A 224,032-nucleotide genomic window follows, 5' to 3' on the forward strand; every position below is an offset into this window, starting at 1 on the left:
CGTGGCGGCCACGAGGGCCGCCACGACCAACATCCGCAGGGGATGCATCACGCGCATGGATCAGCGCGCGCTGTACACGATCTCGACGCGACGGTTCTGCGCCCAGCAGGCCTCGGTCGACTCGGTGCACACCGGACGCTCTTCGCCGTAGCTGACAACGGTCAGCTGGCTGGCCGAACCGCCGGCCGCCTGCAGCGCGGAGGACACGGCGTTGCCGCGGCGCTCGCCCAGGCCCATGTTGTACTCGCGGCTGCCGCGCTCGTCGGTGTGGCCTTCCAGGTTCTGGCGGGCCGACGGACGGTCGCGCAGGTACTTGGCGTGGCAGGCGATCACGGCCTGGTACTCCGGCTTGACGGTGTACTGGTCGAAGTCGAAGTGGATGACGCGCTGGCGCAGGCAGGCGTCGGTATCCAGGTCTTCCGGACCGTAGGCGCCGTTGTCGGCGACCGGGGCGGTCGGGGTGGTCGGGGTGGTTTCGGCGGCCGGGGCTTCCTTGACCTTCTTGGTGCAGCCGGCCAGGGCGGCCACGGAAAGCAGCGAAACCAGCAGGACGCGGGTGGAGGTGTTCATGATCATTCCTTGTGATGCACGGGGTGGTGGTGGTGAAACGAAGACAAACAGCGGCAATCTTACAACCGAATCTTAACGGGCGCTGCGGTAGGGCGACCATGCCGGCTCGCGCACATCGCCGTCGGCCAGGACCAGGCGCTGGCGCACCCGGCCGTCGGCCGAGACCGCGAACAGGACCCCGCGGCCGCCTTCGCGGGCCGCGTACAGCAGCATGCTGGCGTTCGGGGCGAAGCTCGGGGATTCGTCGAGCGAGCCGGTCGAGACCGTGCTCCAGCGCGGCGAACCGAGGCTGGAATCCATGATCGCGATGCGGTAGGTGTTGCCGGCGCCCTGGGCGACCGCGATCTTCTTGCCGTCGTACGAGACGCTGGCCGTGGCGTTGTAGTTGCCCTGGAAAGTGACCCGGCCGGCGCTGCCGCCGCTCGAGGCGACCTGGTAGATCTGCGGGCGGCCACCGCGGTCGGAGGTGAAGTAGATCGTGCCGCCGTCCGCGCTCCAGGTCGGCTCGGTATCGATGCCGAAGTGGTTGGTGAGCTGGGTCAGCTGCTTGCTGCCCAGGTCCATGACGTAGATCTCGGGGTTGCCGCTGCGCGAGAGCGACATGGCCAGGCGGCGGCCGTCCGGCGAGAACGAGGGCGCGCCATTGATGCCGCGGAAGCTGGAGACCAGCTCGCGCGCGCCCGAGGCGATGTCCTGTACGTAGATGGAGGAGTTGCCGCGCTCGAAGCTGACGTAGGCCAGCTTGCGGCCGTCCGGGCTCCAGGCCGGCGAGAGCAGCGGCTCGGCCGAGCGGACCACCGTCTGCGGGTTCCAGCCGTCGGCGTCGGCGACATTGAGCGCGTAGCGCATGTCCCGGCCCTTGCCGCTGGCGGTGACGTAGGCGATCCGGGTCCAGAACGCGCCGCGCACGCCCAGGATCTTCTCGTAGATGGCGTCGGCGATCTGGTGGGCGGCGTCGCGGGTGGCGTTGGCGCGGGCGGTGATCGCCAGGCCGAGCAGGCGCTCGCCCTTGGCCACGTCGAACAGTTCGTATTCGATCCGGTAGCCGCCGTCGCCGGCATCCAGCACCCGCCCGACCACGATGTAGTCCTGGCGCAGCTGTTTCCAGGTCGGGTAATTGACCTCCCCGCCGCGGGTCGGGCGCTCGACGATCTGCGCCTCGGGCAGGGGCCGGAACTGCCCGGACCGGGCCAGGTCATCCCTCACCACCTTGGCGATGTCGGTCTGCGGGGGTGCGCCGCTGCCCTGGTAGGGCATGGGCACCACGGTGATCGGCAGGGCCGAGGCGTTGCCGCCGATGATGTCGATTTCCAGTCCCTGCTGCTGGGCGGAGGCCATGAACGGCAGCAGGAGGAAGGCGACCAGGGCGAACCAGCGCAGGGGAGTCTTCATGGGCAAGCGTCGTTGATCCGGGAACCGGGGGCGAAGGAATACCAGCGTCGGCGTGAACATTTTCGCAATCATGAACGAAAAAGACGTGAACGCCCGTTCAAGTTCCGGCAGCGGCCGGCGGATGGGCACACCCCCGCGGCCCCCTGGCGCGCGGGGCCCGGTGGCCTCCCGGCGGGCTCAGCGGTCCTGGGCCTCGAAGTTGAGCGTGAGGTTGCGCTGGAACGCGGATTCGAAGCCGCGGTAGGGCAACGGCTGCGCGCGCAGGACGGCCGCTTCCAGCGAACGGCGGCCGGCATCGTCGAACGGACAGCCCGCGTCGACCCGGACGTCGATCACCTCGCCGCCCGGCAGCTGCCGGATCTGCACCCGGCAGCGCTGGCCCAGCGGCACGGTGTCGGGGCGGATCCACTGGTTGAGCACCGCCTGCTGGATCGCCGCCGCGTACTTGGCGGTCAGGTCCTCGCTGGTACCCCCCTGCCCCGGCGTGCCCTGGCTGGGGGTCGCCTGCGCCGTCTGCCGCTGTTGCGCCTGCTGCAGCTGGCGCAGCTTCTGCTCGGCCAGCTCGGCCTGGCGCGCGGCCTGCTCGCGCTGGCGGCGGATCTCGGCCAGCTTCTTCTGGCGCTCGGCCTCCTCGGCCTGGGCGGCCAGCCGGCGCTGGTTCTCGGCGGCCTTCTGCTTCTCGCGCTCCTCGGTGAGGTCGACCTGCTCCTGGCGGCGGCGCTCTTCCTGTTCCTTCTCCGCCTTCTCCTGGGCGATCGCGTCGCGGCGGGCGGCGTCCTGGTCGACCGTGTCCGGTTCCGGGATGAACTCCTGCGCCTTCTGCTGCGGCGCCACCGCCGCGTCCTGGGGCCGCGGCTCGGGGAGCGGCTGCGGCGGCGGCACGGTGTCCTCCGGCGCCAGCTCGGTCTCCGGCTGGGGCAGCGGTTCGGGCAGCGGCTTGGGCGCGTCCTCGGCCCGCGCCTGGGCGGCGGCGACGTCGGCCTGGGACATCACCAGGGAGGCCTCGATCACCGGCGAACCCGCCGCCGGCTCCACCTGGCGCTGCGGCGACCACCACCAGGCGACCCAGAACAGCAGGGCGACCAGCACGTGCAGGCCCAGGGCAAGCGCGAACGGCCCGGCCAGACCACCCTCGCGGTCGTCCGGGTTGCGGTAGAAGGCGTCAGCGTGCATCAGCGGCCCGGGTCACTTGGCATTGCCGCCCGGCTGGCTCATCAGGCTGACCCGCGGCACGCCCGCCGCCTGGACCAGGACCATGGTGTCCATGACCTTCTGGTACTCGGTCACGCCCGGCGCGGCGACGAACACCGGCACGTCCTTGTTCTGGGCGACGAAGGCGCCCAGCCGCGCAGTCAGCGTGGTGGCGTCGATCGGCTCGGCCTTGGCCCCCTGCAGGGTCAGGAAATAGCGTCCTTCGGCGTCGACGGTGACGATCACCGGGTCCTTCTTGCTGTCCACGGCGCGGGCGTTGGACTGCGGCAGGTCCACGTCCACGCTCAGGCTCAGCAGGGGCGCGGTGACCATGAAGATGATCAGCAGCACCAGCATCACGTCGATGTAGGGAACGACGTTGATCTCGGACTTGAGCTTGCGGCGCTTGTGGCGGGTCATCATGCTCATGGCGTGCTCCTGCGGGGATGGCCCCGCATCACTCGTCGGCCGCCGTCTGGCGCTGCAGGATCGAGCTGAACTCGTCGGAGAAGCTCTCGTAGCGCTGCGACAGCCGGTCCACGCGGCTGGTGTAGCGGTTGTAGGCCCAGACCGCCGGGATCGCCACGAACAGGCCGATGGCGGTGGCGAACAGCGCCTCGGAAATGCCCGGCGCGACCGACGCGATGCCCACCTGCGCGCCCTGGCTGACCATGTCGTGCATGGTCACCATGATCCCGAACACGGTGCCGACCAGGCCCACGTACGGCGCGGTCGATCCGATGTTGGCCAGCAGCTCGAGGTTGCGCTCCAGCGCGCCGACCTCGCGGGTGTAGGCCACGCGCATCGCGCGCTGCGCGCCCTCGAGCTGCGCCCGCGGATCGTGCCGGCGCTTGTCGCGCAGGCGGGTGAACTCGCGGAAGCCGGCCTCGAAGATCGCCTCCAGGCCGCCGACCACGCGGTTGCGGTCGGTCGCCGAAGCGTAGAGCTTGCCCAGCTCGGCGCCGGACCAGAACCGGTTCTCGAACTCGTCGGCCTCCTGGTCGGCGGCCTTGAAGCTGCGCAGCTTGCGGAAAATGATCACCCAGCTGATCAGCGAGCCGGCCAGCAGCAGCAGCACGATCAGCTTGACCGGCAGGCTGGCCCGCAGCATCAGGTCCAGGTAGTTGATGCCGCCGTGCGCCGCGGTGGCGGCGGCGCCGGCCGCGGCCGCCGCTGCCTCTTCCGGCAGGGCTTCCACCGCGGTGGCCACCAGGGCCAGGATCGATCCGGTCATCCTTCCGTTTCCTCTTCTATCTGGTGCGTGATACGTCTGTGGGGGTGCAACGGGGTTGGCGGCGGGCGCTGCCAACGGTGGATCAGGCGTTGGGACCGCCCTGCATCGATTTCAGTTCCTCGTACAGCGATTCCTCGACCGCGCAGGGCCGGAAGTCGGCCGCCCGCAGCGCCGCGACCTTGACCTCGGCGGCCAGCAACAGCTCTTCGCCGCGCAGGATGCGCTGGGAGAAGACCACGCTGGCGCGGCCGACGCGGGCCACTTCGGCAGTGACCTCGAGCAGGTCGTCCAGCCGCGCCGGGCGCAGGAAGTCCACCCGCATCGAATGCACGGCGAACACCAGCCCGGCCTGCTGCAGCGCCTGCTGGCCGCGGCCCATCGCCCGCAGCGCATCGCTGCGCGCGCGCTCGAGGAAGGCCACGTACCGGGCGTGGTAGACCACGCCACCGGCATCGGTATCTTCCCAGTAGACGCGTATCGGAATGCTGAACATCGGCTGGCTGCGGCGGTGCGAACCCGCGAAGCATGACCGCTGGCCGCGTTCGCCACCAGCCCTGCGGCGCCGTCACGCGACCGCGACGTGCCCCGCATCACGCGTCCCCACGCGGCAGCGCGCGCGGCATCGGCCGATCATCGGCCGTGACGCGCTAGAGCCAGGCCAGGTCCCAGAACGGATGGTCGCCCAGCCCCGCCACCAGTCCGGCCCGCACCGGGTGGGCCACGACGGCCCGCGCCACCGCGCGCACGTCGACCAGCGGATCCACGAGCCGCTGCTGGTAGCCGGGCTCCCACAGCGGGCCGGCGCGCGCCAGCATGCGGTTGGCGAGCACGGCGCTGGCCGACTTCATCCGCGCGACCGTCTTCTCCAGCGGCGCGCTGTCGCCCACCTCGATCAGCCACTGGACGTGGTCGGGCATCAGCACCCAGGCCAGCAGGCAGGCATCGCCCAGCACCTGGGGCTGGCGGAAACCGCGCACCACCTCGCAGGCCACGTGGAAATCGGCCAGCCACGGCTGGCGTCCACGCAGGAACACGCTGACATGGCAGGCGCGCCCCGCTTCGAGGGCGAGGGGCTTCGTAGCCGGGCGCCAGGGCCCGAAGCGATCGCCGACGTGCATGTCCATGCCTGCAGGCTGCCCGAGGACCACCCCCGGCGCAGCCGCCGGCGCCGCACGCGGCTGTAGGATTTCGGCGCGTCCGTCCCGCGGGCCCAGGCACGGCGCGAGCGGGTCGCGGCTAGGAGGGGGGTCGCGCGGGGCCGGTACGCGGGATGCGCACGGTGAACACCGTCCCGGTCGGCCCGTCCACGCCGGCGTCAGCCGCCGTGCGGCTGCGGACCCGCACGTCGCCTCCCAGCACTTCGGTGACCACCTGGTGGACGATGTGCAGGCCCAGCCCGGTCCCGCCACGGTGCCGTGCGGTGGTGAAGAAAGGCTCGAATACGTGGGCGAGGTCGCCCGGCGCGATCCCGGCGCCATCGTCGGCCACTTCGACCACCGCATGTGCCGGGCCATCCGCGCGCGCCGCCAGCCGGATCCGCCCGCGGCCGCCGTCGACGAAGCCGTGCGCCAGCGCATTGCCGAGCAGGTTGCCGACCACCTGCTCGAGCGGGCCGGGGTAGCTGTCCATCACCACGTCCGGCTCGAGGTCGAGCTCGACCGCCACGCCGTCGATCGACTCGCTGCGCCGCAGCCGCGGGTCCGAATCCAGGATCGCGTCGGCCAGGTCGAAGCGGCGGCGCTCCAGCGTGGCGCGGTCCACCGCCACCTGCTTGAAGCGCTGGATCAGCGCGGTCACCCGGCGGAGTTCGCCTTCGGCCAGCTCGCCGGCCTGCGCCGCGCTGGCCAGGAATCCCTCGAGGTCCGAGCGCTTCAGTCCCTCTTCGACCTGCCGGGACAGGCGCGCCACGCCCGCACGCAGCGTGCTGAGCGACAGGCGGATGCTGCCCAGCGGGGTGTTCATCTCGTGGGCCACGCCGGCGACCATCAGGCCCAGCGACGACAATCGTTCGGCCCGCGCAAGTCCTTCCTGCACGGTCCGCAAGCGCTCGTTGGCCTCGGCCAGGGCGGCGTTGGCGTCGCTCAGGCGCGCCACGTACGCCGCTTCGCGCGCCAGCCCCCTGGCGAGGAGGAAGACCACCGCCAGCCCCACCGCGATGCCCAGCACGATCAGGCCGGCCAGCATCGCCTTCCAGCGGCTGGCCGCCGGCGCCTCCGGACGCACCAGCACGCGCAGCTGGCCCAGCATCGGGTCGGCATGCGCCAGCATGTCGCCCTCGGCCCCGCCCCATGCCGCCTGCAGGGTCGAGAACGTCCATTCGTCCCATTGGCCCTGCGCGGTGGAGCGCATCGCCCGCCACAGCGCCGGATCGAACCGCTCCACCGTGCGGCCGGACGCGCCGACCTGCCACGCCCAGGCATCGCCGGGTCGCGGACCGAGCAGCCAGTGCCCCTGCGGGTGGACCAGGTACAGCACGAATCCCGATTGCCTGGCCTGCCCGGCGAGCCGGTCCAGCAGCTGCTGGCCGTGCACGTTCACCACCAGCACGCCGCGCGAACCGTCGGCCCGGCGGAACGGCGAGGAGGCCCGGAGGGTCGGTCGCAGCGGCTGCTCGATGCGGCCGTTCTCGACGTTGAGGTCCAGCGGCGAGAGGTGCACCTGGCCCGGCGCCAGCGCCAGCGCCTCGCGGAAGAAGGGACGGTCGGCCTTCAGCTGCAGCGCTTCGGCGGCGACCTGCCGCGTCACCCGGCCATCGGAGTCCAGCCGCAGGCGCTCGCGGCCGGCCTCATCGATCCATCGCACCTTGTGGTAGCGCACGCCCGACTGCAGGAAGGCCGCATAGGTCTGCACCAGGGGCGAACCCGTGGCGTCGCCCGATTCCAGCAGACGCGGGGTCAGCCTCGCCAGGAAGCCGGTGTCCTCGCGCAGCCGCTCCATCCAGCGCAGGACCGTCTGCGACGCGTAGTGGGTGGCATCGCGGCCGGCCTGCTCGGCGGGGGCCCGCACCGCCTGCTCGACCTCCATCCACAGCAGCGGGAAGCCCACCAGCAGGATCAGCAGCCACGGCGCGGCGATCAGGGCCATGCGGCGCGGCTGGCGGCGGACGACGCGCCACGCGTCCCGCCACTCGCGCCGCGCGATCCGCAGGCGGGCGCGCAGGCTCACCCCCTCGCCGCCCGCGCCCGCAGCCGCTGCAGGAAGGCCTCCAGCGGTTCGGGCCGCGCGAACAGCCAGCCCTGCGCGCAATGGCAGCCATGCGCGCGCAGCCATTCGGCCTGCATCGGCGTTTCCACGCCCTCGGCCAGCACGTCCACGCCGAGCCGGCGGCCCAGCGCGATGATCATGTCCGCCACGCTCCGCTCGCTTCCGCCGCCGCCGATCTCGGCGGTGAAGCACCGGTCCAGCTTGAGCCGGCTTACCGGCAGCGAATGCACGTAGCGCAGCGAGGAATAGCCGGTGCCGAAGTCGTCGACCGCCACCGGGAAGCCGATCCGGCGCAGCCGCGCCAGCACTTCGCGCCCGGCCTGGTAGTCGGTCATCACCGCACCCTCGGTGATCTCCACCTCCAGCCGCCGCGGCGACAGGCCATGGCGCTCGACGATCGCCACCAGCTCCTCGACGAACTCGCCACGCCGCAGCTGCAGCGGCGAGACGTTGACCGCGATCGGCAGGTCGCCGAAGCCGGCCGCGCTTGCGGCCCGCAGCGCCTGGCATGCCTGTTCGATCACCTGGGTGCCGAGCGGCACGATCAGGCCGGTCGCTTCTGCGATCGGGATGAACCGGCCCGGCGGCACTTCGGTGCCGTCCTCGCCGGTCCATCGCGCGAGCGCTTCGGCGCCCACCACGTGGCCGTCCTCGAGCGAGACCTGCGCCTGCAGCTCGATCCGGATAGCGCCCTCGGCCACGGCACGGTGCAGCGCCCGGGATTCGAGGAAGCGCCGGCGGTTGTCGCGTTCGCCCTCGGGGCTGTAGTCGACGACGCCGTGGCCGCCGCCGGCGCGCAGGCCGCGCAGCATCAGCAGGCCGGCGGCCGTCGCCTCGCGCGCCGAGCCGTGGTACCCGTCCAGCCCGATCCGCGCCGCGTCCACGCCGAGGAACGGCAGCGCGTGGTCGTGGTCGACGCTTTCCAGTGCCACCACCGGGTCGGTCGCCAGCAGCGGCGCCGGGCCGAGCACCGCGAACGTGCCCTCGTGCAGGCGCGCGACCATGCATGGCGACGGATACAGCTGCCGCAGCCGCTGGGCCATGCGCCGGAGCAGCAGGTCGCCCTGCTCGGGGCCGAGGGCCAGGCTGCCATGCGCGTACTGGCCCAGGTCGACCACCAGCATCGCCTGGCCGCTGGGCCCGGGTCCGTCCAGGTGGCGCTGCAGCTCGCGCTGCAGGGCATTGCCGTTGGGAATGCCGAGCAGGCTGTCGTGGTAGGCCACCTCGTCCAGCCGCGCGGCGAGGTCGACATTGACCATCCCCGCATTGGCATGGGTGGCGAACACGCGCAGCAGCTCGCGTTCCTCCGCGTCCACCTGGCGTCCCGTGGCCAGGTAGACCGCCGCCGCCGGCGAAGTCGCGTCGCCCTCGAAGAACAGGACCTGGCTGGCGGGGGTCTCCACCGGCGTGCCCGAGCCGAGCGCGCGCAGCAGCAGGTCGCGCACGCCGGGTTCGTCCACTTCGTCCAGGCGGCGCATGACCAGGCCCGCGAAGCGCCCGGCCGCGCCGACCACGCGCGCTTCGGTCGCCGGCGCGTCGCGACGCTCGGCGCGCACGCAGACCAGGCCCTCTGGCGGCACCTGCAGCAGTTCGGCCAGTTCGAGCAGCATCCGCCGCGAGAAGTCGCCCAGGTCGCGCAGCCCGGCCAGCTGGCGGCCGGCATGCACGATCTGCTGCAGTCCGCGCTTGGCCCTGCCCAGCGCGTTGATCTCGCGCCAGGTGCGCAGGTTGCCGGTCAGCACGCCCTGCAGCCGTTCGCGGTGGAGGTCGGTCTTGAGCCAGTACTCGCTGATGTCGAGGCGGTCCAGCGCCTGCGGCATCGGCGCCACGCCGGGCTGGCCGGTCACCAGGATGATGCGGACCTCGTGGTCGCCGAGCTCCTCGCGGACCGCGCGCACCAGGCGCAGGCCCGCGTCGTCGGTTTCCATGACGACGTCGAGCAGGATCGCGGAGATGCCCGGCGTGGTCGCCAGCAGCTGCTCGGCCTCGGCCGCGCTGGTGGCGGTGAGCAGGCGCAGGGGCGCGCCCTGGAAGCGGAAGTCGTGCAGTGCCAGTCGCAACGATTGCTGGAACGCGGCGTCGTCGTCGACGCTGAGTACGGTGAACGGCACGACCGACGGCGGGTCATGGTCGCCACTGCGCTCGGGTTCGAACGCCCACATTGCATCGCCGCCCTGCCGGGCGTTACCACTCATGCCTTCCCCCCTCTCGGCGCATTCCTTCGCCAGGTCGACACTTCATCTTGTCCTGCTCGATCTTGTCCTGCCCGCCGGTGGGCGTCCCGCCTGCCGGGCCCGCCTCGAGGGATGCCGATCTGCGCATGCATGCCGACGATATCGGCCGAGGCCCCACCGGGTGAATCCGGGCGCCTCCGCGCGCCCTGAACCGCTCATCTGTCCGCTCCCAGTCTAAGCCTAGCGCGGAAAGGTCGTCACGGCGTGAACCGTGCGTCTACGTACCACGCCGCTCCATCGGATTGACGCCATTAAGGCATCTGCCTGACTTTCACTTTGCTAGCTTCTCGCGCGCCACCGCCCCAGGAACCGGACACGACGCCCTGCCTTCGCTGGGTAGCGCGGGACAACAAGTCCGGAATAAGTTTCTGCAATGGCGCGCCAGTCGACCTGACACTAGCGGGGCCACCACCAGCTAATCGCGCAGCAACGAATGGGGACAGCAGGTTCTTCCGAGTCTGCTCGTCCAGAGAATCCACACCCTTGTTAGGGATTGTCCGCCGCAAAATGCGTGGCCCATGGTCGCCGTGAATGACGAACTGAACCTGCCCTGGATGTGCAGAGTCCACAGCGTCTATCAGAGCCAATACCTTGCGATGCATGCACAAAGATTGATCCTGGTATGCAGCGTAGGCCTCGGCCTTGGCTTCTGATGACCCCGTGCGTGCTGCATAGGGCAATCGCCAGCCTGAAGACTCCTTTATCTGGCAGTTTCCGTCCAACACCCACGGGAAATGCGGCAGCAACACATGGGCGAACACGTAGTGCCGGCCGCTTCCGCTGACAAGTCCTTCCTGGAGTTGGTCCAGTTGCTGCATGGCAACCAACGGCAACGCCGGGTTGCGCCAGCTACTACGCACCGTTAGACGCTCGTGTATCGCAAATCTCGCCAGATCCACAAGCACTAGGCCGCGATCATTGGAGACCAGGGCCGCAATCAGTTCTCGACGAAAAATCTGCAATCGGCGCTTTCGGTCTGGCAATCGTTCAAAAACGCTCGCGCTGCCAGCGAGAGAATACGTGATGCACGAGAACTCGGGGCGGCAGTAATCTAAGTACCAAGACTGGATGATCGTCACAGGCCAATTCTCGTCCTCCATGCGCCGGTGAACTTCGTTATTCACGACGCGGTAGCGATCCTCGCCTTGAAACCTCTTAACGTTCCCATCAGGGCTGTTGATATATGTGCTGTCCAACAGCGCCGACATGGCCCTGTGCGTGTCCGGCGAGACGCTCAGAACGTCTTCGTATACTGTGAATCCGCGCGACGCATAGCCCCCCGCAATCTCTGCGACATCCTGGTGGCGCCGATATTCCGCAGGAATGACATCCAAAGCGCCTAGCTCATCGAACAACAGGTGCACAACCATCGAGGTCTCACCCGCGCCTGTTAAATCGGCCAGCGCAACTTCTCTTGCTGGCGCTTGCGGCGCCTGCAAAAGTAAAATCAGAGAAAATGCCACGCCGGAAGCAACCAGCGCGGTAGCGGGAACTCGTTCGTGGAAGCGCGCAGCAATCGACAGACCAGCGGCCAGCACCAACCAGGCCATCCACGCCGCGCGCAGAAAGAATACATCGAGCAACGAGAGAAATAGGAACACTAAAAGCACAGCGCGCAGCCGTGGCCTATTTACCGACAACAGCCCGAGCAAGAAGCCAGCCATAAGCGCAGCAACCAGGCCTACCACACTTTCCAGTGAAAGCAGGCTGTAGCCTATGTCCCAAACTAGCGAGAGCACCAACGCTGGAGCCAACAGCAGGAGGTGTGGAGAAAAGGATTTCATCGTGGACGGCAGGCAAACAAGACGCGACCATCATCGCGTATGGAGCATATTTCTTCGATGTTCGCGTAGCGTTGCAAGATGCACTCAAATCCCTCCCTCGTGTAGTCCGGGAAGATGTCCTCGCGGCTGCGCAGCAAACCTTGCACCATTCGATCTTGCTTAGGAACGTATTCGACCACGACGCTCTTACCATGTGCGAACAGCTGCTCGACAAACGCCTCGAGCGGCACGTTGCCACCAATCGTGATGTGATGCATAACGGCCAGCGCCAGCAGCATATCGGCTTCGATACGTCGCCGGAGGGGCGCACGCTCCACCAAACCCCAGCCTTGCCCTGGCGAAGGGTCCGACCAGTCCATCACTAACGGAAGCAGTCCGAGGGTGCCCGCGCTCCGCCTGCAATAGGCACCCTCCAGCGCGTCCAGGTCGGCATCGAGACATACCGCCTGAACGGCCCCACCAGCAAGAACTGCCGTGGAGTAGTCGCCTGAGTTTCCCCCAACGTCTAGAACCAAGCGCGCCTGCCACCGTCTCGACATCTTCTCGACGAAAGCGAGCTTCTCGCGCTTCTCGGTCTCCTCGTAGCTGTTGAGCCCTGCGTAGTCAGCCCAATAAGTTTTGCGCGGTCGACCTGACGTCAATGTTCCGACCCAGTCGCGCAGGCCCTCGAGCATCGCGCGATAGCGGACTTTGGAGATCCTAGGCAACCGGATGGCCTCACCAGCAAGGTCGCTGCTCGTTGCCCGACCGACCGCACTGGCCTGCGCCTGAACATGCAGTAGGAGGTTGAGGCTGGTGTAACGACGCCAAGCTGGTATCAGACGCCTGATGTCTTCCAGCTCGAGGCCGTTGAGGCTGCCGCGATACCAGCGCTGGAAAGCAACGCCGCCAACCCCTTCGAGTAGCAGAGGAAAGAGGAACTGTCGGCAGAACTGGTTGTACCCCTCCCAAGGCGCGCCCGGACGATAAGGGCGGATAGAGAGCACGTCAATGTGCAGCGGGAGCGCCTGTCCGGTGCCAAATTGCATGTTGTAAGCCGTGGCATCGGACAGTTCGAAGTCATACTCTAGCGCCAGCAACTGCAATCTCAGGTGTTGCAGAGCCGCATCACGTAGTTGCGTGAAAGTCCATTCGTATGGATATGTAATTACTGGAATGCGGGGATGCTCGATCACCTGCAACGGCTTCTCGCCGCGCGCACCCCTTAGCGCATCTTCAAATCCGCCAGGCGCAACCTGACTGGCGATGATCAGGCCGCGCGCGCAGGCCTCTTCGAGCAGGCCGCTGGCGCGCGCGGCCTCATACCGCTCCCGCCCCCGCTCACCGAGTGTACGCAGCACGCGCTCGCCGTCGCTGAAGACATAGCCGGACGGGTCACGGAAGGAACCCGGGTCCCTAGTGAAGTCGCTCACCCTTCACTCTTGCGCTTGAAAATTGAGGAGAAGAAGACCCCAATCCTTCGCCGCACCGATTTCACCCCTGCGACGATACCCGCGACCAGCGCGATCAGACCCTGGATCACAAGGCTGCCGCTGACTGGATCCAGATAGGCCAAGGCAACGTCACTTGTCGCCGCAAATAGAAAGATCACAGCAACCAATCGCATAATTGCGTCCATAGTTTCCTTCTCGGGCAGATGACAACGCACCGTTGCCGATGCGCTTGTCTACGATTCGGTTCTGAAAATCCCCGGCGCCTCCCCGGCCCGGGTGAATGCTTGTCCCTTAGTCGGACTTACCACTCAGAGCGGCCAAGCTTCCCATTTCTTCAACGGCTACGGAAGATGAGCGAGTGCCCGCCATCAGTCCTTGGTGACGCGATTGATCTCCGCCAGGCTGGTGATGCCGGCGTGGACCTTCTTCAGCGCCGAGCGGCGCAGGTCGTTGATGCCCGCCTTCAGCGCCACGTCCGCGATCTGCATCGCGTTGCCGCCCGCCAGCACGATGCTCTGGATGTCGTCGCTCATCGGCATCACCTGGTAGATGCCGGTGCGCCCCTTGTAGCCCTCGGTGCACTCCTCGCAGCCGACCGCCTCGTACAGGGTGAAGCCGGTGCTGACCTCGGCCGCGCTGAAGCCCTCGGCCAGCAGCGCGTTCTCGGGCAGGACCTGCGGCCGCTTGCAGCGGCTGCACAGCCGCCGCGCCAGGCGCTGGGCGATCACCAGGGTGACCGACGAGGTGATGTTGTACGGGGCGATGCCCATGTTCATCAGGCGCGCGATGGTCTGCGGCGCATCGTTGGTGTGCAGCGTGGACAGCACCATGTGGCCGGTCTGCGCGGCCTTGATCGCGATCTCGGCCGTTTCCAGGTCGCGGATTTCGCCGACCATGATGATGTCCGGGTCCTGGCGCAGGAAGCTGCGAAGGGCCGCGGCGAAGGTCATGCCGCGCTTGGTGTTCTGCTGGACCTGGTTGACGCCCGGCAGGCGGATTTCGACCGGGTCCTCGACCGTGGAGATGTTGCGCAGGTCGTCATTGAGGATGCCCAGCGCGGTGTACAGCGACACCGTCTTGCCCGAGCCGGTGGGGCCGGTGACCAGCACCATGCCATAGGGCTTCTGGATCGCGTCCAGGAACAGCTGCTGCTGGTCGGGCTCGTAGCCCAGCTTGTCGATGCCCAGCTTGGCCGCGCTGCCGTCCAGGATGCGCAGCACCACCTTCTCGCCAAACAGGGTCGGCAGGGTGCTGACGCGGAAGTCGATCTGCTTGGTCTTGGACAGGTTGAGCTTGATGCGGCCGTCCTGCGGCACCCGCTTCTCGGCGATGTCCAGCTGCGCCATCACCTTCAGGCGCGCGGCGATCCGCGGGCTCAGCTTGACCGGGGCCTTGGCCACGGTCTTGAGCAGGCCGTCGATGCGCAGGCGGACCCGGTAGTCGGTCTCGTACGGCTCGAAGTGGATGTCCGAGGCACCGCGCCGGATCGCATCGACCAGCACCTTGTTGACGAACTTGACCACCGGGGTGTCGTCGCCCTTGGCGTCCACGCCGGAATCGCCGCCGGCGTCGTCGTCGCCTGCGCCCACGTCCAGGTTCTCGAGCCCGTCGTCGTCGTCGCCGCCGAGGCCGGCCCCGAGCTGGCTGTTGGCGTTCTGCCACTGCTCCAGGGCACGCCGGATCTGCTCCTCGTCGACCAGGATCGGCTCGACGACCAGGTTGGTGTTGAACTGGATCTCGGCCAGGGCCGAGGTCTGGGTCGGGTTGCTGGTGCCGACGAACAGCTTGTTGCCGCGCTTGAACAGGGGCAGGACGTGGTGCTTCTGCAGCAGTTCCTCGCTGACCAGCTTCAGCGCGTTCTGCGCCGGGTCGAACGCGGTGACGTCGAGCAGCGGCATGCCGAACTCGACCGCGTTCGCGGCGGCCATGTTCGCCGGCGCGACCAGCTTCTTGTCGGCGATCCATTGCGCCAGCGGCACCTTCGCCTCGGCGGCCTGGGCCATCGCCGCGCGGGCGGCCGCCTCGTCCATGGCGCCATCCATGACCAGCCGGCGGGCGATGCCCGTGATGCCGACAAGGTTGGCGTTCGCAACAGCGTTCATGTCCGGATCCCCCAGGGGTACGGCGTAGAAGATAACGCAAAGCACCCTGGAACAGGCGCGGGGCGTCCCGGAGAAGGCACGGGGCGGGCGCATCCGGCCTTGGCCCGCCGGGCAGGCCGCGATGCCACCTGCGCCGCGGCGGGCGCTCCCTCCCTTGTCTCGTCCCACGCACATTGGGAACATCTGCCGACCCCGGCCCCGCGCGCACGGCGCATCACGCACTCCCGATGACTCCGCGTCCCATGACCCGCTGGAAGGCCTTCGGCCTCCACCTCGCCCTGAGCCTCACGATCATTTCCGGCATCGCCCTGGCGGCGCTCGCCACCTGGTACCCGCACGGCCTCTGGCGGATCTCGGGACTGGATCGCCTGCTGCTGATCATGCTGGTGATCGACGTCACCGCCGGGCCGCTGCTGACGCTGGTCATCTACCGGCCCGGGAAGCGGGGCCTGGCCTTCGACCTCAAGGTCATCGCCCTGGTCCAGGCGGCCTTCCTCGGCTACGGCCTGCACACCCTCTGGCAGGCCCGCCCGGTGTTCCTGGTGGGCACCGACGTGAGGTTCACCCTGATCTCGGCCAGCGACATCGATCCGGCCGACCTGGCCAAGGCGTCGCGGCCCGAATGGCGCCGCCTGCCGTGGACGGGCCCCTACCTGGTCGGCGTGCTGCCGCCGGCCGACCGCGCCGCGCGCAGCGCGCTGCTGGATACCTTCATCCGGACCGGGCGGGACCAGGAGCAGCTGCCGGCCCAGTACCTGCCCTACGAGGACGTCGCCGCCACCGTGCTGGCGAAGGCCCGCGCGAACGCGGCGCAGGAAGGCCGCGGGCAACCCGCGCTGCCGATCTATTCGCGCGACGATGAAGGCTGGATGCTGGTCGACCCGCAGACCGGCTGGCCGGACCGGGTGCGCCCCCGCTGACGACGCGGATGCGGGCGCCACGCCGCCACGTCATGCCCCGCCGGTGAATACCCAGCGCCGGTCCAGCCGGTACTTGAGCGCGTAGCCGACCACCAGTCCGGCCACCCCGCCCAGGTAGCGCATCGCGTCGCTGGCGAACAGCAGGTGGAAGGCGAGTTCGGTGCCCCAGAACACCAGGGTGGTGACCACGCCCATGCCCGTGTAGAGCGCGAACGTGCGCGCCTCGTGCAGTCGGTCGCGCGACACGTGGGCGAATATCCAGCGCTTGTCCAGCACGTACTTGGCGACCAGCCCGGTCGCGGTGCCGGCGAGGATGGACAGCGGCACCGCGCCGGGGCCGGCGTAGAGCGCCATGGCCGCGACCTGGGTGCCGATGTTCACCGCGATCGACAACGCGGCGAACAGCGCGTACAGCGAGGCGATCCTCAGCATCGGCTCACAGCCTGAGCCGCCGGAACACGGGCTCGGGGATATGCGTGATCACCCGCATGATCGCCCACCAGAAACCGGGCAGGTAGGCCACCGCGCGCCGGCGGTCGATCGCGCGCGCGATCCCCCGGGCCACCGCGCCGGGCGACGCCCACAACGCGCCCTTGTCGAACGCGGCGGTCATCGGCGTGTCGACGAAGCCGGGCTTGATGGTCAGCACGTTCACCCCGCTGCCGCCCAGGCTCTGCCTCAGCCCGCTCGCGTATGCGCTCACCGCGGCCTTGGCGCTGCCGTACAGGTAGTTGCTCGCGCGCCCGCGGTCGCCGGCCACCGAGGAGACCACCGCCAGGGTCCCGTGCCCCTGCGCCGCGAGACGTCGTGCCGCGGCCGCCATCAGGGCGATGGTCGAGCCGCCATTGGTGGCGAACTCGCGCATCGCCAGCGCCGGGTCGGCCGCGCATGCGGCGTTGTCGGGCAGCGTGCCGTGCGCCAGCAGGACCACGTCCACGCCGCCGAGCCCGGCCCATGCGGCTTCGAGCAGCGATTCGTGACGGTCGAGCTCGTTCACGTCGAGGACGAACGCGCCCGCCTGCGCGGCCCCGCGCACCTGCAGGTCCGCGCCGATGGCGTCCAGTCGCGCACGCGAGCGCCCGGCGAGGAGGAAGCTGGAGCCGGCCGAGGCTTCCAGCCGCGCGTAATGCTCGGCGATGGCCGAGGCCGCGCCGACGATGAGGATCTTCTTCATGCCTGTCCCGTGACCCGGCGCCAGAAGCCGGAGGAGAATGCCGGGTCCCGGTGCCCGTGGAAGCGCGCCAGGCCCGGGAACGATGCCGCGAAGGTGGCCGGCGACATCCGCGCGTCCTTGGCCGGATAGACCGCGCCGCCGGCCGCGACGACGACCCGGTCGAGCGCCTCGAGCAGGTCCAGCGTCGGCTTGCCGCGGAAGGGAAAGTCGAGCGCCAGGGTGGTGCCCGGCCGGGCGAAGGAGAGCAGCCCGGGCGCCTGGCGGTCGCCGAACGCCTTGAGCACCCCCAGGAACGAGCCCTGGCCGCTGGCCGCGATCCGGTCGAGGATTTCGGCGACCGCCGCCTCGCCCGTCGCCGGCGGCACCACGCACTGGTACTGCAGGAAGCCGCGCGGGCCGTACATGCGGTTCCAGTGCGCGATCCCGTCGAGCGGATAGAAGAACGGCGCGTAGTGCTGCACGTACCGCGCCGGCGCGGCGGGCGCGCGCCGGTAGTACAGCTGGTTGAAGGCGCGGAGGCTGGCGCCGTTGACCAGCGAGAACGGCGGCACGAACGGCATCGACAACCGGCCCGTGCGCGGCGGCGCGACCTCCGCGGCGACGTGCGCGCCGTGCGAGTACACGCCGCGCCCCAGCGCGGCGCCGCGCGCCAGGCAGTCGACCCACGCGACCCGGTACTCGCTCGATGCGGTATCGGCGCTGAGTGCGAAGAAGTCCGCAAGCCGGCCGAACCTGCGCGTCTCCACCTCCACGGCCGGGCCCTGGACCGGCCGCAGCTGCAGCCGCGCGCGGACCACCACGCCGGTCAGGCCCAGGCCACCGACCGTGGCGCGGAACAGGGCCGCGTCCGAGGCCGGACTGCAGGTGCGCCGGGTGCCGTCGCTGCGCAGGAGTTCGAAGTCCAGCACGTGGTCGCCGAAGCTGCCGAAGGCGGCGTGGTTCTTGCCGTGGACGTCGTTGGCGATCGCGCCGCCCACGGTGACGAAACGCGTGCCCGGCGTCACCGGCAGGAACCAGCCCCTCGGCAGCACCAGGTCGATGACGTCGGCGAGCAGCACGCCCGCTTCGCAGTCGAGCACGCCGGTGGCCGGATCGAAGGCGGCGAAGCGGTCCAGCCCGGCCGTATGCAGCAGGACGCCGCCGGGATTGAGGCAGCTGTCGCCGTAGCTGCGGCCGTTGCCGTAGGGCAATGCCTTGGCAGCCAGCGGCGGCAGCGCGGCGGTGCGGTCGCCCAGCCGCACGCGGGTGCCGGCGTCAACGCGCGGGTAGCGACCCCACGACCCAATTGCCGAACGCTTCGTCATTGACGCGTACATTGCTCGAAGGTCTAGCGAGAGGACGCAGCGAGAACTGCCGCGAGCTTGAAGGAACCCATCAACTACAGTGCCACGAGCAGCACCACCCCGCACAGCGCCGCCACCAGCAGGCTCACCCGGTCGGTGGCGGCGAACACCACCGGGTCGTCGTGCATGCGTCCCCGGTGCGCCAGCGCCCACGCCCGGCTCACCCAGTAGAGCAGCAGCGGGCACAGCAGCCACAGCGCCTGCGGGCGCGAATAGAGCGCCACGCTGTCGCTGCTGTTGATGTAGAGCGCCAGCACCAGCACGGCGATGTAGCCCGCGGCCCCGCCCAGCGACTGCAGCAGCGGCAGGTCCTCGATCGCGTAGCCGCGACCGCTGGCCCGCGCGCGCCCCTCGCCCACCAGCGCAGCCAGCTCGGTGTAGCGCTTGAGGATGGCCAGGCTGAGGAAGATGAACATCGAAAACGCCAGCAGCCAGAACGACAGCGGCACGCCGACCGCCACCGCGCCACCGATGATCCGCAGCGTGTACAGCCCCGCCAGGACGGTGACGTCCAGCATCTCGATGCGCTTGAACCACAGCGAATAACCCAGCGTCGTCAGCCAGTAGAGCAACAGCACCGGGACGAACGCCGGTGCCGCCAGCCATGCCAGCAGGCCACCGCCGAGGGTCAGCAGCGGTGCCGCCAGCAGCCCGTGCAGGATCGGCAACCGGCCGGAAGCGAACGGGCGGCGCTGCTTGCGCGGATGCTGGCGGTCGCTGTGCAGGTCGAGCAGGTCGTTGACCAGGTAGGCGCCCGACGCGCACAGGCCGAAGGCCAGGAACGCCAGCACGGCCTGGCTGGCGGCGACCGGATCGAGCACGCGGTGGGCGGCGAGCAGCGGAACGAAGACCAGCAGGTTCTTCAGCCACTGGTGCAGGCGGATCGCCTTGATCCAGGGCAGCAGCGAGCGTCGCTCCCCGGGCCAGTGGGCGCCCACGCGCGAGACGGCGGCCGCACGCCGGGCCAGCGAATCGGGCGCGTTGGCGATCCACGCCTCGTTGGCGTGGCGCCACACGTGCAGGTCGACATGGTGGTTGCCGATGTAGTCGAAGCCGCCGACGCCGTAGCGCTCGACCAGCACCCGCGCCTTCTCGCGGCCGCCGAGGTTGGTGGTGCCATCGCTGGCGACGACCTCGTCGAACAGCCCGAGGTGGGCGGCGACCTGCCCGGCCAGCCGCGCATCGGCCGCGGTGCACAGCACGCGGGTCCGGCGGCTGGCCCGCACCGCTTCCAGCACGCGCGGGTCGTACGGCAGCGTGGCCGGGTCGAGTTCGATGCGGCGGGCGATCTGCGCCTTCAGGTGCGCCTTGCCCCCGAGCAGCCAGAACGGCAGCAGCAGCAGGTACGCCGGGTTGCGCCTGAGCAGCAGCAGCAGCGACTCGTACAGCAGGTCGGTCCGCACCAGGCACCCGTCCAGGTCGACGCAGAGGACCTTGTCCATCGGACTCACCGGGTCGCCTGCGCGGCGCCGCTGGCGGCGCGCCCGTCGAAGAAGCGGCGGATGGACTCCTGGTGCCGCAGCATCGCCATTGCCACCTCCTGCCGTTCCGCGGGCGAATAGCGGCCGGACACGTCGCTCGCCTCGTCCGGGTCCGCGGCCAGGTCGAACGCCAGGAGCTTACGCTGCGATGGCGCGTACACCCACTTGAGCGTCGGCGTCAGGGTCGCCATGCAGGCGCCCGCGTACCAGCAGCTGGTCACCACCTGCGCGTGGCCCGCCGCGTCGAACAGGTCGCGCCCGGGCCCGCCTTCGACGCGGCCGCCGGCGATGCCGACCAGGGTGGGCAGCAGGTCCAGGTGCTGGCGCAGCGCGTCATCGGTGCCGGTCGGCAGCCGGTCGCGGCCGTCCCGGACCAGCAGCGGCACGCGGGTGACCTCCTCGAACGGAACCGAGTCGTGCTGGCGCGGGCCATGCTCGCCGAAGCTCTCGCCGTGGTCGCCGGTCACCACCAGCACCGTGTTGCCCGCCTCGCCCGACGCCTCGATCGCGTCGATGATCCGCTGCAGCACCTGGTCGGTGTACTCGAGCACGTTGAGGTAGGCCTGGCGCTGGCCGGCATCGTCGGCCGCGGCCGCCTTGCCCAGCTCCTGGTACGGATGGTGGGTCATCGAGGTCAGGATGGTCGCGAACTTCGGCGTGCGCGGGTGCGCGCTCCACCAGCGCGTGAACTGCGGCGGGATCGCGCCCTCGTCGAGGCCGAAGTAACCCGAGCCGGCGTAGCCCTCGGCGATCTGTTCCTTGTACAGGCCCGCCTCGAAGCCGGCGTTGGCGACCAGCCCGGGCCGGTTCTCGAACTTCCCGGTGGCCGACTGGATGAACAGCGTCCGGTACCCCGCCTGTCCCAGCAGGCCGGGCAGGCACGGCGCCGGGATGCCGCCCTCGCGGCTCTCGACGATCCGCATCTCCGGGTAGGGATGGATGCCGCAGAGGATGCCGGTCAGCGCCTTGGAGGTGTGCGAGGTCGTGGTGTAGGCGCGGGTGAACACGCGGCTGCGCGCCGCCAGCGCCTGCAGGTGCGGCATGTTCGCCCGCGGTCCGCTGCCCGAGTCGAACGGCGGCACCGAGATCGCGCGGGTCGACTCGAGCACGACCAGCACGATGTTCGGCGCATCGCTTCCGGCCGCCGGAAGCGGCGGCACCTCCGGCGCGGCATAGGCGGGGATTTCGCCGCCGGCCGCCTCCGGGTACGGCGGACGCAGCAGCGCGACGAAGGCCGAATGGCCGGCCAGCACGCGTCCCTCGCCTTCGCGGTTGAGCGCCCCGGCCTGGGCCACCACGACCAGCAGCGGCACCATCAGCAGCGGCAGCATCGCCCCGGCCCACGCCGCCCGGTCGCGCAGCAGCAGCGGCAGCGCGAAGGCCGCGGCGAACAGCGCGACGATCAGCAGGCTGGCCAGGTTCGAGGCCGAGCCCGACAGGACCTTCGACAGCTCGCCGATGTTCGACAGCGCGTACGCCGCCACGTCCCCCGAGAAAAACATGCCGGTCTCGCGGTGGAACAGCAGCTGCGCCGCCAGCAGCAGCGCGCCCGCCCCGGCCACGGCGCGGAACGCCCACAGGCGCGCACGCGACGGCACGGGGAGGACGGCGAGCACGCCGTAGGACACGCCGGCGCCGAGCAGGAACAGGACCACGTCCACCAGGCTGCGCGCGGACGCCTGTGCGATCCGCTCCGGCAGTGAGCCATCGCCGCCGCGGACCCAGGTGGCGACGAGGAGGTAGGCGGTCAGCACGCTGCCGGCCAGGCCCAGCGCCTCGCGCAGCGCCGGGCCGGGCAGCCACGAGGCACCCTGCGCCTGCGCGGCGGGCTTGGCCTGTGCCTCCATCATGGCTGGAACGGCACCAGCGGCTCGGACGCCAGCGCGGCCGGGTCCGGGCACAGTTGCGGCCAGCGGCCCGACGGGCGCCGGTCGCGGAGCAGGCCGACCATGGTGGCGCGGGTCGATTCGGCGCGTTCGAGCTCGATCGCGCCGACGCGGCGCGCGCGATGATCGCCCCGGCGATCCGCGCCAACGCCCGCAGCCACGTGGCGATCGGCGCCCTGCTGGCGTTCTGCGCCGGCCAGTTGGTCGACCCCCGCCGCTTCGGCGCGGTCGAGCTCGATCGCGCCGAAGCGGCGGGTGTCGACCTCCTGGCCGTCGCAGAACGCCAGCAGGTCGCCGATCGCCACGTGGCTGCGGTCGTTGGCGCGGATCGCGGTGGCGATCATCGCGCGCGCCTCGTCGTCGCGTCCGACCATGGCGTAGGACACCGCAAGGTTTATGTATAGGGAGCCGCTCCGGTCCTCAGGCGTAGTGTTATGCAAGGCCTGCTCGTAATAGCCGATCGCCTTCTCGAAGTCTCCGCGCATGTAGTGGCTCACGCCGACGTTCACCAGCGCGTTGACCGAGGTGAGGATGCCGTCCTCGCGCAGGCGCAGAACCTCCTCGTCGACCTTGTCGAAGCGGCGCAGGTCCAGGTACGCCCAGATCAGGTTCTCGCGGACCATGAACGAGCGCGGCGCCATCTGGTCGGCCCACAGCCACAGCGTCAGGTCGGTGCGCCAGGCCGGCACGATGGAGCGGACCACGAGCACGCAGGCCAGCAGCAGGCCCACGACCAGCAGCGGCAGCACCCGGCGCGCCGCGGCCGACAGCCGCAGGGGCGGAACCACATACGGCAGCAGCGCGAGCACCACCGCCGTGGGCAGGTACATGAAGCGCTGCTGGATCGAGTTGTTGCCGATGTTGAGCGGCACCAGGTGCATCACCGGCAGGTAGCAGATGATCCAGGCCAGCAGCAGCCAGCCGGCCGGCTTGCCGCGGATCGACAGCAGTACCGCCGTGACCAGCAGCGCCACGGTCAGCGCCATCGGCAGGATGAAGTCGAACAGGCTGGATTCGGCGGTCCAGCTGAAGATGTGCTGGGGCGAGTTGCCGACCAGCGGCAGCAGGGTGAACTGGAGATACTTGGGCAGCACCACCATGACCCGGGCCAGGTTCTCGTCGACGCCCAGGTCCACGCTGCCGTGGGTGCCGAATCCGCCTAGGATCGCATGGCGGATGACAAGGTAGACGACGCCGACTGCCGCACCGGCAGCCATGACCCCGAGCCACCGCGGCGACAGCAGCACGTCGAACAGGCGGCGGCCGTCGGCGGCAGCGCTGTTGCGCAGCGCCAGCAGCGCCAGCAGCAGGAACGGGAACACCACGGCGCTCTCCTTGGACAGCGCCGCCAGCAGGAAGCAGCCCGCCACCCCGCCCGCCACCGCCCAGGCCGGCCAGCGCTCGCGCGTGGCGACCCAAAGGCCCAGCAGCATGAACAGGGTGGCGACCAGGTCGAAGCGCGAGGACACCCAGATCACCGCCTCGGACAGGGCCGGGTGCACCGCGAAGAACGCGGCCAGCGCCAGCGCGGACCAGCGCGCCGTCGCCTCGGCCCGGCCGGTACGCCGCAGCGCGTCGCGCGCCAGCAGGAACACCAGGAACGCGCAGGCCAGGTGGATCAGCACGTTGACCGCATGCGAGACCGCCGGGTTGCGCCCGGCCAGCATGCCCTCGGCGAACAGGGTCAGCAGCGGGATCGGGCGGACATAGCTCTGGTTCTGGAACAGCGGCGAGAACGCCGTGCGGACCGCCGAGCCGGCGGAATCGAACCAGGCGAAGTCGAGCAGGAAGTAGCGGTCATCCCAGACGTAGCCGTTGTGGATCACGCCGCCGTAGGCAAGCACGACCAGTGCCGCCAGGACGAGCAGAGGCAGGCTGCGCTGCAGCCAGGGAGCCATTTTCACCCGCATTCCCCAGAAAACCGACGATCCGCCGGGATGGTATCCAAAAAGAAAGGCCCCGGAGAACCGGGGCCTTTCGATGTTGCGGCAAGACCCGCGATTACTCAGGGCGGCAGCTGGCCGGCAGCTGCGAGGTCTTCGGAGCATCACCCACGCAGCGCCAGTCGATACGGCCATTGTCCGCCGACGGGGTGATGGTGAAGGTGATGTCCGACGAAGCACCGGTCGACTGGGTGGTGACGTTGATCACGCCAGTGCCTTCTTCCACGGAGACCTCGGAGACATACTTCGACGGGCTGAAGCTGTAGCCCGAGTTCGAAGCGGTGATTTCCGACAGGCCGCCCAGCGACTGCGCGGTCTCGGCCACCGCCAGCTTGGCGCCGGCAGCGACGCTCAGGCCTTCACCGGCCTTGGTACGGATGGTGTAGTCCTGGTAGGCCGGCAGCGCGATGGCGACCAGGATGGCGATGATCGCGATCACGATCATCAGTTCGATCAGGGTGAAGCCCTGCATGTTCTTCTTCATACATTTCCCCTAGAGCGGTGATGGGTAGGACACTTGACCTTCGGACCCGTGTCCTTACCGGAGCGCGGGTGGTGCGCGGCGTATGCCACGTGCCGGGAGGCACGCAGGTTTGGTGCCAACTTTCCGGCACCTGACCGCCTGTTCATCCTACCAGTCATTGCCGGGACGGGAGATGTCCGCGGACACGTTCGAACTGTGATCCGGGCCGCAGAGGCGGATTCGACCCTTCGCGTCACATTGTGACAATTATGGTCACTACCGGGACCATGCCCTTCTGTATGTCCCTGTTCGGGCCGCTCCCCTCGACTAGGCCGCGGCCGTCCGCGTGGGGCTCCCGAGCGCCCCGGCGCATCCGGCTGGCGGCCGCCGCACGACCCGCGCACCCGCGCGAGCCCGCGGATCGCCCGGCGCTGCGCCGGCCCCGGTCGCACCGATGCCGCGCAATCGCCCCCGTCCCGGTCCGGCGCCGCGCGCCCCGCGCAGGTGCAAAGCGTGATCGGGGTGGCGTGCCACCCGCCACATTAGCGGCTACCATGCGACGGAAAGCCGGCGCGGGGAATGCCGGCGGGGAGACCTGAGCATGTCCGCGAGCCGAAGCGCCGTTAGGAATTCAGTGCCTGTAGACCGGGGGACCAGCCAGCTGGTGCCTTTCGTCTGGGAAGGCACCGACAAGCGCGGCGTAAAGATGAAGGGCGAGCAGCCGGCGAAGAACGCCAACATGCTCAAGGCCGAACTGCGCCGCCAGGGCATCACCCCGACCGTGGTCAAGCAGAAGCCCAAGCCGCTGTTCGGCCAGGCCGGCGCGACCATCACCCCCAAGGACATCGCCTTCTTCAGCCGCCAGATGGCGACCATGATGAAGTCGGGCGTGCCGATCGTGTCCTCGCTCGAGATCATCGGCGGCGGCCACAAGAACCCGCGCATGAAGGGGATGATCGACGGGATCCGCACCGACATCGAGGGCGGCTCCTCGCTGTACGAGGCCATCTCCAAGCACCCGGTCCAGTTCGACGAGCTGTACCGCAACCTGGTCCGGGCCGGCGAAAGCGCCGGCGTGCTCGAGACCGTGCTGGAGACCATCGCCAGCTACAAGGAAAACATCGAGTCGCTGAAGGGCAAGATCAAGAAGGCGCTGTTCTACCCGGCGGTGGTCATCGCGGTGGCGATCATCGTCAGCGCGATCCTGCTGATCTTCGTGGTGCCGCAGTTCGAGTCGACCTTCGCCAGCTTCGGCGCGGACCTTCCGGCGTTCACCCAGCTGATCGTGGGCGCATCGCGCTTCATGGTGAAGTGGTGGTGGGCGTTCCTGATCGGCATCGTCGGCGGCATCTTCGCCCTGCTGTTCCTCTACCGCCGCTCGCCGGCGATGCAGCACGGCCTGGACCGGCTGATCCTGAAGGTCCCGGTGGTCGGCCAGATCATGCACAACAGCGCGGTGGCGCGTTTCGCGCGGACCACGGCGGTGACGTTCAAGGCCGGCGTGCCGCTGGTGGAGGCGCTGGAATCGGTCGCCGGCGCGACCGGCAACAGCGTGTACGAGAAGGCGGTCTACCGCATCCGCGACGACGTGGCGGTGGGCTACCCGGTCAACCTCGCGATGAAGCAGACCGGGCTGTTCCCGCACATGGTCATCCAGATGGCGGCGATCGGCGAAGAGGCCGGCGCGCTCGACACCATGCTGTTCAAGGTGGCCGAGTACTACGAGCAGGAAGTGAACAACGCGGTCGACGCGCTGAGCAGCCTGCTGGAGCCGATGATCATGATCTTCATCGGCGGCGTGGTCGGCTCGATGGTGATCGGCATGTACCTGCCCATCTTCAAGCTGGCCGCAACGATCTAGGCACTTCCCCCGCGCATGGCATTCCTCGACCAGCAGCCCCTGCTGGGCTATCCCCTCGCCGCCGCCGTCGGCCTGGCCGTCGGCAGCTTCCTCAACGTGGTCATCCTGAGGTTGCCGCGGCGGCTGGAATGGGAATGGAAGCGCGATGCGCGCGACATCCTCGAGCTGCCCGAGCTGTACGACCCGCCCCCGCCCGGGGTGGTGGTCGAACCCTCGCACGACCCGGCCACCGGTGACCGGCTCAAGTGGTGGGAGAACATCCCTGTACTGAGCTGGGTGCTGCTGCGCGGCCGCTCGCGCTACAGCGGCCAGCCCATCTCGATCCAGTACCCGCTCGTCGAGCTGCTGACCGGCCTGCTCACCCTGGCCTGCGCCTGGCGTTTCGGTTTCGGCTGGCAGGGCTTCGGCGCGATGGTGCTGACGTGGTTCCTGGTGGCCGCCTCGGGCATCGACCTGCGCACCCGCCTGCTGCCGGACAGCCTGACCCTGCCGCTGATGTGGCTGGGCCTGGTCGCCAGCCTGGACAACCTGTTCATTCCCGCCAAGCCGGCCCTGCTCGGGGCGATCGTCGGCTACGTCTCGCTCTGGAGCGTGTGGTGGCTGTTCAAGCAGGTCACCGGCAAGGAAGGCATGGGCCACGGCGATTTCAAGCTGCTGGCCGCGCTCGGCGCATGGGTGGGACTGAAAGGCGTGCTCCCGGTCATCCTGCTGTCCTCGCTGCTGGGCGCGGTGATCGGAGCGGCATGGCTGGCCTATCGCGGGCGGAACCGCGCGACCCACATCCCGTTCGGACCGTACCTGGCCATCGCCGGCTGGCTCGTGTTCTTCTGGGGCGGCGAGATCGACGCGGCCTACCGGCAGCTCACCGGCCTGTACTGAGCGCCGCCGCCACGCGCACCCGCGCCACGGCCGCCCGCCGGCCGCGAGGGGCTCCTACAATCACGGCATGAGCGATTTCATCATCGGCCTGACCGGAGGCGTGGCTTCCGGCAAGAGCGAAGTGACGCGGCGCTTCCAGGCGCTGGGCGTGCACGTGGCCGACGCCGACCTCGTCGCGCGCGCCGTGGTCGAACCCGGCCAGCCCGCGCTGGCGCGCATCGCGGAGCGCTTCGGCGCGGACATGCTGCTCGCCGACGGCCGCCTGGACCGTCGCCGCCTGCGCGAGCGCGTGTTCGAGGACCCGCAGGCGCGCGCGGACCTGGAGGCCATCACCCATCCCGAGATCCGGCTCGCGCTGGCGCGCGAATGCCGCGCCGCCGCCGGGCCGTACGCGATCGCCGCGATCCCGTTGCTGGCCGAGGCGGGCGGTCGCGCGGCCTACCCGTGGCTGTCGCGCACCCTCGTGGTGGACGCGCCGGTGGAACTGCAGCACGCGCGACTGATGCTCCGCGACGGCATCGACGAAGCGCTGGCCACGCGCATGATCGCGGCCCAGGCGTCACGCGAAGCCAGGCTGGCGATCGCCGACGACGTCCTGGTCAATGACGGGCATCCCTCCCACCTCGATGCGCCGGTGGCCGCGCTCGACGCACGCTACCGCGCGCTGGCAGGCGCCCCCCGCGCGCCGGACGCGGCTTCCTAGGCGTCGAACGGCGGGTCCGCACGCAGCGGACCTCGCCCGCTACGGCCAGAAGCCGCGGATGGCGGCGATGCCCTGCGCCCCGTGGCCGCGGGCGACCGCCAGGTCGTCCGGGCCGAGGCCCCCGATCGCGTAGATCGGCAGCGCGACCTGCTCGCGCAGGGCGACGAAGCCGTCCCAGCCCAGCGGCGTCGCACCCGGATGGGTCGCGGTCGCCGCGACCGGCCCGAGCACGGCGAAATCGCACCCGAGCGCCTGGGCCTGGCGCAGGTCCTCGAGGTCGTGGCAGGACGCGCCCACGGCCTGCCCCTCGGGCAGCGGCCGCGCGGAGACGCCGGCGAGCTGCTCGCTGCCCAGCTGCACCCCCGCTCCCAGTTCGGCCGCCAGCGCGACGTCGCGGTTGAGCAGCAGGTCGACGCCGGCGCGACGGCATGCGTCGGCGACCTCGCGCGCCAGCGCGGCGTAGGCCTCCGCCGGGAGGCTGCGGGCGCGCAGCTGGATGCGCTCGATGCCCGACTCCAGCGCGCGCTGCAGCGAATGGCGCCAGGAGGCCATGTCCGTGCCGGGTTCGGGCGTGACCAGGTAGCGGTCGGGCTGGCGCAGCGCACCGACCACCGGCACGTCGGCCGACGGCATCGAATAGCGCGCCAGCCGATCCGGTGCGACCCAGGTCAGGGCCTGGCCCTCGCGTCCCCGGGGCGTGCCCTTCCAGCGGCGCACCGCCCGCACTTCGAGGCGCAACCGCTTGCCGGGGTACTCCTGCGGCACTTCGATGAGCGCCTCGCCGACTTCGGCCTCGATCCCCAGCTCCTCGTGCAACTCGCGGACGAGTGCCTGTTCGGAGGTTTCGCCGGGCTCGCGCTTGCCGCCGGGAAACTCCCACAGCCCCGACAGGTCGCTGTCCTCGCCGCGGCGGGCGAGCAGCACCCGGCCGCGCACGTCGGTGAGGACGCCGGCCACCACATGGATCGAGCGCAAAGGTGCTTCCATGGACCCAGCTTACCGGCGCATCCGAACCCCGTGAACCTGCTGGACGTCATCGGACGCCCGCGGAGGCAGGCGGCATGTCCGCGGGCGAGGCCGCGGATGCGGGCGGGATCGAGGCAGGGGCCGGGCCCTGCGGCCTTCCCGCCGCGGGGCAGGCGGGCGCCGTGAGCGGCGCCCGCGGCCGGATCAGGCCAGCTGGCCGTGGCAGTGCTTGTACTTCTTGCCGCTGCCGCAGGGACACGGGTCGTTGCGGCCCACCTTCGGCGCCTCGCGCACCACGGTACCGGCGGCGGCGGTGCCCATCACGGAGGCGTGGCGCTCGCGTTCGATCGCGGCGACCTCGTCCTCGGTGTCGTAGCCGGCGGCGGCCGCGTGCTGGAACTGGGCCTGGCGCAGCTGCGCCTCGGCCTGGGCGCGCTCCTGCGCCTCCAGTTCGGCCACTTCCTCCTCGCTGCGGATGCGCACGCGCGCCAGCAGGGTCACCACCTGGCGCTTGACGTTGTCCAGCATCTCCGAGAACAGCTCGAAGGCTTCCTTCTTGTATTCCTGCTTGGGCTGCTTCTGCGCGTAACCGCGCAGGTGGATGCCCTGGCGCAGGTAGTCCATGCGCGCGAGGTGCTCCTTCCAGCCCTGGTCGAGCACGTTGAGCATGATGTGCTTTTCCAGCGCGCGCGCGGTCTCGGTGCCCAGCTGGGCCTCCTTCTGCGCGAACAGCGCCTCGACCGATTCCTGCACGTGGCGCTCGATCGCCTCGGCGTCGAGTTCCTCGCGGGTCTTCGCCAGGCCCTGCAGGTCCAGGTCCAGGCCCAGTTCGCCGGCCAGCGCCGCTTCCAGGCCGGGCAGGTCCCACTGCTCGTCGACCGACTCGGCCGGCACGTAGCGGGCGACCATCTCGGCCACCACGTCGCCGCGGATGCCGTCGACGTTGTCCTTGACCGAATCGGCGTCCAGCAGCTCGTCGCGCTGGGCGTAGATCACCTTGCGCTGGTCGTTGTTGACGTCGTCGAAATCGAGCAGGTTCTTGCGGATGTCGAAGTTGTGCGCCTCGACCTTGCGCTGCGCCTTCTCGATCTGCCGGCTGACCAGCTTGTCCTCGATGACGTCGTCTTCCTTCATGCCCATCATGCGCATCGCCTTCTGCACCCAGTCGGAGGCGAAGATGCGCATCAGGTTGTCTTCCAGCGACAGGTAGAAGCGGGACGAGCCCGGGTCGCCCTGGCGGCCGGAACGGCCGCGCAGCTGGTTGTCGATGCGGCGCGACTCGTGGCGCTCGGTGCCGACGATGTGCAGGCCGCCGGCGGCCTTCACCTGGTCGTGGCGCTGCTGCCAGGCGGTCTTGGCCTTGGCCTTGTCCAGCGCGGTGGCTTCCTCGCCGAGCTCGTGCAGCTCGGCCTCGAGCGAACCGCCCAGCACGATGTCGGTGCCGCGGCCGGCCATGTTGGTGGCGATGGTCACCGCGCCGGGGCGGCCGGCGTTGGCGACGATCTGCGCCTCGCGCTCGTGCTGCTTGGCGTTGAGCACCTCGTGCACGACGCCCGCCTTGCGCAGGTACTCGGAGAGCATCTCCGAGGTCTCGATCGAGGTGGTGCCGACCAGCACCGGCTGGCCGCGCTTGAAGCAGTCCTCGATGTCGGCCAGCACCGCGCGGAACTTGCCCTCGCGGTTGAGGAACACCTGGTCCGGGTAGTCCTTGCGCTGCACCGGCTTGTGGGTCGGGATCACGATCACTTCCAGGCCGTAGATGCTCTGGAACTCGTAGGCCTCGGTGTCCGCCGTGCCGGTCATGCCGGACAGCTTCTTGTACATGCGGAACAGGTTCTGGAAGGTGATGCTGGCCAGCGTCTGGTTCTCGCGCTGGACCGGCACGCCCTCCTTCGCCTCCACCGCCTGGTGCAGCCCGTCGGACCAGCGGCGACCGGCGAGGGTGCGGCCGGTGAACTCGTCGACGATCACTACCTCGCCGTCGCGGACGATGTAGTCCACGTCGCGCTGGAACAGCGCGTGCGCGCGCATCGCGGCGTTGAGGTGGTGCACGACCGACAGGTTGTTGGCGCCGTACAGGCTGTCGTCCTCGCCCAGGATCCCGGCGCGGCGCAGCAGCGACTCGGCATGCTCCATGCCCGCCTCGGACAGGTGCACCTGCTTGCCCTTCTCGTCGACCCAGAAGTCGCCCTCGCCATCCTCGGCGTCCTGGCGCTTGAGCTGGGGGACGATGCGGTTGACCCGGATGTACAGCTCCGGCGACTCGTCGGCCGGGCCGGAAATGATCAGCGGCGTGCGCGCCTCGTCGATCAGGATCGAGTCGACCTCGTCGACGATGGCGTAGTGCAGCCCGCGCTGGAAGCGGTCGGCCTTGGACAGCGCCATGTTGTCGCGCAGGTAGTCGAAGCCGAATTCGTTGTTGGTGCCGTAGGTGATGTCGGAGGCGTAGGCCGCCTTCTTGTCCGAGTGCGGCATGCCCGGGTAGACCACGCCCACGCTCAGGCCCAGCCAGTTGTAGAGCTTGCCCATCCACGCCGCGTCGCGGCGGGCCAGGTAGTCGTTCACCGTGACCACGTGCACGCCCTTGCCCTCGAGCGCGTTGAGGTACACCGGCAGCGTGCCGACCAGGGTCTTGCCTTCGCCGGTGCGCATCTCGGCGATCTTGCCCAGGTGCAGGACCATGCCGCCGATCAGCTGGACGTCGTAGTGGCGCATGCCGAGCACGCGGCGGCTGGCCTCGCGGCACACCGCGAACGCCTCGGGCAGGACCTTGTCGAGCGGCTCGCCGCCGGCGATGCGCTGCTGGAAGTGCGGGGTCTTGGCCTTGAGCTCGTCGTCCGAGAGCTGCTTCATCTCCGGTTCGAGGGCGTTGATCCTGGCGACGATGCGGTCCAGCTGGCGCAGGAGCCGTTCGTTGCGGCTGCCGAAGACACGGGTAAGCAGTTTGTTGATCATCGATGGGGCCGGTTGGGAATGAACGCCTGGGACCGCCGCCAGCGGGCGGTCCATGCGGACAGGGCGAACAGGCCCGTCCGAGGCAACATGACATTGTAGCTTGGGACGCCGGCCACCGATCTCAAGGCACGCGGAACCGTCGTCGGCCGCCCGTGCGCGGCCGCAGCCCGCGCCGAAACGAAAAGGCCCGCCCCTGCGCGGGACGGGCCTCGGGGCCGGCCGGTGGTGGAAGGCTCAGCCGCGGGTGCGCTTGGCCACCGGCGCGCGTCCGTCGGTCAGGAACTTGCGCGGGTTGACCACGCTGCCGTTCTCCCAGACCTCAAAATGCACGTGGGCGCCGGTGGAGCGGCCGCTCGAACCGGCCTTGGCCACCTGCTCGCCAGCGCGGACCAGGTCGCCGGCCTTCACCGTCAGGCGCGAGTTGTGCGCGTAGCGGGTGACATACCCGTTGCCATGGTCGACTTCGATCGTGTGGCCGTAGCCGCTGCGGGAACCCGCGAAGCTGACCACGCCATCGGCCACCGACATCACCGGGTCGCCGACATTGGCGTCGAAGTCGATGCCCTTGTGGAACTGCCGGCCGCGGCCGAACGGATCGGCGCGGTTGCCGAAGCTGGAGGTGATGTAGCTGCGGCGGACCGGCGAGCGCACCGGCAGCGCATTGTTCTCGAGCTGGCGATCGAACAGCAGCGACTCCATCACGCCCAGCTGGCGCCCGGAAACCTCGAACTGCTGCTGGACCTCGTCCAGGCCTGCCACGAGCTCGTCGCGGGGCATGTCGCGGGCGACGCCGGCGCCACCCTGGCCGGGCGTGCCGTGGAAGTCGAACTCGCCGTCTTCGAGCTGGCCGGCTTCGGTCAGCCGTTCGCCCAGCGCGTTGAGGCGGTTGGCCTGGGCCTGCAGCTCGCCCAGGCGGGCGGCGAGCGCGTTGATTTCCTGCTGGGACTGGCGCCGGACCTGCTCCAGCTCCTGCTGCTGCGCGGCCAGGCGCGCGGAGGAGTGCTGCGCATTGGCGAATCCGATCGCGACGCCGGCCCCGGTCCCGAACAGGACACCGGTGGCCAGTACGGCGGCGACGGCGAGACCCGGGCGCTGCGAGGCCAGTTGCTGGACCCGGCCGGAGAGGCCGTCGGCATGGCGCGCACGCGGGTTTCTTACGAAGAATTTATAGCTCATGCTTTGGGTATGCCTGATGTAAAGCCCAACACGCGCCGGGCGGCGGTCCCGCTTCCCGCGGCAGAAGCCGCGCTGGCGGATGAGACTGGCGCCCCCTTGCGAAGAGCCCTTTGGCTCGACGCGTTGGACCAGCAATTGCGTCCCCTGCTGCCGCCGGGGCTGGCGCCCCATTGCCGGTTGGCCAACGTATCCGGCGGTCAGCTCGTTTTTGTCACCGATTCCCCGGTCTGGCGGGCGCGGGTGCGCCTGGCAGAAGCCGAACTCCTCGATGCGGCCCGCTCCGTCGGGCTGAACCCCACTGCAGTCATCGTCAAAACGACTACCGTCCCGTGGCAGCCACCCGTACCGGCAGGCCCCGCGGTCCCCCTGGTTTCAGCGACCGCCCGGCAAGCCGTGAGCGACGCATTGGCATCCCTGCGGGAATCCGATCCTTCCGATTCCCCGGATTCCGGAGCTCCTGCCCCGGGGTCTTCGACCGGCCCCGCAACGTAGTGTCCCGTCGCTGGAGGCCAACCCGCGGGGCATCCTATCGTCACATCCCCCTCACGTCGTTAGCGAATCATTAAAAACTCGTTACGCGGGATACGAACGGCGGATCGGGTTCACGCTTCATGAAAGTCCATGAAGACATGAAAACGTTCTCCGAACTGAATAGACGGTTCAGGTCTGGAGCACGACTGGCCCCGCCCGGTAGCTATCGGCCGGCGGTGGTCGTGATGAAGCAGGCCGCGCTCGTTGCGGCCATGGGCCACCCTGAAGTGGACGGGGCAAAGCCGCGCGCGCAGGGACTCCCCGGGGGCGGGCTGGACGACCAGGGCGATGGCGGACGCCGCGGGGCGTCGGCGCCGGGGATCAGGCCAGCGCGGGGGTCCCGTAGGCCAGCGGGGCCGGCGCGGCATGGTCCTCGAAGCTCACCCGCTCCCAGGCGCTGGCGTCGGCCAGCAACGCGCGGGCGAGCTTGTTGTTGAGGGCGTGGCCGGACTTGTAGCCCTCGTACGCCCCCAGGATCGGGGCGCCGACCAGGTAGAGGTCACCGATCGCGTCGAGGATCTTGTGGCGGACGAACTCGTCGGCGTAGCGCAGGCCGTCCTCGTTGAGGACGCGGAACTCGTCGAGCACGATCGCGTTGTCCATCGAGCCGCCCAGGCCGAGGTTGAGCTCGCGCATGTACTCCAGGTCGCGCATGAAGCCGAAGGTCCGGGCGCGGGAGATTTCCTGGATGTAGGCGGCGGTCGAGAACTCGAGCGTGTGGCGCGACTGCCTGGCCGGGATCATCGGATGGTCGAACTGGATGGTGAAGTCCAGCCGGTAGCCGTCGTACGGCGTGAAGCGCGCGACCTTGTCGCCGTCGCGCACCTCCACGTCCTTGAGGATGCGGATGAAGCGCTTCGGCGCGTCCTGCTCGGCGACGCCGGCGGACTGCAGCAGGAACACGAACGGGCCCGACGAGCCGTCCATGATCGGCAGCTCGGCCGACGACAGCTCGACGATCAGGTTGTCGATGCCGAGGCCGGCCGCGGCCGACATCAGGTGCTCGACGGTCTGGATCTTGGCTTCGCCGCAGGTCAGGCCGGTGCACAGCGTGGTCTCGGTGACCAGGCCCGCGGAGGCCGGCACTTCCACCGCCGGATCCAGGTCGGTGCGCCGGAACACGATGCCGTGGTCGGCCGGTGCGGGGCGCAGGGTCATGTAGACCTTGTTGCCGCTGTGCAGGCCAACGCCGGTGGCGCGGATCGTGTTCTTGAGGGTGCGCTGCCGGGTCATGGGTCCACCGTGCGACGGGATATCCGTATGGAGTGCCGCGTGAAGAGGCCGAGAATATCACGCGTTTAGCTGAATCTTAACGGACTGCGGCGTGCCTCCCGTGGTGTCCGGCGCCACGCCGGCGCAGGCGATGGGAGGTCGTCTGGCGACGAAAACCTGCCGGGCCTGGAAGGCCCGGCAGCAAGGACAACGGACGCCGGCCGCGCGCGACCGGATGCCACAGGCGGGACGTTACCGCGGCGGATGCCTTCGACCGGCGTCGCAGGACGCCGGCCGGGAGCTCAGTCCGCCTGGCGACGCAGGAACGCCGGGATGTCCAGGTAGTCGCTCGGCAGGTCGGCCGCGGCCGGGGCCGGCGCGGAACTCGCCGCGGCACCCGAAGCTCCCCCGCGGCGCAGGCCCAGACCACCCACCGCGCTGGCGACCGGGTCGACGCCGAAGGCGTCGTCGATCGGCAGGCCGGTGGTGGCGTCGCGGACCAGCCGGACCGGCGCGCGCATCGGCTCGCGTGCCGAGAAGTCGGCACGGCCGCCGGCGAACTCGCGCTCGCGCACCGGCTGGCGGGCCACGGCACGGTTCAGGCCGGTGGCGACCACGGTCACGCGCACTTCGTCCTGCATTTCCGGATCGAGCACGGTGCCCACCACCACGGTCGCGTCCTCGGAGGCGAAGCCCTCGACGGTGCGGCCGATCTCGTCGAACTCGGCCATGGTGAAGTCCGGGCCGGCGGTGATGTTGACCAGGATGCCGTTGGCGCCGGCCAGGTTGACGTCGTCCAGCAGCGGGTTCTGGATCGCGGACTCGGCCGCCGCCTGGGCGCGGTCGTCGCCGCGGGCGGTGCCGGTGCCCATCATCGCCAGGCCCATCTCCGACATCACGGTGCGCACGTCGGCGAAGTCGACGTTGATCAGGCCCGGGCGCACGATCAGGTCGGCGATGCCCTGCACCGCGCCCTGCAGCACGTCGTTGGCGGCGCGGAACGCCTGCACCATCGTCGCGTTCCTTCCCAGGACCGTAATCAGCTTCTCGTTCGGGATGGTGATCAGCGAGTCGCAGTGGGCCGACAGCTCCTCGATGCCCTTGAGCGCCACCTGCATGCGGCGGCGGCCCTCGAACGGGAACGGCTTGGTGACCACGGCCACGGTCAGGATGCCCATCTCCTTGGCCAGCTGCGCCACCACCGGCGCGGCGCCGGTGCCGGTGCCGCCACCCATGCCGGCAGTGATGAACACCATGTCGGCGCCGTCGAGCGCGGCGATGATCTGCTCGCGGTCTTCCAGCGCGGCCTGGCGGCCCACCTCGGGATTCGCGCCCGCGCCCAGGCCCTTGGTGACGTTGCCGCCGAGCTGGAGCTGCATCCGGGCGCCGCAGTTCTTGATCGCCTGGGAGTCGGTGTTGGCGGTGATGAACTCAACGCCGTCCACGCTGCTGTTGACCATGTGCGCGACGGCATTGCCGCCGCCGCCGCCGACGCCGATGACCTTGATCACCGCGTTCGGAGCCATCTTCTCGATCAGTTCGAAATGTGCCATGTCCGTTGTCCTCTTTATATAAGTGCCGGCTTTCTGTGCTCCGGCGTCAGTTGTCGTTCGCCTGTTCCACAGCAGGCGGGGCCTGCCCGCTGTTCCTGCCGCTGCCACCCTGTCCCCGGCGATGCCGGCTTCCTGCAACAACCACCTCCAACCACCTCACCCGCACCAACACGCGGCCTAGAACTCGCCGCCGTACCACTTGAAGATCTTCTTGAAGAAGCTGCCGGCGCGGCCGCTGGGGAGCGACGGCCGGCGCGGATGCTCGATCTGGCTGCCCATCAGCAGCAGGCCTACGCCGGACGCATGGACCGGGTTGCCCACCACCTCGCCCAGCCCGGTCACGTGCTGCGGGATGCCGATGCGCACGGGCATCTGCAGCATCTCCTCCGCCAGCTCGACCACGCCTTCCATCTTCGAGGCGCCGCCGGTCAGGACCATGCCGGCGCGGACCAGTTCCTCGAAGCCGGACCGGCGCAGCTCGGCCTGGACCATCTCGAAGATCTCCTCGTACCGGCCCTGCACCGCCTGCGCCAGCGAGGCGCGCGGCATCCGCCGCGGCGGCCGGTCGCCGACGCTGGGCACCTGGATGCTCTCTTCCGCGGTGGCCAGCTGTGCCAGCGCGCAGGCGTAGCGCACCTTGATCTGCTCGGCTTCCGGGGTGGGCGTGCGCAGCATGTGCGCGATGTCGTTGGTGACGTGGTCGCCGGCGATCGGCAGCGAGGCGGTGTGGCAGATCGCGCCCTGGATGAACACCGCGATGTCGGTGGTGCCGGCGCCCATGTCGACCAGGACCACGCCGAGCTCGCGCTCGTCGGCGGTCAGCACCGCCACCGAGGACGCCAGCGAGGACAGGATCAGGTCGTCGACCTGCAGGCCGCAGCGCTGCACGCACTTGGTGATGTTCTGCGCGGCCGACTGCGCGCAGGTGACCAGGTGCGCATGCACCTCCAGGCGCACGCCGGTCATGCCGACCGGGTTGCGGATGCCTTCCTGCGAATCGTCGAGCACGTATTCGCGCGGGATCGCGTGCAGGATGCGCTGGTCGGCCGGGATCGCGACCGCCTTGGCCGCGTCGAGCACGCGGTCCAGGTCGGCCCAGGTCACCTCGCCGTCGCGGATCGGGACGATGCCCGGCGAGTTCTTGCACTGCACGTGGTTGCCCGAGATCGAGGCGTAGACCGAACGGATCTCGCAGCCGGCCATCAGCTCGGCCTCCTCGACCGCGCGCTGGATCGACTGCACGGTCGACTCGATGTCCACCACCACCCCGCGCTTGAGGCCGCGCGACTCGTGGGAGCCGATACCGATCACCTCGATCGGGTTGCCCGGCGAATACTCGCCCACCAGCGCCACCACCTTGGAGGTGCCGATGTCGAGGCCGACGATGAGGGACTTGTCGCCTTTGCGGTTCATGTACTGCTCGCTTGCCGTGGTTGCGTCCGCGCCGCGCCGGCCGGCGCCTGCGGATGGGGGGAAGAAGATGTGGAAGCCGCGGGCGTGCCCCAGGCAAGGGTGAAGCCGTTGGTGTAGCGCAGGTCCGCCCGCGCGATCGGCCGCGCCTGCTGGACCAGCAGCTGCGGCAGGACGCGCGCGAAGCGCTGCAGCCGGGCGCGCGCATCGTCGCGGCCGACGACCACCTCCATGCCATTGTCGAGCGTCATCGACCAGCTGCCGCGCGCGTCCATCGCCAGGCGAGCCACGTCGTAACCCAATGGCGCGAACTGACCGCGCGCTTCGTTGTAGAGCGCCACCACTTCCGCGGTTCGCCCGTCGGGGCCGCCCAGGCGCGGCAGGCGGCCGGCGGCCAGGTCGCGCGGCAGCGGGAACAGCCGGCCGCGCTCGGACAACAGGCGGTCTTCGCCCCAGAACGCGAACGGCTTGTGCTCCTGGACATGGATCTCCAGCACGTCCGGCCATTGCTTGCGCACCTGCGCGTGCTCCACCCAGGGCAGCTTCTCCACCGCATGCTGGGCGGCATCGAGGTCGGCGGCGAAGAAGCCGCGGGCGGCGTACGGCGCCACCGCCGCGCGCAGCTGCTCGGCCTGGACCCGCTCGAACTGGCCGGTCACGCGCAGGCGCGACAGGGGCCAGCGCTCGGCGCCGACCCAGCCGTTGAGCACGGCCACCACCGGCAGCGCGACCAGCGCCACCGCGAGCAGCCAGGCCAGGATGCGCAGCAGCGCGTTCACGCAGCGGCACCTCCGGCGGCGCCGGCATCCGCGGCCGGCACGGGGATCGTGTCCTCCAGGATCCGCCAGCACAGGTCCTCGAAGCCGACGCCGACCTGGCGCGCGGCCTTGGGCACCAGCGAGTGGCTGGTCATGCCGGGCGCGGTGTTGACCTCGAGCAGGTACAGCGCGCCGCTCCCGCGGTCGCGCATCACGTCCACCCGGCCCCAGCCGCCGCAGCCGGCGGCGCGGAACGCGGCCAGCGCCAGCGCGCCGATCTGCGCCTCGTCGGCCTCGCCCAGGCCCGGGCACAGGTACTGGGTATCCTCGGCCACGTACTTGGCGTGGTAGTCGTACCACTGGCCCTTGGGCACGATCCGGATCGACGGCAGCGCCAGGTCGCCGAGGATGCCCACGGTCAGCTCGTCGCCGATCACCATCTGCTCCATCAGCAGCTCGCCCGGGTAGCGCGCGGCCAGTTCCACCGCCGCATCCAGGTCGTCGTCGGCCAGCACCCGCGAGACCCCCACGCTCGATCCCTCGCAGGACGGCTTGACGATCACCGGCAGGCCCAGGCTGCGCGCGGCCTCGTGCACCGACGCGGCGTCCACGCCATTGGCCAGGCGCACGTAGCGCGGCGTCGGCAGGCCCAGCGACAGCCACACCTGCTTGGTCCGCACCTTGTCCATCGCCAGTGCCGAGCCGAGCACGCCCGACCCGGTGTACGGCACGCCCAGCGCGTCCATCAGGCCCTGGACCACCCCGTCCTCGCCGCCGCCACGCTGGCCGTGCAGGACGTTGAACACGCGGTCGAACTTCTTCGCCAGCAGCGCCTCGGCCAGCGCGGGGATGCCGTCGACCGGGTGCGCATCCACGCCGTGCGCGCGCAGCGCCTCGAGCACGTTGCGCCCGGAGTCCAGCGACACCTCGCGTTCCGAACTGGTACCGCCCATCAGCACGGCCACGCGGCCGAACACCGAAGGATCGGTGAAGCGCGGCGCCGGCAGCATGAAGGCGCTCACGGGCGGCTCCCCGGCGCGAAGCCGTCGGAGGCGATCTGGTGGGCCACGTAGCCGATGTCGCCCGCCCCCATCATCAGCAGCAGGTCGCCGTCCTGCAGCACGTCCGGCAGCACGTGGGCGAGATCGGCCACCTGCCCCACCACCACCGGCTCGCTGCGGCCGCGCGCGCGGATGGCGCGGGCCAGCGCACGCGCGTCCGCGCCGGGGATCGGGGCCTCGCCGGCCGGATACACCTCGCTGAGCACCAGCGCATCGGCCTCGGAAAGCACCGCGGCGAAGGCGTCGAACTGGTCGCGCGTGCGCGAATAGCGGTGCGGCTGGAAGGCCACGACCAGGCGCTTGTCGGGCCAGCCGCCACGCGCGGCCGCGAACACCGCCGCCAGCTCCTTCGGATGGTGGCCGTAGTCATCGACCACGCGCACCTTCGCGCCGGCGGCCGTCGCCACTTCGCCCAGGTCGTTGAAACGGCGGCCGATGCCGGCGAACTTCTCCAGGGCCGCGGCGATGTGCTCCGGCGATACGCCCAGCTGCCAGGCCACCGCCGCGGCGGCCAGCGCGTTGAGCACGTTGTGGCGGCCCGGCAGGGCCAGGGTCACCGGCACCGTCGCGCCCTCGGGCAGGCGCAGGGTGAAGCGCATGCGCCCGCCGTCCTGGACGATGTCGTCGGCGCGCACGTCGGCGTTCTCGGCGGTGCCGTAGGTCATCACGTGGCGCGGCGTGTGCGCGGCCAGCGCGGCGACTTCCGGGTCGTCGATGCACAGCACGGCCAGGCCGTAGAACGGCAGCCGCTGCAGGAACTCGGCGAACGCCGACTGCAGCCGGGCGAAATCGCCGCCGTAGTTCTCCAGGTGGTCGGCATCGATGTTCGTGATGATCGCCACCAGCGGGTTCAGGCGCAGGAAGCTGCCGTCGCTTTCGTCGGCCTCGGCGACCAGCCACTGGCCACCGCCGAGCTTGGCGTTGGCGCCGGCCGCCAGCAGCTGCCCGCCGATCACGAAGGTCGGATCGAGCCCGCCCTCGCTGAGCACCGCCGCGGTCAGGCTGGTGGTGGTGGTCTTGCCATGCGTGCCGGCAACCGCGATCCCGCGGCGGAAGCGCATCAGCTCGGCCAGCATCGCTGCGCGCGGCACGATCGGGATGCGCTGGCTGCGCGCTTCCATCAGCTCGGGGTTGTCCTCGCGGATCGCGCTGGAGACGACCACGCAATCGGTGCCGAGTACGTTGGCCGCCGAATGGCCGCGGACGATGCGCGCGCCGAGCCGGGCCAGGCGGCGGGTCGCGGCGTTGTCGGCGGTGTCCGAGCCGGACACCTCGTAGCCGAGGGTCAGCATCACCTCGGCGATGCCACTCATGCCGGTGCCGCCAATGCCGACGAAGTGCACGCGGGGAAAGGCGCGCACCAGGTCGTCGGTGTCGTGCAGGCGGCGGATCATGCGGGTACTCCGGGGGACGTGTCGGACGGACGGGATTCTTCGAGGACGATGTCGGCGATGCGCTCGGCCGCGTCCGGCCGCGCCAGCCCGCGCGCGGCGCCGGCCATGGCCAGGCGCCGCGCCGGGTCGGCCGCCAGGGCGCGCAGCAGCGGCTGGAGGTTCGCGGCCAGCTGCGCGTCCTGCTTCAGCAGCACGGCCGCGCCGGCATCGACGAGGTATTCGGCGTTGCGGGTCTGGTGGTCGTCGACCGCGGCGGCGAACGGCACCAGCACGCTGCCGACTCCCGCGGCGCACAGCTCGGCCAGGGTCGAGGCGCCGGAGCGGCATACCACCAGGTCGGCCCACGCGTAGGCGGCCGCCATGTCCTCGATGAAGGCCTCGACGCTGGCGGTCACGCCGGCGGCGGCGTAGGCGCGCCCGGCTTCGGCGCGCAGCTTCTCACCGCACTGGTGGCGCACCTCGACGGCGACATCGGCGAGCGCGGCGAGCGCCAGCGGCACGGCGTCGTTGAGCGCACGCGCGCCCTGGCTGCCGCCGAGCACCAGCAGCCGCAGGGGACCCTGCCGCCCGGCGAGCCGCTGTTGCGGTGGCGGCAGCGACGCGATCGCGGCGCGGACCGGATTGCCCGCCACTTCCTCGAGCGCGAAGCTGCCCGGGAAGCCGCTGAGCGTGCGGCGCGCCAGCCGCGACAGCACGCGGTTGGTCATGCCGGGCGCGCGGTTCTGTTCGTGCACCAGCAAGGGCAGGCCCGACAGCCAGGCCGCCAGGCCGCCGGGACCGGAGGCGAAGCCGCCGAAGCCGATGACCGCGCGCGGACGACGACGGCGCAGCACTCCGCGCGCGGCCTGGACCGCGCGCGCCAGCCGGAACGGTGCGGCGAGCAATGCCAGCTTGCCCTTGCCGCGCACCCCGGCCACCGGCAGCGTGTCGATCTCGATCCCGTGCTGGGGCACCAGCCGCGTTTCCATCGCGCCCGCCGCGCCCAGCCACACCACCGGCACGCCGCGCGCGCGCAGCACGTGGGCCACGGCCAGCGCCGGGAAGATGTGGCCGCCGGTGCCGCCGGCCATGACCATGACCGGGCGGGTGCTGGCGGCGGGCGCGGCGGCGCTCACGAGAAGCTCCCGAAGGTCGGCTCGACGCGCGAGGTGCCGCGCCCGCGCAGGCCCATCGCCGCCGCGTGGGCGACCGGATGCGCATCGACCGGCGTGGTGGCTTGCCGGGACGCGGCGGAGCGGGCGGCGACCGGCACTTCGCGCGGTGCCTCCGGCACGGCGTCCGCGCCCGCACCGGCCGGCATGGCCTCGTGCCGCACGGCACGCTGGCGCTCGGCGCGGTCGAGTTCGTAGGAGACGCGCAGCAGCAGGCCGATCGCCACGCAGGTCATCATCACGCTGGAGCCGCCCGACGAGACCAGCGGCAGGGTCAGGCCCTTGGTCGGCAGCATGCCCAGGTTCACCCCGATCGAGACGAAGCTCTGCATGCCGATCCACAGCGCCACGCCGAAGGCGATGTAGCCGGGGAAGTGGCGCCGCATCTCCACGCACTTCATGCCGAGGTACAGCGCGCGCCCGACCAGCAGGCCGTACAGCGCGACCACCATGCACACGCCGGCGAAGCCGAGCTCCTCGGCGATCACCGAGAAGATGAAGTCGGTGTGCGCCTCGGGCAGGTAGTTGAGCTTCTGCACCGATGCGCCCAGCCCGACGCCGAGCCATTCGCCGCGGCCGACCGCCATCAGCGCGTTGGTCAGCTGGTAGCCGGAGCCGAGCTGGTCGGCCCACGGGTCCAGGAACGAGGTGATGCGGCGCATGCGGTACGGCTCGAAGATGGCCAGCGCGGCCAGTGCCGGCAGGCCGATCACGATCGGCAGCGACATCCGCGGCAGGTTCACGCCACCGAGCACCAGCATGCCGGCGGTGATCGCCAGCAGCAGCGTGGCCGAGCCGAAGTCCGGCTGGGCCAGCAGCATGCCGACCAGCAGCACCGCCACGCCCAGCGGCTTGAGCATCGCCTGCCAGGTCGCGTTGACCTCGTCGCGGAACCGGACCAGGTAGCTGGCCAGCCACACGATGTAGATCACCTTCACCGCCTCGACCACCTGGAAGCGCGACACGCCCAGGTTGATCCAGCGCCGGGCGCCGTTGACGCTCACGCCCAGGCCCGGCAGCCACGGCAGCAGCAGCAGCACGAAGCAGCCCAGCAGCAGCAGCTGGTTGTACCGCTCCACCGTCTTCAGCTCGGTGCGCATCACCACGGCGGCCAGGGCGATGCCCACGCCGAGGAACAGCACGTGCCGGACCAGGTAGTGGAACGGGCCCACGCCGAGGTTCTCGCCGATCGCCACGGAGGCCGAGCCGACCATGACCACGCCCAGGCAGGCCAGCGCCAGCGCCGCGCCGGTCAGCCACGGGTCGAACTGGCCGCCGATGGCTTCCAGCCGGGTCGCCTGGCGCGAGAGGTCGTTCATCAGCGGACCTTCAACGTGGCCAGGCCGACGAGGACCAGGATCACCGAGATGATCCAGAAGCGGACGATCACGCGCGGCTCCGGCCAGCCCTTCAGCTCGAAGTGGTGGTGGATCGGCGCCATCCGGAACACGCGCTTGCCGGTCAGCTTGAACGAGGCCACCTGGATCATCACCGAGAGGGTCTCGATGACGAAGATGCCGCCCATGATCACCAGCACCAGTTCCTGGCGCACGATCACCGCCACGGTACCGAGCACCGCGCCCAGCGCCAGCGCGCCGATGTCGCCCATGAACACCATCGCCGGATAGGTGTTGAACCACAGGAAGCCCAGGCCCGCGCCGGCGATGGCCGCGCAGATGATGGTCAGCTCGCCCGCGCCCGGCACCTGCGGGATCTGCAGGTAGTTGGAGAACACCGCATTGCCCGAGGCGTACGCGAACACGCCCAGCGCGCAGGCCACCAGCACGGTGGGCATGATCGCCAGGCCGTCCAGGCCGTCGGTCAGGTTCACCGCGTTGGAGAATCCGACGATCCAGAAGTAGGCGATCGCCACGAAACCGATACCGGCCAGCGGCAGCGCGATCGACTTGAAGAACGGCACGTAGAAGGTCGTGGCCGCGGGCACGTCGGCGTAGAGCCACAGGTACAGGCCGGCGGCCAGGCCGAAGATCGACTGCAGCAGGTACTTCCAGCGCGACTTCAGCCCGTTCGGATCGCGGCGGACGATCTTGATCCAGTCGTCGTACCAGCCGATGGCGCCGAAGGCCAGCATCACCAGCAGCACGACCCACACGTACTTGTTGCGCAGGTCGCCCCACAGCAGGACCGAGGCCAGCACGGTGAACAGGATCAGCGCGCCGCCCATGGTCGGGGTGCCGGCCTTGGAGAAATGCGATTGCGGGCCGTCCTTGCGGATCGGCTGGCCGCCCTTGAGCTGGCCGAGGCGGCGGATCACCGCCGGCCCCCACCACAGCGACAGGAACAGTGCGGTCAGCGCCGCGAGGATGCCGCGGAACGTCAGGTAGCCGAACAGGCCGAAGAAGTTCTCCAGCCCCTGCAGCCAGCGCGCCAGCTCAAGCAACATTCGTAGCGTCCCCTTGCGCGAGCAGCGCGGTCACGATCCTGTCCATCGCGCTTCCGCGCGAACCTTTCACCAGCACGCGCAAGCCCCGCCCCCCGCCATCGGACGGCGCCGCCTGCGCGCGCGCGCGCAGGTCCGCGTGCAGCGCCGCGGCGAGCGCCTCGTGCGTATCGAAATGCCGGCCCTGGTCGCCAAAGGCCCGCGTCGCGGCGGCGCTCAGCGGACCCAGGGCGTACAGGCGCTCAAGCCGCGCCTCGCGCGCCCGGGTGCCGGCGTCGGCGTGCAGCGCCTCGGCCCCGGCGCCCAGCTCGCGCATGTCACCCAGCACCAGCCAGGCCTCGTCGCCCGAACCGGCCAGCGCGTCGATCGCCGCGGCGAGCGAGCCGGGGTTGGCGTTGTAGCTGTCGTCGATCAGCAGGGCGCCGCCGGGCAGCGCATGGGCGACCTGCCGCCCCGGCACCGGCCGGGCCTCGGCCAGGCCGGCGGCGATCGAGGCCAGCGGCACGTCGCAGGCCAGCGCGACCGCGGCGGCGGCGAGCGCGTTGAGCACGTTGTGGCGACCGGGCAGCGCCAGTTCGACCTCGACCTCGCCCTGCGGCGACACCAGCACGAAGCCGCTGCCGCCGCCGGTTGCCTGCACTTCGCGCGCGGTGACCTCGGCCCCGGTTTCCAGGCCGAAGCGCAGCACGCGGCGGCCGCTGTCGGCGGCGCGGATGACCTGCTGCTCGAACCAGCTGCCGAACGCGTCGTCGGCGTTGACCACGGCCACGCCGCCGTCGCCCAGCGCGGCATAGATCGCGCCCTTGGTCTCGGCCACCCCGAGCAGGCTGCCCATCCGCTCCAGGTGGGCGGCGGCGATGTTGTTGACCAGCGCGACGTCGGGACGGGCGATCGCGGTCAGGTAGGCGATGTCCCCCGGCTTGCCGGCGCCCATCTCGTAGATGGCGAAGTCGGCGTCCTCGGGGGCGTCGATCACCGCCAGCGGCAGGCCGATCTCGTTGTTGCGGTTGCCCGGGTTGGCATAGGCCTCGCCGGCCTGCCGCAGGATCGAGAGCACCAGCGTCTTCACGCTGGTCTTGCCGTTGCTGCCGGTGATCGCCACCACCCGCGCCCGCCGGTCGCGCTGGATGCCCGCGGCGATCCGGGCCAGCGCCCGCTCGCTGTCGTCGACCAACACCTGCGGCAGTGGCGGATCCAGTTCGACCAGGCGCTCCACCAGCAGCGCCGAAGCCCCGCGCATGGCCGCGTCCGCGGCGAAATCGTGGCCGTCGAAGCGCTCGCCGCGCAGCGCCACGTACAGGCTGCCGGGTCCGAGCTGGCGGGTGTCGTGGCTGACGGCCTCGATCACGGTGTCGTCGCCGTGCAGCTCGCCACCGGCCCAATGGGCGACCAGCGAAAGCGGGAGCCGGTTCATGCCCGTCCCTCCAGCGCATGCCGCGCCACGTCGGTGTCGTCGAACGGGTGGCGCACGCCGGCCACGTCCTGGTAGGGCTCGTGGCCCTTGCCGGCGACCAGCACGATGTCGTCGGGACCGGCCTGGCCGATCGCACGCGCGATCGCGCGGCCGCGGTCGCGCTCGATCGTGACCGCCTGCGGCGCGTCGAAGCCGGCCAGGATGTCGGCGACGATCGCGTCGCCGTCCTCGGCCCGCGGGTTGTCGTCGGTCACGATGACCACGTCGGCCTCGGCCTCGGCGATCTGCGCCATCTGCGGGCGCTTGCCGCGGTCGCGCTCGCCGCCGCAGCCGAACACGCAGATGAGCCTGGCCGCCGCATGCGCGCGCAGGCTGGTCAGGGCCTGCGCCAGCGCGTCAGGCGTGTGCGCGTAATCGACGACCACGAGCGGCCGCACGCCGTCGCCACCGAGGCGGTTCATCCGGCCGACGACGGGCTGCAGCCGGCTGAGGGTCGCCGCGATCGTGGCCGCGCTGTCGCCGAGCGCGTGCAGCACGCCGGCCACCGCCATCAGGTTGTCGACGTTGAACCTGCCCAGCAGGGGGGAGCGCACCGGGTGCGATTCCTCGCCCACGACCAGGTCGAAGGCGACGCCGCGGCTGTCGAAATGCAGCTCCCGGGCCTGCAGCGTCGCCTCCGCCTGCCCGCGCGAGCTGACGCCGACGCCATGCAGGCCGTCCGCCAGGCTGCCGTGCAGGGTGCGCCCGAACGCATCGTCCAGGTTGAGCACCGCCGCCTTCAGGCCCGGGCGGCCGAACAGCCGGGCCTTGGCCGCGCCGTAACTGGCCATGTCGCCGTGGTAGTCGAGGTGGTCGCGGGTGAGGTTGGTGAACACCGCGACGTCGTAGTGGACGCCGTCCACGCGACCCTGGTCGAGTGCGTGCGAACTGACCTCCATCGCCACGGCCTGCACGCCCGAGTCGCGCAGCTCGCCCAGCAACGCATGCATCCGCAGCACCAGCGGGGTGGTGAAGCCGGTGGGCTGCACCTGGCCGTGGCGGCCGGCACCGAGCGTGCCGACGCTGCCGCTGGCCACGCCGCGCAGGTGCCAGGCCTGGGCCAGCAGCTGCACGGTCGACGTCTTGCCGTTGGTGCCCGTGACCCCGACCATCGTCATCGCATGCGACGGATGGCCGTGGAACAGGTCGCCCATCGCCCCCAGCCGGCCACGCAGGCCGGGAACGGCGATGGCGTCCGCGGGCGCGGGGTATTCGTCCGGCGCGGGCGGCTCGAACAGGATCGCGGCCGCGCCGGCCGCGCTGGCCTGCGCGGCGAATGCCAGGCCATGGGTACCGAACCCGGCGATGGCGACGAAGGCGTCGCCCGGCTTCAGCTCGCGGCTGTCCATCACCAGGCCGGAAACGTCGATGTCGCGCGGGAGCGCGACGTCGGGCAGCAGGCGCGAGAGCGGCATCGTGCGGTTCATCGGCGTGCGCCGCCCGTGCCCGCGCCACCGGTGGCGATTTCCGCCATCGCAGGCGGGATGGTCGGGTCGTCCCCGTAGGCCTCGTCGATCGCCGTCGGCAGCTGCGGCAGCGACGCCTGGCGCTTGGCCTCGCCCTTGGCCTGCGCGGCCAGCCAGGTCTCGATGTCGTCGGGCGGCACGTCCATCAGCCGCAGCGAATCCTCCATCACGCTGCGGAACACCGGCGCCGACACCAGGCCGGCGAAGTACGAGCCGGCCTGCGGGTCGTTGATCACCACGACCGTGGCGAAGCGCGGGTTGGACGCGGGGACCAGGCCGGCGAACGTGGTGGTGTAGCGGCGGGCGTAGCCGCCGGCCGACGCCTGGCGCGCGGTGCCGGTCTTGCCGGCGACGTGGTAGCCCAGGATCGCGGCCTGGGTGGCGGTGCCGCCGGGCTCGGTGACGGTCTGCATCATGCGCAGCACCTGGTCGGCGATCTCCGGCCTGACCGCTTCGCGCGATTCGTTGATCTGGCCCTTGACGAAGGTCGGCGGGGTCAGCCGGCCGTGGTTGCCCAGCGCGGCGTAGGCCTGCGCGATCTGCAGCGGGGTCACCGACAGGCCGTAGCCGTAGGACATCGTCGCCTTGGTCAACCCGTCCCAGCGCGCGGGCTCGCGCAGCGAGCCGATCGCTTCGCCGGGAAAGCCGCTGTTGGGGGCGCTGCCGTAGCCGAAGCCGCGCACGAACTCGTAGAAGTACTGGTTCGGCAGCGGCTCGGCCAGCTTCACCGCGCCCAGGTTCGAGCTCTTGGTGATGATGCCGGTGACGTCGAGCACGCCGTAGTTGTGGTGGTCGCGGATCGTGTACTTGCCCAGCGCCATGTAGCCGGGGTTGGTGTCGTAGCGGTTGGCCGCGGTGATCCTGCCGGCGTTGAGCGCGGCCGCGGCGGTGATCGGCTTCATGGTCGAGCCGGGTTCGACCAGGTCGGTGACCGCGCGGTTGCGGTGGGTGTCCTGGCCGCCGCCGGTGACCGCATTGGGGTTGTAGCTGGGCAGGTTGACCATGGCCAGCACCTCGCCGGTGGCCACGTCCATCACCACCACCGATCCGCTGCTGGCCTTGTGCGCGGTCAGCGCGTTGCGCAGTTCGCGGTAGGCCAGGAACTGGATCCGGCGGTCGATGCTGAGGGTGAGGTCCTTGCCCGGCTCGGCGGCACGCACCAGGTCGATGTTCTCGACGATGCGGCCATGGCGGTCGCGGATCACCCGCTTGCTGCCAGGCTTGCCGCGCAGCCATTCGTCGAACGCCAGCTCCAGGCCTTCCTGGCCGCGGTCGTCGATGTTGGTGAAGCCCAGCACGTGGGCCATCGCTTCGCCCTGCGGGTAGAAGCGGCGGAACTCGCGCTGCGAGGACACGCCCGGCACGTTGAGGGCGAGGATCGCCTTGGCCTGGTCGGGATTGATCCGGCGCTTGAGGTAGACGAACTCCTTGTCGGCGCGCTGCGACAGGCGGCGCACCAGCTCGTCGTGCGGCACGCCCAGGGCGCGCGCCAGCTCCGGCAGGCGCTCCTCGTGGCGCATCAGCTCCTGCGGGTTGCCCCACACCGATTCCACCGGGGTGGAGACGGCCAGGGGCTCGCCGTTGCGGTCGGTGATCATGCCGCGCGAGGTCGGGATCGGGATCTCGCGGACGAAGCGGGCCTCGCCCTGGCGCTGGTAGAAGTCGGCATTGACCAGCTGCACGTACGCCGCGCGCCCGACCAGGGCGAACGAACACAGGCCCAGGGTCGCGCCGACCAGCAGCATGCGCCCGCGCAGGTTGAAGGTGCTGCGGTTGCGGCCCGGGCGGTTCATGGCCGCACCACCACGATGTCCTCGGCCTCCGGGAACTTCATCCCGAGCCGCTCGCGCGCCACCTGGTCGATGCGGTTGGCCTGCGCCCAGGTCGCCTGCTCCAGCTGCAGGCGGCCGAACTCGATGTTGAGCTCGTCGCGCTCGCGCTCGAGGCGGCTGAGCTCGACGAACAGCTGGCGATGGCGGTAACGCTCGTAGACCACCGCGATGCCGGAACCGACCACGGCCAGCAGCAGCACGGCGAGCAGGAACCGGCTCATGCGGCCATCCTCCCGTCCGCGCCGAGCTTCTCGGCCACCCGCAGCACCGCGCTGCGCGCGCGCGGGTTCGCCGCCAGCTCGGCCTCTTCGGCGCGGATCGCGCCACCGCCGACGTCGGCCAGCACCGGCACGAACGCCTGGACCAGCGGCATGCGCCGGTTCGCCGGCGGCGCCTTGGCATGGCGGGCGATGAACTGCTTGACGATGCGGTCTTCCAGCGAATGGAACGAGATCACCGCCAGCCGCCCGCCCGGCCGCAGCGCGGCCAGCGCCGCGTCCAGGCCGGCTTCCAGATCGGCCAGTTCGCGGTTGATGTGGATGCGGATGGCCTGGAAGGTGCGCGTGGCGGGGTTGCTCTTGTCCTTGCCGCGCGGGACCACGGCGTTGATCAGCCCGGCCAGCTGGGCGGTGCGGAGCAACGGCTCCTGCGCGCGCCGCGCGACGATCGCACGGGCGATGCGACGGCTCTGCTTCTCCTCGCCGTAGGTCCACAGCACGTCGGCGATCTCGCGCTCCTCGGCCCGCGCCAGCCACTGCGCCGCGCTCTCGCCCGATTCCGGGTCCATGCGCATGTCGAGCGGGCCGTCCTTGCCGAACGAAAAGCCGCGTTCGGCCACGTCCAGCTGCGGCGAGGACACGCCCAGGTCGAACAGGATCCCGTCGAGCCCGCATGCCGCGTCCCAGCCGCCGAGCGAGGCGAAGCTGCCGCGGCGGATCGACACGCGCGCGTCGCCGCCGAAACTCCGTTCGGCCTCCGCGATCGCTTCCGGGTCCTTGTCCATCAGCAGCAGCCGGCCTCCCGGGCCGAGTTGTTCCAGCACTCCACGTGCATGCCCGCCGCGCCCGAAGGTGCCGTCCAGGTAGCGTCCGTCCTCGACCACACGCAAACCGTCCATGACCTGCGCGTACAGCACCGGCAGGTGCGCCGCCGGCGCCGACGGGTCCGCGGGGTGGCCGGGCTGCGCCTCGGTGCGCATCCGGTCCCCCGCCATCACAACTTCAGGTCGAGCATGTGCTCGCTCAGATCCTCGTCGGACAGCGTCCGCCGGATCTGCGCGTGATGCGCCTGCTCGCTCCACAGTTCGAACTTGTCGCCCATGCCCAGCAGCACGGCCTTCTTCTCGATGCCCACCGCGCTGCGGTGGCTGGCCGGCACGCTGATGCGGCCATTGCCGTCCAGCTCCACCGGCGTGGCCGCACCGACCAGCTTCAGCTGCAGGCTGCGGTGGGCGGCGCGGGTGCTGGGCAACGCGTTGACCGCGTCACGCACCCGCTCCCATTCCTTGACCGGATACAGGTAGAGCGAACCGGCCTCGAACGGGTTGTAGGCGATCACCAGGCGGTTGCCGCACTCGCGCGCGACCAGGTCGCGGTAGGCCGTCGGAATGGCCACGCGCCCCTTGTCGTCCACTGTGATGGCGGTCTCGCCCTGGAACACGTTCGCCGCTGCCCGACCCGTCTTGGAGTGTCATTCAATCACGGAAAACCACAGAAATCCCGGTTTCCCCACGAATGTCCACCTTAGGAGTCACCAACAGGGTTGTCAACAGGATTTGAAGGAAAAAATCACCTGTCTGGTCAATGAGTTGCAGCGATGTTCACAGACAAGTTCAAGGGTTTTCCACAAGTCGCTGTTTCGTCTCAAATTTTGAGATTCGTCACGTGTGAAGGCCATGTGAGACGCATGCAGGTGCGCGGATGCATCGATGACGCAATGCACCAGCCGGGGCGCTTCCACGCCACGGGCGCGCGCGCCCGCCCGCGGCCGGAGCGCCGCGGGGTCGCAGTGAGAGGGGGCGGAGCCGGCCGGTAAGCCGGGTTCTGTCGTGGACAGTCATTCCTCTAGGCGCAACGTCACCGTTACGCTCGAGCAGCCTACCCGGACCCGACGCGGGCGACGTCATGGGGTCCCTATTTGGCCTTGCTCCCGGTGGGGTTTGCCGTGCCGGCCTGTTGCCAGGCTCGCGGTGCGCTCTTACCGCACCATTTCACCCTTGCCTGATCCGTGCCCCCGAAGGGACGCCGGCCATCGGCGGTATCTTTCTGTTGCACTTTCCGTCGGCTCGCGCCGCCCAGGCGTTACCTGGCACCGTGCCCTGTGGAGCCCGGACTTTCCTCGGCATGCTTGCGCATGACGCGACTGTCTGGCCGGCTCCGCCGGGGCGCATTGTCGCACGGCCGCTCAGGAACCGATGAACCCCATCCCGCGCAGGAACTCCAGCGCCTCCGCGTCGGCCCGGGCACCGACCGCGCGGTCGATCGCCGCATGGTCGGGATCCTCCTGCCGAGTGAGGTTGCGGGTGAACAGGTGGCCCACGCCCGGATATACGTGCAGTTCGCAGGTCACGTGCGACTGGCGCATGCGCGCGCAGAAGCGCTCGGCGCCGGCGGCGCGGGTGACGGTGTCCTCGGCGCCCTGCAGCAGGATCGCCGGGGGCATGTCGCGGTGGACGTGCAGGTCCGGGGACAGCGACGCCGCCTGGGCGACGCCACCCGCGAGCCGACGGAACCAGCCGCTGCCGGCCACCGACACCGCCGGCGACCACAGCACCAGCAGGTCCGGACGCGCGGACACTTCCCCGCCGAACGGTTCGTCGAAGGCGGCCGTCGCCGCGGCCAGGTGGGCGCCGGCGGAAACGCCGCCGGCCGCGATCCGCCCGGGATCCACCCCGAGCCGGGCCGCTTCCTGCCGCACCCAGCGGATGGCCGCCCGCGCATCGGCCACCGCATCGAACGGCGTCGACCCGCCGCCGCCAGGATCGGACAGCCGGTATTCGACCGAGACCGCGACCATGCCGGCCTCGGCCAGCCACCGTGCGGTGCCGTGGATCCAGCTGGCGTCGCCGAAGGCCCAGCCGCCACCGTGGAACAGGACGATCGCCGCGCGCGGCGCGGACGCCCGAGGTGCGAACACGTGCACCTGCATGGGCTGCCCGGCGCCCCCGGGGATCGATTCGATGCGGGGTCCGGGTGCGGCCATCGCGCGTGCGGGCACGCAGGCGACGAACAGGACGAACACCAGGAGGATCCGCGCGTGCGCTGCCCGCATCGATGTTCGCTCCCTGCTCCTGGCGATCAGCGGACGATAGTGCAGGCGCCGGCATCCAGGCGAGTCAGTCCTCGCCGGCCCCGTACAGCGCCTTGCGCGGCGCGCCGGTGATCTCGGCCGCGAGCCGGGCCGCGGCCGACGGCGGCAACTGCCGGGCCAGGATCGCGTGCACCCGGCGGCCTTCGGCCAGCGTCGCATCGGCGTCCTCGCCCACCCCCTGCACGACCAGCACGAACTCGCCCTTGCGCTGGTCCGGGTCGGCCAGCACCCGCGCATGCAGGGCGGCCAGGTCGCCGTCCAGCACGGTCTCGAACAGCTTGGTCAGCTCGCGCGCCAGCACCGCCGGCCGGGCGTCGCCGAAGGCCGCGCGCAGGTCGGCCAGCGACTCGTCGATCCGGTGCGCCGATTCGTAGAACACCAGCGTGCGCGGTTCGCCGGCCAGCGCGGACAGCCGCTCGCGGCGGGCCGAGGCCTTCGCCGGCAGGAAGCCCTCGAAGGCGAAACGGTCGCTCGGCAGGCCGGCCACGCTCAGCGCGGCCACCAGCGCCGACGGCCCGGGCACCGGGCTCACCCTGACCCCTGCCGCGCGTGCCGCGTGGACCAGGCGGTAGCCGGGGTCGCTGACCAGCGGCGTGCCCGCGTCGCTGACCAGGGCCAGCGATTCGCCGGCCAGCAGGCGCGCGACCAGGCGCTCGGCCAGCTGCTGCTCGTTGTGCTCGTGCAGCGCCAGCAGCGGCGTCCCGATCCCGAAGTGCGCCAGCAGCTGCCCGCTGCGCCGGGTGTCCTCGGCGCAGACCGCGGCGACTCCCCGCAGCACCTGCTGGGCGCGCGGCGACAGGTCGCCGAGGTTGCCGATGGGCGTGGCGACGACGTGCAGGGTGGCGGCGGGCATCACGGGTCCGGGCGGCGGGTGGAAGGTAGAATCCTAAGCCCTTTCCCCGATAGGCCCGGCCCGACGGATGGACATGCCGAACCACGCATCGCCCGCCACGCCCACCTACCGCCTGCGCTGGCTGGCGCCGGCACTGGCCGCCCTGCTGGCCGCCGGCTGCGCCAGCGTGGCCACCACGCCCAGCGCCGCGCCCGAGCACACCGCCGCCCTGGCCCAGCTGGAACAAGGCCAGGCCCGCGAAGCGGCGCAGCGCCTGGAAGCGCTGGCGGCGGCCGCCAAGGGCAGCGCGCGCAACGCGCTGCTGGCCGACGCGGCCTTCGCCTGGCACGAGGCGGGCGACGACGCCAGGGCGCGCGCCCTGGCCGCGCAGGTCGACGTGCGCCGCACCGGGGGCGCGGGCCGCGCGCGGTTCGCGCTGCTGCAGGCCGAGCTGGCGATTGCCGCGAAGCAGCCCGGCGGGGTGTCCGCCGCGCTCGCCGGCAGCGACCCGGCCACCCTGCCCGCCCCGCTGCAGGCCCGCTGGCACCTGGCGCAGGCCCAGGGCCTGGAAACCGGGGGCGACGTGGTCGGCGCCGCCGCCGCCCGGGCCCGCGCCGACGGCGCGTTGCAGGGCGCGGCCCGCGACGGCAACCGGCGCGAGATCGAACGCCTGCTGTCCACGCTGGACGATGCGACCCTGTCCGCGCGCGCCGCCGCGCTCCCGGCGGGCGATCCGCTCTACAACTTCGCCGGCCGCGCCCTGGTGCGCCGCGGCCTGCCGCTGCCGCGCCCGTTCGACACCGGCGAAGGCTGGGATTTCTCGCAGCGCGCGCCGGCGGCCGCGGATGGCTACCGTCCGCCGCGCAAGCTGGCGGTGCTGCTGCCGCTGTCCGGCCCGCTGGCCACCGCCTCGGGCCCGGTCCGCGACGGCCTGCTCGCCGGCTACCACGCCGAGGGGCGCGCACGCCCGCCGGTCACCTTCTACGACACCACCGGCACGCCGGCCGGCGCGGTGGCCGCCTACGAGAGGGCGGTCGCCGACGGCAACGATTTCGTGGTCGGCCCGCTCGGCCGCGACGAGGTCGGCGCCGTGTTCGCCCGGCCCGATGCGCGCGTCTCCAGCCTGGCGCTCAACCGCGGCAACGTGGCCCCGCCGCCGGGACACCTGTCCTTCTCGCTGGCACCGGAGGACGACGGCATCGCCGCGGCCGACTACCTGCTGGCGCGCGAGCATCGCAAGGTGCTGGTGGTGGGCAGCAACGACGACAACGGCCGCCGCGCGGTGGACGCCTTCCGCGCGCGCCTGGGCGAACGCGGCGGCAGCGTGGCCGGCGTGGTGAGCGTCGGCGAGGTCGATGCCGGCGGGCTCGGCGACGTGTCGGCGCAGCTGGCGCAGGCCGCCGCGGCCGGTGCCGATTCGGTGTTCCTGGCGGTGCGCGGCCCGCAGGCGCGCGCGCTGGTGCCGCAGCTGGCGATGGCCGGCTTCGCCTCGCGCACCCGCGTCGCCGCCTCGCAGCTGGTGTCGGGCACCGGCAAGGCGAGCGAGGACGTGGTCCTGGACGGCATCGTGTTTCCGGGCGAGGCCTGGCCGGCCCGGGGCGTGGCCGGGCTGCCGCCCTACAGCCAGGTGTCGGAAATGCTCCCGACCGCACGCGGCGGCGCGGCGCGCCTGTTCGCCTTCGGCCACGACGCGTGGCTGGTGAGCGCCTTCCTCGAGCGCCTGGTCACGCGCAGCGACGGCGAACTGGCGGGTGCCACCGGCACCCTGCGCCTGGACGGCTTCGGCAACGTGGTGCGCCAGCCGCAGTGGTCGATCTTCAGCGGCGGCGTGGCCGTGCCGCTGGCCAATACCGGCCGCTGAGCGCGCGTGGACCGGCGTGCCCGCGGCGCGCAGGTCGAAGCGGCCGCGCGCGCTGAACTCGAACGTGCCGGCCTGCGCCTGCAGGCCGCCAATGTCGGCTACCGCGGCGGCGAGCTGGACCTGGTGATGCTCGAACCCGGCCGCGATGGCGGCACGCTGGTGTTCGTGGAAGTGCGCTACCGGGCCGGCGCCGCCTTCGGCGGCGGCTTCGCCTCGGTCGATGCCGGCAAGCGCCGGCGCCTGGTGCGCGCGGCGCAGCTGTACCTGGCCGCCCATCCGCAGCTGGCCCAGCTGCCATGCCGCTTCGACGTGGTCCAGGCCGAGGGCGACCCGCAGGCGCCGCGCTTCTGCTGGCTGCGTGACGCGTTCCGGCTCGACGACGCCTGACCCGCCGCGGATGCGCGCCTACAATCGCGCCATGACGCCGACCCTGCCCCCCGCCCTCGATGCCGAACTGGGCGCCCTGCTCGGCGACGGCGGCTGGTTCACCGGCGAGCAGATGCGACGCGCGCACGGCGAGGACGACTCCCGGCTGTCCGCCCTTCCCGATGCGGTCGCGGTGCCGCGCGACCGCGCGCAGGTCGCGGCGATCGTGCGCGCCTGCCGTGCCCACCGCGTGCCGGTAGTGGCCCGCGGCGCCGGCACCGCGACGACCGGCGCGGCGGTGCCCTTCGCCGGCGGCGTGGTCGTGTCGTTCGCGCGGATGGACCGGATCCTCGAGGTGCGCCCGGGCGACCGCTGCGCGGTGGTCGAACCGGGCGTGCTCAACGGCGACCTGCAGCAGGCGCTGCAGCCGCACGGCCTGTTCTGGGCACCGGACCCGTCCAGCTACGAACGCTGCACCATCGGCGGCAACCTGGCCTGCAACGCCGGCGGTCCGCGCGCGGTGAAGTACGGCGCCACCCGCGACAACGTGCTCGGCCTGGTCGCGGTGACCGGCAGCGGCGAGATCATCCGCTGCGGCGGCCCGTGGACGAAGGACGCCACCGGCTACGACCTCACCCACCTGCTGGTCGGCAGCGAGGGCACGCTGGCGCTGATCGTGGAAGCCACGCTGCGGCTGTCGCCGCGACCGCAGGCCCAGGCCGGGCTGCGCGCCTTCTACCGGGACGCGGCGGCGGCGGCGGCGGCGGTCGCGCGGCTGATGGCACAACCGCAGGTGCCGGCCATGCTCGAGTTCATGGACGCCCGCGCGATCGCGCTGCTCCGGCGCAACGGCAGCGACGTGCCCGAGGCCGGGGCGATGCTGCTGGTCGAGGCCGACGGCAACGACGACACGCTGCTGCCGGCGCTGCAGGCCCTGGCGGGGGCCGCCGAGGGCGAAGGACTGCTGTCGCTGGATGTGGCCACCGACGGCAGCGCGCGCGACCGCCTGTGGGCGGCGCGGCGCGCGCTTTCGCCCGCGCTGCGCAGCATCGCGCCCGGCAAGATCAACGAGGACGTGGTGGTGCCGGTGTCGCGCATTCCCGACCTGGTCGCCGGCGTCGAGGCGCTCTCGGCCGCAGCGGCGCTGCCGATCGTCGTGTTCGGCCACGCCGGCAACGGCAACCTGCACGTCAACATCATGTACCGCCCGGACGATGCGGACGAATCCGCGCGCGCGCAGGCCACGCTGCCGCAGGTGTTCGGGCTGGTGCTGTCGCTGGGCGGCACGCTGTCGGGCGAGCATGGCATCGGCGTGGCCAAGCGCGACTGGATGGCGCGCGCGTTCGACCCGCCGACCCTGGCGGCGATGCGTGCGATCAAGGCCGCGCTGGACCCGGACGGCATCCTCAACCCCGGCAAGGTGCTGCCGCCCTGACGCGCCGCCGGCGTCGTGCGGGGTCGGTGCGATGACGCGCGCGCGCAGACGGGCCCTACGCCTCGCCGCGACCGGCCAGATGGCTGCCGATCCCCCCGGACTGCCCCGCGTGGACCACGCGGGGCCGGATGCGACAATGCCGGACGACGACAGGAGCGCCGGCTTGGACACCTCCGCCTTCGACGCGATCACCCTCGAGCAGCTGCGCGCTGCCGGCGGCCTGAAATGGCGCGCGTTCCCCGACTGCATCGGCGCGTTCGTCGCCGAAATGGACTTCGGCATCGCCCCCCCGATCCGCGAGGCGCTGCACCAGGCGATCGAGCGTGGCCAGGTCGGCTACCTGTCCGCCGGCCCGCTGCGGGCGCTGGCCGAGGCCTGCGCCGGCTGGCAGCACCGCCACCACGGCTGGGAAGTGTCCGCCGACGCGATCCGCGCGGTGCCGGACGTCCTCGGCGCGCTGGAAGTCGCCTGCCGGCACTTCCTGCCGGCCGGCAGCCCCGTCGCGGTGCCGGTGCCGTGCTACATGCCGTTCCTGCCGCTGCTCGCGCTGCTCGGCCATCCGGTGGTGCAGGTGCCGATGCGCAACGACGGCGACGCGTGGACCCTCGACGAAGCCGCGCTGGACGCCGCGTTCGCGGCCGGCGCGCGGATGCTGCTGCTGTGCAACCCGCACAACCCGATCGGAAAGGTGTACCCGCGCGAAGAACTCGAGCGCATCGCGGCGGTCGCCGCGCGGCACGACGCGCGGGTGTTCGCCGACGAGATCCACGCGCCGCTGGTGTACGCCCCCCATGCGCACGTGCCCTACGCCACCGTGTCCGCCGAGGCGGCCCACCAGGCGATCACCGCGGTCTCCGCCTCCAAGGCCTGGAACCTCGCCGGCCTGAAATGCGCGCAGCTGGTCTTCACCCGGCCGTCCGACCTGCAGCGCTGGCGCGAGATCGGCCACTTCGCCGGCAACAGCACGTCCACGCCGGGCGTGGTCGCCCATACCGCCGCGTGGCGCGAGGGCGATGCGTGGCTGCGGCCGGTGCTGGACTACCTGCGCGGCAACCGCGAGGTACTGGGCCGCCTGTTGCGGCAACGCCTGCCGCAGATCGGCTGGATCGAACCGCAGGGCACGTACCTGGCCTGGCTCGACTGCCGCGCGCTCGGCCTGGACGGCGCCCCGCACCTGTTCTTCCGCCGCCACGCCCATGTCGCGCTGACCGACGGCGCCGAATGCGGGCAAGGCGGCGAAGGCCACGTGCGCCTGAACTTCGCGATGCCGCGCCCGTTGCTGGTGGAGGCGGTCGAGCGCATGGCGGCCGCGCTGGACGCACGCCCGGAGGCGACGCGTCAGCCGAAATGCACGTAGCCGCCGCGGGCCGGCTGCCACGGGAGGCCGTCCGCGCCCAGCGCGTGGACCCCGTTGCCCGCGACGATGCGTCCGATCCGCGTGGCGTCGACGCCGGCCTGCTCCAGCGCCAATGCGACGGCCTCGCGCAGGCCCGGCGGCGCGGTGAAGCACAGTTCGTAGTCGTCGCCGCCCGAGGCCTGCAACGCGACGCGGCCGTCGCCGAAGGCGCGCCGCAGCGCGTCCGAGGCCGGCAGGCCGCCGACCGAGATTTCCGCACCGACGCGGCTGCGTGCGCAGACATGGCGCAGGTCGGCCAGCAGGCCGTCGGACACGTCGACGCAGGCATGGGCCAGGCCCAGCAGCGCACGACCGGCGGCCACGCGTGGCGTGGGCCGCTGCAGGCGTTGCGCCAGGGCCGCGACCGTGGCCGGGTCGGGCGACGGAACGGCGCCCTCCGTCGGCGGCGGGACGTGGCCGACCAGCACCAGTGAGGCCGCCGCGTCGCCCAGCGTCCCGGTGACCCACACGTCGTCGCCGGCGCGCGCACGGTCGCGCCGCAGCGCCGCGCCCGCCTCGACCCAGCCCATCGCGGTCACCGCGATCGACAGCGGCCCGCGCGTGGTGTCGCCGCCGACCAGGGTGGTGCCATGCAGCCGCGCCAGTTCCAGGAAACCGTCGAGGAACCCTTCGAGCCACGCCGCGTCCGCCTGCGGCAGCGACAGCGACAATGTGCACCACGCCGGCCGCGCGCCCATCGACGCCAGGTCCGACAGGTTCACCGCCAGCGCCTTCCAGCCCACGTCGGCCGCCGCGGTGCCGGCGGGGAAATGCACGCCGTCATTGAGCGTGTCGGCGGTGACCACCAGTTCCTGCCCGGCCGGCACCCGCAGCAGGGCGGCATCGTCGCCGATTCCCAGGGCCACGCCGTCGCCGGGCGCGACCCGCGCGCGGATCAGTTCGATGAGGTCGAATTCGGCCATGGCGCCATCCTGCCGGATTCGCCGGCAGGCAGCCACGCGGACCGCCGCACCGGTCGCCGCGGACGACGCCTTGCCGTCATGCGCGCGCCCCGCGCCGTAAACGGCGCGCGGTAGGGAAGGTCTTGCGGTCAGCCGCGCCCGGGGCGCCCGGCCTGGACCTCGACCGCGCGCCATTCGGCGCTGGCGCGGTCGAGCACGCCGTTGACGTAGGTGTGGCCGTGCTCGGAGCCGAAGCGCTTGGCGATCTCGATCGCCTCGTTCAGCACCACCCGGTAGGGCACGTCCTGGCGGTGCAGCAGCTCGTAGGCGGCCAGCCGCAGCACTGCGCGCTCGATCGCATCGACTTCTTCCACGCCGCGGTCCAGGTGCGGCGCCAGCGCCGCGTCCAGGCCGGCGCGCTCGGCCAGCACGCCGCGGACCAGGTCCTCGAAGTACTCGAGGTCGGCCACTTCATGGGCCTGCTCGTGCGCGAACTGGGCGATCACCGCCTGGGTGGTGCCGCCGGAAATCTGCCAGGCGTAGATGGCCTGCAGCGCGCGGCGGCGCGCACGGGCGCGCAACACCGGGTCGACACCGGTGCGGGGACGGTGGGGACGGTTCATCGCAGGCGCTCCAGCAGGTTGACCATTTCCAGCGCGGCCAGCGCCGCCTCCTCGCCCTTGTTGCCGTGGCTGCCGCCGGCGCGGGCCTCGGCATCCTCGAATTTCTCCACCGCCAGCACCCCGTTGAGCACCGGCACGCCGGTGTCCAGCGCGACGCGCATCAGGCCCTGCGCGCACAGGTCGGCGACGTGCTCGTAGTGGCGGGTGTCGCCGCGGACCACGCAGCCCAGCACGACCAGCGCCTGGTGGGCGCCGGCGGTGGCCAGGCGCTGCGCGGCCAGGGGCAGTTCCCAGGCGCCCGGCAGGCGGACCACGTCGACCGCGTCGTCGGGCACGCCGTTGTCGGCCAGGCAGCGGCGTGCGCCGGCCACCAGGGCGTCGGTGATGCGCGCGTTCCAGCGGCTGGCCAGGATCGCGAAGCGGGCGTCGGCCGGCAGGCGCAGGTCGCCTTCGTACAGGGTCATGGGATCGGGTCCTCGGGGGTCGGTCAGTTTACCGGACGCGGGGCAGCGGGGGCCGGTGGGCCTGGAAAGCGCGGCGGCGAGGTCCCGGGGAGGTCGATCGCGGGCCCCTGCCGCTCGTGCCCCGGTGGCGGCCATGCCGCGACCTCCTCCGTGACCTTCCGCCAGGTCCCGCGACGGAGCACGCGAGGATCAGCCGGCTGTCCGGATGCGAGCGGCCGCCCCTCTACGGCGACACGTATTCGACGACCTCCAGCCCGTAGCCGGCCAGCCCGACCTGCCGCCGCGGCGTGCCCAGCACGCGCAGCCGGCCCAGCCCCAGGTCGGCCAGGATCTGCGCGCCGGCGCCATTGCGCCGCCACTGGCCGACGTCCTTGGCGTTGGGCCGCACCTCGGGCTGCTTGCGCAGCCGCGCCAGCAGCGCCTCGGCGTTGCGCGGCTCGGACAGCACGACCATCACGCCCTGCCCTTCGGCCGCGATCGCGCGCAGCGCGTCGGTGGCCGCCACGCCGAAGTCGTCGCGCCGCCAGTGCAGCAGGTCGCTGAGCGGGTTTTCGACCTGCACGCGGACCAGCGTCGGCACGTCCCGTTCCGGCGTGCCGCGGACCAGCGCGAAGTGCAGCTCGTGGGCGATGCGGTCGCGGTAGGTGAGCAGCCGGAACGGGCCGAACTCGGTGTCGACCTCGCGCTCGTCGATGCGCTCGACGGTGTGCTCGGTCGCCAGCCGCCAGGCGATGAGGTCGGCGATCGAACCCATCTTCAACCCGTGCTCGCGCGCGAACACCTCCAGCTCGGGCCGCCGGGCCATGCTGCCGTCGGCGTTCATCACCTCGACCAGCACCCCGGCCGGCTCCAGCCCCGCCAGCATCGGCAGGTCGCTGGCCGCCTCGGTGTGGCCGGCGCGGGTCAGCACGCCGCCGGGCTGGGCGGTCAGCGGGAAGATGTGGCCGGGCTGGCTCAGGTCCGACGGCCTGGCATCCGGCCGCACCGCGGTGCGGATGGTGTGCGCGCGGTCGTAGGCGGAGATGCCGGTGGTCACGCCCTCGGCCGCCTCGATGCTGACGGTGAAGTTGGTCTGGAACTGCGCGGTGTTGGTCTGGACCATCGGCGCCAGGCCGAGCTGGGCGCAGCGCTCGCGGGTCAGCGACAGGCAGACCAGGCCGCGGGCGTGGGTGACCATGAAGTTGATGTCGGCCGGGCGGACCAGCTCGGCGGCCATGATCAGGTCGCCCTCGTTCTCGCGGTCCTCGTCGTCGACGATCACCACCATGCGGCCGGCGCGGATCTCTTCCAGCAGTTCGGGGACGGGGGCGAAGTTCATGCGTGTGCTCCTTCGCCGCCGGCGGCCTCGACCGCCGCGCGCGCGCCGAGCAGGCGCTCGACGTAGCGCGCGACCAGGTCGATCTCCAGGTTCACCGCATCGCCGGCCGCCGTCTCGGCGAAGCGGGTATGCGCGACGGTGTGCGGGATCAGCGCGACCTCGAAGCCTTCGCCATCGACCTCATTGACGGTCAGGCTGACGCCGTCCACGCAGATCGAACCCTTCTTCGCGACGTACTTCAGCAGCGGCGCCGGCGCGGCGAAGCGCCAGCGCTGCGCGCGCGCGTCGTCGTGCACCGAAAGCACCCGGCCGATGCCGTCGACGTGGCCGCTGACCAGGTGCCCGCCGAGCCGGTCGGAGGGACGCATCGCGCGCTCCAGGTTCAGCGCGACGCCTTCGACCAGCGTGCCGAGCGTGGTCAGCGAAAGGGTCTCGGTGGACGCGTCGGCCTGGAAGCTGGCCGCGTCGAACGCGACCACGGTCAGGCAGACCCCGTTCACCGCGATGCTCTCGCCCAGCCGCACGTCGGCGAAGGGCAGCGTGCCGGTGGCGAAGGTGAAACGGATGTCGCCGCCGCGCGGCTCGCGCGCGGCCAGGCGGCCGACGCCCTCGATGATCCCGGTGAACATCAGCGCACCTCCGCGCGACGGGCGCGACGGCGGCGGGCCGGGTGGGGCTGGAGTGCGCCGCTGGCGGCGCGGGGTACGACTGGCTGCATGTCCGTTTTCCGCATGAGGGCGAAAAACGTCCCGGGGCACGGCGGCCACCCGGCACGGGGCCGGGCGGCTGCGTCTTCTTTCATCCGGACTCTAGGGACGTGGCCGGGCCACGCCTCAACCGTCGGCTCCGGCATCGGACCGGATCTGCTGACCTCCCGGGTCCGGCGGCCATGGGGCCGGGCGTTGCCGGGAGCGCTCGCGGGCTCGCGCAGGATCCCGAAGGACGCCGCGCCTACCGCCGGTGGGGAATTCCACCCCGCCCTGAAGACGTTCGATCTTGGTGGGTGCCGGCGAACCGGCCCGCGCATTCTAGCGCAGGGCGGTGGAAGGACTGGCGGGTGGGCCTGCAACGGTGTGTCCGCCGGCCCGGTCCGCCTCGGCGCCTGCCGGGCCCTGCTCCCTATACCGTTCGCAGCAGCAGGCGCCGGTCGTCGCCGAAGCGGGCTTCATCGACCAGGACGAACGGCCGGCGCTCGGCCATGGCCTCGATGCCCAGCCCGGCGAACAGCGGCCGGGCGCCGTCGCCAAGCAGCAGCGGCGCCTGGTAGAGCAGCAGTTCGTCGACCAGGCCGGCGCGCAGCAGCGCGCCGCACAGCACCGGGCCAGCCTCGACCTGGACCTCGTTGAGGCCGCGCTCGCCGAGCAGGCGCAAAGCCGCGGCCAGGTCGGGACGGCCATCCTGCAGCGGCACCGCGGCGAATTCGGCTTCGACCCCGGCCGGCGGAACCGCGTCGGGGCCGTGCAGGTAGAGCGTCGGCGCGCTGCCGTCGCGCACCCGGCCGCGCGCCAGGCTGCGCAGGCGGGTGTCGAGCACGACCCGCAGCGGCGGCACGAATTCGGCCGACTCTTCCAGGCGCACGGTCAGCGCCGGGTCGTCGGCCAGCACGGTGTCGGCACCGGTGAGGATCGCGCTGCTGCGCGCACGCCAGCGCTGCACGTCGGCACGCGCGGCCTCGCCGGTGATCCATTTCGATTCGCCGCTGGCCATCGCGGTGCGCCCGTCCAGGCTCGTCGCCAGCTTGACCCGCAGCCACGGCCGTCCACGCTCCATCCGCGACAGGAAGCCACGATTGAGCTCCCGCGCCTGCGCCTCCATCAGGCCCGATGCGACCGCGACACCGGCCGCCTGCAACCGGGCGAAGCCGGCGCCGTCCACGCGCGGGAACGGATCGCGCATCGCCGCCACCACGCGCGCCACGCCGGCGGCGACCAGCGCGTCCGCGCAAGGGGGCGTGCGCCCGACATGCGCGCACGGCTCCAGGGTCACGTAGGCGGTGGCGCCGCGGGCGCGCTCGCCGGCCTGGCGCAGCGCGAACACCTCCGCGTGCGGCTCGCCGGTGCGCGGGTGCCAGCCCTCGCCGACCACCTCGCCGTCGCGGGCGATGACGCAGCCGACCATCGGATTGGGCCGCGCGGTATACAGGCCCCGCGCGGCCAGGGCCAGCGCCTGCGCCATCAGCGCGTGGTCGCGCGGATCGAAGCCGCTCACCGCGCCGCGCCCGCGCAGTCCACCGCCATCACCTGCACCTGCAGCGGGCCCAGCACCACGGTGGCATGGTCGCGCCAGCCCAGCCTGCGGTACCAGTCCGCCACGGTCCCGGTGCAATACAGGTACAGCCGGGCCACGCCGAGCGCGGCGGCTTCGGCCACGCAGCGGGCGACCAGCGCCGCGCCGACGCCATGGCCGCGCGCGGCGGGGCGCACGTACAGGCTGGCCAGCCAGGGCGAGTACTGGCGGATGTGTTCGTGGTCTTCCTGCAGCAGGCTGACCGAGCCGAGCCAGTCTCCCTGCTCGTCCAGCGCCAGCAGGGTGGAAGGGATCGCGCAGGCGCGGGTGTGGCTGCGCAGCTCGTCCGCGGCCTGGACCAGGGTCCAGTCCGGCAGCAGCGCGCCGAACGCCTCCACGTGCGCGGCGGCCAGCGTGTCCACGTGCCAGGGATGGTCGCGCAGCCAGGCGATGCGCATGGCCGCGCTCAGCGCTTCTTCTGCCGGTCGGCGTGCTTGTCGGCGTGCCTGTCAATCGGGACCACCTCGCCGCCCTGCAGCAGCGGCAGCTGGCCGCTGCCCGGCGGCAGGTCGCGCTCGAGCTTCTCGATCTCCTCGCGGAAATCGGCCACGTCCTCGAAACTGCGGTAGACCGAGGCGAAGCGCACGTAGCCGACATGGTCGAGCTTGCGCAGCTCGTCCATGACGAACTCGCCGATCCGGCGCGACGCCAGCTCGCGCTCGCCGCTCATGCGCACGCCGTGCACGACCGCGCGCACCGCCGCCTCGATCTGCTCTTCCGACACCGGCCGCTTCTGCAGCGCGCGGTCGAAGCCCACGCGCAGCTTGCGCGCATCGAAGGCCTCGCGGCGGCCGTCGCTCTTGATGATCGCCGGCAGCTTCAGCTCGACCGTTTCCAGCGTGCTGAAGCGCTCGCCGCAGGCCTCACACTCGCGGCGCCGGCGGATGGTGGCGCCGTCCTCGGACACGCGCGAGTCGATCACGCGGGTGTCGCTGTGCTGGCAGTACGGGCAGTGCATGGGTCGCCCTCGGCTCGGCTCGGGTCAGGCCGCGCCGGTCAGCCGTAGACCGGGTACTTCGCGCACTGCGCGGTGACCTTGGCGCGGACCGCGGCGATCACGGCCCCGTCGGCCGGCGCGTCGAGCACGTCGGCGATCCAGTTGGCCAGGTCCACGCAGTCCTGCTCGGTGTAGCCGCGGGTGGTCACCGCCGGCGTGCCCAGGCGCAGGCCCGAGGTCACGAACGGCGAGCGCGGGTCGTTGGGCACCGAGTTCTTGTTGACGGTGATGTGGGCCTTGCCCAGCGCGGCTTCCGCGTCCTTGCCGGACACGTCCTTGCCGATCATGTCGACCAGCATCAGGTGGTTCTGGGTGCCGCCGGAGACGATCTTGTAGCCGCGCGCGATCAGGGTGTCGGCCATCGCCTGCGCGTTCTTCACCACCTGCTGCTGGTAGGCGGTGAACTCCGGCTCCAGCGCTTCCTTGAAGGCCACCGCCTTGGCCGCGATGACGTGCATCAGCGGGCCGCCCTGGATCCCGGGGAAGACGATGGACTGCAGCTTCTTCTCGATCTCCTCGCCCGCATTCAGGGCCAGGATGATGCCGCCGCGCGGGCCGCGCAGGGTCTTGTGGGTGGTCGAGGTGACCACGTGCGCATGCGGCAGCGGGTTCGGGTAGACGCCGGCGGCGACCAGGCCGGCGACGTGGGCCATGTCCACGAACAGGTAGGCGCCGACCTTGTCGGCGATGGCGCGGAAGCGCGCCCAGTCGATCTGCTGCGAATAGGCCGAGAAGCCGGCCACGACCATCTTCGGCTTGTGCTCGACGGCCAGGCGCTCGACCTCGTCGTAGTCGATCAGGCCCTGGTCGTTGACCCCGTACTGGACGGCGTTGAATATCTTGCCCGAGGCGTTGACCTTGGCGCCGTGGGTCAGGTGGCCGCCATGGGCCAGCGACATGCCCAGGATGGTGTCGCCCGGCTGCAGCAGCGCGAAGTACACGGCCTGGTTGGCCTGCGAGCCGGAATGCGGCTGCACGTTGGCGTAGCTGGCGCCGAACAGCTGCTTGACCCGGTCGATCGCCAGCTGTTCGGCGATGTCGACGTACTCGCAGCCGCCGTAGTAGCGCTTGTGCGGGTAGCCCTCGGCGTACTTGTTGGTCAGCACGCTGCCCTGGGCTTCCAGGACGCGCGGGCTGGCGTAGTTCTCGCTGGCGATCAGCTCGACGTGGTCTTCCTGGCGGCGCGCCTCGCTGGCGATGGCCGCGGCCAGTTCAGGATCGTAACCTTCGATACGGGCGTCGCGCGGGAACATCGGGGCTCCGGAGGGGTGTGCGAGGGGGACGGGGCCGTCGATTGTAGCGTTTCGGACGCGCCCCGGCCGGGCCCGCAGGGCCGGCGGGCGCTCGCTTCTTCACGGCAGCGGCGGCCCCGCAGCCCCTTGGCCCGGGCCGCCGCGGGCGGCGATCGGGGCGACCGCAGCGACGACCTGCCCCGGCATCAGGGCACGGAGCTCACCGCACGGGCGCAGATGCCCTGCCGATTTGTCCGGCCGCCCCCATATCCGGGATAATCCCCCGATCCCGTCCTGCCCCATGCGCGGCCCGCCCCCGGCAGGCCGCCCTCGCCCGTCCGCGGAGTCCCGAGCCCCATGTCGCAATACATCTACACCATGAACCGCGTGTCCAAGGTGGTCCCGCCCAAGCGGCAGATCATCAAGGACATCTCGCTGAGCTTCTTCCCGGGCGCCAAGATCGGCCTGCTCGGCCTGAACGGCGCGGGCAAGTCGACGGTGCTGAAGATCATGGCCGGCGTGGACACCGACTTCGAGGGCGAGGCCCGCCCGCAGCCGGGCATCAAGGTCGGCTACCTGCCGCAGGAACCGCAGCTGGACCCGAACCAGACCGTGCGCGAAGCGGTCGAGGAAGGCGTCGGCGAGGTCCTGCAGGCGCAGGCCGCGCTGGAGAAGGTCTACGCCGCCTATGCCGAGGACGGCGCCGACTTCGACGCGCTGGCCAAGGAACAGGAGCGCCTGGAGGCGATCCTCGCCAGCGGCGACGCCAGCACCCTGGAGCAGCAGCTGGAGATCGCGGCCGACGCGCTGCGCCTGCCGCCGTGGGACGCGGTGGTCGGCAAGCTGTCCGGCGGCGAGAAGCGCCGCGTCGCGCTGTGCCGCCTGCTGCTGCAGAAGCCGGACATGCTGCTGCTCGACGAACCGACCAACCACCTCGATGCCGAGTCGGTGGAGTGGCTGGAGCAGTTCCTGGCCCGCTACACCGGCACCGTGGTCGCCGTCACCCACGATCGCTACTTCCTCGACAACGCCGCCGAGTGGATCCTCGAGCTCGACCGCGGCCGCGGCATCCCGTGGAAGGGCAACTACACCGACTGGCTGGTGCAGAAGGACGAGCGCCTGAAGCAGGAAGAGAACCAGGAGAAGGCGCGGCAGAAGGCCATCCAGAAGGAACTGGAATGGTCGCGCCAGAACGCCAAGGGCGGCCGCTCCAAGGGCAAGGCCCGCCTGGCGCGCATGGAAGAGCTGCAGTCGGTCGACTACCAGAAGCGCAACGAGACCAACGAGATCTTCATCCCGCCGGGCGAGCGCCTGGGCAACAAGGTCATCGAGTTCAAGAACGTCTCCAAGAAGTTCGGCGACCGCCTGCTGATCGACGACCTGAGCTTCTCGGTGCCGCCGGGCGCGATCGTCGGCATCATCGGCCCCAACGGGGCCGGCAAGTCGACCCTGTTCCGGATGATCACCGGCCAGGAAAAGCCCGATTCCGGCACGATCGACATCGGCTCGACCGTCAACCTGGCCTACGTCGACCAGAGCCGCGACAAGCTGGAAGGCAACCACAACGTGTTCCAGGAAGTGTCCGGCGGCCTGGACATCCTCAACATCAACGGCATCGAGATCCAGTCGCGCGCCTACATCGGCCGCTTCAACTTCAAGGGCCAGGACCAGCAGAAGCTGGTCGGCTCGCTGTCCGGCGGCGAGCGCGGCCGCCTGCACATGGCCAAGACCCTGCTGCAGGGCGGCAACGTGCTGCTGCTGGACGAACCGTCCAACGACCTGGACATCGAGACCCTGCGCGCGCTCGAGGACGCCCTGCTCGAGTTCCCGGGCAACACCTTCGTGATCTCGCACGACCGCTGGTTCCTGGACCGCATCGCCACCCACATCCTCGCCTTCGAGGGCGACTCGCACGTGGAGTTCTTCCAGGGCAACTACCGCGAGTACGAGGAAGACAAGAAGCGCCGCCTTGGCGACGACGCCGGCCCGCACCGGCTGCGGTTCAAGGCGCTGAAGTAAGCCTCGCGCCGGGCTCGATGCAGAACGCCCGCCGATTGGCGGGCGTTTTGTTTGCGGCCATCGCAGCGCGGAGCACCTGTCCGGCATGCCGAGCGAGGCGGCGACAGGCCGGCTTAGCGGAGTTGACCAATCACCAGGGCCACCACCACCGCCAGGGTCGCCAAGCCGCTCACCACGCCGAACGCTCCCAGTCCGACCAGCGCGCGCAGCGCCGACTTCCAGCGCGGGTAACCGGAAAAGAGCTGGACCAGCGAATACAGCCCGTAGCAGAACGCAAGGCCGATGGCGATCGAGGTCGCCTGCGGAAACCACCGCTGCAGCGGCATCGCCAGGCCCCAGAAGACGAAGGCCTGCACCGTCAGGAAGGCGGTGACCACCAGCCACTCCGGGTAGTTGAGCCGCCCCGTACCCAGAAAGGCCACCCGTAGTGCCAGCGCCTCCAGCGGTATCAGCAAGAGGGTCCACACGGCGAAGTTGCGGTTCATCCAGCTGCTCACCGTCGCCAACCCATCGGCGAACGCCATCTCAACGGCCTTGGTACCGGCGTCCGATGCCATCACCCCGGCGTAGCCCACCGGCATGCTCGACTCCATGAGGCGGCCGTCGAATGCCAGCTTGCCCAGAAACACGACCGCCGCCGCCGTCACCATCAGCAGGAGGAAAGGCTTGGCCTGCCTTGCGCGGCGTCCTTCGAGGTAGTCGCGCATCAGATGCCCGGGCCGGAGCATCAGCTCCTTGAGCGAGTACAGGATGCCCCGGTCCATGTGCAGCACGCTGTGCTCCAGCTCGTGCAGCATGAAGTGCCAGTCGATGCGGTGCACCGGCGTGGCCTGCCCGCAGGCGGGACAGAACTTCTGTTCGGGACCATCGACGGCCCGACCGCAATTCGCACACCCCGGTGCATCCGACATCGCCGCTCCCTGGCCACAGCGCCGTCCATCTTAGTGCGGCACGCGAAGCCGGCTCAATACGCCGGACCGCCGGGACCGCCCGCACGTGGTCGACGCGGTGGTTCCGACGCTCCACCGGGGACGACCATGGGGACCCGGGAAGGCTCCCGTGGCGCTCAAGGCGCCGCGGACACGCCCGCGTCCACCCCGGCACCCGCGGGGCGCCGGTAGAACAGGCCCAGCAGCGGCGAGGCCATCACGGTGGTCACCAGGGTCATCGCGAACAGCAGGGTGAAGAGCTCCGGGCCGATCAGGCCGGCGTCGAAGCCGATCTTGATCACCACCAGCTCCATCAGGCCGCGCGCGTTCATCAGCGACCCCACCGCCAGGCTGTCGCGCCAGCCGTAGCCGGCCAGCCGCGCGCCGGCGGCGCAGCCGATCACCTTGCCGGCGACGGCCGCCAGCAGGATCAAGCCCAAGGCCCCGAACCCCGCGCCGGCGAACGCCGCGGCGGTGGTGTTCTGCCCGGCCAGGGCGAATACCACCGGCATCAGCAGCACGATCGCCACCGGCTCGATGCGCGCGGCGAGGAAGCGCAGCAGCCGGTCGTCGCGCGGCAGGCCGACGCCGAACAGGAACGCGCCGAACACCGCGTGCAGGCCGATCCATTCGGCGAACGCGGCACACGCCAGCACGCCGACCAGCACCCAGACCAGGGCCGTGGCGGCAGGCTCGCCCGCCGGCGTGGCCGGACGCAGCAGCCGGGCGTAGAGCGGCCTCAGCGCGAGGAAGACCGTGGCGACCAGGACCAGGCCGCCGCCGATGGCGATGGCGACCCCGGCCGGCGAGCCGTCCCCGGCCAGCGCCAGCACCACGGCGAGGAATATCCAGACGCAGGCGTCGTCGATCACCGCCGACCCCAGCGCCAGCCGGCCGGGCGTGCTGTGGACCAGGTCGCGGTCCTTGAGGATCCGCGCCAGCACCGGGAACGCGGTGACGGACATCGCGGCGGCGATGAACAGCGCGAATGGCCAGTAGCCCACGCCGGCGGGCGCGAAGGCGCGGTACAGCAGCGGCGCGATCGCCAGTCCGCACAGCAGGGGCAGCAGCACGCCCAGCCCGCCGATCGAGGCGGCCGCGCGCAGCTGCGCGCGGTTGCCCTCCGGGGCGCGCAATTCCGCACCGACGATGAACATGAACAACGCCACGCCGATCGTCGAAAGACCGGAAAGCGCCGGCAGCGCAGGCTTGGCGAACAACGCCGCGTGCAGGTCCGGCAGCCAGGCGCCGAATACGACCGGCCCGAGCATCAGGCCGGCCGCCATCTCCCCGATCACCGCCGGCTGGCCGAAATGGCGCAGCACCAGGCCGCACAGGCGCGCGGCGGCCAGGATCACGACGAGTTGCACGAGCAGCAGCAGCGTGGCGTTCACGGGAAGGTTCCTCGGGTGGCCCGGCACCGTGCCCGGGCCGGCGCCTGCCGGACGTGCCTGCCCGCGGTGATGGCCGCGGCGATCACAGGAACACGTCGATGAAGCTGTTGATCGACAGGCGACCGGTCTCCGGGTCGGGCGGAGGCACGTTGGCGTTGTCGATGGTGGCCGAATGCAGGGAGTTGCGCCGGTACATCACCAGCCGGTTGTACACGCCGTCGATCTTGTCGATCCGCTCGAACAGCGGCGTGTCCTCGCCGATGTACCCGGGCGGCGGTGCATCGGGACCGCGCGCCTCCAGCTCCAGCTGCGTGAAATAGGCGCGCTCGCGCGCCTCGTCCACGTACTCGAAACCGGTGTTGCGGTGCCGGTAGAACGCGGTGCCGCCCCAGCCGCCGTGGAACAGGTAGTGCACCGAGGCCAGGCCGCGGCCCGTGGACGAATCGATGTGCGGGATCCGCTGCAGGAAACCCAGCTTCTCCGGCGGCTGGGTCACCAGCGAGTAGTGGCACATCGGGAACGCCAGCCGCGCCTGTGGCGGCAGGTCGAAGACCTCGGCGAGCAGCGGCCGCACGAGCCGCTCCAGGAACGCCTCGTACGACAGCGGTGCGCGTACGCGGACGCCCGGGAACATGGCCCCCTGGGGCGTGAACTGCGCGCGGGCCGCCTTCCGCACGAGCCTGTCCGGATCGGCCACGAGCTGGTCGACCACCAGCAGCGGCGACCCTTCCGCACCGATCCGCCGTACCTCGATGCGCAGTCCGGGGTGCGCCTGGATCAGCATCCGCGCCTCACTGGGCCAGGCCTCCGCCGACGCCCGCGACCTTGCCGGTCACCCGCTCATGCTGCCGCGCGCGCGCATACATCTGCTCCCAGGCCGAGGGCGGCGCCTTGCAGTAGCTGTCGATGAACTGCTCCTGGCTGGGCATGGCCGCCACGGCGGCATCGATCGGCTTGCGCACGCTCTCGAGCAGGCGCTTGAGATCGGCATCCGACAGCGCGCGGGTCAACGGATGGTGGCTGCGGGGCATCACGCCCTGGCCGAGCATGCAGTGGGTCCACGAGTCGAGGCGGAACAGTTCGTCCTCCCCCTGCCACGCGTATCCGGTCTCGCGGAACACCTGGATGCGCTCGGCCAGGCCCGGTGGCAGTTCCATCTCGCGGCACTGCTTCCACAAGGGCTCGTCGCGCTCGTTGAGGTGGTAATGCATCACGACGAAGTCGCGGACGTGCTCCAGCTCCTCGCGGCTGACCTGGTTGTAGCGGTCCACCGCCGCCTGGCTGATGCCCTCGAAGGGGAAGAACTGCACCAGGCGGGTGACCGCGCTCAGGGTCAGGTGGATGCTGGTCGACTCGAGCGGCTCGATGAAGCTGCTCGCCAGTCCGAGCGCGACCACGTTCTTGTTCCAGGCCTTGCGCCGGCGTCCCGTGCGGAACGGGATGATCCACGGGTCGCGCAGCGGCTTGGACGGGTTCTCGGCGAGCAGTTTGGCGGCCGCCTCGTCGTCGGACATGTGCGCATCGGAAAACACGATGCCGCATCCGATCCGGTGCTGGAGCGAGATCTTCCAGTGCCAGCCCGCCTCGTGCGCGATCGCGCGGGTGTACGGCACCGCCGGTCCATCGGCTTCGGTCTGCAGCGCCACCGCGCGGTTGCTTGGCAGCCAGTGGTTCCAGTCCTCGTAGCCGGTGTGCAGCGCCTGCTCGCTCAGCAACGCGCGCGCGCCGGTGCAGTCGATGAACAGGTCGCCCTCGATGACCTGCCCATCCTCCAGCACCAGCGCCTGCACGTAGCCGCTGTCCGGGTCCAGGCGTACCTGGGCGATCTTGCCCTCGATGCGCTTGAGCCCGCGGCCCTCGCACTTGACGCGCATGAACGCGGCATACAGCCCGGCGTCGAAGTGGTAGGCATAGCTCACATCGCTGCGCTCCATCGCCGTGGCCGCCTTGGTCCAGCGCATCGACCACTGCTGGGCGTTCTGGCCGGCATTGAACAGGGCGAAGCGGTCCTGGCGGGCGGCGACGGTTTCCAGGCAGTAGTCGCCCAGTTCGCTCTGCATGCCGCGGCGGCGGCTTTCCAGCCAGAACTGGTGGAAATCGCACGACCAGGTGTTCACCCCGGTGGTGCCGAACGGATGGATGTAGCGCGAACCCGGTCGGGTCCAGTTCTCGAACGAGATCGCCAGCTTGAAGCTGCCGGCGACCGAACTGAGGAACTCGCGCTCGTCGATCTGCAGCAGCCTGTGGAAGGTGCGGATGGTCGGGATGGTCGACTCGCCCACGCCGACGGTGCCGACCTGCTCGGACTCCACCAGGGTGATGTCGAGCAGGTCGCGGAACTGGTGGGTCAGTGCGCAGGCCGTCACCCAGCCGGCGGTGCCGCCGCCTGCGATCACGACCCTGCGAATGCGGTTGCTTTCCAAGACGCTCCCCTCTCGGTACTTGCCATTGCCGCGCATCCGCGGCGGATCTCCAGGGCCCGGTCGCCCGTCCCGGGCGCCTGCCGCATGTCGTTACCTCGCCGGCACTGCCCGCCCCCTCAGCGGTTGAGCTTGCCGATCAGCATCGCGCGCATCCTGCGCGCGGCCACCTCGTCGAACGGACCGAGGATGTTGCGTGCCGCCTCCGGCAGGTGCGCGCCTGCCTGCTCCGCCGGCCCGAACACGTAATACTCGAACACGTCGCGCCAGGCCCGTTTCTCGCGTTCCGGGCGGTCGCGGATGGCCCACATGGCGTGGTAGAGCGCGTGCATCGGCGTCGGGACCCACTCGGGCATGCTGCCCCACCAGTAGTTGACCAGCACGGTGAACGGATCGAGGCCCTGCACGTGGTGCCACCACATGCTCGGGATGAAGATCGCATCCCCCGGCTCCAGCACCACGGTCTGCGCCGCCGCCATGGCGTCGCGGAAGCGCGGGTAGCGCTCGAGGTCGGGCGCGCCGAAGTCGACCATCGTCACCGCCTGCCCGCCCGGGGTGGGCTCCAGCGGCCCGGGATAGAGGTTGGCGATCTGCTCCGGCGGGAACAGGGTGAAGCGGCGGCGTCCCACCGCGCAGCAGGCGATGTTGTTCGGGGCGTCGTAGTGGCAGGACGCGGTGACGCGGTTGCCGATCCAGATCGCCGGAGGCGCGTGCACCCCCTGCGAGGCGAAATCCAGGTCATTGCCGGCGCGCAAGCCGGGCAGGCAGTAGTCGACCGGCAGCGATGCGACGTAGTACGTCGGCGGACGCGGCTCGTCGAGGCAGCCGGCCAGTTCGTCGAGCACCTGGTCCAGCCCGCCGCGCCGGACTTCGCAGTTGAGCGCGGTGGCGTCGTCGTTGTAGAACGGCCGTCCCGCGGTGGCGGGATCGCCCCAGTTGTACTGCAGCGGACGGCCGTTGTAGTGCGTCCGCAACAGGTCCATGGCGGCCTGCGGCGACCGCAGGCCCGCATCCACCAGCGTCCAGTGCCGGGCCAGCCCGCGCATCACCGTCGGCACGCCGCCGGCCAGCAGCGCCTCCAGCGGCAGCGCACCCGCGCTGCAGCCTGGCATCTCGCGGACTCGGGCGGCCCCCTCGAACACCGTCAGGCCACCTGTTCCCGGGCGCCCTCCTGCTCCCGCAGGCGGCGCTGCTTCTCGGCGATCAGCCGGCGCATGTTGTGCAGCGAGGCGAGCACGAGGTACGCGCCCTCGAGCCAGCCCGCCGAATGCAGGCCATGCAGCGCCTCCGCGTCCAGGGCGGCCAGGCGGTCACGGTCGATGCCATGCAGCCCCCCCAGGTTGACCGCGTGGTTCTCGTCGAAGCGCACGTCCAGGGTCAGCGGCTGGATCAGCTCCAGCGCCTGGAAGGCGGCGAACATCGCCTTGCCCGCCTGCACGCCGTCGTTGATCCCGCGCAGGACGTTGATGATGTGCTCCAGGTAGGGGCTGTTGCCGCCCTGGGCCAGGAATATGGGCTCGCCCATCCCGCCGATGACGCGCGGGTGGTCCAGGTCCACGTGGATGACCGGCTCGGTCCGCAGCCGCCCTTCCACGTTCTGCTCCTGGAAGCCGATCAGGAACGGGCCGCGGGCGACCGTGCCCGGCAGGTAGTGCGCGTTCCAGCCACCCTGGTGCAGGAACAGGTTCTCGTGCTTGTCGAAGCCGAGCAGGGCCACCGCCTGGAACTCCCCGGCGGCGTCCTTGCGGAAGAAGATCGGGTACTCGCGCTGGAGTTCGGCGAACTCGGTGGGGAACGCCTGGACCATGCCCACGTTGTCGCCGAATTCGGCGCCGAAGCGCGTGGACACGCGCAGGTCCTGGTGCGCGATGTTGTTGAGGAGCTCGTATCGGGCCATTTCAGATCCAGTGGTTCCAGCGGCCCCGGCAGCGCCCGGCGGTCGCGGCGGGCGGGACGCCGGCCGTGGCGAGGACCATATCGGCAATGCCGCACCACCGGCAAGCGGGCCGGGCGCGGGCGAGGCCCGCAAAAAAGGGACCGTTGCCGAGGCAACGGTCCCTGTCCTTCATTGCATCAACTGCCTGCATCCGACATCAGAACGTGTAGCGGACGCCCACCATGTAGCGCGGCGACTGGTCCACCAGGCGGACCATCTGGTTCGACGAACGGGCGTGCCAGCGCACGTCCTCGCCGGTCAGGTTGATCGCTTCCAGCGACACGGTGAAGTTGTCGTTGAACTGGTAGGCGACGCTGGCGTCGAACTGCTTGTACTCCTCGACGAAGTACGGGTTGCGGTTGTTGCCGTTCTGGTTGGCCGCCAGCAGGTACTCGTCGCGCCAGTTCCACGCCAGGCGGGCCGACCAGCCGAACTTCTCGTACATCAGCACGGCGTTGGCGGTGTCGCTCAGGCCGGTGAGCGCGAACACGTTGGCGCCCGGATCGGCGGCGCGGTCGATGCCCACGTCACCCTCGACGATGGTGTAGTTCGCCAGGATGCCGAACCCGCTCTCGCCGAAGAAGTACTGGCCGCCGATTTCCCAGCCGTGCAGCTTGGCCGAGCGCTGGTTGATCGGGCGGTTGACGTCGAACTGGTAGAGCGGATCGTCGGACTCGCCGATGATGTCGAACCGGGTCTCCATGTCGATCTGCTGCGCGTTGCTGCCGTTGTAGGCGGCCAGGCCGCCCGTGGCCGCGGCGTTGCGCAGCATCGCCAGCGCCGTGAACAGCGTGGTGTAGTTGCCCACGCAGCCCTCGGTCGGGTCGTTGCCCGCCGCCGTCACCTGGGTCGAGCACGCGCCGCTGTTGAGGAACGCCAGCGCCGCCTGCGCGTCCGGCCCGGAGGTCGGGTCGGTGATGCCGTACAGGTTCTCGCGGACCACCGTGTTGCCGATGAAGTTCTTGACCCGCTTGTTCCAGTACGTGACGCCCACGAAGCTGGACGGGGCGAAGTACCACTCGGCGCCGAGATCGAGGTTGTCGGACTCGAGCGGCAGGAGCGACGGGTTCTCGGCGGTGCCGGTGGCGCGGTACTGCTCGCCGAACAGGACCGAGCCGCTGGGGCCGCCCGGGTTCGGACCGGCGTACAGGTTGCCGTACGGCGCGCGCGCGATGGTCTTGCTGAACGAGGCGCGGCCCTTGACGTCGGCCGTCAGGTCGATGCTGAAGTCCAGGTTCGGCAGGATGTAGCTGTAGGTGTTGCTTTCGCTGAACGGCATGACTTCGTCGGAACGGATGATGCCGAAGTCGTTGTTGGACATCCAGCGGATGCCGCTCGGGACCTGGATGGACGAGGTCGACTGCAGCTCCGTCCGCTCGTAGCGCAGGCCCACGACCGTGTAGGTCGGGAAGTTGCCGAGCATGCCGTCCTGCTCCCACTGCACGTACACCGACCGGGTCTCTTCCTCGACCAGGTTGTCGTTGTCGTACACGGTGCGCACCCTGGAGCTGATCGAATCGCAGTCAGGCCACGCCGCCGGGGCGGTGCCCGCCGCGCACTGCTCCTCGGCCCACTTCGCCAGCGCGCTGGCGTCGCCGCGCCACGCGCTGGTCGGCGCGCCGCGGGTGTTGAAGTCGTTGAACAGGCCGCTGATGTTGATCTGGCGCAGCAGGTCGGCCATGCCGGGCGCCTGGCCGACGTCGCTCACGCCCCAGTTGCCGAGCGTCATCAGGTGGGCGTGGCCGTCGACGTTCAGGCGGCGCATCGAGACGTCCGACGAATCCACGCCGAAGGTGAAGCGGCCGTTGTCGAAGGCCAGTTCGCCGTCGATGCGACCCTGCTTGACCTCGCTTTCCTGGCGCGTGGACCAGATGCGCAGGATCTGCGAACCCAGCTGCGAGGGCGCGAACGTCGGGTTGACCTGGCCGTTGGTGTTGGCGACGGCGTCGGCGGTGGTCGGGAACAGGGTGTTGGCGAAGATCGGCAGGCCGCTGTTGAACCAGTATTCCTGCGACCAGTTGTTGACGGCGGTGTTCGGGGCGAGGCCGGCCAGGCTGAACGCAGTGGAGCTGCCGCCGGTCACCGGGTCGTTCGGGAGGCTCTCGACCTTGGTGTTGTGCGCGTCGAAGGTCAGCGAGAAGCGGTCGTTGACGTCCCAGCGCGCGTTCAGGCCGAGCGAACCCAGCTTGTACTTCTGCTCGTCGCGCTGCTGCTCGAAGCCGAAGTCCTTCGAGCCGCCGGCGATGTCGCGGATGTAGACCGGCGTGGCGACCTGGTCGTCGTCGTCGAAGATCACGTGGGCCAGGCTGTTCTGCAGCCACATGGTCTGCTCGCCGCGGACCTGCGAGATCTCGTTGGTCGAGTAGGTGTAGTCGAGGGTGAAGGTGAACGCATCGCTCGGCGCGAACTGCAGCACCGCCTGGCCGTTGACGCGCTCGCGCTCGAAGTCCTGGAACGCGTAGCGCAGGTCGTTGGGCATGGAGTAGAGCTGGCCGATCTCCGGCGCGTTCTCGACCACGCCGCCCGGGCGCAGGTTCGGCAGGGTGCCGTTCCAGCGGGAGACGTTCCAGCCGTTCTCGGTCGCCTGGACCGAACCGCCGTGGCGCTTCTGGTAGCTGGCGTTGACGCCGATGCCCCAGACCTTGTCCGGGCTGGCGTAGCTGAAGATGCCGGAGACCTCGGGGGTGACGTTGCTGCCGTCCACCTGCGAGCGGTCGCTCACCGCCTTCAGCCCGGCGCTGGCGACGATCTCGCCGCCGGCGTGGTTGAACGGCCGGTCGGTCAGGATGTCGATGGTGGCGCCGATGCCGCCGCTCGGGACGTGGGCGCGGCCGGTCTTGTACACGGTGACGCCGCTGATGCCGTCGGACGACAGCTGGGCGAAGTTGAAGGCGCGGGTACCGGAGCCGATGCCGCCGATCTCGAGCCCGCCGCTGCCGAAGCCGTCGGCACCCGGCACCTGGCGGCCGTTGAGCGTGACCATGTTGTAGCCCGGGCCGAAGCCGCGCGCGGTGACCTGCGCGCCCTCGCCGTCGCGGCGCTCGATCGAGATGCCGGTGATGCGCTGCAGCGACTCGGCCAGGTTGGTGTCCGGGAACTTGCCGATGTCCTCGGCGCTGATCGCATCGACGATGCCGTTCGAATCGCGCTTGATGTTCATCGCCTGGTCAAGGCTGCTGCGCATGCCGGTGACGGTGACGGTATCGAGCGTGGTGGCGTCCGTCTGCGCGGCCGGCGCGGCGGCCTGCTGCGGATCCTGGGCGAACGCCGGATTGATGATGATGACGCCGCCGACGATGGTGAACATCGCCTTCGACTTGAAGCGCTTCAACTTGGAATTCATGTGTGTGTCCTCAGCTGCGCGGGTTCTGGACGGCCTGGCGCACGTCGCCTTCGTTCCACATCGCGGCGCGTGCCGGCGTGGTCCCTGACAGCGCAAGACATCGCAACTTGCAACTACGCATATTCCTACCCTCCCCTCTTGCTTCGATTTTTGTGGATGTATGCCCCTGGCGGGGCTTGTGGGGCCGCGGTCGACGACCCCCTACAACCGGACTGAAAGACGTCCGTTCCTTCCTCGCCACCGGCCAGGACGCGCCGGTGGTATCGAATCAAAAACCCCCCTGTTTCACGACAGCGCCGTCCTTGCGGACCTGCGGTGCCGCCGTGGAGGCCATCCGGGCCTGCCACCCAACCTGATAGCGCTAACATTTGTGAGTGCGGCCACAGATATCACGCGTCGATCGAGGCTGTCACAGTGCAGCGCAACAGAAATCCCGTTGCCCCGGAAACGGTCATCCGCCCGCGGAATCTGTCTCCGCCGACCCATATTGGATTGGAATGCCCCCGCGGCGTTTTGAGCGTATGGGTGCATCTAATGGCGCCAAGAGGCGCGGATTGCGCATGCGCCTGGTGCGATCCGCCTCGAATGTCAGCGCTGTCGCATAACCGCACGAAAATTTAATGACCACCGGTTACCTTTCAATCGCATCCCGGTACCCGGCAAGGAAATGCGCCAACTGCTGCCGGGCGCGGTCGTCGACCAGGCGTCCATCGGCGTCGAATGCCTGCCCCGCCTTGGACACCATCAGCCGGCCGCCCGCCCAGAACCGTGCCCCGAGGGTCCGCAGGACCGGCAGCCATGCGTCCTGCGCGAGGATCGTGCCGAACCCGCCGGGAGAGGCGCCCATGACCGCCACCGGCCGGTCGCCGAACACCTCGGCGATCCCCGACGCCGGCCGCGACAGCCAGTCGACCGCGTTCTTGAACACCCCGGGGATGCCGTTGTTGTACTCGGGCGTAACCAGCAGCAGCCCGTCGCTGGCCATGATCCGCGCCTTCAGCGCGGCCACCGCCGCAGGAATGCCTTCGCGCTGCTCCAGGTCGCCGTCGTACAGCGGGATGCCGTGCAAGGTGGCCGCTTCCAGTTCCAGGCCAGGCACCGCCGCCTCGCGCGCGGCATGCAGCAGCGCCGTGTTCAACGAGCCCGCGCGCAGGCTTCCGGAGATGCCGAGTATCCGAACCATGATCCGTTCCTCCATCACAGGGGCGCTGCCGCCGGCAGCGCGGCTCCACTACGCCGCCGGCGACCCGAACACCTGGCGCAGGTAGGCCAGGTAGCCCTCGTCGTCGACCATCGTCTTGCCCGGCGTGTCGCTCAGCTTCGCCACCGGCTGGCCGTTGCAGCGGACCATCTTCAGCACGATCTGCAGGGGCGCGGGTCCGAGGTCGTTGGTGAGGTTGGTGCCGATCCCGAACGACATCCGGCAGCGGCCGCGGAAGCGCTGGTACAGCGCCATGACCCGCTCCATGTCCAGGCCGTCGCTGAAGACCAGGGTCTTGGTGCGCGGGTCGATCCGCTGCGCCGCCAGGTGCCCGATGATCCGCTCGCCCCATTCGAACGGATCGCCGGAGTCGTGGCGCATCCCGTCGAACAGCTTGCAGAAGTACAGGTCGAAGTCGCGCAGGAAGGCGTCCAGGCCGATGACGTCGGTCAGCGCGACGCCCAGGTCGCCACGGTACTCGCGCGCCCAGGTCTCGAAGGCGGCGACCTGCGAGTCGCGCAGGCGCGGCCCCAGGGCCTGGAACGCCTGCAGCCATTCGTGGGCCATCGTGCCCTGCGGCACGAGGCCCAGCTGCCGCGCGAAATGCACGTTGGACGTCCCCACGAAGTGCTCGCCCAGTTCGGCCCGCAGGTGGGGCAGCACCTCGCCGTGCCATGCGTGCGAATAGCGGCGGCGGGTGCCGAAGTCGGTGATCACGCACCCGTCGAAACCGACCGCATCGCGCAGGCGCGCGGTCTTGGCCCGCAGCCGGCGCAGGCCCTCGCTCCGGTCGGGCGGGCCATGCACGCCCTGCATCCAGGTCTCGCTGATGATCGCCAGCAGCGGGACCTCGAACAGGATCGTGTGCAGCCACGGCCCGCGCAGGCGCAGTTCGATGCCACCGTTCTCGGCCGGGTTGGCGCGCAGCTGCACGTACTTGCGGTCGAAATGGAACAGGCCGAGGAAATCGACGAAGTCCGGCTTGATGAAGCGAAGGCCGCGCAGGTAGTCGAGCTCCTCCGGCTGCATGCGCAGGGCGCAGAGCGCGTCGACCTGCGCCGAGATGCGGTCCATGAAGGGCAGCAGGTCGACCCCGGGCGTGCGGCAGCGGAACAGGTATTCGACCTGCGCGCCGGGGTGCTGGTGCAGCACCGCCTGCATCATCGTGAGCTTGTACAGGTCGGTGTCGAGCAGCGAGGGCACGATCGCCACGTCCGCCTCCTTGGGCGCCGGTCAGCGTCGAAGCAGCATAGCCGGCAGCTTGGCCAGGAAGTGGGCCCAGATCGCCGCGAATACCGCCACGCGCGTCACCGGCCCGCGGCGGGCGGCCTCGAACTTGCGGAAGTAGCGCCACAGCCCCCGGTGCTTGTGCCATTCCACGAACAGCGGCCGCGAGCGGCTCGACACGCCGCGCAGGTGCAGCACCGGCACGTCGTTGGCCACCGCGATGCAGGCCCCCGCGGCGCGGGCGCGCCGGCACAGGTCCAGGTCCTCGGCATGCAGGCGGTAGCCCTCGTCGAACCCGCCGATGCGGCCGAAGAGCGTGCGCGGCATGAGCATCAGCGCCCCCGATACCGCATCGACCGGCTGCAGCGCGCGCGAGGCATCCATGGGCAGGTCCAGGCGGGCCGCCGCGCCGGGGGCGCGGAGCATGGCGCCGAAATCCGGATCGCGCCGCCGCGCCGCGCCGTCGCGCATGCCGTCCTCGCCATGCAGGTCCGCCCCGACCAGCGCGTCGCCGCCGGCGGCCAGCACGTGCGCGCGCAACCGTTCGAGCGAATCGGGCCGTACTTCCAGGTCCGGGTTCACGAATGCGAGCCAGGGCGAGTCGCTGTCGGCCGCGCCCTGGTTGCAGGCGACCGCGAACCCGGGGTTGTCGGGATTGGCGATGAAGCGCAGCCGTGGATCGGCCAGCGCGTGCCGCTGCAGGATCTCCAGGGTGCCGTCGTCCGAACCGTTGTCCACCACCCGGATCTGCGCCACGCGGCGCGCCGAACGCAGCCGCAGCAGGCAGGCGTCGAGGGTGGACGCGCTGCGGTAGCTCACCACGACCGCGGCGATGTCGGCCGCGCCCGCTGCGTCTCCGGTCACGGGGTCGCGTCCTGCGGGGCGAACAGGTCGTGCTGCGGGTGTTCCCGCATCTGCCGGTGCAGCGCCTGCAGGTGCTCGCGCGGCTCGCGCAGGGGATCGGACATCAGGAACGCGGCCAGCCGCGAGTGCCACGCCGGCCAGCGCGCGGCGAGCACGTCCAGGTCGCCGTCGGCGGGGCCACCCTCGCCGCCCCGCGCGACGAACGCGGTCTCGCACAGCACGTTGCGCCAGCCCAGCCCGGACAGGCGCAGCGACAGGTCGGTCAGGGCCGCGTACCAGGAGCCGAAGCTTTCGGTGTCCAGCCCGCCGGCGCGACGGCGCGCAGAGCCGCGCAAGGCGACGGCATGGCCGACCGCCGCAGGCAGTTCGGGGTGCCGCGGCGCCATCGCCGCGCACGCCTGCACGGTCAGCGCCGGGTCGGCCGGCGCGGGCGATATCTCGCCGAGCCGCGGCCAGCCCGCGGTCTCGCCGGCGTTGCACCACGGGGTGGCCGTGGCGATCGCCGCGTCGCGCGCCAGGCAGGCGGCCAGCTGCGGAAGCCACCCGGGCAGCGGCTGCGCATCCGCCGCCAGCACCACGACGTCGGCGTCGCCGCAGGCGTCCAGCATTTCCTGCAGGTGCGCGGATTCGCCGATCGGGTGCGCGCGCCGGGTGTACTCCGCACGCAACCGGGTGCGCTGCAGCCAACGCTCGACGATCGCCACGCCGCGCGGGCCGGCCTGCGCGTCGTCGGCCAGCCAGACCGGCGTGCCGGCGGGCGTGGCCGCCTCCAGCGCGGCCAGGCAGGCATCGAGTGCGTCCTCGTCGGAGGCGAGCGGCAGCAGCACGATGGGCAGGTCGCTCACGTCGGGGCGCGGATCGGTCGGAAAACTGCGCAGACTTTAGCAGGGCCCCCGCCGGTAGCGGCCATCGACGGGCGCGGCGGGCGCCACGATGGAGCACGCCCCGGCGGGCGCCACAGACGACGACGGCGCCCGCAGGCGCCGTCGCTGCGGTCGGGTCGGCCGCTCAGCCGACCCAGGCCCGCGCATTGCGGAACATCCGCATCCACGGCGAGTCCCCGTCCCACTCCGCCGGATGCCAGCTGAGGTTGACGCTGCGCGCCACCCGCTCCGGGTGCGGCATCAGGATGGTCGCGCGGCCGTCATCGCTGGACAGGCCGGTGATGCCCTCGGGCGAGCCGTTGGGGTTGAGCGGATAGGCGCTGGCCACCGCGCCGTTGCCGTCCACGTAGCGCAGGGCCACGCGCGCGGCGGCCTGGTCGGCGGCGCTGTCGAACTCCGCGCGGCCTTCGCCATGGGCGACGGCGACCGGGATCCGCGAGCCGGCCATGCCACGCAGCAGGACCGAAGGCGACTCGACCACCTCGAGCAGGCTGGTGCGCGCCTCGAACTGCTCGCTGCGGTTGCGCAGGAACTTCGGCCAGTGCCGCGCGCCGGGAATGATGTCCTTGAGCTGGCTCATCATCTGGCAGCCGTTGCACACGCCCAGCGAGAAGGTGTCGGAACGGGCGAAGAACGCCGCGAACGCGTCGCGCAGCGCCGGGCGCTCGAGGATCGAGGTCGCCCAGCCACGGCCCGCGCCCAGCACGTCGCCATAGCTGAAGCCGCCGCATGCGGCCAGGCCGGCGAAGCCGTCCAGCGCAAGACGCCCGGCGACCAGGTCGCTCATGTGCACGTCGACCGGAACGAAGCCGGCGCGGTCGAACGCGCGGGCCATCTCGATGTGGCTGTTGACGCCCTGCTCGCGCAGGATCGCCACCCGCGGGCGGGCGCCTTTCGCGACGAACGGCGCGGCCACGTCCTCGGCCGGGTCGAACCCCAGCTTCGGCTTCAGCCCGGGCGCGGCGAAGTCGCGGGCGATGGCCCGCTCCTCGTCGGCGCTGTCGGGGTTGTCGCGCAGCCTCTGCATGGCGTGGGTCACCGACCACCAGGCATCGAACAGTTCTTCCCAGCGCCACTCGGCGAGCACGCTGCCTTCCGCGCGCACCCGGACCTTCGGCGCGGCGGTCGGGCGTGCGATGCGCTGCGCGCACTCGGTCAGCGCATGGCGCTCGACCAGGTCGGCGAACGCGGCGCGGTCCTCGTCGGCGACCTGCACCACCGCGCCCAGTTCCTCGTTGAACAGGGTCCGGAACGGGTCGTCGCCCCAGGCATCCAGGGTGATGTCCAGGCCGCGGCGCGAGGCGAAGGCCATCTCGCACAGCACGGCGAAGGCGCCGCCGTCGCTGCGGTCGTGGTAGGCCAGCAGCAGGCCGGCGTCCCGTGCATCGCGGACCAGCGCGAAGAAGCTGCGCAGCCGCTCGGGATCGTCCAGGTCGGGGACCTCGCCGCCGAAGGCCGGCAGCGGCGCGTCGTCGGCGTGGACCTGGGCCAGCACCGAACCGCCCAGGCGCTGCTTGCCGCCGCCCAGGCCGATCAGCCACAGTTCGCTGTCCTCGCCCCCGGCCAGCAGCGGGGTCAGCTGGCCGCGCACGTCGGCCACCGGCGCGAACGCCGAAATGACCAGCGATACCGGCGAGACCGACTTGTGCGCCTGGCCGCCGTCCTGCCACTGCGCCTGCATCGACAGCGAGTCCTTGCCGACCGGGATGCTGATCTCCAGCTCCGGGCACAGCTCCATGCCCACGGCGTGCACGGCCTCGTACAGCAGCGCGTCCTCGCCCGGATGTCCGGCCGCGGCCATCCAGTTCGCCGACAGTTTGACCTGCTCCAGTGCGTCGACCGGCGCGGCGCACAGGTTGGTGATCGCCTCGCCCACCGCCATCCGCGCGGCGGCCGCCGAATCGAGCAGCGCCAGCGGGGTGCGCTCGCCAATGCTCATGGCCTCGCCGGCAAAGCCGTCATAGTCGGCCAGGGTGATCGCGCAGTCGGCCAGCGGCAGCTGCCAGGGGCCGATCATCTGCTCGCGCGCGGTCAGGCCGCCGACGCTGCGGTCGCCGATCGTGACCAGGAAATTCTTGGAGGCCACGGTCGGATGGCCCAGCACGCGCAGGCCGGCCTGGTGCAGGTCGAGGCCCGCGGTGGCCAGCGCCGGCCAGCGCGGCGCGGCGGGGCGCGCGGTGTCGCGGTGCATCTTCGGCGGCTTGCCGAACAGCACGTCCATCGGCAGGTCGATCGGCGCGTCGGCCGGGATGCTGCCCGGGGCCGCGCCGTAGGCGACCACCAGCCGCTCCTCGGCCGTCGCCACGCCGACGGCGGCGAACGGGCAGCGCTCGCGCGCGCAGATCGCGGCGAACTCTTCCAGCCGGTCGGCCGGCACGCCGAGCACGTAGCGCTCCTGCGATTCGTTGCACCACAGCTCCAGCGGCGACAGCGACGGGTCGTCGGTCGGCACCTTGCCCAGGTCGATCACCCCGCCCACGCCCGAATCGTGCAGCAGCTCGGGGATCGCGTTGGACAGGCCGCCGGCGCCGACGTCGTGGAAGAAGTGGATCGGGTTGCGCTCGCCCAGCGCCACGCAGCGGTCGATGACCTCCTGCACGCGGCGCTCCATCTCCGGGTTGTCGCGCTGCACGCTGGCGAAGTCCAGGTCCTCGGCGCTCTCGCCGGAGGCCACCGAACTGGCCGCGCCGCCGCCCAGGCCGATCAGCATCGCCGGCCCGCCGAGCACGACCACCGCGTCGCCCGGCTGCATCCGGATCTTGTCGACCTGCACGCGGTCGATCGCGCCGAGGCCGCCGGCCAGCATGATCGGCTTGTCGTAGGCGCGGGCGAGCGTCCCTTCGGACGACGCACCCTCCGCCAGCTCGAAGCTGCGGAAGTAGCCGAGCAGGTTCGGGCGGCCGAACTCGTTGTTGAACGCGGCGCCGCCGAGCGGGCCGTCGAGCATGATCTCCAGCGCCGGCGCCATGCGCGGGTTCAGCGCGCGCGGCGCCTCCCACGGCTGCGGCAGCGTCGGGATGCGCAGGTGCGAGACCGAAAAACCGGTCAGGCCGGCCTTGGGCTTGCCGCCGCGGCCGGTCGCGCCCTCGTCGCGGATCTCGCCGCCGGCGCCGGTGGAGGCGCCCGGGAACGGCGAGATCGCGGTCGGGTGGTTGTGGGTCTCGACCTTGATCTGGAACGCCGACGGCACCGCAGCCTCGGTGCGGTATTCGCCGGTGGCCGGGTCCGGGCGGTAGCGCGCGGCGACGTGCCCGGCGATCACCGCGGCATTGTCGCTGTACGCGCTGAGGGTGTGCTGCGGGGTCTTCTGGTGCGTGTTCTTGATCATCCGGAACAGCGAGCGTTCCTGCTCCTGCCCGTCGATGGTCCAGCTGGCGTTGAAGATCTTGTGCCGGCAGTGCTCGGAGTTCGCCTGGGCGAACATCATCAGTTCCACGTCCGACGGATCGCGGCCCAGCTGCGAATAGCGCGTGCGCAGGTATTCGATCTCGTCGTCCGCCAGGGCCAGGCCCAGGCGGCGGTTGGCGCCTTCCAGGTCGGCCAGGGCGATCCGCTCCAGCGGCTTGCGCGGCGGCGAGGCGAACAGCGCCTGCGCGTCCTCGCGCGAAGCCAGCAGCGACTGGGTCATCGGATCGTGCAGCAGCTTCGCCACCGCCGACTGCGTCGCGGCGTCCCCGGGCCATCCGGCCAGGTCCAGCCGCAGGCCGCGCTCGACCCGCGCGACCGGCAGGCCGGCACCCTGCAGCAGCTCGGTGGCCTTGCTCGACCAGGGCGAGCGCGTGCCCAGGCGCGGCACCACGTAGCGCGACTGCGCGCCCTCGGCGCGCGGCGCCTGGCCGTCGCCGGCCTGGAGGATGCGGTGGAGGACGGCGGGATCCGGGCTGGTCCCGCCCGGCTGGACGAAGTAGACGTGCCAGGCGCCTTCGATGCGCAGGCCGGGGACCAGGGACTGCAGGCGGGTTTCGAGCCGCTGCCGGCGGAACGGCGAAAGGGCGGATGCGCCCTCGAGGACGATCATGTCCGGGGGAATCGCAGGGGAAAGGCCGGCCATTGTACCGGAGCCGGCCAGGCGGGGCCGGCGACCCGGATGCCGCGGCGCGTCCGCGCAGGGCGGACGGCGCCGGGTGGCCGCCTCAGGGCGCTCCTGCCGCGTCGCCGCCGCGTCCTTCCAGCGCGTCCAGCAGCTGCTGCGGCGGCACGTACCCGCCGAGCTGGGTGCCGTCGGCCGAGAACACCGCCGGCGTGCCGTTCACGCCCACCCGCTGGCCGACGTCGTACTGCATGGCCACCGGGCTGGTGCACTGCTTCTTCGGCACCGGCTGGCCGGCCTTGGCCTCGGACAGCGCGCGCTTGCGGTCGGTCGCGCACCAGACCGATTCCATGTCGCGGAAGTCCTTGCTGGCGGGGCCCATCCGCGGGAACGCGACGTACTCGACCGCGATCCCCAGCCGGTTGTAGTCGGCGATCTGCTGGTGCATGCGCCGGCAATACCCGCATTCGATGTCGGTGAACACGGTGATGGTGTGCCTGGTGTTCGGCGGCGCGAAGATGATGCGGTCCTGCTCGGGGATGCTGGCGAGCAGGTCGCGGCGGTGCGCCATCAGGCCCGCGCTGGATGCCGGCTTGCGCGCCTGAAGGTCGAACGGCTGCGACTGCATCAGGTAGCGGCCGTCGTCGGAGACGTAGAGCACCTGCCCGCCCAGCAGTACCTCGCGGAACCCCGGGAACGGCGCGGCGCCGATGTATTCCGGGGCCAGGTCGGGGGCGATGCCGCGCAGGGCCTGGCGCACGTTCGCGTCCGCGTTGCCGGCGGTCGCGGCGGCCGGCCTGGCAGGCGCGGGCGTGCCGGCCGGGGCCTTGCCCGGGGCGGGAGCGGTCGACTGGGCGCAGGCACTGAGGCTGATCGCACCGAGCAGGGCGGCGGCGAGGATTCGGGACATGGGCACGGGAAGATCCGGGGGAATGTCGCCGGATTCTGGCACAGAGCCACGTCGCCTCCCCGTGCCGCACGCCACGCCGGGCTGCGCGCGTTCACGTGGACCGGCCTCGCGGGTGCGCGCCCGCGGCCTGCGCGGGAAGAGCGCCGCCGCCGATCCGCGCCGTGGCGCGGCATGGCGCCTGGCCTCGCGCGACGAGCCCGGCGGCGGCGAAGCCTCACCCGCGGGGATGGTGGCGCGCGTGCAGCCGCTGCAGGTGTTCGCGCGCGACCAGGGTGTAGATCTGCGTGGTCGAAAGGCTGGCATGGCCGAGCAGCAGCTGCAGCGCCCGCAGGTCGGCGCCGCGGTTGAGCAGGTGGGTGGCGAAGCTGTGGCGCACGCCATGCGGGGTCACCACGCGCGGATCGACCCCGGCCGCCGCCGCGTAGCGCTTGAGCGACTGCCAGTAGGCCTGGCGGGTTGGCGCATGCCGCTGCGGGGTCAGGAACAGCGGCACCCCGCCGTGCGCATCGGCCGGCACCGGCTTGCCCCCGGCCAGCCGCGGGCGGGCCTCGCCGAGGTACCGCTCGAGCCAGTGCTGCGACTCCTCGCCCAACGGCACCAGCCGCTCCTTGCCACCCTTGCCCAGCACCCGGACCACGCCCTGGCGGAGGTTGACCGCGTTGGCCGGCAGGTTGACCAGCTCGCTCACGCGCAGGCCGGCGGCGTACATCAGTTCCAGCATCGCGCGGTCGCGCAGGCCCTCGGGCGAATCCACGTCCGGCGCGGCGAGCAGCGCGTCCACCTGCGACTCGGTCAGCGCCTTGGGCAGCGGCCGTGGCAGCCGCGGGGGGTCGATCAGCGCGGCCGGATCGTCCGCGCGGACGCCGGCGCGGACCAGGTAGGCGTAGAACGCCCTCAGGCTGGCGCGCAGCCGGGCATTGCTGCGTGGCTGGTAGCCGTGGCCGGCCCGCCAGCCCAGGTAAGCGAACAGGCCGGCGCGGTCGATCCGCAGCAGTCCCCCGCCCGCTCCGTCCCGCCACCGGGCCAGTTGCTCGAGGTCGCGCCGGTAGGCGGCCTGGGTCTGCCGGGCCAGGCCATGTTCGGCCCAGGCAGCCTCGATGAAGCGCGCGATCGCGCGGGCGTCGTCGTCCCGCAGCGGCGGCAGTGCGCGCGCGAGGCGGCGGCGATCGGCGATGCTGCGGGTCGTCTCGGGCATGGCGACAGGATAGCGGCGGCGGACCCGGGACCGGTCGCGCCGCTATGCTGTGCGCCGATGGAAGCCACCTCCCCCGACCCGCATCCCGCGCCGGCGACGCCGCGGCCCCTCGTCGGCTGGCGCCTGCTGGCGCTGTTCTACGATTTCTGGCCCGTGGCGGCGCTGTGGATGCTGACCTCGCTGCTGTTCAACATCGGCTACACGACCGTCGGCCACCACGCCGCGCGCGACAGCATCCCGCCGGGCGGGGTGCTCAGCAGCCTGCTGTTCGTCGCCTGCGTGCTGCTGACCGGGCTCTACGCCACCCTGAGCTGGCGGCGCGGCGGGCAAACCCTGGGCATGCGGCCCTGGCGGCTGCGGCTGGTCGCGGCCGGCGGCGGCGTACCCGGCTGGCGGGCGCTGTGGCTGCGCTACGCGGTGGGACTGCTGTCGCTGCTGCCCGCGGGGCTCGGGTTCTGGTGGGCTTGGTTCGACCGCGACCGCCTGGCCTGGCACGACCGTGCCAGCGGCACCCGCCTGCTGCGGGTGCCGAAGCGCGACTGAGCACGCTCAGCCGGACTTGCGCCGGAACAGCCACCAGGAGGTCGCCAGCATCACCACCGGCGGCAGCGCGTAGGCGATGCGGTAGTCGAAGCGGAATGCGCCGGCCAGGCGGCCGAACTGCATCTGCAGCAGCATGAAGCCCAGTGCGAACACGATGCCCAGGAACAGGCGCTTGCCCATGCCGCCGCTACGCAGGCTGCCGAACGCGAACGGCACCGCCGCCAGGCACAGCGCCAGCACGTTGAGCGGGTAGAACCAGCGGCTCCAGTAGATGTCCTCGAATTCGCGCGCGTCGAGGTTGTTGCGCGTGCGGTAGTCGATGCCGGCCCGGAGCTCCGAGGCCGACAGGTTGCGCGCGCGGGTCACCCCGGCGGCCAGCGCGTTCGGGTCCAGCTGCGAATCCCAGCGCTCCTCCGCCACCGCCTGCTCGGTGGCCGAGCCGGGGTTGAAGCCGAAGGTGATCCGGCGCACGTCGCGCAGGCTCCAGCCGCCGGCGTCGTGCCGGGCCACCGCCGCGCGCGTGAGCGAGTGCAGCCCGCCCTCCGCGTCGAGCCGGTACAGGCGCACGTCGCGCAGTTCGAGGGTGCGTTGCCCGTCGACGATCCGTTCCTCGCCATCGACCGCGTTGAGGAACGTGTCGCCTTCCCGCGCCCAGAGGCCCTGGTAGCGCGCCATCGCCACGTTGTTGGTCTTGGCGGCGAGCTTGAGCTGGTCGGCCTGCCGCTGGCCCCACGGCGCCAGGGTCTCGCCGTTGACCACCATCAGCGCGGTGAGCAGCGCCAGGGCGGTCGCGGCCGAGGCGCTGAGCCGCCGCCGCGACAGGCCCAGCGCGCGCAGCGCGGTCAGCTCGGAGGTCGCCGCGAGCTGGCCCAGGCCCATCAGCGAGCCGATGACCGCCGCGTACGGGAAGATGGTGTAGGCGCGGCGCGGCACCGTGTAGGCGACGAAGGCCAGCGCGGTGGGGAAGTCGTAGCTGCCCTTGCCGAGGTCGCCGACCTGGCCGGACAGCGCCATCACCACGTCGAAGCCCAGCAGCACCGTCCAGGTCAGCAGCACGGTGGCCAGCACCACCCGGCCGATGTAGATGTCGTGCAGGCGGGGGCGGAGGGTCACGTGGCCGCCCTCGCCGGACGGGCCAGCCGGCCATCGCGCAGGTACAGCCAGCTCGCCAGCGCCAGCAGCGGCAAGGTCAGCCACCACAGGCCGAGCAGGCCCGGCAGTTTGGCTTCGGCGAGCATCCGGGTGCCGATGAACATCAGGTTCACGCTGACCAGGTAGGCAAGGAAGCCCAGCATCAGCCGGCCGTAGCGCTGCTGGCGCGGCGAACTGCGGCCCAGCGGCACCGTCAGCAGGGCGAAGCCCAAGGCCAGCAGCGGCGGCGCCACGCGCCGGTGCAGCTCGGCGGTCGCCTCGGTCCGGGGGTCGCCCAGCAGGGCGGCGGTGGTGGCGAGCTCCGGCGCATCGCTGGCCTGGGTCTCGGTGCGGTCCGGCAGGGCCACGTCGTTGCTCGCGTAGCGCATCAGGCGGAAATCCAGGCCCGCGGCGGCCGGCCCCTCGACCCGGTGGCCCTCGCGCAGCTGCAGGTAGCGCTCACGCTCGCCTTCGAACTGGAGGGCGCCGTCGCGCGCGGTCATCACGTCCATGCGGCCGTCGCGGTCGCGGTACAGGAAGACGCCCTTCAGGCCGGCCCCGTCCTCGCTCATGCCGTCGATGTAGACGATGCCACCGTCGTTGGGCAGCGACGTGAAGCGGCCCGGCTCAAGACCGGCGACGATCAGGCTGCGGTTGGCCTGCTCGATCAGGCGCACGCCGGTGCGCTGCGCCCACGGGCCCAGCCACAGCGAGCACAGGCCCACGGCGGCCACGACCGGCACGGTCACCGCCAGCAGCGGCCGCAGCAGGCGCCGCGGCCCGACGCCGACCGCGTGGATGACCGCCATCTCCGAGTCCCGGTACAGCCGCACCACCGACAGCATCAGCCCGAGCATCAGCGCCAGCGGCAGGACCAGCGGCAGGTAGACCAGCAGCTGCAGGCCCAGCTGGGACAGCAGCAGCCGGGCCGGCAGCCCGCCGTCGGCGATCTCGCCGAGCACGTCCACCAGCACGCCCCCCAGGCTCACCGCCAGCAGGACGATCAGCGTCGCCAGGAAGCTCTGGACGAAATCGCCCATCAGGTATCGGTCGAGCTTCGGCATCAGGCGGGGCAGTCCTATAAAATCCCGGGTCGCTTGCGGAAACGCCGGGCGGGGCCGAAGCCCGCCGCCGGACGATCCGCGAATTCGCTCGATTGTAATTGACCTGCCCCGGGAATCTGATCAATGGCCCTGCAATTCACCCTGAACCGCGAGTCCGCCGCCGCGGCCGCCTTCGATTGCGTCGTGGTGGGCGCGTTCGCCGACAAGACGCTGACCCGCGCGGGCCAGGCCATCGACGAGGCCAGCGGCGGCCGCCTGCGCGCCCTGCTCGAGCGCGGCGACCTCAGCGGCCGCACCGGGCGCAGCCTGGTCCTGCACGACCTGCCCGGCGTGGCGGCACCGCGGGTGCTGGTGGTGGGCCTGGGCGAGGCGGCCAAGTTCGGCGTGCCGCAGTACCTCAAGGCGGTCGCCGACGCGGTCCGCGCGCTGAAGACCGGCCCGGTGGGCAAGGCGCTGTTCACCCTGGGCGAGGTGGCCGTGAGCGGCCGCGACACCGCCTGGGCGATCCGCCAGGCCGTGATCGCCGCCGACCACGCGGCCTACCGCTACACCGCCACCCTCGGCAAGAAGAAGGACGAGCCGGGCCTGCGCGAACTGGCGATCAGCGGCGAGGATGCCACCGCCCTGGCCCAGGGCGAGGCGATCGCCGCCGGCGTGGCCTTCACCCGCGAACTGGGGAACCTGCCGCCGAACATCTGTACCCCGGCCTATCTCGCCGAGCAGGCGCAGGCCTTCGCCTCCGCGCATGCCGGCGCGCAGGCCGAGATCCTCGACGAGCAGCAGATGGAAGCCCTGGGCATGGGCTCGCTGCTGGCCGTGGCCCGCGGCTCGGTCAACCGCCCGCGGCTGGTCGTGCTCAAGTGGTCCGGCGGCGGCGACGCCAGGCCCTACGTGCTGGTCGGCAAGGGCATCACCTTCGACACCGGTGGCGTCAACCTCAAGACCCAGGGCGGCATCGAGGAGATGAAGTACGACATGCTCGGCGCCGGCAGCGTGCTGGGTACGTTCGTGGCGGCGGTGAAGATGAAGCTGCCGCTGAACCTGGTGGTCATCGCCCCGGCGGTGGAGAACGCGATCGACGGCAACAGCTACCGGCCGTCCGACGTGCTCACCTCCATGTCCGGCAAGACCATCGAGGTCGGCAACACCGACGCCGAGGGCCGCCTGATCCTGTGCGACGCACTGACCTACGCGCAGCGCTTCGAGCCGCAGGCGCTGGTCGACGTGGCCACCCTGACCGGCGCCTGCATGGTCGCGCTGGGCAAGTTCGCCTCCGGCCTGATGAGCAAGCACGACGACCTGGCCAACGAGCTGCTGGCCGCCGGCGAGCACGTGTTCGACCGCGCCTGGCGCCTGCCGCTGTGGGACGAGTACCAGACCCTGCTGGAATCGACCTTCGCCGACGTCTACAACATCGGCGGCCGCTGGGGCGGCGCGATCACCGCCGGCTGCTTCCTGGCGCGCTTCGCCGAAGGCCAGCGCTGGGCGCACCTGGACATCGCCGGCTCGGCCAGCGACGAGGGCAAGCGCGGCATGGCCACCGGCCGCCCGGTCGGCCTGCTGAGCCAGTGGCTGCTCGACCGCGTCGCCGAAGGACGCGCCGCGTAAGCGGCACGCCATGCCCCGCGCCGACTTCTACCTGATCGCCAAGCCGCGCTTCGCCGAACAGCCGCTGCTGCTGGTCTGCGAGCTGGCGCGGCGCGCCTGCGACGCCAACCAGTTCACCCTGGTGCTGGCCCGCGACGCGGCCCAGGCCGAGGAGCTGGACGACCTGCTCTGGTCGTTCGACCCCGACGCCTACATCCCGCACCAGATCGCCGGCGACGAGGAGGACGAACTGACCCCCGTGCTGATCGTTCCGCCGGGGACCGACGCGCCGCCGCGGCCGCTGGTGATCAACCTGCGCGACGACGCCTGGAGCGCCGCCTGCGAGCGCGTGCTCGAGGTGGTACCGGCCGACCCGGCCGCGCGCGGCCCGCTGCGCGAGCGCTGGAAGCAGTACCAGGCGCTGGGCTACGACCTCAACAAGCACGACATGTGACCGCCGTCCGCGCCTGCGCGGACCCATGGAAAGACCCGATGACCACCCTGCCCCCCGGCTACGAACCCAAGTCCTTCGAATCGCGCCTGTACGCCGAATGGGAGGCCAGCGGCTGCTTCACTCCCAGCGGCCAGGGCGAGCCGTACTCGATCCTGCTGCCGCCGCCCAACGTCACCGGCACCCTGCACATGGGCCACGCCTTCCAGCACACGCTGATGGACGCGCTGGTCCGCTACCACCGCATGCGCGGCTTCGATGTCCTCTGGCAGATGGGCACCGACCACGCCGGCATCGCCACCGAGATGGTGGTCAGCCGCAACCTGGCGCTGGAAGGCAAGGGCGAGAGCCGCGATTCGCTGGGCCGCGAGGGCTTCATCTCCAAGGTCTGGGACTGGAAGGCGCAGTCCGGCGACATCATCGAGCGGCAGATGCGCCGGCTGGGCGCTTCGGGCGACTGGTCGCGCAGCACCTTCACCATGGACCCGCAGCCGTCGGCGGCGGTGGTCGAGGCGTTCGTGCGCTGGCACGAGCAGGGCCTGATCTACCGCGGCCAGAGGCTGGTCAACTGGGACCCGGTGCTGAAGACCGCGATCTCCGACCTGGAGGTGGAGAACGTGGAGGAAGACGGCTTCCTCTGGTCGATCCGCTATCCGCTGGCCGATGGCGCGTCCTACGAGCATGTCGAGCTGGACGCCGACGGCAACGAGCGGCTGCGCGAGATCCGCGACTACCTGGTCGTGGCGACCACCCGCCCGGAGACCATGCTCGGCGACACCGCCGCGATGGTCCATCCGGAAGATCCGCGCTATGCGTCGCTGGTCGGCAAGGACGTCGAGCTGCCGCTGGCCGGCCGCCGCATCCCGGTGATCGCCGACGACTACGTCGACCGCGCCTTCGGCACCGGCGTGGTCAAGGTAACCCCGGCGCACGACTTCAACGACTACCAGGTCGGCGTGCGGCATTCGCTGCCGATGATCAACCTGTTCACCCCGGTGGCCGCGCTCAACGACAACGCGCCGGAGAAATACAGGGGCCTGGACCGCTACGACGCGCGCAAGGCGGTGCTCGCCGACCTCGAGGAGCTGGGCCTGCTGGTCGAGACCAGGCCACACAAGCTGCAGGTGCCGCGCGGCGACCGTACCGGCCAGGTGATCGAGCCGTACCTGACCGACCAGTGGTTCGTGAAGATGGACCTGCTGGCGAAGCGCGGGCTGGAACTCGTGGAATCGGGCGACGTGAAGTTCGTCCCGCCGAACTGGATCAACACCTACCGCCACTGGATGGAGAACATCCAGGACTGGTGCATCTCGCGCCAGCTGTGGTGGGGCCATCGCATCCCCGCCTGGTTCGACGCCAGCGGCACCTGCTACGTCGGCCGCGACGAGGCCGAAGTGCGCGCCAAGCACGGCCTGGGCGCCGACGTGGCCCTCACCCAGGACAGCGACGTGCTGGAGACCTGGTTCTCCTCGCAGCTGTGGCCGTTCTCGACCCTGGGCTGGCCGGATGCGCAGGCAATGGCCGAGCGCGGCTTCGACCGCTACCTGCCCTCGTCGGTGCTGGTCACCGGCTTCGACATCATCTTCTTCTGGGTGGCGCGCATGATCATGGCTACCGACAGCTTCACCGGGAAGGTGCCGTTCCGCGACGTCTACATCACCGGTCTGATCCGCGACGCGCAGGGCCAGAAGATGTCGAAATCCAAGGGCAACGTCCTAGACCCGCTGGACATCATCGACGGCATCGCGCTGGAGGACCTGGTCGCCAAGCGCACCAGCGGGCTGATGCAGCCCAAGCTGGCCGAGAAGATCGAGAAGGCCACGCGCAAGGAATTCCCCGACGGCATCATCGCCCACGGCGCCGATGCGCTGCGCTTCACGATCGCCGCGCTGGCCGGCCACGGCCGCGACATCAAGTTCGACCTCGGCCGCGCCGAGGGCTACAAGAACTTCTGCAACAAGCTGTGGAACGCCAGCCGCTTCGTGCTGATGAACACCGAGGGCGCGCAGTTCTCGGGCGTGCCGCAGCCGAAGACCGACGCGGAGAAGTGGATCCTCGCCCGCCTGGCCGCGGTCGCCGCGCAGGCGCAGGAGCAGTTCGCCGCCTACCGCTTCGACCTGCTGGCGCAGGCGCTGTACGAGTTCGCCTGGAACGAGTTCTGCGACTGGTTCGTCGAACTGGCCAAGCCGGCCCTCAACGGCGACGACCGCGAGGCGGCGGCCAGCACCCGGCACACCCTGCTGTACGTGCTCGAAGCGCTGCTGCGCCTGCTGCACCCGCTGGTGCCGTTCGTCACCGAGGAACTGTGGCGGCAGGTCGCGCCGCGCGTGGGCATCGCCGGCGACTCGATCTCGCTGCAGCCGTATCCGTTGCCGGCCGACTTCGCCGGCCAGGACTACGCCCCCGCCGAAGCCGACATCGAGTGGCTCAAGGCGATGGTCTCGGCCCTGCGCCGCGTGCGCAGCGAGCTGGGCGTATCGCCCGGCAAGCAGGTGCGCCTGCTGCTGCAGGCCGGCGGCGGCAACGACCGCGCACGCATCGGCCGGTTCGATTCGCAGCTGCGCTTCCTGCTCCGGCTCGATGCGGTGGAATGGCTGGCCGCCGATGCCGACGCGCCGGCCGCCGCCGCCGCGATCGTGGGCGAACTGAAGCTGCTGGTGCCGCTCGAGGGCCTGGTCGACCTCGACGCCGAACGCGCACGCCTGGACAAGGAGATCGCGCGCGTGTCGGCCGAGAAGGACAAGAGCGAAGCCAAGCTGGCGAAGTTCACCGACAAGGTGCCCGCCGCGGTGGTCGAACAGGAGCGGCAGCGCCTGCTCGACTGGGGGGTGCAGCTCGAAGGCCTGCGCGGGCAGCGCGGGAAGCTCTAGCCCCGGTCAGAGCGGCGGCATGGTCTCGATGTCGCCGTCGACCAGCTCCAGCGCCATCACCAGTGCGTCCTCGCGGCCCTGCGCCGCGGGGTAGTAGCGCGGGCGCCGGCCGATCTCGTTGAAGCCCTCGCTGTGGTAGAGGGCGATGGCGGCGGGATTCGACGGCCGCACCTCGAGGAAGATCCGGTGCGCGCCGCGGTCGCGGGCCATCCGCATCAGCGCGCGCAGCAGGTGCCGGCCGAGCCCGCGCGACTGCCTTTCCGGCGAGGTGCACAGGTTGAGCAGGTGCGCCTCGTCGGCGGCGATGCTCATGACCCCGTAGCCCGCGGGGCGGTCCTCCTCCAGGGCGAGCAGGGCCGGGTAACCCGCCGCCAGGCAGTCGCGGAAGATGCCCCGCGTCCACGGGAACGGGTAGGCACGCTTCTCGATCGCCATGACCGCGTCCAGGTCGCCGTCGCGCATCGCGCGCAGGCGCCAGGACGGCACCAGGTCACGGTACGCGGCCACGCTCACGGCCGCCGCCTCATCGCGCGCAACTGCGGCCAGAAGGCGCGCTTGGCCGCGCCATCGCCGCGCAGGCGGTCCACCGGCCATTGCGCCATCGCCTCGCGCGCGGCGGGATCGGCGGGATCGAGGCCCGACGCCCGCAGCATCGCCAGCTGCAGGCGATCCGGCAGCCCGGCCGGCCGCCGCATGCCCGGCCGGGTCGCCGGTGGGGCATCGGATGACGGCCGCTCGGCCACGGAGGGCGCCACGGGCGCACGGCGCGGCCCCTCGTCGCGGGGAGGCACGGCCCGCGGCGGCGGCATGGGATCTTCCGCCGTTTCGACCGGCTCGCCGCCGCCCGGCCGCCACACCACGTGGCCCAGCGCCTGCAGCCAGCGCCGCTGCTGCGGACTCCAGGGCGAAAGCGCGCTCACGCCGGTTCCGAGGGCCGCCGACCGCGCTGCCACAGGACCAGCGCCGGTCCGGACAGCGCATAGAGGATGCCGACCGCGAGCAGCACGCGCGGCGGGTCGACCACGACCATCGCGATGACCACGGGGACCACCAGCAGCGCCGCGAACGGCACCCGGTCGGCGCGCGCCCCGCCCTCGCCGGTGCCCTTGAAGCTCCAGTAGCGGATCCGGCTGACCATCAGCAGGCCGGCGCAGAGGGTGACCGCCAGGGCGGCGTAGCGCAGTTCCTCGCCGCTCCAGCCCAGTTCCCCGTCGGCGAAGGCCCAGACGAAGGACATCATCAGCCCCGCCGCGGCCGGACTGGCCAGGCCCACGAACCAGCGCTTGTCGACCACCCCGACCTGGGTGTTGAACCGGGCCAGGCGCAGCGCCGCGCAGGCCGCGTAAAGGAAAGCCACCGCCCAGCCGACTCGGCCCAGGGTGCCGCCGTCGAACTTCAACGCCGACAGCGACCAGTGGTACATCACCAGCGCCGGGGCCAGGCCGAAGCTGACCAGGTCGGCCAGGGAGTCGTACTGGACCCCGAAGGCGCTGCTGGTGCCGGTCAGGCGGGCCACCCGCCCGTCGATGCCGTCCATGACCCCGGCCACGAACACGGCGATGGCCGCGGCGGTGAACTGGCTGTTGGCCGCGGCGATGATCGCGTAGAAGCCGGCGAACAGGCCGCAGGTCGTGAACAGGTTGGGCAGCAGGTAGATGCCGCGGGAGCGCGGCGGCGGGCGTTCGAGGTCCATGCCGCCAGTGTACGGGCCCGCCGGGCGGCTGCGAACCGTGACGGCGCGACTTGCCAGCACCGCGGCCGGGTGCTGGAATCGGCGCACGCCCCATCCCGACCCGCTGGAGACCCGCCGATGCGCACCCGTTCCCGGTCCTGCCTGCTGCTCCTGGCCGCCACCCTGTGCGCCAGCGCGTCGGCGACCAACGTCTACCAGTGGAAGGACGCCAAGGGCGTCACCCATTCCTCGGACAAGCCCCCGGCCGGCCAGCGCTACGACACCCGCCGCGTGGACAACCGCGGCCAGACCGTGGAGACCGCCGAACCGGAGGCCGCCGCGGCCGAGACCCCGCAGTGCGCGACCGCGCGCGGCAACCTGCAGCTGCTCGGCAGCGGCAGCGCCCTGCAGCAGGACACCGATGGCGACGGCAAGGCGGACAAGACCATGAGCGATGCCGAGCGCGCCCAGCACCGTGAGCTGGCCGAAGCCGCGGTCAAGGCCTACTGCCCGCCCGCCGGCTGACCGGCAAGCCAGATCCGGCACGGGTCGACCGGACCCGTCGCCACCCGCCCGGCCACCGTGGCCGGGCCCTCGGCACCGCCCCGGCTGCGCGCACGCTGTCGCGTGCAGGCCGCCGGCCGCCGCCGGCGGTTCGCACGCCTTGTCCTGGGCCGCGGGGGCCCCGCCCGAGGCAGGGCCGGCCCCGTACTGGCAGAATGTCGCGCTCCCCCGCCACGACCTGCCCGCGATGCGCCTGTCCCGCTTCCACCTGCACACCACCAAGGAAACCCCGGCCGACGCGGAACTGGTCAGCCACAAGCTGATGCTGCGCGCCGGCATGATCCGCAAGCTCGCCGCCGGCCTGTACACCTGGTCGCCGCTGGGACTGCGCGTGCTGCGCAAGGTCGAGGCCGTGGTCCGCCAGGAGATGGACCGCGCCGGCGCGATCGAGCTGCAGCTGCCGACGATCCAGCCGCGCGAGCTGTGGGAGGAGACCGGGCGCTGGGAGAAGTTCGGCGGCCAGCTGCTGAAGATCAGGGACCGCAAGGAAGCCGAATACTGCTTCAGCCCGACCGCGGAAGAGGCGATCACCGACTTCGCCCGCCAGGAGCTGGGCAGCTACAAGCAGCTGCCGGTCAACTTCTACCAGGTCCACACCAAGTTCCGGGACGAGATCCGCCCGCGCTTCGGGGTGATGCGCGCGCGCGAATTCCTGATGAAGGACGCCTACTCGTTCCACGTCACCGACGCCGACCTGGCGCGCGAATACGAGAACATGAAGGCCGCCTACACCCGGATCTTCACCCGGCTGGGCCTGCAGTTCCGCGCGGTCCAGGCCGATTCGGGCGCGATCGGCGGCGATGCCTCGCAGGAATTCCACGTGCTCGCCGAGTCCGGCGAGGACGCGCTGGCCTTCTCCACCGGCTCGGAGTACGCGGCCAATGTGGAGGCGGCCCAGGCCGCCGCGCCGGCACCGCGACCGGCGGCCGGCGAGGCCCTGCGCAAGGTCGACACCCCGTCCCAGAAGACCTGCGAGGACGTGGCCGCGCTGATGGGCATTCCCCTGCAGCGCACCGTGAAGTCGGTCGCCGTCGTGGGCGAGGACGGCTTCGTGCTGGCGCTGGTGCGCGGCGACCACATGGTCAACGAGATCAAGCTGGCCAAGGTCGCCGGCCTGGGCGACTACCGCGCCGCCACCGAAGCCGAGATCGCCGAACACCTGGGCAGCGAACCGGGCTTCCTGGGGCCGGTGGTGGCCGCCGGCCGGAAGATCCGCGTCGTCGCCGACCGCGAGGTCGCGGCGATGGCCGACTTCGTCGTCGGCGCCAACGAAGCCGGCTTCCACCTCGCCGGGGTGAACTGGGGCCGCGACCTGCCCGAGGCGGACGTGGTCGCCGACATCCGCAATGTCGTCGCCGGCGAGAAGGCGGCCGACGGCGGCGAAATCCGCCTGGCCCGCGGCATCGAGGTCGGCCACGTGTTCCAGCTCGGCCGCAAGTATTCCGAGGCGATGGGCTTCACCGTGCTCGACGACACCGGCAAGGCCACCGTGCCGGCGATGGGCTGCTACGGCATCGGCGTGTCGCGCATCGTCGCCGCCGCCATCGAGCAGAACCACGACGACGCCGGCATCGCCTGGCCGGCGCCGATGGCGCCGTGGACCGTGGCGGTGTGCGTGATCAATCCGAAGAAGGACGCGGCGGTCGACGCCGCCGCCGAATCCCTGCTGGCCGAACTGCAGGCCGCCGGACTGGACGCGGTGCTCGACGACCGCGGCCTGCGCCCCGGCGCGATGTTCGCCGACATCGAGCTGATCGGCATTCCGCACCGGGTGGTCGTGTCCGAGCGCGGCCTGGCCGCAGGCACCTTCGAATACCGCGCGCGCACCGCGGGCGAGGCCGAATCGTTCGATCGCGCGCAGCTGCTGGAGAAACTGCGCGGCTGAGCGCGCGCGCGTGGCGTTCCGCCGCATGGCCCGGTTATCGGAAGATAATCGGGCCATTGTTTTTCACGCGGCTTTCATTGCTGCGGGTCGGACGGCTCGATTATCCTGCTGGATAACTGTGTCCATGGACGGACATATTCCCCCGCTATGGAACCGGAGAATTCGATGTCGATCGACCTCAGCACGCTCTCGCCGCGCGAACTCGGCAACCTGATCACCACCGCGAAGAAGCGCCAGGCCGCGCTGGCCAAGCGCACGCCGGTCGCGCAGGTCCGCACCAAGCTCACCCGCCTGGCCAGGGCCGAGGGCTATACCATCGAGGAACTGTTCGGCGGCGGACCGGCCGCGACGCGCAAGCCAGCGGCGCCTGCCCGCCAGGGACGGAAGCTCGGCAAGGTCGCGCCGAAGTACCGCAATCCGGAGAATCCGAAGGAAACCTGGACCGGACGCGGCAAGCAGCCACGCTGGCTGGCCGCGTACACCGCCAAGGGACGCGATCTCGGCGAATTCGTGATTCCCGGCGCGGGCCGCCCGACCCCGACCAGGCCCAAGCCGGGCGCGAAGAAGCGCGTGGTCAAGAAGGCCGCGAAGAAGTGAACCAGGGACGCCGGCTTTCGCCGGCGTCTGCATATGGCGACCCCCGTGTCCGGGCCCGCGAGTGTGGGATTGGGGAGACCGGGCGGCGCTACAGGTTCTTGCGCGCCGGCATCAGCAGGTTGCCGAACAGCAGCCCGGCCACCAGCGCCATCACGATGTTGGTGACGCCCAGCAGGGCGCTCTGGCCCGCGTCCACGTCCTGCTGCTGGACCAGGGTCAACAGCCCGCGCAGGCTGGCGCTGCCGGGCACCAGCATGATGATGCCAGGCAGGCGGATCAGCGCACCGGGCCGCTGCGCCCAGCGGCCGAACGCGTTGCCCGCCGCGGTCAGGGTCAGCGCCGAGAGGAAGATGCCGGCCGGCCCGCCCCAGGCATGCCCGGCATTGATCGCGATCAGGTAGCCGGCGATCGCCGCCCCCATCACCCAGGGATAGTCGCGCTTGCGGGCCTTGAACAGGACGGCGAAGGCGAAGGCCGCCAGCACCATCGCCAGCCACTGCACCCAGTCCGGCTGCGGCCGCAGCGCACGCACCTGCGGCTGTACGCCGAGCACGTCCAGCAGCTCCACCGCGATGATCGCGCCGACCGTCAGCTTCATCACCGTGGTCAACGCGCCGGCGAAGCGCACCGTGCCAGAGACCCAGTGCTGGCTGGTCAGCTCGTTCATGGCATTGGTGATCGCCATACCCGGCAGCAGCACCACCAGCGAGGCGATCACCACCGAATTGAGGTTGAGCGGGCCGGCCAGGGCCGCCACCAGGGTGATGACGGTGCCGGCGATCAGCGCGGCCAGCGCATCGGACGCCTCCTTCAGCGCCGGGCGCGGGCTGGTGAACTGGTCCAGCAGGCCGATGAGCAGGCCGGTCACCGCCGCCGTGGCGATGTCCAGCCACGGCAGGCGCCACAGTCCCGCGACCGAAGCGGCGGCCAGCCCGAACGCCAGCACCTGCATGACCCGTGCGCGCCGCGTCGGCGCCCGGTCGAGCGTGCGCAGGGCGGTGTGGCCCTGGGCGATGCTCATCTGGCCCGAGGCCACGGCCTCGGCGATGCGGTCGGCTTCGCTGAGCTTGTGCAGGTCGTTCTCGCCCGGGGCCAGCCGGATCACGCGGGTGGCGTCGCTGCTGCCCAGCGGCTTGCCCGGGTCGTTGAAACTCAGGATCAGGCCGGTCGGGTTGGACCAGGCCTCGCATTCCAGGTCCAGCCGTTGCGAGAGGGCCGTGATGGTCGCCTCCAGCCGCTGCGCGGTGGTGCCATAGCGATGCAGCCGCGCCGCCATCTCGCAGACGAAGGCGATGCGTTGCGCATAGCTGGCGGTCGGGCGGGCGGTGGCATCCATCGGCCTAGTATCGCCGGTAAGCCGGCGCGCAGGTTCCGCGGCGGGCGGGCCGCACCGGGCCGGGCCGCGGCGGCGGGCAGCGACGGCACCTGCACGGCCCTTCCGGGTATGCTCGCCGCTCGGAACCGCCCATGATCGACGAGACCGTCTCTCCCCCCCGCTGGCAACAGGCACAGGACGGACCCGGCAGGATTTCCCTGTCCGGGCGCTGGACGCTTGCGCATGCGGTGGACATCTCCGAGCAGCTGCGCGCCATCCCCGAAGACGCCACCGTCGTGGACGCCTCGGGCATCGCCCGGCTGGACTCGGCCGGGGTGATGCAGCTGATGCGCTTCGCGCACCGCCGCGGGCTGGACAGCGAGCACCTGGTCTTCAGCGACCAGCACGCGGCCCTGGTGCAGGTGATCGAGGATGTGGCCGACGACCGCCCGCGGCGGCGGCGCGACTACGGCTTCGCCGCCGCGCTGGAGCGCCTGGGCCGCGCCACCCATATGGTGGTGCGCAACATCGTCGAGCTGGTCGGCTTCACCGGCGAAAACCTGGTCAAGCTGGTGCGCACCGCGCGCCAGCCGCGCCGCTTCCGCCTCACCGCCACGGTTTCGCACATGGAACAGGTCGGCCTGGACGCGGTGCCGCTGGTGGCGCTGCTGTCCTACCTGGTCGGCGCGGTGATCGCGTTCCTGGGCTCGACGATCCTGCGCGACTTCGGCGCCGAGATCTTCGTGGTCGAACTGGTCAGCATCGCCACCTTGCGCGAACTGGCCGTGCTCATGACCGCGATCGTGGTCGCCGGCCGCACCGCCAGCTCGTTCACCGCGCAGATCGGCGCGATGAAGGCGCGCGAGGAGATCGACGCGATCCGCACCCTGGGCCTGGACCCGGTCGACCTGCTGGTGATCCCGCGCCTGCTGGCGCTGCTGGTGACCCTGCCGCTGCTGACCTTCGTGGCGATGATGGCCGGCCTGGCCGGGGGCATCACCGTGGGCGCGTTCGACCTGGACATCCCCCCGCAGATGTACCTGGGGCGGATGCAGGAAACGATGGAGGTGCGGCACTTCCTGGTCGGCATGTCCAAGGCGCCGGTGTTCGCGATGATCATCGGCCTGATCGGCTGCCTGGAAGGCCTGCGCGTGGAAGGCACGGCGCAGTCGGTCGGCGAGCGCACGACGTCCAGCGTCGTGCAGACCATCTCGCTGGTGATCATCATCGACGCGCTGGCCGCGTTGTGGTTCATGCACATGGACTGGTGAGATGGCGCAGGCGGAAGCGGACAACGCGATCACGGTGCGCGGGCTGGCCAACCGCTTCGGCAGCCAGAACGTGCACGAGGGCCTGGACCTGGACGTCCGGCGCGGCGAGATCCTCGGCGTGGTCGGGGGCTCGGGCACCGGCAAGTCGGTGCTGATGCGCAGCATCCTCGGACTGCAGAAGCCCGCGGAGGGCAGCATCGAGGTGCTCGGCGCCGATGCGCTGTCGGGCGGGAGCGCCGACCGCCTGCACATCGAGCGCAACACCGGCGTGCTGTTCCAGGACGGCGCGCTGTTCTCCTCGCTGAGCGTGGGCGAGAACGTGCAGGTGCCGCTCAAGGAGCACCATCCGGACCTGCCCGAGAGCTGGCGCTACGAGCTGGCGCTGCTCAAGGTCAAGCTCGCCGGCCTGCCGGCCGACGCGATCGACAAGCTGCCCTCGCAGCTGTCCGGCGGCATGCGCAAGCGCGCCGGCCTGGCGCGCGCGCTGGCGCTGGACCCGCCCCTGCTGTTCCTGGACGAGCCGACCGCCGGCCTGGACCCGATCGGCGCGGCCGCGTTCGACCACCTGCTGCTGACCCTGCAGCGCGCGCTCGGCCTGACCGTGTTCCTGATCACACACGATCTCGACACCCTGTACGCTATCTGCGACCGCGTGGCCGTGCTCGCCGACCGCAAGGTGGTGGTCAACGCCCCCCTGGCGGAGGTCGAGCGCTTCGACCATCCGTGGGTGCAGGAATACTTCCACGGCCCGCGCGCCCGCGCCGCCCGCAATGCCAGTGCCACCGCGACGGAGGCGGACTGAACCATGGAAACCCGCGCCAACTACGTGCTGATCGGCGCCTTCACCCTGGTGGTGTCGATCGCGCTGCTGCTGTTCGGCCTGTGGGCCGCCAAGTACTCGTCCGAGCGCAGCTGGCAGCGCTACATGATCGTGTTCGACGAGGCGGTGACCGGCCTGTCGGTCGGCAGCCCGGTCCAGTACAACGGCATATCGGTCGGCTCGATCGAGAAGCTGTCGCTGGACCCGCAGGACCCGCGGCGGGTGGTGGCCATCATCCGCGCCGACGCGACCACGCCGGTGAAGTCCGACACGCGCGCCAAGATGGCGATCACCAGCCTGACCGGCCCGTCGATCATCCAGCTCTCCGGCGGCACGCCCGGCGCGCCGCTGCTGACCGCGGTCGACCAGCGCGAGACGCCGGTGATCCAGACCAGCCCCTCGGCGCTGCAGAACATCACCGACACCGCCAGCCGGATCGTCGAGCGCCTGGACCAGGTGCTCAGCGACGACAACGTGGCGCACGTGGCCCGCACGCTCGAGAACATCGAGCGGATCAGCGGCAGCATGGCCAGCCAGGACCAGGGCATGGAGGCGCTGCTGGTCAGCGCGCGCGACGCGGCGCGCAGCCTGGACGTAACCCTCCAGAACACCAACGCCACGGTCCAGCGCGTGGACCAGAACCTGGTGCGCGAGCTGCCGGGCCTGATCGAGAAGCTCGACTCGACCCTGGCGCGGCTGGACTCGGCCGCCGGGAATGCCGATGGCATCCTCAGCGAGAACCGCGCGGCCATCAACAGCTTCGCCAACGAGGGCCTGGCCCAGCTGGGCCCCACCCTGACCGAACTGCGCGGGCTGATCCGCGACCTGCGCCAGATCAGCGACCGGCTCGAGAACAATCCCTCGCGCTACCTGCTCGGGCGCGACGCACCGAAGGAGTACGACCCGCAATGAAGCACCGTGCGCCCTCCCGTCCGCTGCGCGCGTTCGCGTCGCTGGCCCTGCTGTTCGCGCTCGGCGGATGCTCGCTGCTCGGCGGCGGCAAGCGCGAGCCGGTCACGATCTACTCGCCGCAGGTGGCGGTCCAGCCCGATCCGTCGTGGCCACGGGCCGACTGGCAGCTGTCCATCGCCAAGCCCACCGCCGCGCGCCTCGTCGACAGCCCGCGCATCGCGGTCCGCCCGGCGCCGGGCGAACTGCAGGTGTACCGCGGCTCGTCCTGGGCGCAGCCGCCGACCGACATGATCGAGGCCAGCGTCCTGCGGGTGCTCGAGGACTCCGGGAAGATCGCCGGGGTGGGCCGCCTGGCGACCGGCATGCGCTCGGACTACCGCCTCGCGCTGGACGTGCGCCGCTTCGAGTCCGACTACCGCGGCGGCGCGCTGCCGCTGGCGACGATCGAGATCAGCGCGACCCTGCTCAACAACCGCGACCAGCGCATCGTCGCCCGGCAGACCTTCCTGCGCGAGGAGCCGTCGCCCTCCACCGACGTGGGCACGGTCACCGAGGCGTTCGGTCGCGCGCTGGGCTCCATCTCGGTCGAGATCGCCGGCTGGGCGCTGGTCAACGGCCAGGGCGACGTGCAGGCGCATCCGGCCCGCTGACGGCAGGGACCAGCCACCCGCCCCGGCGCGTCGCCGCCGTGGCGGAACGCCTCGGCGGTCGCCACCCGCGCATGCGGTCAGCGCGGCCGGATCCGGCGGTAGGTCAGGTTGATCCGTTCGTCCACGGGACGCGAGGTGCGCGGCAGCGCGTGCTTCCAGTGGGCCTGGGTCGGGCCCGACATCAGCAGCAGGCTGCCGGGCTCCAGGTCCAGCGCCAGCCGCCGTGCCGGATCGCGGCGATGGCGCAGCAGGAAGCGGCGGGTCGCGCCGAGGCTGACCGAGGCGATCACCGGCGCCGGCCCCAGCTCGGGTTCGTCGTCGCTGTGCCAGCCCATCGCGTCGCTGCCGCCCCGGTAGCGGTTGGCCAGCACGCTGTTGGACTCCAGCTCCAGCTCGTCCCGCAGCCGGTCGCGCAGCGCGGCCAGGGCCGGAGGCCAGGGCCGCGGCTGGAACACGCTGCCCGAGTAGCGATAGCTCGCGTCCGGATCGCCGATCCAGCAGCTCAGGCGCGGCGACGCCAGCTCGCGCCCGAACATGCGGATCCGGTGCACTTCCCATGGGACCTCGCGCAGCAGCGCCTGCATCAGCGCGGCGGCCGCAGCGGGCGCGAGCCAGCCCCTTGCCAGGCGTACCTGCGCGTCCGGCAGGTCGAAATCGGTCCATTCCATGCCCCCCACGCTAGCAGCGGCCTGACCGGGCCGCATTTGCCCCGCCCGCGCCGAACCCCGAAAATGTCCGCCAGCCATCGCAAGCCAGCCGGAGCCGGGGAATGACGCAGCACGAAGCCAGCACGATTGCCGCCGATGTCGAGCGCGACGTGATGGAGTACGACGTCGTCACCGTCGGCGCCGGGCCGGCGGGCCTGGCCTTCGCGATCCGCCTCAAGCAGCTGGACCCGGCGATCTCGGTCTGCGTGATCGAGAAGGCCAGCACGGTCGGCGCGCACATCCTGTCCGGCGCGGTGATCGAGCCCGGGCCGCTGGACGCGCTGCTGCCGGGCTGGCGCGACAACCCGCCGCCGGTGTGCGTGCCGGCCGGCGAGGACGAGTTCTGGTTCCTGACGCAGGACGGCGGGCGCAGGTCGCCGATCGTGCCGCCGGGCATGCGCAACCACGGCAACTTCATCGTCAGCCTCGGCGCGATGTGCGCGTGGCTGGCGCCGCAGGCCGAGGCGCTGGGCGTGGAGATCTACGCCGGCTTCGCCGCCGCCGAGACCCTGCACGCCGACGACGGCACCGTGCTGGGCGTGCGCATCGGCGACATGGGCGTGGCCCGCGACGGTTCGCACAAGCCCGGCTACACCGCCGGCATCGACATCCGGGCCAAGGTCACCGTGCTGGCCGAAGGCGCGCGCGGCCACCTCACCAAGCGCCTGGTCAAGCGCTTCGGGCTGGATGCCGACAGCGATCCGCAGAGCTATTCGATCGGGATCAAGGAACTGTGGCAGGTGCCGGAAGGCCGGGTCGTACCCGGACGGATCGTGCATACGCTGGGCTGGCCGGCCGACAACGCCACCTACGGTGGCAGCTTCCTGTACCACCTGGAGAACAACCAGGTCGCGCTGGGCTATGTCAGCGGGCTGGACTATGCCGACCCGCAGTACAGGCCGTGGGAAGCCTTCCAGCAATGGAAGAACCACCCGCTGATCAAGCCGCTGCTGGAGGGTGGCAGCATCCTCTCCGCCGGCGCGCGCGCGATCGTCACCGGGGGGTACCAGGCGCTGCCCAGGGTCGAGATGCCCGGCGCCCTGCTGGTCGGCGACACCGCCGGCCTGCTCAACGTGCCCAAGATCAAGGGCACCCACCAGGCGATCCGCAGCGGCATGCTCGCCGCCGAGCACCTGGCCGGGAACGGCCTGCAGCCCGCGGGCTTCGACGCGAAGCTGCGCGATTCCGAGGCGATGGCCGAGCTGAAGCGGGTGCGCAACATCAAGCCCGGTTTCAAGCGGGGCCTGTGGTTCGGCCTGGCCAACGCCGCGTGGGAAACCGCGGTCGGTGGCGCTTCGCCATGGACGCTGGGGGGCAAGGCCGACTGGTGCTCGCTGGACAGGGTGGCCGAGCACGAGTCGCCCAGGCGCGACTACGTCGACCGCACCCTGGCCCCGCGCGACCGCCTGCAGGGCGTGTACTACGCCGCCACCGAACACGACGAAGACCAGCCGGTGCACCTGAAGGTCGCCGACACCTCGATCTGCGTGGAGCGCTGCACGGTCGAGTACGCGAATCCGTGCACCCGCTTCTGCCCGGCCGGCGTCTACGAGATGGTCGAGGACGACGCTGGCCGACGCCTGCAGATCAACGCGGCCAACTGCGTGCACTGCAAGACCTGCGACATCAAGGACCCGTACGAGATCATCACCTGGGTGACGCCGGAGGGTGGTTCGGGGCCGAACTACCAGAACCTGTAGCGCCGCACCCGGCGGCAAGGAGCTGACACGTCATGCGCATCCAGGACATCAGTTCCAACCTGCAGCCGGATGCGGACGGCATCTACGTAACGCCTGGATCCACGGCGAAGGTCTCCTACGCCAGCCACGGACACGCCGAGTGCTTCGGGGTCGAAGATGCTTCGTTCTGGTTTCGGCATCGCAGCGAATGCATCTCCGCGATGGTGAAGTGCCATCCGCATCCGGGCGGAACCTTCCTGGACCTCGGGGGTGGGAATGGCTATGTCGCGCAGCGCCTCGAGGCGGACGGGCACGACGTGCTCCTGGTGGAGCCGGGCCCCGAAGGCGCGAGGAACGCCCGCATGCGCCGCCACCTGCCGCACGTCGCGTGCGCCCGCATGGAGGATTGCCAGTTCAAGGATGGCAGCTTCGGTGCCATCGGCATGTTCGATGTGATCGAACACATCCAGGACGATCGCGGGTTCCTCGTGGGGATCGCACCACTGCTTGCGCACGGAGGCAAGCTCTATCTCTCCGTGCCGTGCCACGACTGGCTGTGGTCGCAGGCAGACGTCACCGCCGGCCATTTCCGGCGCCACACCACCGCGAGCATGGTCTCGCTGCTGGACGGCCTGTTCCGGATCGACTACCTCAGCTTCATCTTCTTGCCGCTGGTCCTGCCGCAACTGTTGCTGCGGGCCCTGCCGTACAGGCTGGGCCTGGGGCGCGACGGCCTGCTCCCGCCGGAGGTGGAGCATGGCAAGCGAGGCAACGGGATGGCCATCGACCTCCTGGACAGGATCCTCGCGATCGAAACACGACGGATCCGCCGGGGCGGTCGGATTCCCTTCGGCGCCAGTTGCCTGGTGAGCGCCTCGGCTGCCTGACCGCCACCCGCCACCTGGTCAGGCGACGAATACCACCCCGGTTTTTTCCGCCAGCTCCGCAGCGTCAACGCCGGGCGCGGATTCGACCAGCCTGAGCCCGGCATCGGTCACGTCGAACACCGCCAGCTCGGTGATGATCCGGTCGACCACACCCACGCCGGTCAGCGGCAGCGTGCACTCGGGCCGGATCTTGTGCTCGCCGTTCTTGGCGGTGTGCTCCATCAGCACCACCACGCGCTTGACCCCGGCCACCAGGTCCATTGCCCCGCCCATGCCCTTCACCATCTTGCCGGGCACCATCCAGTTGGCCAGGTCGCCCCGGTCGGTCACCTGCATCGCGCCGAGGATCGCCAGGTCGATGTGGCCGCCGCGGATCATCGCGAACGAATCGTGGCTGCCGAAGTAGCTGGCGCCCGCACGCGCGGTGACGGTCTGCTTGCCGGCGTTGATCAGGTCGGCGTCGACCTCGTCCTCGGTCGGGAACGGGCCGATGCCGAGCAGGCCGTTCTCCGACTGCAGCCACACGTCCACGCCCTCGGGGATGTGGTTGGCGACCAGGGTCGGCAGGCCGATGCCCAGGTTGACGTAGGCGCCGTCGGTCAGCTCGCGGGCGGCGCGCTGCGCCATCTCGTCGCGGGTCCAGGCCATCACTTGTTCTCCTGCTGGCGGATGGTGCGCTGCTCGATGCGCTTCTCGGGCGTCGGGTTGTGCACGATGCGGTCGACGTAGATGCCGGGCAGGTGGACCTGGTCCGGGTCGATCGCGCCGACCTCCACCACCTCCTCCACCTCGGCCACGCAGACCTTGCCGGCCATGGCACAGGCCGGGTTGAAGTTGCGCGCGGTCTTGCGGAACACCAGGTTGCCGGCCGTGTCCGCCTTCCATGCCTTGACCAGCGACACGTCGGCGACCAGCGCGGTCTCCATCACGTACTGCTTGCCGTCGAACTCGCGGGTTTCCTTGCCCTCGGCCACGACCGTGCCGTAACCGGTGGCGGTGAAGAACGCCGGGATGCCCGCGCCGCCGGCGCGCAGGCGTTCGGCCAGGGTGCCCTGCGGGTTGAACTCCAGTTCCAGTTCGCCGGCCAGGTACTGGCGCTCGAATTCCTTGTTCTCGCCCACGTAGGACGAAATCATCTTGCGGATCTGCCGGGTGGCCAGCAGCTGGCCCAGGCCGAAGCCGTCCACGCCCGCGTTGTTGGAGATGGCGGTGAGGCCCTTCACGCCCGAATCGCGCAGGGCCGCGATCAGCGCCTCGGGGATGCCGCACAGGCCGAAACCGCCGACCGCCAGCGTCTGGTCGTCGGCGACCAGGTCGGCGAGCGCGGATTTCGCGTCGGGATAGAGTTTGGAAGCGGCCATGCCTGCCCTCGTCTGGAGTTCCAAGACCCGGATTCTAGCGGCGCGTGCTGCGGCGCGACACGTACCTTCGGGCAATGGAGGGCGAGGCCGGCGTGCCGCCCCCGTGGGGCTGGGAACAGCACCGGAACGGCTAGAATCGTCGATCCGACCGCCCAGGTACCCCGATGCCACTGCCCGCCTTCAAAGCCTATGACATCCGCGGCCGCGTGCCGGACGAACTGGACGCCGAACTCGCGCGCCGGATCGGCGTGGCCCTCGCGGCCCGGCTCGGTGATGGCCCGGTTGTCCTGGGCCACGACGTGCGGCTGAGCAGCCCGGGGCTTCAGGCGGCACTGTCGGCCGGTCTGCGCAGCCAGGGCCGCGACGTGCTGGACATCGGCCTGTGCGGGACCGAGGAGGTCTATTTCCAGGTCGACCACCTGGGTGCCGCCGGCGGCGTGATGGTGACCGCCAGCCACAACCCGATGGACTACAACGGGATGAAGCTGGTGAAGGAGCACGCCCGCCCCATCTCCTCCGACACGGGACTGTTCGCGATTTCCGACGCGGTCCAGGCGGACGACGCGCCCGCGGCCCCACCCGTCGCCGGCGAACAGGTGCATGCGGACAAGTCCGCGTACATCGCCCACCTGCTCGGCTACGTCGACGTGCCCGCGCTCAAGCCGCTGAAGCTGGTGGTCAACGCGGGCAACGGCGGCGCCGGCCCGATCGTGGACCTGCTCGCGCCGCACCTGCCGTTCGAGTTCGTGCGAGTGTTCCATGAGCCGGACGGCAGCTTTCCCAACGGCATCCCCAATCCTCTGCTGCCTGGCAACCGCCAGGCCACCGCGGACGCGGTGCGTCAGCACGGCGCCGATTTCGGCATCGCATGGGATGGTGACTTCGACCGTTGCTTCTTCTTCGACGAGGCCGGCCGCTTCATCGAGGGCTATTACCTGGTCGGCCTGCTCGCCCAGGCGATCCTGGCGAAGAATCCGGGGGGCAAGGTCGTCCACGACCCGCGGCTGGTCTGGAACACCATCGAACAGGTCGAGGAAGCCGGCGGCGTCCCGGTGCTGTGCAAGAGCGGGCACGCCTTCATCAAGGAGAAGATGCGCGCGGAGGACGCGGTGTACGGCGGCGAGATGAGCGCGCACCACTATTTCCGCGAATTCGCCTACGCCGACTCGGGGATGATCCCCTGGCTGCTCATCGCCGGCCTGGTCTCCGGCACCGGCCGCAGCCTTGGCGAACTGGTCGGCTCGCGGATGGACAAGTTCCCCTGCAGCGGCGAGATCAACTTCAGGGTGGCGGACGCCCAGGCGACCGTGGCCCGGGTGCTCGCCCACTACGCGCCGCAGTCGCCGGTGCTCGACCATACTGACGGCGTCAGCGCCGACTTCGGCCAATGGCGCTTCAACCTGCGCAGCTCCAACACCGAGCCGTTGTTGCGCCTGAACGTCGAGGCGCGTGGCGACGCCGGCCTGTTGCAGGCCCGCACGGACGATCTTTCCCAGCTGATCGCGAACTGACTCCAGAAACGGCGGTGTCGACATGAACGAACTCCTTCCCGTGATCCTGTCCGGTGGCTCCGGCACCCGGCTGTGGCCTCTTTCGCGCGAGGCCTATCCCAAGCAGTTCCTGCCACTGGCCGGCGAACTGACCATGCTGCAGGCCACCTGGCATCGGGTCGCGCCGCTGGCCGGGCGTGCGCCCCTGGTGGTGGCCAACGAGGAACATCGCTTCGTCGCCGCCGAACAGTTGCAGCAGGTCGGCGCGACGCCGCAGGCGATCCTGCTGGAGCCCGTCGGCCGCAATACCGCGCCCGCCATCGCCGTCGCCGCGCTCGAGGCCACCCGCGATGGCGACGATGCGGTCCTGCTGGTGCTGCCCTCGGACCACGTGATCAATGATGAAACGGCGTTCCAGCACGCGGTGAAGCAGGCTCTTCCGGCCGCGGTGGCCGGGAAGCTGGTCACGTTCGGAATCGTGCCGGCGGGTCCCGAAACCGGGTACGGCTACATCAAGGCCATGTCAGGCGCCGGCGTCCGCGCCGTGGAACGCTTCGTCGAGAAGCCCGATCTCGCCACCGCGCAGGCCTACGTCGCCTCGGGCGAGTACTTCTGGAACAGCGGCATGTTCCTGTTCAAGGCCTCGCGCTACCTGGCCGAGCTGCAGACGTTCAATCCCCGGATCCTGGACGCATCCCGGCGCGCCTGGGAGCAGGCCCGCCGCGACCTGGATTTCGTCCGCCTGGACAGGGACGCGTTCGCCGCGGTCCCATCCGATTCGATCGACTACGCGGTGATGGAAAAGACCGCCGACGCGGCCCTGGTTCCGCTGGATGCGGGCTGGAGCGACGTCGGTTCCTGGACCGCGCTGCGCGAGGTCTCCCGGCAGGACGCCGACGGCAACGCCCATCATGGCGACGTCATCGCCATCGATTGCCGCAATACCTATGCCTACGGCGAGCGCCTGGTCGCACTGGTCGGCCTGGACGACGTCATCGTCGTCGAAACGCCGGACGCGGTGCTGGTCGGCAACGGCCAGCGCATGCAGGAGGTCAAGGAAGTCGTCGCCCGCATCAAGCGCGAAGGGCGGGCGGAGGCCACCTGGCACCGCAAGGTCTACCGCCCGTGGGGCGCGTACGATTCCATCGACAACGGCGATCGCTTCCAGGTCAAGCGCATCACGGTCAAGCCCGGCGCCACCCTGAGCCTGCAGATGCACCATCACCGCGCCGAGCACTGGATCGTGGTGTCCGGCACCGCCGAAGTCACCCGCGGCGACGAGGTCATCCTGTTGACCGAGAACCAGAGCACCTACATCCCGCTGGGCGTGACCCACCGCCTGAAGAACCCCGGCAAGCTGCCGCTGGAGCTGATCGAGGTGCAGTCCGGCAGCTACCTGGGCGAGGACGACATCGTCCGGTTCGAGGACACCTACGGCCGGACCTGAGCGGAGCGGCGATCGAAGCCTGCCGCGCAGGCAGGCATGGGTCAGGGCCAGGCAGCTGGACCGGCCAGCACAGGTTCGACCCTGCGGTCGCTGGCCTCAGCGCGCCTGGACGAGCTCGTCGATCACCCGCGCGAGGGCCTGCCGCCAATCGGGCAACTCGACGCCGAAATCGCGCTCGAGGCCGGACGTATCCAGACGCGAATAAGCGGGTCGCTTGGCCGGAGTGGGATAGTCGGCCGTGGTGATCGGCACCACGCGCGGCGCGCGCGGCAACAGGCCGGCGGCGATGGCGTCCTCGAAGATCGCCTCGGCAAACCCGTGCCAGCTGGTTTCTCCTGCCGCCACCAGGTGCCAGGTACCGCTGGTCCGTGCGGAAGCCAATGCCTGCGAGAGCGCCATGGCGGTGACATCGGCGATAAGCGCCGCCGGTGTCGGCGAACCGACCTGGTCGGCGACCACGCGCAGTTCGTCGCGCTCGGAGCCCAGGCGCAGCATGGTCCGCAGGAAATTGTGGCCGTGCGCGGCGTACACCCAGGCCGTGCGCAGGATCAGGTGCTGGCCACCAGCGGCGCGCACCGCCTCCTCGCCCGCCAGCTTGCTGGCGCCGTACACGCCCAGCGGCGCTGTCGGCGCGTCCTCGCGGTAGGGCACGGCGCCCTGCCCGTCGAAGACGTAGTCGGTGGAGTAGTGGACGAACGGAACCGCGGCCCGCGCGCAGGCACGTGCCAGTGCGCCCGGTGCCTGCCCGTTGACCGCGAAGGCCGCCTCCTGATCGCTTTCGGCCTTGTCCACCGCGGTATAGGCGGCGGCATTGATCACCGCCGACGGCTTGATCCGGTCGACCAGTCGTTCCAGGCCGGCAAGATCGGCCAGGTCGACGGCCTGACAGGCGCTGCCGTCCTCCAGGCGCCCGTCCCGACTGGTTGCGACCACCTCGCCAAGCGGTTTCAGGCTGCGCAGCAACTCGCGGCCGACCTGGCCGGTGGCGCCGACCACCAGCAGCCGTGTCATGCGGCGTAGACCGGCAGGCGATCCGCGGGGACGTCGGCCAACAGCGGGGCATTGGCGTCCTTGGGCGACAGCAACGGAGCGGACAAGGGCCAGTCCACGCCGATGTCGCCGTCGTTCCAGCGCAAACCCGCATCGGCGTCCTTCACGTAGACGTCCGTGCACAGGTAGCTGAAGACCGCGCGCTCGGAGAGCACGGCGAAGCCATGCGCGAAGCCTTCCGGTATCCAGAACTGGCGACGGTTCTGCGCGCTCAGGACCACCGCTTCCCACCGGCCGAAGGTGGGCGAGCCGCGGCGTATGTCGACCGCCACGTCGTAGACTTCGCCTTCCAGGACGCCGACCAGCTTGCCCTGCGGGCGAGGCCACTGGTAATGCAGTCCGCGCAACACGCCCTTGACCGACGTGGACACGTTGCTCTGCACGAACTTCGCCGGCAAGCCGTGCTGTGCGAAACGCTCCGCGTTCCAGGTCTCGAAGAAGTCACCCCGTTCGTCGCCGAATACCGCCGGTTCGATTACCAGGCAGCCCGGCAGGCCGGTCTCGACCAGCTTCACCGGACCACCGTGCCACGCCGGGCCAGTTCGAGCAGGTACTGTCCGTAGCCGTTCTTGGCCAGCGGCGCGGCGAGCTTCTCCAGCGCAGCCACGTCGATCCAGCCATTGCCGAACGCGATTTCCTCGGGGCAGCACACGCGCAGGCCCTGTCGTGCCTCGATCGTCTCGATGAACGTCGAAGCCTCCAGCAACGACTGGTGCGTGCCGGTATCGAGCCAGGCATAGCCCCGGCCCAACTGCTCAAGGTAGAGCTGGCCGTCCTCGAGGTAGCGCTTGTTGAGGTCGGTGATCTCCAGCTCCCCGCGCGGCGACGGCTTCAGTTCGGCGGCATAGTCGCTGGCCTTGCCGTCGTAGAAATACAGGCCGGTCACCGCATAGTTGGAACGCGGCTGGGCCGGCTTCTCCTCGATGCCGACCACCCGGCCCTGCGCATCGAAATCCGCCACCCCGTAACGCTCCGGGTCGCGCACCCAGTAGCCGAACACGGTCGCGCCGTCCTTCCGCGCATCGGCGCGCTTGAGCAGGGCGGTCAGGCCATGGCCATGGAAGATGTTGTCGCCGAGCACCAGGCAGCTGGGCTGGCCGGCGACGAACTCGCGCCCGATCAGGTACGCCTGCGCCAGCCCGTCCGGGCTGGGCTGCACCGCGTACTCGATGCGCATGCCCCATTGCGAGCCGTCGCCCAGCAGCGCCTGGAACAGCGCCTGCTCGTGCGGGGTGTTGATGATCAGCACTTCGCGGATGCCCGCCAGCATCAGCACGCTGAGCGGGTAGTAGATCATCGGCTTGTCGTAGACCGGCAGCAGCTGCTTGCTGATCGCGCGGGTGATCGGGTACAGGCGGGTGCCGGAACCGCCGGCCAGGATGATGCCCTTGCGCGCGCTCACGCGGCCACCCCGATGCGCTCCAGGCGGTAGCTGCCGTCCAGCACGCGCTGCACCCAGTCCTGGTGTTCGAGGTACCAGTCCACGGTGGTCGCGATGCCCTGTTCGAACGTATACCGCGGCTCCCAGCCAAGCTCGTCCTTCAGCTTGGAAGCGTCGATCGCGTAACGGCGGTCATGCCCCGGGCGATCGGCCACGTAGGTGATCTGGCTGCTGCGCGGCTGGCCGTCCTCGCGCGGTCGGCGCTGGTCCAGCAGGGCGCAGATCGCCTGCACCACCTCGATGTTCTGCTTCTCGGAGTTGCCGCCGACGTTGTAGGTCTCGCCCACCCGTCCCTTGGCCAGCACGGTGCGGATGGCCTCGCAGTGGTCGGCCACGAACAGCCAGTCGCGCACCTGCTTGCCGTCGCCGTAGACCGGCAGCGGCTCGCCGGCCAGCGCCTTGGCGATCACCAGCGGGATCAGCTTCTCGGGGAAGTGGTACGGACCGTAGTTGTTGGAGCAGTTGGTGGTCAGTACCGGCAATCCGTAGGTGTGGTGGAAGGCGCGGACCAGGTGGTCGGACGCGGCCTTGGAGGCGGAGTACGGGGAGTTGGGCGCATACGGGGTCGTCTCCGAGAACTTGCCGGTCTCGCCCAAGGTGCCGTAGACCTCATCGGTGGACACGTGCAGGAAGCGGAATGCGTCCCTGGCGGCACCCTCCAGGCCCTTCCAGTGGTCGCGCACGGCCTCCAGCAGGCCCAGGGTGCCGACCACGTTGGTCTGGACGAACGCGGCCGGCCCGTCGATCGAGCGGTCCACGTGGCTCTCGGCGGCGAAGTTCACCACCGCATCGGGGCGGTGCTCGGCCAGCAGCCGGGCCACCAGCTCCCGGTCGCCGATGTCGCCGTGGACAAATACGTGGCCAGGATGGCCTTCGAGCGAGGACAGCGTGTCCAGGTTGCCCGCATAGGTCAGTGCGTCGAGATTGACGACCCGCACCCCCCTGGCGACCGCCTCGAGTACGAAATTGCCGCCGATGAAGCCGGCTCCGCCGGTGACCAACCAAGTTGCCAAGCAAGACTCCTAATCCGCGGGCGGAGCTGAAAATCCAGGGGCCGTTAGCATAGCGTCTCCGGGTTGAACCGATCGGGTCGGAGGGCGCGGAAACCTTGAGCCCGGTCCCGGAAGACGGAGACCATACCCGATCGCATGGACCCCCTCCACCCGGTAGAATCGGCGGTCCGCCCCGGGCCTGCCGCCGCGGCCGGGCCGTCCCAAGCCATCCGGAAGGAATCCCCGCACGATGAAGATCCTGGTCGCCTACAAGCGCGTGGTGGACTACAACGTCCGCATCCAGGTCAAGCCGGACGGCTCCGGCGTGGTCACCGAGGGCGTCAAGCTCTCGCCCAACCCGTTCGACGAGATCGCCCTGGAAGAAGCCCTGCGCCTGCGCGACAAGGGCATCGCCACCGAGGTCGTGGTCGCCACGATCGCCCCGGCCGACGCCCAGGCCCACCTGCGCAACGGCCTGGCGATGGGCGCGAACCGGGCCATCCACGTGGTCGCCGACCAGCCGGTCCAGCCGCTGGCCGCCGCCCGCACCCTGCTCCGGCTGGTCGAGAAGGAGCAGCCTGACCTGGTGATCCTGGGCAAGCAGGCCATCGACGACGACGCCAACCAGACGGGCCAGATGCTGGCCACGCTGTGGGGCCGCCCGCAGGCCACGTTCGCCTCGAAGGTCGAGGTGGCGGAGGGCAAGGCCACGGTCACCCGCGAAGTGGACGCCGGGCTGGAAACCCTCGAGGTCGACCTGCCCGCCGTCGTCACCACCGACCTGCGCCTGAACGAGCCGCGCTTCATCAAGCTGCCGGACATCATGAAGGCCAAGGGCAAGCCGCTGGAGACGCTCCCGTTCGCCGATCTCGGCGTGGACGCCGGTGCCGAACTGAAGACCACGACCTACGCCCCGCCCGCGAAGCGCAGCAAGGGCGTCATGGTGAAGGACGCGGCCGAACTGGTCGCCGCACTGAAGCAGAAGGGGTTGCTGTGATGGCCAAGGTCCTGATCGTCGCCGAACACCTGGACGGCAAGCTCAACGCGTCCACCGCGCGCACCGTCAGCGCCGCCCAGGCGCTGTCGCCCGAGGCCATCGACGTGGTCGTGCTGGCCGCCGATCCGGCCCCGGTGGCCGCCGAAGCGGCGCAGATTGCCGGTGTCGCGCGCGTCCTGGCCGTGGCCAACCCGGCCAATGCCCATGCCCTGGCCCAGGTGCTCGGCCCGCAGGTCGCGCAGCTGGCCGCCGGCTACAGCCACGTCTTCGGTCCATCCACCACCTTCGGCAAGGACCTGATGCCGGTGGTCGCCGCGCTGCTCGGCGTCAACCAGGTGTCCGACCTGATGGCGGTCGAGGGCAGCCACACCTTCAAGCGGCCGATCTACGCCGGCAACGCGGTCATCACGGTGCAGGCACCCGCCGACCAGCCGGTCGTCGCCACCGTGCGCACCGCCTCCTGGCCGGAAGCAGGCAAGGGCGGCAGCGCTCCGGTCGAGCCGGCCAGCGCCGACGCCACCCTGCCCTCGCACACCCGCTGGGTCGGCCTGGCCGCCGGCAGCTCCGACCGCCCCGACCTGCAGAGCGCGCGCCGCGTCGTCTCCGGCGGCCGCGGCGTCGGCTCGGAAGAGAACTTCCGCATCGTCTACAGCCTGGCCGACAGGCTGGGCGCGGCGGTGGGCGCTTCGCGCGCCGCGGTCGACGCCGGTTATTGCCCCAACGAGATGCAGGTCGGCCAGACCGGCAAGATCATCGCCCCGGAGCTGTACGTGGCGATCGGCATTTCCGGCGCGATCCAGCACCTGACCGGCATCAAGGACGCCGGCACGATCGTGGCGATCAACAAGGACCCGGAAGCGGCGATCTTCGAAGTGGCCGACATCGGGCTGGTGGGCGACCTGTTCCAGCTGCTGCCGGAACTGGAAGAACGGCTAGGGTGATGCGGACTCGGGCCCGGGAGCAGGTTCCCGGCAACCAGGCAACATCGGACTCGCCCGCCGTTCCGATCGCCGCTCAGTAGGACACATTAATGCGGAAGCCGCATATCTCTGTTGTAGTCCCCGTCTATGGCTGTGTCGGCTGCCTCGAGGAGCTCGCCCAGCAAATCGCGGTTGCAATGCGCAGCGTTGACCAGGATCACGAACTGATCTTCGTGGACGACGCCAGCCCTGATGGCGCATGGTCGCGCATCCATGAGCTGGCCAGCCTGCACCCCGAGATCCGCGGAGTACGCCTCTCGCGCAATTTCGGGCAACACCCGGCGATCACCGCGGGACTCTCCGCCAGCCGTGGCGAATGGGTGGTCGTGATGGATTGCGACCTGCAGGATCCCCCGGCCGCAATCCCCGATCTGTATCGGCGCGCGCGCCATGACGGACTCGATGTGGTCTTCGCGCAACGCCAGAACCGCAAGGATTCGATCCCCAAGCGCCTGTCGTCCTGGGGCTTCTTCAAGATCCTGAGCTGGTTGACGGGCATCCCGCAGGACAGCAGCACCGCGAACTTCGGCATTTTCCAGCGCAAGGTCATCGATGCCGTCCTTCAGATGCCGGAGCGCGACAAGTGCTTCCCCCTGATGGTCAAGTGGGTCGGCTTCAAGACAGCCACCATGCCGGTCGAACACGCAAGGCGGCAGGAGGGAAAGAGCAGCTATAGCCTGCGGCGCCTGCTCCGCCTGGCACTCGAGATTTCGCTCAGCTATTCCGAGAAGCCGCTGAGGGTGGTGGCCGTTTCAGGGATGATCGCGGCGCTGCTGTCATTCTTCCTCACGGGTTTTGCGGTTACGCAATGGCTTGCCGGCGATGTGGCAGTAGCCGGCTTCACCAGCATCATCGCCTCGCTCTGGCTGGTGGCCGGCCTGATCCTCTTCAGCCTCGGCATCGTCGGCCTGTACGTGGGACAGGTTTTCCGTAATGCCCAGCGGCGCCCGAGCTTTATCATCAGCGAGTTCGCTGAACGATGAGCGAACGCATCCTGCATAGCGGTTCGAACCAAGCCCGGGTCCGCCTGACACCCTGGGACGAACGCGCATTCGGCTTCAGGACCGCCGAAATACTGAAGATCGAAGGCACCGACCATCTCGACCCACTGATAGCCATGGTGGACGAATGGATGACCGGCGAGGGCGTTCGCTACTCTTTCGGACGCATCGGCGCCGACGCCGCGACCCAGCGACAGTCCCTCCAGGAAGCCGGTTACCAATTCATCGAGACGTCGCTGATGGTCGGCAGGCCCCGCACAGAACAATGGCCTCGCGTGCCGGGGTCCCTGCAACTGCACAGCAGCCTGGCGCAGTCCTCGCACCTGGACGACCTGGCAAGAATCGGCGTAGAGGATTTTGCGCACGGCCGCTTTCTCGAGGATCCGACGCTGGACAGTGACCTCGCCCACCTACGCACGGCTAACTGGATTTCGGACCTGGCCCGCAACCGCCAACTGCATGGTATATCCCTGAACGACACTCTGGTGGGTTTCTGCGCGGATAGTATCGACGCGGAGACCCACACGGCGAACCTCATCCTCTATGGTGTGTCTTCACGCTATCCGATGCTGGCCCTCCCGCTATGGATCAATGCGCTGCAGCGGCTCAACCAGCAGGGGGCGAAGCGCTACCAGGCCATGCTGTCGGCCGCCAACGTGCCTGTCATCAACCTTTACCTCAAGCTTGGGTTTCAGGTCGTGTCAACACATTTCGGCTTCAGGAAATGGCATCCAAATCCACATGAATGACGGAGCATCAATGAACGATCTCACCCCGCGCATCTTCGCCCTCATCGGGTCGCTTTCCGAGTTCGAAGCCGAGGTAACCGCCGACACCGCCCTGATCGGCGACGGGCGGATCCTGGACTCGATCAAGCTCGTTGAGCTTTGTGTCGAGCTGGAGGACCTGGCCGGAGAGAACGGCTTCGTGTTCGACTGGACGTCGGAAACTGCCATGTCCCGCTCCCGCAGCATGTTCCGGAGCGCCGGAGCGCTTGCGGCGGAGTTTTCCAGCCAGCAGGCGGCGGCCCGCGCATGATACTGGTCACCGGCGCGAGCCGCGGCCTTGGCGCTGCAGTCTGCGACCACCTCCGGGCTCGGGGAAAGGACGTCCTTGGCATCGCACGAGGTCATTCCGACGCCATGTATCCACGGCACGAGATGGATGTGACCTCCTATGAGGGTTGGCGTGACCTGGCCAGTCGCCTGCGCAAGGATAAGGTCGAGGTCGAGGCTCTGCTCAATGTCGCCGGCGTCGCATCGATGAACCTGGCAGTGACCACCCCGGAAGCCGTGACCCGCCGGGTCATCGAAACCAACCTGATGGGCTCGATCTTCGCTTGCCAGACGATCGCCCCCCTGATGCTCCGCAACAAGAAGGGGGTGATCATCAACTTCAGCACGATTGCTGTCCATCTCGGGCTGAAGGGCGAGTCCATCTACGTGGCGTCAAAGGCCGGCGTGGAGGGATTCTCGCGCGCTTTCGCGCGGGAAATGGCCGACTTCGGGATCACGGTCAACTGCATCGCGCCCGGCCCCATCCGCACGGGATTGCTCAAGGGAATCAGCGACGCGCAGATCGATGCCATCGTCCAGCAACAGATCTTCCGCAGAGTTTTCGATTCCGACGCCGTATGCGATACGGTCGACATGTTGTTGTCCGGTTCCGCACGCGCGGTAACCGGCCAGGTGATTCACATCGGAGGAGCCTGATGACGCTCGTTTCACGACTTTCTGAACGCTGGAAAGGCATCAGCACGCCGTTCCTTGTCTACGGCGATCGCGAACTGCACTTCTCGGACATCGAGCAGGACCAGAGCATCGACTTAAGCCAGGTCAGGCCCGGCGATGTGGTCGCGCTCATTGGCGACTTCGAACCTGCATCGATTTCCGCGCTGCTGCGCCTTATCGACCTCAACGCGATCCTCGTGCCGCTCACCCGCGAAACGGCACACGATCACGAGTATTTCTTCGACACGGCGGGCGTTGACGTTGTCGTTGACGGGACTCGCACTCACCGCCGGACGAATGCCGGCGCCAATCCGCTGGTCGAGCAGTTGCGTGAGCAGCGCCACGCGGGCCTGGTCCTATTCTCCACCGGGACCACCGGGCGCCCGAAGGCAATCCTGCATGACATGACGCTGTTCCTGCGCCGATTCGAAACACCGCGCCCAACCTTTCGCACACTCAACTTCCTCCTGTTTGACCATATTGGTGGGATCAACACACTGCTGCACACGATCTTCAATCGCGGCGTGGTGATATCCCCCACGGACCGCACCGTTTCTGGCGTGCTGGAAACCTGCCGTCGCTACGAGGTGGAGGTCTTGCCGACCACTCCGACGTTCCTGCGCATGATCCTCATGAGTGGTCTCACGCGGACGTTTCCGCCTTCGGTGAGGGTGATCACGTACGGCACCGAGCGCATGGACCAACCGACGTTGCAAGAACTCTGCGACCTGCTTCCGGACGTGGATTTCCGGCAGACGTTTGGAATGTCGGAGCTCGGCATCCTGCGGGTCAAATCGGAGGCTCGCGACAGCCTGTTCATGAAGATCGGCGGTGAAGGCGTCGAGACCCGGATCGACGACGGCGTATTGAAGATCAAGTCATCCACGCGCATGCTTGGATACTTGAACGCACCCAGTCCTTTTGACGCGGACGGCTGGTACGACACCAAGGACATCGTCGAGTCACGCGATGGCATGATCAAGGTGACCGGGCGAGTAAGCGACGTGATCAATGTGGGCGGACTGAAGTTCATGCCGTCCGAGATCGAGCGCCACGCGCTCGAGTTTCCTGGTGTCTCACAAGCAAAGGCCGTGGCCAGGAACAATCCCATCACCGGCCAGCACGTCGAGCTCCTCGTCGAGGAGAACCAGGGGGCCGAGGTGGACCTCGCTGGGCTACGGCAGTTCCTCGCCGAACGGCTCCAGCCGCACATGCGGCCGCACCGGGTGAAACTTGGCACGGTCCAAGTCGGGCATCGATTCAAGAAATCCTGAGATGCCGCGCAAGTGGGCATGATCAGGCTTTCTCCCCGGCTCGCCAGGCTTCGTGCCTTGGGAACTCTTAAACAATCAGCTTGTGGGCAATGCCAGACGGCTACGCGCAGGAAACACGTCAATGAGTTATGTCTTCATCGCATTAACCGTGCTGCTGACTGTCTATGGGCAGGTCGTGCTCAAATGGCAGGTGGGGCTGAACCCTGGGGCGACCATCGAGAACCTCAACCTCCGCGCCCTGGTCACCCTCCTGCTCAACCCCTGGGTGATCAGCGCGTTCGCCGCGGCATTCGGCGCCTCGCTGTTCTGGATGGCCGCCATCGGCAGGATGCCGCTGAGCAAGGCGTATCCCTTCACCGCGCTGAGTTTCCCCCTGGTGGCGGTGATCTCGATGTGGGCCTTCCGGGAGGGAATGGACTGGCATAAGATCGCCGGCACGTCGCTGATCATCGCCGGCGTCATCGTACTTTCCCGCTCGGGCGCCCCTTGAAATGGCACAACAGACCGACGGCCTCCATGCGGTCCTCTCGAATCCGGCCGTGTACGACTTCGTACAGGCGGTCTTCGGCGCGGGGAGATCCAGGCGGCTGCTGGTACTGGACCATATCCGGGCCGAACCGACGTGATACTCGACATCGGCTGCGGCACCGGGGAGCTGCTGGAGGTCCTCCCGCGGGGGATCGACTACCACGGCTTCGATCCCTCCCCACGCTACATCGATGCCGCGCGCGCTCGCCACCCTGGCCATGGCACGTTCGAATGCATGGATATCGCCGACTACCACCCGACCGATGGCGCGCCCGCCGCGGACATCGTGCTGGCGATCGGCGTCCTGCACCACCTGGACGACGACCTCGCGGCAAAGCTTCTCCGCACGGCGCGCGACCAGCAGAGGCCGGGAGCACGCTCCGTGTCCCTCGACGGCACCCTGGTGGACGACCAATCGGCCATCGGTCGGGCGCTGGTGCTGCGCGACCGCGGCCAGAACATCCGCGCCCCCGGGGCCTACACCAGCCTGGCGCACGAGGCATTCGAGCGGGTCGATACGCACATACGTAGCGACCTGCTGCGCATCCCATACACGCACTGCATCCTCGAATGCACGCGCCTGTAACTTCCCAGGAGAAATCCGCTTGATCCCTTTCAACAAGCCGTTCATGGCGGGCGGCGAGCTGGCCAACATCACGGAAGCCCATCGCGTCGGCCACCTTTCCGGCGACGGCCCGTTCACCCGTCGCTGCCACCAGGAGCTCCAGCGGATCTGCGAGGTCCCCAAGGCCCTGCTGACGCACTCGTGCACGGCGGCGCTGGAGATGGCGGCCATCCTGCTCGACCTCCAGCCCGGCGACGAAGTGATCATGCCTTCGTTCACCTTCGTTTCCACCGCCAACGCGTTCGTGCTCCGGGGTGCGGTGCCGGTGTTCGTCGATATCCGTGCCGACACCCTCAACCTGGACGAAACCAGGATCGAGGCAGCGATCACCCCCCGGACCCGCGCCATCTGCGTCGTGCATTACGCCGGCGTGTCCTGCGAGATGGATGCGATCCTGGCGATCGCGGCGCGGCATGGCCTGAAAGTCGTCGAGGACGCCGCGCAGGGGATCTACTCCAGCTACCGCGGCAAGCCCCTCGGCGGGCTCGGAGACTACGGCGCGCTGAGCTTCCACGAGACCAAGAACGTGATCTCCGGCGAAGGCGGTGCGCTGCTGGTGCGTGACGCCGGCAATGCCGAGCGCGCGGAGATCATCCGCGAGAAGGGCACCAACCGCAGCCGATTCCTGCGCGGGCAGGTGGACAAGTACACCTGGGTCGACGTCGGCTCCTCCTATCTGCCCAGCGAACTGCTGGCGGCCTTCCTCCAGGCCCAGCTCGAGCATGGCGAGGAGATCACCCGGCGCAGGCTGGCCATCTGGGACCGCTACCACGCCTGGGCCGAGCCGTACGAATGCAAGGGAGTGCTCCGGAGGCCCGTCGTTCCCTCGCACTGCGAGCACAACGCGCACATGTACTACCTGCTGTTGCCCGACCTCGAGGCACGCACGGAGTTCATCGCCAGGATGAAGGCCGATGGCGTGGGGACCGTCTTCCACTACGTGCCGCTGCATGCGTCGCCCGCCGGGCAGCGCCTTGCGCGCGCGCACGGTGACATGGCCAATACCGACGGATTGAGCGAGCGGCTGGTCCGCCTGCCCCTGTGGGTCGGCGTGGACGAGCACTTCGAGACGATCTTCGATTCGGCCGACCGCGCACTGGCATCACTTTGAAGGCGGCGATGGACAGCGTCCAGGTGGTGGGCCCGGCTCCGGCCGCGGGCGCCGGATGGCGTGGGAGGGGCGCGCATCTGCTCGTGCTCGCCGCCGTGCTGCTCAGCTTCGGCAACGCGGCCGCCTACATCGCCTATGCGTCCAATCCCCTGGCCGTGGCCGACGCCTGGTACTTCATCAATGCGTTTCTCGCCAAGGCTTACGACGGCGGGTTCGACCTCGTCGACCTCTACGTCAAGCGCCCCGGCGCCGACCATGCGCAACCCCTGCAGAAGCTGCTCCTGCTTGCCAATGCCCGGTGGTTCGGCCTCGATTTCGTGGTCGAGTCGTACATGGGCTTGGCGATGGCCCTGGCGACATTCCTCGCGCTGTGGCGGATCACGTCCGTCGATGCGCGCGCGAGGGGCCTCGACCCGTGGCTGCACGCAGCCCTGTGCGGGGCGATGGCCGGCTTCTTCGTTTCGCTCAACGCGGGCTCGGTCTTCAACTGGTCGCTGGTGACCCTCGGGTACCTGCCGCACCTGTTCCTGGTCCTGGCGGCCGCGGCATGCTGGCGCAGCCTGCATGGCCGGGGCGGCGGCATGTTCGCCCTGGCATTCGGGCTCATGGCGTTCACGCTGGACAACATGGCGATGATCACCGGCGCCGCGCTGCTGGCCAGCGCCGCCCTGGCCTGCGCCAGGGAGAAACTGCCGCCGCGCAGGCTGGCACTGGTCGCCGCGCTGGTGGCAGCGCCGCTTGTGGCCTATGCGATGGCGAGCCGGTTCTACCTGCACGCCGGCCTGGCGGTCGATCCTGGCGGCGCCCCGGTCTCGCTGGCACTGCTGCTGTCCCATGCACCGAAGATGCTGACGGGCGTGCTGGCCTCATCGGTGGCCTACCCGCTTCCGTTGCAGTTCTATCTGGATGCGACCGGCGCGTCCAAGGTGGAGGGAGTACTCGGCGTCGCCTTGGCCCTGGCCCACCTGTGGTTCTGGTGGGCGGCGTTGCGGAAACCCTGGAACCGGACCATGTTCGTCGCGGTGTCCATGATGCTTACCCTGTATGCATCGGTCGCCGGCATCCTTTACGGGCGAGTCCCCACTTTCGGTCCCGAGTACATCTACCAGCCGCGCTACGTCCTCACGTACCAGATGGGACCGGTAGCCCTGATCCTGATGCTGCTGGGAACGCTCCGTCCGCCCGGCTCTGCAGGTACCCGTGCGCTGGCGGCGGCCTTGCTGTGCGCCACGCTGGCGCTGCAGGTGATGCTCTCCCGCTACAGCTGGGACGAGGCCCGCTACATCCAGGGCTACATCCACACGATGGCGCGCCAGATGTACCTGATGGGACTGGATCCCGAAGCGCCGCTGGCCTCATGCGTGCCGAACCTGAGCGTATGCGAGTACCCGGTCGCGGAACGCGTCCAGGCGATCGAGTTCCTGCGCGACCACCATCTCAATGCCTACTCGCCATCGATCCTGCGCCGCTATCGACTCGAGGCCGTCGCCAGCGCCCCGCACGGATATCGCGTCGTCGAGCGCCCGGAAAGCCAGTGAGCGCGGATGGGCTGCGCAGCCCTGCTCAGCATCCGACCCCGGCAACGGCAAGCTCGGCCAACAGGCGGCCATCGGCGTCGTCCCGCAGGTGGAAACTCTGGCCCGGGCGTATCCACGGCCCGACCTCGACCGTACCTTCGGGTCCGTACTGCGCGAAGGGTTTTTCGCCGCCCCCGGGATCCGAAACGAAGATGTTGACCACGCGCGCGCCGCTTTCCTGCAGATGCCAGTGCAGGCGGATGGTGGCATTGCCGGCGTCGCATTCGCGGACCGCATCGGGCACCGCGCAGAACCGGCACGAGTCGCTGTAGGCGGAAGGGGTCAGGACCTGGTAGTCGCCCGGGGCAGGAGGCGGCGCCGGCGCCCGGCTGCAGCCGCTGGCGCCGGCCAGCAACAGCAACCAGGCCGCAGCGCCGGGCTTCATCCATGACCGGCCGCGAGCGGCCATCGACTTTCCACTGTTCATGGGCACTCCTGGCCTGCAATGGCAGCCGTGTACGACCGTCCGCCCGGCGCCGCCGGCCCGGTGCGACCGCATGCCGCGGGGCGATCGGCGGCGCAGCCCGTCAAGCGATGCCTCCGCTCCGGCCGCCACCCAGCGCGTCCCCCGGGGCCTTGCGCTTGAGGCGGGACAGGGGCCGATCGATGAGGATGACGATCAGCCACGACAGCAGCAGGGTCACCGCAAAGGCCTGGAAGAAGAACTGGAGCGAACGCGAGGTGCCGCATGGGCACAGGAACCATGCCGCCACCGTGGTGTGTATGAGGTACACCGGATAGCTCATGTCCCCCAGCATCCTGTCCACCTGCCCGGATCGCTGCCGGTGCAGCGACACCACCATCCAGACGGACAGCGGCACCGAGACGTACAGTCCCCACACCCACGGCCATTCCGGCACGATCCACCAACCGAGCCCGTGCAGCAACCAGACGGCGGTGCTGATCCAGGGCGCGCTGAAGCGGTGCAGGGCATCGCGATAGTGGCAGGCGAGCGACCCGGCGGCGAACGGCAGCATGCATGGGAGGAACGTTGCGTAGCGCTCCCCGAAGGTCTCCACCACCACGCCGATCTGGAGGTTCAGCACGACGCCGATCACCAGCGCGAACCATGCCGTGCTGCGCGACCGCGCGAGGAGCGGCATCAGCAGGTAGAACCCGACCTCGATCGCCAGGGCGTTGGATACCGGGACTGGCAAGCCCCCGCGCTGGAAACCGGGGAACAGCGTCACCACATGCAGCCACTGCACCGTCCCTTCGGGCGTATAGAACTCGCCATTGATCACGCGCAGGTCTATCCCGTGCCGCCCGGCGTAGGCCAGCGTCGCCAGGCCTGCAATGACCGCCAGCCAGTACAGCGGGAATATCCGCATGAAGCGGTTGAAACCGTAGGAACGCAATCCCGCCGCGCTGAAACCGTAGCGCGTGCTCAGCACCAGCGTCATCAGGAACCCGCTGAGCACGAAGAACGCCCAGACGGCGTAGGCCGCATAGCCTTGGGTCATGTCGGCCCACAGGTGCGAGGCAGCCACGAGCGAAGCCAGCAACAGGCGGCAGGTACCGAATCCGAAGGATGGCAGCCTCATTCCACCGCCTCCCCGCCGCAAGGGCCCGCCTCGGCGCGCAACTCCACCAGGGATGCGCCGCTGGCCAGGTCCTCGATCGTCAGGACCGTGCCGTCCTTGACCCAGGGCCCGGTCACGCCTTGCCCGACCGCTCCGGCGTCCATCCACACCTTGCGTTCGCCACCATCCGGCCCGACGCGGATGCGCACGGCCACGACGCCGGGGCTGGAGATGTTCCAGTCGAGCGCGACGACGGCCGAACCGCCGCGACCGTCGACGCATGACACGCTTTCGACGCGGGCCTGCACCTTCGCGTCCGCCCCTGCCCTGATCACAAGCCGCATGGGTTCGGGCGTGCCTGCCGCCGGCGCCGGAGCGACCGCCGCCAGCTCCCTGCGTGCCGCCTCATCGGCCTTGCACTGGGCGATCTTCGCCTTGTCGCAGCAGCCCGAAAGCAGGAGCGCCATCGCCGCCGAAGCCACCCAGTAACGACCTCGTCCACCCGCTCTCAACAACATCGATCCATCCTCAGTGATTTCCGTCCAATGCGGCCCTGCGCGTCCCCACGCACGCGCAGGCGGCCGTGCGTTCGATCCGTGCGGGACCGGCGCGCGCCCCGTCCCCGACGATCCCGCCGGGGCCCCTACTCCGGCACCCGTTCCAGATCCGCCTGTGCCTGTAGCGGCGGCGAGACCGAAGCGAGGACCCCCGCTGCAACCGCTCCAAGACCACCGCCGCGCACCATCATTGCCAGGCCGATGCCCGCGCTGGCGGCGGCCGCCATGTCCGAAACCTGGTCCCCGACCAGGATCGAACCGGCAGGATCCAGGTTCCAGTCGCTGATCGCCGCCAGAAGCATGCCCGGACGCGGCTTGCGGCAATCGCACTGGACCCGCAGCTCCCCCTGGCCCGCATCAGGGTGGTGCGGGCAGTAATAGGTGGCGAGCAACGGCGCACCCTCTTCCGCGAAACGCCCGTGCAGCCAGCGTGTGTATGCCTCGAACTGCGCCTGCGTGTAATAGCCCCTGGCGATCCCGGCCTGGTTCGTGACCACCACCAGGACGAACCCTGCGCTCGTCGCGGCACGGGCGAGGTCGAAGATCCCCGGCACCCAGTCGGTACGGTCCGGTGTATGGACGTAGCCGTGGTTGACGTTGATCACCCCATCCCGGTCGAGGAACAGCGCTCGCCGTGCCTGCGGAACCCCGGACGCATCCGTGGCGCCCGTGATGATGGGCCGCGGTATCGGCGTCATGCCACGCCTTGCGCGAACTGGGACTGCGCGCGCGCGAAATCCTCAGGGACGCCGATATCGATGAAGTCGCGGGTGGCATCGAATGCAGCGACCCTGCCTTCGCGGCACCAGGGGAGCAGCACCCGTTCCTCGAACGACCACGCCGCCTCGCGCGGAAGCATGTCGAGGGCCTCGGCGGAGAGGAAGTAGCTCCCGGCATTGATCAGGCCGGGCCCGCTCCCGCCTTTTTCGCGAAAGCCGGCCAGCTTTCCGTCCTGCACCTCGACCGCCCCGTACCGCCCGACGTCCGACACCCCCGCCAGACCCACGCCGAGCACGCACCCGTTCTCGTGGGTGACGCGCTCCAGCGCCTGGGGGCTGTACGAAAGATACGTATCGCCGTTGGCGACGTGCACGCCCTGGCCGGCAACAAGGGTCGCGGCCTTCAGGATGGCGCCGCCTGTTCCAAGCGGTGCCTCCTCACGCGAATAATCCACCGCCATGTCTTGCCAGCGGGTGCCTATCGCGGCCTGCACCGCTTCAGCACGATAGCCCGTCGCAAGGATCACGCGCCGCATCCCGTTGGCTGCAAGCGCATCCAGCAACCAGGCAAGGAAGGGTCGTCCGGCGACGGGCGCAAGCGGCTTGGGCAGGTCGGGCACGACCTGCCTCAGGCGGGTGCCCAGCCCGCCGACCAGGACAATGGCTTCGCTGGCGGCCATCAGCGCGGGAAAATTTCGCTCTCGATCAGCGCGCACAGCAGGTGGCCGATGAACTCATGGCCTTCCTGGATGCGCGGCGTCTCGCTGGACGGCACCTGGAAGCAGATCTCGCAGCGCCCGGCCATGTGGCCGCCGCCCGCGCCGGTGAAGCCGATCACCTTGACCTTCTTCTCGTCCGCCGCGTCGAGCGCGCGCATGATGTTCTTGGACTTGCCGGAAGTGGAAATGGCGATGAACACGTCGCCTTCCTGCCCCAGCGCCTCGATCTGTCGGGCGAAGGTGTAATCGTAGCCGTAGTCGTTGCCGATGGCGGTCAGGATGGAGGTATCGGTGGTCAACGCGATGGCCGGCAGGCCCGGCCGGTCGTAGTAGAAGCGGCTGACCAGCTCTCCCGCCCAGTGCTGCGCGTCCGCCGCGCTGCCACCGTTGCCGGCGAACAGCAGCTTGCGCCCCGACTTGAGCGCCCCGACGCAAAGAGCGACGGCGTCCGCGATCTGCTCGCGCAGCGCCGCGTCGGCTGCCATCGCCTGGAAGTTGGCGAGGGTCTTGTCGAATTCCGACTGTATGAACTGGTTCATCCGAGTTTCCACGATGAAGCTCCGTGCTGCGTGAAATGCGTATCGTAAACCGTGCCTCCTGCGCCAGACAGGGCACGGACCAGGCGGACCCGTTCGCCGGGGTCGCACATGAACATCATGAAGCCACCGCCTCCCGCCCCGGAGACCTTGGTCGCGTGGGCGCCGTTGGCGAAGGCCAGCTTCTCCAGCTCGTCTATCATCGGGTTGGTGATGCTCGAGGCGCTCTGCTTCTTGGCCTGCCATCCCGACTGCATGACCTGGGCGAACCGGTCAAGGTTGCCGCGCAGCAGCGCTTCCTTCATCTGCACCGCTTCCTGCTTGAGGCGCTGCATCGCGTCGAGCGACTCGGTCCGCCCTTCGCGGATGTTGCGCGACTGCTCGTCGATGATCTTGGCGGAAGAGCGCGACACCCCGGTGAAGTAAAGGACAAGGCTGGCTTCCAGCTCGCTCCATATCCAGTCCTTGATCCGCAGGGGATTCACGATGACCCGGTCGGCATCGTAGAACTCCATGAAATTGAAGCCGCCGAATGCCGCCGCGTACTGGTCCTGCTTCCCGCCTGCCAGGGCCAGGTCCTCCCGCTCGATCGAGTACGCCAGATGGGCGATCTCGTACTCGCCCAAGGGGAGCCGGAAGTACTCGGCGAACGCCGTGACCAGCGCCACCACCATGGTCGACGAGGAACCGAGCCCGGAACCGGGCGGCGCGTCCGAATGCGTACGGATGCGGATGACCGGCGCCCTGCCCCCGAGGTAGTCGCGGACCACGCGCGCGTAGACGCCCTTCATCAACTGCAGCGGCCCCGGCGCCAGGTCGACCAGTTCAGGGCGCAGCTGCTCGGCGGCCCCCGCGTCCTGGGCGGCGAACTCCACCATGCCGGCCGACGTGGCTGGCGCATCGATGGTCGCGTAGGCGTACTTGTCGATGGTCACGTTCATCACGAAACCACCATGCTGGTCGCAGAACGGGGACACATCGGTCCCACCGCCGGCCAGGCCCAGGCGCAACGGGGCGCGGCTTCGAACGATCATGCCTGCCCTCCGCCGGCTACGCCGAGGCTACCGCGCCAGTAGTCCAGCATGTCCTGCAACGTGTCCTCGATCGCCACTTCCTGGCGCCATCCGGTACGCGCGATCAGGCGGGCGGAGTCGCCGAAGATGACCTTCTCGTCGCTGGGGCGCAGCAACGCCGGATCGGTTTCGACCGTGATCGGAACGCGTGCGCGGGCCAGGACCTTCTGGACCAGCTCGCGGATCTGGTACGTGCGGGCGCCACTGATGTTGTAGACCTCGCCTGCTTCCCCCTTCTCGGCGAGGAGCTCCAGCGCGCTGGCGAGGTCACGCACGTCCGTGATCGCACGCCAGGTCTCCTGGTTGCCGATCTTGAGCACCGGGGCAGACTGGCCCGCCTCGATGCGCACAACGCGCTGGGTCATGTCCGCGCACACGTCCCCGCTCTTGCGCGCGCCGGTGGTGTTGAAGATCCGGGCGCATACGCTCCTGACGCCCCAGTTCGACCAGTACTGCAGGGCGAGCATCTCGGTGGCGACCTTGCTGATCCCATACGGATGCAGCGGCCGCAACGGATGGGATTCCTTGACCGGAATGTCCTCGGCCGCCACCTCACCGTACTGGGCGCTCGAGCAGGCGACCACCACCACGGGATCGATGCCGCACACGCGGATCGATTCGTAGACGTTCGCCGTTCCCAGCACGTTCGTGTCGAGCGTCTCGATCGGCGCCTTCCACGAAAGCGCCGGATAGCTCTGCGCCGAAAGGAGGTAGACCACGTCGGGCCGGAACCCCGCGATCACCTGGTCGGTCTGCTCCCGGTAGCGGATGTCGCACCGGACAACCCTGTCCTGGAAGGAAGACCAGTCCCGGGGTTCGATCGTGGGGTTGTAGCTGGTACCAAGCACCTCGTGCCCGGCGGCGATGGCGCGTTCCATCAAATAGCTCCCGACGAATCCGGTCGCTCCCAAGACAAGTACCTTCACTGTCAGCTCCTGTTTCTCATTACGCTGGCCACGCGCGCCCGGCGCGCCTCGACATCCGGGTAAGGACTCGCATCGACGTCCTCGGCGACGATCTTCCAGAGGGCGTCCTCGGAGAATCGGGCCTTGGCGAACGCCTGTGCCTCGGCGGACACGCCCAGCCAGCGGGCATCGTCCTCCAGCAGCCCGAGCACCGCGTCCGCAAACTCCCCGGCGGAATCCGCGACAGCGAGGAAACCCGCGGCGCTGGCCAGGCCCTGCGCGCCCGCAGGCGACGTCACCGTCGGCACGCCGAACCGCATCGCCTCCACCACCTTGCCCTTCATGCCACCGCCATAACGCAGCGGGGCCACCACGACGCGACAGCGCTCGTAGTAGCCGACGAGTTCCTCGTCGCTGACGAAGCCGGTCACGTTGACCGTCTCGCTGGCGAGGCTCCGCACCGCCGGGGTCGGGTTCGAGCCCACGAGGTGGACGCGCAGCCCGGGCTTCCTGCTGGACAGCAGGGGCATGACCTCGTTGACGAACCAGACGGCGGCGTCGCCATTTGGACTGTGGCCGAAACCGGCGACGAACAACAGGTCGCGCCGATCCTCCAGGCCTGCACCCGGGTCCTCCGGGAAGGTTTCGAATGCGTAGACCGGGATGGTGAATGCCTTCCCGTCAGCCCTGCTGCGCGCCTGCATCCACGATTCCACGTACGTGGTCTCGGTCACCGAGGGATAGTAGACGGTGTCGACGCTCTCCCATACGCGCTCCTCGAGCGCCTGCATCGAGCGCATCTCCTCGGCGATCGCTTCTCCGTCCTCGGCACCGAGCGCCAACTGGGCCGCAAGCCGGTGATGGTGGATGTCGTGTCCGTAGTAGATGAGGGTCGCATCGGTGTGACGACGAAGCGCTTCCACGAAGTGCACCGAAATATGGGGCCGGCTGAGAAGCACGTAGTCGATGCACGCGCCATTCTCGCGGATCCATTCCTCGAACCGGCCGCCGTACTCATGCCCGTAGAACACCTCCACTCCGGCCTGCTGCAGGCGGGGCGTGTACACCGGGTCGTACCAGAGGTTCTCCGGCCAGAACTTGACCGACAGCCCCTTCTTGCGGAACAGCGACATGAACTGCCACATGGTGCGCGAACCGGCATCGCGATCAGGCTGCGGAACGTAGTGGTCGATCACCAGCACCGTCTTGCGCAACTGCGACCGATCGCGCGCCAGGAAGGGCAATTCGCCGTTGGCGAAATGCTCGCGCTCTAGCGTGGCCCGCCAGCGCTCGCGGAACTTGCCCTGGTTGGCGACCTGGTACGCCTTGATGCCCGAGCCGGTGTCGGTCCCGTGCGAGATCCCCTCGTGGTGGACCACCACCGCCGCGGGCTGGTAGTAGACCTTCAGCCCGCGCTCGCGGATCCGGAAGGCCAGGTCCGTGTCCTCGCAGTACGCGGGGAGGTACAACGGGTCGAACCCTTCCAGCTCGTCCAACAGCGCCCGCGGCGACATGATCGCCGCGCCTGAAATGTAATCGGACTCGTGCAGGTAATTGAACGGCGCCGCCTGGGGATCCTGCAGCCGCCCGAAATTCCAGGCACTGGCATCGGCCCAGACGATCCCGCCTGCCTCCTGCTGCCTGCCGTCGGGATAGACCAGTTTTGCCCCCACGAGGCCCGCATCTGCGTGGCCGCGGAACACGTCGACCAGCGCATCAAGCCAGCCATCGCGGACTTCGGTGTCGTTGTTCAGGTAGCAGACGAACTCGCCGCGCGCCATTCCCAGGGCGCCATTGCAGGACATGAGGAAGCCGAGGTTCTGCGGATTCTCGTGGTACCGGAGCCCATCGATCATGGCGAGCTTGCCGATGTCCGGATCGCCCGATGCGTCCTCGACCAACAGAACCTCGAACGAAACCAGGGTCCGGGCCTTGGCGATGGAACGGATGCAGGCGAGGCTGTACGGAAAGTTGCCGTAGGTGGGCACGATGATCGTGACCACGGGCGAGTCCACGTGCGGGAAGGACAGGTTCTCGATCACCGCGTGCTGGTCGGCTTCGACCTCCGCCAGCGCCAGCCCTTCCACCGCCTGCACCGAGCCGCGAGCGCGACGCATCAGCCAGTTCTTCACCGGCACGCGCAGCGGCGAGAGAACGGCGCTGCGCGCAAGCGGGGAACCCCGCAGCGAATCGATCACGGCGGGCCAGTCCCCGCGCACGAGCTTGCCGGCGAACCGGAGCGGCTTGGTCAGCTTCCAGGAGCGCGACCCGAGGACCGCGGCGAGTTCTCGGCGAACCTCGCCCACTTCGCGCCGACGGGCCTCGTCCGCCGCCGCCGCGTCCGCACGCGCCAGCTCGAGCCGCGCGGCTGCATCTGACGCCTGCACCTGGAGCACCTGCAGCAAGCCGGAAATCGACTTCACCTCGTCCTTCGCGCCTGCGAGCTCTCCTTCCAGCAGCCGCAACGACGCGGCCTGCTCCAGCATGGTGTCGCGCGTGCCCTCGAGTTCCAGCTGCAGTTCGACCGCGCGGGACCGGGCCTCGTCCGCCTGCGCCTGCAATTCTGTCGAACGGGAGCGGACCTCGTCCCCTTCCATCCTGAGACGGTCATGCGCCACGCGCAGGGAAGCGAGTTCGGAATCCAGGCGCATGGCCCACTCGGCGCGACCGTCCAGTTCGGCCTGCAGGGCGGCATTGGCGTCGCGCAGTTCCTGCACGTCGCGATCGAGGCCCTGCGCCCACGCGGTGCGCTCGTCGCTGAGCGCACGCAACGACCGCACCTCCGCGTCCTGGGATTGCGCCCACTTCGCCACCTCGCGGTGGTGCTCGTACAGGTCCTCGCTCTCGGACATCATGATCGACGGGGCGAGCGGCGGCAGGAAACTCTCGGACGCGGCGGCCAGGGCGATGAAATAGACCGGCTCGGCGATGGACGCCACGCGCGCCTCCACCTCCCCGCCCACGTCGGTCAGCGCCCGCCATTCCTGCGTACCGGCCTCCGGGGCCAGGGGAGCGATCGCCGAGCACACCGACAACCGGTGACCCACGAAACGTACCGCCGGGAACCGGGACGCCAGCAGCACCGAAAGCTCCTCGAAGTCGAGCTCCCGGACATGGAACTCGTTGTGGTGCCCGGCCTTCTCCGAGTAAACCAGGCGATTGGGCGAGGACATGACGAGGAAGCCATCCGGACGCAGGACGCGCCGGATCTCGGCGAGCATCTGCTCCTGCTCCCTCAGGTGCTCGACGGTCTCGAAAGAGACGACGACGTCCACGCACGAATCCGGCAGCGGTATCGACGCAGCCGAGCCCTGCCGGAAATCGAGATTCCCGAGGCCCGCATACTGCACGCGGGCATGCGCGATCGCTTCAGGCGAGATGTCCACTCCGACCACGGACCGCGCAACCGCAGCCATGGCGGCGCTGCCGTAGCCCTCGCCGGACGCGATGTCGAGGACGTCCTTGCCCGCCAGAGCCGCCAGGCACCAGGAGTACCGGTGCAGATGCTCCTGGCGAATCTCGCCGGCCTCGGTGGGCACGAAACGTTCGCCGGTGAACTCCATGGTCATGGACTGCTCTGCCTTTTCACATCGATCGCGGCCATCGGAATGCCCACCAGGCCATGACGCATGGTTTCGTCTATGGCCCTGAATTCCAGCGCGTCATGCACCCAGTGTTGCTGCGTATGATCGTCCTGGTCGCCCGAAGCAACCGCCGCGTCGACCATGTAGCTGCCTGAGGGCAACACGGGCATGCGGAAGGAGAACGTCGCACTTATCGTGTCGCCCTCGGCGACCGCCGCGGTTACGTCCCGGTGGACGAGATGGGTGTTGTCTCCGAACAGGCGCTGCCCCAGCCGGTCCTTGACATAGAAGCCGAGAATGACCGACTCGAGCGCCTGGTTGGCGCGCGCAACCAGTGTAAGTTGCACCAGTTCGCCGCCCGCCAGCAGGCTCGCGCTCCTGCCGTCCGCGGAGCGGAGCGAGACTTCCACGATCGTCGCGCCACCCGTGCCGAACTGGGCCCCCGTTGCTTCCGGGTCGAACTCGAACACCGCGATGCGGTTCGATACCCCAAGCGACTCCAGGAGTTCCTGGCGGAAGTCGGGGGACGATGCGGCTGCCGCCTGCGCCGCGGCGGCGCTGCGTACGCCCACCTGCACGATGTCGCCCGCGCTTTCGGCGCGATCCTTGGCGTGCTGCTGGGCCATGTAGGACTCGACGACCGACGCTGCGGCCCCTTCCATGCGGACATGCCCGCCTTCCAGCCACAGCGCCCTGGCGCAGAGGTTGGTCACAGCGGCCGCGTCATGGCTCACGAACAGCAGCGTTCCGTTCTTCTGGAACGCCCGCAGGAAGCGCATGCACTTCTGGGAGAAGAACGCGTCGCCCACCGACAGGGCCTCGTCCACGATCAGGATGTCCGCGTCGACGTGCGCGATGACTGCGAACGCGAGACGAACCGCCATGCCGCTCGAGTAGCTCCGGACCGGCTGGTCGATGAACTCGCCGATGTCGGCGAAGTCCAGGATCTGCGACATGCGCTGGTCGATCTGGGCCCGGCTGAGGCCGAGAATGGTGCCGTTGAGGTAGACGTTCTCGCGTCCGGTGAACTCGGGATTGAAACCGCTTCCGAGCTCCAGGAGCGCGGCGACCCTGCCCCGGACCACGCAGGTCCCGCTCGTCGGCGTGAGGGTGCCCGCGATGATCTGCAGCAGCGTGGACTTGCCCGAGCCGTTGCGGCCGATGATGCCGACGGTTTCGCCACGCGCGATCTCGAAGGACACGTCCTGGAGCGCGCGGAACTCCTTGTGGCTGCCGTTCCGGCCCAGCAGTCCCTGCCACAGCCTGTGCACGGGCTTCTCGTACATGCGGAAGCTCTTGCACACGGCTTCGACCCGGATCACCGGTTCGCCGCCGGCGCCCGCGGCGAGCTGGTCAGAGGACATCAGCGAACCCCCCGCGCATCTTCCTGAAGAATGCCAGCGCGAGCCCGGCCAGCACGGTGACGCAGGCGGCATAGAGGCCCAGCGCGGCCCAGTCAGGCGACCGGCCCCAGATCACCACTTCGCGGGCCTGGTCGATGATCAACGTCAGGGGGTTCGCATAGAACACCCATCGATAGCTTTCGGGAAGGGTCTCCACCGGCACGATCGCCGAGGACAGGAACAGCATGGCGGCCGCGAGCACGCCCACGATCTGGCTGATGTCGCGGACGAACACCCCCAGAGCGGACAGGAACCAGCCGACCGCCACCGAAAGAATCACCAGGGGGGCGATCACCAGGGGCAGCAGAAGCATCTGCCAGTAAAGCTCGCCATGCCAGAACCACTTCAGCGCGACGAGCACGACCACGTTCATCGCCAGGTGGAACAGGGCCGTGAGCGTCATGCTGCAGGCCAGCAGCTCCAGCGGAAACACGACGCGCTTGACGTACGAGGGATTGGACAGCACCGCCAGCGGCGCGCGCGTCAGGCATTCGGCGAAGAATCCGTGGACGATGAGGCCCACGAACAGGATCAGCGCGAAATCGGTGGTTGCGCCCGACGTGCCCGGCCACTTGCTGCGGAGGATGTAGCCGAACGCCAGCGTGTAGACCATCAGCATCAGGAACGGACTGATCAGGGACCACAGGAGGCCGATGGCGGCGCCCCGGTAGCGGCCCAGGATCTCCCGCTTGGTCAACTCCACCAGCAGCGAGCGGTAACGGGCACCGATCGACGGATTCAAGGCGACTCTCCGTTCATGCAGACAGCGCCAAATCCAGATCCCGCTGGAGATCCACCAGCGCCTCCACCCCCACGCTCAACCGCACCAGCGCATCGGAGATCCCCAGTCGCGCGCGGCGCTCCACAGGCACCGACGCATGGGTCATCACCGCCGGGTGGTTGACGAGGCTCTCCACGCCGCCGAGCGATTCGGCCAGGGTGAACAGCTCGGTGCGCTCGCAGAAGCGCCTGGCCGCCTCGAAGCCGCCCTTGAGCACCACCGAGACGATGCCACCGAAGCCGTGCATCTGGCGCGACGCCAGCGCGTGCTGCGGATGCGAGGCCAGGCCCGGGTAGATCACCTTCTCGACCGCGGGGTGGGTTTCGAGCCACTGCGCCAGGGCCAGTGCGTTCTCGTTGTGCGCGCGCATGCGCAGCGGCAGGGTCTTCAGCCCGCGCAGCGCCAGGAAGCTGTCGAACGGCCCCTGCACCGCGCCGATCGAGTTCTGCAGGAAGGCCATCTTCTCGGCCAGCTCCGCATCGCCACCCGCCACGACCATGCCACCGACCATGTCGGAATGCCCGTTGAGGTACTTGGTCGCCGAATGCATCACCAGGTGCGCGCCGAGTTCCAGCGGGCGCTGCACGATCGGCGAGGCGAAGGTGTTGTCGACGACGACAAGCAGGCCGCGCCGGCGCGCGATCTCCGCCACCGCGGCGACGTCGACGATCTTCAGCATCGGGTTGGTCGGGGTTTCGATCCAGACCATCCGCGTCTTCGGGGTGATCGCCGCTTCGAAGGCCGCCAGGTCGCACAGGTCGACGAAGCTGAAGTCCAGCCCCGCGCTGCGCCTGCGCACCCGCTCGAAGAGGCGGTAGCTGCCCCCGTAGAGGTCGTCCATCGCCACCACGTGGTCGCCGCTGTCCAGCAGCTCCAGCACGGTGGAGGCCGCCGCCATGCCGGAGGCGAAGGCGAAGCCGCGGCTGCCGCCCTCCAGCGCCGCCACGCACCGCTCGTAGGCGAAGCGGGTGGGGTTGTGGGTGCGGGAGTACTCGAAGCCCTGGTGTTCGCCCGGGCTGCTCTGGGCGTAGGTCGAGGTCGCGTAGATCGGCGGCATCACCGCGCCCGTGCTGGGATCCGGCGCCTGACCGCCATGGATGGCCAGCGTGGCGAGCGCCAGGCCACGTCCATCCGCTGCGGTATGGGGGTGCTGTTCGGACATCGACCCGTCTCGTGAAAGGACCGCGGATTCTAGCAGCGAAGCCTTAACGCTTCGGCCATTTTGCCCGGCGCCCGCATGCGCCCCGCCCGATTCCGGGCACGGCCCGGCGGCGGCCCCGGCCACGGGACCAGCCAGAAACGGTGACCGGCGTCACGGGAGCGGGTCGCAGGGGCCCCGCGGTCCGGCTGGCTGGGGCCTACTGCACCCGCCGCCGCAGGTAGTTCAGCAGGTCGATCCGGGTGATCAGGCCCAGGAAGCGCTCGCCGTCCATCACGATCGCCACCTGGCCCCGGTCGAACACCGGCAGCAGCGCCTCGATCGGCGACTTCACGTCCAGCTTCTCCAGCTTGCTGACCATGGCCACCGACACGGGGTCGCGGAAGCGCGCCTCGTCGCCGTAGACGTGCAGCAGCACGTCGCTCTCGTCGATGATCCCGGCCAGCTGGTCGCCGTCCATCACCGGCAGCTGCGAGACGTCGTACAGCTTCATCCGCTGGTAGGCGGTGGTGAGCAGGTCCCTGGGGCCCACCACGACGGTGTCGCGCTGGCTGTAGGGGCGCAGAATCAGGTCGCGCAGGTCGCCGTGCTGGGGTCGCTCGAGGAAGCCGTTGTCCAGCATCCAGTAGTCGTTGTACATCTTGGACAGGTACTTGTTGCCCGTATCGGGCACCAGCACCACGACCTTCTTCGGCTCGGTCTGCTCGCGGCAGTATTTCAGCGCCGCCGCCAGCAGCGTGCCGGTGGACGAGCCGCCGAGGATGCCCTCCCTGGCCAGCAGTTCGCGCGCGGTATGGAAGCTCTCGGCGTCGCTGACCGCATAGGCCTTCTTCACCCGGCTGAAGTCCGAGATCGACGGCAGGAAATCCTCGCCGATGCCCTCCACCAGCCAGCTGCCGGACTTGTCGTCGAGTACGCCTTCGTTGATGTAGCGCGCCAGGATCGAGCCCACCGGATCGGCGAGGACCAGTTCGACCTGCGGCGCCTGTTCGGCGAAGCAGCGCGACAGGCCGGTCATGGTGCCGGAGCTGCCGCAGCCGAAGACGATGGCATCGAAGCCGCCGACCTCGGCCATCTGCGCGATGATCTCCGGGCCGGTGCCGGCGACGTGCGCGGCCGGGTTGTCGGGATTGCCGAACTGGTTGATGAAGTACGCGCCGGGGGTTTCGGCGGCGATGCGCGCGGCCAGGTCCTGGTAGTACTCCGGATGGCCCTTGGCCACGTCCGACCGCGTCAGCACGACCTCGGCGCCCATCGCCTTGAGGTTGAATATCTTCTCCCGGCTCATCTTGTCCGGGACCACCAGGATGAGCTTGTAGCCCTTCTGCTGGGCGACCAGGGCCAGGCCGATGCCGGTGTTGCCGGCGGTCCCCTCGACCAGCGTGGCGCCCGCCTTCAGGTCGCCACGGCGTTCGGCCGCCTCGATCATCGACAGGCCGATGCGGTCCTTGATCGAGCCGCCGGGATTGGCATTCTCCAGCTTCAGGTACAGCTCGCAGACGCCGGTGTCCAGGCGGCGGGCCTTGACCATGGGCGTGCGCCCGATCAGTTCGAGCACGGAGGCATGCGGGGCCATCATCGATCCGGTTGCGTGGCCGCTGGCGCGGCGGAACCCGGATTATCGGCCGGATCGGTCACGGCCGGAACCGCTCGCTGGCGGCATGCAACGTCCTTCGGGGCGGATTGCGTGGGCGGTGGCGGCCGACGAGGATGGCCACCACCGCCCACGACATGAAGCGTGCCCGACGCGCCGGGTCAGTGGGCCCGGTCGTAGATGCGCAGCAGTTTTTCCTTGGCGTGCAGTTTCTCGCGCTTCATCTGCCCGAGCGTCATGTCGTCGATCGGGAGGACCCCGAGTTCGGCATCCATCACCTTCTTGTCCAGCGTGCGGTGTCGCTGGTAGAGCTGCCTGAACTCCGGGTCGCGCTTCATCAGCGCTTCGATTTCGGCCTGCGGTTGCCCTTCGAACATGTCTGCACCTCCTGGGGGTCAGCGTGCGTCCCTGCCGAGGATGCCGGCCCGCCTGGCCGGCCTGGAAAAGCAAACGCCCCGGGCCTTGGAGGTCCGGGGCGTCGCGTCGTCGGAGCGGTCGTGCATGGCGCCCTGCCCGGCGCCGGACACCTCCGTCCGGGCCGGCTGCGGCCCGACGGCGATCTCCAGTGAAGCGGACAGCAGCTGCATCGGCGGAGTGCTCCGGTCAGCCAGGCGGCATCAGCACCACCCGGGTATCCGACCCTACTCCTCGCCTCCGGGCCCGGCAACCCGCAGCGCAAGTGACTGATTCGAAAGACAAAGCCTCGCAGCCGCACATCGGCCACCGGCGTCCCGGGAAGCCCCGGCGCGTCGTGTAACCACCTGATGTAACTGTCTTTCAGACTGCGCTAGGGGGCCACGATCACTTCGGCGGCCTTCTTCGCGCTGGCGCCCGCCTTCTTCCCGCTGGCCTGCACCTGCGCGGCAGGCACCCCGCCGGCGACCAGCGCCGCCTTGACCGCATCGGCGCGGGCCTGGGCGACCTTGGCGTCCTTGTCGAAGGCATCCACCCGCACCCGGCCGCGCTTGCCGATCTGCAGGTAGGCCGACAGCGCGCCGGCGGCGGCCTTGCCGTCCGCGGTCAGCGCGCCCTTCCCTTGGGCGAAGGCGCCGCCGGGCAGGGTGAACACTTCGCCGCGCGACTCGAAGCTGCCCGGCGGAAGCCTGGCGCCGCTGACCAGTTCGGCCTCCTGGCGGGCCAGTTCGGCCTCCTTGCGCCGCGCCGCGCTCAGCTGCGCGGTCTGCTTGCCGGTGACCGTGCTCAGGGTCTGCTCGACATCGGTCCGGGCGGCCGCCTCGGCCTCGGCGGCCAGCCGCAGGCGCTCGGCTTCCTCGGCCTGGATCTGCGACTGGATCCGCAACCGTTCGGCCTCCTGCCGCGCCCGTTCGGCATCGCGACGGCTGGCCTGGAGCAGCAGTTCGCTGCGCTGCAGGTCCAGCGAGGCCAGTTCGCGCCGGGCGGCTTCGGCCGCCGCCGCGGTCTCGGCGATCTCCACACGGCGTTCGGCCACGTACAGGGCCCCGGGCTTCTCGCTGCGCCGCGCGTCGCCCAGTACCGCGATGGCCTGCCGCGCTTCCATCTGCTCGAACGCGGCCATCCGGCCCAGCGCCGGATCCGCCTGCAACGCGTCCATGCGCGTGCCGAGCCGGACCGCATCCGGATCGTCGGCCGCCAGGACCGGCTGGAAGACACCCGCGACCACCAGGCTCGAGGCCAGTACTGCCGTGCGCAGCTTCATGGCGTGACCTCCGCCGGCAGGCCCAGCGTCTGCCGCAATCCGGCGATCTCGTCCCGCCGTTGCGCCAGCGCGGCCTCGGCCTGGGCCCGCTCGCTGCGCACCCGGGCCAGGTCGGCATCGGCCGCCACGCGCCGGGCCAGTTCGTCGGCCTCGCGACGCTCGCCGCGGCTGCGCGAAAGCGCGCCCGCCTGGGCCTGGACCAGCCCCTGCCGGGCCGTGTCCAGCAGGTCCGGCGCGTACTGGTCGGCATCGGCCGCCTGGGCGTTCTGGACCGCCTGCTGGGCCCGCTGCAGGTCCGGCGAAGCCACCTGGGCGTGGGCTGTGACCGCCAGCCCGGATGCGGCGAGCAGCGCGTACAGGCGCCGGCGGAAGTGTGCGAAGCTAGGCTCGATCATCAGGGGAAGGTCGTGTCGTGTCGGCACGGCCATTGTCTGTAGCCTGCGGCGCGCTTGCAACGGCGCGGCCTGGCGCGGACCGGACCAGACAGAAAACGAGCATTGGGGATCCTCGCGCAATGGATATCGGCTACTTCCTGAAGCTGATGACCGAGAAGAACGCCTCGGACATGTTCCTGACCACCGGGGCGCCGGTGTACATCAAGATCGAGGGCAAGCTCTACCCGCTGGGCAACACCGGCCTGCCGCCGGGCATGGTCAAGAAGATCGCCTACTCGCTGATGGACGAAGGCCAGGTCCCGCAGTTCGAGCGCGACCTGGAGCTCAACATGGCCATCGCCCTGGCCGACGCCGGGCGCTTCCGCGTCAACGTGTTCAAGCAGCGCGGCGAGGTCGGCATGGTGATCCGCGCGATCCGCAGCGTGATCCCGAGCATCGAGGACCTCAACCTGCCCGACGTGCTGAAGGACATCATCATGACCCCGCGCGGGCTGGTGCTGATCGTCGGCTCCACCGGCTCGGGCAAGTCGACCTCGCTGGCGTCGATGATCGACTACCGCAACAGCAACACGACCGGGCACATTCTCACCATCGAGGACCCGATCGAATACCTGCACAAGCACAAGAAGTCGATCGTCAACCAGCGCGAAGTGGGCCTGGACACCCACGCCTTCCACAACGCGCTGAAGAACGCGATGCGCGAGGCGCCGGACGTGATCCTGATCGGCGAGATCCTGGACGCGACCACGATGGAGGCGGCCATTGCGTTCGCCGAAACCGGCCACCTGTGCCTGGCGACGCTGCACTCCAACAACGCCGACCAGACCATCGAGCGCATCCTCAACTTCTTCCCCGAGAGCGCGCACAAGAACGTGCTGATGAACCTGGCGCTGAACCTGCGCGCGGTGGTCTCGCTGCGCCTGGTCAAGGGCGTCGACGACCGCCGCCTGCCGGCGACCGAGGTGCTGATCAACACGCCGATGATCCGCGACCTGCTGCGGCGCGGCCAGGTCCACGAGATCAAGGCGGCGATGGAAGGTTCGCTCGAGGAAGGCATGCAGAGCTTCGACCAGTGCCTGTTCCGCATGGTCAAGCAGGGCCGGGTCGAGCAGGAGGAGGCGCTGCGCGCGGCCGATTCCCGCGACGGCCTGGCGCTGAAGTTCCGCCTGTCCGAGGGGGCCGGCGAAGAACACGACCCCTACGCCGACGTCAACAACGTGCCGGCCACGCCGACGATCACCCACGGCTTCGTCTGACGCGGCGCCGCCTGACGGCGGCCACGCGTGCTCAGCCGCTGGATGGCGCGTCGGCCTGCGCTTCGGGCGCCGCCGCGCGGAAGGCCGGCAAGGCAAGGCAGCCCTGTTCGATCCGGGCGAGCGTGGGCCACCTTTCGAGGGCGATCGCGAACCGGCGCGCGTTGTACAGCTGGGGCACCAGGCAGCAGTCGGCCAGCCCGGGAACATCCCCGTGGCAGTAGGCGCCGGTGGCCGGATCCTCGGCGACCAGCGCCTCGAAGGCATCGAGCCCTTCGACGATCCAGTGCCGGACCCATTCGTCCCGCTCCGGCTGCGGGACGTTCCACTGCTGCTCGAAGAACTGCAGCACGCGCAGGTTGTTGAGCGGATGGATGTCGCAGGCCACCAGCTGCGCGAGCCCCCGCACCCGGCCGCGTTCGCGCGCCGTGCCCGGCAGCAGCGGGGCCGCGTCCGGCCACGCCTCCTCGAGGTACTCGATGATCGCCAGCGACTGGCGCACGACGCGCCGCCCGTGCATCAGGACCGGCACGAGCTGCTGGGGATTCAACGCGGCATAGGCGGCGCCATGCTGCTGCCCGCCGTCCTTGAGCAGGTGCACCGGGTGGGCGTCGTACGGCAACGCCTTCAGGGCCAGGGCGATGCGCACGCGGTAGGCTGCGCTGGATCGCCAGTAGGTGTAGAGGCCGAGGCTCTCGTCGTTCGTCGGAAGTTCCACCACGCCCCTCCCCAGCGACCGGGCCGACGCACCTTACCGCGATGCGCACGTGGTGCCGCGCCGCCGGTCGCGGCCGCGGCACCGTCCGCCGGTTCAGTCGCGACCGGACGGCACCTGCTGTTCGATCCGCTGCTCGATCGCGCCGAACAGGCTGCGGCCGTCGCGGTCGAGCATCTCGATCCGCACGGTATCGCCGAACTTCATGAACGGCGTGCTCGGCTTGCCGTCGCGCAGCGCCTCGACGGTACGCTGCTCGGCGAAGCAGGAAGCGCCACGCGACACGTCCTGGTTGGCGATCGTGCCCGAGCCGACGATCGTGCCCGCAGCGAGCGGCCGGGTCTTCGCCGCATGGGCGACCAGCTGGGCGAAATCGAACTGCATGTCCTCGCCGGCTTCGGGCGCACCGAACCAGGCGCCGTTGATGTGCGTCAGCAGCGGCAGGTGCAGCTTGTTGCCCTGCCAGGCCCCGCCCAGCTCGTCGGGGGTGACGAACACCGGCGACAGCGCCGAGCGCGGCTTGGACTGCAGGAAGCCGAAACCCTTGTTGAGCTCGGCCGGGATCAGGTTGCGCAGCGAGACGTCGTTGACCAGGCCGACCAGCTGGATGTGCCCGGCGGCCTGCTCCGGCGTCACCGCCATCGGCACATCGTCGGTGACCACCACGATCTCGGCCTCCAGGTCGATGCCGTAGTCCTCGCTGACCACGCGCACCGGGTCGCGCGGCCCGTAGAAGCCGGCGCTGGTGGCCTGGTACATCAGCGGATCGGTGTAGAAGCTCTCGGGCACCTCGGCTCCGCGCGCGCGGCGCACGCGCTCGACATGCGGCAGGTACGCGCTGCCGTCGACGAATTCATAGGCGCGCGGCAGGGGGGCGGCCATGTCCCGGGGGTCCAGCTCGAAGGCCCCGGGGGCCTGGCCGGCCTCGAGCGCGGCCGCCAGCGCATTGAGCCGCGGCGCGGCACGGTGCCAGTCGTCGAGCGCCTGCTGGAGGGTCGAGGCGATGCCGGTGGCGCGCACGGCCCGCGCCAGGTCGCGCGACACCACCACCAGGGTGCCGTCGCGGCCGCCTTCCTTCAGGGATCCGACCTTCATCGCGCGCCTTCCGTCCAGGTGAGACCGGCGATTGTACGGATCGGCCGCCATGGTTTCATCAGAAACGGTGGTTGTGACGGCGAACCTGAATGCGGGCAGCGGCGGGCGGCGGCGACATCGCGTAGAATCCGCGCCCTGATCGCCTGCGGCCGTCCGTTTCCCTTCGGGACCGGCAGCGCCGGGTCCGCCCGACGCCCGCCCCACTCCGACGCCATCCGCCAGGCCATCGGGCCGGTCCATCCGGCCGCCATCCCTCTCGCAGCGCGGTTCACGGGAACGCTCCGAGCCACCGATCGAAAACCGATCAGTCCGCGCGCCATGGGCCCGCGGATCGTTGCCATGGAGCTGTCCAATGTCGTTCGAATCCCTGGGCCTTGCGCCCTTCCTGCTGCGCGCGCTGTCCGAGCAGGGCTATGAAACCCCCACCCCGATCCAGCAGCAGGCGATCCCGCTGGCGCTGGACGGCCACGACCTGCTGGCCGGCGCCCAGACCGGCACCGGCAAGACCGCCGCTTTCGGCCTGCCGCTGCTGCAGCACCTGGGCACCTCGCCGCAGGCGGTCAACGGCCCGCGCAAGCCGCGCGCGCTGGTGCTGGCCCCGACCCGCGAGCTGGCCACCCAGGTCCACGACAGCCTGCGCGACTACAGCAAGTACCTGCGCATCCCCAGCGCGGTGATCTACGGCGGCGTCGGCATGGGCAACCAGCTCGACGCGCTGCGCCGCGGCGTGGACCTGGTGATCGCCTGCCCGGGCCGGCTGATCGACCACATCGAGCGCCGCAGCGTGGACCTGTCCGGGATCGAGATCCTGGTCCTGGACGAGGCCGACCGCATGCTCGACATGGGCTTCCTGCCGTCGATCAAGCGCATCCTCGCCAAGCTGCCGAAGCAGAACCGGCAGACCCTGCTGTTCTCGGCGACCTTCCCGGAAACCATCAAGCAGCTGGCCATGGAATTCATGCGCCACCCGCGCGAGGTGCAGGTGACCCCGCAGAACACCGTGGCCGAGACCATCGCCCACCGCGTTCACCCGGTCGACACCGCGCGCAAGCGCGAACTGCTGCTGCACCTGCTCGGCCAGGACGTGCGCGTGCAGACCCTGGTGTTCGCCAAGACCAAGCACGGCAGCGACAAGCTGGCCACTTTCCTGGAGAAGTCCGGGATCCAGGCCGCGGCGATCCACGGCAACAAGAGCCAGGGCCAGCGCCTGCGCGCGCTGGGCGACTTCAAGGCCGGCAAGGTCAAGGTGCTGGTGGCGACCGACATCGCCGCGCGCGGCATCGACATCGACCAGCTGCCGCGGGTGATCAATTTCGACCTGCCGATGGTGGCCGAGGACTACGTGCACCGGATCGGCCGCACCGGCCGCAACGGCGCGACCGGCGAGGCGGTCTCGCTGGTGTCGCAGGAGGATGCGAAGTACCTGCGCCAGATCGTGCGCCTGCTGGACCGCGACATGGAGATCCGCGACCTGCCCGGTTTCGAGCCGCAGGTGCCGATCCGCTGGGGCAACAGCGCACCGGGCAAGGCCGAGGTGCCGGGCGGGCAGCGTCCGCCGCGCCGCCACGCGCGTCGTCCCCACGGCGACGCGCCGCGCCACGCCCATGCCGGTCCGAAGAAGCACGCCGGCGGTCCGCGCGAAGGCGGCAACAACGCCAATGCCAACGCCGGCCGCCGCCAGCGCGGTCCGCGTCGCGGCGGCCACGCCCCGGCGTGACGGCCGCGCCGCACCACGTACGACGCCCCTGACCCTCAGCGGATCGCCATGGACATCTTCAAGGTCTTCACCCTCGAGGCCGCGCACCGGCTCCCGAACGTGCCCGATGGCCACAAGTGCTCGCGGCTGCACGGGCATTCGTTCCGGGTGGAGATCCATGTCTCCGGCGAGGTCGACCCCGGCACCGGGTGGGTGATGGATTTCGCCGAGATCAAGGCGGCGTTCAAGCCGCTGTACGAGCAGCTCGACCACCACTACCTCAACGAGATCGAGGGGCTGGAAAACCCGACCAGCGAGCGCCTGGCCGGCTGGATCTGGGACCGGCTCAAGCCGGCCCTGCCGCTCCTCAGCGAAGTGGTGGTGCACGAGACCTGCACCTCGGGCTGCCGCTACCGGGGCTGAGCCGGCGCATTCGGCCCTCCGACACGGGCTCCGAAGCCTTGCCCCCGGGATCCACGGGGCGGTTATCTATCTGATTTATCGATCTTTCCTCACGGATCGAAAAAATCTTCCCGAAAGTTGTTGCATTGCAGCAAACGCGGGTCTATGCTGCGTCGCACCATAGAGGCAAATCCGACAACGGAGTCCGCCATGTCCTACCAGTTCAACGACCAGTTCGCCGCCTACACCCACCAGTTCGCCGCTGTCGCCGCGCGCGTGAACCGCCTGGCGCTGGAGAACGCCGAGACTGTGTTCGGCGTGCAGCTGCGCACGTTCGAGAAGAACATCGACGCCACCACCAGCTACCTCGGCGAGCTCGCCGATGCCCGCGACCTGGAGGCCTACAAGACCCTGCTGCCGAAGGGCCTGCAGATCGCCCGCGACAACGCCGAGCGCGTCGCCGCCGCCGGCCAGGAAGTGTTCGGCCTGACCCTGAAGACCTCCGAGGTCCTCGGCCAGCTGGCGAAGAGCCAGTTCGAGGCGGCCACCGACCAGGCCCAGGCCACCGTGGCCAAGGTCGCCAAGGCTGCCAAGCGCTGATCGCCTGACAAAAAAGCTTCAAAGAATTTGCGCGGCTCCCCTCCCTCCGCGCAAACCCAGACCCGGCAGCTCCCTCCCGCTGCCGGGTCTTTTTTTTCCGCCGGCCTTAGCCTCTAGGGCAGCGTGATGCGGCCGGCCAGCGCGTCCGGTCGGGGATCGGCCAGGTGCGGCAGGTAGCCCAGCCGCGGGGCCTTCAGCCGCATGTCGAGCAGGGCCAGGTTCTCGTCGCGACACGCCATGCCGGGATCGACGGCACTGGCGATCCAGCCGGCGAGTTCGAACCCGTCCGCGGCGATCGCATCGGCGGTCAGCCGTGCGTGGTTGAGGCAGCCCAGGCGCAGGCCCACCACCAACACCACCGGCAGTCGCAGCGCGCGGACCAGGTCACGCTGGTCCAGGGTCGCCGACAGCGGCGCGGCCCAGCCGCCGACCCCTTCGACCACGACCACGTCGGCCAGGGCCTGCAGCCGCGCATGCGCGGCCAGCATCGGCTCCAGGGTCACGCTGACGCCCGCCAGGCGCGCGGCCAGTTCGGGCGCCAGCGGCTCCGGCAAGGCGAAGGGGTTCAGGGTTTCGTATGGCGGTTGCGGCCCGCTGGCATCGCGCAGCGCCAGCGCATCCGCGTTGCGCCAGCCATCGGCCGTTCCTTCGCAGCCGCTGGCGACCGGCTTCATGCCGACCGCCGTCCTGCCCTGCGCGCGGAAGGCGTGCAGCAGCGCGCAGCTGGCCAGCGTCTTGCCGGCTCCGGTATCGGTGCCGGTGACGAACAGGCTACGCATTCGGCGCCTCCGTCTCGTCGGAACGCTCGAGACGACGCAGCGCGCGGCGCCGCCCGAGCACGTGGAGCAGGCCGGTCAGCGACAGCAGGAAGTACAGCAGGCCGGGGATCGCGACCTGCCATGGCGCGGCCCGCGTCGGCAGCGACAGCGCCACGCCCGCCGACAGCATGCCGATCACGCAGAAGTAGCCGTACGCGGCGACTTCGCCCATCGCATCGGCGGCCGCCTCGGTGTCCAGCCCGAGCAGGCCGCGACGCCGCCACGCGAGCAGGTACAGCCCGCCCATGCACGCCGACATCGACGCGAACGCCAGCCCGTAGAACACGAACACGAACGCGATCTGGGTGGCGCCGGAGATGTCCGACAGGGGCATCGGCAACCAGCCACCGCTGATCCAGGCGAAGAACGTCCCCAGCAGCAGGCGCAGCGGGTACACGTAGACCAGCACCAGGAACACCAGCAGCAGGCTCAGCAACGTGGCCAGCATGCCGTCGAGCCGGTAGCGCCGGCTCCAGCGGACGTGCGCGTACCAGAACAGCGCCAGCAGGGCGAAACCCGCGGCGAAGGCGGGAATCTGCTTGAGCGCGAGCACCAGCGCCTGCACGCTTCCCGGGATGCGCTCGGCCGAGATCACCAGGATCGTCACGGCGAAGGCGAAGGCCGCATCGACGAACGCTTCCAGGCGCGTGGTACCGCCGCCGCGCCAGCCCGACGGGTGCTGGTCCATGTTCTCGCCTCCTGTGGCCCCGCCGGGATGATAAGTCCACCCGCGCGGCGCGGCGATGGCCGATCCCGATGGGGTTAGAATCGCCCCATGTCCTTCTCCGCCATCCCCCTGACCGGCAGCAAGCCGGACCAGTACGCGCAGCTGCTGGCCCAGGCGCGCGGCCTGCTGCATGGCGAGCGCGACCGCATCGCCAACGCCGCCAACCTGTCCGCGCTGGTCTACCACGCGCTGCCGCAGCTGAACTGGGTGGGCTTCTACTTCTACGACGGCAACGAGCTGGTGGTGGGTCCGTTCCAGGGGCTGCCGGCGTGCGTGCGCATACCGCTCGACAAGGGCGTGTGCGGCGCCGCCGCGCGCAGCGGCCAGACCCAGCGCGTGGCCGACGTGCACGACTTCCCCGGCCACATCGCCTGCGATGCCGCCTCGCGCTCCGAGCTGGTGGTGCCGCTGTTCGACGGCGGGCGCCTGGTCGGCGTGTTCGACCTCGACAGCCCCGAACCGGGGCGCTTCGACGCGGACGACCAGCAAGGCCTGGAAGCGCTCGCCGCCGCCTTCGTCGAGTCGCTGCGTTGAGTACCGCGCAGCTGCGCAACATCGGGCCCAAGAGTGCCGCCTGGCTGCGCCAGGTCGGACTGCGCAGTGCCGAGGACCTGGCCACCGCGGGCGCGGTGCAGGCCTTCCTCAAGGTCAGGCGCGCCGGCTTCAAGCCAAGCCTCAACCTGCTCTATGCGCTGGAAGGCGCGCTGCTGGACTGCCACTGGCACGATGTTCCCGAGGCGCGCCGCGCGCAGCTGCTGGCCGAGCTGGAAGCCGCCAGCGCGGCCCTGCCGCCGGCGCGTGGCCGGCCCGTCGGCGGACCGGTCACCACCGCGTTCTATGGCGAGGGCGGCGGGAACACCGAGGGTCCGTCCGCGCAGGATGCACCGGCGGCGGAAGAAGACGACGGCGGCAACCGCTTCACCTGAGCCGCTGCTCCCTGCCGGACCCCACGCTGGCCGGCAACGACGCCTTCCATGACCTGGGTCAACCTGGCGACGGACGCGTGCCGCTGCCGATCGCATACAATCCCCACCCTGCAAGGTGACCCGGTCGGCGCATACCGCCCGGGTTGAAACGGGAAGCCGGTGCGTCCGGGGTGCGAACCCCCGACAAGGCCGGCGCTGCCCCCGCAACGGTAAGCGACCGCAACGCGCGACATCCGCCACTGTGCCCCGCACGGGAAGGCGTCGCCGCTGGAGTCCGGCACTCGCCGGAATCCCGATCGTGAGCCCGGAGACCGGCCTTGCGGAACCCAGGTTGCGATGCGGAGGGCATTGCGGCGTGCCGATGCCGCATGGCGTCTGTCCGCTCCGTGCATCCTCCTCTCGCGACTCCCCACACTGGCGCCGGGTGCGGCGCCACGCATGCATGGAGTTGCCCGATGACGTTCCGCCCGCTGTCCACCGCCGTCGCCCTGGCGCTGGCCCTGCCCCTTTCCGCCGGCACGGCCCTCGCTGCCGACCAGGCCACCGACCTCGACGAGGTCCTGGTCACCGCGACCCGCACGCCGGTCGCGCTCGGCGACAGCCTTTCGCCCGCGCAGGTGATCGGCCGAGCCGAGATCGAGCGCAGCCAGGCCACCTCGCTGCAGCAGCTGCTGTCCGGTCGTGCCGGCATCAACCTGACCAACACCGGCGGCCTGGGCAAGCAGACCTCGCTGTTCCTGCGCGGCGCCGGTTCCAACCAGCTGCTGGTGCTGGTGGATGGCGTGCGTATTGGTTCTGCCACCGCCGGCCTGCCGGCGCTGCAGGACCTGCCGGTCGAGCAGATCGAGCGGATCGAGATCGTGCGCGGCCCGCATTCGAGCCTGTATGGCGCCGACGCCATCGGCGGCGTGATCCAGATCTTCACCCGCCGCGACCGCGGCGGCCTGCAGCCCCGCGCGATGGCCGGCATCGGCAGCAACAACCTGCGCGAAGCCAGCGCCGGGCTGGGCATGGGCGGCGAGCGCGGCTGGTTCGGCGCCGACTTCGCCTTCGTGCGTACCGACGGCATCAACGCCTGCGATGGCACGGCCGCCGGCTGGGGCGCGGGCTGCTTCGCCGACGAACCGGACCGCGACGGCTACCGCAACCGTTCGGCCACCCTGCGCGGCGGCAGCAAGCTTGGCGACGCGTGGACGCTCGAGGGCAGCGCGCTGCGCGCCGAGGGCTACAACCACTACGACGGCAGCTGGGCCAACTATTCCGAGACCGTGCAGCAGGTGTACTCGGGCAAGCTGCGCTTCGCGCCGACCGCCTCGACCACGCTGCAGGCCACGGTCGGCCGCAGCTACGACGACTCCGACGACTACGGCGCCACCGGCCTGGTCGGCGGCCTGGAAACCCGCCGCGACCAGGCCGCGCTGCAGGGCGACTTCGTCCTGCGCGAGGGCCACACCGTGACCGCCGGCCTGGACTGGCTGGACGACCACATCACCGGCACCACCGCCTACGACGTGGACAGCCGCGACAACACCGGCGTGTTCGCCGAGTACCAGGGCCGCTTCGGCGCGCAGCAGCTGCAGGCCGGCCTGCGTGGCGACGACAACGAGCAGTTCGGCAGCCACACCACCGGCAACCTCGGCTGGGGCTGGCACTTCGACGGCGGGATCCTGCTGTCCGCGCGCTATTCGACCGGCTTCCGCGCGCCGAGCTTCAACGACCTCTACTACCCCTACTACGGCAATCCGGACCTGCAGCCGGAGGAATCGAAGAACCTCAACATCGGCCTCTCCGGCCAGGCGGACGCCTGGCGCTGGACCGTCGACGTGTTCGAGAACCGCGTCGACGACCTGATCAGCTTCGATTCGGCCACGTTCCTGCCCGGCAACGTCGACACCGCGCGCCTGCGCGGCGGCGAGATCACCGTGGCCACCGCGTTCGCCGGCTGGGACCTGGCCGCGCAGTACAGCCATGTCGACCCCCGCAACCGCTCCGAAGGCGCCAACCGCGGCAACCTGCTGCCGCGCCGCGCGCGCGACACCGGTCGCATCGACCTGGACCGCGATTTCGGCGCGTTCGCGTTCGGCACCACGGTCAATGCCGCCGGCAGCCGCTATGACGACGCCGCCAACCTGGTCCGCGTGGGCGGTTACGCCACGCTCGACCTGCGCTTCGAGTACGCGCTCGGCCGCGACTGGACCGTGCTCGCACGGGTGACCAACCTGTTCGACCGCGACTACCAGCTGGTCGACTGGTACAACCAGCCGGGCCGCGAGTACGGGCTGAGCGTGCGCTGGCAGCCGAAGGGCTGATCGCTCCACGGACCCCGGCATCACGATGCCGGGGTCCGGACGCCGGCGCAGCGGTGGGGAACGCATCATCCCGCCGGTGGCCACGGCCGCGCGCCGCAGGTTGCCTAGACTTGGCCGGGCCGTCCCCCATGGATATCCGACCCATGCCGACCAGCCGCGCCCTCGTGGCCTCCAGCGATGCGCCGCGCCTGCTGCGCACCCTCAGCAACCACTGGCGCCACAGGTTCGACGTGCGCCGCGACAGCGACACGCACGCCCACATCCCCTTCGCCGAAGCCGCCGGCGCGGACTTCGAGGTCGCCGGCGACGCCCTGCTGATCCGGGTCGTCCACGACGATGGCGCCGGCATGGCGCGCCTGCGCGAGGTGATCGAATCGCACCTGCAGCGCTTCGCCCGCGACGAGACCCTGGATTTCCACTGGCAGGCCTGAGCCTGCCCCAGCCAGCCGGCTCACTCGCCGCTGACCCCGCTCCCGGTGAACAGGTCCGCCTGCACGGCGAGTTCATCGGGCTCGCTGAAGCCGGCCAGGCCAACGCCCACCAGCCGGTAACGCGTCGAATCGGGCAGCTGCACCCGCGTCCGCAATCCCAGCGCGATCTCGGCCAGGGCCTGCGCACTGGCGGGTGGCGCATCCGGCGTCAGGCTGCGGGTCAGGATGCGGAACTGCGCGGTCTTGAGCTTGAGCACCACGGTGCGGGCCACGCGCCCGGTCTTGCGCGCGGCCTGCCAGGTCTTGTCGGCCAGCGCTCGGATCTGCGCGTCGAGCGCGTCCAGCGGCAGGTCCTCGGCGAAGGTGTCCTCGGACGACACCGACTGCACCGGCTGGTCGGGCTCGACCGGCCGCTCGTCGATCCCGCGCGCGCGCCGGTACAGCGCCGCGCCGAAGCTGCCGAAGCGCTGCTGCAGCTCCTCGAGCGGCCGCCCGCGCAGGTCGCCGACCGTGGCGATCCCCAGCGCCTCCAGCTTGCCCTGCATGACCTTGCCGACACCCGGGATCCGCCCGACCGGGAGCGGCGTCAGGAACGCCTCGACCTGGCGGGGGCGGATCACGAACAGGCCATCGGGCTTGCGCCAGTCCGAGGCGATCTTGGCCAGGAACTTGTTCGGCGCCACGCCCGCCGAGGCGGTCAGGGCGGTTTCCTCGCGGATCCGCGCGCGGATCGCCTCGGCCACCGCGGTGGCACTGGGCAGGCCGGACCGGGCCGCGGTGACGTCCAGGTAGGCCTCGTCCAGTGACAGCGGCTCGACCCGCTCGGTGTGCGCGAGCATGATCGCGCGCACCTGCCGCGACACGGCCTTGTAGCGCGTGAAATCCGGCGGGACGAACACCGCGTCCGGGCACAGCCGCTCGGCGCGCAAGGCCGGCATCGCCGAGCGCACGCCGAACTTCCGGGCTTCATAGGAGGCCGCGCACACCACCGAGCGCGCGCCGCGCCAGGCGACCACCACCGGGCGGCCGCGCAGCGACGGGTCGTCGCGCTGCTCCACCGACGCGTAGAACGCGTCCATGTCGACATGGATGATCTTGCGTTGCGGCGGCGCCGCGTCCTCGGCCATGGCCCCATTGTGACGCCGGCGGGGGGCGAACACACGCCTGCGTATGTCCAAGCATTTGATTGAAACGGGGTTTCTCGGGCACGATTTGATGCTTTTCCGCTCCGGACCCCCCATGACTCGCGCTTCCTCGTTCACCCGCGAACAGCTGGTCGCCAGCGGTCGCGGTGAACTGTTCGCCTCAGGCGACGCCCGCCTGCCCGCCGACCCGATGCTGATGTTCGACCGCATCGTCGAGATCAACGACGACGGCGGCAAGTACGGCAAGGGCTTCATCCGCGCCGAACTCGACATCCGCCCGGACCTGTGGTTCTTCCAGTGCCACTTCATCGGCGACCCGGTGATGCCCGGCTGCCTGGGGCTGGACGCGATGTGGCAGCTGGTCGGCTTCTACCTGACCTGGCTCGGCGCGCCGGGCCGCGGCCGCGCACTGGGGTGCGGCGAAGTGAAGTTCACCGGCCAGGTGCTGCCGAAGGCCACGCTGGTCACCTACGAGGTCGACATCAGCCGGGTGATCAACCGCAAGCTGGTGATGGCCCAGGGCGACGCGCGCATGCTGGTCGACGGCCGCGAGATCTACACCGCGAAGGACCTGCGCGTGGGCCTGTTCACCTCGACCGAGGACTTCTGAGCATGAGCCGCCGCATCGCCATCACCGGCATGGGCATCGCGTCCTGCCTGGGCAACGACCTCGATACCGTCTCGGCCTCGCTGCGCGAAGGCCGTTCCGGCATCCGCTTCCTGCCCGACCATGCCGAACGCGGCCTGCGCAGCCAGGTCGGCGGCGCGGTCGAACTGGACCTGGACGCGGTGATCGACCGCAAGCTCAAGCGCTTCATGAGCGACGCGGCCGCCTACAGCTACGTGTCCATGCGCGACGCGATCGCCGACGCCGGCCTCGACGAGGCCAGGGTCAGCGACCCGCGCACCGGCCTGATCGCCGGGTCCGGCGGCGGCTCCAGCCGCTGGCAGGTGGAGACCGCCGACCTGCTGCGCGAGCGCGGCGTGCGCAAGGTCGGCCCGTACATGGTCCCGCGCACGATGTGCTCGACCGTGTCGGCCAACCTGGCCACCGCCTTCAAGATCAAGGGCCTGAGCTATTCGATCAGCGCGGCCTGCGCGACCTCGGCGCACTGCATCGGGGCGGCCGCCGACCTGATCCGCCACGGCGCGCAGGACATCGTCTTCGCCGGCGGCGGCGAGGACCTGGACTGGACCATGAGCGTGATGTTCGACGCGATGGGCGCGCTGTCGTCGGGCTTCAACGACCGCCCGCAGCAGGCCTCGCGCCCGTACGATGCCGACCGCGACGGGTTCGTCATCGCCGGCGGCGGCGGCATGCTGGTGCTGGAGGACTGGGACCACGCGGTGGCGCGCGGCGCGCGCATCCACGCCGAACTGGTGGGCTACGGCGTCACCTCGGATGGCGCCGACATGGTCGCCCCGTCCGGCGAGGGCGCGGTGCGCTGCATGCGCATGGCGCTGCAGGGCCTGGAGCACCGCCGGATCGACTACCTCAACACCCACGGCACCTCCACCCCGCTGGGCGACGTGACCGAGCTGCAGGCGGTGCGCGAGGTGTTCGGCACCGAAGTCCCGCCGCTGTCCTCGACCAAGGCGCTGTCCGGCCACTCGCTCGGCGCGGCCAGCGTGCACGAGGCGATCTACTGCCTGCTGATGATGCGCGACGGCTTCATCGCCGGCTCGGCCAACATCGGGACGCTGGACGAGCGCGCCGAAGGCTTCCCGATCGTGCGCGAGAGCCGCGAGGCGCGGCTGGACCTGGTGGCTTCCAACAGCTTCGGCTTCGGCGGCACCAACAGCACGCTGGTGTTCGCACGCCCCTGAATGCCGGCACCACCGTCAGCATGAAGAAGCCCGGCGCGAGCCGGGCTTCTTCGTTTCAGGCCTGCGCGGCGGCGCCGGCGTCGCCCGACATCCCGGAATGGCGCAGCAACGCGTCGATGCTCGGCGCCCGCCCCCGGAACGCGGTGAAATTCTCCAGCGCACTGCGGCTGCCGCCGCGCGACAGCACCTCGGCCAGGAAACGCGCTCCGGTCGCGGCGATGGCGTCGGGCGCTTCCTCGAACGCCGCGTAGGCGTCCGCGCTCAGCACCTCGGCCCACTTGTAGCTGTAGTAGCCGGCCGCGTAGCCGCCGGCGAAGACGTGGCTGAACTGGTGCGGGAAGCGATGCCAGGCCGGCGCCCGGTTCACCGCCACCTCGTCGCGCACGCGCTCCAGCAGCTGCAGCACGCTGTCCTGCGCCGGGTCGAAGCGGCTGTGCAGCTCCATGTCGAACAGGGCGAACTCGAGCTGGCGCACGGTGAGCATGCCGCTCTGGAAGTTCCGCGCCGCCAGCATCTTCTCGAACAGCGCGCGCGGCAGCGGTTCACCGCTGTCCACGTGCGCGGTCATCGCCTGCACCCGCTCCCACTCCCAGCAGAAGTTCTCCATGAACTGGCTGGGCAGTTCGACCGCGTCCCACTCCACGCCGTTGATGCCGGCCACCGGCAGCTCGCCGATGGCGGTCAGCAGCTGGTGCAGGCCATGGCCCATCTCGTGGAACAGGGTCGTGACCTCGTTGTGGGTGAAGGTCGCCGGCTTGCCGTCCACGCCCTTGCCGAAATTGCAGACCAGGTATACGAGTGGCGTCTGCATCGACTGCGAACCGACGCGGCGGTTGCGGCCATCGTCCATCCAGGCGCCGCCACGCTTCCCCTCGCGGGCGTACAGGTCCAGGTAGAACTGGCCCAGCAGCTGCCCGGACGCGTCCTCGACCCGGTAGAAGCGCACGTCGGGATGCCAGGTCGGCGCCGAATCCTCCCGCACGTGCACGCCGTACAGCGATTCGATCACCGCGAACAGGCCGGCGAGCACGCCGCGCTCGGTGAAGTAGCGCTTCACCTCCTGCTCCGAATAGCTGTAGCGCGCCTGCCTGAGCTTCTCGCCGGCATACCCCAGGTCCCAGGGCTGCAGCGTGTCGAGGCCCAGCTGGTCGCGGGCGAAGGCCTCGAGCTCGGCGCGGTCGCGGCGCGCGAACGGCAGCGCGCGGCCAGCCAGGTCGCGCAGGAAGGCGAGCACCTCGTCGGGCGACTGCGCCATCTTGGTCGCCAGCGAGTACTCCGCGTAGCTGGCGAAGCCCAGCAGCGCGGCCAGTTCGGCGCGCAGTTCGAGGACCCGGTCGATCAGGCCGCTGTTGTCCAGCTCGGCCGGACCTGCATCGGACGCGCGCACGCCGCTGGCGCGGTACAGCGCCTCGCGCAGGCCGCGGTCGTCGGCATAGGCCTGGACCGGCAGGTAGCACGGCATCTGCAGGGTCAGTTTCCAACCGGGCTTTCCTTCCTTCTGCGCCGCCGCGCGGGCGGTGGCGACGACCTCCGGCGGCAGCCCGGCCAGGCGCGCCTCGTCCTCCACGTACAGCGCGAACGCATCGGTGGCATCGAGTACGTTCTGCGAGAACTTCGCCGACAGTGCCGCCAGTTCCTCCTGCACGGCCGAGAACCGGGCCTTGGCGGTGTCCTCGAGTTCGGCACCGCCGAGGCAGAAGTCGCGCAGCGCGTTCTCCACCACCTTGCGGCGGACGGCATCGTCGCCGGCGAATCCGGCCGAGGCGGCCAGCGCCTTGTACTGCGCGAACAGCGCCAGGTTCTGGCCGAGCGCGCTGCCGAAGCGGGTGACCCTGGGCAGGTTGGCGTTGTAGGCCTCGCGCAGCTCCGGGGTGTTCACCACCGCCTGCAGGTGGCCGACCTGGCCCCAGGCGCGCCACAGGCGCTCGGTGGCGTCTTCCAGCGGCGTGACGAAGGTCGGCCAGGACACCGGCGCCACCGTCTCCGCCGAGGCGACCGCCGCTTCCGCCTCGGCCAGCAACGCATCGATCGCCGGTCCGACGTGTTCGGGGCGGATCGCGTCGAAGCGCGGCAGGCCGGAAAAATCGAGCAGCGGATTGTCCATGGGTCTCGGGGGCGTTGGGGACTATGCGATACAGATGCGCGCCGCGGCGCGGGAAATCAACCCGACGCCGGGCAATTCACCACGTTCGACGGGAGCCGGGGAAGGAAGCCCGTTCCGGCCCTGGATCAGAGCTCGCCGCAGGCCGGCAGGTCCGCCAGTGCCGCTCCGGCGACCGCCGCCGCGATGGACCGGTCGGCGCCCTCGACGTCGATGCCGTGGCGCGCATACCACGCCGGGTCGTAGTAGCTGTGCGCATAGCGCGCGCCGCTGTCGCAGAGGATGCTGACGATCGAGCCGCCCTGCCCGGCCTCGCGCATCGCCTGCGCCGCGCGCAGCACGCCGACGAAATTGGTCCCGGTGGAGCCGCCCACGCGCCGGCCCAGCACCGCGCTGACGTGGCGCATCGCCGCCAGGCTCAGCGCGTCGGGCACCTTGACCATCGCATCGACGCACCCGGCGATGAAGCTGCGCTCCACCCGCGGCCGGCCGATGCCTTCGATCCCCGAGCCGCCCGGGATGGCCAGCGCCGGGTCGGCACGGCCTTCGCGGCAGGTCACGTAGTAGTCGTAGAACACCGAAGTCTGGGGATCGGCGCACAGCACGCGCGTGTCGTGGCGGCGGTAGCGCACGTAGCGGCCCAGCGTCGCACTGGTGCCGCCGGTGCCCGGCCCGCACACGATCCACGCCGGCACCGGGTGCGGCTCCTCGGCCATCTGCTTGAAGATCGACTCGGCGATGTTGTTGTTGGCCCGCCAGTCGGTGGCCCGTTCGGCGTAGGTGAACTGGTCCATGAAGTGGCCGCCGGTCTGGCGCGCCAGGGCTTCGGATTCGCCGTTGAGCGAGCAGGCGCTTTCGACCAGGTGGCAGCGGCCGCCCTGGAACTCGATCGCGGCGATCTTCTCCGGCGAGGTCGACGCCGGCATCACCGCGATGAAGGGCAGGCCCAGCAGCCGCGCGAAGTAGGCTTCCGAGACCGCGGTCGATCCGCTGGACGCCTCGATCACCGTGCTGCCCTCGCGCAGCCAGCCGTTGGCCAGCGCATAGAGGAACAGCGAGCGCGCCAGGCGGTGCTTGAGGCTGCCGGTGGGATGGCTGGACTCGTCCTTCAGGTAGACGGCGATGCCCGGATAACCCGGCAGCGGCAACGGGATCAGGTGGGTGTCGGCCGAGCGGTTGAAGTCGGCTTCGATCTTGTGGATGGCGGCGGCCACCCAGGCGCGCTGGGACATGGACGTGTGCGGCGGAGTCGGTGCGGCGATTCTACCGGCCCCGCGGCACCCGGCCCGGGCCCGGACCGCGGCCCGGGTCACGCTTGCGGCACCGCGGCTATAGTGGGTTCAGTGGCGGCCACGCGCGCCAGCCGAGGGGGACAGGGAGCATGGGCAACTCCGCATCCGCAGGCACCACGCTCGGGAGGCACGGCCGCATGGTGGCCGGCCATGTCCGCCGGCGCCTGTTCGCCCGGCTGGGCAGCACCGGCCTGGTATTCGCCGCCCTGTTCTTCCTGGCCTCGCTGACGCCCAGCCTCACCCCGCGGGTCACCGCGGCGCAGGCGGTCCTGTCCGGCCTGTGCCTGGCCGCCGGCTACGGCGTGGGCGTGCTGTTGCGCTGGCTGTGGGCCTATCTCGAGCTGCCGCTGCCCGGCGCGGCAGGCGAAGGCCGCAGGCGGCGGGCGGTGTTCGCCGCCTGCGCGGCGGTGGCCGCGATCGCCCTGTGGCGCAGCCAGCACTGGGAGAACGTGGTCCGCGCGCTGATGCACCTTGAGCCCGCGGGCCTGCTTCGCGTCCCGCTGGTCCTCGCCGGGGCGATCGTGGTGGCGCTGGTGGCCATCGTGCTCGGGCGTGCGGCGTTGATGCTCGTGCACGCGGTGATGGCGCTGGTGGCGCGGCGGGTGCCGCGCCGCATCGCGCGCGTGGCCGGCGCGGTGGCCGGCGTGCTGCTGCTGGTGAACCTGGTCAACGGCGTGGTCTTCAGCGCCGTGCTCGACATGCTCGACGCCTCGTATCGCCAGGCCGACGCACTGATCCCGCCGGACATGCAACCGCCGACGGTGGCCGACAGCCCCGGCAGCGCGCAGTCGCTGGTGGCCTGGCACGAACTGGGCCGGATGGGCCGGCGCTACGTCGCCGCGCGGCCCACCGCCGGGGACATCGCCCGCTTCGCCGGCCCCGCGGCCAAGGCGCCCCTGCGCGTCTACGCGGGCCTGCCGGCCGGAGACACGCCCGAGGCGCGGGCGAAGCTCGCGCTGGAAGAGCTCAAGCGGGTCGGGGGCTTCTCGCGCAAGGCGCTGGTGGTCATCACCCCGACCGGCACCGGCTGGGTTGACCCGTCCGGCATCGACGGGCTCGAATACCTCTATCGCGGCGACGTGGCCAGCGTGGCGGTGCAGTATTCCTACCTGTCCAGCCCGCTGACCCTGCTGGTCGACCCGGACACCGGTGGCGCCACCGCCCGCGCCCTGTTCCGCGAGGTCTACGGCTACTGGCGCACCTTGCCGCCGGAGCGGCGGCCCAAGCTGTTCCTGCACGGCCTCAGCCTGGGCGCGCTCAACTCGGAGCGCTCCTTCCAGCTGTTCGAGCTGCTGGAGGATCCGTTCGACGGCGCGCTGTGGAGCGGCCCGCCGTTCGCGGCCAGCCAGTGGGCCGCGCTGACCCGCGCCCGCCAGCCGGGCACGCCGCTGTGGCGACCGCAGTTCGGGGATGGTTCGTTCGTCCGCTTCATGAACCAGGACGGCGATGCCATGCCCGCCGGCACGCCCTGGGGACCGATGCGGCTGGTCTACCTGCAATACGGGAGCGATGCGGTCACCTTCTTCGACCGGCACGGCTTCTTCCGCCGACCCGAACTGCTCCACGCACCCCGGCCACCGGACGTATCCCCCTCGATGCGCTGGTACCCGGTGGTCACCATGATGCAGATGGCGATGGATACCTCGCTGTCGATGAGCGCGCCGATGGGCTTCGGCCACGTCTACGCGCCGTCGCACTACATCGCCGCCTGGCTCGAGGTCACCGGCATCGACGACTGGACGCCGGCGGAGATCGATCGACTCAAGCGTTATCTGGACGGGCGCCGCGCGGAGGAGCTGTCCAAGTCGGGCGAGGAGACCGTCGACGGCTGATGCGGGTCAACTCCGCGTCGACGCGCTTCCAACCGGCCGCCTCAGAGCCAGCCCCACCGGACCGCGAACCCTGCAACCAGCAGCGCAAAGCCCGCGAAGGCCATGCCATTGAGCCAGACCAGTCTGCCCCGCCGTTCCGACCGTGAAGCGAACGTGTGGACACCCGGAGCGAAATAGGCCACCGGGACGTTCAGCAGGAAGCCGATCCCGTGCAAGAGGTCTTCCGCCTGGTAAGCGGACCCGTGGAAGAAATCGACGACGTTCATGACGCCCAGCGCGAGGAACAGCAGAGGCCAGAACCTGCCGCGACCGTTCGATCCCCTCAGCTCCATCGTCCCGCCCGCAAGAGTGCCAACCTGGGCCGATGATAGGACCTCGCCCCCGGGACAGGTCCACTTCCCCGGGGTCCTGGCCCAGTGCCGACGACCACGCCGCTACTCCACCGTCACCGACTTGGCCAGGTTGCGCGGCTTGTCCACGTCGGTGCCGCGCGCCAGGGCGGTGTGGTAGGCCAGCAGCTGCACCGGGATGGTGTGGATCACCGGGCTGAGCACGCCCGCGTGGCGCGGGGTGCGGATCACGTGCACGCCCTCCGATTCGCTGAAGTGGCTGTCCTGGTCGGCGAACACGAACAGCTCGCCGCCGCGCGCACGCACCTCCTGCATGTTCGACTTCACCTTTTCCAGCAGGCGGTCGTTGGGCGCGATGACCACTACCGGCATCGCCGCGTCGACCAGCGCCAGCGGGCCGTGCTTGAGCTCGCCGGCCGGATAGGCTTCGGCGTGGATGTAGGAGATTTCCTTGAGCTTGAGCGCGCCTTCCAGCGCGATCGGATAGTGCAGGCCGCGGCCCAGGAACAGCGCGTTCTGCTTGCCGGCGAAGCGCTCGGCCCAGGCCTGGATCTGCGGCTCCAGGTTCAGCGCGTGCTGCACGCTGCCGGGCAGGTGGCGCAGCTGCTCCAGGTAGTCGGCCTCCTGTTCCGGCGCCACCTTGCCATGCAGCTTGCCCAGCACCACGGTCAGCTGGAACAGCGCGGCCAGCTGGGTGGTGAAGGCCTTGGTCGAAGCCACGCCGATCTCGGCGCCGGCGCGGGTGTAGCAGACCAGCCCGCTGGCGCGCGGGATCGCGCTCTCGGGCACGTTGCAGATCGACAGCGTGTGGCGATGGCCCAGCGATCTGGCGTACTTGAGCGCCTCCATCGTGTCCAGGGTTTCGCCGGACTGCGAGATGGTGACGATCAGATGGCGCGGATCGGCGAAGGCATCGCGGTAGCGGTACTCGCTGGCGATCTCCACCGAGCACGGCAGGCCGGCGATGGCTTCGATCCAGTAGCGCGCGGTCAGGCCGGCGTAGTAGCTGGTGCCGCAGGCGAGGATCTGTACGCCGGTAACCTCGCGCAGCACGGCCTCGGCGCCGGCGCCGAACAGGCCGGGCTCGAGGCCGCCCGCGTCGATCGCCGCCTCGATGGTGTCGGCGAGCGCCCGTGGCTGCTCGTGGATTTCCTTCTGCATGAAGTGCCGGTAGGGACCCAGCTCGAGCGAGGCCAGCGAGACGTCGGACACATGGATTTCGCGCTGTACCGGCCGGTCATCGCCGTCGAAGACCTGCACCGCGCCGCGGGTGAGCGCGGCGGTATCGCCCTCTTCCAGGAAGATCACCCGCCGGGTGGCGGAGACAATCGCCGACACGTCGGAGGCGACGAAGTTCTCGCCCTCGCCCAGGCCGACCAGCAGCGGGCAGCCCATGCGTGCGCACACCAGCCGGTCCGGCTCGCTGCGGCTTAGCACCGCCAGCGCGTAGGCGCCCGTCAGTTCCTTCACCGCGGCCTGCAACGCGGCGAGCAGGTCGTGGCCGCCCTGCATGTGGTGGTGGATCAGGTGGGCGATCACCTCGGTGTCGGTCTGCGACTCGAACACGTATCCCAGCGAGGCCAGCCGTTCGCGCTGGGCCTCGTGGTTCTCGATGATGCCGTTGTGGACCAGGGCCAGGTCGCCATGGCTGATGTGCGGGTGGGCGTTGGCCTCGGTCACCCCGCCGTGGGTCGCCCAGCGGGTGTGGCCGATGCCGAGCACGCCGCGGAAGCCTTCCGCCACCGCCGCCTGCTCCATCTCGGCCACCCGGCCGGTGCGCCGCACCCGGCGCACGCTGGCCGCGTCGGCCACGGCGATTCCGGAAGAGTCATAGCCGCGGTATTCCAGGCGCTTGAGGCCTTCGACCAGGACCGGAACCACATCGCGATCCGCGATCGCACCGACAATGCCGCACATGCCGTCTTCCAGAAGCGGATAAGGGCCCGATTCTAGCGGAGCCGGTCCGCCCGCTGGCCTGCCGATGTCCCGGCCCCGCCGATGCAGGTCCCGGCGCTGTCCGCTGGCCGGAAAAGTGTCCGGCAGTGTCCGCTGCCGGTCGCGGACACCGGATCCGCGACAGATCCTCCAATCAAATCAGTCGCTTGAGGTTGGCACGCTGCCTGCGTTACCGGTTACGACTTCCCAGAGCCGTGGCCCCGATGATCCCCGACACCTCCGCGCAGGACCGCCCGCTTTCCGCCGCCACCCGGGCCCGCCCCACCTGGCGCCGCTGGCTGTGGCCGGCCGTGGCGGCGGTCCCGGCGCTGGCGCTGCTGGCCTGGGTGGTCGCCGGCTGGGGCGCGGGCTCGCGCTCCTACGATGCCTCGCGGGTCCGCATCGCCGAGGTCAAGCGCGGCGACCTGGTCCGCGACATCTCCGCCGACGGCCGGGTGATCACCGCCAACAGCCCGACCCTGTACGCCATCGCCGGCGGCACGGTCGCCCTGCAGGTCGTGGCCGGCGACGCGGTGAAGAAGGGCCAGGCGCTCGCGGTGATCGACAGCCCCGAACTGCGCAGCAAGCTGGTCCAAGAAGAGTCCACCCTGGCCAGCATGGAGGCCGAGGCCAGCCGCGCGCAGCTGGACGCGCGCATCGCCGCGCTCACCGCGCGCAAGGCACTGGACCAGGCCGAGATCGACCACGTCGCCGCGCAGCGCGACCTGGAACGCTACGAGCGCGGCCATGCCGGCGGCGCCGTGTCCAACATCGAGCTGGCCAGCGCCCGCGACGAACTGAAAAAGGCCCAGATCGGCCTGAAGACCGCGCAGAGCGACGCCGGCCTGCAGGGCCAGGGCGCGGCGCTGGACGCGCGCAACAAGCGCCTGCTCGCCGATCGCCAGCAGGCGGTGGTGGCCGAGCTGCAGCGCCAGGTCGCCGCGCTGACCCTGCGCGCGCCGTTCGACGGCCAGGTCGGCCAGGTGCAGATCGCGCAGGGCACGAACGTGGCGATCAACGCGCCGATCCTGAGCGTGGTCGACCTGAGCGAGTTCGAGGTCGAGATCCGCGTGCCGGAGAGCTTCGCCCGCGACCTGTCCATCGGCGTGCCGGCCCAGGTCACGAGCCAGGGCACGCAGTTCCCGGCCAAGGTCTCGGCGGTCTCGCCGGAAGTGGTCAACGGCGAGGTCACCGCGCGGCTGCGCTTCGACGACGGCAGGCAGCCGCCGGGCCTGCGCCAGAACCAGCGCCTGTCCTCGCGGATCGTGCTGGACACCCGCAAGAACGTGCTGATGGTCGAGCGCGGCCCGTTCGTCGAGCAGGACGGCGGCCGCTGGGCCTGGGTGGTGGACGGCCGCAGCGCCAGCCGCCAGCCGATCCAGGCCGGCGCCAGCAGCCTGGGCTACGTCGAGATCGTGTCCGGGCTGAAGGAAGGCGACCGCATCGTCGTCTCCGGCAGCGACCAGTTCGGCGACGCCGAGCGCGTGGCGATCAACTGACCCCTCCGTTCCCTTCCCTTCCACCGTTCCACCCGAATCCACAAGCAGAAGGAATCCCGCCATGCTGGAAATGCGCCAGGTCTCCAAGATCTACCGGACCGCGATGGTCGAAACCCATGCCCTGCGGTCGCTCGACCTGCACGTGCGCGAAGGCGAGTTCGTGGCGGTGACCGGCCCCTCGGGTTCGGGCAAGACCACTTTCCTCAACATCGCCGGGCTGCTGGAAACCTTCACCGAGGGCGATTACTTCCTCGACGGCGAGAACGTGCGCGGCATGTCCGACGACGCGCGCAGCCGCCTGCGCAACCACAAGATCGGCTTCATCTTCCAGGGCTTCAACCTGATCCCGGACCTGAACCTGTTCGACAACGTCGACGTACCGCTGCGCTACCGCGGCCTGCCGGCCGCCGACCGCAGGGCGCGGATCGAGAAGGCGCTGGCCCAGGTCGGCCTGGCCTCGCGCATGAAGCACTACCCGGCCGAGCTGTCGGGCGGCCAGCAGCAGCGCGTGGCGATCGCCCGCGCACTCGCCGGCGAGCCCAAGCTGCTGCTCGCCGACGAACCGACCGGCAACCTGGACTCGCAGATGGCGCGCGGAGTGATGGAGCTGCTGGAGCAGATCAACGCCGCCGGCACCACCATCGTCATGGTCACCCACGACCCCGAGCTGGCCGCCCGCGCGCAGCGCAACGTTCACATCGTCGACGGCGTGGCCACCGACCTGTCGGTCGAGCCGAGCCTCGTGCGCCTGGCCCGCACCGGCGCCAGCGCGTCCGACGCCACCGTCTGAGGAGGGCGCCCATGTTCGCCTACTACTGCAACCTGGCCCTGCGCAGCTTCCGCCGCGACAAGGCCCTGACCGCGCTGATGGTGTTCGCCATCGCGCTGGGCATCGGCGCGTGCATGACCACGCTGACCGTGTTCCACGTGCTCTCCGGCGACCCGATGCCGGGCAAGAGCGACCGGCTGTTCTACGTGCAGCTGGACCCGGCGGAGATGAACGACTACACGCCGGGCGAGGAGCCCTCCCAGCAGGTCACCCGCTACGATGCCGAGACCCTGCTGCGAGAGAAGCGAGGCGCGCGCCAGGCGATGATGACCGGCGGCGGCCTGTCGATCACCCCGGACCGCGAGGGCCTGGTGCCGTTCGTCGTCGACGCGCGCTACACCAGCGCCGACTTCTTCCCGATGTTCGACGTGCCGATGCTGTACGGCAACGGCTGGGGCGCGAAGGAGGACGAGGCCCATGCGCGCGTGGCGGTGATCTCCAGGAGCCTCAACGATCGCGTGTTCGGCGGCGGCGACAGCGTCGGCAAGCAGCTGCGCATCGACCAGTCCGACTTCACCGTGGTCGGCGTGGTCGACGAATGGCGGCCCACGCCGCGCTTCTACGACATGAACAGCGACCGCTACGGCTCGCTCGAGGACGTGTTCCTGCCCTTCACCACCTCGCGCGACCTGGACATGGGCCGCAACGGCAGCATGGATTGCTGGGGCGACAGCGGCGGCGACTCCACCGGCCCGAACGCACCCTGCGTGTGGATCCAGTACTGGGTCGAGCTCGATTCGGCCGACAAGGCCGGCGCCTACCGCGACTACCTGGTCAACTATTCGGACCAGCAGCGCACGGCCGGCCGCTACAAGCGCCCGACCAACGTGCGCCTGCGCAACGTGATGGAGTGGCTGGAGTTCAACCGGGTGGTGCCGAACGACGTGGTCATGCAGCTGTGGCTGGGCTTCGGCTTCCTGCTGGTGTGCCTGGTGAACACGGTCGGCCTGCTGCTGGCCAAGTTCCTCCGGCGCGGCAGCGAGATCGGCGTGCGCCGCGCGCTCGGCGCCTCGCGCGGGGCGATCTTCACCCAGTGCCTGGTCGAGGCCGGTGCGATCGGCCTGGCCGGCGGCATCCTCGGCCTGGGGCTGTCGCTGCTCGGCCTGTGGGCCGTGCGCCAGCAGCCGGCCAGCTACGCCGAACTCGCGCACCTGGACGTGGGGATGCTCGCGCTGACCTTCGTCATGGCCATCGTCGCCAGCGTCCTGGCCGGCCTGCTGCCGGCGTGGCGGGCGATGCAGGTGACCCCGGCGATCCAGCTCAAGAGCCAGTGACGGCGCAGGGCGGAGGGATCCTCCGCCCACCGAACCGAAGCCGCGGGTCCGCCCGCCCGACAGACACGGAGAGACTCCATGGACATCCGACCGATCCTCTCGACCCTGATGCGGCACAAGACCGCCGCGTCGCTGATCGTCATCGAGATCGCGCTGACCTGCGCGATCATCTGCAACGCGCTGTTCATGATCAGCGACCGCATCCGCGAGGTCCGCGAGGTCAGCGGCCTGGTGGAGGACGAACTGGTCCGCGTGCAGATCCTCAGCATCGGCAACGACGCCGACCAGGCCGCGCGCACCCGTACCGACCTGGTGAACCTGCGCGGCATCCCCGGGGTGAAGGACGCCACGGTGATCAACCAGGTGCCGTTCGTGAACTCGTCCTGGAACAGCGGCGTGAGGCTGCAGCAGGAACAGCAGCAGTCCACGCTGAGCGCCACGACCTACATGGCCGAGGAGCAGTTCGTCGAGACGCTGGGGCTGAAGCTGGTCGCCGGCCGCGACTTCAACGCCGACGAGTACCGCGATGCCGCCGACCTGCTGGACGGGACCGCCACCGACGACAGCATCCCGGCGACGATCATCACCCGCAGCATGGCCGACAAGCTGTTCCCGGGCGAGGACGCGGTGGGCAAGAGCTTCTACAGCTGGGGCGACAAGCCGATCCGCGTGATCGGCGTGGTCGAGCACCTCGTGCGCCCGAGCCAGATGGGCGGCCCGTCGGCGCGCGAGTACTCGATGATCTTCCCGCTGCGGCCGCACTACAACCTCGGCGGCAACTACGTGGTCCGCACCTCGCCGGAGCGCCGCGCCGAGGTGCTCGAAGCGGCCAGGAAGGTGCTCCAGGCCAATGGCGCCGACCGCATCATCCTCGAGGACAACAGCAAGACCATCGAGGAACTGCGCCACGAGTTCTTCCAGGCGCCGCGCGCGATGGCCTGGCTGCTGGGCATCGTCTGCGTGGTGCTGCTGCTGGTGACCGCGCTGGGCATCATCGGCTTGGCCAGCTTCTGGGTGCAGCAGCGGACCAAGCAGATCGGCGTGCGCCGCGCCCTCGGCGCGACCCGCGGCCAGATCCTGCGCTACTTCCAGACCGAGAACTTCCTGCTGGCCAGCATCGGCATCGCCATCGGCATGCTGCTCGCGTTCGCGATCAACCAGCTGCTGATGGGCAAGTACGAGATGGCGCGCCTGCCGCTGTTCTACCTGCCCGCCGGCGCGGTGCTGCTGTGGCTGCTGGGACAGCTGGCGGTGTACGCCCCGGCGCGGCGCGCGGCCTCGATCCCGCCGGCCGTGGCCACCCGCAGCGTATGAAGCGGCGCTACCAGCAGCGTGCCGGCGGCCGGGTGCCGGGCGGGATCGGCGCGGCGGCCGGCGCGCTGCTGGCGGCCCTGTGCTCGCTGGCCGGCGCGCTCCCCGCCTCCGCCCGCGATGCAGGGCCGCCGCCGGGCGCCGCGGACCTGGCCGCGACCATCGCCGCCCTCGACGCGGCCGTGTTCGACGCGTTCAACCGCTGCGCCGAACCCGGCCAGCTGGAGGCGCATGCCGCCTACTTCGACCCGGCCGTGGAGTTCTACCACGACACCGGCGGGGTGACCTGGACCCGCGAGGCGATGCTGGAGAACACCCGTCGCCATGCCTGCGGGCGCTTCACCCGCGCACTCGTGCCGGGGAGCCTGGCGGTCCACCCGGTGCCCGGCTTCGGCGCGATCGCCCGCGGCGGGCACCGCTTCTGCCAGGCCGATACCGGCCGCTGCGACGGCGAAGCCGACTTCGTCATGCTCTGGCGGCACCGGGACGGGGCATGGCAGGTCACCCGCGTGCTCAGCTACGGCCACCGGCCGGCCGCGAACAGGTAGCCTTTACCCCCCGCCAAGGAAAAACCGGCCCGCCTCCCGATGTCCACGATCCTCGTCATCGACGACAACCCCGCCGTCGCCACCGCGCTGGAAGTGCTGTTCTCGCTGCACGACCTGCCCGCCATGCATGCGGCCTCGCCCGCCGAGGGCCTGGCGATGCTGGACGCCGAAGACGTGGACCTGGTGATCCAGGACATGAACTTCACCGCCGACACCACCTCCGGCGACGAGGGCCGGGCGCTGTTCGCGGCGATCCGCGAGCGGCATCCCGACCTGCCGGTGGTGCTGCTGACCGCGTGGACCCACCTGGAGAGCGCGGTCGAGCTGATCAAGGCCGGCGCCGCCGACTACGTGGCCAAGCCCTGGCAGGACGCCAAGCTGCTGGCCACCGTCAACAACCTGCTGGAACTGGCCGAGGCGCGCCGCGAACTGGACCTGCGCCGCGACGGCGAACGCCGCCGCCGCGACGACCTGGCCCGCCGCTACGACCTGCGCGGCGCGGTGTTCGCCGACCCGGCCAGCGAGCGCGTGGTCGCCCTCGCCTGCCAGGTCGCCCGTTCCGACCTGCCGGTGCTGATCACCGGGCCCAACGGCAGCGGCAAGGAGAAGATCGCCGAGATCATCCAGGCCAATTCGGCCAACCGCGAGGGTCCGTTCGTCACCGTGAACTGCGGCGCGCTGCCGTCGGAGCTGATCGAGGCCGAGCTGTTCGGCGCCGAGGCCGGCGCCTACACCGGCGCCAACAAGGCCCGCGAGGGCAAGTTCGAGGCGGCCGACGGCGGCACGCTGTTCCTGGACGAGATCGGCAACCTGCCGCCGGCCGGGCAGATGAAGCTGCTGCGCGTGCTGGAGACCGGCCGCTTCGCGCGCCTGGGCTCCAACCGCGAGCGCCAGGTCAAGGTGCGCGTGGTCAGCGCGACCAACGCCGACCTGCCGGCGATGATCCGCGACGGCGCGTTCCGCGAGGACCTCTACTACCGGCTCAACACCATCGAGCTGGCGATGCCGCCGCTGGGCGAGCGCCCCGGCGACATCCTGCCGCTGGCCGAACGCTTCGGCGACGGCGGCAAGCCGCTGTCCAACGCCGCCGCCGCCGCGCTGCAACGGCATCCGTGGCCCGGCAACGTGCGTGAGCTGCGCAACGTGATCCAGCGCGCGCAGCTGCTGGCGACCGGTGCGCGGATCGAGGTCGCCGACCTCGCCCTGCCGCGCACGGCCGGCGGGCGTGGGCCGGCCCGCGAGCCGGAACGCGAGCAGATCGAGGCCGCGCTGCATCGCGCCGGCGGGGTGATCGCCCAGGCCGCCGCCGACCTCGGCATGAGCCGGCAGGCGCTGTACCGGCGCATGGAACGCCACGGGCTCAAGCCTGCATGAGCCGACCGGCCGGGCCCGCGCGATGATCCGCCGCACGCTCACGCTGCGCCTGTTCCTGCGCCTGCTCCCGGTGCTGGCGCTCGCCGCCGCGCTGCCCTGGGCGTTCGCCTACTGGATCGATCGCGGCTGGGTGCTGGCCGTGCTCTCGGTGCTGGTGCTGCTCGGGCTGATGTGGTGGAGCCTGCACCGGGCGATGGCGCCGCTGCGCGCGCTGTTCCGTGCCCTGGCCGGCAGCGTCAACACCTACCGCGACGGCGAGTTCAACTTCGGCGTGCACTGGAGCAGCACCGACGAACTGGGCGAACTGGTGCGCGCCCATGGCCAGCTGGGCGAGGTGCTGCGCGAGCAGCGCCAGGAGCTGGTCCAGCGCGAACTGCTGCTGGACACGATGGTGCAGAACACCCCCGTGGCGATGCTGCTGTCGGCCGAGGGCGGCGATGGCGCGCGCCGGGTGGTGTACGCCAACCTGGCCTCGCGCAAGCTGCTCAACGACGGCCGCAAGCTCGAGGGGCTGCGCATGGACGATCTGGTCGACGCACTGCCGGTCGAGCTGCGCGAGGCGCTCGGCCGCGGCGCCGACAGCCTGTTCGCGGTGCCGGCCGAGGGCGACGAGGAAGAGGTCTACCACCTGTCGCGGCGCAACTTCACCCTCAACGGCCGCCGCCACGAGCTGCTGCTGATCCGGCTGCTTACCCCCGAGCTGCGCCGCCAGGAGGTGCAGACCTGGAAGAAGGTCATCCGCGTGATCAGCCACGAACTGAACAACTCGCTGGCGCCGATCGCATCGCTCGCCCACTCCGGCGCCGAGCTGGTCCGCCGCGGCCGGCACGATCGGCTGGGCGAGGTGTTCTCGACCATCGAGGACCGCGCGCGCCACCTGGAAGGCTTCATCCGCGGCTACGCGCGCTTCGCCAAGCTGCCGCAGCCACAGCTGCAGGCGGTGGTCTGGCGCGATTTCCTCGGCCGCCTGCAGCGCCAGATCGGGTTCGACCTGGAAGGCGCCAGCGCCGAGCCGCAGGCCCGGGTGGACCCGGCGCAGATGGAACAGGCGCTGCTGAACCTGCTCAAGAACGCGCACGAGGCCGGCAACGACGCGTCCCCGCCCAGCGACGAGGTCCGCGTGCGCCTGCTGCGGCTGCCGGGCTGGACCCGGATCGAGGTGCTCGACCGCGGGCCCGGGATGAACGACGCCGTGCTGCAGAACGCGCTGCTGCCGTTCTACTCGACCAAGCGCAACGGCACCGGCCTGGGCCTGGCCCTTACCCGGGAGATCATCGAGGCCCACGGCGGCCGCCTGTCGCTGCAGAACCGCGCCGACGGCGGCCTGTGCGTGGCGGTGATGCTGCCCGAAGCGGCGGCCTGAGCCCGCCGCTGGCGCCTCAGCGGTAGAACGCGAGCGGGGGCGTGCGGGTGACCCGTGGCGGGGCGCCCGGCCGCAACTCGATGGCGGTGACGAGCGGTTCGCCGCCGTGGCAGTCCTTTTCCAGCGCCTCGTCGAACACGAGCTCTGTGCCGCGCCAGACACGGACCTGCGCCGACGCCGTCGCGCCGCAGCGGCCGAGGATATTCCCGTTGCCCGGCGCGCCGCGCACCACCACGCGGTAGCGCGCGTCCGACAGCGGGCAGGTGCGTTCGACCTCGCGGATCTCCGTTACCCGGGTGCCCTGCTCGTCGTCGACGATCTCCAGCAGGTCCCACGGATCCCAGGCATCTTCGCCCCTGGCCGCCTTCCGCGCTTCGCCCGCCTCGTCGTAGGCGCCGGAATAGGTGATCGCCAGGGTGTCGCCGGCACGGTCGCAGGCGTACTCCACCAGCGCATGGAACCGGTCGGCGTGCGCCGGCGCGGCGGCGGCCAGCAGCACCGGTGCGGTCACCAGCCACGTTGCCGTCCGTGCCATCGCCCTACTTCTTCTGCGGGCGCTTCCAGCCTTCGAGCGTGCCCTGGCGCGCGCGCGCGACGGTCAGCTCGCCGGCCGGCGCATTGCGGGTGATCACCGAGCCGGCGCCGATCGTGGCCTGCGCGCCGATCTCCACCGGCGCCACCAGCGAGGAGTTGGAGCCGATGAAGGCGCCATCACCGATCGTGGTGGTCGACTTGTTGACCCCGTCGTAGTTGCAGGTGATGGTGCCGGCGCCGATGTTGACCCCCGCGCCGATCTGCGCGTCGCCGAGGTAGGTCAGGTGGTTGGCCTTGCTGCCCACGCCCAGCACCGCCTTCTTGGTCTCGACGAAGTTGCCCACGTGCACGCCATCGGCCAGCACCGTGCCCGGGCGCAGGCGCGCGTACGGGCCGATGTGCGCCGCGCCCTCGCTGACCACGCCATCGAGGTCGCAGTGCGCGCGCACCTCGGTGCCGGGGCCCAGGCGCACGTCCTTCAACCGGGTGAACGGGCCGATGCGCACGCCGTCGCCGAGCTCCACCTCGCCTTCGAGCACGACATCGGCGTCGATCTCCACGTCGCGGCCCACCCGCACGCGGCCGCGCTGGTCGAACCGCGACGGATCGAGCAGGCGCACCCCCTGCATGCACAGCGCCTTCGCGCAGCGCCGCTGGAAGGCGCGCTCGAGCTGGGCCAGCTGCCAGGGATCGTTCGCGCCCTCGGCTTCCAGCGGGTCGGCCACCGGCACGAGCTCGGCCGGGTTGTACTCCTCGGCGGCCATGGCGAACACGTCGGTGAGGTAGTACTCGCCCTGGCTGTTGTCGCTGGACAGGCGCGAGAGCCAGCGCTTGAGCGCGTCGGATTCGGCGGCGACGATGCCGGTGTTGACCGTGCGGATCCGGCGCTGCTCCTCGTCGGCGTCCCGATGCTCCACGATCGCGGCCACGCGTCCCTGCGGATCGCGCACGATGCGGCCGTAGCCGGTCGGGTCCTGCGGTTCGGCCACCAGCACCCGCAGCAGGCCCGGCGCGTCGAGCAGGCGGCGCAGGGTCTCCGGCGCGGTCAGCGGGACGTCGCCGTAGAGCACCAGCACGTCGACCGCTTCCGGGATGGCCGGCATCGCCTGCTGCACCGCGTGGCCGGTGCCGAGCTGGCGGGCCTGCTCGGCCCAGTGCAGGTCATCCTGGCCGGCGAACGCGGCGCGCACCGCCTCGCCGCCATGGCCGTAGACCACGTGGATGCCGGCCGGATCGAGCGCGCGCGCGGTCTCGACCACGTGCGCCAGCATCGGCCGCCCTCCCACGGGCTGCAGCACCTTCGGCAGCGCCGACTTCATCCGCTTGCCCTCGCCGGCGGCGAGGATGACCACGTGCAATGGCTGGCTCATCTGGAATCCGGTGCCTGGAATGGGCCGATTCTACGCCGGGCCCGCTCCGTCCCCGAAGGCGCGGCCTACAATGGCCGGCCGCGATGCCTCGCATCGCCGACGGAACACGCGATGCCCCTCCTGCGCCAGGGCGGCCACTACCTCGCATTCGGCATCCTGCAGCTGGTGCTGGACTGGTCGCTGTTCGTGGCCCTCACCGCCATGGGCCTGCCCTCCGCGCCAGCCAACCTGGCCGGCCGCACCTGCGCGGCGGTGCTGGGTTTCTGGCTCAACGGCCGCTACACCTTCGCCGATGCCGGGGGCAGCCGGCTGGGCTGGCACCGCTTCATGCGGTTCTGGGCATTGTGGATCGTCATGACGCTCGTGAGCACCGTGCTGGTCGCCGGCATCGAGGTCCATCTCGGGCTGCGCTGGGCGTGGCTGGGCAAGCCGGTGGTCGAGGTCGGGCTGGCGGCGGCGAACTTCTTCCTGTTGCGGCGGCTGGTCTATCGCTGACGCCATGCCGGCCCGATGGCCCCGGATTGACCTGGATCAGGGCAGGCGCATGGCCGGGTGCCGCAGTCTGGGGCTCCTTCGCCGGAGAACGCCATGACCGCCAGCGCCACCACGCCCGACTACACCGCCCATCCGTTCGACGCCCGCGGCATCGCCCGGCGCTTCCGCCACTCGGCCATCTTCGGCGCACTGGGCGCGCTGGAGCCGGGCGAGGCAATGCGCTTCGTCAACGACCACGACCCGCTGCCGCTGCTCGACCAGATCGCGACCCGCTTCGGCGACCGGATCGAGATCGCCTACCGCCAGCAGCAGCCGGGCGCGGTGGTGATCGACTTCATCGTCCACGCCTGAGCTGCGCGGCGCCCGCCGCCGCGACGCGGGTCAGCGCTCGAGGAAGTTCTTCAGCAGCGCGTGGCCGTGCTCGGTGAGGATCGACTCGGGGTGGAACTGCACGCCCTCCACCGGGTGCTCGCGGTGGCGCAGGCCCATGATCTCCTCGAACGAGCCGTCCTCGTTCTCGGTCCAGGCGGTGACCTCGAGCGCGGGCGGCAGCGAGCCGCGCTCGACCACCAGCGAGTGGTAGCGGGTCGCCTCGTACGCGTCAGGGAGCCCGGCGAACACGCCGCGGCCCTCGTGGCGGATCCGCGAGGTCTTGCCGTGCATGATGTTGCCGGCGCGCACGACGTTGCCGCCGTAGGCCTGGCCGATGCTCTGGTGGCCCAGGCAGACCCCGAGGATCGGCGTGGTCGCGCCGAGCCGGGCGATCAGCTCCAGCGAGACGCCGGCGTCGTGCGGGGTGCCGGGGCCGGGCGAGATCACGATGCGCTCCGGCGCCAGCCGGCCGATCTCGTCCACCGTCATCGCGTCGTTGCGCACCACCTTCACTTCGGCCCCCAGCGACTGCAGGTACTGCACGAGGTTGAAGGTGAAGCTGTCGTAGTTGTCGATCATCAACAGCATGCGGGGATCACTCGATCAGGAAGATGGCGTACACGTTCTCGGTGAACGTCAGGGTGCCGCTTTCGAGCACTTCGGGGTCGATGCGGCTGCCGCTGACCACCACCGCGCCGATGTCCGCCACCGGCGCGGGCGCGGGCGGCGACGCGGGCGCGTCGTCGTGACGATCGTTCGACGGCCAGGTGCCGGCCTGCACCCCGTAGGCGAAGCCCGGGGCGACATCCGAGATCGTGTACAGGCCGGAGACGCGGGTCCCGTACGCGCTGGCCAGGCCTTCGGCGCTGCGCCGCGCCTGCGTGGCCGCGTCGGCCTTCAGCCGCGCGCGCAACGGACCGGCGCCCGAGTAGCCGGTTCGCATGCCGCTGACCTGCAGCGCGTCGCTGGTCTGCAGCTGGCCCAGGAACCCGCGCAGGCCCGCGGTGGAGCCGAAGCTGCCACGGATCGTGCGGCTGACCCGCGTGCCGCGGAACACCTGCCTGTTCTCGACATACTCGTGGTGCGGCGCGATCGACAGGGTCGAGGCGTCGATGGTCTCGGCCAGCGCGCCGCTGGCCTTCATCGCCTCGACCACCTGGCGGGCGTGGGCCTGCACCCGCGCACGCGCCGCGGCGGCGTCCATGTCCGTTTCCTGCAGCAGCAGGTCGATGCTGAAGCGGTCCGGCTTCACCTTCCGCTCGGCCTGGCCCTTCACCAGCAGGTGCGGCTGCGAAGGCAGCGAACCGGGCTGCTGCGCCGCCGCCGTCCATGGCACGGCGAACAGCACGGCCAGCAGCAGGCGGCGCAGCGCCGCCCTCGGATGGATAGCCATCGGACCTCCCCGGGTCACAGTCCCTTCGCCGCCTGCGCCACCGCGCGGAACAGCGCGCGGCCCTTGTTCATGGTCTCGTCCCATTCCTTCTCCGGGTCCGAGTCGTAGACGATGCCGGCGCCGGCCTGCACGTGCAGGCGGCCGTCCTTGATCACCGCGGTGCGGATCGCGATCGCGGTGTCGGCGTCGCCGTGCCAGCCGATGTAGCCGATGCTGCCGGCATAGACATTGCGCTTGATCGGCTCGAGCTCGCGGATCACTTCCAGCGCGCGGATCTTCGGCGCGCCGCTGACCGTGCCGGCCGGGAAGGTCGCGCGCAGCACGTCGGCATAGCTCAGCCCCGGCAGCAGCTTGCCGGTGACCTCGCTGACGATGTGCATGACGTGGCTGTAGCGCTCGATCACGAAGCGCTCGCCGACCTCGACGCTGCCGGCCTCCGAGACCCGGCCGACGTCGTTGCGGCCGAGGTCGATCAGCATCAGGTGCTCGGCCCGCTCCTTGGGGTCGGCCAGCAGGTCCTGCTCCAGTGCCTGGTCCTCGGCCGGCGTGGCCCCGCGCGGGCGGGTCCCGGCGATCGGGCGCACGGTGACCTCGTCGCCCTGCTGACGCACCAGGATCTCGGGCGAGGAGCCGACCACCTGGACCTCGCCGGTGTCGAGGAAATACATGTACGGCGACGGGTTGAGCGCGCGCAGCGCGCGGTACACGTCGACCGGGCGCGCGCTGAAGGGCACGCTCAGGCGCTGGCTCAGCACCACCTGGAACACGTCGCCGGCGCGGATGTATTCCTTGGACTTCTCCACCGCCTCGATGAAGCCCTCGCGGGTGAAGCCGGACACGAAGTGGCTTTCGTCCAGCACGTCGCGGCGCAGCGGCGCCGGATAGCTGCCGGGCTGGCGCAGCTTGTCCACCAGCACGTCCAGCCGGGCCTGGGCCGCGTCCCAGGAACCCGGCTCGCGCGGATCGGCGTGCACCACCAGGTACAGCCGGCCCTTGAGGTTGTCGAACACGGCCAGCTCTTCGGACAGCATCAGGTGGATGTCCGGGGTGCCGAGTTCGTCGCGCTTGTCGCCGCCGGCCAGGCGCGGCTCGATGTAGCCGATGCACTCGAAGCCGAACCAGCCCACCAGGCCGCCGGTGAACCCCGGCAGACCCTCGAGCCTGGGCACCGAGTACGAGGTGCGCAGGGCCTCGACCTCGGCGAACGGGTCGGCGACCTCGCGCCGCTCGACCACGGCGCCGGCTTCGCGCACCTCCATCTCGTGGCCACGGAAGGCGACGGTGCGCCGGGCCGGCAGGCCGATGATCGAGTAGCGGCCGAAACGCTCGCCGCCCTCGACCGATTCGAGCAGGTAGGTGTGCGGGGCGTCGGCCAGCTTCAGGTAGACCGACAGCGGCGTGTCCAGGTCGGACAGCACCTCGCGGACGACGGGGACGAGATTGTGCGAACCGGGGGCGGCGCGGTCTTCAGCGGCGTAATGCTGGAACTGTTCGGGCGTGACCAAGGCGGGATTCCTTGCGGCGGAGCGGGGCATGGCAGGGGACGACGGCATGGGGCCGCCATCGCCAGCACCGGCGCGCGGAAGCAAGGGAGAGCCTGGTCGTCTGGCCGAACATGGCCGCAACTTTAACCGGATCGGGGCCCGCCGCGCAGCGGGTCAGGACGGTTGCCCGAGCAACGGACAGTCGTCCGGCAGGTGCATGCGCAGCCGGCCCGGCACGCATTCGACGCGGAAGCGCCGGGCCTGCACCGGCTCGCCGTCCAGGTTGAGGGTGATCGCGCCGTCCATCGACTCCAGCTCCACCCACGGCAACCGCGCCCGCATGGCGCTGCGCTCGAGCGCGGCGTGCTGGCCGTCCTTGACCAGGGTGCCGATGGTGGCCAGCAGTTCGCCGGACAACTCGGGGATCACGGTGACGTCGAGCAGCCCGTCGTCGACCAGCGCGTCCGGGCACAGCGCCTGGCCGCCGCCGGCCTGGCGGCCGTTGCCCAGGCCCAGCGCGATCAGGCCGCCCTCCCACGCGAAATCCGGGCCGCGCAGCCGCACCGGCAGCGGCTCGATCCGGCCCAGCCGGGCGATGCCAGTCACCAGGTAGGCCAGGCCCCCGAGCAGCTTCTTCAGGCCCTCGTCGGTCTCCACCGTCACCTCGGTGCCGAAGCCGCCGCTGGCGAGGTTGGCGCACCAGTGCTCGCGTCCGTCGGCATCGATGCGCAGCAGGTCGATCGCCCGCGCCTGGCCGGCGGCGACGGCGGCCAGCGCCGGCAGCGGCTCGACCGGCAGCCCGGCCGCGGCGGCGAAATCGTTGGCCGTGCCCAACGGCACCAGGCCCAGGGCGGGCAGCGCGGCGGCCGGCACGCCGCGCGCCGCGAGCGCCGCGGCCACCTCGCTGAGCGTGCCATCGCCCCCGGCGGCGACGATGCTGCCGGCCCCGGCGGCGATCGCGTCATCCACCCAGCGCGCGGCATCGCCGGCTTCCCAGGTCACCCGCACCGCCACCTCCAGCCCGCGCCCGCGCATGGCGTCCACCGCCTCGCGCACGGCGTCGTCGCCGGCGGACTTGCCATTGAGGACCAGCCAGCAGGCGGCGGGGGCTATGGCGGCGGGCATCGGCGGTTCCGTCCTGGAAGGGCCGGCGCAGGCTAGCAGCGCCCGGCGCGGCAGCGCGTGAACCGGCGCGCCCACGGCCGTCATCGTGCTGTCACCGCGCGGGCCCAGGATCGAAGGCCATCGCAGGGACGACGGGCGGAGGCGGGATTGCCTCCATGAGGAGCCAGGGCCGGCGGCGCGTGGAGGCGCCGCCGGCCGACGGGGCGCCAGGCCCCGGTGCGGCTCAGCCGCGGACCGCGTCCACCGCCGCCTTCATCCTGTCGATCACCCCGGCGTAGTGCTCGCGGGTGCGCGGCGCGGCGAAGATCGCCGAACCGGCGACGAAGGTGTCCGCGCCGGCGGCGGCGATCTCGCCGATGTTGTCGGCCTTGACCCCGCCGTCGATCTCCAGCCGGACCGGCTTGCCGGTCTTGTCGATCATCGCCCGCACCGCGCGCAGCTTGTCCAGGGTGGAGGGGATGAAGGCCTGGCCGCCGAAGCCGGGGTTGACCGACATCAGCATCACCAGGTCGAGGTCCTCCAGCACCCAGTCCAGCGCTTCCACCGGGGTGGCCGGGTTGAGCACCAGGCCGGCCTGGCAGCCGTGGGACCTGATCAGCTGGATGGTGCGGTGGACATGGCGGCTGGCTTCCGGATGGAAGCTGATCAGGTTGGCGCCGGCCTCGGCGAAGTCCGGCACGATCCGGTCCACCGGCTCGACCATCAGGTGCACGTCGATGAAGGCCGTGACCCCGTGCTTGCGCAGTGCCTGGCAGACCAGCGGGCCGATGGTCAGGTTCGGCACGTAGTGGTTGTCCATCACGTCGAAGTGGACCCAGTCGGCGCCGGCGGCCAGGACGTTGTCCACTTCCTCGCCCAGGCGGGCGAAGTCGGCCGAGAGGATGGACGGGGCGATGACGGTGGGTTGCATGGTCGGCTCTCGGGACGCGGCTCAGCGCCGGCGCAGGGTACGGATGCGGTCGTAGGCGGCGTTGATCGCGCGCGCGCGTTTCTCCGCCTGTTCGCGCAGCTCCGGCGCGGCGCCGGCGACCTTGTCCGGGTGGTACTGCGACATCAGCCGGCGGTAGGCCTGGTCGACCTCGGCATCGCTGGCCTCGGCACCCAGGCCGAGCTCGGCGTACGGGTTCTCGCGGCGCTGCATGCGGAACCAGTCGCGGTCGAAGGCATGGCCGATGAGCAGGCCGACCACCGCGCCGAACAGCGGGTTGGGCCTGAAGAGCAGCGCGCCGGCGACCAGGCCCAGCAGTTTTCCGTACCAGCGGTTCATCCGGCGGGGTGTCCCGGGCCTGTCGTCCTGCGGAGCACCGATTCTACGGCACAGCCACCCCTGCTCGCCGTACACTGTGCGGCCGGCCGCCGCCCGGCGAGGCCCGGGACTCCTTCTGCATCGGGCCCTGCCCCGGAGACCGCGTTGTCCACGACCCTGCTCCAGTCCGACCTGCCCGGCCTGACCCTGCGCCACCGCGGCAAGGTGCGCGACGTGTTCGATCTGCCGCGCGAGCGGATTCCCGCCGCCGCGCTGGCCGCCGCGGGCCCGCAGGCGGAGTCGCCCGACGGCTACCTGCTGATGGTCGCCACCGACCGCCTGTCGGCCTTCGACGTGGTCCTGCCCGACCCGATCCCCGGCAAGGGCGAGATGCTGTGCCAGATCTCCAACTTCTGGTTCGGCCGCACGGCGCACCTGAAACCGAACCACCTCACCGGCATCGACGTCGCCGCGGTGCTGCCCGAGGGCGTGGATCCGGCGCTGTACGCGAAGCGCGCCGTGGTGACCCGCAAGCTCAAGCCGGTGCCGGTCGAGGCGATCGCCCGCGGCTACCTGATCGGCAGCGGCTGGAAGGACTACCAGCGCACCGGCCAGGTCAGCGGCATCGCGTTGCCCGACGGCCTGCGCCAGGCCGAGCAGCTGCCCGAGCCGATCTTCACCCCCTCGACCAAGGCCGCCGTCGGCGACCACGACGAGAACATCGACTTCGACGCGATGGTGCGCACCGTCGGCGGCGAGCTGGCCGAGCGCGTGCGCGACGCGACCCTGCGTCTGTACCGCTACGCCGCCGCCTACGCCGCCGAGCGCGGCATCCTGCTGGCCGACACCAAGTTCGAATTCGGCACCGATGCCGACGGCCGGCTGTACATCATGGACGAGATGCTGACCCCGGATTCATCGCGCTACTGGCCGGCCGACGAATACCAGGTCGGTACCAGCCCGCCCAGCTACGACAAGCAGATCGTGCGCGACTACCTGGAGACGCTGGACTGGGGCAAGACGCCCCCGGGGCCGTCGCTGCCGGCGGGGGTCATCGAACGCACCCGCGCCCGCTACGCCGAGGCCCTGCAGAAGCTGGCCGGGATCAGCGTCGACTGAGCACGGCCCGGCGCGGCCGCGACGGCGGCCGCGCGCGGGGGTATGCTCCCTGCCATTCCTGGGAGGGAACCGATGAACGCGACGTTGCCGATGCGGCCGATTGACCGCTATTTCGCCAGCTACTCCGACGACCACCGCAATGCGCTCAACCAGCGCATCCACGTGGTCGCGGTGCCCGCGATCCTGTGGTCGGTGGTGGCGCTGCTGTGGTGCATCCCGGTGTTCGGCACCTGGATGAAGAGCGGGATCTGGGCGGCGCTGGCGATGTTCTTCGCCTGGATGTTCTATTACCGGCTTTCGCGCACGCTCGGCCTGGGCATGCTGGCGGTGTTCTTCTTCTGCGGCTGCCTGTGCCGCCTGGTCGAGTCGCGCTTCGGCCTGGCCACGCTGCTGTGGTCGGCGGTGACCGTGTTCGTGGTCGCCTGGATCGCGCAGTTCATCGGCCACAAGTTCGAAGGCCGCAAGCCCAGCTTCCTCACCGACCTGGTCTACCTGCTGATCGGCCCGGCCTGGGTGCTGGCCAAGCTGTACCGGCAGCTCGGCTGGAAGTACTGAGCGGCCTGCCGCGCCCGCCTCAGCGCGGCGCATCCCCGGGCACCGGCCCGAACATCGCCGCCGCGGGATGGAACGGGCGCGGCGCGTATCCGAGGTCGCGCCGCGCCGGCCCATCGTCGAAGGCGAGGTCGGCGCGCATGCGCGCCAGCACCGCCGGCCCGGCATCGTGCAGCCGCAACCGGCGCGCCATCGCCGCCGCCACCGCGAACAGCGGCCCCGGCAGGACCAGCAGCCGGGCGGGCGGGCGCAGCGCGCCCAGCACGCGCGCGACCATGTCGCGATAGTCCAGGGTCTCGCCACCGGGCAGGTCGTAGGCGCGCATGCCATCGCCCTGGCGACCGAGGGCGGCGACCGCCGCCGCGGCCAGGTCGTCCACGTGCACAGGCTGGCGCAGCCCGCGCGCATCGTGCGGCAGGACGAAGACCCCGTGGCGCGCGGCCAGCGCGGCGATGCGGGTGAGGTTGCGGTCGCTGCCGGCGCCGTACACCAGGGTCGGCCGCAGCAGGGTCGCCTGCGCACCACGCGCGGCGGCGGCCTGCTCCACGCGGCCTTCCGCCTCGCGCAGGCGCGCGGCGACGTCGCGCTCGGCCGCATCCGGCGACGCGCCCTTGACGTGCACGCTGGTCGAGCCGAACGCCACCACCCGTGACCGCCCGCTGTCGGTGCGCGCATACCACTGCGAGAACAGGTCGAGCGGGCCGCAGCTCAGGATCGCGTCGAAGCCGCGGCCGTCGCCGGCCGCATCGGGCAGCGCGCCGGTGCGCCACGCCACGCCATCCCGGGCCGGCTGCGCATCGCGTGACAACGCGACCACCTGCCAGCCGGACGCCAGCAGCCGTTCCAGCACGCGCCGGCCGATCTGGCCGCTGGCGCCGAACAGCAGCGCGCGCGGGGCCGGATCAGCGGGATCCATCGAGGCGGGATACGGGTGGCATGCGCGACAGGATACCGGCACGGTCCCCGTGCGGAGGCGCACGCCCGGCGGCCACGCGACCCGCAGCGCTGTCCCGGGTGGACACCTCGACCCATGACGATCCGCGCCTGTGGGCGCGGACACGGCTGTTACACTCGAACCTGTTCCACGCCGATCGATCCAGTTCGCGGATGATCCCCTTCCTGGAAATCCTGCTCGCCTTGCCGTTCCTGGCGGCCGTGGCGATGGCATTCCTGCGCACGCGTCCGCGCGGGCAGGTGGCGTGGGTGGCCGCGGCCGCGCCGCTGCTGGGCCTGCTGGTGCTCGCCTGGGCCACGCCGTCGGTGCTGCAGGGCTGGACGCTGCGTGCCGACCACGCCTGGATCCCGCAGGTCGGCATGGACCTGGACCTGCGCCTGGACGGCCTGGCGTGGATGTTCGCCGGGCTGGTGCTGGCGATCGGCGCGCTGGTGGTGATGTACGCGCACTACTACCTGTCGGAGGACGACAGCGCGCCGCGCTTCTTCGGCTGCCTGCTGTTCTTCATGGGCTCGATGCTGGGCGTGGTGGTCGCCGGCAACCTGCTCCTGCTGCTGGTGTTCTGGGAGCTCACGAGCATCAGCTCGTTCCTGCTGATCGGCTTCTGGTACAAGCGCCAGGACGCGCGCGAGGGCGCGCGCATGGCCCTGGCGATCACCGGCGGCGGCGGCCTGGCGCTGCTCGGCGGCGTGCTGCTGATCGGCCGCATCGTCGGCAGCTACGACCTGGACACGGTGCTGGCCTCCGGCGACCTGATCCGCGCCAGCGCGCTGTACCCGTGGGTGCTGGCCCTGGTCCTGGCCGGCGTGTTCACCAAGAGCGCGCAGTTCCCGCTGCATTTCTGGCTGCCGCACGCGATGGCCGCGCCGACGCCGGTCTCGGCCTACCTGCATTCGGCGACCATGGTGAAGGCCGGCGTGTTCCTGCTGGCGCGGCTGCACCCGGCGCTGGCCGGCACCGACCTGTTCTTCTACGTGGTCACCAGCATCGGCGCGATCACCCTGCTGCTCGGCGCGTGGTACGCGATCTTCCAGCACGACCTCAAGGGCCTGCTGGCCTACTCGACGATCTCGCACCTGGGCCTGATCACCCTGCTGTTCGGCCTGTCCACGCCGATGGCGGTGGTCGCCGGCGTGTTCCACATTCTCAACCACGCCACGTTCAAGGCCTCGCTGTTCATGGCCGCCGGCATCATCGACCACGAGACCGGCACCCGCGACATGCGCCGCCTGGGCAACCTGCGGCGGCTGATGCCGGTCACCAGCGTGCTGGCGATCACCGCCTCGCTGGCGATGGCCGGGATCCCGCTGCTCAACGGGTTCCTGTCCAAGGAGATGTTCTTCACCGAGGCGCTGGACATCGACGGGCACCGCGGGATGGCGATCGCGATCAGCCTGGCGGCCCTGCTGTACGCGATGTTCGGCGTGGCCTACAGCCTGCGCTTCGTCCACGAGACCTTCTTCGGCGACGGCCCGCACGGGCTGGACCGGGTCCCGCACGAGCCGCCGCGCTGGATGAAGATCCCGGTCGAGGTGCTGGTCCTGCTGTGCGTGGCGGTGGGCATGTTCCCGGCCTGGACCGTGGCCCCGGTGCTCCATGCCGGCGCCACCGCGATCCTCGGCGACGACATGCCGTCCTACAGCCTGGCCATCTGGCACGGCTTCAACGCGCCGCTGCTGATGAGCATGGCCGGCACCGTGGGCGGCATCGCCCTGTACTTCGGCCTGCGCCGGCTGCTGGACCTGCACGCGATCGTGCGGCAGTCGTTCGGCCGCAGCCTGTTCCGCTGGAACATGGAGGCGCTGTACGCGCTGGCCGAGCGCTTCACCGCGCGGATCGCCAACGGCAGCCTGCAGCGCAGCCTGGTCTGGCTGGTGCTGGCCGCGCTGGCCGCCGGCGCGGCGCCCTTCCTGTTCGGGCCGCACGCGTTGCCGCCGGCGCGCGCGCCGCAGCCGATGCCGCTGCTGGGCTGGCTGCTGTGGCTGGTGCTGGTGGCCTGCGCGCTGTACACGGTGCGGATCTACCGCCAGCGCCTGCTGGCGCTGATCGTGCTCGGCGGCGCCGGGCTGATGGTGAGCCTGGCGTTCGTGTTCCTGTCCGCCCCGGACCTGGCCCTGACCCAGCTGCTGGTGGAAATGGTCAGCCTGGCGCTGCTGCTGCTCGGCCTGCACTACCTGCCGCCGCGCTCGCCGCCCGAGCGCGCGCCGCGGCGGCGCGTGCGCGACGTGGCCGTGGCGCTGGCCGCGGGACTGGGGATCGGCCTGCTCTCCTACGCGGTGATGACCCGGCCGCCCGGCGAGCCGGCCAGCCTGGAGATGCTGGCGCGCTCGCTGCCCGAGGCGTATGGCCGCAACGTGGTGAACGTGATCCTGGTCGACTTCCGCGGCTTCGACACCTTCGGCGAGATCACCGTGTTCGGCGTGGCCGCGCTGATCGTGCACGCGCTGCTGCGGCGCGCGCGCCTGGCGCCGGAGAAGGTCATGTCGGGCGGGCCGGTGAAGCTGCCGGTGCCGGCGGACCTGGCCCAGCTGATGTTCCCGCTGACCCTCACCGTATCGGTGTTCCTGTTCCTGCGCGGCCACAACGCGCCCGGCGGCGGCTTCATCGCCGGGCTGGTGCTGGCCGTGCCGCTGCTGATCCAGTACGTGATCCAGGGCGCGGCCTCGGTCGAATCGCGCTTCGGCTTCGACTACATCCGCTGCATCGGCGTGGGCCTGATGGTCGCCGGCATCAGCGGCGCGGCCTCGATCCTGTTCGAGGCGGAGTTCCTGACCAGCGGCCATGTCGACCTGGACATCCCGCTGGTGGGCAAGGTGCCGCTGGCCAGCGCGATCGGCTTCGACACCGGCGTGTACCTGGTGGTGTTCGGCGGCGCGATGCTGATCCTGTCGATGCTCGGCACGATCCGGCCCTCGCGCACGCGCGTGGCCCACCTGGGCGTGATCGAGCCGGGCCAGCGTTCGACCCGGACCGGGGAGCTGGGCTGATGGGCACGCGGGCGGAGGCGTACTGATGGAAATGGCGATGGCCAGCGCGATCGGCATCCTCACCGCCGCGGGCGTGTACCTGCTGCTGCGCGCGCGCAGCTTCGACGTGATCCTGGGGCTGACCCTGCTCTCCTACGCGACCAACCTGCTGATCTTCGCCGGCGGCCGGCTGGTCGCCGGCAAGCCGCCGGTCCTGCGCGACGGGGTGGACACCAGCCTGGCCCACTACACCGACCCGCTGCCGCAGGCGCTGGTGCTGACCGCGATCGTGATCGCCTTCGCGATGACCGCGGTGAGCATCGTGATCGCCATCCGCAGCCGCGCCGACAACGACAGCGACCACGTCGACGGCAGCCGTGCCGAGCGCGAGTTCCGCCACGGCGAGCAGCGCCGCCACGCCCTGGCGCGCGAGGCGGCGCTGGCCGCCGAGCGGCGCGAGGACGCGCCGTGAGCCACCTGCCGCTGCTGCCGATCCTGGTCCCGCTGTTCGCCGCGGCGCTGGTGCTGTTCTTCGAGCACCGCCGCTTCGGCATGCTGCCGCAGCGGCTGGTCGCCTGGACCTCGATGGCGGCGATGCTCGCGGTGTCGGCGATGCTGGCGCTGGAGGCCTCCAGCGGTCGGATCCCGGTCTACCTGGTCGGCGACTGGCCCGCGCGGCTGGGCATCGCGCTGATGGTGGACCGGCTGTCGGCGCTGATGCTGCTGGTCGGGCTGCTGCTCGGCGTGGCCTGCCTGCTGCACGCCTGCGCCGGCTGGGACCGGCGCGCGCCGCACTTCCACGCCTTCTTCCAGTTCCAGATGATGGGCCTGAACGGCGCGTTCCTCACCGGCGACGCGTTCAACCTGTTCGTGTTCTTCGAGGTGCTGCTGATCGCCTCGTACGGGCTGATGCTCAGCGGCGGGCGCGGCGAGCGGATGCGCGCCGGCCTGCACTACGTGGCCTTCAACATCGCCGCGTCGGCCCTGTTCCTGATGGCGCTGGGCCTGCTGTACGGCCTGCTCGGCACGCTCAACATGGCGGAGATGGCGGTGCGCGTGGCGCAGGCGCCGCCCCAGGACCTGGCCCTGATCCAGGCGGCGGCGGGACTGCTGCTGGTGGTGTTCTGCGCCAAGGCCGCGCTGCTGCCGCTGTACTTCTGGCTGCCGCAGACCTACACGCACGCACCGGGCGCGGTGGCCGCGCTGTTCGCGGTGATGACCAAGGTCGGCCTGTACGCGGTGCTGCGCGTGGCCACGCTGAGCTTCGGCGCGGCCGGCGCGCTGGACGGCTTCGCCTGGCCGGCGCTGCTGGTGCTCGGCGGGGCGACCCTGGCGCTGGCCGCGCTGGGCGTGCTCGCGTCGCGGCGGCTGCGCTCGCTGACCGCGTACCTGGTACTCGGGTCGGCGGCCACGCTGTTCATCGCCTTCGCCCTGGCCACGCCCGGCACGATCGCGGCCGGCCTCTATTACCTGGTGCACAGCACGTTCGCCGGCGCGGCGCTGTTCCTGCTCGCCGACCTGATCCGGCGCCGACGCGGCAGCGCCGGCGACCGCAAGGACGTGATCGCGCCGCTGCCCGAGCGCGCGGTACCCGGCGTCCTGTTCCTGCTGGCGGCGGTGTCGCTGGCCGGGCTGCCGCCGCTGTCCGGCTTCATCGGCAAGCTGCTGCTGCTCGAAGCGGTGCCGGCCGGCGCGCGTACCGGCTGGGTCTGGGCGCTGGTCCTGGGCAGCAGCTTCATGATGATCGTGGGGCTGGCGCGCGCGGGAACGCGGCTGTTCTGGCGCGTGGAACCCTGGCCGGACGCGACCCCCGACCGCATCGCCGCCTACACCCCCGCCGAGGCCCTGCCGGCGGCGCCGAGCCGGCCGCTGGAGATCGCCGCCACCGCGCTGCTGCTGGGCTACGGCGTCGCCCTGGTGGTGGCCGCGGCGCCGCTGCTCGACTACACCCGCGCCACCGCCGCCCAGCTGCAGTCGCCCGGCGACTACGTGCAGCAGGTGCGCGCGGCGACGCCGGCGCTGAGGGAGCCGTGATGGCCGGCCGCCATGTCCCCGCCTGGCGCCGGCGCTGGCTGCCCTCGCCGCCGCTGAGCGTGGTGGTGTTCTGCTTCTGGCTGCTGATGAACGACCAGGTGACCACCGGCCACGCCGTGATGGCGCTGCTGCTGGCGGTGCTGGTGCCTGCGTTCGCCGCGCGCCTGGACCGCGAGTTCGCGCGCATCGGCAACCTCGGGGGGGTGCCGAGGATGCTCGGCATCCTCGCCCTGGACATCGTCCGCTCGAACATCACCGTGGCCCGCCAGGTGCTGGGCCCCGAGCGGCGGATCACGCCCGGTTTCATCTGGGTGCCGCTGGACATCGCCAACATCCACGGCATCGCCGCGCTGACCAGCATCATCACCCTCACCCCGGGCACGGTGTCGGCGGCGCTGTCCGACGACCGCCGCTACCTGCTGGTGCACGTGCTCAACCTGAAGGACGCCGACGAGGTGATCCGCCAGATCAAGACCCGCTACGAGGCGCCGCTGATGGAGATCTTCCCGTGACCCCGCAGATGCTGGTCGAGTGGGCCATCACCGGTTCGATGCACGTGGTCGGCGTGGCGATGCTGCTCGCCCTGTACCGGCTGCTCAGGGGCCCCAGCGTGCCGGACCGGATCCTCGCGCTGGACACGCTGTTCGTCGCCGCCATCGCCCAGCTGATGCTGTTCGGCATGCACCTGGGCACGGCGGTGTACTTCGAGGCGGCGCTGGTCATCGCCATGCTCGGCTTCGTCGGCACGGTGGTGCTGAGCAAGTACGTGCTGCGCCGGGACATCGTCGAATGAGCTGGGTCGTCGCCATCGCCCTGGTGCTGCTGCTGGCGGCCGGCTGCTTCTTCATCCTGGTCGGCTCCTACAGCCTGGTGAAGCTGTCCGAGTTCTTCAAGCGCCTGCACGGCCCGACCAAGGCCAGCACGCTCGGCGTGGGCTGCGTGCTGCTCGCCTCGGTCGGCTACCACTGGCTGTCCGACACCGACCCGCAGCCGCGCGAGCTGCTGGTCACCGCGTTCCTGTTCATCACCGCGCCGATCAGCGCGCACCTGATGGCCAAGGCCGCGCTGTCGCTGCACATGGCGGAGCGACCGCCGCAGCCCGGCGGCGCCACCGAGGAAGACCCGCAGGGACCGGCGGCCTGACGCCGCCGCTACAGGAACAGCAGCAGCTCCAGCACCGCCCAGGCCAGGAACGCCAGGCACAGGATCCCGCCTTCCTGCTGGGTGATGCGCCGCCCGCTGCGCAGCAGCGGGTACACCAGCAGCACCAGCACCAGCACCGCCGGCAGTTCGAACTTCACGAACGAGGCCGGCAGCGCCAGCGGCTGCGCCAGCGCCATGCCGCCGACGATGGCGAGCAGGTTGAACAGGCTGGACCCGATCACGTGGCCGGCCACCATGTCGCCCTGCCCGCGCCGCGCCGCCGCGACCGCCGCGGCGATCTCCGGCAGCGCGGTGCCGACGGCCACCGGCAGCAGGCCGACCATCAGCGGGGTCAGGCCCAGCCGCTGGCCCAGTTCGAGGCCGCCGCCCACCACCCAGCGCGCACCGAAATACAGCGCCACCGCCGCCACCGCCAGGCGCAGCAGGTTCTGCAGCAGCCCGGTGCGGGTGCTGGCGAAGGCCACGACTTCCGCCTGCACCTCCGCGTCCTCGCGGGCGCCGTGCCGGAGCACGAACGCGGCCACCGCCAGGAACCCGAGCAGCAGCACCGCGCCTTCGACGCGGCCGACATAGCCGTCCAGGCCGAACGCCATCAGCGCGAACGTGGCCACGGCCAGCAGCACCAGCATCGGCACCAGCACGCGCGCGCGCAGCACCAGCGGCGCGGCCAGCGCCGCCAGGCCGAGGGTCAGGCCCAGGTTGACCACGTTGCTGCCGACCGCGTTGCCCAGCGCCAGGTGCGGCTGCTGCTGCCACATCGCCCGCAGGTTCACCGCCAACTCCGGGATCGAGGTGCCGAAGGCGAGCAGCAGCAGGCCGGCCGCGAACGGCCTCATGCCCAGCCGCTGGGCCAGCCCGGACACGCCCTTGACCGCCGAATCCCCGCCCAGCGCCAGCACGAGCAGGCCCAGCGCGAACAGTCCCAGTGCCTCCGCCATCGCCGCTACTCCCTTGGCCCGCTACGGGGCCCCCGTGCCGATTCTATGCCGGTCCCCGCGGCCGCCGGGATCGACCGGTCCGCCGCTCAGCTGCAGCCCTCGACATAGTCCACCTGCGGCGGCAGCCCGATGCGCCATTCCTGGACGCGCCCCTGCGCGTCGGTCTCGAACAGCAGCACCGCTTCGCCGCCCTCGCGGGTTACCCGCAGGTATTTGGCCCCCTCCACGTACTTGTGGGGGCGCTCCTCGATCCGGCCCGGGTACAGCGCCGCGATCTCGGTCGAGGGCATGCCGATCCGGCCGCCGCCGGGCGCGGTGGTCGAAGGATCGTCCACGTCCACCCGCACGAACCTCCCGCCCTCGACCATGAAGCCGGTGCCGTACCCCTGCGCCGGACGCGGGTGCGGGAACAGGTAGTGGCAGCCCGCGGGATCGTCCGCCGGCGCCTGGCCCTCCAGCGCGCCGCCCCAGGCCATGCGCAGCGCCTGCGGTTCGGCACCGAACGGGACCGGGCCGAAGCCGTTGAAGTCCGCCGCCAGCGGCGCCAGCGCGGTCGCCGCGCCGGGGGCGGTGGCCGGCGGCACCTCTTCCTGCGGCTCGTCGAGCGCAGGGTCGGCGGCCACGTCCACGCTGGCGGCCTCGTGGCCGGCGTCGGCCGGCGCACGCGCGCACGAGGCGAGCACCAGTGCGAAAGTCAGCAGGCAGGCATCGAGCGTCCTGGACGACATGCGGTTCCCCTGTGCGAACGGTGCACGGAGGCTGGCAAACGACTCGTCAACGGCAGGCGAAGGGCCCGGCCGCCCCCACCGGGCTCAGCGGGGTGCGGCGAAGTGGCGCCCCAGGCCCGCCCAGCACGCCTGGTAGCCGCGCTGGCGGTGCCCGGCCTCCAGTGCCTGCGCGGCCGGGCGGATCACCGCCCGTGTCTCGAACATGAAGGCCATCGTGTCGGCGATCACGTCCGGTCGCGACAGGTCCGCGGCCGAGGCCTTGTCGAACGTGGCCGCGTCGGGCCCGTGCCCGCTCATGCAGTTGTGCAGCGAGCAGCCGCCCGGGACGAAGCCCTCGGCCTTGGCGTCGTAGGCGCCGTGCACCAGGCCCATGAACTCGCTGGCGACGTTGCGGTGGAACCACGGCGGACGGAAGGTGTGCTGCGCCACCAGCCAGCGCGGCGGGAAGATCGCGAAGTCCACGTTCGCCGTGCCGGGCGTGTCGCTGGGCGCGGTGAGCACGGTGAAGATCGACGGGTCCGGGTGGTCGAAGCTGATCGAGCCGATCGCGTTGAACCGCCGCAGGTCGTAGCGGTACGGCGCGTAGTTGCCGTGCCAGGCGACCACGTCCAGAGGACTGTGGCCGATGCCTGCGCGCCAGAGGTGGCCCTGGAACTTGGCGACCAGCTCGAAATCGCCTTCGCGGTCCTCGTAGGCGGCCACCGGCGTCTCGAAGTCGCGCGGGTTGGCCAGGCCGTTGGCGCCGATCGGGCCCAGGTCCGGCAGCCGCAGCGGCGCGCCGAAATTCTCCAGCACGTAGCCGCGCGACGGCCCGTCGGGCAGTTCGACGCGGAAGCGCACGCCGCGCGGCACCACCGCGATCTGCTGCGGCTCGACCTCGAGCACGCCCAGTTCGGTGGCGATCCGCAGCCGGCCCTGCTGCGGCACCAGCATCAGCTCGCCGTCGGCGTCGTAGAACCAGCGCCCGTCCATGTCGCGGTCGGCCGCATAGAGGTGGATGCCCACCCCCTGCTGCGCCGCGGGCGAGCCGTTGCCGGCCATGGTGTACAGGCCATCGACGAAATCGGTCGCGACGGCCGGCAGCGGCAGCGGGTCCCAGCGCAGCTGGTCCGGGGTGACCGGGCCGTGGCCGAAGTCGTTGTGGAAGCGTGGCTGGTCCAGCGGCGAGAACGAACCGTGCATCGCCGCCGGGCGGATCCGGTACAGCCAGCTGCGCCGGTTCTGCCCGCGCGGCGCGGTGAAGGCGCTGCCGGACAGCTGCTCGGCATACAGCCCGTGGGCCACGCGCTGCGGCGAGTTCTGCCCGACCGGCAGGGTCCCGGGCACGGCCTCGGTGGCGAACTCGTTGCCGAAGCCGGTCATGTAGGCGGAACGGGCGGTGCTCATCTTTCGTCCTTGCGGTGGCGGCCGCCCGTCGCGCGCCGGGCGGCCGGTGGCTCAGAGCACGCCGCGGCGCATCTGGTCGCGCTCGATGCTCTCGAACAGGGCCTGGAAGTTGCCTTCGCCGAACCCTTCGTTGCCCTTGCGCTGGATGATCTCGAAGAAAATCGGGCCGATCGCGTTCTGGGTGAAGATCTGCAGCAGCTTGCGCTGCTTGGTTTCCGGGTCGGCGTCGATCAGGATCTTGTTGCGGCGCAACCGCTCCACGTCTTCGCCGTTGTCCGGGATCCGCTGGTCGATCACGTCGAAGTACGTGTCGGGCGTGTCGAGGAACTCGACCCCGGCCTGGCGCATCTTCTCCACCGTCTCGTAGATGTCGTCGGTGAAGCAGGCGATGTGCTGGATGCCTTCGCCGCGGTAGGCGTCGAGGTATTCGTTGATCTGCGACTTCGGGTCGGACGATTCGTTGAGCGGGATCCGGACCATGCCGTCCGGCGCGGTCATCGCCTTGGACAGCAGCCCGGTCTTGGCGCCCTTGATGTCGAAGTAGCGGATCTCGCGGAAGTTGAACAGCCGCTCGTAGTAGTCGGCCCACTTGGCCATGTTGCCGTGGTACAGGTTGTGGGTCAGGTGGTCGATGAAGGTCAGGCCGAAGCCCCTGGGCATCAGCTCCACGCCCGGCAGGTATTCGTAGTCCGGGTCGTGGATCGTGCCCTTCTCGTCGTAGCGGTCGACGATGTAGAGCATGCAGTCGCCGATGCCCTTGATCACCGGCGCGGCCACCGCCTTGCTCAGCTCGTCGCGCGCGTCGAAGGCCTCCGCGCCGTTCTTCAGCGCCTGGGTGCGCGCCCAGTCGGCCAGCTTCCTGACCCGGATCGCGAAGCCGCAGGCGCTGGGGCCGTGCTGCTCGGCGAATCGGGCGGCGAAGGAATCCGGATCCTCGTTGATCAGGAAGGTGCAGTCGCCCTGGCGATAGGTGCTGATCGGGCGGGTCTTGTGCCGCGCGACCTGGACGAAGCCGAGCTGGCGGAAGTAGTCGTGCAGCTGCTGCGCCTGCCCGGCCGGCGCGGCGAACTCGACGAATTCGAAGCCGTCGATCCCCATCGGGTTCTCGAACTGGCTGACGGCCATGCCGGCGTTGGGACCGGACGTGGCCGGGAGGACTTGCGATTGCGCGCTCATGATGGCTTCCTGAGCACCCCGTGGGGGCGGTCTGTTTTCAATCCCCTTTTATAGTTACCCCTGCAACCAATAGCAAGGTCTCCCGCCGCATGTCCGCTCCGAACGTTTCCGAAACCTCCGGCGCCGCGCCCGACGCGGACGCCCCCCGCCACGCCCAGCTCGAGCTGGAGAACTTCCTGCCCTACCGCCTCAGCGTGCTCTCCAACCGGGTCAGCCAGACCATCGCCGACATCTACCAGAAGCGTTTCGGGCTGGCGATCACCGAGTGGCGCGTGATGGCGGTACTGGGCCGCTTCCCCGACCTGTCGGCCAACGAGGTCGCCGAGCGCACCGCCATGGACAAGGTCGCGGTCAGCCGGGCGGTGGCCCGCCTGCTGGAGCGCAGCCTGATCATGCGCGAGATCCACAGCGACGACCGCCGCCGCTCGGTGCTGGCGCTGTCGGAAGTGGGCTACACGGTCTACGACGAGATCGCGCCGATGGCGCTGGGCTGCGAACAGCGGCTGATCGCCACGCTGGACGAGGAGGAGCGGGCGATGCTGGACCGGCTGCTGGTCAAGCTCTCCGGCCCCGGCCTGAGCGCCCTGCGCGAAGGCGTGTAGTCGCACCTCCTCCGGGGAGGAGGCGAATGCTCAGGGCGCCGCCACCGGCGGCGCCCACGCTTCCAGGAACGCCTTGATCCGGCGGCGGTCGGCCTTGCCGTTGCGCAGCAGGTCCATGCCCGCCTGCGCGTGCAACACCTGCCCGTCCGCGTCGAGCACCAGCAGGTGGGGCGCCTGCGCCTCGGCGCTGCCGGGGTAGCCGGCCAGGAACGGCGCATTGGCCGGCGCGCTGCGGTCGACCTTGACCCAGACGAAGCCGGCGTCACGCAGGTGCCGCAACGGCGCCTCGCCCTCGATCCGTTCGTCCAGCGCGGCGCATTCGCCGCAGGCCGCGTCGCCGAGTTCCAGCACGATGCGCCTGCCGCCACGCTTGGCTTCGACTTTCGCGGTCTCCAGGTCGTTGGCGGCGCTGCGGTTGGGATCGAACGCCGCGCCCAGCGCCGCGATCGCGGCGATGTCGGCCGCGGCGGGGGTGTTGCCCGAGACGACCGGCTCGCGCGTATCGGCGACCGGCGGCTTCTGCGGCGTGGTGTCGACCGGCAGCGGCGGGCCCGGGGGCGGCGCCGGCTCCTGGGCGCCGCAGGCACCCAGGAGGCCGAAGACCAGCATCGTCGCGACGGGCATGGCGGCACGGCGCACGCCGGCCATCCTCACTTGACCCCGTGCATCAGCTTCTGGATCAGCGGCGCGATCAGGAACAGGAGCACGCCGCTGCCCAGCAGGATCCAGAAACCGATCGTGTAGCCGGCGAACGCCGACTCGACCGTCATGCCGGTTTCGCCGCTGACGTGGCTGGCGAAGATGCCCGACAGGTTGTTGCCGATCGCCGTGGACAGGAACCAGCCGCCCATGCCGAAGCCGACCAGTCGGACCGGCGCCAGCTTGGTGACCATCGACAGGCCGATCGGCGACAGGCACAGCTCGCCGACCGACTGGATCACGTAGACCATGAACAGCGTCCAGAACGGGATCTTCAGCGTCTGCGGGTCGACCATGCTGGACAGGGCCAGCATCAGCAGCAGGAACGCCAGGCCGTTGAAGATGATGCCGAAGCCGAACTTGCGCGGGATCGACGGGTTGAGGGTGCCCGCGGAGTTGCCGAGGTCGATCCGGGTCGCCCACACGCCCAGCACCAGCACCAGCGCGGACATCGCGAAGAACGCCCAGCCCGGCATCACGCCCAGGCCGCTGAGCCGGTACATCGCCAGGATCGAGAGCACGGTCGAGACCACGCCCACCAGCAGGCGCACCAGCCGCATCGCGCCCAGGTTCGGCTGCGCCCTGCTGAGCCTGACCCACAGCCAGGCCAGCACCGGCGCCAGGGTGATGATGGCCAGCGAGTTCACCGACTGGAACCAGCCCACCGGGAACACCCAGCCGCCGAAGTCGCGGTTGACGATGTTCTGCGCGAGGAAGTTGAACGAACTGCCCGCCTGCTCGAAGAAGCACCAGAACAGCACGTTGAACACGAAGATGATCAGCATGGCGATGGCCATGTCGCGCCGGACCGGGCCGTCGCGGAAGCCTTCGCGCAGGATCAGCACGCACAGGCCGACGAACAGCACGGTCAGGATCCACTGCAGCGCACCCGCGCCGATCGACAGCAGGAAGTACACCAGCGGGATCGACGCCAGCGCCAGCACCCCGGTGACCAGCACCCGGCCGTGGCCCTCGGTGCCGGGCAGCGGACGGCCGATGCCCTGCAGCTGCTGGCGGCCGAACCAGAACCAGACCAGGCTGATCAGCATGCCGATGCCCGAGACCAGGAACACGACCTTGAAGGTCGGCATTTCCGGCGTGCCGCCCATCACCCGTTCGGCCAGCAGGCCGGTCAGCCAGGGCGCGAGCATGGCGCCGAGGTTGATGCCCATGTAGAACAGGGTGAAGCCCGAGTCGCGGCGCTCGTCCCCGGTGGCGTACAGCTTGCCGACCATGGTCGAGATGTTCGGCTTGAACAGGCCGTTGCCGACGATCACCGTGGCCAGGCCCAGTTTGAACACCGCCTCGCTGGGCCACATGATCATGAACAGGCCGGCGGCCATGATCAGCGCGCCCATCAGGATCGAACGCTGGTAGCCGATCACCCGGTCGGCCACGTAGCCGCCGAACAGCGCCGCCGCGTACACCAGCGCCAGGTAGGCGCCGTAGAGCTTGCTCGCCGGCGCCTCGCCGCTGGCGTCGCCGCCGTAGAACTGGGCCACGATGTACAGCGCCAGCGCCCAGCGCATGCCGTAGAAGGCGAAGCGCTCCCAGAACTCGGTCATGAACAGCATCCACAACGGCCTGGGATGGCCCATGATCTGGGTGAAGGCGGGCGGGGCGGGCGGCTGCGGTGGCAGGCCCGCGGCCTTGGGCTCGACGACGTCGGCGCTCATGCAAATCCTTGAAAACTGAATGGGATACGCAGGGCCGTCGGCCCCGGAGTGGGCCGAGAATCACCGAGGACGGCGCCGGCCGTCAATGCGACGCCGCCGTCGCCGGCGCCCGGAATCCGGCAGTTTTCCCTTTGCCGGCGGCCACTTGCGGTCGCAACCATGTGCGCGGGACGGCCCGCCAGGCGGCATCCCGGTTCGTGCGCGCGCACGGACTCAACCGGGGCCGATGCTGGTCCGGACCTCGAACAGCTCGGGGAAGAAGGTCAGCTCCAGCGCCTCCTTGAGGAAGCCCACCCCGCTGGAACCGCCGGTGCCGCGCTTGAAGCCGATGATCCGCATCACCGTGCGCATGTGCCGGAACCGCCACAGCTGGAACTGGGTTTCCAGGTCGACCAGGTCCTCGCACAGCGAGTATTCGCGCCAGTAGCGGTCGGTGTCTTCGTAGATGCGCTCGAACACCGGCCGCAGCACCGGGTCGGACACATGCGCCGAGCTCCAGTCGCGCCCCTCCTCCAGGTACGCGAGGGGAATGGCATGGCCGAACCGGGCCAGGTAGCGCAGGAACTCCTCGTACAGGCTCGGCTGTTCGAGCTCGGCCCGCAGTGCACCCTGCCCTTCCGGGTCGTGGGCGAACACCCGGACCATGCCCGGGTTCTTGTTGCCCAGCAGGAATTCCACCGCCCGGTACTGCAGCGACTGGAATCCCGAGGAGGGCCCGAGCAGGTGGCGGAACCCCATGTATTCGGACGGGGTGAGCGTTTCCAGCACCGACCACTGCTCGGTCAGCTGGCGCAGCACCTGCTTGCTGCGCGCCAGCACCTTGCGGCACTGCCAGACCTGGTCGGCCTTGAGGAACTCGCGCGCCGCGTGCAGCTCGTGCATCAGCAGCTTCAGCCACAGCTCCGAGACCTGGTGCTGGACGATGAACAGCATCTCGTCGTGGTGCGGCGGATCGGACAGCGGCTGCTGCGCCGACAGCAGGCGCTCCAGGTGCAGGTAGCCGGCATAGGTCATCCGGCCGTGGAGGTCGGTGTGGATGCCCGGTTCGAGCGGACGCTGGTTCTTGTCGAGGGTCATCGGTGGCGGGACGGCGCGCGGGGCGGCAAGGGTAACCCAGGCGTGCGCCGGAGCCGTCCTGGCCACCGCTGTCATCTCCGGCGCGATGCTGAACAGGCTTGCGCAAGTCCGTGGAATACAAGCGTTGTTGCGCTGCACGGCGGGTTTCACCGGGCCGTTCCGTACCATATGCAACTTTCCTGTACGCATTCCAGCGCAAGGCTGGCGCACGCATGAGCCACGTTGCACGCTTCGAAATCGACTACCTCCAGTTCCTGGGCGTGGACGGCCAGCCGGTCCGCGAGTTCCCACCCGCGCTGCGCGACCCGGCCGCGCTGCTGCCGCTGTTCAAGCAGATGCTGTTCGTGCGTGCCTTCGACACCAAGGCCATCGCCCTGCAGCGCACCGGCAAGCTCGGCACCTACGCGCCGTGCCTGGGCCACGAGGCCACCCACGTCGGCATCGGCGCGGCGATGGCCGAGGGCGACGTCTATGCGCCCAGCTACCGCGAGTACGGCACGCTGTTCATGCGCGGCGTGCGACCGCGCGAGGTGCTGCTGTACTGGGGCGGCGACGAACGCGGCAACGACTTCCAGGAAGGCGGCGCGCGCCACGACTTCCCGTTCTGCGTGCCGATCTCCACCCAGTGCCTGCACGCGGCCGGCGCCGCGCTGGCGTTCAAGCTGCGCGGCGAACCGCACCTGGCGGTGGCCACCTGCGGCGACGGTGGCAGCTCCAAGACCGACTTCTATGCCGCGCTCAACTCCGCGGGCGCCTACGACCTGCCACTGGTGCTGGGCGTGATCAACAACGGCTGGGCGATCTCGGTGCCGCGCGCGGCGCAGACCGGCGCGCAGACGCTGGCACAGAAGGGCATCGCCGGGGGCCTGTTCTGCCTGCAGGTCGACGGCAACGACCTGGTCGCGGTGCTGGAGGCGATGCGCATCGCCGGCGAACGCGCGCGCAGCGGCCAGGGCGGCAGCGTGATCGAGTTCATGACCTACCGCCTGTCTGACCACACCACCGCCGACGACGCGCGCCGCTACCGCGACGACGCCGAGGTCAAGTACGCCTGGGCGCGCGAGCCGATCGCGCGACTGCGCGCCTGGCTGACCGCGCAGGGCGCCTGGAGCGAGGCCGACGAAAAGGCCTGGAAGGACGAATGCGAACGCCTGGTCAACATCGAGGTCGACGCCTACCTGGCCACGCCGGTGCAGCCGGTGGAGGCCATGTTCGACTACCTTTACGCCGATCCGCCGCCGGAGCTGCTGGCCCAGCGCGCGGCCGCGATCGCCCTGGAACAGCGCCCCATGGAGCAGCGCCATGGATGACATCCGCACCAATCCCCGCGAACCCCAGCCGGGCCACGGCAACGGCGACGCCGTCGCCTCCACCGACGCCAGCCGCGGAGGACAGCCGATGACCGCGACCCCGACCGCCGTCCCCATCACCCTGATCGAGGCCATCACCCAGGCGCTGGCGTGGGAACTGGAGCACGATCCCTCGGTGCTGGTGCTGGGCGAGGACGTGGGCGTCAACGGCGGCGTGTTCCGCGCCACCGCCGGCCTGCAGCAGACCTTCGGCGCGCAGCGCGTGCTGGACACGCCGCTGGACGAGACCACCATCGCCGGCCTGTCGGTCGGCCTGGCCGCGCAGGGCATGAAGCCGGTGGCCGAGGCCCAGTTCGACGGCTTCGTCTACCCGATGGTCGACCACCTGGTCTGCCATGCCGCGCGCCTGCGCAACCGCACCCGCGGCCGACTGCACTGCCCGATGGTGCTGCGCGTGCCGTGGGGCGGCGGCATCCGCGCGCCGGAGCACCACAGCGAGGCCAACGAGGCGATCTTCACCAACGTGCCCGGCCTGCGCGTGGTCATGCCGTCCTCGCCGCAGCGGGCCTACGGCCTGCTGCTGGCGGCGATCCGCGACGAGGACCCGGTGATCTACATGGAGCCCAAGCGGATCTACCGCCAGTACAAGGAAGTGGTCGCCAACGACGGCGAGGCGCTGCCGCTGGACGTGTGCTTCGTCCTGCGCGACGGCACCGACGTGACCCTGGTCGCCTGGGGCGCGCAGGTCAAGGAAGCGCTGGAAGCGGCCGACGTGCTGGCGAAGGAAGGCATCAGCGCCGAGGTCATCGACGTGGCCACGCTGCGCCCGCTGGACTTCGACACCATCGCCGAGTCGGTGTCGCGTACCGGCCGTTGCGTGATCGTGCAGGAAGCGCCGCGCACCGCCGGCTTCGGCGCCGAAATCGCCGCGCGCCTGGCCGAGCAGTCGATGTACGACCTGGTCGCCCCGGTCGAACGCGTCACCGGCTACGACACCCACATCCCGCTGTTCCGGCTGGAAATGAAGTACCTGCCGAGCGTGGACCGGGTCGTGGCCGCGGCGCGCCGCGCCGTCGCCCACGGCTGACGCACCCGCGCAGCGCGCTCCCGCGCGGCGCCGCCCAACCTTCCCGGCGCGGCCCCCAGCCGCGCCCGCCGACCTGCCAGGACCACCCGCATGAGCGAGAGCAAGACCTTCCACCTTCCCGACCTCGGCGAGGGCCTGCCCGACGCGACCATCGTCGAGTGGTTCGTCAAGGAAGGCGACACGATCCGCCTGGACGAGCCGCTGGTGTCGATGGAGACCGCCAAGGCGGTGGTCGAGGTGCCCTCGCCCGTCTCCGGCAAGGTGCTGAAGCTGGCGGGCGGCGCCGGCGACGTGGTCGTCACCGGCGCGATGCTCGCCGTGTTCGAGCCGGACGCCTCGCTGCCGCAACGCGCGGAAGGCCAGGACACCGGCCACCACCATGGCGGTGCCCATGCCCCGCCGGCGAAGGCCAGCGCGAGCGACGACGGCGGCGAGCTGCCGGTGCAGCCGGCTCCGTCGGAAGCGCGCGGCGGCGACGCCGGCACCGTGGTCGGCGCGATGCAGAGCTCCGACGCGGTGCACAGCGAACGCGCGATCTCCGTCGGCGGCGTGAAGGCGATGCCGGCGGTACGCGCACTGGCGAAGAAGCTGGGCGTGGACCTGGCACGGGTGCGACCCAGCGGCGCCGACGGCACGGTCAGCCTGGCCGACGTGAAGCAGGCCGCCGCCGCCGGCACCGCCCCGGCGGTGGCCGCGGCGCGCGCGCCGGCCGCAGGTGCACCGGCGCAGGCGAGCCCGCAGGCGGTGGCGCCGCAGCGCACGCCGGTGTCCGCCAGCGGCCGGCCGATGCGCACCCGTCCGCCGGGTCCCGCAACCGCGGCCGCCAGTGGCCAGCCGGAACAGCTCAAGGGCGTCCGCCGCAACATGGCGCGGGTGATGGCCGACGCGCACAGCAAGGTCGTGCCGACCACCCTGGTCGACGATGCGGACCTGCACGCCTGGGTCGGCAAGCAGGACATCACCGCGCGCCTGATCCGCGCGATCGTCGCCGCATGCAAGGCGGTGCCGGCGCTCAACGCCTGGTTCGACGGCGAGGCGCTCGCCGTCACCCGCCATCCGCACGTGGACGTGGGCATCGCGGTGGACACCGACGACGGCCTGTTCGTGCCGGCGCTGCGCAATGCGGACATGCTCGACGCGCGCGGCATCCGCGAGGGCATCAACCGCCTGCGCCACCAGGTCGAGGAACGTTCGCTGCCGGCCAGCGAGCTGTCCGGCTACACGATCTCGCTGTCCAACTTCGGCATGTTCGCCGGCCGCTACGCCACGCCGGTGGTGGTGCCGCCGTGCGTGGCGATCGTCGGCGCGGGGAAGCTCGGCCACGACGTGGTCGCGGTGATCGGCGGCATCGAGGTGCACCGCCGCCTGCCCATTTCGCTGACGTTCGACCACCGTGCCGCCACCGGGGGCGAAGCCGCGCGCTTCCTCAAGGCCCTGCTGGACGACATGTCGCTCCCACAGTGATCCGTCGCGCCGGCGTCGCACCTGCCGTGACGCCGGCGCGTATGGTGGGCGCTCCATTCCCCGGAGCACGCCCATGCCGCACCGCAGCCGCCTGAGCAACCTGGTCCTGGACTGCAGGGTCGAGGACCTCGCCGAATCCGTCGCGTTCTGGAGCCGGGCGCTGGGCAAGCCGGTGGCCAGCCCGGACCAGGACGGCGACGGCCGCTACGCCGAACTGGAAACCGCCGCCGACGAGCCGCAGATCCTGCTGCAGCGGGTGGAGCACGATTCGCGCGTGCACCTGGACATCGAGACCGACGACGTCGAGGCCGAAGCCGAGCGGCTGGTGGCGCTGGGCGCGCGGAAGGTCGCCTTCGTCCACACCTGGTGGGTGATGGAAGCGCCCAGCGGCCATCGTTTCTGCGTGGTCCGGCAGCAGCGAAAGCCCTTCGGGCCGCATACCAGCCGCTGGGACTGAGCCGGCGCGGTCAGCGCTGGCGGGCGCGCTCCAGCCAGACCTCCAGGCCCTGCGCGTTGAGCTCGATGTCCATCTGCAGCAGCCCGAGCACGGACGCATCGTCCAGCGCGCTGCCGTGCGCCTGGGCGCGCTCGAGGTAGTAGCCGGACAACGCCGCGACCAGCGCGCGATGCCGGTCCGGGCGGCCGTCGCAGGCCTGCGCCAGCGAGACCATGGCGTCGATCTGTTCATCCAGTTCGGCGGCCAGGCGCTGCACGCCCTCGACCCGGCCGTAATGGGTCAGGTACATCGCCTGCGGCGATTCGGCGAGCATCCGCGCGATCGAGCCCTGCATCGCCTCGGGCTCGAACTGCACCGGCGAGGAGGTCGGCAGGATGAACGCTCCCCGTGGACTGTCCAGTTCGCGGTAGGACAGGCCGAAGGTATCGCCGGTGAACCAGCTGCGGCTGCGCGCGTCCCACACGCACAGGTGGTGCCGCGCGTGGCCGGGCGTGTCGATGCAGCGCAACGGGCGGCCGGCGAGGTCGACGACGTGGCCGTCGCCGGCCACCACCACGCGCGCGGCCGGGACCGGCACCAGTTCCCCGTAGTGGCGCGCGAATTCGGCCTCGCCGTAGACCGCCATCGCCCCGGCCACCAGCCGCGCCGGATCGACCATGTGCGGCGCCGCGCGCGGATGGGCGACCAGCTGCGCGTTGGGCAGCCGCTGCATGAGCGCGCCGGCGCCTCCGGCATGGTCGAGGTGGACGTGGGTCAGCACCAGCCAGTCGACGTCGGCGGGCGCCAGTCCCGCGACGTCCAGCGCCGCCAGCATCGCCTCGAGGCTGTGGTTGGTGCCGCAGTCGACGAACGCACCCCGTCCGTCCTCCACCACCAGGTAGGCCGCGTCGAACCCGGCGCGTACGTAGCCCGTGTCGATCGTATGGATGCCGTGTTCTGGCATGGGTCGTCCCTTTCCGCAGCGATGCTCCAGTGGCGCTGCGGACATCCTAGTCAGGCATGGCCATGCCGGCGATCCGGCTTTGGTCGTAAGGGCCGCGCCCGCCACGACCGGGCGGCGCCATCATCGCTGCGCGTGCCAGCGCCGTGCCATCAGCCGCATCCGCAGGGGAATCGCCAGCGCCAGCACCGCCAGGAAGGCGCCGTAGGCGTAGAGCACCGCGAGCACCTGCCGCCAGATCGGTCCGCTGCGGGCGTCGGCGACGCCCTCCGCGTAGCCCCAGTGCATGCCGGCGATGCTCAGGACCAGCGCCAGCACAAGCACCGTCGCGTCGAACGCCCTGCGGGCCAGCGGACGCGGCGTGCGCGGGTAGAACCAGTACAGCGCACCGAGCAGCGCGAACCACGGCAGGAACAGGATCAGCGAGAGCCAGGCCATGGCGCGCTCAGGCGTCCGCTTCGGCCAACTGCCGCAGCGCGTCGATGATCCCGTCCACGCCGGCCAGGTCCTCGCCGAGCGTGCCGATCCGCTCCCCGAGCAGGCCCACCGCGCGCAGTTCCATCTCGTGCAGCGCGTTGAGGCCCTCGCGCCTGAGCCGGGCGATCACCTCGCCCGCCTCGCGCGGCGACTGGTGGCCATCGCCCTGCAGCAGCACGCGGCCGTCGCCGTCGACCAGCTTGAAGTGGAAGCGGCCGTCGGCTTCGCGGTACTGCTTGATCTGCGGGAGCTTGGCCGCCGCGGCCTTCTTCGCGCCGGCGCTGGCGCCGGCGACCTGGAACGGGCCCAGCCCCACTGCGCGCTGCAGGCCGTCCAGCAGCGGCACGGTGACGTCGCGCGCCTTGCGCGCGCCCTCCAGCAGGATCTCCTCCAGCTGTGCCGGCCTGGCGATCAGCTGCGCGTAGTGTTCGCGCATCGGCGCGACGGCCTCGTCCACGCGCGCGAACAGGCGCTGCTTGGCGTCGCCCCAGCCGATGCCGTCGGCGAAGGCATGGCGCATCTCCTCGGCCTGCGCCGGGGTCGAGAACGCCTGGTACAGCTGGAACAGCGCCGAGCCTTCGGTGTCCTTCGGCTCGCCGGGCGCGCGCGAATCGGTGACCACCGACATCACCAGTTTCTTCAGTTCGGCCGGCGGCGCGAACAGCGGGATGGTGTTGTCGTAGCTCTTGGACATCTTGCGCCCGTCCAGGCCGGGCAGCGTGGCCACGCTCTCGTCGATCTGCACCTCCGGCAGCACCAGCGGCTCGCCAGCCTGGCCGGTCGCCTGCCGCCAGGCCTCGCCGTAGAGGTGGTTGAAGCGCTGGCCGATGTCGCGCGCCATCTCGATGTGCTGGATCTGGTCGCGCCCCACCGGCACCTTGTGCGCGCCGAAGGCGAGGATGTCGGCGGCCATCAGCACCGGGTACATGTACAGGCCCGCATTGACGCCCGCATCGGGGTCTTCGCCGGCGGCGGCGTTCTTGTCCACCGCCGCCTTGTAGGCGTGCGCGCGGTTGAGCAGGCCCTTGGCCGCCACGCAGGTCAGCAGCCAGGTCAGCTGCGGGATCTCGACGATGTCCGACTGCCGGTAGAAGGTCACCTTCTGCGGATCCAGGCCGCAGGCCAGCCAGGTCGCGGCGATCTCCAGCCGCGAGCGCGACACGCGCCGCGGGTCGTCGGCCTTGATCAGGGCGTGGTAGTCGGCGAGGAAGAAGAAGCTCTGGACCCCCGGCGCGCGGCTGGCGGCGATCGCGGGCCGGATCGCGCCGGCGTAGTTGCCCAGGTGCGGGGTGCCGGTGGTGGTGATGCCGGTAAGGACTCGGATGCTCATGGCGGGTGCAGCGTGGGGACGCCTCGATTCTACCTTGGGCAGCCCGCACCCCGGTCCGTGGCCCCCTCGACCCCGGCGCGCATGCCGGCGCGTTTGCATGGACGTCGCCTGCCACGGAGCCCCGCCATGCCCTTCGCCGCCGTTCGTCCGTTCCCGACCCGCAACGCCTGGTGCCTGCTCGCGCTGGCCCTCCTCCTGTGCGCCCCCCTTGCCGCGCTGCACGCGGCCGCCGCGTGGCGCACGGCCTCGCCCGTGGACCTCGAGGTAGTGGATCGCGACACCGGGCGGGCCCTGTCCACGTATGCGCACGGCGGACGCACGTGGCTGCCCGGCGAGCCGGGCCACCGCTACGCGGTCCGCCTGCACAACCGCAGTGGCGGGCGCCTGCTGGCGGTGCTGTCGGTGGACGGGATCAACGCGATCGATGGCCGCACGGCCGATCCCCGGCAGGCCGGCTACGTCCTGGAACCGTGGCAGACGCTGGAGGTGGCGGGTTGGCGCAAATCCCTGGACGATGTCGCGCAGTTCGTGTTCGTCGATTCCTCGGCCAGCTACGCGGCGCGCACCGGGCGGCCGGACAACGTCGGGGTCATCGGGGTCGCGGTGTTCCGCGAGAAGCGGATTCCGTACCGGCCAGGGCCGGCCCGCGTCGCCTCTGCCACCGCGGGCGCGGCGGCAGGAGAGGCACACGCGGAAGCGCGCGCGGCGGCTCCCGGGACTTCCGCCGCGGACGCCTACGCGGGCGGCCAGGGCTACCCGCAGGCCAGCCTGGGCACCGGGCACGGCGCCCGGGAGGACGCCCCGGCCATCCACACGCATTTCGTGCGCGAACGCTCGCCGCTGCAGGTCACCGAACTGAGGTACGAGGTCCCCGAGGCCCTGCTGGCCAGGGGCGTGCGGCTGGCACCGGAGTGGCGCCGGGCCCAAGGGGGTGCGTGGGAGCGCGAGCCGCGTGCGTTCCCGGGCGGCTTCGTGCCCGATCCCCGCTGAGTGCAAGAAAACGGCGGCGGACCGGGTCCACCGCCGTGGGGCCGGGAGCGATGTCGTCGTGCTCCCGGGCGTTCATCGGTCAACTCGCCACGTCAGTGGCGATACCGGTCGTCCAGCGACTTCTCGAACTCGCGCACTTCCTTCTCGGCGCGGTCCTGTTCCCAGCCGTAGCGCTCCTGCAGCTTGCCGGCCAGGTACTTGGCATTGCCTTCGGCCACGTCGAAATCGTCGTTGGTCAGGTCGCCCCACTTGGCCTGCATCTGGCCCTTCAGCTGCTTCCAGTTGCCGCCGATGATGTCGCGATTCATATGCTGCTCCTGCGTTGTCGGGGAAGAGAGAGGCGGCCCACGCCCGTGGACCGCGTGCACAGCTTCGCCCATCGTCCGTTCGCCGCCGATCCATCGCGCGTCAACGCGAGGTTATGCGGCTGAACCGATCATGCATGCGCCGTTGCAATGCCTGCATGTCCACGAATCCGCAAAAAGAAAAGGGCCGGATTCCCGGCCCTTTCCGCGACGCATGCCAGCTGCAATCAGCACTTGCCGTCCTTGCAGTCCTGCGCCTTGTCGTCGATCTTGTCGCCGGCGGCCTCGATGTCCTTGCCGGCGCCCGAAACGGTGTTGCAGGCCGACAGCATGGAGACGGAGAACAGGCTGAGCAGGGTCAGGGCGATGATGCGCTTCATGTCGGGATCCTCGTGACGGTGGACCGCACCGGGTGCGGGTTGGCGGCCAATCTGGCGACCCGGCCGTGGAACCGGCGTGAATGCGCCCGGCAATGTTCAGTCGCGCATCAGGGTCGACTTGCCGAACAGGCTTTCCACCAGGTCCACCGCCAGCTCGGCGGTGATGTTGTGGTCGTCGAGCACCGGGTTGAGCTCGACGATGTCCAGCGAACCCATCCGTCCGGTGTCGGCGATCATCTCCATCACCAGCTGCGCCTCGCGGTAGTTCGGCCCGCCGGGCACCACGGTGCCCACGCCCGGCGCGATGCCCGGGTCGAGGAAGTCGACGTCGAAGCTGACGTGCAGGTGGGTGTCGGCGTCGACCCCCTCCAGCGCCTGCAGCATGACCTGCTTCATCCCGACTTCGTCGATGTAGCGCATGTCGTAGATGTCCAGCCGGTGCTGCTTGACCAGACGCTTCTCCTCCGGATCCACCGAGCGGATGCCGATCTGGCGCACCTGGTGCGGCATCAGCGCAGGCGAATCGCCGCCGAGCCGGGTCAGCGCATCCGGCCCGAGCCCGCACAGGCAGGCCACCGGCATGCCGTGGACGTTCCCGGACGGGGTGACGGCGCTGGTGTTGAAATCGGCGTGCGCATCGAGCCACAGCACGCGCAGCTGCTTGCCGGTTTCGCGGCAATGCCGGGCGACCGCGGTGATCGAACCGATCGCCAGGCAATGGTCGCCCCCCAGCATCACCGGCATGCGCCCGGCGCGCAGTTCGCGCAGGCTCGCCTCCATCAGCGCGCCGTTCCACGCGACCACCTGCTCGAGGTGGCGATAGCCCTCGGTCGGCGGCTGCCACGGATTGGTCGGCCCGGCCAGGTTGCCGCAATCGCGCACGTCGACGCCGCGGCCGGCCAGGGCTTCGGCGATGCCGGCGATGCGCAGCGCCTCCGGGCCCAGCGACGCGCCGCGATGCCCGGCGCCGATGTCGGTGGGCACGCCGATGAGGGAAACGGAAGGAAATTTCTGGATCATGCAGTCGCGGATCGTTGGTGCGAAGCACCCAGTCTAGCCAGTGCCTCCCGCACAGACCCGCCGCAGCGCAGCGTGCACGGTCGCATCGCGGGCGCGCCTTGGCCTGACCCGTCGATCCACGCGCGCATGCGGCGCTGCTGCGGCAAGCGCCGCCGGCACGCCACCCAACGAAGGAGCACAAGGCGGCGCCCATGGCCACCGCAAGTCGAACGCCGGATGGTGCCGCCTATCCGATTCGAACGGATGACCTACCGCTTACAAGGCGGTTGCTCTACCAGCTGAGCTAAGGCGGCGCGGGGTGCGGCGGATTCTAGCGCAGGGTGGCGCAATCGCGGTCCTGCGCGGCGGGGAACGTGGCGCGGACCGTGGCGGCGTCCACGCTCCGGCCGTCGAGCCACCAGCGCGACGCACCGCTCGCGCCCTGTGCGCGGACCTCGGCGGGGAAGCCGGCGGCACGCAACGCCGCGGCGCGACGTTCCGCGGTCTCGCGGTTGCGATAGGCACCGAGCGCGATGGCGTTGGCATCGCCGCCCTGGTTCAGGACGATGAGGTCCTCGAAACCCGCGGCGGCGATGCGCGCTGCCGTGGCCTGGGCCTGCGCGCGGTCGCCGGCGGGCGGCAGCAGCACGCGATAACCCGTCGCCTGGCCGGCCTCCTCGGTCAGCGCGGCATCGCGCAGCAGGGCCCCGAGGCCCGCCTGCGCGACTTCGGCCGCGCCGCGGTCCGGGAACGGCCCCAGGCGCAGGCAGGTGGCGGGCGTTGTCGCCGGCACGGCCGGGGATGCCACCCGGGCAGGCGTGTCGTCCTGCATCGGCGCCGCGGCCAGCATCCTGAGTTCGACGCCTCCGGCCGTGGAGGTGGGCAGGACCGGCGCGGGCGGATCCGGCCGCAGCAGCCACCATGCCGCGACACCGAGATTGAGTGCGACAAGGATGACGATCAGGGCGCGAGCGAGCATGGGCGCCGATTCTATCCGAGCTTTTCAGGCCGCCGGCGCGCCATGCGCGCGGGCCCAGGTGGCCAGGCCCTCAAGCACCAGCGCCGGCCGCAGGGCGGCCTGCGGCAGCAGCGGCAGCAACGGCCCGGCGCCGCCGCCATGCATCACCAGCGGCGGCACCCGGCCGAGGCGGTCCGCCGCCTCGCGCAGCGACCTTTCCACCAGCGCGACGGCCGCCCCGTCGCACCCCGACGCCAGCGCAGCCTCGGTGTCGTCGGCGAATTCGGCATAGACGCCCCCCGCCGCCGGGAGCTGCACCGCACGCTGGTGCAGGGCCTGGCGCATGAGCGTCGGCGAGGCGGCGATGCGGCCGCCATGGTGGCGGCCATCGGCGCCGAGCAGGTCGATGGTCAGGGCCGTGCCGACACCGGCGACCAGCACGTCGCCGCCGATCGTGCGCGCACCCAGCAGCGCCAGGAACCGGTCCACGCCCAGCCGCTGCGGCTGGGCGTAGGCCACGCGCACGCCACCGCACTCGGCCAGCGTCCGGGCCACGTGGACCTGCTCGAAACGCTCGCGCAGCAGGGCGAGCACCTGGGCGGTCAGCGCCGGCGCGGCGACGCTGGCCAGCCACGCATGACGCCCGCGCGGAAGCGGTCCCTGGCTGGCATCGCCGGCCACCAGGGCGTCGGCCCCGTGCGGCCAGGCCAGGACGTCGCCGATCCCGCCTCCGGTTTCCCAGCGCGCGGCCTTGAACCGCGAATTCCCGAGATCGAACAGCCAGTCGCTCATTGCGCCCTCACGCTGACTTCGCCGGCATGGAAGACCCGCTCCGTGCCTGCGTCGCCGGTGCGCACGCGCAAGCCTCCGTCAGCGGCCAGGCCCATCGCCTGGCCGGTGACCGGCTCGCGCCCGGCGCTCACCCGCACCGCGCGGCCGGCCAGCGCATCGAGTGCGGCGTAGCGCGGGAGGAAGGGGGCCAGCCCCTCGACATCGAACGCGTCCAGCGCCGGGAGCAGGGCCGCGAGCACGGCCGCCGCGACCACGTTGCGCGACGGCGTGGCCGTGCTTCCGAGCTGGGCCAGGTCGGTCCATGGCTGGTCGATGGCACGCGTGGCCGCCTGCGGCAGGCGCACGTTGATGCCCACCCCGACCACCGCCTGCACCGGGCCGGCATGCTCGCCCCCGCCTTCGACCAGCAACCCGGCCAGCTTGCGATCGCCGGCGACCAGGTCGTTCGGCCATTTCAGGCCGACGTCGTGGTACCCCAGGCCGTGCAAGGCTTCGGCCACCGCCACCCCGGCCACCAGGCTCAGCCCGCCGAGGCGGGCCAGGCCGCCTTCGAAGCCGCGCCGCACCGACAAACAGACCTGCGCGCCGAGCGGGGAATTCCAGCTCCGGCCGAGGCGGCCCCGGCCGGCGGTCTGGCGTTCGGCCAGCAGCACCGCCGTCGCCGTCGTCGCCGGCCGGCGCAGGAGTTCGCTGTTGGTCGAATCCAGGCTCCAGGCGACCTCCAGCGTCCCGATACCGGCCGCCACCGCCGGCGGCAGGCCGGCGCGCAGGGCCGCGGCATCGAGCAGGTCGGCCGGCCGCGCCAGGGCGTATCCCCGCCCCGGGCGTGCCTCGATCTCCATGCCGGCCCCGCGCAGCGCCTGGATCCGCTTCCACACCGCGGCCCGGGTGACCCCGGCGTCGCGCGCCAGGGCGTCGCCCGATATCCCGCCCGCCCCCAGGCGGAGCAGCAGCTCGCGATCGTCCACGTGAATCCTCCGGCGCAGCGGCCAGTCAACCGGCCGATTATCGCCCGCCGGGCGGCGGCCCGGGCACATGCCAGCCGGCCCGCGGCGCGCTATAGTCGGGATATCCCGCCACCGGTCGATGGATCCGCCGATGAGCCGCCTGCTTACGCTGCTGTTGCTGCTCGCCGTCCCGGCGCTGTGCTGGGCGACGGCGTCCGAGTCCGGGACGGCGCCGAAGAACGGCGCCTGCGTCTACGCACGTCCCGCGCCGGCGGTCGCCGTGGCGGAGGCGGACGCGCCGCAGGCGCGGCCGGCCACGCCGCCCGCCGCACGCAGCACGCCCAGGCCGGCGGCGACCGGTGGCGGCGGCAGCGATGAGGCCACCGCGCCGCGCGTCCGCGGCAACCGCTGGCACAGCTTCCTGCCGGGCATGTTCCGCTGATCAAGACGTTGTCGCGCTGGCTGCGGCCGCGCCCCCCCGCACTCGACGACGTCCTCTGGCACCCCGCCTGCGCCGGCCTGCCGTGGGTCGCCGCGCTCGATCCGGCGCGACAGGAACGCCTGCGCGCGCTGGCGGCCCGCTTCCTGCACGAGAAGACCATCACCCCGCTCGACGGGCTGGAACTGGACGACGCGCAGCGCGTGCTGCTCGCCGCACTGTGCTGCCTCCCGCTGCTCGAGTTCGGCGAGGCCGGCCTGCGCGGCTGGTCGCAGCTGCTGGTCTACCCGGATGCGTTCCGGGTTCGCCGAAGCCACGTGGACGCCGCCGGCGTCCTCCACCAGTGGGACGACGAGCTGGCCGGCGAAGCGTGGGACCACGGCCCGCTGATCCTTTCCTGGGCCGACATCCTGGCGGACATCGCCGAACCGGATGCCGGGTACTGCGTGGCGGTGCACGAGATGGCGCACAAGATCGACGTGCTCGACGGCGAACTGGACGGCACCCCGCCGCTGCCCTCTTCCTGGCAGCGCACGTGGGCGCGCGATTTCCAGCGCGCCTACGACGCGTTCCGCGCCGACGTCGACGCGGGACGCGAGACGCACATCGATCCGTACGCCGCCGAGGCACCCGAGGAATTCTTCGCCGTCGCCACCGAGTACCACTTCTCCGCGCCGGCGCTGCTGGCGGCGGAGATGCCCGACGTGGCCGCGCACCTCGCCCGCTTCTACGGGCCGCCGCCCGCGGCATAGCCCCGCGCGGCCGGGCCCCCGCCGGTACCCGCGCCCACCCCGTCGCCGCGGCTCACAGGCCGGGCGGCAGCGTGACTTCGAAGCGTGCGCCGCCCAGTTCGGTCGAACGGGTCACCTGCAGTTCGCCGCGGTAGTCGCGGACGAGGTCCTGCACGATCGACAGGCCGATGCCGTGGCCCTGCACGCGCTCGTCGCCGCGGACGCCGCGCTGCAGGACCTTGGCCACGTCTTCCACCGCGATGCCCGGGCCATCGTCGTCGACCGCCAGCTGCAGGCCGGCGCGGCGGTTGGGCGCCGACGGGCCCGGCCGCGCGGTGAGCAGCACGCGATGGCGCGCCCACTTGAACGCGTTCTCGAGCAGGTTGCCCAGCAGCTCCTGCAGGTCGCCGGCCTCGCCGTAGAACTGCACGCCCGGGGCGACGTCGAATTCGCACAGCACGTTCTTGGCCGCGTAGACCTTTTCGAGCCCGCGCACGATCTCCTCGGCGGTGGATTCGATCGGCACCGGCGCGGAGAACAGCTTGTGGCCGCCGGAGGCGGCGCGCGCGAGCTGGTAGGACACCAGGTCGTTCATGCGCTTGAGCTGGACGTCGAGCTCCTGGCGCAGCGCCACTTCCCGCACCCCGCCTTCGTCCTTGCCCGCGTCGAGCTGGGTGCGCAGCACCGCCAGCGGCGTCTTCAGGCTGTGGGCCAGGTCCGCCAGCGTGTTGCGCTGGCGATCCAGGTGCTCGCGCTCGCTCTCGATCAGCGCGTTGATGCTCTCGGTCAGCGGCTCGAGTTCCCGCGGATGGCGTTCGCTCATGCGTTGCAGCTGGCCGCGCTGCACGCGGACGAGTTCGGCGATCACGCGCTGCAGCGGGCGCAGGCTCCAGTTGAGGATCACCACCTGGAGCAGCAACAGGAACAGGCCGGCGCCGCCCAAGTAGACCCACAGCGCGGCGCGGAACACGCGCACCTGCGCGGCCAGGGTCTGCGCGTCCTCCATCACGAAGATCGTGTAGGGGAACTCGTTGTCGGGCCCGCGCTCGGCCCAGACCAGGCCGATGCCGTAGCGGTACACCTCGCCCTGGCTGCCGTCGATCTGGGTGATCGCCAGCGGCCCGTCGAAGCGCTCCTGGCGCGGTTCGAGCTGGCCGGCGACCTCGGGCAGCAGCGGCCCTTCCGCCGACAGCGAGGCCCAGTGGCCGCTCGGCATCACCACCTCGGCGTACAGGCCGCTGCCGGGGCGGTGGAAGCGCGGATCGGGGCCGAGCTCGGGCGTGTACAGCGAACCGTCCCGACCGAAGTCGATGTTGTCCGCATACGCCATCGCGTAGCTCTTCAGCCGCTGGCGCAGGTTGGCCTCGGCAGTTTCGGCGAACGCCCGGTCCAGGGCGAAACCGGCCAGCATCAGGAAGGCGACCAGGCTGGCGCTTGCCGCGGTGAGCTGGCGTGCCTTGAGCGAGCGCGGCCGCCATGGCCGGAACCCGAATCGACTGCGCTCCACAAGGTCCCCTGGCGGCTGTCCGCGCCTTCCGCGGTCAGCCGTCGGTGCGGGCGATGGCGAAGCGGTAGCCGCGGCCGCGCACGGTCTCGATCGGCTTCAGCTCGCCGTCCGGGTCCAGCTTCTTGCGCAGGCGGCCGATGAAGACCTCCAGCACGTTCGAGTCGCGGTCGAAATCCTGCTGGTAGATGTGCTCCGTCAGGTCGGCCTTCGAGACCAGTTCACCGGCGTGCATCATCAGGTACTCGAGCACCTTGTACTCGTAGCTGGTGAGGTCGACGTTGCTGCCCGACACGCTGACCGTCTGCGCCGCCAGGTCCAGCGCGACCGGGCCGCATTCGAGCACCGGCTTGCTCCAGCCGGCCGCGCGACGCACCAGCGCATTGAGGCGCGCCAGCAGTTCTTCGACATGGAACGGCTTGACCAGGTAGTCGTCGGCGCCCTGCTTGAGGCCCTCGACCTTGTCCTGCCAGCTCGAACGCGCGGTCAGGATCAGCACCGGGAAGTTCTTGCCCTCGTCACGCAGCGCCTTGACCAGCTCCATGCCCGACATCTTCGGCAGGCCGAGGTCGATGATGGCCACGTCGAACGGCACCTCGCGGCCCATGTACAGGCCTTCCTCGCCGTCCTGGGCGGCATCGACCGCGAAGCCCTCGCGCTTGAGGCGCGCGGCCAGCGTTTCCCGCAGCGGCGCTTCGTCTTCGACCAGAAGGATACGCATGCACTCTCCCTGAGTTGCGGTGTTCTGTGGCTTCCTCGCCCGGCCCCCGGCCGGACGCTCAGTGTCTATCGCTCGCCGTTATCGGCGCGTCGCGGCGGTCGCCGCTCGCGCGCGCCCGACTCGTCGGTGTAGTCCATATAGCGGACCCGACCGCGATCGTCCATGTACTTGACCCGGGTGATGCTGCGCCCTTCGAAGGGCACCTGCTCGGCGCCGAGGATCTGGCCGCCGGTCGAACGCTGGACCCGGCGCACGGCATCGGACATCGAATGGTTGGCCGGCGCCGGCGCTTCCGCACGCACCGTCGGGCGGGCGTCCATGGCCTGGCGGATGTCCGGCGCCGCGTTGCGCCGACGCTGGACCAGCGATTCGCGCATCCCCACCTCGCGGCCCGACTGCCGCGGCCCCGCCTCGGGGCCCGCACGCCGCGGTTCCTGGGCACCGGCCACGGCCGCGCCGAGCGCGAGCGGCAACATGGCGATGGCGAGGCGGAACAGGCGAGGCATCACGACTTCCTAACGGACTCTGGCGGCAATGGCAAATCCGACCCTTGCCCAGGGTCGGCATCCAGTGCTCCGGCTGGGCGGAGATGTTCGTTAGAAAGCGGTGAATCCGGTCTGAACTTATCCACATCCGGGGCCCCTGCCATTCAGCCCCTGGACGCGCTCAGAACACCTCCGCGACACAGCAGCGCAGCGAACCGCCACCCGCCTCGATCGCCCCAAGGGGCATGTGGGCCAGCTCGAAGCCGGCCCGCGCCAGGGCCTGGCGCTGGTCCGGGCCCAGCGAGGCCGCGGCGATCCCGCTCATCCAGACCCGGCGCGGCGACAGCGCGATCGCGTTGGCGGCGAAGGCGGCCTGCTGGCGGGGATCCAGCCACACCGCGTCCGCGTAGAGCGTGGCGATGGCCGAGGCCACCCGGGGATCGGCGAAGCCGGACGGACTGGCCAGCAACGCCCGCCCGGCCAGCACCGCCAGCACCACGTTGGCGTGGTACTCGCCGGGCGCCAGGTCGAACAGGAGCGTCGCCCGCAGCCCGAACGCCTCGTGCATCAGCCGCGCACCCGGCTCGTCGCAGCGTTCGGACAGGCCGCAGTAGCCGAGGCCGCGGGCGCGGTCGATCACGATCGAGCCGGTCAGTTCGCAAGGATGGGGCTGCTGCGACAGGTCCACCTCGGAGGTGCCGGCCAGGTCGCGGAAGAAGGCCCGGATGTCGGGCCGCTGCGCTTCGCGCCGGCGCACCGGATGGCGCATGCGGCCGATCACCAGGCGGGGCGCCGCGCCCGGATGGGTCGCCGCGTCCGGGCGCATGCTGGCGAACACGTTGTTCGCGAACACCGCGTCCGGCGCCGCGGGATCGCCGGGGAAGGTGAAGACGGGCACGTCCGCGGCCAGGGCGCGCTGCAGCGCACGGTGCTCGGCCAGGGCGCGCTCGCAGTCGTACCCCGCGGCGTGGGCCATGTAGCGGTTGTCGAGCGCGGATTCCTCGGCGCGGGCGAAGCCTTCCGGCGTGACCAGGAACGCCGCGCGGGCGGTGGCGGGGCCGAAGTCCGGCCGGCTGCCGCGCGCCAGGGCGACGAAGGCATCCGCGTCGCGGGTGATCACGCGGCCGCGCGCCCCGCCTGTGCCGTTGCCGCGAGCGCGCGCTCGACCAGCGCCCACCCCGCGCCCTCGCGGTGCGCGCCCTCGCTCAGCACCTGGCGGAATGCGCGGCCGCCGGGTTGGCCGTGGAACAGCCCGAGCACGTGCCGGGTGATGTGCTTGAGCGCCACCCCCTGCTCGAGCCGGCCTTCGACGTAGGGGCGCAGCCCGCGCAGCAGCCCGGCGCGGTCGCGCGCCTCTCCGCCGTAGCACTCGACGTCCAGCAGGTGCAGCAGGTACGGGTCGTGGTACGCGGCACGGCCGAGCATCACGCCGTCGACATGCGCCTGTTGCGCCTGGACCGCGGCCCGGGTGGCGAGGCCGCCGTTGACCAGCACCTGCAGGTCCGGGCGCTCGCGCTTGAGCCGCCAGGCCCATTCGTAGCGCAGCGGCGGGATTTCCCGGTTCTCCTTGGGCGACAGGCCCTGCAGCCAGGCGTTCCGCGCATGGACCACGAACGTGGCGCAGCCGGCGGCGGCCACCGTGTCGACGAACGCGCGGAAGCGGTCGTAGTCATGCTCGTCGTCCACCCCCAGCCGGCACTTCACCGTCACCGGGACCGGCACCGCGGCGGCCATCGCCGCCACGCAGTCGGCGACCAGCCCGGGCTCCCGCATCAGGCAGGCGCCGAAGCGGCCGGCCTGGACCCGGTCCGACGGGCAGCCGCAGTTGAGGTTGATCTCGTCGTACCCGCGGTCGGCGCCGATCCGCGCCGCCTGCGCCAGCACCTGCGGCTCGCTGCCGCCCAGCTGCAGCGCCAGCGGATGCTCGACCGGATCGAAGCCCAGCAGGCGCTCGCGGTCGCCGAGCACGACCGCATTGGCGTGGACCATTTCCGTGTACAGGCGCGCGTGGGGCGCCAGCAGGCGGTGGAACGCCCGGCAGTGGCGGTCGGTCCAGTCCATCATCGGGGCGACCGACAGCCGCGCGGAGGCCGCGTAGCGGGGGGTCTGGGACGGGCTGGAGGGAAGGATGGCTGTTTCCATGGCTCGGAACCGGGGACGTCCCGGCATTCGCGGGCTTGGCGCGCACATGCTACAGACTCGGGGCGGCCGGGTGACGGGCCCGCCGCCACCCCCGCCCGGCCTGCAGCCCGCGTACAGGCGGGGGGTATGGGCTCAGCCGCCCAGGGCGATGGTCAGCAGCGCCAGGACCACGCCCAGCGCGGTCATGCCCAGGCCGACCCGCAGCGCCGGACGGTCGATGCTGCGGGCGTAGACCACCCCGGCCAGGAACAGCATCGCCAGGGCGATGGCGTTGGACAGGCGCATCGCCGGGCCGACGCGGTCGAGGAACAGGAACGGCAGCGCCAGCGGGAAGGTGGTGAACACCACCAGCAGGCCGACCCCGAGCGCACCGAGCCAGTCGCGGCGCGCCAGCCGCGCGTGTCCCGGCGGCTCGGACAGCGCGGCCAGGCGTGCGCGCAGCATCTCCACTTCGTCCTGCCGCAGCAGCGAGGCCACCAGCGGCGGCAGGGCCGCGGCCAGCGCGGCGCGGCCGGAGGCCGGGTCGACCGCGCCATGCACCGACCGGAACATCCGCAGTTCGGCCGCGCGGTCGGCGCGGCAGGCCATCAGGTAGATGATCCCGTCGATGACGCCCCAGGCGATGTTGCAGCCGAGCGCGCCGATGAACATCGCGCGGACGTCGTCGCGCCCGGCATCGGCGATGCTCAGGGTGCCGGTGAACGTCATGGTCATGATCACGCCGAACAGGATCTCGGCAGCGCGTTCGCCAGGCTCCAGGATCCGACGCGATTCGGGGAACAGGGCCATCGCCGCGGCCGGCGTGCTCAGCCGCGCGCGGCGCGGCGCACCTCGGGGCGCGCGGCGGCCGCGTCGGCCCGCGGGGCGCTGCCCTCCAGTCGCTCCATGAACCGCACCAGGTCCACCAGCGAGCGGATGTGCAGCTTGTGCATGATCCGCGAGCGATGGACCTTGATCGTCTTCTCGGCGATGCCGAGGTCGCCCGCGATCTGCTTGTTGAGCCGTCCGGTCACCAGGTGCGGCACCAGTTCGCGCTCGCGCGGGGTGAGGGTCGAGAACAGGGCCCTGGCGTCTTCGCGGTCGTGGCTGCGGTTGCGCATCTCGTCGTTCATGCGCACGCCGCGGTTGACCGCCGCCAGCAGCGCGTCCACGTCCACCGGCTTGGTCAGGAAGTCGATCGCCCCGGCCTTCATCGCCCTCACGCTGCTGGCGATGTCGCCGCGCCCGGTAAGGAAGACCACCGGGTGGACGGCGCCACGCTCGGCCAGCATGGCCTGCAGCTCCAGGCCGTCCATGCCCGGCATCGACAGGTCCAGCACGATGCAGCCGGTGGTCGCCGGGTCGTAGCGTTCGAGGAATTCCTGGGTGGACGCGCTGAGCGCGACCTGGAACCCGTCGGTGGCCAGCAGCCGCGCCAGCGCCTTCAGCACATCGGGATCATCGTCGACGACATGGACAACGGAAGACATGGCCTACCCCTGCACCGGCAATTCGAAGGAAACGCGCGCACCCCGCGGCTTCACGTTCTCCGCCCAGATGCGCCCGCCATGGGCCCGGATGATGGTCCGGCACACCGCCAGCCCCATCCCCATCCCGCTCGCCTTGGTGGTCTCGAACGGGGTGAATATACGCTCCAGCATCCCGTCGTCGATACCGCTGCCGGTGTCGACCACCTCGGTGCATACGCCGGTATCGGACCGGTTGGTCCGCACCCGGACGATGCGCTCGCCGCGCTCCTCGGGCAGCGCGTCGCAGGCGTTGCGGATCAGGTTCATCAGCACCTGCTGCAGCTGGATCGCATCGCCGCGGCAGGCCGGCAGCCCGGGCATCAGGTTCAGGCGGTACGAGACGCGCCGGTTGAGCAGGTCGTTGCGCATCAGCCGCACGCATTCCTGGACCACTTCGTTGACGTCCAGCGGCACGAACTCGCGCGCCTCGCGGCGGAGCATGCCGCGCAGGCGCCCGATCACTTGCCCGGCGCGGCGGTCGGTCTCGACGATGTCGGCGAGGATCTCGTGGACCTGCTCCAGGTCGCTCGGGTCGCGGTGGAGGATGCGCTGGGCGGCCTGCGCGTTGCTCAGGATCGCCGCCAGGGGCTGGTTGAGCTCGTGGGCCAGCGAGCCGGACAGTTCGCCGAGCATCGTCACGCGCGCCAGGTGGGCCACGCTCTCGCGCTCCATCGCCATCTCGTACTCGAGCTGCTTGCGCGCGCTCAGGTCGGTGACCGCCACCATGACCCGCAGTTCGCCGTCCAGCTCGACCGCGCTCAGGCGGGCCTCGATCGGGAACTGCTCGCCGTCGCGGCGCAGGCCATGGACGTCGCGCGTGGCGGCCATCGCCCGGGGTGACGCATCGTCCAGGTAACGCATCCGCTCGCGCAGGTGCAGCTCGCGGACGTCGTGCGGCACCAGCGCCTCGACCGGGAGGCCGACCAGCTCCTCCGGCGGGTACCCGAAGATGCGCGCGGCCTCGAGGTTGGCATAGCGCACTGTCCCGCAGGGTTCGACCAGCAGCAGCGCGCTCGGCGCCGACTCCAGCAGCGTGCGCAGGATGCCGGACTCTTCGCGCCGGCGGGTGACGTCGATGGTCACGCCGCGCACGGTGCGCGGGTGGCCGGCGGCGTCGTGCTCGACGTTGCCGCGCAGGCGTATCCAGGCGCGGACGCCGTCGGGCCGGCGGACGCGGTAGTCGATTTCGTATTCCGGTGCGGCTATGGCTTCGCGGAACATGCGCTCCGCTTCCTCGGGCGACTCGGCATGGGCGAACAGCGCCCCGGGCGGCGCATCCCCGGCCGCCGGCTGGCCCAGCAGCAGCGCGTTGGTCGCGTTCTGGTTGAAGCTGCCGCGCGCCATGTCCCATTGCCACAGGCCGAGGCGGGCCGCCGACGCGGCCAGCTCCAGTTCGCGCTGGCGGCCAAGGCTGCGCTGCTCGCTCTCGCGCAGCATCGTGTCCAGGCGCTGGGCGCGGAACAGCTCGCGCAGCAGCAGCGCGCTCAGCAGGCCGACCAGGACCACGAAGCTGGGCGAGGTGCCCAGCGGCAGCCGCGGCAGGCCCAGCACCACGGTCAGGGTCGCCGCGAGCATGGTGACCACCATCAGCAGCCAGCCGCCGCAGACCAGCAGGGCGCTGTCCCACAACGGCGAACCGCGCGGGACCCGGTACAGGGTCTGCGCCAGGTAGACCACGACCAGCACGTTGCTGATCTGGGCCACGATCGCCCACGGATTGAGCGGGCCGACGGGATAGGCCACGTCCGCGCCCAGCCAGGCCACGTGGCCGACCCGCTCGACGGCCTCGAAGTTGAGGTTGACCCCGGTGGCGAAGTTCAGCACCAGCGCCATCAGCCGCGTCCCCGCCGCGGCCATGCCGAGCAGCGGCGAGCCCACGCCGTACATGACATGCGTGGCGTACAGCACCGACCAGACCAGGGTCGCGATCGCCACGTGCCAGTAGAGGATCACGTCGGCCATCGCCGCCGGGGTGCCGGCGCGGAAGCTGGCCAGTTCGAACAGGGCGATCGCGCCGACCGAGGCGGCGGCGACGGCGAAGGCCAGGTAGCTACGCTCGTGGCGGCGATTGACCCAGAGCACGGCGTGCATCAGCCCGAGCATGAAGCTCGCGGCTGCCAGCATCGGCCATGCATAGTCGACCCAATCCATCGGCTGTCCCGTTGACCACGTCACGAGCGCGGACACGCCGGCGGTCCTCCGACCGCACCCCCGGTGGCCGCTCCCCTTGCGACCCCGGTACGGCGCATTCCATTGCCACCTTCCGCCGCGGCACCCCTGGATCCCGCGGCCCGGCACGGCCATCCTCGCACAGCGGGCATGACAATAAAAACAGTGCCCCGCATAGGGCCAACGGCCAATTGCCGCCCCGGGGGGGGCGGGCGATGGTGCCCCCATGCCGGGGAAGCCGCCCATTGTTGCCGTGGTCGATGACGAGGAGGACGTGCGGCTGTCGCTGCAGCGCCTGCTGCGCTCGGCCGGCTTCGAGGTCCTGGCCTACGGCTCGGGCACCGAGTTCCTGCGGCACGTGACCGACAGCTCGCCGGACTGCGTCGTGCTGGACATGCACATGCCTCGGCTGACCGGCCTGGACGTGCAGGCCGCCCTGCGCGAGCGCCAGCTGGGCGTGCCGGTGGTGATCCTGACCGGCAACGAGACCGCCGACATGCGGGCCGCGGCCTTCGCCGCCGGGGTCGACGACTACCTCGCCAAACCGGTCGACGACGACGTGCTGATCAACGCGATCGTCGCGGCCATGCACCACCACGGGCGTCCGCGCGAACCCGTCGCCGGCGGCCCCGCGACATCGAAGGGACCCCCATGATCCACGCCCGCTCCACCCGCTTCCCCCTCCTCGCCGTGGCCGTGCTGGCGGCCACGACGTGGCCCGGCCGCGCCGAGGCCTCGCTGCTGAGCGGCGAGGCGCTGGACACCATGGCCAACGTGATCGCGTGGATCGCGCTGATCATCGTGCCGGTGGTGCTGATCAGCGTGTTCTGGATCGTCCACATCCTGCCGGAGAAGATCGCGCACAAGCGGCGCCACCCGCAGCTGGCCGCGATCAAGACCCTGTGCCTGCTGTCGCTGTTCTTCGGCGGGCTGCTGTGGCCGCTGGCCTGGCTGTGGGCGTACACCAAGCCGGTGCTGCACAAGATGGCCTACGGCACCGACCAGGACGACCACGACGACCACGACGCGGCGGTGACCCCGTTCAAGGACGCCTCCGGCGAGCCGGTCCCGCTGCACGGGCCGGCCACCGCGGCACCGGTGGCGACGGCACCGCTGGCCACGGCCCCCGTGGCAGCGGTGGTGGCGGCGCCCGCGAGCGCACCGGCGGCCGAACTGGAAGAACTCCGCAAGCGCCTGCGCGCGCTGGAGATGGCAATGGCGATGGCACCGGGGCCCGGGCGCGCGGCGCCGGCGGCCGACGGCGGCGACAGGACCTGAGGCGAGGCCACCATGGAAATCATCCTGCTGCTGATCTATTCGTTCTTCGTCTGGCTGATCTTCTTCAAGTTCAAGTGGCTGCCCTGGAACTTCATCTCCCAGATCATCGTGGTCTCGCTGCCGATCTTCGCGCTGACCGCGCTGATCCTGGTGCTCAACGTGGTCGCGCCCTCCTCGGCCGACGTCCGGGTCATCAACTACGTGGTCCAGGTGGTGCCGCGGGTGGCCGGGCGGGTGATCGAGGTCCCGGTGGAGGCCAACCGCCCGGTGAAGAAGGGCGACGTGCTGTTCCGGATCGACCCGGTGCCGTTCCAGCAGCAGCTGCGCGCGCTGGAAGCCAAGCTGCCGGAAATGGAGGCGCGGCTGGACTCGGCCCAGGCCTACCAGCGCGAACTGGACGAACAGCTCAAGTCGGCCCGCTCCACCCGCACCGCGGTCGCCTCGCGCCTGGCCCTGGCCGAGCGCCGCGAGAAGCAGACCGCTGAACTCGCCAGCACCGGCGCCGGCTCGGTGTTCGACCGCGAGCAGGCCGAAACCGAAGCGGCCAGCCTGCGCGCGGAACTGGCCTCGGCCACCGCCACGGTGGCCCAGGTCGAGCAGAAGCTGTCGGCGCGCACCGACGAGGACCAGCTGTCCGAAGTGGCGCAGGCGCAGGCGGCGATCGAGCAGCTGCGCGCGCAGATCGTGGAGGCGAACTGGCAGCTGGAGCAGACCACCGTCTACGCGCCGGCCGACGGCAGCGTGATCAACCTGCAGCTGCGCGTGGGCTCCTACGCGGCCAACCTGCCGATGGCGCCGGTGATGAGCTTCGTCGAGAAGGAGCAGTGGGTGCTGGCGATGTACGCGCAGAACGAGCTGCGCTACGTGGCCCCGGGCAACGAGGCCGAAGTGGCGCTGAAGGTCATGCCGAACCGGATCATCAAGTGCGAGGTGGATTCGGTGGTGTGGGCATCGAGCACCGGGCAGCTGCCGATCGGCGGGATGCTGCCGGGCCAGAACGTCACCCAGCCGGTGCCGCCGGGGAAGATCGCCGTGCGCCTGCGCCCGGTCGGTGCCGACGAGACCACCTTCCTGGCGATGGGCGCGCAGGGCCAGGGCGCGATCTACACCGAGCGCGGCGCGCTGATCCACATCATCCGCAAGGTGATCATCCGGGTCGGCACCAAGCTCGACTGGCTCGTCCTCAAGCTGCACTGACGCACATGCACATGCGCACCGCCCTGCCGTCCGTCCCCACCGCGCTGCGCACGGCGGCCACCGTCTTCGTGCTCGGCCTGGCCACGGGTTGCGCGGTGCTGCCCGAGCCCACCGCCACCGAGGTCCAGGCGCAGGCGCTGGGCAAGGTCGTGGTGCCGCCGAACTGGTCGGCCGAGGCCAGCGCCGCCCAGGTCGACGAGGGCTGGCTGGCCAGCTTCAACGACCCGGAGCTCTCGCGCCTGGTCCACGAGGCGCTGGAGAACAACCCGGACCTGTGGGTGGCCTCGGCCCGGCTGGAGATGGCCAACGCCCAGGTCGACATCGCCGAGGCCCAGCTCAAGCCGGCGATCGGCGTGCTGGGCCGCGCCGGCAACAAGCCGGTCGCCGACCTGGTCGCGCTGCTCAGCGGCGTGATGCTGCGGATGTCCTGGGAGATCGACCTGTGGGGGCGCATGCGCTACGCGCGCAACGCCGCCCGCGCCTCGCGCGACGCCACCAGCGCCGACTACCGCTACGCCCAGCAGTCGCTGGCCGCCTCGGTCGCCCGTGCCTGGTTCGTGGCCAGCGAAACCCGGCTGCAGCAGCAGCTGGCGGCCGACATGGTCGATGCCTCGAGCGGGCTGCTGGCGATGAGCGAGCAGCGCCGCAAGGTCGGCATCGGCACCGATGCGGAGATCATGTCGGCCCGCGCCAACCTGGCCAGCTACGCCGATGCCCAGCAGCAGATGGAACTGGCGCACCGCCAGGCGCTGCGCGCGCTGGAACTGCTGCTCGGCCGCTACCCCGGCGCCACGCTCGCCGCGCGCGATTCGCTGACGCCATTCCCGGGCCCGGTCCCGGCCGGCATCCCGGCCGACGTGCTCAACCGCCGGCCGGACATGGTCGCCGCCGAGCGCCGCGTCGCCAGCGCGTTCGATCGGGTCGGCGAGGCCAAGGCCTCGATGCTGCCCAGCCTGTCGCTGTCGGCCGGCTACGGCCGGATCAGCAACGAGGCCGTGCAGATGCGCGGCGACCTCGAGCAGACCACGTCCAGCGCCGCCGCCACTGCCATGGTGCCGCTGTACACCGGCGGCGCGCTGACCGCCCAGGTGGCGGTCCGCACCGCCGAACAGAAGGTCGCGGTCGCCGACTACGCCCGCCGCGCGCTGGTCGCGCTGGGCGAGGTCGAGGATGCGCTCAATGCCGAGCGCGTCCTGGCCGAGCGCGAACGCATCCTCGGCGACGCCGCCGCCGCCGGCCGCGATGCCACCCGCCTGGAACAGGACGCGTACCGGGTCGGCAAGTCCGACCTGCGGGCGGTGAACCAGCGCCAGCTGGCGCAGTGGGCCGCCGAAGTCGCGCTGCTCAACGTCCAG

209 protein-coding genes, 1 tRNA gene, 1 other RNA gene, 3 pseudogenes and 2 riboswitches (1 of these 216 running past the window's edge) are annotated in these 224,032 nt (G+C 70.7%); of the genes and pseudogenes, 76 read left to right on the forward strand and 138 right to left on the reverse strand.

The window, feature by feature from the left end; translation table 11 throughout:
• Positions 1-60: 60 nt before the first annotated feature.
• The 13 genes from pal to pilB form a co-directional block, all read right to left on the reverse strand.
• Positions 61-570: a peptidoglycan-associated lipoprotein Pal gene (gene pal / locus ACA089_RS08700; protein WP_372015778.1), complete on the reverse strand. Its 510-nt coding sequence runs from the start codon at positions 568-570 to the stop codon at positions 61-63.
• Between the two features lie 72 nt (positions 571-642).
• A complete protein-coding gene (gene tolB, locus ACA089_RS08705; RefSeq protein WP_372015781.1) occupies positions 643-1,962 on the reverse strand; it encodes a Tol-Pal system beta propeller repeat protein TolB in 1,320 nt (439 codons plus the stop codon).
• 177 nt (positions 1,963-2,139) lie between these two features.
• The gene (tolA, locus tag ACA089_RS08710; RefSeq protein ID WP_372015784.1) at positions 2,140-3,135 is read right to left on the reverse strand and encodes a cell envelope integrity protein TolA; all 996 of its coding nucleotides are present in this window, start codon (positions 3,133-3,135) and stop codon (positions 2,140-2,142) included.
• Between the two features lie 12 nt (positions 3,136-3,147).
• Positions 3,148-3,582 carry a protein TolR gene (gene tolR, locus ACA089_RS08715; RefSeq protein ID WP_372015787.1) on the reverse strand — a complete coding sequence of 145 codons (435 nt, stop codon included), beginning with the start codon at positions 3,580-3,582 and terminating at the stop codon, positions 3,148-3,150.
• A gap of 28 nt (positions 3,583-3,610) precedes the next feature.
• Complete coding sequence (gene tolQ, locus ACA089_RS08720) at positions 3,611-4,387, reverse strand: protein TolQ (protein ID WP_372015790.1); 777 nt, start codon at positions 4,385-4,387, stop codon at positions 3,611-3,613.
• Positions 4,388-4,469: 82 nt separating this feature from the next.
• Positions 4,470-4,880, reverse strand: a complete 411-nt coding sequence (ybgC, locus tag ACA089_RS08725; RefSeq protein ID WP_372015793.1) for a tol-pal system-associated acyl-CoA thioesterase — start codon at positions 4,878-4,880, stop codon at positions 4,470-4,472.
• Between the two features lie 154 nt (positions 4,881-5,034).
• Positions 5,035-5,511, reverse strand: a complete 477-nt coding sequence (locus ACA089_RS08730; RefSeq protein WP_372015795.1) for a transposase — start codon at positions 5,509-5,511, stop codon at positions 5,035-5,037.
• A 112-nt stretch (positions 5,512-5,623) separates the two neighbouring features.
• Complete coding sequence (locus ACA089_RS08735) at positions 5,624-7,552, reverse strand: sensor histidine kinase (RefSeq protein WP_372015798.1); 1,929 nt, start codon at positions 7,550-7,552, stop codon at positions 5,624-5,626.
• A complete protein-coding gene (locus ACA089_RS08740; RefSeq protein WP_372015800.1) occupies positions 7,549-9,786 on the reverse strand; it encodes a two-component system response regulator in 2,238 nt (745 codons plus the stop codon). The genes ACA089_RS08735 and ACA089_RS08740 overlap by 4 nt, the downstream gene beginning before the upstream one ends.
• Positions 9,787-10,076: 290 nt before the next feature.
• On the reverse strand, positions 10,077-11,609 hold the full coding sequence (locus ACA089_RS08745) for a hypothetical protein (protein ID WP_372015803.1): 1,533 nt from the start codon (positions 11,607-11,609) through the stop codon (positions 10,077-10,079).
• Positions 11,606-13,021 (reverse strand): hypothetical protein, encoded by a 1,416-nt coding sequence (locus ACA089_RS08750; RefSeq protein ID WP_372015806.1) that lies wholly within the window; start codon positions 13,019-13,021, stop codon positions 11,606-11,608. The genes ACA089_RS08745 and ACA089_RS08750 overlap by 4 nt, the downstream gene beginning before the upstream one ends.
• Complete coding sequence (locus tag ACA089_RS08755) at positions 13,018-13,227, reverse strand: hypothetical protein (RefSeq protein ID WP_372015808.1); 210 nt, start codon at positions 13,225-13,227, stop codon at positions 13,018-13,020. Before ACA089_RS08755 ends, ACA089_RS08750 begins: the two co-directional genes overlap by 4 nt.
• 183 nt (positions 13,228-13,410) lie before the next feature.
• Positions 13,411-15,144, reverse strand: coding sequence for a type IV-A pilus assembly ATPase PilB (gene pilB / locus ACA089_RS08760; RefSeq protein ID WP_372015810.1), 1,734 nt, complete (start codon positions 15,142-15,144; stop codon positions 13,411-13,413).
• Positions 15,145-15,386: 242 nt separating this feature from the next.
• Here pilB and ACA089_RS08765 point away from each other — a divergent pair, with 242 nt between their 5' ends.
• Positions 15,387-16,064, forward strand: a complete 678-nt coding sequence (locus tag ACA089_RS08765) for a hypothetical protein (protein WP_372015812.1) — start codon at positions 15,387-15,389, stop codon at positions 16,062-16,064.
• 30 nt (positions 16,065-16,094) lie between these two features.
• On the opposite strand, the gene ACA089_RS08770 is transcribed toward ACA089_RS08765, so the two are convergent.
• From ACA089_RS08770 to ACA089_RS08800, 7 genes are all read right to left on the reverse strand, one after another.
• Positions 16,095-16,496, reverse strand: a complete 402-nt coding sequence (locus tag ACA089_RS08770; protein WP_372015814.1) for a GtrA family protein — start codon at positions 16,494-16,496, stop codon at positions 16,095-16,097.
• Positions 16,497-16,500: 4 nt separating this feature from the next.
• Positions 16,501-17,238: an SDR family oxidoreductase gene (locus ACA089_RS08775; protein ID WP_372015816.1), complete on the reverse strand. Its 738-nt coding sequence runs from the start codon at positions 17,236-17,238 to the stop codon at positions 16,501-16,503.
• Positions 17,235-18,542, reverse strand: coding sequence for an FAD-binding oxidoreductase (locus ACA089_RS08780; protein WP_372015818.1), 1,308 nt, complete (start codon positions 18,540-18,542; stop codon positions 17,235-17,237). The genes ACA089_RS08775 and ACA089_RS08780 overlap by 4 nt, the downstream gene beginning before the upstream one ends.
• A gap of 74 nt (positions 18,543-18,616) precedes the next feature.
• Positions 18,617-20,023, reverse strand: coding sequence for a UbiA family prenyltransferase (locus ACA089_RS08785; RefSeq protein WP_372015821.1), 1,407 nt, complete (start codon positions 20,021-20,023; stop codon positions 18,617-18,619).
• A gap of 5 nt (positions 20,024-20,028) precedes the next feature.
• Positions 20,029-21,912, reverse strand: coding sequence for a sulfatase (locus ACA089_RS08790; protein ID WP_372015823.1), 1,884 nt, complete (start codon positions 21,910-21,912; stop codon positions 20,029-20,031).
• Complete coding sequence (locus tag ACA089_RS08795; protein ID WP_372015825.1) at positions 21,909-23,846, reverse strand: tetratricopeptide repeat protein; 1,938 nt, start codon at positions 23,844-23,846, stop codon at positions 21,909-21,911. Before ACA089_RS08795 ends, ACA089_RS08790 begins: the two co-directional genes overlap by 4 nt.
• 103 nt (positions 23,847-23,949) lie before the next feature.
• On the reverse strand, positions 23,950-24,375 hold the full coding sequence (locus tag ACA089_RS08800) for a pilin (protein ID WP_372015827.1): 426 nt from the start codon (positions 24,373-24,375) through the stop codon (positions 23,950-23,952).
• A gap of 580 nt (positions 24,376-24,955) precedes the next feature.
• Between ACA089_RS08800 and ACA089_RS08805 the strand changes: the two genes are divergently transcribed.
• The 3 genes from ACA089_RS08805 (at position 24,956) to coaE (ending at position 27,797) form a co-directional block, all read left to right on the forward strand.
• Positions 24,956-26,215, forward strand: coding sequence for a type II secretion system F family protein (locus ACA089_RS08805; RefSeq protein WP_372015830.1), 1,260 nt, complete (start codon positions 24,956-24,958; stop codon positions 26,213-26,215).
• Between the two features lie 15 nt (positions 26,216-26,230).
• Positions 26,231-27,094 carry a prepilin peptidase gene (locus ACA089_RS08810; RefSeq protein ID WP_372015833.1) on the forward strand — a complete coding sequence of 288 codons (864 nt, stop codon included), beginning with the start codon at positions 26,231-26,233 and terminating at the stop codon, positions 27,092-27,094.
• 67 nt (positions 27,095-27,161) lie between these two features.
• Complete coding sequence (gene coaE / locus ACA089_RS08815) at positions 27,162-27,797, forward strand: dephospho-CoA kinase (RefSeq protein ID WP_372015835.1); 636 nt, start codon at positions 27,162-27,164, stop codon at positions 27,795-27,797.
• A 39-nt stretch (positions 27,798-27,836) separates the two neighbouring features.
• On the opposite strand, the gene ACA089_RS08820 is transcribed toward coaE, so the two are convergent.
• The 3 genes from ACA089_RS08820 to ACA089_RS08830 form a co-directional block, all read right to left on the reverse strand.
• A complete protein-coding gene (locus ACA089_RS08820; protein ID WP_372015838.1) occupies positions 27,837-28,784 on the reverse strand; it encodes a Nudix family hydrolase in 948 nt (315 codons plus the stop codon).
• 183 nt (positions 28,785-28,967) lie between these two features.
• Entirely contained in the window at positions 28,968-31,718 is a 2,751-nt protein-coding gene (gene secA, locus ACA089_RS08825) for a preprotein translocase subunit SecA (RefSeq protein ID WP_372015840.1), read from the reverse strand.
• Between the two features lie 234 nt (positions 31,719-31,952).
• Positions 31,953-32,894 carry a peptidoglycan DD-metalloendopeptidase family protein gene (locus ACA089_RS08830; protein ID WP_372015843.1) on the reverse strand — a complete coding sequence of 314 codons (942 nt, stop codon included), beginning with the start codon at positions 32,892-32,894 and terminating at the stop codon, positions 31,953-31,955.
• Between the two features lie 9 nt (positions 32,895-32,903).
• Between ACA089_RS08830 and ACA089_RS08835 the strand changes: the two genes are divergently transcribed.
• Complete coding sequence (locus ACA089_RS08835; RefSeq protein WP_372015846.1) at positions 32,904-33,386, forward strand: DciA family protein; 483 nt, start codon at positions 32,904-32,906, stop codon at positions 33,384-33,386.
• A 360-nt stretch (positions 33,387-33,746) separates the two neighbouring features.
• Here the strand turns inward: ACA089_RS08835 and lpxC are convergent, their stop codons facing one another.
• The 18 genes and pseudogenes from lpxC to rsmI all read right to left on the reverse strand — a co-directional run bounded on the left by lpxC (position 33,747) and on the right by rsmI (position 53,278).
• Complete coding sequence (gene lpxC / locus ACA089_RS08840; protein ID WP_372015849.1) at positions 33,747-34,658, reverse strand: UDP-3-O-acyl-N-acetylglucosamine deacetylase; 912 nt, start codon at positions 34,656-34,658, stop codon at positions 33,747-33,749.
• A gap of 281 nt (positions 34,659-34,939) precedes the next feature.
• Positions 34,940-36,190 (reverse strand): cell division protein FtsZ, encoded by a 1,251-nt coding sequence (gene ftsZ, locus ACA089_RS08845; protein WP_372015852.1) that lies wholly within the window; start codon positions 36,188-36,190, stop codon positions 34,940-34,942.
• Between the two features lie 177 nt (positions 36,191-36,367).
• Entirely contained in the window at positions 36,368-37,603 is a 1,236-nt protein-coding gene (gene ftsA, locus ACA089_RS08850) for a cell division protein FtsA (protein ID WP_372015855.1), read from the reverse strand.
• Positions 37,604-37,698: 95 nt separating this feature from the next.
• A pseudogene (locus tag ACA089_RS08855) lies at positions 37,699-38,379 on the reverse strand (cell division protein FtsQ/DivIB); the annotation flags it as partial.
• Positions 38,376-39,368, reverse strand: coding sequence for a D-alanine--D-alanine ligase (locus ACA089_RS08860; RefSeq protein ID WP_372017720.1), 993 nt, complete (start codon positions 39,366-39,368; stop codon positions 38,376-38,378). The gene ACA089_RS08860 and the pseudogene ACA089_RS08855, both read right to left, overlap by 4 nt.
• An 8-nt stretch (positions 39,369-39,376) precedes the next feature.
• Positions 39,377-40,813, reverse strand: a complete 1,437-nt coding sequence (gene murC, locus ACA089_RS08865; protein ID WP_372015858.1) for a UDP-N-acetylmuramate--L-alanine ligase — start codon at positions 40,811-40,813, stop codon at positions 39,377-39,379.
• A complete protein-coding gene (gene murG, locus ACA089_RS08870; RefSeq protein WP_372017722.1) occupies positions 40,810-41,889 on the reverse strand; it encodes an undecaprenyldiphospho-muramoylpentapeptide beta-N-acetylglucosaminyltransferase in 1,080 nt (359 codons plus the stop codon). Before murG ends, murC begins: the two co-directional genes overlap by 4 nt.
• Positions 41,890-41,924: 35 nt before the next feature.
• Positions 41,925-43,283, reverse strand: coding sequence for a putative lipid II flippase FtsW (gene ftsW / locus ACA089_RS08875; protein ID WP_372015861.1), 1,359 nt, complete (start codon positions 43,281-43,283; stop codon positions 41,925-41,927).
• On the reverse strand, positions 43,283-44,368 hold the full coding sequence (gene mraY / locus ACA089_RS08880; protein WP_372015864.1) for a phospho-N-acetylmuramoyl-pentapeptide-transferase: 1,086 nt from the start codon (positions 44,366-44,368) through the stop codon (positions 43,283-43,285). Before mraY ends, ftsW begins: the two co-directional genes overlap by 1 nt.
• Positions 44,358-45,779 carry a UDP-N-acetylmuramoyl-tripeptide--D-alanyl-D-alanine ligase gene (locus ACA089_RS08885; protein ID WP_372015866.1) on the reverse strand — a complete coding sequence of 474 codons (1,422 nt, stop codon included), beginning with the start codon at positions 45,777-45,779 and terminating at the stop codon, positions 44,358-44,360. Before ACA089_RS08885 ends, mraY begins: the two co-directional genes overlap by 11 nt.
• On the reverse strand, positions 45,776-47,245 hold the full coding sequence (locus tag ACA089_RS08890; protein WP_372015869.1) for a UDP-N-acetylmuramoyl-L-alanyl-D-glutamate--2,6-diaminopimelate ligase: 1,470 nt from the start codon (positions 47,243-47,245) through the stop codon (positions 45,776-45,778). The genes ACA089_RS08885 and ACA089_RS08890 overlap by 4 nt, the downstream gene beginning before the upstream one ends.
• A complete protein-coding gene (locus ACA089_RS08895; protein WP_372015871.1) occupies positions 47,242-49,077 on the reverse strand; it encodes a peptidoglycan D,D-transpeptidase FtsI family protein in 1,836 nt (611 codons plus the stop codon). The genes ACA089_RS08890 and ACA089_RS08895 overlap by 4 nt, the downstream gene beginning before the upstream one ends.
• Positions 49,074-49,337, reverse strand: coding sequence for a cell division protein FtsL (gene ftsL / locus ACA089_RS08900; RefSeq protein WP_372015872.1), 264 nt, complete (start codon positions 49,335-49,337; stop codon positions 49,074-49,076). The genes ACA089_RS08895 and ftsL overlap by 4 nt, the downstream gene beginning before the upstream one ends.
• Positions 49,334-50,314, reverse strand: a complete 981-nt coding sequence (gene rsmH / locus ACA089_RS08905; RefSeq protein ID WP_372017723.1) for a 16S rRNA (cytosine(1402)-N(4))-methyltransferase RsmH — start codon at positions 50,312-50,314, stop codon at positions 49,334-49,336. The genes ftsL and rsmH overlap by 4 nt, the downstream gene beginning before the upstream one ends.
• A 14-nt stretch (positions 50,315-50,328) precedes the next feature.
• Complete coding sequence (gene mraZ / locus ACA089_RS08910; protein ID WP_372015875.1) at positions 50,329-50,775, reverse strand: division/cell wall cluster transcriptional repressor MraZ; 447 nt, start codon at positions 50,773-50,775, stop codon at positions 50,329-50,331.
• 356 nt (positions 50,776-51,131) lie between these two features.
• An RNA gene (gene rnpB, locus ACA089_RS08915) (RNase P RNA component class A) lies at positions 51,132-51,493 on the reverse strand.
• Positions 51,494-51,519: 26 nt separating this feature from the next.
• Complete coding sequence (locus ACA089_RS08920) at positions 51,520-52,386, reverse strand: alpha/beta hydrolase (protein ID WP_372015877.1); 867 nt, start codon at positions 52,384-52,386, stop codon at positions 51,520-51,522.
• A gap of 64 nt (positions 52,387-52,450) precedes the next feature.
• Positions 52,451-53,278 carry a 16S rRNA (cytidine(1402)-2'-O)-methyltransferase gene (gene rsmI, locus ACA089_RS08925; protein ID WP_372015879.1) on the reverse strand — a complete coding sequence of 276 codons (828 nt, stop codon included), beginning with the start codon at positions 53,276-53,278 and terminating at the stop codon, positions 52,451-52,453.
• Between the two features lie 73 nt (positions 53,279-53,351).
• Between rsmI and ACA089_RS08930 the strand changes: the two genes are divergently transcribed.
• From ACA089_RS08930 to ACA089_RS08945, 4 genes are all read left to right on the forward strand, one after another.
• Positions 53,352-55,118: a penicillin-binding protein activator gene (locus ACA089_RS08930; protein ID WP_372015882.1), complete on the forward strand. Its 1,767-nt coding sequence runs from the start codon at positions 53,352-53,354 to the stop codon at positions 55,116-55,118.
• Between the two features lie 6 nt (positions 55,119-55,124).
• Positions 55,125-55,505 (forward strand): YraN family protein, encoded by a 381-nt coding sequence (locus tag ACA089_RS08935; protein ID WP_372015885.1) that lies wholly within the window; start codon positions 55,125-55,127, stop codon positions 55,503-55,505.
• Positions 55,506-55,536: 31 nt separating this feature from the next.
• Positions 55,537-56,919 (forward strand): FAD-binding oxidoreductase, encoded by a 1,383-nt coding sequence (locus ACA089_RS08940; RefSeq protein WP_372015888.1) that lies wholly within the window; start codon positions 55,537-55,539, stop codon positions 56,917-56,919.
• A gap of 163 nt (positions 56,920-57,082) precedes the next feature.
• Entirely contained in the window at positions 57,083-58,276 is a 1,194-nt protein-coding gene (locus ACA089_RS08945; RefSeq protein ID WP_372015891.1) for a MalY/PatB family protein, read from the forward strand.
• Here the strand turns inward: ACA089_RS08945 and thiL are convergent.
• From thiL to glyA, 9 genes are all read right to left on the reverse strand, one after another.
• Positions 58,258-59,238, reverse strand: a complete 981-nt coding sequence (gene thiL / locus ACA089_RS08950; protein WP_372015894.1) for a thiamine-phosphate kinase — start codon at positions 59,236-59,238, stop codon at positions 58,258-58,260. The two genes, ACA089_RS08945 and thiL, sit on opposite strands and share 19 nt — an antisense overlap.
• Before the next feature lie 128 nt (positions 59,239-59,366).
• On the reverse strand, positions 59,367-59,840 hold the full coding sequence (gene nusB / locus ACA089_RS08955; RefSeq protein WP_372015897.1) for a transcription antitermination factor NusB: 474 nt from the start codon (positions 59,838-59,840) through the stop codon (positions 59,367-59,369).
• Positions 59,837-60,304, reverse strand: a complete 468-nt coding sequence (gene ribH, locus ACA089_RS08960; protein ID WP_372015900.1) for a 6,7-dimethyl-8-ribityllumazine synthase — start codon at positions 60,302-60,304, stop codon at positions 59,837-59,839. The genes nusB and ribH overlap by 4 nt, the downstream gene beginning before the upstream one ends.
• 223 nt (positions 60,305-60,527) lie before the next feature.
• Positions 60,528-61,622, reverse strand: coding sequence for a 3,4-dihydroxy-2-butanone-4-phosphate synthase (ribB, locus tag ACA089_RS08965; protein WP_372015903.1), 1,095 nt, complete (start codon positions 61,620-61,622; stop codon positions 60,528-60,530).
• Positions 61,619-62,251, reverse strand: coding sequence for a riboflavin synthase (locus tag ACA089_RS08970; protein ID WP_372015906.1), 633 nt, complete (start codon positions 62,249-62,251; stop codon positions 61,619-61,621). Before ACA089_RS08970 ends, ribB begins: the two co-directional genes overlap by 4 nt.
• Positions 62,252-62,408: 157 nt before the next feature.
• A riboswitch (FMN riboswitch) is annotated at positions 62,409-62,614 on the reverse strand.
• 127 nt (positions 62,615-62,741) lie between these two features.
• On the reverse strand, positions 62,742-63,797 hold the full coding sequence (gene ribD, locus ACA089_RS08975) for a bifunctional diaminohydroxyphosphoribosylaminopyrimidine deaminase/5-amino-6-(5-phosphoribosylamino)uracil reductase RibD (RefSeq protein WP_372017725.1): 1,056 nt from the start codon (positions 63,795-63,797) through the stop codon (positions 62,742-62,744).
• A gap of 29 nt (positions 63,798-63,826) precedes the next feature.
• Positions 63,827-64,306, reverse strand: a complete 480-nt coding sequence (locus ACA089_RS08980; protein ID WP_372015909.1) for a GNAT family N-acetyltransferase — start codon at positions 64,304-64,306, stop codon at positions 63,827-63,829.
• A gap of 8 nt (positions 64,307-64,314) precedes the next feature.
• On the reverse strand, positions 64,315-64,866 hold the full coding sequence (nrdR, locus tag ACA089_RS08985) for a transcriptional regulator NrdR (protein ID WP_372015911.1): 552 nt from the start codon (positions 64,864-64,866) through the stop codon (positions 64,315-64,317).
• A 38-nt stretch (positions 64,867-64,904) separates the two neighbouring features.
• Complete coding sequence (glyA, locus tag ACA089_RS08990) at positions 64,905-66,158, reverse strand: serine hydroxymethyltransferase (RefSeq protein ID WP_372015914.1); 1,254 nt, start codon at positions 66,156-66,158, stop codon at positions 64,905-64,907.
• A gap of 336 nt (positions 66,159-66,494) precedes the next feature.
• On the opposite strand from glyA, the gene ettA reads away from it, so the two are divergent.
• Complete coding sequence (ettA, locus tag ACA089_RS08995) at positions 66,495-68,156, forward strand: energy-dependent translational throttle protein EttA (RefSeq protein ID WP_372015917.1); 1,662 nt, start codon at positions 66,495-66,497, stop codon at positions 68,154-68,156.
• A 113-nt stretch (positions 68,157-68,269) separates the two neighbouring features.
• Here the strand turns inward: ettA and ACA089_RS09000 are convergent, their stop codons facing one another.
• The 14 genes from ACA089_RS09000 to xerD all read right to left on the reverse strand — a co-directional run bounded on the left by ACA089_RS09000 (position 68,270) and on the right by xerD (position 88,489).
• Positions 68,270-68,977, reverse strand: coding sequence for a DUF3667 domain-containing protein (locus ACA089_RS09000; protein ID WP_372015919.1), 708 nt, complete (start codon positions 68,975-68,977; stop codon positions 68,270-68,272).
• Between the two features lie 245 nt (positions 68,978-69,222).
• Positions 69,223-70,479 (reverse strand): cation:proton antiporter, encoded by a 1,257-nt coding sequence (locus ACA089_RS09005; RefSeq protein ID WP_372015921.1) that lies wholly within the window; start codon positions 70,477-70,479, stop codon positions 69,223-69,225.
• 82 nt (positions 70,480-70,561) lie between these two features.
• Complete coding sequence (locus ACA089_RS09010; protein WP_372015925.1) at positions 70,562-71,263, reverse strand: DUF6445 family protein; 702 nt, start codon at positions 71,261-71,263, stop codon at positions 70,562-70,564.
• 7 nt (positions 71,264-71,270) lie between these two features.
• Entirely contained in the window at positions 71,271-72,938 is a 1,668-nt protein-coding gene (locus tag ACA089_RS09015) for a tryptophan halogenase family protein (protein ID WP_372015927.1), read from the reverse strand.
• A gap of 80 nt (positions 72,939-73,018) precedes the next feature.
• The gene (locus ACA089_RS09020) at positions 73,019-74,011 is read right to left on the reverse strand and encodes a cupin-like domain-containing protein (RefSeq protein ID WP_372015929.1); all 993 of its coding nucleotides are present in this window, start codon (positions 74,009-74,011) and stop codon (positions 73,019-73,021) included.
• A 32-nt stretch (positions 74,012-74,043) separates the two neighbouring features.
• Complete coding sequence (locus ACA089_RS09025; protein ID WP_372015932.1) at positions 74,044-74,796, reverse strand: SapC family protein; 753 nt, start codon at positions 74,794-74,796, stop codon at positions 74,044-74,046.
• 196 nt (positions 74,797-74,992) lie between these two features.
• Complete coding sequence (locus tag ACA089_RS09030) at positions 74,993-78,178, reverse strand: TonB-dependent receptor (RefSeq protein ID WP_372015935.1); 3,186 nt, start codon at positions 78,176-78,178, stop codon at positions 74,993-74,995.
• Positions 78,179-78,809: 631 nt separating this feature from the next.
• Entirely contained in the window at positions 78,810-79,361 is a 552-nt protein-coding gene (locus ACA089_RS09035) for an NADPH-dependent FMN reductase (protein WP_372015936.1), read from the reverse strand.
• A gap of 48 nt (positions 79,362-79,409) precedes the next feature.
• Positions 79,410-80,591 carry a nicotinate phosphoribosyltransferase gene (gene pncB / locus ACA089_RS09040; RefSeq protein WP_372015939.1) on the reverse strand — a complete coding sequence of 394 codons (1,182 nt, stop codon included), beginning with the start codon at positions 80,589-80,591 and terminating at the stop codon, positions 79,410-79,412.
• Between the two features lie 21 nt (positions 80,592-80,612).
• Positions 80,613-81,470: a glycosyltransferase family 2 protein gene (locus tag ACA089_RS09045; RefSeq protein WP_372015942.1), complete on the reverse strand. Its 858-nt coding sequence runs from the start codon at positions 81,468-81,470 to the stop codon at positions 80,613-80,615.
• Positions 81,467-82,315: a glycosyltransferase family 2 protein gene (locus ACA089_RS09050; RefSeq protein ID WP_372015943.1), complete on the reverse strand. Its 849-nt coding sequence runs from the start codon at positions 82,313-82,315 to the stop codon at positions 81,467-81,469. The genes ACA089_RS09045 and ACA089_RS09050 overlap by 4 nt, the downstream gene beginning before the upstream one ends.
• A 163-nt stretch (positions 82,316-82,478) precedes the next feature.
• Entirely contained in the window at positions 82,479-86,372 is a 3,894-nt protein-coding gene (purL, locus tag ACA089_RS09055) for a phosphoribosylformylglycinamidine synthase (protein ID WP_372015946.1), read from the reverse strand.
• A 115-nt stretch (positions 86,373-86,487) separates the two neighbouring features.
• Positions 86,488-87,294: a thioredoxin fold domain-containing protein gene (locus tag ACA089_RS09060; RefSeq protein WP_372015949.1), complete on the reverse strand. Its 807-nt coding sequence runs from the start codon at positions 87,292-87,294 to the stop codon at positions 86,488-86,490.
• Between the two features lie 214 nt (positions 87,295-87,508).
• Positions 87,509-88,489, reverse strand: coding sequence for a site-specific tyrosine recombinase XerD (xerD, locus tag ACA089_RS09065; RefSeq protein WP_372015951.1), 981 nt, complete (start codon positions 88,487-88,489; stop codon positions 87,509-87,511).
• A 57-nt stretch (positions 88,490-88,546) separates the two neighbouring features.
• Here xerD and ACA089_RS09070 point away from each other — a divergent pair, with 57 nt between their 5' ends.
• The gene (locus ACA089_RS09070) at positions 88,547-89,032 is read left to right on the forward strand and encodes an RDD family protein (RefSeq protein WP_372015953.1); all 486 of its coding nucleotides are present in this window, start codon (positions 88,547-88,549) and stop codon (positions 89,030-89,032) included.
• A 6-nt stretch (positions 89,033-89,038) separates the two neighbouring features.
• On the opposite strand, the gene lptG is transcribed toward ACA089_RS09070, so the two are convergent.
• The gene (gene lptG, locus ACA089_RS09075) at positions 89,039-90,196 is read right to left on the reverse strand and encodes an LPS export ABC transporter permease LptG (RefSeq protein ID WP_372017727.1); all 1,158 of its coding nucleotides are present in this window, start codon (positions 90,194-90,196) and stop codon (positions 89,039-89,041) included.
• Positions 90,142-91,227 (reverse strand): LPS export ABC transporter permease LptF, encoded by a 1,086-nt coding sequence (gene lptF, locus ACA089_RS09080; RefSeq protein WP_372015956.1) that lies wholly within the window; start codon positions 91,225-91,227, stop codon positions 90,142-90,144. The genes lptG and lptF overlap by 55 nt, the downstream gene beginning before the upstream one ends.
• A gap of 123 nt (positions 91,228-91,350) precedes the next feature.
• Between lptF and ACA089_RS09085 the strand changes: the two genes are divergently transcribed.
• Genes ACA089_RS09085 through ACA089_RS09095 form a run of 3 tightly spaced genes read left to right on the forward strand, consistent with a single transcriptional unit; the run spans position 91,351 to position 96,135 of the window.
• The gene (locus tag ACA089_RS09085) at positions 91,351-92,835 is read left to right on the forward strand and encodes a leucyl aminopeptidase (RefSeq protein WP_372015958.1); all 1,485 of its coding nucleotides are present in this window, start codon (positions 91,351-91,353) and stop codon (positions 92,833-92,835) included.
• 10 nt (positions 92,836-92,845) lie between these two features.
• Positions 92,846-93,268: a DNA polymerase III subunit chi gene (locus ACA089_RS09090; protein WP_372015961.1), complete on the forward strand. Its 423-nt coding sequence runs from the start codon at positions 92,846-92,848 to the stop codon at positions 93,266-93,268.
• A gap of 38 nt (positions 93,269-93,306) precedes the next feature.
• A complete protein-coding gene (locus ACA089_RS09095) occupies positions 93,307-96,135 on the forward strand; it encodes a valine--tRNA ligase (RefSeq protein WP_372015964.1) in 2,829 nt (942 codons plus the stop codon).
• A 6-nt stretch (positions 96,136-96,141) separates the two neighbouring features.
• On the opposite strand, the gene rimI is transcribed toward ACA089_RS09095, so the two are convergent.
• Genes rimI through pssA form a run of 3 tightly spaced genes read right to left on the reverse strand, consistent with a single transcriptional unit; the run spans position 96,142 to position 97,828 of the window.
• A complete protein-coding gene (rimI, locus tag ACA089_RS09100; protein ID WP_372017729.1) occupies positions 96,142-96,597 on the reverse strand; it encodes a ribosomal protein S18-alanine N-acetyltransferase in 456 nt (151 codons plus the stop codon).
• Between the two features lie 47 nt (positions 96,598-96,644).
• On the reverse strand, positions 96,645-97,055 hold the full coding sequence (locus ACA089_RS09105) for an alanine acetyltransferase (RefSeq protein WP_372015967.1): 411 nt from the start codon (positions 97,053-97,055) through the stop codon (positions 96,645-96,647).
• The gene (pssA, locus tag ACA089_RS09110; protein ID WP_372015970.1) at positions 97,052-97,828 is read right to left on the reverse strand and encodes a CDP-diacylglycerol--serine O-phosphatidyltransferase; all 777 of its coding nucleotides are present in this window, start codon (positions 97,826-97,828) and stop codon (positions 97,052-97,054) included. Before pssA ends, ACA089_RS09105 begins: the two co-directional genes overlap by 4 nt.
• Positions 97,829-97,945: 117 nt before the next feature.
• Between pssA and ACA089_RS09115 the strand changes: the two genes are divergently transcribed.
• From ACA089_RS09115 to ACA089_RS09125, 3 genes are all read left to right on the forward strand, one after another.
• Positions 97,946-98,332: a DUF4124 domain-containing protein gene (locus ACA089_RS09115; protein ID WP_372015971.1), complete on the forward strand. Its 387-nt coding sequence runs from the start codon at positions 97,946-97,948 to the stop codon at positions 98,330-98,332.
• 226 nt (positions 98,333-98,558) lie between these two features.
• Positions 98,559-100,256, forward strand: a complete 1,698-nt coding sequence (locus tag ACA089_RS09120) for a proline--tRNA ligase (RefSeq protein ID WP_372015974.1) — start codon at positions 98,559-98,561, stop codon at positions 100,254-100,256.
• Between the two features lie 165 nt (positions 100,257-100,421).
• On the forward strand, positions 100,422-100,853 hold the full coding sequence (locus ACA089_RS09125; protein ID WP_372015976.1) for an H-NS histone family protein: 432 nt from the start codon (positions 100,422-100,424) through the stop codon (positions 100,851-100,853).
• Positions 100,854-100,941: 88 nt separating this feature from the next.
• Here ACA089_RS09125 and ACA089_RS09130 read toward each other — a convergent pair whose 3' ends face one another.
• Positions 100,942-102,189, reverse strand: coding sequence for a threonine/serine exporter family protein (locus tag ACA089_RS09130; protein ID WP_372015979.1), 1,248 nt, complete (start codon positions 102,187-102,189; stop codon positions 100,942-100,944).
• A gap of 131 nt (positions 102,190-102,320) precedes the next feature.
• Between ACA089_RS09130 and ACA089_RS09135 the strand changes: the two genes are divergently transcribed.
• The 4 genes from ACA089_RS09135 to ACA089_RS09150 are packed head-to-tail and all read left to right on the forward strand — an operon-like array spanning position 102,321 to position 105,821.
• The gene (locus ACA089_RS09135; protein ID WP_372015982.1) at positions 102,321-103,439 is read left to right on the forward strand and encodes an ABC transporter permease; all 1,119 of its coding nucleotides are present in this window, start codon (positions 102,321-102,323) and stop codon (positions 103,437-103,439) included.
• Between the two features lies 1 nt (position 103,440).
• Positions 103,441-104,241 (forward strand): ABC transporter ATP-binding protein, encoded by an 801-nt coding sequence (locus ACA089_RS09140; protein ID WP_372015985.1) that lies wholly within the window; start codon positions 103,441-103,443, stop codon positions 104,239-104,241.
• A gap of 3 nt (positions 104,242-104,244) precedes the next feature.
• The gene (locus ACA089_RS09145; RefSeq protein WP_372015987.1) at positions 104,245-105,171 is read left to right on the forward strand and encodes an MlaD family protein; all 927 of its coding nucleotides are present in this window, start codon (positions 104,245-104,247) and stop codon (positions 105,169-105,171) included.
• Positions 105,168-105,821 (forward strand): ABC-type transport auxiliary lipoprotein family protein, encoded by a 654-nt coding sequence (locus ACA089_RS09150; RefSeq protein WP_372015990.1) that lies wholly within the window; start codon positions 105,168-105,170, stop codon positions 105,819-105,821. The genes ACA089_RS09145 and ACA089_RS09150 overlap by 4 nt, the downstream gene beginning before the upstream one ends.
• 77 nt (positions 105,822-105,898) lie before the next feature.
• On the opposite strand, the gene ACA089_RS09155 is transcribed toward ACA089_RS09150, so the two are convergent.
• On the reverse strand, positions 105,899-106,489 hold the full coding sequence (locus tag ACA089_RS09155) for an alpha-ketoglutarate-dependent dioxygenase AlkB family protein (RefSeq protein WP_372015993.1): 591 nt from the start codon (positions 106,487-106,489) through the stop codon (positions 105,899-105,901).
• Positions 106,490-106,590: 101 nt separating this feature from the next.
• Here ACA089_RS09155 and ACA089_RS09160 point away from each other — a divergent pair, with 101 nt between their 5' ends.
• Positions 106,591-108,228 carry an electron transfer flavoprotein-ubiquinone oxidoreductase gene (locus tag ACA089_RS09160; protein ID WP_372015994.1) on the forward strand — a complete coding sequence of 546 codons (1,638 nt, stop codon included), beginning with the start codon at positions 106,591-106,593 and terminating at the stop codon, positions 108,226-108,228.
• A gap of 32 nt (positions 108,229-108,260) precedes the next feature.
• A complete protein-coding gene (locus tag ACA089_RS09165; RefSeq protein WP_372015997.1) occupies positions 108,261-109,094 on the forward strand; it encodes a class I SAM-dependent methyltransferase in 834 nt (277 codons plus the stop codon).
• Between the two features lie 18 nt (positions 109,095-109,112).
• Here ACA089_RS09165 and ACA089_RS09170 read toward each other — a convergent pair whose 3' ends face one another.
• Together ACA089_RS09170 and ACA089_RS09175 are read right to left on the reverse strand one after the other, a co-directional pair.
• The gene (locus ACA089_RS09170) at positions 109,113-109,742 is read right to left on the reverse strand and encodes a CoA transferase subunit B (RefSeq protein WP_372015999.1); all 630 of its coding nucleotides are present in this window, start codon (positions 109,740-109,742) and stop codon (positions 109,113-109,115) included.
• Complete coding sequence (locus tag ACA089_RS09175) at positions 109,742-110,455, reverse strand: CoA transferase subunit A (protein WP_372016002.1); 714 nt, start codon at positions 110,453-110,455, stop codon at positions 109,742-109,744. Before ACA089_RS09175 ends, ACA089_RS09170 begins: the two co-directional genes overlap by 1 nt.
• Before the next feature lie 164 nt (positions 110,456-110,619).
• On the opposite strand from ACA089_RS09175, the gene ACA089_RS09180 reads away from it, so the two are divergent.
• Both ACA089_RS09180 and ACA089_RS09185 read left to right on the forward strand, forming a co-directional pair.
• Complete coding sequence (locus ACA089_RS09180) at positions 110,620-111,966, forward strand: phosphohexomutase domain-containing protein (RefSeq protein ID WP_372016005.1); 1,347 nt, start codon at positions 110,620-110,622, stop codon at positions 111,964-111,966.
• Between the two features lie 22 nt (positions 111,967-111,988).
• Entirely contained in the window at positions 111,989-113,392 is a 1,404-nt protein-coding gene (locus ACA089_RS09185) for a mannose-1-phosphate guanylyltransferase/mannose-6-phosphate isomerase (RefSeq protein WP_372016008.1), read from the forward strand.
• Between the two features lie 96 nt (positions 113,393-113,488).
• On the opposite strand, the gene rfbD is transcribed toward ACA089_RS09185, so the two are convergent.
• Genes rfbD through rfbB form a run of 4 tightly spaced genes read right to left on the reverse strand, consistent with a single transcriptional unit; the run spans position 113,489 to position 116,896 of the window.
• Entirely contained in the window at positions 113,489-114,403 is a 915-nt protein-coding gene (gene rfbD / locus ACA089_RS09190) for a dTDP-4-dehydrorhamnose reductase (protein ID WP_372016011.1), read from the reverse strand.
• A complete protein-coding gene (rfbC, locus tag ACA089_RS09195) occupies positions 114,400-114,957 on the reverse strand; it encodes a dTDP-4-dehydrorhamnose 3,5-epimerase (RefSeq protein ID WP_372016014.1) in 558 nt (185 codons plus the stop codon). Before rfbC ends, rfbD begins: the two co-directional genes overlap by 4 nt.
• On the reverse strand, positions 114,954-115,844 hold the full coding sequence (rfbA, locus tag ACA089_RS09200; protein ID WP_372016016.1) for a glucose-1-phosphate thymidylyltransferase RfbA: 891 nt from the start codon (positions 115,842-115,844) through the stop codon (positions 114,954-114,956). Before rfbA ends, rfbC begins: the two co-directional genes overlap by 4 nt.
• Positions 115,841-116,896, reverse strand: coding sequence for a dTDP-glucose 4,6-dehydratase (gene rfbB / locus ACA089_RS09205; protein WP_372016019.1), 1,056 nt, complete (start codon positions 116,894-116,896; stop codon positions 115,841-115,843). Before rfbB ends, rfbA begins: the two co-directional genes overlap by 4 nt.
• A gap of 229 nt (positions 116,897-117,125) precedes the next feature.
• Between rfbB and ACA089_RS09210 the strand changes: the two genes are divergently transcribed.
• The 11 genes from ACA089_RS09210 (at position 117,126) to ACA089_RS09260 (ending at position 126,659) form a co-directional block, all read left to right on the forward strand.
• Complete coding sequence (locus ACA089_RS09210) at positions 117,126-117,872, forward strand: electron transfer flavoprotein subunit beta/FixA family protein (protein ID WP_372016021.1); 747 nt, start codon at positions 117,126-117,128, stop codon at positions 117,870-117,872.
• Positions 117,872-118,813 carry an electron transfer flavoprotein subunit alpha/FixB family protein gene (locus ACA089_RS09215; RefSeq protein ID WP_372016024.1) on the forward strand — a complete coding sequence of 314 codons (942 nt, stop codon included), beginning with the start codon at positions 117,872-117,874 and terminating at the stop codon, positions 118,811-118,813. The genes ACA089_RS09210 and ACA089_RS09215 overlap by 1 nt, the downstream gene beginning before the upstream one ends.
• A gap of 89 nt (positions 118,814-118,902) precedes the next feature.
• Positions 118,903-119,835 carry a glycosyltransferase family 2 protein gene (locus ACA089_RS09220; protein ID WP_372016027.1) on the forward strand — a complete coding sequence of 311 codons (933 nt, stop codon included), beginning with the start codon at positions 118,903-118,905 and terminating at the stop codon, positions 119,833-119,835.
• Complete coding sequence (locus ACA089_RS09225) at positions 119,832-120,602, forward strand: hypothetical protein (RefSeq protein ID WP_372016029.1); 771 nt, start codon at positions 119,832-119,834, stop codon at positions 120,600-120,602. The genes ACA089_RS09220 and ACA089_RS09225 overlap by 4 nt, the downstream gene beginning before the upstream one ends.
• Before the next feature lie 10 nt (positions 120,603-120,612).
• A complete protein-coding gene (locus tag ACA089_RS09230; protein WP_372016032.1) occupies positions 120,613-120,891 on the forward strand; it encodes a hypothetical protein in 279 nt (92 codons plus the stop codon).
• Positions 120,888-121,565: an SDR family NAD(P)-dependent oxidoreductase gene (locus ACA089_RS09235; RefSeq protein WP_372016035.1), complete on the forward strand. Its 678-nt coding sequence runs from the start codon at positions 120,888-120,890 to the stop codon at positions 121,563-121,565. The genes ACA089_RS09230 and ACA089_RS09235 overlap by 4 nt, the downstream gene beginning before the upstream one ends.
• Positions 121,565-122,857, forward strand: coding sequence for a class I adenylate-forming enzyme family protein (locus ACA089_RS09240; protein ID WP_372016038.1), 1,293 nt, complete (start codon positions 121,565-121,567; stop codon positions 122,855-122,857). The genes ACA089_RS09235 and ACA089_RS09240 overlap by 1 nt, the downstream gene beginning before the upstream one ends.
• A 121-nt stretch (positions 122,858-122,978) precedes the next feature.
• On the forward strand, positions 122,979-123,347 hold the full coding sequence (locus ACA089_RS09245) for an EamA family transporter (protein WP_372016041.1): 369 nt from the start codon (positions 122,979-122,981) through the stop codon (positions 123,345-123,347).
• A gap of 132 nt (positions 123,348-123,479) precedes the next feature.
• The gene (locus ACA089_RS09250; protein WP_372016043.1) at positions 123,480-123,971 is read left to right on the forward strand and encodes a class I SAM-dependent methyltransferase; all 492 of its coding nucleotides are present in this window, start codon (positions 123,480-123,482) and stop codon (positions 123,969-123,971) included.
• A 19-nt stretch (positions 123,972-123,990) separates the two neighbouring features.
• Complete coding sequence (rffA, locus tag ACA089_RS09255) at positions 123,991-125,121, forward strand: dTDP-4-amino-4,6-dideoxygalactose transaminase (RefSeq protein ID WP_372016046.1); 1,131 nt, start codon at positions 123,991-123,993, stop codon at positions 125,119-125,121.
• Positions 125,122-125,129: 8 nt separating this feature from the next.
• Positions 125,130-126,659 carry a hypothetical protein gene (locus tag ACA089_RS09260; protein ID WP_372016049.1) on the forward strand — a complete coding sequence of 510 codons (1,530 nt, stop codon included), beginning with the start codon at positions 125,130-125,132 and terminating at the stop codon, positions 126,657-126,659.
• 25 nt (positions 126,660-126,684) lie between these two features.
• Here the strand turns inward: ACA089_RS09260 and ACA089_RS09265 are convergent, their stop codons facing one another.
• From ACA089_RS09265 to ACA089_RS09345, 17 genes are all read right to left on the reverse strand, one after another.
• Positions 126,685-127,125 (reverse strand): hypothetical protein, encoded by a 441-nt coding sequence (locus tag ACA089_RS09265; protein ID WP_372016052.1) that lies wholly within the window; start codon positions 127,123-127,125, stop codon positions 126,685-126,687.
• A gap of 100 nt (positions 127,126-127,225) precedes the next feature.
• A complete protein-coding gene (locus ACA089_RS09270; protein WP_353687913.1) occupies positions 127,226-128,242 on the reverse strand; it encodes an acyltransferase family protein in 1,017 nt (338 codons plus the stop codon).
• On the reverse strand, positions 128,239-128,688 hold the full coding sequence (locus tag ACA089_RS09275; protein ID WP_372016055.1) for a hypothetical protein: 450 nt from the start codon (positions 128,686-128,688) through the stop codon (positions 128,239-128,241). Before ACA089_RS09275 ends, ACA089_RS09270 begins: the two co-directional genes overlap by 4 nt.
• A 176-nt stretch (positions 128,689-128,864) precedes the next feature.
• On the reverse strand, positions 128,865-129,476 hold the full coding sequence (gmhB, locus tag ACA089_RS09280) for an HAD family hydrolase (RefSeq protein ID WP_372016057.1): 612 nt from the start codon (positions 129,474-129,476) through the stop codon (positions 128,865-128,867).
• Complete coding sequence (locus tag ACA089_RS09285; protein ID WP_372016060.1) at positions 129,473-130,177, reverse strand: sugar phosphate nucleotidyltransferase; 705 nt, start codon at positions 130,175-130,177, stop codon at positions 129,473-129,475. Before ACA089_RS09285 ends, gmhB begins: the two co-directional genes overlap by 4 nt.
• Entirely contained in the window at positions 130,177-130,755 is a 579-nt protein-coding gene (locus tag ACA089_RS09290; RefSeq protein WP_353687909.1) for a D-sedoheptulose-7-phosphate isomerase, read from the reverse strand. Before ACA089_RS09290 ends, ACA089_RS09285 begins: the two co-directional genes overlap by 1 nt.
• Positions 130,752-131,786 (reverse strand): GHMP family kinase ATP-binding protein, encoded by a 1,035-nt coding sequence (locus ACA089_RS09295; RefSeq protein ID WP_372016062.1) that lies wholly within the window; start codon positions 131,784-131,786, stop codon positions 130,752-130,754. The genes ACA089_RS09290 and ACA089_RS09295 overlap by 4 nt, the downstream gene beginning before the upstream one ends.
• Positions 131,783-132,751, reverse strand: a complete 969-nt coding sequence (locus tag ACA089_RS09300) for a GDP-mannose 4,6-dehydratase (protein WP_372016063.1) — start codon at positions 132,749-132,751, stop codon at positions 131,783-131,785. The genes ACA089_RS09295 and ACA089_RS09300 overlap by 4 nt, the downstream gene beginning before the upstream one ends.
• Positions 132,752-132,753: 2 nt before the next feature.
• Positions 132,754-136,299, reverse strand: a complete 3,546-nt coding sequence (locus ACA089_RS09305; protein ID WP_372016065.1) for a methyltransferase domain-containing protein — start codon at positions 136,297-136,299, stop codon at positions 132,754-132,756.
• Positions 136,296-137,678: an ABC transporter ATP-binding protein gene (locus tag ACA089_RS09310; protein WP_372016068.1), complete on the reverse strand. Its 1,383-nt coding sequence runs from the start codon at positions 137,676-137,678 to the stop codon at positions 136,296-136,298. The genes ACA089_RS09305 and ACA089_RS09310 overlap by 4 nt, the downstream gene beginning before the upstream one ends.
• A complete protein-coding gene (locus ACA089_RS09315) occupies positions 137,668-138,459 on the reverse strand; it encodes an ABC transporter permease (RefSeq protein WP_372016070.1) in 792 nt (263 codons plus the stop codon). The genes ACA089_RS09310 and ACA089_RS09315 overlap by 11 nt, the downstream gene beginning before the upstream one ends.
• Before the next feature lie 13 nt (positions 138,460-138,472).
• Positions 138,473-139,660: a cystathionine gamma-synthase gene (locus ACA089_RS09320; protein ID WP_372016073.1), complete on the reverse strand. Its 1,188-nt coding sequence runs from the start codon at positions 139,658-139,660 to the stop codon at positions 138,473-138,475.
• A gap of 196 nt (positions 139,661-139,856) precedes the next feature.
• The gene (locus ACA089_RS09325; RefSeq protein ID WP_372016076.1) at positions 139,857-141,233 is read right to left on the reverse strand and encodes a pyridoxal-phosphate dependent enzyme; all 1,377 of its coding nucleotides are present in this window, start codon (positions 141,231-141,233) and stop codon (positions 139,857-139,859) included.
• A gap of 179 nt (positions 141,234-141,412) precedes the next feature.
• Positions 141,413-141,628, reverse strand: coding sequence for a YdcH family protein (locus ACA089_RS09330; protein WP_372016079.1), 216 nt, complete (start codon positions 141,626-141,628; stop codon positions 141,413-141,415).
• A gap of 18 nt (positions 141,629-141,646) precedes the next feature.
• Positions 141,647-141,838: a hypothetical protein gene (locus ACA089_RS09335; RefSeq protein ID WP_372016082.1), complete on the reverse strand. Its 192-nt coding sequence runs from the start codon at positions 141,836-141,838 to the stop codon at positions 141,647-141,649.
• A gap of 200 nt (positions 141,839-142,038) precedes the next feature.
• A complete protein-coding gene (locus tag ACA089_RS09340; RefSeq protein WP_372016085.1) occupies positions 142,039-142,929 on the reverse strand; it encodes an OmpA family protein in 891 nt (296 codons plus the stop codon).
• A complete protein-coding gene (locus ACA089_RS09345) occupies positions 142,926-143,324 on the reverse strand; it encodes a DUF4398 domain-containing protein (RefSeq protein ID WP_372016087.1) in 399 nt (132 codons plus the stop codon). Before ACA089_RS09345 ends, ACA089_RS09340 begins: the two co-directional genes overlap by 4 nt.
• 119 nt (positions 143,325-143,443) lie before the next feature.
• On the opposite strand from ACA089_RS09345, the gene ACA089_RS09350 reads away from it, so the two are divergent.
• Positions 143,444-144,580, forward strand: coding sequence for a PilT/PilU family type 4a pilus ATPase (locus tag ACA089_RS09350; RefSeq protein ID WP_372016090.1), 1,137 nt, complete (start codon positions 143,444-143,446; stop codon positions 144,578-144,580).
• Between the two features lie 31 nt (positions 144,581-144,611).
• On the opposite strand, the gene maiA is transcribed toward ACA089_RS09350, so the two are convergent.
• Both maiA and ACA089_RS09360 read right to left on the reverse strand, forming a co-directional pair.
• Positions 144,612-145,295, reverse strand: a complete 684-nt coding sequence (maiA, locus tag ACA089_RS09355; RefSeq protein ID WP_372016092.1) for a maleylacetoacetate isomerase — start codon at positions 145,293-145,295, stop codon at positions 144,612-144,614.
• A gap of 93 nt (positions 145,296-145,388) precedes the next feature.
• On the reverse strand, positions 145,389-146,387 hold the full coding sequence (locus tag ACA089_RS09360; RefSeq protein WP_372016094.1) for a fumarylacetoacetate hydrolase family protein: 999 nt from the start codon (positions 146,385-146,387) through the stop codon (positions 145,389-145,391).
• 352 nt (positions 146,388-146,739) lie between these two features.
• Here ACA089_RS09360 and ACA089_RS09365 point away from each other — a divergent pair, with 352 nt between their 5' ends.
• The 3 genes from ACA089_RS09365 to ACA089_RS09375 all read left to right on the forward strand — a co-directional run bounded on the left by ACA089_RS09365 (position 146,740) and on the right by ACA089_RS09375 (position 149,085).
• The gene (locus ACA089_RS09365; protein WP_372016097.1) at positions 146,740-148,104 is read left to right on the forward strand and encodes a DEAD/DEAH box helicase; all 1,365 of its coding nucleotides are present in this window, start codon (positions 146,740-146,742) and stop codon (positions 148,102-148,104) included.
• Between the two features lie 48 nt (positions 148,105-148,152).
• Positions 148,153-148,506, forward strand: a complete 354-nt coding sequence (gene queD / locus ACA089_RS09370) for a 6-carboxytetrahydropterin synthase QueD (RefSeq protein ID WP_372016100.1) — start codon at positions 148,153-148,155, stop codon at positions 148,504-148,506.
• Positions 148,507-148,695: 189 nt separating this feature from the next.
• Positions 148,696-149,085 (forward strand): phasin family protein, encoded by a 390-nt coding sequence (locus ACA089_RS09375; protein ID WP_372016103.1) that lies wholly within the window; start codon positions 148,696-148,698, stop codon positions 149,083-149,085.
• A gap of 113 nt (positions 149,086-149,198) precedes the next feature.
• Here ACA089_RS09375 and bioD read toward each other — a convergent pair whose 3' ends face one another.
• Positions 149,199-149,864, reverse strand: coding sequence for a dethiobiotin synthase (bioD, locus tag ACA089_RS09380; RefSeq protein WP_372016106.1), 666 nt, complete (start codon positions 149,862-149,864; stop codon positions 149,199-149,201).
• Positions 149,857-150,591 (reverse strand): TMEM175 family protein, encoded by a 735-nt coding sequence (locus tag ACA089_RS09385; RefSeq protein ID WP_372016107.1) that lies wholly within the window; start codon positions 150,589-150,591, stop codon positions 149,857-149,859. The genes bioD and ACA089_RS09385 overlap by 8 nt, the downstream gene beginning before the upstream one ends.
• Before the next feature lie 87 nt (positions 150,592-150,678).
• Between ACA089_RS09385 and ACA089_RS09390 the strand changes: the two genes are divergently transcribed.
• The 4 genes from ACA089_RS09390 (at position 150,679) to ACA089_RS09405 (ending at position 154,296) form a co-directional block, all read left to right on the forward strand.
• Positions 150,679-151,164, forward strand: coding sequence for a GAF domain-containing protein (locus ACA089_RS09390; RefSeq protein ID WP_372016110.1), 486 nt, complete (start codon positions 150,679-150,681; stop codon positions 151,162-151,164).
• The gene (locus ACA089_RS09395) at positions 151,161-151,556 is read left to right on the forward strand and encodes a TfoX/Sxy family protein (protein WP_372016113.1); all 396 of its coding nucleotides are present in this window, start codon (positions 151,161-151,163) and stop codon (positions 151,554-151,556) included. The genes ACA089_RS09390 and ACA089_RS09395 overlap by 4 nt, the downstream gene beginning before the upstream one ends.
• A gap of 96 nt (positions 151,557-151,652) precedes the next feature.
• Positions 151,653-151,890: riboswitch (cobalamin riboswitch) on the forward strand.
• 121 nt (positions 151,891-152,011) lie between these two features.
• A complete protein-coding gene (gene btuB, locus ACA089_RS09400) occupies positions 152,012-153,865 on the forward strand; it encodes a TonB-dependent vitamin B12 receptor (RefSeq protein WP_372016116.1) in 1,854 nt (617 codons plus the stop codon).
• Positions 153,866-154,008: 143 nt separating this feature from the next.
• Positions 154,009-154,296, forward strand: coding sequence for a DUF2218 domain-containing protein (locus tag ACA089_RS09405; protein WP_372016119.1), 288 nt, complete (start codon positions 154,009-154,011; stop codon positions 154,294-154,296).
• A gap of 20 nt (positions 154,297-154,316) precedes the next feature.
• On the opposite strand, the gene dinB is transcribed toward ACA089_RS09405, so the two are convergent.
• Complete coding sequence (gene dinB, locus ACA089_RS09410; RefSeq protein ID WP_372016122.1) at positions 154,317-155,423, reverse strand: DNA polymerase IV; 1,107 nt, start codon at positions 155,421-155,423, stop codon at positions 154,317-154,319.
• Positions 155,424-155,535: 112 nt separating this feature from the next.
• Between dinB and fabA the strand changes: the two genes are divergently transcribed.
• Together fabA and fabB are read left to right on the forward strand one after the other, a co-directional pair.
• Positions 155,536-156,051, forward strand: coding sequence for a 3-hydroxyacyl-[acyl-carrier-protein] dehydratase FabA (gene fabA, locus ACA089_RS09415; protein ID WP_372016124.1), 516 nt, complete (start codon positions 155,536-155,538; stop codon positions 156,049-156,051).
• Between the two features lie 2 nt (positions 156,052-156,053).
• Positions 156,054-157,268: a beta-ketoacyl-ACP synthase I gene (fabB, locus tag ACA089_RS09420; RefSeq protein WP_372016127.1), complete on the forward strand. Its 1,215-nt coding sequence runs from the start codon at positions 156,054-156,056 to the stop codon at positions 157,266-157,268.
• 55 nt (positions 157,269-157,323) lie between these two features.
• On the opposite strand, the gene ACA089_RS09425 is transcribed toward fabB, so the two are convergent.
• Both ACA089_RS09425 and ACA089_RS09430 read right to left on the reverse strand, forming a co-directional pair.
• Positions 157,324-159,372, reverse strand: a complete 2,049-nt coding sequence (locus ACA089_RS09425) for a M3 family metallopeptidase (RefSeq protein ID WP_372016130.1) — start codon at positions 159,370-159,372, stop codon at positions 157,324-157,326.
• A 125-nt stretch (positions 159,373-159,497) separates the two neighbouring features.
• A complete protein-coding gene (locus tag ACA089_RS09430; RefSeq protein ID WP_372016133.1) occupies positions 159,498-160,601 on the reverse strand; it encodes a PLP-dependent cysteine synthase family protein in 1,104 nt (367 codons plus the stop codon).
• 149 nt (positions 160,602-160,750) lie between these two features.
• On the opposite strand from ACA089_RS09430, the gene ACA089_RS09435 reads away from it, so the two are divergent.
• The gene (locus ACA089_RS09435) at positions 160,751-162,493 is read left to right on the forward strand and encodes an alpha/beta hydrolase (RefSeq protein ID WP_372016135.1); all 1,743 of its coding nucleotides are present in this window, start codon (positions 160,751-160,753) and stop codon (positions 162,491-162,493) included.
• Positions 162,494-162,534: 41 nt separating this feature from the next.
• On the opposite strand, the gene ACA089_RS09440 is transcribed toward ACA089_RS09435, so the two are convergent.
• Positions 162,535-162,759, reverse strand: coding sequence for a hypothetical protein (locus ACA089_RS09440; protein ID WP_372016138.1), 225 nt, complete (start codon positions 162,757-162,759; stop codon positions 162,535-162,537).
• Between the two features lie 168 nt (positions 162,760-162,927).
• Positions 162,928-164,760 (reverse strand): glutamine--fructose-6-phosphate transaminase (isomerizing), encoded by a 1,833-nt coding sequence (gene glmS / locus ACA089_RS09445; RefSeq protein WP_372016141.1) that lies wholly within the window; start codon positions 164,758-164,760, stop codon positions 162,928-162,930.
• 242 nt (positions 164,761-165,002) lie between these two features.
• Here glmS and ACA089_RS09450 point away from each other — a divergent pair, with 242 nt between their 5' ends.
• From ACA089_RS09450 to ACA089_RS09480, 7 genes are all read left to right on the forward strand, one after another.
• Positions 165,003-166,277 carry an efflux RND transporter periplasmic adaptor subunit gene (locus tag ACA089_RS09450; protein WP_372017731.1) on the forward strand — a complete coding sequence of 425 codons (1,275 nt, stop codon included), beginning with the start codon at positions 165,003-165,005 and terminating at the stop codon, positions 166,275-166,277.
• A 61-nt stretch (positions 166,278-166,338) separates the two neighbouring features.
• Entirely contained in the window at positions 166,339-167,067 is a 729-nt protein-coding gene (locus ACA089_RS09455; protein WP_372016143.1) for an ABC transporter ATP-binding protein, read from the forward strand.
• 11 nt (positions 167,068-167,078) lie between these two features.
• Positions 167,079-168,380, forward strand: coding sequence for an ABC transporter permease (locus ACA089_RS09460; protein WP_372016146.1), 1,302 nt, complete (start codon positions 167,079-167,081; stop codon positions 168,378-168,380).
• A gap of 78 nt (positions 168,381-168,458) precedes the next feature.
• Entirely contained in the window at positions 168,459-169,694 is a 1,236-nt protein-coding gene (locus ACA089_RS09465) for an ABC transporter permease (protein WP_372016149.1), read from the forward strand.
• Positions 169,691-170,239: a nuclear transport factor 2 family protein gene (locus tag ACA089_RS09470; protein ID WP_372016152.1), complete on the forward strand. Its 549-nt coding sequence runs from the start codon at positions 169,691-169,693 to the stop codon at positions 170,237-170,239. Before ACA089_RS09465 ends, ACA089_RS09470 begins: the two co-directional genes overlap by 4 nt.
• A 39-nt stretch (positions 170,240-170,278) precedes the next feature.
• Positions 170,279-171,613, forward strand: a complete 1,335-nt coding sequence (locus ACA089_RS09475) for a sigma-54-dependent transcriptional regulator (RefSeq protein ID WP_372016155.1) — start codon at positions 170,279-170,281, stop codon at positions 171,611-171,613.
• Positions 171,614-171,635: 22 nt separating this feature from the next.
• A complete protein-coding gene (locus ACA089_RS09480) occupies positions 171,636-172,976 on the forward strand; it encodes a sensor histidine kinase (RefSeq protein WP_372016158.1) in 1,341 nt (446 codons plus the stop codon).
• Positions 172,977-172,992: 16 nt separating this feature from the next.
• On the opposite strand, the gene ACA089_RS09485 is transcribed toward ACA089_RS09480, so the two are convergent.
• Together ACA089_RS09485 and glmU are read right to left on the reverse strand one after the other, a co-directional pair.
• Positions 172,993-173,511, reverse strand: coding sequence for a hypothetical protein (locus tag ACA089_RS09485; protein ID WP_372016160.1), 519 nt, complete (start codon positions 173,509-173,511; stop codon positions 172,993-172,995).
• 4 nt (positions 173,512-173,515) lie between these two features.
• Entirely contained in the window at positions 173,516-174,880 is a 1,365-nt protein-coding gene (glmU, locus tag ACA089_RS09490; RefSeq protein ID WP_372016163.1) for a bifunctional UDP-N-acetylglucosamine diphosphorylase/glucosamine-1-phosphate N-acetyltransferase GlmU, read from the reverse strand.
• A gap of 111 nt (positions 174,881-174,991) precedes the next feature.
• Between glmU and ACA089_RS09495 the strand changes: the two genes are divergently transcribed.
• Complete coding sequence (locus ACA089_RS09495; protein WP_372016166.1) at positions 174,992-175,375, forward strand: GtrA family protein; 384 nt, start codon at positions 174,992-174,994, stop codon at positions 175,373-175,375.
• 93 nt (positions 175,376-175,468) lie between these two features.
• Positions 175,469-175,726: a DUF2249 domain-containing protein gene (locus tag ACA089_RS09500; RefSeq protein WP_372016169.1), complete on the forward strand. Its 258-nt coding sequence runs from the start codon at positions 175,469-175,471 to the stop codon at positions 175,724-175,726.
• A gap of 30 nt (positions 175,727-175,756) precedes the next feature.
• Here the strand turns inward: ACA089_RS09500 and ACA089_RS09505 are convergent, their stop codons facing one another.
• The 6 genes from ACA089_RS09505 to ACA089_RS09530 form a co-directional block, all read right to left on the reverse strand.
• A complete protein-coding gene (locus tag ACA089_RS09505) occupies positions 175,757-176,335 on the reverse strand; it encodes an anthranilate synthase component II (RefSeq protein ID WP_372016172.1) in 579 nt (192 codons plus the stop codon).
• A gap of 7 nt (positions 176,336-176,342) precedes the next feature.
• Positions 176,343-177,140, reverse strand: coding sequence for an SIMPL domain-containing protein (locus ACA089_RS09510; RefSeq protein WP_372016174.1), 798 nt, complete (start codon positions 177,138-177,140; stop codon positions 176,343-176,345).
• Positions 177,141-177,154: 14 nt separating this feature from the next.
• Positions 177,155-178,645: an anthranilate synthase component I gene (gene trpE / locus ACA089_RS09515; protein WP_372016177.1), complete on the reverse strand. Its 1,491-nt coding sequence runs from the start codon at positions 178,643-178,645 to the stop codon at positions 177,155-177,157.
• A gap of 153 nt (positions 178,646-178,798) precedes the next feature.
• Positions 178,799-179,749: a lipid kinase YegS gene (gene yegS, locus ACA089_RS09520; protein ID WP_372016180.1), complete on the reverse strand. Its 951-nt coding sequence runs from the start codon at positions 179,747-179,749 to the stop codon at positions 178,799-178,801.
• A gap of 223 nt (positions 179,750-179,972) precedes the next feature.
• Positions 179,973-180,659 carry a ribulose-phosphate 3-epimerase gene (rpe, locus tag ACA089_RS09525; protein ID WP_372016183.1) on the reverse strand — a complete coding sequence of 229 codons (687 nt, stop codon included), beginning with the start codon at positions 180,657-180,659 and terminating at the stop codon, positions 179,973-179,975.
• A 21-nt stretch (positions 180,660-180,680) separates the two neighbouring features.
• A complete protein-coding gene (locus ACA089_RS09530) occupies positions 180,681-181,016 on the reverse strand; it encodes a J domain-containing protein (RefSeq protein ID WP_372016185.1) in 336 nt (111 codons plus the stop codon).
• Between the two features lie 144 nt (positions 181,017-181,160).
• Here ACA089_RS09530 and ACA089_RS09535 point away from each other — a divergent pair, with 144 nt between their 5' ends.
• Together ACA089_RS09535 and ACA089_RS09540 are read left to right on the forward strand one after the other, a co-directional pair.
• A complete protein-coding gene (locus tag ACA089_RS09535) occupies positions 181,161-182,114 on the forward strand; it encodes a phosphoribosylaminoimidazolesuccinocarboxamide synthase (protein WP_372016188.1) in 954 nt (317 codons plus the stop codon).
• Positions 182,115-182,186: 72 nt separating this feature from the next.
• On the forward strand, positions 182,187-182,669 hold the full coding sequence (locus tag ACA089_RS09540) for an Mpo1 family 2-hydroxy fatty acid dioxygenase (protein WP_372016191.1): 483 nt from the start codon (positions 182,187-182,189) through the stop codon (positions 182,667-182,669).
• A gap of 19 nt (positions 182,670-182,688) precedes the next feature.
• On the opposite strand, the gene ACA089_RS09545 is transcribed toward ACA089_RS09540, so the two are convergent.
• Positions 182,689-183,582: an SDR family oxidoreductase gene (locus ACA089_RS09545; protein WP_372016193.1), complete on the reverse strand. Its 894-nt coding sequence runs from the start codon at positions 183,580-183,582 to the stop codon at positions 182,689-182,691.
• 191 nt (positions 183,583-183,773) lie between these two features.
• Here ACA089_RS09545 and ACA089_RS09550 point away from each other — a divergent pair, with 191 nt between their 5' ends.
• The 6 genes from ACA089_RS09550 to ACA089_RS09575 are packed head-to-tail and all read left to right on the forward strand — an operon-like array spanning position 183,774 to position 189,764.
• Positions 183,774-186,608 carry a monovalent cation/H+ antiporter subunit A gene (locus ACA089_RS09550; RefSeq protein WP_372016195.1) on the forward strand — a complete coding sequence of 945 codons (2,835 nt, stop codon included), beginning with the start codon at positions 183,774-183,776 and terminating at the stop codon, positions 186,606-186,608.
• 25 nt (positions 186,609-186,633) lie between these two features.
• Positions 186,634-187,059 carry a Na+/H+ antiporter subunit C gene (locus ACA089_RS09555; RefSeq protein WP_372016197.1) on the forward strand — a complete coding sequence of 142 codons (426 nt, stop codon included), beginning with the start codon at positions 186,634-186,636 and terminating at the stop codon, positions 187,057-187,059.
• A complete protein-coding gene (locus ACA089_RS09560) occupies positions 187,056-188,621 on the forward strand; it encodes a monovalent cation/H+ antiporter subunit D (protein ID WP_372016200.1) in 1,566 nt (521 codons plus the stop codon). The genes ACA089_RS09555 and ACA089_RS09560 overlap by 4 nt, the downstream gene beginning before the upstream one ends.
• Positions 188,621-189,133, forward strand: a complete 513-nt coding sequence (locus tag ACA089_RS09565) for a Na+/H+ antiporter subunit E (RefSeq protein ID WP_372016203.1) — start codon at positions 188,621-188,623, stop codon at positions 189,131-189,133. The genes ACA089_RS09560 and ACA089_RS09565 overlap by 1 nt, the downstream gene beginning before the upstream one ends.
• Before the next feature lie 8 nt (positions 189,134-189,141).
• On the forward strand, positions 189,142-189,414 hold the full coding sequence (locus ACA089_RS09570) for a K+/H+ antiporter subunit F (protein ID WP_372017733.1): 273 nt from the start codon (positions 189,142-189,144) through the stop codon (positions 189,412-189,414).
• Positions 189,411-189,764, forward strand: a complete 354-nt coding sequence (locus ACA089_RS09575; RefSeq protein ID WP_372016206.1) for a Na+/H+ antiporter subunit G — start codon at positions 189,411-189,413, stop codon at positions 189,762-189,764. The genes ACA089_RS09570 and ACA089_RS09575 overlap by 4 nt, the downstream gene beginning before the upstream one ends.
• An 8-nt stretch (positions 189,765-189,772) precedes the next feature.
• Here the strand turns inward: ACA089_RS09575 and ACA089_RS09580 are convergent, their stop codons facing one another.
• The 4 genes from ACA089_RS09580 to hppD all read right to left on the reverse strand — a co-directional run bounded on the left by ACA089_RS09580 (position 189,773) and on the right by hppD (position 194,013).
• The gene (locus ACA089_RS09580; RefSeq protein WP_372016209.1) at positions 189,773-190,723 is read right to left on the reverse strand and encodes a sodium:calcium antiporter; all 951 of its coding nucleotides are present in this window, start codon (positions 190,721-190,723) and stop codon (positions 189,773-189,775) included.
• Positions 190,724-190,809: 86 nt separating this feature from the next.
• Positions 190,810-191,451, reverse strand: coding sequence for a hypothetical protein (locus tag ACA089_RS09585; RefSeq protein WP_372016212.1), 642 nt, complete (start codon positions 191,449-191,451; stop codon positions 190,810-190,812).
• A gap of 84 nt (positions 191,452-191,535) precedes the next feature.
• Positions 191,536-192,837, reverse strand: coding sequence for a homogentisate 1,2-dioxygenase (gene hmgA / locus ACA089_RS09590; protein WP_372016213.1), 1,302 nt, complete (start codon positions 192,835-192,837; stop codon positions 191,536-191,538).
• Positions 192,838-192,888: 51 nt separating this feature from the next.
• On the reverse strand, positions 192,889-194,013 hold the full coding sequence (hppD, locus tag ACA089_RS09595; protein WP_372016216.1) for a 4-hydroxyphenylpyruvate dioxygenase: 1,125 nt from the start codon (positions 194,011-194,013) through the stop codon (positions 192,889-192,891).
• Between the two features lie 89 nt (positions 194,014-194,102).
• On the opposite strand from hppD, the gene ACA089_RS09600 reads away from it, so the two are divergent.
• Positions 194,103-194,615 (forward strand): MarR family winged helix-turn-helix transcriptional regulator, encoded by a 513-nt coding sequence (locus tag ACA089_RS09600; protein WP_372016218.1) that lies wholly within the window; start codon positions 194,103-194,105, stop codon positions 194,613-194,615.
• 30 nt (positions 194,616-194,645) lie between these two features.
• Here ACA089_RS09600 and ACA089_RS09605 read toward each other — a convergent pair whose 3' ends face one another.
• The 4 genes and pseudogenes from ACA089_RS09605 to ACA089_RS09620 all read right to left on the reverse strand — a co-directional run bounded on the left by ACA089_RS09605 (position 194,646) and on the right by ACA089_RS09620 (position 198,067).
• On the reverse strand, positions 194,646-195,263 hold the full coding sequence (locus tag ACA089_RS09605) for a thioredoxin domain-containing protein (protein ID WP_372016221.1): 618 nt from the start codon (positions 195,261-195,263) through the stop codon (positions 194,646-194,648).
• Between the two features lie 2 nt (positions 195,264-195,265).
• Positions 195,266-195,706: pseudogene (locus tag ACA089_RS09610) on the reverse strand (POT-type proton-dependent oligopeptide transporter); the annotation flags it as partial.
• A gap of 63 nt (positions 195,707-195,769) precedes the next feature.
• A pseudogene (locus tag ACA089_RS09615) lies at positions 195,770-196,990 on the reverse strand (peptide MFS transporter); the annotation flags it as partial.
• Between the two features lie 213 nt (positions 196,991-197,203).
• Positions 197,204-198,067, reverse strand: a complete 864-nt coding sequence (locus tag ACA089_RS09620) for a tryptophan 2,3-dioxygenase (RefSeq protein ID WP_372016225.1) — start codon at positions 198,065-198,067, stop codon at positions 197,204-197,206.
• 212 nt (positions 198,068-198,279) lie between these two features.
• On the opposite strand from ACA089_RS09620, the gene pdhA reads away from it, so the two are divergent.
• The 4 genes from pdhA to ACA089_RS09640 all read left to right on the forward strand — a co-directional run bounded on the left by pdhA (position 198,280) and on the right by ACA089_RS09640 (position 202,385).
• A complete protein-coding gene (gene pdhA, locus ACA089_RS09625) occupies positions 198,280-199,377 on the forward strand; it encodes a pyruvate dehydrogenase (acetyl-transferring) E1 component subunit alpha (protein WP_372016227.1) in 1,098 nt (365 codons plus the stop codon).
• A gap of 88 nt (positions 199,378-199,465) precedes the next feature.
• Positions 199,466-200,464 carry an alpha-ketoacid dehydrogenase subunit beta gene (locus tag ACA089_RS09630; RefSeq protein WP_372017737.1) on the forward strand — a complete coding sequence of 333 codons (999 nt, stop codon included), beginning with the start codon at positions 199,466-199,468 and terminating at the stop codon, positions 200,462-200,464.
• 90 nt (positions 200,465-200,554) lie between these two features.
• Positions 200,555-201,928: a dihydrolipoamide acetyltransferase family protein gene (locus ACA089_RS09635; RefSeq protein ID WP_372016230.1), complete on the forward strand. Its 1,374-nt coding sequence runs from the start codon at positions 200,555-200,557 to the stop codon at positions 201,926-201,928.
• A 73-nt stretch (positions 201,929-202,001) separates the two neighbouring features.
• Positions 202,002-202,385 (forward strand): VOC family protein, encoded by a 384-nt coding sequence (locus ACA089_RS09640; protein WP_372016233.1) that lies wholly within the window; start codon positions 202,002-202,004, stop codon positions 202,383-202,385.
• 10 nt (positions 202,386-202,395) lie between these two features.
• Here the strand turns inward: ACA089_RS09640 and ACA089_RS09645 are convergent, their stop codons facing one another.
• The 3 genes from ACA089_RS09645 to ACA089_RS09655 form a co-directional block, all read right to left on the reverse strand.
• Entirely contained in the window at positions 202,396-203,328 is a 933-nt protein-coding gene (locus ACA089_RS09645) for an MBL fold metallo-hydrolase (RefSeq protein WP_372016236.1), read from the reverse strand.
• Between the two features lie 120 nt (positions 203,329-203,448).
• On the reverse strand, positions 203,449-203,763 hold the full coding sequence (locus tag ACA089_RS09650) for a hypothetical protein (RefSeq protein ID WP_372016239.1): 315 nt from the start codon (positions 203,761-203,763) through the stop codon (positions 203,449-203,451).
• A 7-nt stretch (positions 203,764-203,770) separates the two neighbouring features.
• On the reverse strand, positions 203,771-205,132 hold the full coding sequence (locus tag ACA089_RS09655) for a tryptophan--tRNA ligase (protein WP_372016242.1): 1,362 nt from the start codon (positions 205,130-205,132) through the stop codon (positions 203,771-203,773).
• Positions 205,133-205,258: 126 nt separating this feature from the next.
• Here ACA089_RS09655 and ACA089_RS09660 point away from each other — a divergent pair, with 126 nt between their 5' ends.
• Positions 205,259-206,122 (forward strand): hypothetical protein, encoded by an 864-nt coding sequence (locus tag ACA089_RS09660; protein ID WP_372016245.1) that lies wholly within the window; start codon positions 205,259-205,261, stop codon positions 206,120-206,122.
• Positions 206,123-206,214: 92 nt separating this feature from the next.
• On the opposite strand, the gene ACA089_RS09665 is transcribed toward ACA089_RS09660, so the two are convergent.
• The 7 genes from ACA089_RS09665 to birA all read right to left on the reverse strand — a co-directional run bounded on the left by ACA089_RS09665 (position 206,215) and on the right by birA (position 210,524).
• Positions 206,215-206,430 (reverse strand): CsbD family protein, encoded by a 216-nt coding sequence (locus ACA089_RS09665; RefSeq protein ID WP_372016248.1) that lies wholly within the window; start codon positions 206,428-206,430, stop codon positions 206,215-206,217.
• A 224-nt stretch (positions 206,431-206,654) separates the two neighbouring features.
• On the reverse strand, positions 206,655-206,807 hold the full coding sequence (locus ACA089_RS09670) for an entericidin A/B family lipoprotein (RefSeq protein ID WP_162408484.1): 153 nt from the start codon (positions 206,805-206,807) through the stop codon (positions 206,655-206,657).
• Between the two features lie 96 nt (positions 206,808-206,903).
• Positions 206,904-207,827: an arginase gene (gene rocF / locus ACA089_RS09675; RefSeq protein WP_372016250.1), complete on the reverse strand. Its 924-nt coding sequence runs from the start codon at positions 207,825-207,827 to the stop codon at positions 206,904-206,906.
• 217 nt (positions 207,828-208,044) lie between these two features.
• A tRNA-Thr gene (locus ACA089_RS09680) sits at positions 208,045-208,120 on the reverse strand.
• 17 nt (positions 208,121-208,137) lie between these two features.
• On the reverse strand, positions 208,138-208,785 hold the full coding sequence (locus tag ACA089_RS09685; RefSeq protein WP_372016254.1) for an SPOR domain-containing protein: 648 nt from the start codon (positions 208,783-208,785) through the stop codon (positions 208,138-208,140).
• Positions 208,786-208,809: 24 nt separating this feature from the next.
• A complete protein-coding gene (locus ACA089_RS09690) occupies positions 208,810-209,556 on the reverse strand; it encodes a type III pantothenate kinase (protein ID WP_372016256.1) in 747 nt (248 codons plus the stop codon).
• A complete protein-coding gene (gene birA, locus ACA089_RS09695) occupies positions 209,553-210,524 on the reverse strand; it encodes a bifunctional biotin--[acetyl-CoA-carboxylase] ligase/biotin operon repressor BirA (protein ID WP_372016259.1) in 972 nt (323 codons plus the stop codon). The genes ACA089_RS09690 and birA overlap by 4 nt, the downstream gene beginning before the upstream one ends.
• Before the next feature lie 130 nt (positions 210,525-210,654).
• Between birA and ACA089_RS09700 the strand changes: the two genes are divergently transcribed.
• Entirely contained in the window at positions 210,655-210,945 is a 291-nt protein-coding gene (locus tag ACA089_RS09700) for a hypothetical protein (RefSeq protein ID WP_372016262.1), read from the forward strand.
• On the forward strand, positions 210,912-211,694 hold the full coding sequence (locus ACA089_RS09705; protein ID WP_372017739.1) for a M90 family metallopeptidase: 783 nt from the start codon (positions 210,912-210,914) through the stop codon (positions 211,692-211,694). The genes ACA089_RS09700 and ACA089_RS09705 overlap by 34 nt, the downstream gene beginning before the upstream one ends.
• Positions 211,695-211,746: 52 nt before the next feature.
• Here ACA089_RS09705 and ACA089_RS09710 read toward each other — a convergent pair whose 3' ends face one another.
• The 8 genes from ACA089_RS09710 to ACA089_RS09745 all read right to left on the reverse strand — a co-directional run bounded on the left by ACA089_RS09710 (position 211,747) and on the right by ACA089_RS09745 (position 220,184).
• A complete protein-coding gene (locus ACA089_RS09710) occupies positions 211,747-213,180 on the reverse strand; it encodes an ATP-binding protein (RefSeq protein WP_459077394.1) in 1,434 nt (477 codons plus the stop codon).
• Positions 213,181-213,214: 34 nt separating this feature from the next.
• Positions 213,215-213,898, reverse strand: coding sequence for a response regulator transcription factor (locus tag ACA089_RS09715; protein ID WP_162408490.1), 684 nt, complete (start codon positions 213,896-213,898; stop codon positions 213,215-213,217).
• Between the two features lie 65 nt (positions 213,899-213,963).
• Positions 213,964-214,218 carry a hypothetical protein gene (locus ACA089_RS09720; protein ID WP_372017743.1) on the reverse strand — a complete coding sequence of 85 codons (255 nt, stop codon included), beginning with the start codon at positions 214,216-214,218 and terminating at the stop codon, positions 213,964-213,966.
• Positions 214,219-214,564: 346 nt separating this feature from the next.
• Positions 214,565-215,503 carry an arginine deiminase-related protein gene (locus ACA089_RS09725; protein WP_372016265.1) on the reverse strand — a complete coding sequence of 313 codons (939 nt, stop codon included), beginning with the start codon at positions 215,501-215,503 and terminating at the stop codon, positions 214,565-214,567.
• Positions 215,500-216,525, reverse strand: a complete 1,026-nt coding sequence (dusA, locus tag ACA089_RS09730) for a tRNA dihydrouridine(20/20a) synthase DusA (RefSeq protein WP_372016268.1) — start codon at positions 216,523-216,525, stop codon at positions 215,500-215,502. Before dusA ends, ACA089_RS09725 begins: the two co-directional genes overlap by 4 nt.
• Before the next feature lie 132 nt (positions 216,526-216,657).
• Positions 216,658-217,314: a hypothetical protein gene (locus ACA089_RS09735; protein WP_372016271.1), complete on the reverse strand. Its 657-nt coding sequence runs from the start codon at positions 217,312-217,314 to the stop codon at positions 216,658-216,660.
• A 17-nt stretch (positions 217,315-217,331) separates the two neighbouring features.
• Positions 217,332-217,994 (reverse strand): response regulator transcription factor, encoded by a 663-nt coding sequence (locus ACA089_RS09740; protein ID WP_372016273.1) that lies wholly within the window; start codon positions 217,992-217,994, stop codon positions 217,332-217,334.
• A 3-nt stretch (positions 217,995-217,997) separates the two neighbouring features.
• Positions 217,998-220,184 carry a two-component system sensor histidine kinase NtrB gene (locus ACA089_RS09745; RefSeq protein ID WP_372016275.1) on the reverse strand — a complete coding sequence of 729 codons (2,187 nt, stop codon included), beginning with the start codon at positions 220,182-220,184 and terminating at the stop codon, positions 217,998-218,000.
• Positions 220,185-220,428: 244 nt separating this feature from the next.
• On the opposite strand from ACA089_RS09745, the gene ACA089_RS09750 reads away from it, so the two are divergent.
• The 4 genes in view from ACA089_RS09750 to ACA089_RS09765 are tightly spaced (at most 12 nt apart) and all read left to right on the forward strand, a layout consistent with a single transcriptional unit that may run on beyond the window.
• The gene (locus ACA089_RS09750) at positions 220,429-220,857 is read left to right on the forward strand and encodes a response regulator transcription factor (RefSeq protein ID WP_372016277.1); all 429 of its coding nucleotides are present in this window, start codon (positions 220,429-220,431) and stop codon (positions 220,855-220,857) included.
• On the forward strand, positions 220,854-221,480 hold the full coding sequence (locus ACA089_RS09755) for a DUF3302 domain-containing protein (RefSeq protein WP_372016279.1): 627 nt from the start codon (positions 220,854-220,856) through the stop codon (positions 221,478-221,480). Before ACA089_RS09750 ends, ACA089_RS09755 begins: the two co-directional genes overlap by 4 nt.
• Before the next feature lie 12 nt (positions 221,481-221,492).
• Positions 221,493-222,677, forward strand: a complete 1,185-nt coding sequence (locus ACA089_RS09760; RefSeq protein WP_372016281.1) for an HlyD family secretion protein — start codon at positions 221,493-221,495, stop codon at positions 222,675-222,677.
• An 11-nt stretch (positions 222,678-222,688) separates the two neighbouring features.
• Positions 222,689-224,032, forward strand: the 5' portion of a protein-coding gene (locus ACA089_RS09765; protein ID WP_372016284.1) for an efflux transporter outer membrane subunit. The gene runs 120 nt beyond the window's last position; 1,344 of the gene's 1,464 nt are visible here — the first part of the coding sequence; it begins with the start codon at positions 222,689-222,691; the stop codon falls past the right edge of the window.

Source organism: Pseudoxanthomonas fibrivorans (genome assembly GCF_041464125.1).
Classification (GTDB): Bacteria; Pseudomonadota; Gammaproteobacteria; order Xanthomonadales; family Xanthomonadaceae; genus Pseudoxanthomonas.

What these genes read in the sequence shown, in the direction of transcription:
- xerD (WP_372015951.1), bottom strand. Translation starts at nt 88,489, where the DNA reads ATGCCCGAGACGACCCGCAGCATCGCCGATCGCCGCCGCCTCGCGCGC.
- ACA089_RS08940 (WP_372015888.1), top strand. Translation starts at nt 55,537, where the DNA reads ATGACGCCGACCCTGCCCCCCGCCCTCGATGCCGAACTGGGCGCCCTG.
- ACA089_RS09165 (WP_372015997.1), top strand. Translation starts at nt 108,261, where the DNA reads ATGCGCATCCAGGACATCAGTTCCAACCTGCAGCCGGATGCGGACGGC.
- ACA089_RS08770 (WP_372015814.1), bottom strand. Translation starts at nt 16,496, where the DNA reads ATGCTGAGGATCGCCTCGCTGTACGCGCTGTTCGCCGCGTTGTCGATC.
- ACA089_RS09335 (WP_372016082.1), bottom strand. Translation starts at nt 141,838, where the DNA reads ATGCAGCTGCTGTCCGCTTCACTGGAGATCGCCGTCGGGCCGCAGCCG.
- secA (WP_372015840.1), bottom strand. Translation starts at nt 31,718, where the DNA reads ATGATCAACAAACTGCTTACCCGTGTCTTCGGCAGCCGCAACGAACGG.
- ACA089_RS09225 (WP_372016029.1), top strand. Translation starts at nt 119,832, where the DNA reads ATGAGCGAACGCATCCTGCATAGCGGTTCGAACCAAGCCCGGGTCCGC.
- rpe (WP_372016183.1), bottom strand. Translation starts at nt 180,659, where the DNA reads ATGCAACCCACCGTCATCGCCCCGTCCATCCTCTCGGCCGACTTCGCC.
- ACA089_RS09740 (WP_372016273.1), bottom strand. Translation starts at nt 217,994, where the DNA reads ATGTCTTCCGTTGTCCATGTCGTCGACGATGATCCCGATGTGCTGAAG.
- ACA089_RS09620 (WP_372016225.1), bottom strand. Translation starts at nt 198,067, where the DNA reads ATGACCCTCGACAAGAACCAGCGTCCGCTCGAACCGGGCATCCACACC.
- ACA089_RS09265 (WP_372016052.1), bottom strand. Translation starts at nt 127,125, where the DNA reads ATGAACAGTGGAAAGTCGATGGCCGCTCGCGGCCGGTCATGGATGAAG.
- ACA089_RS09665 (WP_372016248.1), bottom strand. Translation starts at nt 206,430, where the DNA reads ATGAATCGCGACATCATCGGCGGCAACTGGAAGCAGCTGAAGGGCCAG.
- ribD (WP_372017725.1), bottom strand. Translation starts at nt 63,797, where the DNA reads ATGGCGCAGGCGCTGGCCCTGGCCGCGCGGGGCCTGTATACCGCGCGG.
- ACA089_RS08730 (WP_372015795.1), bottom strand. Translation starts at nt 5,511, where the DNA reads ATGGACATGCACGTCGGCGATCGCTTCGGGCCCTGGCGCCCGGCTACG.
- bioD (WP_372016106.1), bottom strand. Translation starts at nt 149,864, where the DNA reads ATGCGTAGCCTGTTCGTCACCGGCACCGATACCGGAGCCGGCAAGACG.
- ybgC (WP_372015793.1), bottom strand. Translation starts at nt 4,880, where the DNA reads ATGTTCAGCATTCCGATACGCGTCTACTGGGAAGATACCGATGCCGGT.
- ACA089_RS08885 (WP_372015866.1), bottom strand. Translation starts at nt 45,779, where the DNA reads ATGAACCGGCTCCCGCTTTCGCTGGTCGCCCATTGGGCCGGTGGCGAG.
- ACA089_RS09635 (WP_372016230.1), top strand. Translation starts at nt 200,555, where the DNA reads ATGAGCGAGAGCAAGACCTTCCACCTTCCCGACCTCGGCGAGGGCCTG.
- ACA089_RS09385 (WP_372016107.1), bottom strand. Translation starts at nt 150,591, where the DNA reads ATGGACCAGCACCCGTCGGGCTGGCGCGGCGGCGGTACCACGCGCCTG.
- ACA089_RS08780 (WP_372015818.1), bottom strand. Translation starts at nt 18,542, where the DNA reads ATGACGAAGCGTTCGGCAATTGGGTCGTGGGGTCGCTACCCGCGCGTT.
- ACA089_RS09240 (WP_372016038.1), top strand. Translation starts at nt 121,565, where the DNA reads ATGACGCTCGTTTCACGACTTTCTGAACGCTGGAAAGGCATCAGCACG.
- dusA (WP_372016268.1), bottom strand. Translation starts at nt 216,525, where the DNA reads ATGGAAACAGCCATCCTTCCCTCCAGCCCGTCCCAGACCCCCCGCTAC.
- ACA089_RS09330 (WP_372016079.1), bottom strand. Translation starts at nt 141,628, where the DNA reads ATGTTCGAAGGGCAACCGCAGGCCGAAATCGAAGCGCTGATGAAGCGC.
- ACA089_RS09295 (WP_372016062.1), bottom strand. Translation starts at nt 131,786, where the DNA reads ATGATCGTTCGAAGCCGCGCCCCGTTGCGCCTGGGCCTGGCCGGCGGT.
- rsmH (WP_372017723.1), bottom strand. Translation starts at nt 50,314, where the DNA reads ATGCGCACCGAGGCGCAGCCCGGCCACCCCGCGGACCCGTCGGCGCCG.
- tolB (WP_372015781.1), bottom strand. Translation starts at nt 1,962, where the DNA reads ATGAAGACTCCCCTGCGCTGGTTCGCCCTGGTCGCCTTCCTCCTGCTG.
- ACA089_RS09130 (WP_372015979.1), bottom strand. Translation starts at nt 102,189, where the DNA reads ATGGATGCCACCGCCCGCCCGACCGCCAGCTATGCGCAACGCATCGCC.
- mraY (WP_372015864.1), bottom strand. Translation starts at nt 44,368, where the DNA reads ATGTTGCTTGAGCTGGCGCGCTGGCTGCAGGGGCTGGAGAACTTCTTC.
- purL (WP_372015946.1), bottom strand. Translation starts at nt 86,372, where the DNA reads ATGATCGTCCTCGAGGGCGCATCCGCCCTTTCGCCGTTCCGCCGGCAG.
- ACA089_RS09500 (WP_372016169.1), top strand. Translation starts at nt 175,469, where the DNA reads ATGACCGCCAGCGCCACCACGCCCGACTACACCGCCCATCCGTTCGAC.
- queD (WP_372016100.1), top strand. Translation starts at nt 148,153, where the DNA reads ATGGACATCTTCAAGGTCTTCACCCTCGAGGCCGCGCACCGGCTCCCG.
- ACA089_RS09020 (WP_372015929.1), bottom strand. Translation starts at nt 74,011, where the DNA reads ATGCCAGGCTGCAGCGCGGGTGCGCTGCCGCTGGAGGCGCTGCTGGCC.
- rsmI (WP_372015879.1), bottom strand. Translation starts at nt 53,278, where the DNA reads ATGCCCGCCGCCACCCTGCACGTCGTCGCCACGCCCATCGGCAACCTC.
- fabB (WP_372016127.1), top strand. Translation starts at nt 156,054, where the DNA reads ATGAGCCGCCGCATCGCCATCACCGGCATGGGCATCGCGTCCTGCCTG.
- ACA089_RS08740 (WP_372015800.1), bottom strand. Translation starts at nt 9,786, where the DNA reads ATGAGTGGTAACGCCCGGCAGGGCGGCGATGCAATGTGGGCGTTCGAA.
- ACA089_RS09340 (WP_372016085.1), bottom strand. Translation starts at nt 142,929, where the DNA reads ATGAAGCTGCGCACGGCAGTACTGGCCTCGAGCCTGGTGGTCGCGGGT.
- ACA089_RS08835 (WP_372015846.1), top strand. Translation starts at nt 32,904, where the DNA reads ATGCCTGATGTAAAGCCCAACACGCGCCGGGCGGCGGTCCCGCTTCCC.
- ACA089_RS09455 (WP_372016143.1), top strand. Translation starts at nt 166,339, where the DNA reads ATGCTGGAAATGCGCCAGGTCTCCAAGATCTACCGGACCGCGATGGTC.
- ACA089_RS08785 (WP_372015821.1), bottom strand. Translation starts at nt 20,023, where the DNA reads ATGGACAAGGTCCTCTGCGTCGACCTGGACGGGTGCCTGGTGCGGACC.
- ACA089_RS09275 (WP_372016055.1), bottom strand. Translation starts at nt 128,688, where the DNA reads ATGGCGCTCCTGCTTTCGGGCTGCTGCGACAAGGCGAAGATCGCCCAG.
- btuB (WP_372016116.1), top strand. Translation starts at nt 152,012, where the DNA reads ATGACGTTCCGCCCGCTGTCCACCGCCGTCGCCCTGGCGCTGGCCCTG.
- ACA089_RS09630 (WP_372017737.1), top strand. Translation starts at nt 199,466, where the DNA reads ATGACCGCGACCCCGACCGCCGTCCCCATCACCCTGATCGAGGCCATC.
- pdhA (WP_372016227.1), top strand. Translation starts at nt 198,280, where the DNA reads ATGAGCCACGTTGCACGCTTCGAAATCGACTACCTCCAGTTCCTGGGC.
- ACA089_RS09185 (WP_372016008.1), top strand. Translation starts at nt 111,989, where the DNA reads ATGAACGAACTCCTTCCCGTGATCCTGTCCGGTGGCTCCGGCACCCGG.
- ACA089_RS09605 (WP_372016221.1), bottom strand. Translation starts at nt 195,263, where the DNA reads ATGGCCGGCGTGCGCCGTGCCGCCATGCCCGTCGCGACGATGCTGGTC.
- fabA (WP_372016124.1), top strand. Translation starts at nt 155,536, where the DNA reads ATGACTCGCGCTTCCTCGTTCACCCGCGAACAGCTGGTCGCCAGCGGT.
- tolA (WP_372015784.1), bottom strand. Translation starts at nt 3,135, where the DNA reads ATGCACGCTGACGCCTTCTACCGCAACCCGGACGACCGCGAGGGTGGT.
- ACA089_RS09580 (WP_372016209.1), bottom strand. Translation starts at nt 190,723, where the DNA reads ATGGCGGAGGCACTGGGACTGTTCGCGCTGGGCCTGCTCGTGCTGGCG.
- murC (WP_372015858.1), bottom strand. Translation starts at nt 40,813, where the DNA reads ATGATCCGCCGCCTGCACGACACCGACGACCTGGTGCGCGCCTTTCCC.
- ACA089_RS09115 (WP_372015971.1), top strand. Translation starts at nt 97,946, where the DNA reads ATGCGCACCCGTTCCCGGTCCTGCCTGCTGCTCCTGGCCGCCACCCTG.
- ACA089_RS09425 (WP_372016130.1), bottom strand. Translation starts at nt 159,372, where the DNA reads ATGGACAATCCGCTGCTCGATTTTTCCGGCCTGCCGCGCTTCGACGCG.
- tolQ (WP_372015790.1), bottom strand. Translation starts at nt 4,387, where the DNA reads ATGACCGGATCGATCCTGGCCCTGGTGGCCACCGCGGTGGAAGCCCTG.
- ACA089_RS09325 (WP_372016076.1), bottom strand. Translation starts at nt 141,233, where the DNA reads ATGGCCCCGCATGCCTCCGTGCTCGAACTGATCGGGCGCACGCCCATG.
- ACA089_RS09600 (WP_372016218.1), top strand. Translation starts at nt 194,103, where the DNA reads ATGTCCGCTCCGAACGTTTCCGAAACCTCCGGCGCCGCGCCCGACGCG.
- ACA089_RS09510 (WP_372016174.1), bottom strand. Translation starts at nt 177,140, where the DNA reads ATGGCTATCCATCCGAGGGCGGCGCTGCGCCGCCTGCTGCTGGCCGTG.
- ACA089_RS09215 (WP_372016024.1), top strand. Translation starts at nt 117,872, where the DNA reads ATGGCCAAGGTCCTGATCGTCGCCGAACACCTGGACGGCAAGCTCAAC.
- pilB (WP_372015810.1), bottom strand. Translation starts at nt 15,144, where the DNA reads ATGAACGCTGTTGCGAACGCCAACCTTGTCGGCATCACGGGCATCGCC.
- ACA089_RS09155 (WP_372015993.1), bottom strand. Translation starts at nt 106,489, where the DNA reads ATGGAATGGACCGATTTCGACCTGCCGGACGCGCAGGTACGCCTGGCA.
- ACA089_RS09035 (WP_372015936.1), bottom strand. Translation starts at nt 79,361, where the DNA reads ATGGTTCGGATACTCGGCATCTCCGGAAGCCTGCGCGCGGGCTCGTTG.
- lpxC (WP_372015849.1), bottom strand. Translation starts at nt 34,658, where the DNA reads ATGACCCGGCAGCGCACCCTCAAGAACACGATCCGCGCCACCGGCGTT.
- ACA089_RS09360 (WP_372016094.1), bottom strand. Translation starts at nt 146,387, where the DNA reads ATGAAGGTCGGATCCCTGAAGGAAGGCGGCCGCGACGGCACCCTGGTG.
- ACA089_RS09015 (WP_372015927.1), bottom strand. Translation starts at nt 72,938, where the DNA reads ATGCGCGGCAATGGCAAGTACCGAGAGGGGAGCGTCTTGGAAAGCAAC.
- ACA089_RS09550 (WP_372016195.1), top strand. Translation starts at nt 183,774, where the DNA reads ATGATCCCCTTCCTGGAAATCCTGCTCGCCTTGCCGTTCCTGGCGGCC.
- ribH (WP_372015900.1), bottom strand. Translation starts at nt 60,304, where the DNA reads ATGACCCTGTACGAAGGCGACCTGCGCCTGCCGGCCGACGCCCGCTTC.
- ACA089_RS08820 (WP_372015838.1), bottom strand. Translation starts at nt 28,784, where the DNA reads ATGGAAGCACCTTTGCGCTCGATCCATGTGGTGGCCGGCGTCCTCACC.
- ACA089_RS08895 (WP_372015871.1), bottom strand. Translation starts at nt 49,077, where the DNA reads ATGAACCGCCCGGGCCGCAACCGCAGCACCTTCAACCTGCGCGGGCGC.
- ACA089_RS09180 (WP_372016005.1), top strand. Translation starts at nt 110,620, where the DNA reads ATGCCACTGCCCGCCTTCAAAGCCTATGACATCCGCGGCCGCGTGCCG.
- ACA089_RS08745 (WP_372015803.1), bottom strand. Translation starts at nt 11,609, where the DNA reads ATGAAATCCTTTTCTCCACACCTCCTGCTGTTGGCTCCAGCGTTGGTG.
- ACA089_RS08755 (WP_372015808.1), bottom strand. Translation starts at nt 13,227, where the DNA reads ATGGACGCAATTATGCGATTGGTTGCTGTGATCTTTCTATTTGCGGCG.
- ACA089_RS09660 (WP_372016245.1), top strand. Translation starts at nt 205,259, where the DNA reads ATGCCCTTCGCCGCCGTTCGTCCGTTCCCGACCCGCAACGCCTGGTGC.
- ACA089_RS09135 (WP_372015982.1), top strand. Translation starts at nt 102,321, where the DNA reads ATGATCGACGAGACCGTCTCTCCCCCCCGCTGGCAACAGGCACAGGAC.
- ACA089_RS09030 (WP_372015935.1), bottom strand. Translation starts at nt 78,178, where the DNA reads ATGAATTCCAAGTTGAAGCGCTTCAAGTCGAAGGCGATGTTCACCATC.
- ACA089_RS09655 (WP_372016242.1), bottom strand. Translation starts at nt 205,132, where the DNA reads ATGAGCATCCGAGTCCTTACCGGCATCACCACCACCGGCACCCCGCAC.
- ACA089_RS09475 (WP_372016155.1), top strand. Translation starts at nt 170,279, where the DNA reads ATGTCCACGATCCTCGTCATCGACGACAACCCCGCCGTCGCCACCGCG.
- ACA089_RS09010 (WP_372015925.1), bottom strand. Translation starts at nt 71,263, where the DNA reads ATGCTGATCCAGGCGCACCCCGGACTGCGCATCGAGGTACGGCGGATC.
- ACA089_RS09465 (WP_372016149.1), top strand. Translation starts at nt 168,459, where the DNA reads ATGGACATCCGACCGATCCTCTCGACCCTGATGCGGCACAAGACCGCC.
- ACA089_RS09440 (WP_372016138.1), bottom strand. Translation starts at nt 162,759, where the DNA reads ATGAACGTCGTCGATTTCTTCCACGGGTCCGCTTACCAGGCGGAAGAC.
- ACA089_RS09405 (WP_372016119.1), top strand. Translation starts at nt 154,009, where the DNA reads ATGCCGACCAGCCGCGCCCTCGTGGCCTCCAGCGATGCGCCGCGCCTG.
- nusB (WP_372015897.1), bottom strand. Translation starts at nt 59,840, where the DNA reads ATGAACCGTCCCCACCGTCCCCGCACCGGTGTCGACCCGGTGTTGCGC.
- ACA089_RS09745 (WP_372016275.1), bottom strand. Translation starts at nt 220,184, where the DNA reads ATGGATTGGGTCGACTATGCATGGCCGATGCTGGCAGCCGCGAGCTTC.
- ACA089_RS08920 (WP_372015877.1), bottom strand. Translation starts at nt 52,386, where the DNA reads ATGCGGGCAGCGCACGCGCGGATCCTCCTGGTGTTCGTCCTGTTCGTC.
- ACA089_RS09145 (WP_372015987.1), top strand. Translation starts at nt 104,245, where the DNA reads ATGGAAACCCGCGCCAACTACGTGCTGATCGGCGCCTTCACCCTGGTG.
- ACA089_RS09750 (WP_372016277.1), top strand. Translation starts at nt 220,429, where the DNA reads ATGCCGGGGAAGCCGCCCATTGTTGCCGTGGTCGATGACGAGGAGGAC.
- ACA089_RS08795 (WP_372015825.1), bottom strand. Translation starts at nt 23,846, where the DNA reads ATGGCTCCCTGGCTGCAGCGCAGCCTGCCTCTGCTCGTCCTGGCGGCA.
- ftsA (WP_372015855.1), bottom strand. Translation starts at nt 37,603, where the DNA reads ATGAACCGCAAAGGCGACAAGTCCCTCATCGTCGGCCTCGACATCGGC.
- ACA089_RS09260 (WP_372016049.1), top strand. Translation starts at nt 125,130, where the DNA reads ATGGACAGCGTCCAGGTGGTGGGCCCGGCTCCGGCCGCGGGCGCCGGA.
- hppD (WP_372016216.1), bottom strand. Translation starts at nt 194,013, where the DNA reads ATGAGCGCGCAATCGCAAGTCCTCCCGGCCACGTCCGGTCCCAACGCC.
- ACA089_RS09565 (WP_372016203.1), top strand. Translation starts at nt 188,621, where the DNA reads ATGGCCGGCCGCCATGTCCCCGCCTGGCGCCGGCGCTGGCTGCCCTCG.
- ACA089_RS09070 (WP_372015953.1), top strand. Translation starts at nt 88,547, where the DNA reads ATGGAAGCCACCTCCCCCGACCCGCATCCCGCGCCGGCGACGCCGCGG.
- ACA089_RS09305 (WP_372016065.1), bottom strand. Translation starts at nt 136,299, where the DNA reads ATGACCATGGAGTTCACCGGCGAACGTTTCGTGCCCACCGAGGCCGGC.
- ACA089_RS09170 (WP_372015999.1), bottom strand. Translation starts at nt 109,742, where the DNA reads ATGGCCTGGACCCGCGACGAGATGGCGCAGCGCGCCGCCCGCGAGCTG.
- rimI (WP_372017729.1), bottom strand. Translation starts at nt 96,597, where the DNA reads ATGCGCGACGGCGACCTGGACGCGGTCATGGCGATCGAGAAGCGTGCC.
- ACA089_RS09310 (WP_372016068.1), bottom strand. Translation starts at nt 137,678, where the DNA reads ATGTCCTCTGACCAGCTCGCCGCGGGCGCCGGCGGCGAACCGGTGATC.
- rfbD (WP_372016011.1), bottom strand. Translation starts at nt 114,403, where the DNA reads ATGACACGGCTGCTGGTGGTCGGCGCCACCGGCCAGGTCGGCCGCGAG.
- ACA089_RS09390 (WP_372016110.1), top strand. Translation starts at nt 150,679, where the DNA reads ATGTCCTTCTCCGCCATCCCCCTGACCGGCAGCAAGCCGGACCAGTAC.
- ACA089_RS09570 (WP_372017733.1), top strand. Translation starts at nt 189,142, where the DNA reads ATGCTGGTCGAGTGGGCCATCACCGGTTCGATGCACGTGGTCGGCGTG.
- ACA089_RS09450 (WP_372017731.1), top strand. Translation starts at nt 165,003, where the DNA reads ATGATCCCCGACACCTCCGCGCAGGACCGCCCGCTTTCCGCCGCCACC.
- ftsL (WP_372015872.1), bottom strand. Translation starts at nt 49,337, where the DNA reads ATGAGCCGGTTCCTGCTCGCCGTGCTGCTGCTGGCCGTGGTCGGTTCC.
- ACA089_RS09230 (WP_372016032.1), top strand. Translation starts at nt 120,613, where the DNA reads ATGAACGATCTCACCCCGCGCATCTTCGCCCTCATCGGGTCGCTTTCC.
- ACA089_RS09760 (WP_372016281.1), top strand. Translation starts at nt 221,493, where the DNA reads ATGGAAATCATCCTGCTGCTGATCTATTCGTTCTTCGTCTGGCTGATC.
- ACA089_RS09670 (WP_162408484.1), bottom strand. Translation starts at nt 206,807, where the DNA reads ATGAAGCGCATCATCGCCCTGACCCTGCTCAGCCTGTTCTCCGTCTCC.
- ACA089_RS09220 (WP_372016027.1), top strand. Translation starts at nt 118,903, where the DNA reads ATGCGGAAGCCGCATATCTCTGTTGTAGTCCCCGTCTATGGCTGTGTC.
- ACA089_RS09345 (WP_372016087.1), bottom strand. Translation starts at nt 143,324, where the DNA reads ATGATCGAGCCTAGCTTCGCACACTTCCGCCGGCGCCTGTACGCGCTG.
- coaE (WP_372015835.1), top strand. Translation starts at nt 27,162, where the DNA reads ATGAGCGATTTCATCATCGGCCTGACCGGAGGCGTGGCTTCCGGCAAG.
- ACA089_RS08830 (WP_372015843.1), bottom strand. Translation starts at nt 32,894, where the DNA reads ATGAGCTATAAATTCTTCGTAAGAAACCCGCGTGCGCGCCATGCCGAC.
- murG (WP_372017722.1), bottom strand. Translation starts at nt 41,889, where the DNA reads ATGGTCATGGCCGGCGGCACCGGCGGCCACATCTTCCCGGCGCTGGCC.
- ACA089_RS09495 (WP_372016166.1), top strand. Translation starts at nt 174,992, where the DNA reads ATGCCCCTCCTGCGCCAGGGCGGCCACTACCTCGCATTCGGCATCCTG.
- pssA (WP_372015970.1), bottom strand. Translation starts at nt 97,828, where the DNA reads ATGGACCTCGAACGCCCGCCGCCGCGCTCCCGCGGCATCTACCTGCTG.
- ACA089_RS08860 (WP_372017720.1), bottom strand. Translation starts at nt 39,368, where the DNA reads ATGCTGCCGGCGCCGCGCTTCACCGATCCTTCGGTGTTCGGCCGCGTG.
- glmS (WP_372016141.1), bottom strand. Translation starts at nt 164,760, where the DNA reads ATGTGCGGCATTGTCGGTGCGATCGCGGATCGCGATGTGGTTCCGGTC.
- ACA089_RS09365 (WP_372016097.1), top strand. Translation starts at nt 146,740, where the DNA reads ATGTCGTTCGAATCCCTGGGCCTTGCGCCCTTCCTGCTGCGCGCGCTG.
- pal (WP_372015778.1), bottom strand. Translation starts at nt 570, where the DNA reads ATGAACACCTCCACCCGCGTCCTGCTGGTTTCGCTGCTTTCCGTGGCC.
- ACA089_RS09095 (WP_372015964.1), top strand. Translation starts at nt 93,307, where the DNA reads ATGACCACCCTGCCCCCCGGCTACGAACCCAAGTCCTTCGAATCGCGC.
- ACA089_RS08800 (WP_372015827.1), bottom strand. Translation starts at nt 24,375, where the DNA reads ATGAAGAAGAACATGCAGGGCTTCACCCTGATCGAACTGATGATCGTG.
- ACA089_RS09690 (WP_372016256.1), bottom strand. Translation starts at nt 209,556, where the DNA reads ATGAGCGACTGGCTGTTCGATCTCGGGAATTCGCGGTTCAAGGCCGCG.
- ACA089_RS09375 (WP_372016103.1), top strand. Translation starts at nt 148,696, where the DNA reads ATGTCCTACCAGTTCAACGACCAGTTCGCCGCCTACACCCACCAGTTC.
- ribB (WP_372015903.1), bottom strand. Translation starts at nt 61,622, where the DNA reads ATGAACTTCGCCCCCGTCCCCGAACTGCTGGAAGAGATCCGCGCCGGC.
- ACA089_RS09755 (WP_372016279.1), top strand. Translation starts at nt 220,854, where the DNA reads ATGATCCACGCCCGCTCCACCCGCTTCCCCCTCCTCGCCGTGGCCGTG.
- nrdR (WP_372015911.1), bottom strand. Translation starts at nt 64,866, where the DNA reads ATGCACTGCCCGTACTGCCAGCACAGCGACACCCGCGTGATCGACTCG.
- ACA089_RS09645 (WP_372016236.1), bottom strand. Translation starts at nt 203,328, where the DNA reads ATGCCAGAACACGGCATCCATACGATCGACACGGGCTACGTACGCGCC.
- ACA089_RS09125 (WP_372015976.1), top strand. Translation starts at nt 100,422, where the DNA reads ATGTCGATCGACCTCAGCACGCTCTCGCCGCGCGAACTCGGCAACCTG.
- ACA089_RS09085 (WP_372015958.1), top strand. Translation starts at nt 91,351, where the DNA reads ATGGCCCTGCAATTCACCCTGAACCGCGAGTCCGCCGCCGCGGCCGCC.
- ACA089_RS09430 (WP_372016133.1), bottom strand. Translation starts at nt 160,601, where the DNA reads ATGTCCCAGCGCGCCTGGGTGGCCGCCGCCATCCACAAGATCGAAGCC.
- lptF (WP_372015956.1), bottom strand. Translation starts at nt 91,227, where the DNA reads ATGCCGAAGCTCGACCGATACCTGATGGGCGATTTCGTCCAGAGCTTC.
- ACA089_RS09555 (WP_372016197.1), top strand. Translation starts at nt 186,634, where the DNA reads ATGGAAATGGCGATGGCCAGCGCGATCGGCATCCTCACCGCCGCGGGC.
- ACA089_RS09235 (WP_372016035.1), top strand. Translation starts at nt 120,888, where the DNA reads ATGATACTGGTCACCGGCGCGAGCCGCGGCCTTGGCGCTGCAGTCTGC.
- ACA089_RS09350 (WP_372016090.1), top strand. Translation starts at nt 143,444, where the DNA reads ATGGATATCGGCTACTTCCTGAAGCTGATGACCGAGAAGAACGCCTCG.
- gmhB (WP_372016057.1), bottom strand. Translation starts at nt 129,476, where the DNA reads ATGACGCCGATACCGCGGCCCATCATCACGGGCGCCACGGATGCGTCC.
- ACA089_RS09025 (WP_372015932.1), bottom strand. Translation starts at nt 74,796, where the DNA reads ATGGCCCGATACGAGCTCCTCAACAACATCGCGCACCAGGACCTGCGC.
- ftsW (WP_372015861.1), bottom strand. Translation starts at nt 43,283, where the DNA reads ATGAACGACCTCTCGCGCCAGGCGACCCGGCTGGAAGCCATCGGCGGC.
- ACA089_RS08980 (WP_372015909.1), bottom strand. Translation starts at nt 64,306, where the DNA reads ATGCGCATCGCCTGGCTGCGCGACCATCCCTGGCACGTGGACACGCTG.
- tolR (WP_372015787.1), bottom strand. Translation starts at nt 3,582, where the DNA reads ATGAGCATGATGACCCGCCACAAGCGCCGCAAGCTCAAGTCCGAGATC.
- ACA089_RS09485 (WP_372016160.1), bottom strand. Translation starts at nt 173,511, where the DNA reads ATGGCACGGACGGCAACGTGGCTGGTGACCGCACCGGTGCTGCTGGCC.
- ettA (WP_372015917.1), top strand. Translation starts at nt 66,495, where the DNA reads ATGTCGCAATACATCTACACCATGAACCGCGTGTCCAAGGTGGTCCCG.
- ACA089_RS09735 (WP_372016271.1), bottom strand. Translation starts at nt 217,314, where the DNA reads ATGGCCCTGTTCCCCGAATCGCGTCGGATCCTGGAGCCTGGCGAACGC.
- ACA089_RS09700 (WP_372016262.1), top strand. Translation starts at nt 210,655, where the DNA reads ATGAGCCGCCTGCTTACGCTGCTGTTGCTGCTCGCCGTCCCGGCGCTG.
- ACA089_RS09460 (WP_372016146.1), top strand. Translation starts at nt 167,079, where the DNA reads ATGTTCGCCTACTACTGCAACCTGGCCCTGCGCAGCTTCCGCCGCGAC.
- ACA089_RS09120 (WP_372015974.1), top strand. Translation starts at nt 98,559, where the DNA reads ATGCGCCTGTCCCGCTTCCACCTGCACACCACCAAGGAAACCCCGGCC.
- glyA (WP_372015914.1), bottom strand. Translation starts at nt 66,158, where the DNA reads ATGTTCCCGCGCGACGCCCGTATCGAAGGTTACGATCCTGAACTGGCC.
- ACA089_RS09575 (WP_372016206.1), top strand. Translation starts at nt 189,411, where the DNA reads ATGAGCTGGGTCGTCGCCATCGCCCTGGTGCTGCTGCTGGCGGCCGGC.
- ACA089_RS09290 (WP_353687909.1), bottom strand. Translation starts at nt 130,755, where the DNA reads ATGAACCAGTTCATACAGTCGGAATTCGACAAGACCCTCGCCAACTTC.
- glmU (WP_372016163.1), bottom strand. Translation starts at nt 174,880, where the DNA reads ATGAGCCAGCCATTGCACGTGGTCATCCTCGCCGCCGGCGAGGGCAAG.
- ACA089_RS09090 (WP_372015961.1), top strand. Translation starts at nt 92,846, where the DNA reads ATGCCCCGCGCCGACTTCTACCTGATCGCCAAGCCGCGCTTCGCCGAA.
- ACA089_RS08765 (WP_372015812.1), top strand. Translation starts at nt 15,387, where the DNA reads ATGACCCGCTGGAAGGCCTTCGGCCTCCACCTCGCCCTGAGCCTCACG.
- ACA089_RS09285 (WP_372016060.1), bottom strand. Translation starts at nt 130,177, where the DNA reads ATGGCCGCCAGCGAAGCCATTGTCCTGGTCGGCGGGCTGGGCACCCGC.
- ACA089_RS09150 (WP_372015990.1), top strand. Translation starts at nt 105,168, where the DNA reads ATGAAGCACCGTGCGCCCTCCCGTCCGCTGCGCGCGTTCGCGTCGCTG.
- ACA089_RS09435 (WP_372016135.1), top strand. Translation starts at nt 160,751, where the DNA reads ATGGGCAACTCCGCATCCGCAGGCACCACGCTCGGGAGGCACGGCCGC.
- ftsZ (WP_372015852.1), bottom strand. Translation starts at nt 36,190, where the DNA reads ATGGCACATTTCGAACTGATCGAGAAGATGGCTCCGAACGCGGTGATC.
- rocF (WP_372016250.1), bottom strand. Translation starts at nt 207,827, where the DNA reads ATGATCCAGAAATTTCCTTCCGTTTCCCTCATCGGCGTGCCCACCGAC.
- ACA089_RS09245 (WP_372016041.1), top strand. Translation starts at nt 122,979, where the DNA reads ATGAGTTATGTCTTCATCGCATTAACCGTGCTGCTGACTGTCTATGGG.
- ACA089_RS09060 (WP_372015949.1), bottom strand. Translation starts at nt 87,294, where the DNA reads ATGTCCCGAATCCTCGCCGCCGCCCTGCTCGGTGCGATCAGCCTCAGT.
- ACA089_RS09540 (WP_372016191.1), top strand. Translation starts at nt 182,187, where the DNA reads ATGAACGCGACGTTGCCGATGCGGCCGATTGACCGCTATTTCGCCAGC.
- ACA089_RS09160 (WP_372015994.1), top strand. Translation starts at nt 106,591, where the DNA reads ATGACGCAGCACGAAGCCAGCACGATTGCCGCCGATGTCGAGCGCGAC.
- hmgA (WP_372016213.1), bottom strand. Translation starts at nt 192,837, where the DNA reads ATGAGCACCGCCCGTTCCGCCTACATGACCGGCTTCGGCAACGAGTTC.
- ACA089_RS09140 (WP_372015985.1), top strand. Translation starts at nt 103,441, where the DNA reads ATGGCGCAGGCGGAAGCGGACAACGCGATCACGGTGCGCGGGCTGGCC.
- ACA089_RS09210 (WP_372016021.1), top strand. Translation starts at nt 117,126, where the DNA reads ATGAAGATCCTGGTCGCCTACAAGCGCGTGGTGGACTACAACGTCCGC.
- ACA089_RS09480 (WP_372016158.1), top strand. Translation starts at nt 171,636, where the DNA reads ATGATCCGCCGCACGCTCACGCTGCGCCTGTTCCTGCGCCTGCTCCCG.
- ACA089_RS09685 (WP_372016254.1), bottom strand. Translation starts at nt 208,785, where the DNA reads ATGCTCGCTCGCGCCCTGATCGTCATCCTTGTCGCACTCAATCTCGGT.
- ACA089_RS09470 (WP_372016152.1), top strand. Translation starts at nt 169,691, where the DNA reads ATGAAGCGGCGCTACCAGCAGCGTGCCGGCGGCCGGGTGCCGGGCGGG.
- ACA089_RS09715 (WP_162408490.1), bottom strand. Translation starts at nt 213,898, where the DNA reads ATGCGTATCCTTCTGGTCGAAGACGAAGCGCCGCTGCGGGAAACGCTG.
- ACA089_RS08790 (WP_372015823.1), bottom strand. Translation starts at nt 21,912, where the DNA reads ATGATGGAGGCACAGGCCAAGCCCGCCGCGCAGGCGCAGGGTGCCTCG.
- ACA089_RS08970 (WP_372015906.1), bottom strand. Translation starts at nt 62,251, where the DNA reads ATGTTCACCGGGATCATCGAGGGCGTCGGCCGCCTGGCCGCGCGCGAG.
- ACA089_RS09320 (WP_372016073.1), bottom strand. Translation starts at nt 139,660, where the DNA reads ATGTCCGAACAGCACCCCCATACCGCAGCGGATGGACGTGGCCTGGCG.
- thiL (WP_372015894.1), bottom strand. Translation starts at nt 59,238, where the DNA reads ATGGCCGAATTCGACCTCATCGAACTGATCCGCGCGCGGGTCGCGCCC.
- ACA089_RS09720 (WP_372017743.1), bottom strand. Translation starts at nt 214,218, where the DNA reads ATGGACGCCCGCCCGACGGTGCGTGCGGAAGCGCCGGCGCCGGCCAAC.
- ACA089_RS09640 (WP_372016233.1), top strand. Translation starts at nt 202,002, where the DNA reads ATGCCGCACCGCAGCCGCCTGAGCAACCTGGTCCTGGACTGCAGGGTC.
- ACA089_RS08930 (WP_372015882.1), top strand. Translation starts at nt 53,352, where the DNA reads ATGCCGAACCACGCATCGCCCGCCACGCCCACCTACCGCCTGCGCTGG.
- ACA089_RS08805 (WP_372015830.1), top strand. Translation starts at nt 24,956, where the DNA reads ATGTCCGCGAGCCGAAGCGCCGTTAGGAATTCAGTGCCTGTAGACCGG.
- ACA089_RS09270 (WP_353687913.1), bottom strand. Translation starts at nt 128,242, where the DNA reads ATGAGGCTGCCATCCTTCGGATTCGGTACCTGCCGCCTGTTGCTGGCT.
- ACA089_RS09650 (WP_372016239.1), bottom strand. Translation starts at nt 203,763, where the DNA reads ATGGCCTGGCTCTCGCTGATCCTGTTCCTGCCGTGGTTCGCGCTGCTC.
- ACA089_RS09530 (WP_372016185.1), bottom strand. Translation starts at nt 181,016, where the DNA reads ATGAACCGCTGGTACGGAAAACTGCTGGGCCTGGTCGCCGGCGCGCTG.
- ACA089_RS09175 (WP_372016002.1), bottom strand. Translation starts at nt 110,455, where the DNA reads ATGGCCGCTTCCAAACTCTATCCCGACGCGAAATCCGCGCTCGCCGAC.
- yegS (WP_372016180.1), bottom strand. Translation starts at nt 179,749, where the DNA reads ATGCCCGCCGCCATAGCCCCCGCCGCCTGCTGGCTGGTCCTCAATGGC.
- ACA089_RS08775 (WP_372015816.1), bottom strand. Translation starts at nt 17,238, where the DNA reads ATGAAGAAGATCCTCATCGTCGGCGCGGCCTCGGCCATCGCCGAGCAT.
- ACA089_RS09585 (WP_372016212.1), bottom strand. Translation starts at nt 191,451, where the DNA reads ATGTCGTCCAGGACGCTCGATGCCTGCCTGCTGACTTTCGCACTGGTG.
- dinB (WP_372016122.1), bottom strand. Translation starts at nt 155,423, where the DNA reads ATGGCCGAGGACGCGGCGCCGCCGCAACGCAAGATCATCCATGTCGAC.
- ACA089_RS09545 (WP_372016193.1), bottom strand. Translation starts at nt 183,582, where the DNA reads ATGGATCCCGCTGATCCGGCCCCGCGCGCGCTGCTGTTCGGCGCCAGC.
- ACA089_RS08810 (WP_372015833.1), top strand. Translation starts at nt 26,231, where the DNA reads ATGGCATTCCTCGACCAGCAGCCCCTGCTGGGCTATCCCCTCGCCGCC.
- ACA089_RS08890 (WP_372015869.1), bottom strand. Translation starts at nt 47,245, where the DNA reads ATGAACCGCACGATGCCGCTCTCGCGCCTGCTGCCCGACGTCGCGCTC.
- ACA089_RS09505 (WP_372016172.1), bottom strand. Translation starts at nt 176,335, where the DNA reads ATGCTGTTGATGATCGACAACTACGACAGCTTCACCTTCAACCTCGTG.